Raw genomic sequence first — 224,042 nt, 5'->3', positions numbered from 1 at the left:
CAGCGGCGGGCGGCAGACATATGTCCGTACCCGAGCCTGCGCCGTTTCCGCAGGTGGTGGGCTTGATGCGATGATTTTGCGCCTTGACCCCGGCCTTGCCGCAAGCCCCCCAGTGCGCTATAAATTAGGAGAGGCAAGGAGATATCTCCTTGCTTTTTTCTTTTGCCGCGTGCTGCGACCGACGCCCTCAGGGCTGTCGGGCATGGTTTTCCGGGGCGGGGCTCCGGAGGGAGCCCGGCGACGCGCGTTCTCGATGCCGAGCCGCACTACGCTTGGCTGTTGTCGGGCGTCATCGATGTGCTGCCGGAGCTGGTCGCCGGCTTCCCGGCCGGGGCGATCGTGCCGGCCGGCGTGCAATCGAGGCCAAGTCGGTCACCCACCGGTACGTCCGCGACGAGCCGACGACGAACCTGGATCCCCGCGCTGAGTACCGCGTCTTCCAGCGGCTGCGGAACCTCGCCCGGGACCGGTCGGTGCTGCGGGTGACCGATCGCATCACCAACGCCGCCGTCGCCGACCGCATCGTGGTCCTCGACGAAGGCAGGATCGTCCAGGAAGACACCTACGCGCAGCTCGCCCGATAGCCGGGCGCGTTCGAGCGGTTGCTGTCGTACCAGATCACATCCGAGGCGGACGGCGAGAAGCGCGAGATCCCCGCGTGAGCGGCCCATTCACGCCACCGCCGAGGCGTACCCGGCCCGGCATCCGCACGAACGGGAAACTCGCCGACGGGCCGACGGGCCGACGGGCCGACGGGCCGACGGGCCGACGGGCCGACGGGCCGACGGGCCGACGGGCCGACGGGCCGACGGGCCATGGTGAAACTCCGTCGTGGGCCTTCGCCTTCCATGCCTGCGCGGCCTGGAAGGGCTCCCGCCAGTAAGCCTCTCTTGCGCGTCTCGGACCACGCGTCAACGGCGTGTTGGGGTGCAGTTTCATGCGGCCGGAAGCAGGCGCGCTCTTTCAAGCTTCCGTGCAGAAGGGCCCCGACGTTCATCGGGCCGGTGACGGGGGGATTCCTCTTCCCGAGATAATCACCGGGCGAGCTTTCGATGGGTTCCACCTGGCGACTTCGAATGATTATTCTCCACCCGCACCGGTAGGCGTCCCCCTTTTCGGATTCCCATTCGCATCCGGTAGCGGACCAGAATCGCATCGAGTGGATCCTCTGCGAAAACAGCCCGGCTCTTCCACCAGAGAAAAGAGACGAACCCAGATGATCAACATGACGGTGGCCATGTTCAAGAAGTCCGGTGCACTCGCTGCTGCGACGGGGTTGCTCGCCGTCAGTCTCGCCGGGATGTCGGCCGGTACTGCCGCTGCCGCCTCCTGCAAGACTGCCGCACCCGTCCAGACGACCGGGAACATCCTCAACGACACTGTCGTCCAGGCGAACGGTGCCGTCAGTGCTGTCACTGAAGTCGTCACCTGCTCCGCCGGTACCGCCAACGGGGCGCTCAACGGCCCCGACACGCCCGCCGACAGCTGACCGTGCCGCGCACGCCGCCCGGAGGGAAACGCATGTTCCGCCGCACTCTCGCCTGTCTGGCATCGGTAACCGCCCTTGCCCTCACCGCCGGCGCACCCACGGCCCACGCCGAGACCGTCCGGTACACGGTCACCATCAGGACCGCGGACGTCTACCTGGGTGGGACGGACAGCACCGTCAAGGGGAAGCTGTTCAACAAGCGGAATGGCAAGTGGACCGAATTCGACAACCCCGGGAACGACTTCGAGCGAAACGATACCGGCACCTACACGATCACCCTCCCCAGCACCTTCGGCACACCCACCCACTTCCAGCTGTGGAAGGCAGGAAGCGATGACTGGGCTGTTGCCACGCCCATCATCATCAAGGGTCCGAACGGCTTCAGCAAAGCCGCATACATGGAGGGAAATTACACCTGGTTCACCGGCGAAGACGAGCACAACAGGTGCTCGGTCGACAGTGCGAACCATGTCATGAATTGCAACCACTACTCTCCGGAAATGGAGCTGTTCAACTACCAGTGACCAACTTCTGTCGGGTCCGGCGGGCGACAAGCGTGTCCGAACTGCCGCCCGCCGTGGTCATGGCCGCCGCACCTGTGAGCGTGTCTGAACGATGGCTTCGCGTTTGCCGGCGGGGCGCAGTGCATCCGCTGTGAGGCTCCGTTGAGGCCCCGGTGCCGCAGGGCTCTCCGGTGGCTACACCTTGATTGGTGCGGCCGACCTGGCGGCCCGCTCGATCTTCGCGCGGTAGGCCGCACGGGCTTCCTCGTCTATCTGCTTCTCGTGTTCGGCGCGCAACCCGGTCCGGCCGTCGAGGCCCTCGCGCAGGATGTCGGCGTGCCCGGCATGCCGGATGGATTCGCCGAGGACATGGACCATGATGGCGAACAGGTTCGTGTTGGGTGAAGGCGCCGGCCACCACGGCACGTGGCCGGGGGCGTCGAGGGGAAGTTCGTCGATCGTCGCGTCCGAGTGCTCCCACGTGCGCCGGTAGAACGCGATGATCTGATCGCGGGTCTCGTTCTCGGCCGCCCACTGATCGCTGCCGTCGGAGTCCTGCCACCGGCACAGCGGTTCCGGGGAAGGGCGGTCGAAGACCTCGCCGAAATACCTGGCCTCGACGGTGGCCACGTGTTTGACCAGGCCGAGGAGGTTGGTCCCGGTCGCCGTCAACGGTCGGCGGGCGTCGTATTCGGACAAGCCGTCGAGTTTCCAGAGCAGCGCCGCGCGGTCCCGCCGCAGTCTCCCGTGCAGATGGTCTTTCGCGAATTCATCGATCATGCGGCACGAGCCTGCCATGGGCTGCTCGTGGTCTCAAGATCCCGGGGCGAACAGCGGACGCCGTCGCCGGCCTCTGGCGGCCGCGCTGCCGGATCGTCGAGTGACTCCTTGATCAGGGCGCGGAGCGTCCGACAAGCCCCAACCAGCGGCCTCCGTCCACCAGATGGCCCTCGGCCGCCGAGCCGACCGTTGGTGGCGCCGCGAGTCAGCCGGTCGTGCCTGTGCCCGTGCCCGTGTGCCCGTGCCCTACAGAACGACCGGCAGAGCCTTGAGGCCGCGCATCAGCCGAGTCTGCCGCCATTCCAGATCTTCGCCGGGTACGGCGAGCCGGATCGTGGGAAAGCGGGTCAGGAGCGCGCGCAGTGCGATCTCGCCCTCGGCCCGGGCGAGCGGGGCGCCGATACAGCGGTGGATGCCGTGTCCGAAGGCGAGATGTGACGTGGCTTTCCGGGCGAGGTCGAGCTGATTCGGGTCGGCGAATGTGGTGGGATCCCGGTTGGCTGCTCCTGGTGCGATGAGAACCGGCACCCCGGCAGGGATCCGCGTCCCGCCGATGGTGAGGGCTTCCGTGCTGTAGCGGAACGTAGCGATGCCGACGGGAGAGTCGAAACGGAGCAGCTCATCGAGCGCCCCCTCAAGGAGTTCGGGCTGTTCCCGCAGTTTTGTGAGGGAATCGGGGTGCTGCATCAGCGCGAGGGAGGCGTTGCCGATGAAGTTGGTCGTCGTCTCGTGCCCGGCGACGAGCAGGAGCACCGCGAGGGAAATCACCTCGGCCTCGGTGAGTTGGCCTTCGTCGCAGCGGACAACGAGGTCGTGCAGGAGGCACTCGTCCTCAGTATTCCGCTGCGACGCCACGAGTTCGGCCATGTAGCCGGCCAGGGAGTGGGAAGCCTCGTCGATCCGGCCGGGCTGTCCGGCGGCGAACAGGTCGCTCGACCACCGGGCGACCATGCTCCGGTCGTTCTCAGGCACGCCGAGGAGTTCGCAGATCACCGTGACGGGCAGTGGCACGGCGAGGCTCTCCACCAGGTCGACCTGTCCGCCTGGCTCCCAGGCGGACAGCAGGCCCTCGACCACGCCGGTGATGTAAGGGCGCAGGCGAGCCACGGGCCCTGGGGTGAACGCGGGCCCCACGGCCCTCCGCAGTCGCGTGTGCTGCGGAGGGTCCGTGGCCAGCATGGTCTGCGAGACCGCCGGGTGCAGATTACGACGCGAATCCTGGCCGGCGAAGAAGCGCGTGGTGTCCTTCGACAGCCGAGGATCGGCAAATGCCTCCCGCGCCTCGGCATAGCCGGTGACGACGTAGCTGTAGCGCCCGGAGGAACCAGTCGGGACCTTGTGGACTGGGGAAGCGCTTCGTAGCCATGCGTACGTCGGGTAGGGGTCCTTGTGGAACAGCGGGTCCTGCAGCGGGTTGGTCATGCTTCCAAGGCTGCGGCAGCGACCGGCGGCTCGGCGTCAGCGACGCGCGGGTTCTCGCTGTGCGCGTAAGCAGCGGCGGTTCGCGACCATCGTCCGCCGCGCCACGATGTCCAGGCGGGTAAGCGTGTGTTCTGATCCTTGGTGTGGCCTCGATCCGTCTCTCGCGTCACGAGTTGTGTCGGCGCTGTTGACGCGGCCGAATCGTGTGAGTGGCTCGCGACAGGGCTGTCACAAGGTTCAAGATTGTTTGACCTTGCCCCAAGGAAAGGACAACAGTGTCTCTGTAGATCACCGGAGTGTGCTCGCCGGCCAGGCGGGACGTAGAGGGGGAGTTCGCGTGACCGCGACCTGCGTCATTCTCGATATCGGCGGCGTACTGGAGATCACGCCGGACACGGGGTGGGTGCAACGGTGGGAAGAGCGGCTGGAGCTGCCGCTGGGCAGTGTGCATGAGCGGATGCGCGACGTGTGGCGAGCCGGGAGCGTCGGGAGCATCAGTGAACGAGAGGTTCACGAGCAGGTGGCAGCACGCTTGGGGCTCGACGCGTCCCAGACTGATGCCTTCATGGCTGATCTCTGGGTGGAATACCTGGGGACGCCGAACGAGGAACTCATCGCTTATGTACGAGGGCTGCGAGGAAGCTGCCGGCTGGGCATCCTGAGCAACAGCTTCGTCGGGGCCCGGGAGCGGGAGACTGCGCTGTACCACTTCGACGAACTGGTCGAGCAAATCGTGTACTCGCACGAGATCGGTATCGAGAAGCCGGATCTGCGTGCCTTCGAAGCTGCTTGCACCAGTTTGGAGGTGCGGCCGGAGAGCTGTCTCTTCGTGGATGATGCCGCAGCCAACGTTGAGGCCGCCCAGGCGGCGGGCATGCAGGCGCATCTGTTCGAGGACAACACCGGGGCGATCGCGCGCATCGCAGCTCATCTAAAGGCCGGGCCCTTGACTCCAGCACGCGTCCTGCTCGGATGACACGGGTCTGGCCGGTGGCTCCCGGCCAGACCGAGATGGCCGCCTCTTGAACTATCCGACACTGCACGTTCTTTCCCGTCCCGTGGAGCCGGCTGAAGCCGTCCCCCGGCAAGCGGGTGCTCAGGCGAGGAGTTCGGCGAGTCGGGCCATCTCCGTGGGTGGGTCGATCACCGGTTGGATGAGGAGTTCATCGATGCCCATCTGTTCCAGGGCCGCGATGCGGGTGCGAAGGTCGTCGCGGGTACCGACGAGGGCCAGGCTGTTCATCAGCGCGGGCAGGACCAGGTCCCGGTCCTGCGGTGCGATGCGTCCGAGGTAGTTGGGGTAGAGCTTGGTGTACCGGTCCCGTGCGGTGGCGGTGGTGCCACGCCGGTCGAGGAGTTTTCGCACCGCCTCGCGTTGGTCGGGGCCCAGTTGTCCGGCGAAGGCGGGCTCGTCGGCGGCGAAGTTCAGCAGTGACAGGACGAGGTGGCCTGTCGCGTCCCGGGCCGCGTCGCTGTCGGAGTCCTCGTTGTCGCGCAGCAGGTGGAGCGCGGTGACCACGTAGGAGTGCGCGTGGGAGCCGGGGTCGCGGAGGGTGCCGTCGGCGGCCTGTCGGCGGGCTTCGTGCAGTGCGTGCCAGGCTGTGGGGTCCAGCAGGCCGAAGGAGATGAGGCCGGCGCCGCGGCGGCCGGCGACGGCGGCGGCTTTGGGGCCGAGCGCGCCCACGACGAACTCGATCGGATCGGTGACGTTCACGTGCGCCCCGGTGTGCAGGAACCGGATGTCACGGACCCGGTCACCTTCGCGGTACTCGGTTGGGCGCCCGGCGCATAGTTCCTGCAGTGCCGCGGTGAAGTTCTCCAGCGCGGCCGCCGTGGTCGGCCGCATGCCCAGCGTGCGCCGAGCGGTGTTTCCGGTGCCGACCCCGCAGATGATCCGGCCCGGTGCCAGGGCGTTGAGGCTGGCGAACCCGCTCGCGGCGGCCGGAGCCGAGCGCAGCGCCGGTGAGGTCACGCCGATACCGAGCCGGATGCGACGGGTGGCCTTCGCACACAGGCTCAAGGCAACGAAGGGGTCACCGTGGACCATCGGGGTGTCGTTGACCCAAAAACTGTGCAAACCCAACTCCTCGGCCCGCACGGCGAGATCCTCCACACCGGGGTGCGCGGCGACCACGACACCTGCACGCATCAAATCTCCCAAAGTACGAGGAGCGAATCGAGATTGCTCATGCTGGCAGGTTCGAAGGCCGAAGCCCATCGCCGTGCCGCCATTCGGGTCCAGTTCGGGTCGTCACTTCGGTGACCTTCACCCCTCCTCACGACCGCACAGGAACGAGTCGTCAGGGCCCCCGGAGGCACGGTGCCTGCCCGGTGCCGTGAACCGCCAGGGATCATGAACCCCGGAAGACGCCGGGTCCGCTCAGGGCGGGCCGTGCGCGTAGCAGCGGCTGAACGGGTGGGGCGTGTGCAAGCAGTGATATCCGGCTTCGTGCCGATCTGGGGGGTTACCGCGCTGGGCTGGGCGGCAGGCCGTTTCGGCCTGCTCGGCCGACACGCCCAACCCGTGCTCGCCCGGTTCGCGTTCACCTTCGCCATGCCGGCGCTGCTGTTCCTCACCCTGTCCAAGGCCCCGGTGGCGGAGATCGCCGAGCCGGGCGTGGCGGTGTTCGCGATCAGTCTGCTCCTGGTGTTCGGCGCGGCCCTGCTGCTGTCCCGGTACGTGTTCCGGATGCGGCCAGCCGACCGTGCCGTCAACGCGATGACCGCGTCCTATGTGAACTCGGCCAACCTGGGCATCCCGGTCGCGGTCGGGGTGCTGGGTGACACCACGTTCATCGCCGCGGCCGCGGTGTTCCAGATGCTGTTCGTGACGCCGTTGATCATGGTGCTCATCGATCTGGACGTTCACCAGGGGGTGCGCGGTCAGTGGCGGCGGTTCGCGCGACTGCCACTGCGCAATCCCGTCATCGGCGCGTCGGCGGCGGGGGTCGTGGTCTCCGCCCTCGGCCTGTCGTTGCCCACCGCGATGACCGAGCCGATCCGGATGGTCGGCGGCGCGGGGGTGCCCGCGGCGTTGTTCGCCCTCGGGATGTCCCTGAACACGAGGGTGGTGCCGGACGCCAAGGGGATCGCCGAGCGGCTCGTCCTCGTAGGTCTCAAGACGGCCGCGCAGCCGCTGCTCGCCTACGCGCTCGGGCGCTGGCTGTTCGGCCTGCACGGGCACGCTCTGCTGGCCGTGGTGCTGTGCGCCGGCCTGCCCACCGCCCAGAACGCGTTCCTCTACGCGGCCGAATACCGGCTGCGCACCGATGTGGCGAGGGACGGCGTGGTGTGGTCCACGCTTCTGTCGCTGTGCACCTTGTCGCTGATCACCTGGCTCCTCGCGTGACTGAAGGGGCCGCGGGCCGACGATCGCGTAGCCGTGGACGCGGACGCAAAGCCGGTCGGTTGCCGGCCCCGCTACATCGCCATGGGGCGGCTGTTCAGGCACGGGTGGCGGTGGGACCGCCGCCGGCTCCACCTCGTACGGTCCGAGCAGCCGGCGAGGGGCCGTCCGCCGCCACCCAGCCCTGTTCAACTGCGCGTCCGGTTACCACCGGAACACCTAATCCACCCCGCCCCTGCCGCAAAAGGCACCGCCAGCAGCGACTTCCCCGCCGCGCGGGTACCCCGCGACCCCTGTGGGTCGCGAAGTCGTCGACGACCGGCATCCGTGGCGTGCGTGTGAGACGCGCTGTCGGCACATGGCGCCCGGAGCGGAACGAACCGGCCACCCTCCGTCCGCCACCGTCCTCCCCGTGCACCCGCGCCCTCTCCCGCCGTCCCCCGCGTCGGTTCCGTCGCACGGTCGGGCTCATCTCCGTCCCCCTCACAGCGTCAGACGCAAACCGGAATGCCTTGTACCGGTTGACGGGTGACGCCATGACCGCCGGGGCGATCCCCCGTCACCCCCGCCCGCTCCGTCGACAGCAAGCAATTTCCAGCCACACGCACTTACCTTCTCTTTACGTGCGAGCAGACGCCACTTCGCCTTCATTCGCGCACTCATACGCATGATTGTCAGCTACATACGGCTCATGCATACTGCCAAGGAGGCCCAGACGGACACCAGAAAAGGATCTTGAGCGTGCCATCCCGGCGACTTCCCCTTCTCGCCACCGGTCAGCATTCTCCGTACGCGCCCGACACCTGCAGATTCAAATGCGGAAACGCTTGCGCACACGACGCTCCCAACAGGTCGGCGAATAGCTACTTTGGCGAATTATTACCAACGGTTTTATCTCGCAGAAACGTACTCGGCGCCGGCGTCCTCGCATGGATGCCACTGGCACCGACGCCCGCGGCGGCCGGCGGCCCGCCCGCGCGGGAGGCGGCGGGGCGCGGCTTCGAGCCGGTGCCGCCCGACAGTGGCGACCGGGTCACCGTCCCCGCGGGCTTCACGCACGAGGTGCTGATCGGCTGGGGGGATCCGGTGCTGCCGGGTGCGCCGCCCTTCGACTTCGACCGCCAGAGCGAGGCCGCGCAGGCACGGCAGTTCGGGGTGAACAACGACTACTGCGCCCTCGTCCCGCTGCGCGGGGACGGGCGGTGGCTCCTGGTCAGCAACCACGAGTACGCCACCGAGCCGCTGATGTTCCCCGACTGGGACCCCGCCGCTCCCACCGAGGCCCAGGTGCGTACCGCCTGGGCGGCCTACGGGATGTCGGTCGTGCTGGTGGAGCGCTCCCCCGACGACGGAAGGCTCCTCGCCCGGGTGGACGGGCGGTGGAACCGGCGCATCACCTTGACCACTCCCTTCGAGGTGCGCGGCCCCGCGGCGGGGTCGCCGCTGCTGCGCACGTCCGGCGACCCCGGCGGCACGCGCGTGCTGGGCACCATGGCCAACTGCTCGGGCGGGACGACGCCCTGGGGCACCGTGCTGTCCGGCGAGGAGAACGTGCACATGCCCTTCGCGCACGCCGACCGGGTGACCGATCCGCTGGTCCGCGAGGGGCTCCGGCGGTACGGGTTCCCCGAGGGGCCCTCGCTGCGCCGCTGGGAGAACCACGACGCCCGGTTCGACCTCGGCCAGGAGCCCCACGAGGCGCACCGCTTCGGCTGGATCGTGGAGATCGATCCCCTGGAGCCGGACTCGGTTCCGGTGAAGCACACGGCGCTGGGCCGCTTCAAGCACGAGGGCGCCAACATCTCGGTCGCCCCCGACGGGCGCGTCGTGGCCTACATGGGCGACGACGAACGCTTCGAGTACCTCTACAAGTTCGTCTCGGACGGGCGCGTGCGCGAAGGCCACGACACGGCGGCTCGTGCGCACAACAAGCGGCTGCTGGACTCCGGGACGCTGTATGCCGCGCGGTTCACCGGTGACAGTCCGCCGGAGGAGATCGACGGGTCCGGCCGGCTGCCGGAAGACGGCGCGTTCGACGGGTCCGGCAGTTGGCTCCCGCTCGCGCAGGGCGGCCGCAGCTTCGTGCCCGGCATGAGCGCGGAGGAGGTGTACGTCTTCACCCGGATCGCCGCCGACCGGGCCGGAGCGACCCCCATGGACCGGCCCGAGGACGTCCAGCCGCACCCGGTGACGGGGCGGGTGTACGCCGCCATGACCAACAACGACCACCGGGGGCTGGCCGGCCGGCCGGGGCCCGACGAGGCCAATCCGCGCGTCCGGAACCGGGACGGGCACGTCCTGGAGCTGTGCGAGCGCGGTGCGGACCCGACGGCCGAGCGGTTCGGCTGGCGGCTGCTCCTGGTCTGCGGGGACCCCGCGTCCCCCGGGTCGTACTACGGGGGTTTCGACAAGAGCCGCGTCAGTGCGATCTCGTCCCCCGACAACCTGGCCTTCGACGCACACGGCAACCTGTGGATCGCCACGGACACCGGCGGCCAGGGCGGGCGGAACGACGGCTTGTACATGGTGCCGCTCAGCGGGCCGGAGCGCGGCCGGGTGCGGCGGTTCCTCACCGTGCCCACCGGCGCGGAGTGCTGCGGTCCCGTGATCGGCCCGGACTTCGTGCTCGTCTCGGTGCAGCACCCGGGCGAGCTGCCCGACGCGTCCCCGCAGCGCCCCGCGTCGCACTGGCCGGACGGCGGCGGCGCCCAGCCGCGTGCCGCCGTCATCGCCGTACGCCGCGAGGAGGGTGGGCCGATCCTGTGAATCCGTCGAGAGTCGGCCACCGCCACCGGCGCGGGCATCGTCGGCGGTGGCCCGTACACCGCAGGTCGCGAGGGGAGTGCCCCGCCGCACGGGCGCACGGGGACGCACGTCGCTTTCACGCCAACATCGCAAGAACGGCCGTCAATCGCGATGCGGAAGGTTTTCGCTTTACACTTTCTTGGGGAAGGATGATCTAGCACCGAGCGCTTCACGCCGTGTCCGCCCGTGGGTGGCCCGGGCATTCACGCCCGGGGCCGACGACCCCGGGCCGTCGACGGCACGGACGTCCCGGCGTTTCGGGATTTCGGAATTCCCCGTGCCCATGAGCGGTAATTCTGCGGCACGGAAGCCCTGTTCCTTTCGGGCCTTGTCCAGCCTTCTTCACCACGAATGACATGAATGAGTGGGTGGCAGTGCAGACGTCTGTGAACTTTTCCCCGGCAGCCGATTTCTACGACCAGACTCGCGGAGGTGAGGCGCGCGGCCGCAGGATCGCACCGGCCCTCGCCGAGCGCATCGCGAAGGACGAGCTGATCCTCGACGCGGGCATGGGTACCGGTGTGGTGGCACTGGCGCTCACCGAGACGGGGCATTCCGTGGTGGGCATCGACCTGTCGCACTCGATGCTGACCAAGGCGGTGCACCGCGTCGGGAACGTCGCCGCGGCCGCGTCCCTGACGGACCTGCCGTTCCAGGGCGGGACCTTCTCCCAGGTCTACAGCGTGTGGGTCACCCATGTCGTCGGCGACCTGCGCAAGGGCCTGTCCGAAGTGCACCGCGTGCTGAGGCCCGGCGGACGGTACGTGGTGATCCCCGGGATGATCCTCTTCGACGACCATCCGGTCAGCAGGATCATGGAGAACATCCAGACCCGCACCGCCGAGGCCGACGACCGCGCCGAGCGCATCGTGCCACTGGCCGAGTCGGTGGGCTTCACCGCCGTCGAGGTCGGCGAGCTGGAGGCGGCGGTGCACGAGCACAGCCCCGAGCAGATCGCCTCCGGTCTGGAACAGCGCATGTTCTTCCATCTGTGGGCCGTGGACGACGCGGTCTTCGAGGAGAAAGTGGCGCCCCTCATCGGGGAGTTGCGCGCGCTGCCGGATCCGGACCAGCCGGTCGTACGGCGGACCAGGCGGCAGATCATCGTCCTCGAGAAGCGAGCGTGACCATGGCCGAGGAGCACCGTACCGAGCTGGCCGCCGCGGTCGCGGCCGACCCGCTGATCGCCATGCTCACCGAGCCCGACTCCCCCGCCGTGCCGGCCGTGACGGAGGAGCTGGGCAAGGCGGGCATCCGGGCCGTGGAGATCACCCTCACCTCGCCGGGCGCGCTCGACGCCGTGCGGCGCAGCGTCGCCACCGGCGCCGCCCTGGTGGGGGCCGGGACCGTACGCGACCGGGAGACCGCGCGGCGCGCGGTGGACGCGGGCGCGCACTACCTGCTCACCCCCGGGGTGCTGCCGGACGTGCTGGACGAGGCCGGGAAGCTCGGTGTGCCCGTGGTGTGCGGCGCGTTCACCACCACCGAGGTGATGGAGGCCTGGCGGCTGGGCGCCGCCCTGGTGAAGCTCTTCCCCGCGCGGCTGGGCGGGCCCGCGTATCTGGCGTCGCTGACCATGGCGTTCGGCGACATCCCGATCGTGCCGACCGGTGGCATCACCGCTGACGACCTGCTCGACTACTTCGCGGCGGGCGCCCACGCGGCGGCGCTCGGCCGCCCTCTCGTCGGCGACGCCCTGCACGGTGGCGATCCGGCCGCCGTACGGCACCGGGCCGCCGGCCTCCTCGACCGGGTGCGCGCCGCACAGGGCTGATCCCTGCCGGGCCGGCGGCCCGCTCCCTTCCGCGGCGCCGCCTTCGCGGACCCGTCCGGGCCGTTCACCCCCCACCGTTGTCCCGACGAAAGGAAGACCCTTGGGTCTGCAGCGCTCCTTCGCACTCGACAGCAAGGCCGAGCGGATCGACGCTCTGGCAGCCAAGCGCAAGAACGTGATCGCCTCCGACCAGATGGTCGAGGGCCACTACCCGGTCTTCGCCGACCGGGCCCGCGGTGCCCATTTCTGGGACGTCGACGGCAACAAGTACCTCGACTTCTTCCTCTCCTACGGCACGGTCATCCTCGGCCACGCCGATCCCGACGTGGACGAGGCCGTGATCCGCGAGATCCGGCAGGGCTTCGCCACGGGGCTGATGAAGCCCGTCCAGACCGAACTCGTCGCGGAACTGCTGGAGATCGTGCCGGGCGCCGAGATGGGCATGCTGCTCAAGACCGGCTCCGACGCGACCGCCGCGGCGGTGCGGCTCTCGCGCGCCTTCACCGGGCGCGACCGGGTGGTGCGCTGGGGCTACAACGGCTGGCACGACTGGTGCGCCCAGTGGGAGAACGGCATCCCGGCCGTCAGCCGTGCCTTGGTGGACACCTTCACCTACAACGACCTCGACTCGCTGCGCGCGGTGTTCGAGCGCCACCCCGGCCAGATCGCCTGTCTGGTGATGATGCCGTTCATGGTGGAGCGGCCCGCGCCCGGGTTCCTGGAGGGCGTACGGGAGTTGACCCGGGAGCACGGCACGCTGCTGGTGTTCGACGAGATCCGCTCCGCGTTCCGGCTCGCGCTCGGCGGCGCCCAGGAGTATTACGGGGTCACCGCCGACCTGGTGACGCTCAGCAAGGCGTTCGCCAACGGATATGCGATCTCCGCGCTGACCGGGCGGGCCGATGTGCTGCGCACCCTGGACAAGGTGCACATCTCGTCCACGTACTACGCCAACGCCGATGCCATGGCCGCCGCGCTGGCCACCGTGCGCAAGTTGCGGTCGGGCGACCATCTGAAGCGGATCTGGCAGCTGGGCGAGCGGCTGCAGAACGGGCTCGCCGGGCTCATGGCCGAGTTCGGGGCGCCCATCGAGGTGGTGGGGCACCCGCCGATGCCCTTCCTCGACTTCGGCTTCGGTGACGAGGACCGCGACCAGCGGGCCAAACGGGTCTTCTACACGGCGACGATCGCCGAGGGTGTCTTCCTGCACCCCAACCACCACTGGTTCATCTCGGCGGCCACCACCGACGAGGACATCGACACGGCGGTCCGCGCCGTGCGGAGCGGCCTCGACGCGCTGGCCGCGGACGGGTGGCTCGGTGCGGGGCGGGCAGGGCAGAAGGAGCGCGGGGCGATATGACCGAGTCCGACATACGGCTCCCGCCGCCCGCCGACGGCGGCGCCCCGGGGGCGAACGGCCACGGCTGGGGGATGCTGCGTCCGCGCACCCGTACCGAGGCGCACTGGGCCGAGGAGCAGGAGGTGATCGGCCCCGGGCTGCAAGCGGTGATGCTGCTGTCGCGGCTGTGCGTGGCGGCGGTGGACGGCGCCGAACTCGTCGACGTCGACGGCAACCGCGTCATCGACTTCCAGGGCGCGGGCGGCGTCAACTCCCTCGGCCACGCGGAACCACGCTTCGTGGCGGCCCTCGCCGACGAGCTGACCCGGGCCACGGCGGGCGCCTTCGCCACCCCCGCCCGGCTCGACATGGTGCGGGTGCTGCGCGACTTCCTCCCCGAGGAACTGGACACCATCCAGCTGTACAGCGGGGGCACGGAGGCGGTGGAGGCGGCGCTCCGGCTGGCCAAGTCGGTCACCGGCAAGCACGAGTTCCTCTCCTTCTGGGGCGGATTCCACGGCAAGACCATGGGCAGCCTGGCACTGACCGCCGGTGCCCGCTCGGGCCTGGGGCCGCTGCCGCCCGGCTACTTCTCCGCTCCGTACGCCAACTGCTACCACTGCCCCTTCAAGCTCACCGCGCCCGGCTGCGGCTTCGCGTGCGTCGAGCACGCCCGTGACGTGATCAAGGAGAACTCCACCGGGGCGCTCGCCGCGATCGTCGTCGAGCCGGTGCAGGGCAGATCCGGCAACGTCGTCCCGCCGCCCGGCTATCTGACCGCGCTGGGCGAGGTGGCCCGGGAGTTCGACGCGCTGCTGATCGCCGACGAGATGATGACCGGCTTCGGCCGCACCGGCGCCCCCTTCGCCCACCAGCACGAGGACGTGCGCCCCGATGTGCTGACCGTGGGCAAGGGCATGGGCGGCGGCTATCCGGTCACCGGGGTCGTCGCCGCGGGGCAGACCATGGCCGCGGCGCCCTTCTCCGACCCCAGCGCCAGTTCCTCCAGCTTCGGTGCCTTCCCCATGGCGTGCCGCGCGGTGGCCACCACCACCGGCATCATCGGCGAGGACAAGCTCGTCGAGAACGCGGCCGAACGCGGCCGGGAGATGCTGGACCGGCTCAGTGACCTGGTGGAGCTGGCCCCGCTGGTCGGCGACGTGCGCGGGGCGGGGCTCGCGCTCGGCATCGAGCTGGTGGCGGACAAGGAGAGCCGCAGGCCCGCGCCGAAGAGCGTCGTGCAGCGCGTCTACCTCGAACTGATGGAGGCGGGCGTACTGGTGATGCTCGGCGGCAACACCCTGCGGCTGTACCCGCCGCTGACGATCGGCCGCGAGCAGGCCGACACCGCCGTCGGCATCATCCGCGAGACCCTGATCCGCACCAGGGGTGAGGGATGACCAATCCCTGGCCGCACACGACGGTGCTCGACTCCGCCCGGCTCACCGCGACGGCCCATGAAGCCGCGACGGCAGCCGGGGACGAGTTGCTGCGCCGGCGGGGTGCCCCGCACTCGGTGCGCACCAAGGAGGGCGACGCGCTGGTCAGCGACGCCGACCTGGCAGCGGAGCGCAGCGCGCTGGCCGTGCTGCGCGCCGAGACCCCCGGCTTCGCGGTGGTGTCGGAGGAGACCGGGCAGGACTGGCCCGACGACGGGCGGCCGACCTGGATCGTCGATCCCCTCGACGGCACCACCAACTATCTGCGCGGGCTGCCCGACTACGCGGTCGCGCTGGCCCTCGTCGTGGCGGGCCGCACCGAGCTGTCACTGATCCTGGTGCCCGAGTCCGGCACGGTGTTCCGGGCCGTCGCGGGGGCGGGCGCCTTCCGTGACGAGGTGCCGCTGCGCATCGGGGACCGGCCGCCGGGCCGCCCGCTCACGGGCACCGGCTTCGGCACCGAGGGCGTGGTGCGCGAGCGACAGCGTTCGGTGGCCGACCGGTTGCTGCGCGGGGGCTTCGAGATCCGGGAGCCGGGCAGCGCGTCCACCGGACTGTGCCGGGTCGCGTCGGGCGCGTACGACGGCTATCTGGAGTTCGGCATCGGGGTGTGGGACACCGTGCCCGGTGCGCTGCTGGTCAGCGAGGCGGGCGGCACGGTCACCGGATGGGGCGGCGGGGTCTTCACGCCGCGCCACGGCCACCTGGTCGCCGCGTCGCCCGCCGTCCACCGGGAACTGGTCGAGGCCGGGGGCCCTTGCCCGCCGGCCGCGGAGTCGGGAGGGCCCGCATGAGCGAGACATACGGGGCGCGGGCGGCGATCGGCCGCGAGGAGACGGTCTCCGTGGCCGTCGTCGGGTTCGGCACGGCGGGCGGCGCCCGGCTGAGCGGTTACGCGGCGGTGCCCGGCGTGGAGGTGACGGCGGTCGTCGACCCGTCGCCCGAGCGGCGCGAGCAGGCGGCACGGCTGCTGCCACGGGGACGGGTCTTCGCCTCCTACGAGGAACTGGCCGCGAGCACGGACACCCCCGTGGACGTGGTGGACGTGTGCACACCGCCCGTGCTCCACGATCCCCTGACCAGAGCCGCGCTCGTCGCGGGCCGGCACGTCATCTGCGAGAAGCCGGTGGCGGTGCGCGGCGCGGACGCCCGGGAGCTGATCGCGCTCGCCCGCGAGCGGGGGCGGCTGCTCTTCCCTTCGCACAACTACGGGACGTCGCCCCTGATGCGGACGTTGCGGGAGGCGGTGGACGGTGGCCGCTCCCCGGGGGCGGAGGACGGCGGCGCCGGGGGCGGCGTCGGGCGGCTGGAGTCGGCGACCTTCCGCGTCCTGCGCGACCGGCACGCCCGGGGGGTGCCGGGCTTCGCACCCGACTGGCGCCGCTCGGTCGAGCTGGCGGGCGGCGGCATCCTGCTGGACCACGGCACGCACTGCGTCTACATGGCGCTGCGGCTCTTCGGCCGGGCGCCCGTGAAGCTGTCCTGCACGGTGGAGCGGGCCGGAGGGGATCCGGCCGCGGTGGACGAAGCGGCCCGGCTGCGCCTGGACTTCGGTGACGGGCAGTGCGACATCGAACTGAGCTGGACCAGCGGCGAGCGTTCCAACCACTACGCCGTCTCCGGTTCGGCCGGTGTGCTCAGCATCGACGACGGGGAGGTCACCGGCCGCACGGCCGCGGGCCGTTGGCGGCGCTCCCTGGTCTCGCCGAGCAAGGACCAGACGCATCTGGAGTGGTTCGCGCCGATGTACGAGGACTTCCGGCGGGTGCTGGCCGCTCCCGGGCTGTGGGACGGCCCGGCCCGGGAGATCGAGGACACCGCGCGGATCGTGGAGGCGGCCTACGCGTCGGCGGACGCGGGCGGCCGCACGGTGCCGGTCTGACTTCCTCGCACCCCGGCGGGGCCCCGGCCGGTACGCCGGCCGCGGCCCCGTCGTCGGATCCCCGGTCAGGCCGCCGGGGACCCGCCGATGGCGCGGGCGAGCAGCGGGCCCTCCTCCGTCAGGTTGTCGAAGGTGGTGGAACGTTCGTGGGAGGCGAAGTAGTGGCAGATCACCCGGTCTTCGATGGCGGGCAGCCACTCCAGGCGACCGGACCGGTAGGGCTCGCCCAGATCGCGGGCGCCCCCGTCGCCCAGGCGGCCGCCGAGCAGCGAGTACGACATCTGCGTGACGTAGCGCGGAGCGAAGCTGATCTCCCGGGGCAGTGCCTTCAGGGTGCGTTCCAGGAAGTCCGCGTCGAAGAAGGCGTCCGTGTCGACGGCGGCGAATCCGCAGCACATGTACGGCACGTAGGGAGTGCCGGGCAGGTGGTCCGCTATCCAGTGCACGCCCTGGGGCTCCCAGCCGAACTCCGGCGAGTACAGGAAGGCGGGACGCGTCCCCGGCTCCGCGGCCGCCCATTCGACGAGCGCGTGCGGGCGCGACAGGAACACCACGTCGCTGTCCATGCTGACCACCAGCGGCGCCTCGCTCAGCAGGAAGTAGTCGACGAGCTGGAGGATGCGGACGTTGTTGCGGCGGACGGCGGCGAGCGTGGGGTGGTCCGCGAGCTTCTCGGCCACGCGCCGGTCCGCCTCGGCACGGCCGATGATCCGGACCTCGGGCACCTGGCGGCGCAGCCGGTCGGTGTCGCGGGCGGTGAGCGTGCCGTCGTCGTGCACCACCGGTGTCACCTCGGGCCAGTGGCGGGCCAGCGACTTGGCGGCGAACAGGTAGAGGGGCACGTGGTCGGAGGAGACGAGGCTGTGCACCTCCACTCCGTGCTCCGCGGTGAAGCGGGGGGCCTTCGTGGCCAGCAGCCGACGGGTGAGGGCGAACGCGCCCTGGGCGCCGGCGTCCTGCGTGTTGACGTCCTGGGTGTTCACGTCGTGTGTGTTGGCGTCGTGAGTGCTTCCTGCGGTGCCGGCTCCGGACTGACTCATGCGGGTCTCCTTGACCGAAGGACAAATATGAACGAACACCTCAATTATGATCAATTCCCTTCGCCAGGAGAAGAGTTGGGGTGGCTTTTTCTCACTCCGCACGAGGCGGACGTGGTCCGTGAGGCGACGGCGATGCTTGTCCCCGGCCCCGCCGACGCCCCGGGCGAGACGGCCCCCGGAGCCCGGGAGGCCGATGTCGTGCGGTACGTCGACCGTCTGCTCGGCGCGTTCGCCACGGAACCGCCTTTGATCTACCCGTCGGGGCGGGCCGACGGGTCCTTCCTGCCGCTCTCGCCCGCCCAGGGGGTGGGCTGGCGCCGCCGCGTCGAAAGCCTCCAGCAGACCTACCGGGCAGGCGTCCCGGCCCTCGACCGGCTCGCGGACGGGGACTTCACCGCCGCCCCGCGGGAGGTCCGCCACCGGGCGCTGTGCGACGCCGAGGCCACCGCCTTCCGGGACCTGCTCTTCGACCACACGATCGAGGGGATCTACGGTGACCCGGTCTACCGGGGCCGGCCGACCGCGGTGGGCCGCACGGCCCTGGGGCTCCCCGGCCCCCCGGACGGCGGCCCGCGATCCGTCCGGCCCCCGGACCCCGTCCGGCCGTACGACGGCGAAGGCCCCGATCCGGTCGCCGTACTGGCGCAGCACTTCCTGGAAGCGGCCCGTGCGGTCGCGTCGGGGGGCTTCGGTGGCTGAGCGCGCGGTGGTCGTGGGCAGCGGGCCCGGCGGCTCGGTGGCCGCGATGGTGCTGGCCGAGGCCGGCTGGGACGTCACCGTGCTGGAGCGCGGCCCCAACCACTTCGACGACCTGCGGGACCCGGCGCCGCGCCATGTGTTCTCCACGGACGAGATCAAGGGCCCGGTGCGCGGCTTCGAGTACCCCGATCCGCTGGCCGAGCCCCGGGTGTTCCACGACCGCGGCTTCCCCGGGCCGCCGCACACCGGCTTCGTCAACGCCCTGCCCGCGGCGGTCGGCGGAGGCTCCGTGCACTGGGACGCCAAGACGCCCCGGCTGTGGGACCTGGACTTCTCCAAGCGCACGCTGCTGGGGCCGCTGCCGGACTGCTCCGTCGTGGACTGGCCGTTCGACTACGCCGAACTGGCCCCGTACTACACCGAGACGGAGGCGCTGCTGGGCGTGCAGGGCGACTGGGCCGCGCTGCCCGCCGTGCCGACGCTGCGGCACGCGCCGCGCGACGGGGACTTCCCCATGCCGCCGGGGCCCGACCAGGAGTCGTCGGTGCGGATCGCGCGGGCCGCGCGGGAACTCGGGCTGCGCCCGTACCCGATGCCCATGGCCGCCAACTCCCGCCCCTACGGCTCCCGTCCGGCGTGCACGGACTGCGGGGCGTGCTGCGGCTACGGCTGCCCGAACCAGTCGCGCGGCAGCGCGCTGCCCGCCCTGCGCCGGGCGGTGCTCGCGGGGGCCGAGGTGCTGCCGCTGGCCACGGCCGTCGCGGTCCGGCACGCGGGGCGGCGGGCGAGCGGTGTGGTGTACGCGGACGCCCGCGGGCACCGCGTCGAGCTGCCCGCCGACCGGGTGGTCCTCGCGGGTTCGGCGGTGGAGAGCTGCCGGCTGGCCCTGCTGTCCGGGCTGCCGGACCCCTCGGGCCTGCTGGGGCGCCACCTGATGTTCCACTGGTACTCGGTGGCCTACGGGCTGTTCCTGGGCGAGCGGGTGCGCAGTCCGCGCGGGCGCAACATCACGCACGCCCTGGACGACTTCGCCGACCCCGACCACCCCGGGGCCCGCCGGGCGGCCCGGGAGGCGGGGCTGCAGTATCTGCGCGGCGGCGTGGTGGAGCTGGGCGGCGGGCAGCCGGGGCCCGTGGAGGAGGGCCGGATCTACCGGCGGCTGCTGCCGAAGCTCGCGGGCGTGCCCTACGGCCCGGCCTTCCGGCGGCTGATGCGCGAAAGCCCGCTGCGCGAACGCCTGTTGGGGGTGCAGATGCACGGCGAGGACGTCTCCCAGCGGGACAACCGGATCGATCTGGAGCCCGGCACCCGGGACTGGCTGGGGGTGCCGGTACCCCGGATCACCTGGGCACCGCACCGCCACGAGACCACGGCGCAGCGCTTCTACCTGCCCCGGCTGGCCGCGCTGCTGCGCGCGGCCGGCGCGGACGAGGTGGCGGCGGTTCCGGAGACCCGCTCACGGGCGTTCCCCGCCGAACCGGGCACCGTGCCGGGCAACTTCCACACCCTCGGCGGGATGCGGATGAGCGAGGACCCCGGGGCGGGCGTCACGGACGGGGTGGGCCGGATGCACTCCCTGGACAACGTCTTCGTCGCCGACGGCAGCCTCTTCCCCACCTCGGGGGCGCACAACCCGACCCTGACGATCATGGCCACCGCGCTGCGCAACACCAGGAGGACGACGTGAGCCACGCGACCGACGAGGACAGCCGGCCCTACGCCTTCGACCCCGGCACCGCGCTGGGCTGGCAGAACATCGGCCTGGACGGTCTGGGCTGCTTCCTGCGCTCGGTCGAGGCGGTGCTGCTGCACCAGGGGTACGGCGCGGCCGATGTGGCACGCGGCCTGGCCGGGCCGCTGGATCTGGTGCGGCGCGGCGAGTGGTACGGGCCGATGAGCGAGTTCCCCGCCTGCACCGCCCGTTGGTACCTGGCGGACATCGGCGAAGGCCACTTCCAGTGGCCGCGGGTCGCCGAACTCGTCTCGTCGGGCACTCCCGTGGTGCTGATGCCCGACGGTCACCACTGGCCCGGCGACGACCACGAGGGCAAGGAGCACTACCACCACCACATGGTGCTGGCCCACCGGCTGGACGCCGACGGCCTGCACCTGCTGGACACCGACGCCCCGGCCGAGTCGGGCCATCGCAGGGTCTTGCCGGTCGATGACGGGCTTCGCCGTTCCTGCACCCGCTACGCGGTCCTGGAGCGGATCGACCCGCCGGGCGGCCGGCGCCGCGAGGACGCGGCCACGGCGTTGGTGCGGCCGTCCCTGGTGCCGCTCGCCGAGGACATCGCCGAGCTGCGGGCCTTCCACGGCGAGGTGTGGTCGGGTGCGCGGCTTCCGCTGCTGCTGGCCAAGGGCATGGACGTCTGGGTGCTGGGGGACGTGCAGCCGCAGCTCTTCCTGCTGGGCCACGCCCTGGCCGGGTCGGACGACCCGCGGGTGGCGGAGGTGTCCCGGGCGGCGCTGGCGGCGGCCGCCCGGGCGCAGAAGACCGGCCTGCTGCTGCTCGGGCTGCACCGGTTCCGTTCGGAGGGCGTCTACGCGATGACCCATGAGGAGATCGCCGTGCTGGCGGACGCCTGCGAGGAACTGCTGTCGGCGATGTGCCGGTACGCCGGAGCCGGGCGCCCCCGGGTGACGGGCGACGGCCGGCGGCTCGTGCGGCGGTTGCGCGGCGAGGCCCAGTGGTGCTTCGGAGAGGGCCGGCCACTGCCCGATCTGCTCTTCGGCTGAACCGTCGAGAATACCGTGGAAACCCTGCGGAAAAAGGAGACCCGCAGGGCCGGAAAAGCACGCCGTCATAGCATTTCGCAAAGGTTTGACAAGCATCGGTGATCGACTTAACGTATGCCTGGATTTCATGCGATCCATGCTGCGATCAGAGGAGTCATCATGGCCCTGAACAGCGGAAACAGCAGTGCGTCAGCGGATCGAACCGCCATCTTCGACGAGGTGCGAAAAGTCCTCGTGGAGCAGTGTGAAACACCTGAGGACATCACGTACGACCTCACCGAGAAAGACCCGATGGAACGGCTCGGACTCGATTCCATCACCCTCGCCTATGTGTTTACCCATTTCGAGCAGAAGCACGATCTGATCTTCGAGAACGACGACATCGACCCCTTGCGTTACGAGGCGGTGGGCGAACTCATCGACGTACTCGCCAGCCGTATATCCGAGGCCGCGGCGGGGGCCAGGTGACCCTGCCCCCGGGGACCGGCGCCGACGCGGTGGCCCCCGACGACCGGCTGCTGATGGACACCTTCATGTCCCAGTACCGGCTGCCCGCGGTCGTCGCCGCCGACCGGCTCGGGCTCTTCCCCGCACTGGGCGGAACTCCGGCGAGCGCCGAGGAGCTGGCGCGGGCGCGGGGCCTCGATCCGCACGGCACCGCGGTACTGCTGGAGTTCCTCGCCGCCCTCGGTCATCTCGCGGTGCACGGCGGCCGCTACCACCTCACGCCGTCCGCGCACGCCTTCCTGCTGCCGGGCAGCGCCCGCTACTGGGGGCCGATGCTCGGGCTCGGCTGGGACGAGCGCTGCGCCGCCGTACGGCACCTGGTCACCACGGGTGCCCCGCACGGCTACCGCGGCAAGGGCATCTGGGAGACCCACGAGGAATCCCCCCGCCACGGCGTGCAGTTCGCCCGGGCCATGCACGCCCACTCCGCCGCGCCGGCCGCCGTCCTCGCCGCCCGGCTCGACCTGGCCGGCTGCGCCTCGCTGCTGGAGGTCGCGGGCGGCGTCGGCACCTTCGCCATGGCTCTGGCCCGCCGCAACCCGCAGCTCAAGGCCACCGTCATGGACCTGCCCGTGGTCGAGAGGGAGGCGAAGGCGCTGCTGGAAGAGGCGGACCTCGCCGACCGGGTCGCTCTGCGCACCGGCGACATGTTCACCGACCCCTGGCCGGACGACCAGGACCGGGTGCTGCTCGCGGACGTCCTCAGCGACTGGGACGACGAGCACTGCCGTGCCCTGCTCGAACGCGCCCGCACCAGCCTCGCCGCCGACGGCCTGCTCCTGATCCACCAGGTGCTGCCCGACGACGCGGCCCGCCTCTCCCCCACCGTCACGGGCTACTCGCTGGCCCTCGCGGTGATGACCGGCGGCCGCCTGCGCACCCTGCCCGAACTCACCGCCCTGCTCACGGCGGCGGGTTTCACCGACCGCGCCACCGTCCCCGTCTACGGCCACTACGCCCTGGTCACCGCACGGCCCGCCTGACTCCGCCCGGCGCCGCACGGCACATCACCGCGGCCCCGCACCCGCAGCCCCGCACCCGAACGGGAGAGGACATGGACAGCTCACCCCGCGTCACCGCGATCATCACCAGCCGCGAGCGCTTCTCGTACGCCGAGGAGTCCCTCAAGAGCTTCTACGCCCACACCGAGGTCCCCTGCCGGGTCGTGTACGTCGACGTCAACTCCCCCCACGACCGCTGGGAGCGGCTGCGGCGGCTGAGCGACGTCCACGGCTTCACCGCCGTACGCGTCAACAAGTACGTCTCGCCCAACTGCGCCCGCAACATCGGACTGCGCTACGCCGAGGGCGAGTACGTCGTCTTCCTCGACAACGACGTGGAGTACACCCCCGGCTGGCTGGAGCCGCTGCTCGCCTGTGCCGACGAGGAGAAGGCCGACATGGTCGGCCCGCTCTACCTGCACGGCCCGCTGGAGGAGCAGACCGTCCACATGGCGGGCGGTGACATGGAATTCTCCGGCACCTGGGGCACCCGTGAGTTCACCCAGATCCAGCGCCACTTCATGAAGCCCCTCGCCGAGGTGCCGGCCGAGGAGATGCGCCGCCAGCGGTGCGACATCATCGAGTTCCACTGTGCCCTGGTGCGCCGCTCGGTATTCGACCGCGTCGGGGGCATGGACGAGGGCCTGCTCACCACCCGGGAGCACCTGGACTTCAGCCAGCGCGTGCTGGACGCGGGCGGCACGGTGTGGTTCGAGCCCTCATCGGTCATCACCTACCGGATGCCGCCGCCCTTCGCGCTCACCGACCTGCCGTACTTCATGCTCCGCTGGAGCGACGCCTGGACGGCCGAGACGCTGAAGCACTTCGCCACCAAGTACGGCATCAAACCCGGCTACGTGGAGCGGGTCACCAAGAACCGCAAGGGCCGTCAGTGGCTACTCTTCGAGCAGATCAAGCAGTACCTGCCGGACGCGCTCGGGCCGACCGGCACCAAGGCGGTCAAGCGCGTCTTCCAGAAGGTCGAACCGCTGGGCAACCGCCTGCTGGTGGAGTTCATGGCACTGCGCGAACCCCCGCTGGAGTGGCGGGTCCACCACGGCTCGGACCCGGCCGCCCGGGAACCGGCCGCCACCGCGGGCACCGCTTCGTGACCGCCCGGGCGCCGGCCCCGCCCCGGATCCTCGTCGTCACCGGAATCCCCGGCAGCGGCAAGTCGACGGTGGGGGCCCTGCTGGCGCGCCGCTTCGACCCCGCCGTGCTGATCGAGGGCGACGTACTGCGGCGCATGGTGGTCACCGGCCGCGCCGAGATGACGCCCGACCCCTCACCTCAGGCCCTGCGCCAGTACGGGCTGCGGCTGCGCCACCTGGCGCAGCTCACCCGCTCGTACGCGGCCGAGGGCTTCACCGTGGTCGCCGAGGACAATCTGCTGGGCGAGCACCTGGAACGGTTCGTCGCCCTGCTCGGGGACAGCGGGCCGTGCCATGTCGTCGCGCTCGCCCCGGACGTCGAGGCGGTGCTGAACCGGGACGCTGGCCGTTCCCACCAGGCGTACGACGGGGACGGCTGGGGGGCGCGGGAGCTGGACCGGGTCTTCAGGCGCGACACCGCGCGGCTCGGCCTGTGGCTGGACACCTCGGGCCAGAAGGCCGATGAGACCGTCCAGGAGATCCTGGACCGGCTCGACGAGAGTGCGCTGCCGTGACGGTGACGGGGCCCCGGGGCACGGCGGGCGGGGAGGCGGTCGCCGAGGGGGCGGGGCGCGAAGCGGAGGTGCACCAGGCCCTGGTGACGTCCGCGGCGGCCCGGCACTGCGGCGCCCTGCTGGACTTCGCCGAGCGCGGCCGGGCCGCCCGGCTGCCCGCCCCGGCCGCCGCCCGGTTCACCGTGGCCCGCGGTCTGCTGCGCACGGTGCTGGCGCGGCGGCTGGCGCTGCCTCCCGCGCGGGTACCGCTCGTCGCGCGCTGCCCGGGGTGCGGGGCGGCGGGACACGGGCCGGTGCGGCTCGCCGATGCCGTGGACGGCGCCGCGGAGTGGACGCTCTCCGTCGCCCACTCCGGGATCCTCGTCGCCGTCGCCGTGGGCCACCGGGCCGGGGCGCTCGGTGTCGACGTGGAGACCGCCGAACGGGCCGAGGACATCGAGGCGTTGGCGCCCCGGCTGCTCGGCCCCGGCCACCGCGAGCGGCTCGCCCGGCTGCCCGCCCCGGCCAGACGGGCGGCCCTCCTGCGGATCTGGACGGGCGCGGAGTCGTACGCCAAGGCCACCGGCACCGGCCTCGGCCACGCGCTGGCGCGCGTCCGTACGACGGTCGACGCCGAGGGGCGGGTGAACGTCGCCGCCCCCGAGGAACCGGCGGGCTGGTCGGTACGGGCCGTCCCGGCCCACGCGCCCGGCTACGCGGCGGCCGTCACGACCCGGCACGGCACCGGCGTGCGCACGCACCCGCGCCGCCGTCCGCGCACCGGCCCGCCGGACGGCTGACGACCCCGGCGACGGGCAGCCGGCGGCAAGCGTACGCACAGCACACGATGAGGGAGACGGATGCGGCACACCGACGAGAACCCGATCACTCCGGGCGTCCCGATCACCCCGGGCGTCCCGGCCGGCGGCGCCCCGGCGGCGCCGGACGACGCCCTGGAGTCGCTGGTACGGGCACGGCTCGCCGAGCGGGTCGGCACGGCGCTGTCCGAGAGCATCGGCCGCGACGAGGCGTTTTACGAACTGGGCATCGACTCCCTGGACATCGTGACCGTCCTCGCCGGCCTGGAGCGGGAGTGCGACGTCGAGCGGATCGCCGACGGCGAACTGTGGGACATCGCGGACTCCGTCGGCGCTCTCGTGCGTCATCTGTCCGCGCACGGCAGGCTTCCCGGGGAGGCCCGGTGAGCGGCCGACCCGCCGTCGCCGTGACGGGCCTGGGTGTCCTGTCCCCCGGGGGCGCGGGCGTCGACGCCCTGTGGCGGGCGTGCGAGAGCGGTGCCGTCGGCTTCCGCACCGTCGAGCACTTCGACGTCTCCCGCACCGGCGCGCGCGTCGCCGGGTTCGTCCCCGAGGAGGCGACGGAGCCCGGCGCGCCGCCGCCCGGCGATCCGGCCCGCCTCCCGTACCTGGTGCACCGGGCGACCGGTGAAGCCCTCGCCGACGCCGCGGCACGCACCGGCGGTCCGGGGCGGCGGGTGCGCACCGCGCTGGTGCTGGGCAGCACCGACAGCGGGGGCTGCCCGTCCGCCGCCGCGTGGCGCGCCTGGCGCGACGGGCACGCACCGGACGCGGGCAGCGGATGGGCGCCGTACGCCCCGCCCGGCTGGGAAGGGCCGGTCGTCCAGGTGGGCAACGCCAGCGCCGCGGGGGCCACCGCACTCGGGGTCGGCGCGGACCTGCTGCGCGACGGCGTCGCCGACCGTGTCGTGGTGTGCGGGGTGGACACCGTGACCGAGACGGCGTTCCAGGGGCTGGCGTCGCTGCGCACGCTCAGCCCCGGCGGTTGCCGTCCGTTCACCACCCGCCGCTCCGGCATCCGCATCTCGGAGTGCGCCGCCGCCGTGGTGCTGGAACACGGCGCGGACGCCCCCCTGGCCCGGCTGCGCGGCTGGGGCAGCAGCAACGAGGCCAGCCAGGCGGCCCGCCCCGATTCCGAGGGCGTCGCCAAGGCGGTGCGCCGGGCGCTGGCGGACGCCGGGGCCGAGCCGGCGGAGCTGGACTACGTGAACGCGCACGCCGCCGGTACCCGCCATGGCGACGTGGCCGAACTGCGGGCCCTGGCCGAGGTGGTGGGCGACCACCTGCCCCGTATCCCCGTCGTCAGCAGCAAGGCGGCGCTCGGCCACTGCCAGGGCGCCGCGGGCACCGTGGAGGCGATCGTGACCGTACTGACCCTGATGCGCGGGGAGGTGCTGCCCACGCTCGGTCTCGCCGACCGCGACCCGCGCTGGGACCACCTCAACCTGGGCGACGAACAGCCCGGCCGGCCACCGCGGACGGCGCTGACCATCTCGTGCGGCCTGGGCGGCTCCAACGTGGCGGTGGTGTTCAGCCGTGGCGACTGACACCCCGCGCACGGCCCGGATCACCGCGACGGCCGTCCACCACAGCGAGCACGCGGTGCCCCGCGTCCCACGGGACACCGCGGAACTGCCCCGGATGCCGCTCGCCGTGCGCGACGTACTGGGCCCCGAACTCCTCGCGACCGCCCGCCGGGCCCTGGCCACCGCGGGCATCGGCGCCGACGACGCGCGGACGCTGGGCTGCGTCACCGCGTCGCACCGGGCCACCGCCGCCACCGCCGCGTACATCGCCGAGGTCCTCGACGGTCCCGGCCCCCGCTGGCTGGCGCCCGAGTGCTTCCTGCACTACTCGCCCCACTCGCTCACCGGCCTCCTCTGCATCGAGCTGGGGCTCGACGGGACCGCCGTCACCCTGACGGGACCTTCCGGCGGCGTCGACGCGCTGGGGTACGCCGCCACGATGGTCTCTTCCGGACGGCTGCGCCGGGTCCTGGTGGCCACCGCGCACTGGGCACCGCCCCCGGGGCCCGATTCCACCGGGCCGCTGCCGCTGCGCACCGCCGCCGTGCTCCTCGACGGCGCCGACGGCTGGGGCAGCGTCACCGACTGGCGCCCGGGCGGCACCCACCCCGCCCTGCGCGAGGCGGGGGAGGCACCGCACGCGGAACGCGCCGACACCAGCGAGGCGTTCGCCGCACTGGCCGACTGGCACGCGCGGCGCCCCGCCGACCCCGTCGAACTCCACGGCGGCGGCTCGCGCCTCGTGCTCCGCCCGGGGGGCTCCGCATGAGCGCCACCCTCGCGGACCTGCTCGCGGCCCGCACCGTCACAGCACCGGACCGCGTGGCCCTGGAGGCCCGGGGTGCCACCGTCACCTGGGCCGAGCTGGCCGCCCTGGTCGGCCGCGCCAGGCCCCGGCTGCGCCGTGCCGGGCACGCTCCCGGGGCCCGGGCCGGCATGCTGGCCCGCAACGACCCCGACACGGTCGTCGCCCTGCTGGCCTCGGTCGCCGAGGGCGCGGAAGTCGTGCTGTACGACGAGCGGGCCACCGCCCACGAACGCGAGCAGGTGGCCGCCCTCGCCGGGGTGTCCGGCTGGCACTCCCCTTCGGCCGCCGACCACGCCGCCGGGCCTGGGCCCGCCCCGGGCACCGTGCCCGGGGCGGCCGGGCAGGCGCCGTACCTCGGCCTGGTCACCTCGGGCACCGGCGGGCTGCCCAAGGTGGTGCGCAAGCACTGGGGGGCGACCCTCGCCAACGCGGAACACTTCGCCGCCCTCGCCGGGTACCGCGAGGACGACCGGATCCTGTGCACCACCCCGCTGCACCACGCCTACGCCTTCGGGGTGGCCGTGCTGCCGGCCCTGATCACCGGCGCCACGCTGATGTTCGCGCCGCACCCGGCCGCCCCCGCGACGCTCGCCCGCGCCGTCCGCGACAGCCGCGCCACCGTCGTGCAGAGCGTGCCGTTCCTCTACCGGGCCCTGCTCGACTGCGGCGAGCCACCGGCCTCTTCGGCCCTCCGTGTCTGCGTCAGCGCGGGCGAGCCGCTCTCCGCCGAACTGACCGACGCGTGGGCCGCCGCCGTCGGCGTTCCGCTGCGCGACCAGTACGGTGCCACCGAGTTCGGCCAGATCGGGTACGCCGCGGACACCCCCGGCGGCCCGCTGCGGCTGGTGCCCGGCATCGAGGCCAGGCTGCGCGCCCCCGACGGTTCCTGGGTCACCGCACCGGGCCCCGACACCACCGGGGAGCTGTACCTGCGCCAGCCCGCCGCGGGGCCCGTCGCGTACTGGGGGCTGCCCCACCTCGCCGAGGCCGGTCATGTGGACGGCTGGTTCCGCACCGGGGACACCGGGCGGCTGCCCGCACCCGGCCTGGTCCGCGTCGAAGGGCGCACCACGCGGCGCATCTCGGTGGCCGGGCGCAAGGTCGACCCGGACGAGGTGGAACGGGCGCTGCTGGCCGCGCCCGGGGTCCGCGACTGCCGGGTGGCGGCGCCGCCCGAGGGCGGCGCGGGGCACGGCGACCGCTTCGCGGCCTTCGTGGCCGTCGACCCCGGCGTCACCGAGGCGGCGGTGCGCCGGCACCTGGCGCGCACCCTCTCCTCGTACAAGGTGCCCACCCGGTTCCATCTGCGTGACGCCCTGCCGCGCACCCGCACGGGCAAGGTGCACCTGGCCCGCCTGTGGCAGGAGGCCGCGGCGGCCCCCGGCCAGGAGGAGCAGGAGGAGAACGCATGACGACGACCGTGCACGAGGCCGTCGCGTCCGGCCGGTACGCGCTGCTCTTCCCCGGGGCAGGCGCGCAACTGCCGTCCATGGCACGGCGGTTGTGCCGCTCCTTCGACGCGGCGGTGGACGTGCTGGAGCGGGCCGACAAGGCCACGGGGCTCGGTCTGGCACGGCTGTGCCGGGAAGGCACCCCCGCCGAACTCGCCGCCCCCGAGGTCTCCCATCCGGCGATCGTGGCCACCGGGCTCGCGGCCGCCGCCGCACTGCGCCAGCACCTGGGCCCGGGGTGGGTGCCTCCGGCGCTCGTCGGCGGGCACAGCCTGGGGCACTTCGCCGCGCTCGTCGAGGCGGGGTCCCTGGACTTCGACGACGCGCTGCGCCTGGTCGCCGTGCGTGCCCGGCTGATGGGCGAACAGACCCGGCTGCGGCCCGCCCTGATGGCCTCCGTGGGCGGTGTGCCACCCGAGCGGGTCGTCGACTGGTGCGCCGCCTGTCCACCGGAGCACGGCGTGGCGGTGGCGGCCTGCTTCAACGGCCCGGAGCAGACGGTGGTCTCCGGCGACGCGGCCGCCGTGCGCTGGGTCGGCGCGCGGGCCGAGCGGGAACCGGGTTCCCGGGTAAGGGAGTTGACGGCGGGCGTCGCCTCGCACTCGCCGTTGATGGATCCCGTCCAGCGGGCGCTGCGGCCCCATCTGGCCGCCGTCTCGCCGGCTCCCCCCGCCGTGCCCGTCCTCCTCAACAGCACCGGTCTCGCCACCCGGGACACCGGGGCGCTGCGCACGGATCTGCTGCGGCAGCTCTCCGTGCCGGTGCGGTGGAACGATGCCCTGCGCACGGTCGTCGCCGCGGGCATCACCGTGGTGCTGGACACCGGCCCCGGCCAGGTGCTCGCCCGCGCCGCCGCCCTTCACCCCGAACTCCGACCCGTGGCGCTGAACTTCATGAGCCCGCTGGAGAAGGCGGTGCCGCTGCCGTGACCCCCCGGAACGGGCCCCACAGCCGCTCCGCCCTGGTGTTCGGCGGCAGCCGGGGCATCGGGCTGGCCGCGGCGCACACCCTGGCGGCGCAGGGCCATCGGGTGACCGTGGCCGCCCGGGGCGTGGCCGAGGACGCGCCCGGGCCCGCCGGGTTCCGCGCGGTGCGCTGTGACGTGACCGACGCCTCCCAGGTGGACGCCGCGTTCGCCCGTACCGAGGCCCGGCAGGGGCCCGTGCAGATCGTCGTGGCGAGTGTGGGCGTCCGCCAGGACGGGCTGCTCCAGCGCACGGACGAGGCGTCGTTCCGGCGGGTGGTCGACGCCAATCTCACCGGGACCTGGCGGATCGTGCGCCGCGCCGCGCCGACGATGGCCGAGCACGCCTGGGGGAGGCTGGTCCTCGTCTCCTCCGTCGCCGCGGTGCTCGGCCCGGCGGGGCAGGTCTCCTACGCCGCGGCCAAGGCCGGGCTGAGCGGTCTGGCGCGGAGCGCCGCACGCGAGCTGGGCCCGCACGGCGTGACCTGCAACATCGTCCTGCCCGGCTTCGTCGACACCGCCCTCACCTCGGATGTGGCGCCGCGCCGCAGGGACGCCATCGTGTCCGCCACCCCGCTGGGCCGGGCCGGACGCGCGGAGGAGATCGCCGCCGTGATCGCCTTCCTCGCGTCCGAGGCCGCGAGCTATGTCACCGGCGCCACGGTCCCGGTGGACGGAGGGCTCGCGATGGGCCACTGAACGCCCGCGCCCCCATTCCCTCCTTCCCCTACCTCACCTCCACCCCCACATCCACCGAGCAGCACATGTTCGGGAAGCACATGTCCAGCGACCAGAAATGGGAGACACCATGACCGTCGAAAGCCGCCTGCTGTCCCTCCTCGCCTGCCCCGTCTGTGTCCAGCCGCTCCGGCTCGACGCCGACCAGGCCGGACTGACCTGCCAGGGGTCCGGGTGCGGGCGCCGCTACCGGATCGTCGACGGCATCCCGGTGCTGATCGCCGACGAGGCACTGGCCGCCGATTCCGTGTCCGGCTCACTGGACGCCTGACCCCGCCCGGCGTCGGCGCGGGAGGGACACCCGAGGGAGGGACACCTGGTGGACACCGAGCGAATAGCGCCGCCCCGCGCCGTCGGCGCCCGCCCCCCGCGCGGGCTGCTGACGCTGTGGGGCGTCGAGATGTGGGAGCGGTTCAGCTTCTACGGCATGCGGGCGATCCTCGTGCTCTTCCTCGCCGCCCCGGCCGACGCGGGTGGTCTCGGGCTGGCTCCGCACCTCGCCGCCGCCGTCTTCGGCATGTACGGAGCGCTGGTCAACCTTCTCGCGCTGCCCGGGGGCTGGCTGGCCGACCGGCTCTGGGGGTCCTACCGGGCGGTGGTGTGGGGCGGCGTGGCCATCGCCGCGGGCCACGCGGTTCTCGCGGTGCCCGGTGGCGTCGCCTTCACCTACACCGGGCTGCTGCTGGTCGCCGCGGGCACCGGCCTTCTCAAGCCCGGCATCTCCACCATGGTGGGGCGCCTGTACGACGGCGAGGAGGGCGCCGGCCGGACGGGCGAGGAGGACACGGCGCGACGCGACGCGGGGTTCTCGTTGTTCTACATGGGCATCAGCATCGGTGCCTTCGCCGCCCCGCTGATCACCGGCTATCTCGGCGAACGCGTCGACTGGCACGCCGGGTTCGGCGCGGCGGCGGTCGGCATGCTCATCGGCCTGGTGGTCTGCGTGCGCGGCCGGGGCCGGCTGCCCGGCACGGTCCGCGCACCGGTGGGCACCGCTGCGGTGGCCGGCCCGTGGTGGATGTTCCTGGCTTCGGGCGCCGCCGTGGTGTTCCTGGCCGTGGTGTTCGCGCTCTGCGTGCTGTGGGGGCGGTCCGCCACGGACGCGGTGATCCAGTCGGTGACGCTGCTGACCGTCGCCGTGCCGCTGGTCTACTTCGTGGTGATGTTCCGCGCGACCGGTCTCGACCCGGTGGACCGCAGCAGGCTGGGCGCCTATGTATGGATCTTCCTGGCGGCCTCCGTGTTCTGGATGATCGCCGAGCAGGGCGGCTCGCTGATCAGCCTGTTCGCCCGGGACCATGTGGACCGCGAGTTGTTCGGCTGGGAGTTCCCCACCAGTTGGTTCCAGTCGCTGGGCCCGCTCTACAGCATCGTGCTGGCCACCGTGTTCGCCGCGCTGTGGCTGCGGCTGGGCAGCAGGCAGCCCAGCACGGCGGCGAAGTTCGCGCTCGGCCTGTCCGGGCTCGGGGCGGCGACGCTGATCATGGCCTGTGCGGCTGCCTCGGCCGACGGCGGCCGGGTCACTCCGCTCTGGCTGATCGTGGCGTTCCTCGTGCAGATCATGGCCGAGATGTGTCTGAGCCCCACCGGGTTGAGCGTCACCACCCGGCTCGCCCCCTCCCGGTTCGCCCACCAGATCATGAGTCTGTGGTTCCTGTCGGTCGCGATGGGCAGCGCGCTCAGCGCGCAGGTGGTGCGGCTCACCACCGTCTGGTCCCCGGCGACCTACTTCGCCGTGCTGGCGGCGGTGGCCCTGCTCTGCTCGGCGGGGGTCGCGCTGGGCCGCAAGCGGCTGCGGCGGCTGATGCGCGGCGTGACCTGAACCCGCGACGGCGCGCGAAGGGCCCGCGGCGATCCCGCGGACCCCTTCGCGCGCCCGGCTCACCGCGTCCCGGCCGTCCCCGCCCCCGTCGCCGTCGCCCACGCCTTGTGCAGCGTGGCGTACCGCCCCGGCTGGGCGATCAGTTCCTCGTGGCTGCCCTGCTGGACGACGCGCCCCCGGTCGAAGACCAGCACCCGGTCGGCCGCCTCCGCGGTGGACAGGCGGTGCGCCACCGAGACCGCCGTACGGCCCCGCATGGCGTTCTCCAGGGCCCGCTGGAGGCGTTGCTCGGTGGCCGGGTCGACCGCGGACGTGGCCTCGTCGAGGACCAGGAGATCCGGGTCGGCGAGATAGGCGCGGGCCAGCGCGACGAGCTGCCGCTCCCCCGCCGACAAGGCCTCCCCGCGCCGGCCCACCGGGGTGTCGAGACCGCGCGGCAGCCCCGCGAGCCAGCCGTCGAGCCCCAGCTCGCGCAGGGCGCGCTCCGCGTCGCCCGCTGTCGCGCCCGGCCGGCCGTAGACGATGTTCGCCCCGATCGTGGTGTCGAACAGGAACCCGTCCTGCGGCACCATCACCACCCGCTCGCGCAGCGAGGCGAACGGCACGTCCGTCAGCGGCACCCCGCCCAGGGTCACCCGGCCCGATGTCGGGTCGGCCAGCCGGATGAGCAGCTTCGCGAAGGTCGACTTGCCGGAACCCGTCTCACCGACCACGGCCACCCGGCTGCGCGGTGCGATGTGCACGGACACCTCGTGCAGCACCTGGGGGCCGTCGGGGTACGCGTACCCGACGTCCTCGAACCTGACCTCCACGGGGCCCCGCTCCAGGGCGGTGCCCGAGGGCCCGGGGTCGGCCACGTCGAGCGGTGTGTCCACCACCGCCAGAGCCCGGCGCCAGCCCGCGAGGGCGTTCTGCAACTCGTTCAGCACCTCGGTGCTCATCTGGGCGGGCCCGATGAACAGCGTGACCAGGAACAGGAAGGCCACCAGTTCACCCGCCGTCAACCGGCCGCCCACGCCGAGCAGTACGCCCAGGCTGACCACGCCGCCGATGGCCAGCGCCGCCGCGACCTCGCCGCTGGACAGCGTGACCGCCACCAGCCGCTGCGCCCGGCTCTGCGCACGCCGGTGCTCCTCCACCGCCACGTCGATCCGCCGTCCGATGAGGTCGCCCGCGTCGTAGGCGTGGATGACGGCGGCGCCCACCACGGCCTCGCCGGTGGCCGCGAGCATGTCACCGCCGCGGGTGCGCACCCGCCCGTACGCCCGCGACAGCCGGCGCTGCAGTGCGGGCAGCACCAGCGCCAGCGGGATGAACACCACCCACACCATCAGGGCCAGTTGCCAGGAGTAGGCGAACATCACCAGGCTGCCGACGCCCAGTTGGCAGAGGCTCACCAGGAACATCCCGCCGAACTGGAGGAACGTACTGAACTGGTCCACGTCCGCGGTGACCCGCGCCACCAGGTCGCCACGCCGCTCCGCGCCCAGTGCGGACGCCGACAGGTCGTGCACCCGGCGGAACGCCTTGACGCGCAGCGTCGCGAGCCCCGCCTCCGTGCTCCGGTACAGCCGGTGGTTCATGCGGTACGTGACCCACGCGGTGCCGAGCACCGCAACGGCGCAGACACCGACGGTGCTCAGTACGAAGCCGGTGCGCGGACCCGCTGCGGACGTCAGGCCCTCGTCGAGGGTGAGCTGTACGGCGATGGGCACGACCACCCGTCCGGCGGCGGCGAGCAGGGCCAGCATCGCCACCGCGAGCAGGCCCTCACGCAGCCCCGGCGACACCTCGAAGGCCCGGCGCAAGGTCGCCGTGGCGCTGCGTTGTTCTCCCGCGATGCGGCTGCTCACGCCGTCTTCCCCTCGGTGCGCTCCGTGCCGTGCTGTTGTTCCTCGTGCTCGTAGGCGGTGACCAGCGTGCGGTAGCCCGCGCAGCGGGCGCGCAGTTCGTCGTGCGTGCCGCTGTCCACCACCCGGCCCCGCTCCACGTACACCACATGGTCGGCGAGCGCGATGGTGGCCTGCCGGTAGGCGACCAGGACGAGCGTGGAGGGCGCCCGCGCACCGCGCAGCCCGCCCAGGATTCGGCTCTCCACGTACGGGTCGATGCTGGACGTGGAGTCGTCCAGAACCAGCAGCCGGGGACGCCGCACCAGTGCGCGCGCGAGGGCGATCCGCTGGCGCTGGCCGCCGGAGAGGGTGGCGCCGCGCTCCCCGACCCTGGTGTCCAGGCCGTGGGGCAAACCCCGCACCACGTCGGCCGCCCACACCGCCTCCAGCGCCTCCCAGACCCGCTCGTCGGGCAGGTCGAGGCCGAGCAGGACGTTGCCGCGCACCGTGTCGTCGAAGAGCAGCGTCTCCTGCGGGACGAACGCCACCGCCGACGGCACCTCCCCCGAGCGCATCTCGCGGGCGTCGACCCCGTTCATCAGCACGTCGCCCGCCACCGGGTCGACGAGCCGTACCATCAGCGCCGCCAGGGTGGACTTGCCCGACCCGGTGGGGCCCACGATGGCCACGGTGCGCCCGGGGCCCACGCTGAGCGTCACGTCGTGCAGGACGGTGGCACCGTCGTAGGCGTAGCTGACGCCCCGGGTGTCGAGGCTGATCGGCCCCGCGTCGGAGAGCCGCAGCTCACCGGTGGGCAGATCGCCCTCGGCGTCCAGGACGTGCCGCACCCGGGACCAGCCGACGGTGCTGCGGGGCAGCTCGGCGAGGACCCAGCCGAAAGCCCGTACCGGAAAGGCGATCATGGTGAACAGGTAGGAGACCTGCACCAGTTCGCCGACGGTGACGGCGCCCGCCGAGAGCCGGAGGGTGCCGACCGCGAGCACGGTGAGGATGCCCAGGTTGGGCAGCATGTCGAGCATCGGGTCGAAGCGTCCGCGGGTGCGGCCGACCGCCACGTTGGCATCGCGCAGCCGCTCGGCGGCTTCCGTCATCCGGGCCGTCTCGTGCTCCTCCAGGCCGAGGGTCTTCACGACGAGCGCGCCGTCGAAGCTCTCGTGCGCGATGTCGCTCACTCGGGCGCGCAGGCCCTGCGCGTGGGCCGCGAGAGGGGTGAGCTTGCGCTGGTAGAAGACGTTGAGCAGGCCGATCGAGGGGAAGACCAGCAGGCTCACCCCGGCGATCACCGGGTCGACGGTGAGCATCGACACGATGGCCGCGCCCAGCATGACGACGACCCCGATGGCCGTGGGGAGCGGGACGATGGGCGCCCACGCGGCCTCGACGTCGGCGTTGACGTTGGAGAGCAGCTGGCCCGCCGGGTGGCGCTGGTGCCAGGAGAGCGGCAGTCGCAGATAGCGGTGGGCGACCTTGCGGCGGTACGTCGCCTGGAGGCGGAACTGCATGATGCCCGCCCCGACCCGGCGGCCGATCACTCCGACCACCCGCAGCATCGCCACCCCGAAGATGGCCAGGCCCGCGCCGATCAGCGCGCCCGCGGTGGTCCTGCCCTCGTCGAAGGCGGGCAGCACCACGTTCTCGGTGATGCGGCCGAGCGTCCAGGAGGTGGCGACCGGGGCCACTCCGTACAGACCGCTGGCGAGCAGCGCCGCGCAGAAGATCCAGGGTTCCTCGCGTACGGCGACGGAGAGGACGCCCATGCCACGGCGCAGGGTCGACCGGTCGGTTGCGGACAAGGGGGGTGGTTCCTTTCCTGCGGTGCGTGACGCGCCCGGGCGGTGGGCTCGCGGCGGGAGCGGACGCGGTGGGGGGCGGGACGTCACTGGCGTGCGCCGACGGCGGCGGGCAGGCCGTCCAGGACGGCGAGGTCCTCGGCGTCGAGCCGGACGTCGGCGGCCGCGACGTTGCTCTCCAGGTAGCGGACGTGCTTGGTGCCGGGGATCGGCACGACGTGGCCGCCCTGGGCGAGCACCCAGGCCAGCGCGGTCTGGGCGGGGGTGATGCCGTGGCGCTGTGCGACGGTGCGCACCCCGTCGAGCAGACGCAGGTTGGCCGCGAAGTTCGCTTCCTGGAAACGGGGGTTGACGCGCCGGTAGTCGCCGTCGGGCAGGTCCCGCGCGGAGCCGAACCGGCCTGTGAGGAAGCCTCGTCCGAGCGGGGAGTACGCGATCAGCGTGATGCCCTCGTCGGCGGTGAAGGGCAGCAGTTCCGCCGTGGCGTCACGGGTCCACAGCGACAGCTCCGCCTGGACGGCGGACACCGGGTGGACGTCGCGCGCGGTGCGTATCTGCTCGACGGTCACGTCGGAGAGGCCGAGCATCCTGGCCTTGCCGGCCCGCACCGCCTCGGCCATGGCGCCCCAGGTCTCCTCCAGGGGAACGTCGGGGTCGACCCGGTGCAGCTGGTACAGGTCCACGTGGTCGGTGCGCAGGCGGCGCAGACTGGCGTCGATCGCGGCGCGGATGTGCTCGGGCCTGCCGTCGCGGCGCAGCCGGTTCCCGCCCGCCACGAACCCCGCCTTGGTGGCCAGGAACGCCTTGTCACGGCGGCCGGCGAGCGCGCGGCCCACCAGTTCCTCGTTGGTGTGGGGGCCGTAGACGTCCGCGGTGTCGATCAGGTCGGCGCCGAGGTCGAGGGCGCGGTGCAGCACGGCGACGGAGGCGTCGTCGTCCCTGCCCCCGGGGTCGTAGGCGTACGACATACCCATGCAGCCCAGCCCGACGGCGCCCACCGAAGTGCCGTCCCGGCCGATCCCTAGGGTGCGCAACTCGGTCTCCTCACTCGGTTCCGGATGGTGTGCGGAAGGGTGTTCCGGGTGTGGGTACGGACCGGGCCGGCGGACCGGGGGCTCCGCCCCGTGGCGGCCCTCCGGCCCGGTCGCGGCTCAGGTGACGGCGCCGTCGGTCCAGGCCCGCTTCAGGATCTCGTCGACCGTCTCCTCGACGGTCTGCTCCGACGTGTCCAGCCACAGGCCGATCCGGGGAGTGCTGTCCCTGAGCACCTTGTCCAGGTCCTTGGGCTGCCAGTCGGGCCCGTAACCGGTCTTGGCGCGCTTCTCCTCGCGCCGCGCCACGGCCTCGGGGTCGGGTGCCAGCATGACGACGGCCAGCGGCCGGCTCGTGATCAGCTCGGTGATCTCCGCCAGGTACTCGCCGATCAGGATGTCCTGCACGATGGCGGTGAACCCGGCCTGGGCATAGGCGTCGGCCGACGCTGCCGCCAACCGGTACCGCAGCCGGAGCTGCGCGACGGCCTCCGGCGACGCCTCGGCGGTCATGTGCTCCTGGCCGTTGACGATCATGCGGCGGAAGGTGTCACCCCGCACATGCGCCGAGCGCGGCAGGCGCTCGGCGAGGGCCTGCGCGACGGTGGACTTTCCCGCGGCCGAGATGCCCGAGACGACGATGACCCCGGGGGCCCCGCCGGAGCCGGAGGCAGCGGAAGCGGTGATGTCGGTCATGAAGAGGTGGATCCTTTCTCAACACGGACTTTCTCAACACGGAAACCGGGCACCCGAACGCGGCGCCCGGACGACGTGGGACGCCCTCAGGCGCGTTCGAGGACCAGGAGGTCCATCGAGGCCGGACGTCGTGTGGAAACGCCCCAGGTCCCCGGGCGCGGATCCCGGCGCATGCGCAGACCGTGTCGCGCGGCCACCGACCGGACGTGCTCCAGCCGGTACGCGATGGCGTATGTGGGCTCCGTTTCAGAGTGCACGTAGTAGTCGCCGTGGTCGTGCGTGAAGCTGAAGGCGGTCGCACCGCGTGCGATGTTCGCGGCGACCGTGTCGTCCACCAGGTAGGCGGTGGCGAAGCACTGCCCGCCGGGCCGGAGCACCCGCGCGGACTCCGCGAGGTAGTTCTCCATCTCGGCCGGGCGCAGATGGCTGATCAGCCCGATCAGCGCGGCGATGTCGAAGGCCGCGTCGTCGGCGGGAAACCGGAAGTCGGCCGAGGAGAGCGTGCCCTCCGGGTTGTAGATCTCCTGGCGGATGTCGACGTGCTCGAAGCGGAAGTTGGGGTGGCGGGGAGTGATGGTCCGGCCGCACCAGTCGATCGCGTGCGGCACGATGTCGAAGCCCAGGTACGAGCCCTCGGTGAGCATGTCCGTGAGCGGCACCGCGATCCGCCCCGCCCCGCACCCCGCGTCGAGCACGTCGTGCCCGGGCCCCATGCCCAGCTCGTCCCGCATGTAGGCGGTGATCTCGCGCCCCACCTTGAGGAAGTCCCCGTTGCCGATGAACCTGCGGTAGCGCCGGGGCGGCAGCAGCGGGTGCTCCCGCCCGCGCGCCCGGTCCCACAGGTCCATCACGTGTAATCCGACGTTGTAACCAGAACGGCGTAAGCGCTCCACGCCCCTGACCGAGCGCAGCGACGAGGTGTACTTCGTTGCCCTGAGCGACTTCAACTCCGACTTGCTGCCAGGCAAAGGAGTTGCCCCTTTCCGTGGGTGGGCGCGCGTGGAGTGTTCCCGCGGCCCCGCCTTCGTGATCCGGCGTCCGATCCGGTCGGCGTCTCCGGACCGCCCGGCGCCCCGGCGCGCGCGACCGCGCGCGTCCGCCCTCGGGGCATGCCGCGAGCAGGGAACCGGGACGTGCCGACGGCGGCTCCGGGCTCACTCGTTCAGCATGTCGATCAGTCAAGGAATGGTCAACAGCGTCCGGTCCGGCGGTGTCGTGAAATCGGCCCTGCGCCCGGCTCGTCCCGGCCACGCGGGCACCGGGAACGCGCCCGGCACCCCTGCCCCCGGCGCCCTCGCCGCGCGTCGAGGCCGGCCGGACAACGTCTGCTGGCCGGAGGAGAGTTCAGAAGTATGGCCGATCTGTGCGGGCGTCTCCCGGCGCCGTTGCCTTGTCGAGCGACCCCCCGAGGAGGGCTCCCGGCTTCCGGACCCCGGCCTGACTTCTCCCCCCTGTGGACCACATCCGGGCACCGCCTGTTCAGGCTATTCCGCCGTCCTTGCCGTCAAGGCCGGGAGCGCGGCGGGTAGGAGGGGTGGCAGGGGCGTCCGGGTGCGCTGGGAGGTGTGGGCGATGGTGGCGCGTGAGGCCGAGCGGCGTGTCCTGCTGCCGTTGCTCAAGGCGCGGTGGTCGCGTCGGACCTTCGTGCACTGGCCGTACGAGCCGCGGACCGTTCAGGCCCTGCTGCCCCAGGGGCTGACGGTCGACACCCATGGCGGTTCGGCGTGGGTGAGCCTGACACCGTTCGTCATGGCGGCCGTCCGTCCGGCGTGTGTGCCTCCGACGCCCCGGCGCACCGCGCCCGCGGCGGGCCACCGCTGCCCTTCACCGAGCGCCTGAAGGTCCGCCGCCTCACCGTCGGCATGCACCCCTACGGCGACCTGTTCGAGGTGGCGTGCGACCGGGAAATCCCGCCGGCCGTCTTCACCCTGCCCGAGCTCCAGCACATCCGCCGGATCATCACGGACATCACCGTCTTCCTGAACGACCTGTACTCCGTGGAACGCGTCGACGGCAACGACGACAACGTCCTGCCGGCCTGGGAAGGAGCCCCCGTTATCACGTTCGCGGCCTCGCAATGGGGCTCCCGGCCTCCGCTCCCGGCTCAGGGCAACGGTCCGGGCCCAGCCGACCAGGCGGCAGTGCCACGCGTCCGCCAGGCGAATGAGACCCCGGCGCCCGGTGCCCGCGCGGCCGAAGGCGCAATGGAGGAGCTGTATGCCGAGGCCGGCCACGTCCCCAACTTCTCTCGGGACGTCACGGGACTCGGCCACCACGGGACCGGTGACCTGAAAGCGCGGTCACGCACGATCGCGTCCACGATCTGTTCTGCCTCAGCTGCACCGCAGCTCAGGGCCAGGAGAGTCACGGCGTCATACCGTACGACGAGGTCACTGCCCCGCTCCCCGAAGTCTGCCTTGCTTCTCGCAGTGGCAGTCCGAGAACATGCCCTCCCACGCGTTTTCCCGCTCAGGGTTCACCACTCGCCGCCTGGTCATGCCGTCGTCCATTAACGGTGGGCTGGTGGCCTCATCGCAGTTCGCGGCGGAGTTCCTTGGGGAGGGAGAAGGTGCACCTCTCACCGAGTTCCTCGTGTCCGGCCTGACTGACGCCACTCCGGAGTGCCTGAGCAGGCACTCCTCAGATCACCTGTGGTGCTCGTGGTCCTGGCGGTCCCGGCGGTCCTGGCGCATCCAGCGCCCCCGGCGTTGGCGACGGTAGCGGCGGTCCCAGCGGTCCTGACGATCCCGGTAGTCCCGATACTCCCCGTACTCCGAGTCGTTCCCGCGTCCCCAGCCCCCGGCACCGCCTCGGCCGTAGTGGACGAGGGCGAAGACCAGCAGGGCTTCCGCCACCCACCACAGGGGGTGGAGGAAGCCGAGCCCGAACAGAGCCGCGAGGAGGATGAACAAGAGCACGAACACGGCGGACCTCCCGGGAGCGGAATGGGGCATCGCTGCCAGGGACCGGGGCATCACCCCACAGCGTAGTCCTGCCCAGAGATTGCGTATACCTCAGCGCGACACCGCGTACCGCCGGAGATAAGCGGCTACTTGACGTCTGGTCAGCGACCGCGGCGAGGGCTAGCGTGCGCCATGCCGCCCCAGCCCCCGGCAGCGCCGAACAGCCCTCGCGCGCCCCAGGGAACGCACCGTGCGCATCGCTGCCGGAACCCGCCGCGCCACAAGCGCGGCCGCTCCCGCACCCGCCGCTCGCCACGTGATCCCGGCACAGCCTCGATGGGCTCCACGCGGGCACCGATCCGCTGCCCGTCCCGTCGCACGCATTCGACCCCAGGCGGTACACATGTACGCGCTGATCGTTCCGGCCTCGGCCCCCTTCGTTCTGCTCGCCACCGTCATGGGCCTTGCCTGGTGGGAGGAGCACGTTTTGCCGCCGGCCGAGCCGACCGAAGCTCCCGCCGAGGCTCCGATTACCCCGGAAGTCCCGGCTACGCTAAACCAACCCATCGGCCCCCAAGGGGCGTTGACAAGGGACGTCGCCCGGCGTTGACTGGCAGCACGGCGTAGGGCCATGCCGCTCCGGATCGTTCGGGCGAAGCATTCCACCTTCCCGCTTCGCCCGGACCCCGCGGAAACCAGAAACACTTCCCGCGATCTGGAGGCCCGGCGATGCTCATCTGGATTCTTCTCCTTCTGCTGATCCTGGTGATCTTCGGGTTCGGCTTCACGATGCAGATCCTGTGGTACGTCGCAGCCGTCCTTCTGGTCCTCTGGCTCGTCGGCTTCGTGATGCGCGGGCGCGGCGGCGGCAGGCGCCGGTTCGGCCGCAGTCACGGCTGATCGTCCCGGCGTCAGGCCCCGCCCGCGGGAATGACGGCTTGCACGGCGATCACGCGCGGGAACCCACCCACCGAACGAGCAGAGGACAGCCATGAGCGTGGGACAAACGATCAGGCACAAGACACAGGCTTTCACCGGCCGGATCACGGAGCGCTTCGGCAGGACCACCGGCAACAGGCGGCTGCGGAGACAGGGCAGGACCGACCGGATCTCCGGAGGTTTCAAGCAATCCGGCGACAAGGCCAAGGACGCCTTCAGGCGCTGACCCCGAGCACCCCGGTTGGGTGCCCACGCAGCGTGGGCACCCAACCGGGCGGCCCCAAGAACTCAATGAGCGGGTAAGGCGGTACGGCTCCCTCGAGGAGCAGCCGCTGTCACCCGAGGCTCGCGAGCCCTCCCTGTCTTCAATGGGCCACTGCCGCGGACGCCCGCCGCCGGCCCCTGGCCTTCGCCATCACCCCCGGCCAAGCCGGTGACGCACCCGCGTTCCCCCATCTCATGGCCCGCCTCCGGGTGCCCCGACGCACCGGGCGGCCCAGGACCACATCGGATACGGTCCTCGCGGACAAGCCATACTCCTCCCGCGCGATCCGTTCCCGTCCGCGGCGCCGGGGCATCCGGGCCGTGATTCCACAGCCCGCCGACCAGATCGCCAAGCACAAGAAGCGAGGCCGATCCGGCGGCAGACCACCGGCCTTCGATCACGACACCTACCGCCGACGCAACACGGTCGAACGGTGCATCAACAAGTTCAAGCAGTGGCGCGGCCTGGCCACCCCCTACGACAAGGCCGCCACCGTCTACCTGGCCGCCCTGTACATCGCGAGCATCTTCATCTGGACCGCCACGTGATCCAGATGAAGCGTCCTACCTATCTACAAGGGTAATTGTTTCCCCGACGATCTCATCTGAGATTTGTGCTTCTACGGCGGCGGGCCCGGGGCGCCACGCCAGCGGGAGCACTGACTGATCCCCCATGTTCCCCGTGTCCCACCCCACGTCCTCCGCAGCGAGAACGCGGGCTGTCCAGGCGTGGGGACGGCTGTCACAGAAGAACCTATTGGACTTTGCCAGTCCTCGGAGGTTCACAGTGCCTGGAGCGCCTGGGTAGATTTGCACCTCTTGCTGGCGGAGCTGGACGACGACGACCTGGGTCGACTGGGCCGGGGTGCGGTCGCATGACGCCGTGCCGGATACCTCCGCAAAATCGCCCTTAGGGAATCCTGCGCTCAGGCGGGCGGTGGGGTTGATGGTGACCGTCTCGGCTGCATAGGCGGTGTCGGCCGTGGCCAGCGGGACCATGATGGCTCCGGCCAGGGTCAGCAGGCCCATGGCGGCCCGGGAAATGCGGCGCCGGAAAGCTGCAGCCGGGATGCAGGGCTGGTGCGCTGCGTCATGATGCTGGGAGCGACCGACGGCGGGCATCTGATTGCGCTGCACGAGCCTGCGGGGGGAACGGGTGTGGTTCATGGAGCAGGGACCTCCTCCGTGAGCGGATGCGGTGTACCCACCAGCCCGCACGCCAGTGCCTGCCACGGGCCTTCCGGTGCAGAGGCAGGTGCGTGCGCTTGTGCTTCCGGAACAAGACCCTTACCGCAAGCATGCCGATGCGAGGCCGGGCGAATCCTGTGGTGAGGGGTGTGGCGCGCGAGTGGGTACCTGAACGTCTGCAATATGCTCAAGTAATCCGGCCGTTACGCCGCATCGGCCGCTCGCACATCAGATCAGGCGCGGGCCAGGAGGCTGCGGCCCCTTTCCCGGCTACGGGCGACATTGGCATATTCGGGTGAGCGCGGACGATGGTCGAGTCGACCGCGATGACCCGGTCCAGGCCGTCCTCGGCGTCGGCCCGGCGAGCAGCACGGTGAACACCTGCTCCCACGTGCCGTCGATCGCCCACTTCCCCAGCCGGTGGTGAACGCCTTTCCACGAGCCGAACCGCTCGGGCAGAACCATCCACGGTGTCCCGGTGCGGTACTTGAACGCGACCGCCTCGATCACCTGCAGGTGATCCCGCCACCGCCCGCCCCGCACCGGTGTCCGGTCCGGCAGCAACGGCTCGATCCGCGCCCACCGGGCACCAGTCAACGACACACCCGGCCCAACGATCCGATGATCTGAAAAAACGCCCTGGGTGTGTTGTCCGGACAGGTTGGTGACGCGGCTGGCTGGGGTTTGGCCGCTGATGCCGGTGTGGGATCGGTGGTAGTTGTACCAGTGCAGCCAGTCGGGAAACGCGGCTAGGTGTTCGGGGTCTGATGATCCTGCACCGCGTGTACGGGCCGCAGTGGTCCGGGTCGATCGGCTTCACGCTCAACTCACGCCGTGTTCGTTGACTTCTCCACTCGCACGGCCGAATCGTGGGGGCGGGCCTCGGGGACGGGCGGTGTACGGCTGGGCACGATGGGTATCCGAAGGCCCACTGGATGGACCGGAAGACGGATCGAAGAGGAGAGCGGCGTGCGCCGAGGGCAGCGAGTGCGGGGCTGGTGGGCGCGGACCCGGGCCGGTTACGAGGAGGGCGCGGAGGAAGGCGGCCCCGAGCGGCCGTTGGCGGGGTACGCCGTACTGATGGGCGGTTACACGGCCATGCTGGGTGCCGTGGGCGTGGCGGTGCGGCGGCGCGGTGGGATCGCGGGGCCTCCGGCGGCCCGTGATCTGGCGCTGCTGGCCGTGGCGACGTTCCAGGTGAGCCGGATGCTGTCGAAGGGTGCCGTCATCGCACCGTTGCGGGCTCCGTTCACCACGTACCAGGACGCTGCCGGCCCCGGCGAGGTGACGGAGGCACCCCGGCCCGGTCCGGTGCGTCATGCCGTCGGTGAGCTGGTGACCTGCCCCTTCTGCATGGCGCAGTGGGCGGGCACGGTGGGACTGGCGTCCCTCGCGCTCTTCCCCCGGACCACCCGGTGGGTCACGGCGGGGGTGACGGTGGTCGCGGCCGCCGACGTCCTGCAGCTGGGGTACGCCCGGTTGCAGCAAGCGGCCGAGTGAGCCGGCGCGCTCACCGGCGGGGATACGTGGTTCGCGCCCGTCCGGGAATGCCGTAGTGTTCACCGTACCGACGCGGGGTGGAGCAGCTCGGTAGCTCGCTGGGCTCATAACCCAGAGGTCGCAGGTTCAAATCCTGTCCCCGCTACTCATGGACGAAGGCCCGGCGACTTGCCGGGCCTTCTCCGCGTTCCGGGCCCGGGCCGGATCGCGGCAGACCGCCGTCCGGCTCGCGACTCCGCCGGCGGCTGTCATCCCCCGGCGGACCCCGATGACGACTGTAGTGGCGTTCAGTAGCCGATCGTGAAGCGGCGCTGGACGAAGCGGGGAAGTTCCGCCTCGTCGATCAGGGCGACGGCCGCGTCCTCCGCGGAGATGCGGCTCAATCCGTCGGCGTCCCGGACCAGTTGATCGGTGCCGATCCGGAACCGGGCGGTGCGCTCGCCGGGGGCGATGTCCTCGGCGGGGCTGAAGTAGGTCCAGAGCCGGTTGGACGTGCGCAGGACGTTCAGGCCGTCCCGGGCCCCGCTTGCCGCGGCCGCGTACGCGCGGGGCAGCCCGAGCTGGTCGAGGGTCTCGTGCATCCGGTCCTCATCGTCGGCGAGCACCACTCCGGGCTCGGTCTCCAGACTGCCGGCGCCGCCGATCACGATCAGCCGGGTCCGGGGGTGGCTCTCCAGGGCCTTGAGCAGCGCCCGGGCGGCGGTGGAGTGGACGGTGGGGTCGGCGATGGAGCGCCGGACGGTGTCCGCGAGGTCCTTGGCCGCGTTGCCCGGCTGGAACCCGCTGATCAGCACGTCCAGGCCGGGCAGGATCGCGGCGATGCTCACGGGATCGAGGACGTCCACGTCGGCCCACGTCACGTTCGCACGGGTCTCGACGATGTGCGAGGCGTCGCGGCTGAGCGCCTTGACGTGATGCCCGCGGCCGAGTGCCTCGGTGACGACCCGGCTGCCGATGGTGCCGGTGGCACCGATGACTCCGATGTGCATGGTTCTCCCCAATTTCCGTGTCCGGACGCGTCGACCGCGATCACTCGGCGGGACGCTGTGCAGAAACTATACGCTGTGAAGTTTCTGCACGGCAATCAGATTCCGTGACGCTGTAGAGTGTCCGCATGGCAGGTACCGGGACCGGAGGGCGGCGCGAGCGGCTGCGAGCCGAGACGACAGCCGAGATCAAGAACGTGGCACTGGAGTTGATGGCCTCGGGCGGTCCCGGCGCGATCACGCTGCGCGCCATCGCCCGCGAGATGGGCATGACCGCCAACGCCATCTACGGCTACTTCGCCACCCGCGACGACCTGGTCACCACGCTCATCAACGACGTGTACACCTCACTCGCCGACGCTGTCGCCGACGCTTGGGACACCGCCCCGGCCGACGACCCGGCCGAACGGATCCGGGCATGGGCGCACGCCTTCCGCGGCTGGGCGCTGGCCAACCCCGCGGGTTTCCGTCTCGTCTACGGCGACCCCGTGCCCGGCTACATCGCTCCCGGGGGCGGCGCCGCCCCCGACGCCGCGCAGCGCGTCTGCACCGGCCTGACCGGCCTCGCGGCCGCCGCCTGGCCGCACGCCGCGCACCTCTACGCGGACAGCGACTTCCAATGGTCGGACTTCGACGCCGGCCTCCTCGACAAGGTCCGCCCCGCCTTCCCCGGCCTGCCCCCCGCCGCGGTGGCCCTCGCCCTTCGCTTGTGGGGCCACCTGCACGGCCTGGTGTCCCTGGAGGTCTACGGCCATCTGCACACCCAGACCACGAGCCCGGGCAAGCTCTTCGGCGAGGAACTGACCCATCTCCTGAGGACATTGGGGCTCGCGCCGACGAAGTGACGGCCGGCCCTGCCCGTGACGCTACGAACCTCGACGGCGACGCAGCAACCAGGCGAGAACCACCCCGCACAGGACGTGGCGCTCGATGCGCCGCAGACGCATGGCGGCCCGGTGGTCGGGCAGGGAGAAAGGGCGTGTGCCGGCCACGTGCTGAACCGCCAGTTCGCCACTGGAGAGACCACGGCCGACGGCCCTGGCGTGCGGAAGCGCGGTCTGCAGCCCGGCGAGCAGCTGCAGCACGGAGTATCCCAGTCGCTGGGGTGACATCGCCTGCATCATGTGGTCGGCCAGGATCTGCCGTGTCTGGCTCACCAGGACATCGGTGGGGCTCAGCCAGGGGGCCAGCCGGCGGACGGTGCCCTCCATGTTGGCGAAGGACTTGCTCAGCAGGCCGATCACGGGATTCGTCCCGATGCCGTGCCGGGTGGAGCTGCTCACGAGCGCGGCCAGTTGCGTACCGAAGCACAGTCGCTCCAGCGGGATGGACGCGAGCTTCGGAACCGTGGTGGCCAAGTCCTGCTCGAACCCGCCGAGATCGGCCCAGGCCGTGAGTCTGCCCATCTCCGTCCAGGAACGGGCCACGGCATGAGCGTCATTGTCGGCAAGGGCCAGCAGCGTCATCATCAAGCTGGTACTGAGGTGGCGGTCGAGCCTTCCCGTCATGCCCCAGTCGATGAGAGTCGTCGGACCGCCGGGGCATACGAAGACATTTCCCGGGTGCGGATCGGCGTGGAAGTGATGATCGATGAAGTAGCCGCGGTACATGGCCGTCAGCAGACCGACGCCGATGCGTGTCCGTTCCCCCTCCTCGAAGTCGCGGGGGTCGGCGTCCTGGACACTGGTGCCCGGGGCCCGCTGCTGGATGAGCACCTGGGCGGTTGCGTGCACCACCGTCGGCACGTCGATGCCGGTGACGGGAGCCAAGGTGGCGCGCGCCTCGTCCATGTTCGACGCTTCCAGCGTCAGATCCAGCTCATTGCCCACGGCCTCGAAGATGACCCCGAGCATGGTGGTGAGGTCGACCGTCTCGTTCAGCACGGGGAAGCGCCGGGCCAGCTTTCGCGTCATCAGGCGCAGCAGCCGCATGTCCGAGGCCATTTGGGCCGTGACGCCGGGGCGCTGGATCTTGACCACCACCGCACGGCCGTCTTTCAGGGTGGCCGCGTAGGCCTGGGCCAGCGACGCACAGCCCATGGGGCGCGCGGTGTCGAAGTCCCGGAACCGCTCGCGCCAGCCGGGCCCGAGGCTCGCGTCGAGGACAGGCAGCATACGGGCGAAGGGCCAGGGCGCGGCCCGGTCGTGCAGGCCCTGCAGCTCTTCGGCGATGGCGGGTGAGATCAGGTCCTCGCGGGTGGCGAGCACCTGCCCGACCTTGATGTACAGCGGTCCGAGCCGTTCCAGGGCCTTGCGGACCCGCATGCCACGCTGCCGTTCCCACAGGTCCGCTTCGGCGTCGGCGGGTCTGCGTCGTGCCGCGAGGCGTACCTCCTCGGCCAGCAGATTGCTCCCGACGACGAGCAGCAGTCGGCTGCGCTCAGCGAGCACGGGTTCCTCCGGTGAACGGAAGGCGGGGGTGCGGGAGGTGAGGTGGTGGCCGTGCTGGCCCGGGAGGCGGGATGAGCCGCCGTCGCCCGGCTTTCCGTTCGGTCCCTGGAACCGGGCTCCCCGGAGTCGGGGGCGCCCTGGCCCTTGGCGTTTCTCTCACATGTATGGCCATCTGACCTGGCGGCAAACCTCTTCTTCAACAGGCCCGGAGGCCCGGGGCCGGGCCCCGTGGGGACGACGACACGAACGCCCGTACGGGGCTTCCTTCCTGGGAGGGCCTTGGGGTGTCGTCAGGTCTGAAAACGACAGAAACAGGGCAGGGAAGGGGACGGGCTTCTCGGCGAAAGGCTGCTCGCTTCAGCACCCGCGGCGGTCCCCCGGTGACGTCTCGGCTCAGTGCGCTCGACACCGGTCTTCTCCCCCTCCGGCATCTCGCGCCACCGCCTCGGTTTCACACCGTGGCACCACGCCATCGCCGGCCTGCGCCGCCAGAACGTTCCGCTCCCCACAGGCGTCTCATGGAGAAAGGAAACGCGATGACTTATCGCCGCTTCGACCTGGCTTCCGCGCTGCACGGTGTCGTCAGCGATATGAAAGACATCCTCGACGACGTGATCGATGCCTTCGACCGGGCCCCCTCCGCCGCCGGGGCGGAGAGGGGCCGCCGCGCGCCGCGCAAGGGTCCCACCGGGGCGGGCACGCCCCGCCGTCATACCCGTAGGGGCACGGACGTCACCAGCGACGACGTGGACGAACTGCGCAAGGAACTCCGGCGGCTGCGCCAGAAGGTGAAGACCCTGACGGACCGTGGAACATCCACATCCTGACGAGGAGCCCCCCGGCTTGCGCGCTCCGGCCCCCATCAGTCCCCTTGAGATCACTGCCCCGGGCCCGCGACCGGGGCAGCCGGCGCTCTGAGAAAGCCATGCGGTGCGGCCCCGGCCGGTGGCTGTCGCTACCTGAACAGGCGGTCAGTGCCGGTGGCCATGCGATGGGTGGCGCTGTGGCGGTTCACCCAGTCACGGATGAGGTTGATGGCGTTGGCGCACTGCCAGCCGTTGTCGTACTCGTGCTCGCCGGTGAAGCTGCCGTAGCCCGCGATGATGCCGTCCACTCGCGCGTCGCCCAGCAGCTTGTCGACGTACCACGGATCGTTGTAGGTGGTCGTCCAGGACAGCGTGGCGGCGAGCTGCCCGGCGGCGCGGTCCGCGGCGCCCTTCTTCAGTTCCGCGCACGTGTTGTATCCGGCTTCCGTGCAGTTGCCGAACCCGTTGGGGATGTTGCTGTCGCCGTAGTCCATCACCCGCCGACCGGCCGGGAAGCCGGAACCGGACCGGTTGAAGGCGTCACGGACCCGGTCGCGGGTCCCGGTGGTGGTGATGCCCTCCAGCTTGCCGAGCTTGCCTTCCAGGCTCTTCCAGCCCCTGCCGCCGACGTCGGGGGTGCTGCCGCCGTGGTACTCGTAGAAACCGTAGAGCACCTGGATGCCGGCGGCCGTCAGCCTTTGCGCCTTGTCGCGCAGTCCGGCGACGCTGCACGCCCGGTTCGGTGCTTCTCCGCAGTAGTTGGGGTCCTTGATGTCCAGCCAGACCAGGCTCAGCCGGCGCCCCGCGTTGGCATGGGAGACGATGCGGTCGATCATGCTGTCGAAGCTGGGGCCCCGCCGGTTCTCACCGGCCGAGGAGCAGTCGTGGTAGGCGCGCCATTCGTTGGGGTTGTACCAGGCACAGACGTCGACCTCGATGGCGTTGGCACCGTGGCCGAGCGCGGCGTCCACGCCGTCCAGGGTGTCGACCCGGTGCGCGATGGCGTAGATCGCGTGCCGCTGATCGGCCGCTGCCGCCGGGGTGGCGCCGAGTGCGGCGGCGCCGACGATCCCGCACAGTGCCGCCGCCAGCAGGGCCCGTAAGAACCGCAGGCCGGGGCCGCGCCGAAGGTGAGTGGTCAAGGAAGGTACTCCTTCATGTCGGTGTCCGAGGCGGAGAGCCGATCCCATCAACTCCGCCTTGTGATGCGGCAGATGGATGCTAAACGAACTCCGGTCGGGTGCCGTACGGGTTGAGGCCCGGCCGGAACGGGACGATACGTCTGTCCCCAGGAGTGGGCCGCAGGTACTCAGCGGTAGCCGGTCAGCCCGTCGGCCAGCTCCTCCGCGTCACCGTCGCGCCGCGCGTAGAGGGCCTGCTGCAGGGCGAACGTGCCACGGATCGCGGCGATCCGGCCGGTCACGTCACCTCCCTGGGCCCCGCCGCCGAGGGCGAGGACCCGGCCGAGCAGTTCCTCGCCGTGGCCGGCGCCGATCGCGGCGAGGTCCTCGGCCTGGTCACCGAGGGTGACTTCGTCCCAGTCGACCACTCCGCTGAGCCGTGGCAGCCCGTCGACGGTCTCCCACAGCACGTTCTCCCCGCCGAGGTCGCCGTGTACCACGGCGGAGGTGAGGTGAGGAAGTCCGTCGAGGGCGGCCAGTTCCCGCTCGGCCCGCTCGCGGCCGGCGTCGTTCATGAGCGGGGACAACTCCGTCCGGACGCCGTCGGCGAACTCCCGCCACTCCCCTTCGTGCGCGCGCGGGATCACGGCGGACGCCGAGTCGCCGCCGACCGCGGCCAGCCCCGCCAGCAGCGTGGCGTACTGGGCGGCGACCGCCTCGGCCACCTCGGGGTGCTTGAGGTCCATCTCCTCCAGGGGAGCGCCGGGGATGCGGCTGAGCACGAGGTAGGCCGGGTGGTTCGGGCCCGCGGCGTCTTCCTCCAGCGGCTCCGGGGTGCGGAAGCCGAGGCCGAGACCGGCGAGGGCCCGCAGGCGCTCCGCCCGGCCGGGAAGCCGCTCGGCCGCCGCGTCGGTGCGGGCGAAGCGGACCACGCGCTCCGCGCCGATGACCACCTGGTGGAACTGACCCTGATGAACCATCAGCTGGGTCGGCTCGTCTTCAGGCAATAGCCTGCCCAGCAAGGCGCGGTGCTTCTTGATGATTTCCATGGTGTGTTCCTTTGTCAGCTTCATCAGCGGACGAGGCGACGACGGATCCCGGTGTCGCCCGCGGCAGTGCTCGGCGGGCCGGATTCACGGCGATGCCCGCGTTCCTGCCGTGCCCTGCCCCCCGGGGGGCGCGATCAGGTGCGGTCCTGGAAGGCACGCGACGGGCGCGCCTTCCTCCCCGCCCGCATCCGCAGTTCGTCCAGGAGTCGCACCCCGAGCACCAGCGTCACCGCCATCAGGGCGAGCGCGGCGGCCAGAGCGTTCAGTCCTGGACGACGGAAGCGTGGTCGCGGGCAGGGCATACGGAAACTACCGCTGGTAGGCCCCCAAAGCACCGGCGGAACCGGCACCCCGCACGCGCCACGGCGACCGCCCTCCCCCCAGGGCGGTCGCCGTAGGCGCGCGGTGCGCTGGTGTGACGCGGGGACCTACGCCTGGTGTGACTCCCCGGTCGGGCTGTGTTCCGGGATCAGTGCTTGTCGAACGCCCGGGCGTACACGCTGTGCTTTGGCCCCTTGGTGAAGTGCAGGCGGAGATAGTACGACGTGCCCGGGGCGACCGAGGTGTTCAGGTAGCGCGTCGCCCCGTCCTGGCAGAACTCGGCACCGCTCCGCTTCACGACGTTCTTGTCCCGGGTGCGGACGAGTTCGGCCTGGACCTTGGCACCGTCGTGGCCGTAGCAGCCGAAGTGCGCGCTGAAGCCGGAGCGGTCCGGCACGAAGTCGACCGTCGACCACTTGTTCGCCGGTCCGTGTGAGCCGGAGAAGACCTGGTGCCAGCCGGCGGCCTTCTGCGCGCTCGGCGCGGGAGACGCCTCGGCGGGTGCCAAGCCCGCGAGCGCCACCCCCAGGACGGCCGCGCCTCCGGCGAGTGCGAGCTTCTTGTGCTGATTCATGTGGTCCCTCCCCGTTGGGTTTCCGTACGTGCTGTGCACGGGACAGAAATCTACGAGCGGGAGGCGGGGCGTGGCGTCCGGTGCTGGGTTGAACTCACTCGTCAACCTGCGCGGTAGAACGGACGCGGTGTCCAACCGCGGCCGTAGGCAGTCGGCTGTCCCGGCGGGTTCCGGGCGCGTTCTCGGCGTACGGGGCCGATGATGGGACGCATGGGAAGGTCACGGCACGTACGGGTACGCAGGGTCTACGACCCGGTCGAGGAGGCGGACGGCAGCCGCGTGCTGGTCGACCGGATCTGGCCCCGTGGCCTGCGCAAGGACGCGGCCGCTCTCGACGAGTGGTGCAAGGACGTGGCGCCCTCCACCGACCTGCGGAAGTGGTACGGGCACGATCCCGCCCGGTTCGAGGAGTTCGGCCGCCGCTACCGTCTCGAGTTGCGGGACGAGGCCCGCGCTCAGGCTCTGCGGCACCTGCACGAGACGGCGGAGCGCGGACCCCTCACTCTGCTGACCGCCACCAAAGACTGTGAGATCAGCGCGGCGGCCGTACTGCGGGCGGAACTGACGCGCGCCTGACGTCCGCCCCGATTCCCGGCAGCGGCGCGGTCTCGCAATAGGTCTCCGCACACACTCCCGCGTGCGTACGGACGAAATCGGGACGATGGCGCATATTGTTGGATACCGTGGGACGACATGGTGCGGCACGTTCAGGGGTGGTGTCCGGCACAGGCCGATGGGGGCTCGGCGCTCTGCTCGGTGCGTGCGGCGCGGTGGCCCTGGCGGCCGTACTGCCGCTGACGATGGCTTCGGGCCGGCCGGGCGGCGGAGCCCCGAAGGTGGTCCGCGGCCAGGACGGCGCTTGGCCGGGCTGGGGCTTCACCCACACCCGGTACAGCGCGGACCACGGCACACCGGAGGCCACGGACAGGGCCCGCGCCCTGCTCTCCGCGTGGCCCCTGCCGCAGAACCAGCACATCATGGGCTGGGGTGCGGACAACCCCGAACCGACGCCCGGGGCTTACGACTTCGAGTCCCTCGACGAGCGCGTCGCCCTGATGCGGGCCACCGGCGCCACGCCCGTCCTCACCCTGTGCGGCGCCCCCGACTGGATGAAGGGCGGGCGGAAGGGACGTACCGACTGGTCCCGGCTGGAGGCCGCTCCCGACCGCCGGCACTACCGGGACTTCGCCCGGCTCGCCGGTACGATCGCCCGCCGCTACCCGGACATCCGGCACTTCCTCGTATGGAACGAGCTGAAGGGCTTCTACGACGAGAGCAGGCGCCGGTGGGACTACGAGGGGTACACCGAGCTGTACAACCTCGTCCACGCGGAGCTGAAGAGGCAGAACCCGCACAACCTGGTCGGCGGCCCCTACGTGGTGGCCGACCACGACCCGCCCGCCGAGGACCCGGAAGACCGTTCGCCCGAACTGCGCGGCCCCTGGGGTGAACTCGACCGCCGCTCCGCCGACGTCGTCCGCTATTGGAACGAGCACAAGGCGGGCGCCGACTTCGTCGTCGTCGACGGATCCAGCTACACCCGCGAAGGCCACCGGACGATCCCCGACGAGTTCGCCGCCACCGAGAAGTTCGCCGACGTCACCCGTTGGCTGAGAAACCTCACCGGCCTTCCCGTGTGGTGGGCCGAGTGGTACGTCGAGCCACCCGGCGCGGACGACCGGCCGGGCGGCCGGGGCGGCTGGAGCGAGCGGCACCGCACCGCCGTGCACGCCACCGCGCTGATGCGGCTGGCGGCGAGTGGCGCGGCGGCCGCCTTCTACTGGAACCCACAACGGTCCGGAGAGGACTGCCCGGGCTGTCTGTGGCGGAGCACCGACCTGCCCGACGGAGGCCGAGAGCTGCCCATGGCGCGGCTGCTGAGCCGGTTCGCCCGCGAATTCCCGCCGGGCAGCGCCTTCCGCCCGGTGAACACCATCGCGGGACCGGGCTCCAGGATCCAGGCCCTCGCCGACGACGCGGCCGTACTCGTCGTCAACACCGGGCGCCGGCCGGTCGCGGGCCGGGTGGACGGGCGGGCACTGTTCCTCGGCCCGTACGAGGTGCGCTGGTTGCCGCGCTGAGCCGGCGCTCCGTCTCGGCGCTCCCCCATACGGGCGACAGGGCGGTTGAGTCGCCCGGGCCGGGGCAGGGGTGATACGTCAACGCCGATGAACGGATAAGAGGTACTTCATGCGTCGTCCGGCCGTCATGACCCTCAAAGCCGCCGCAGTGCTCGGCCTGCTCGACGCCCCGGCGGGCAACCGCTGCCGACCGGCCCCCTCACCACCTCCTCGGCGGGAAGGAGACCGGTGCGGCGAGCGGGACGCGCCAGCCGGCAACCGCCGTCGCGACGCCTGAAAACGCGAGCTTCCGCAAGCGTCAGCGGGCGTTCCGCCGACGCTTGGATGCCGCTCGTGATGCTGGACCCCAGGAAGACCCGAGGTCCAGCGGGACGGGTCGGCACCCCGGTCGCGTGATCAGTCGGCGAAGGCTCCGGCGTCGATGGCCTCCGCATTGACGTCACACCAAGCGGTCGACGTCCCGCCCGATCGGACGCGGCTTCCGAGCTTGCCGTACGTGTAGCCGTCGGGCTTGTGGCAAATGACGTAACTGGTGAACGAGCTGCCGTAGCACGTGATCGACGCGCCGTGACGCCCACTGGCACCGCGCTGGTACCGCCACGCGTCGCAGGAGAGATCAGCGGTCGTGCTCGAAGCGGAAGCCGACGCCGCGACGCCGAGCATGCCTCCGCCGACAAGGGCGAAAGCTGTCCCGATCGCCGCGATACGGGAGTGGATCCTCATGTGATCTCCTTTCCCTGACAAGGGTTCGACTGCTCCGGGAGGCGACGCTACTCAGGCACCCCGGAGCCTCGGTAGTGCGCGAGCGGAACTTGGCCGGGATGCGGTCGGGATACTCATTCGGTGCCCCGCAGTTCCATCGTTCGCGGTGTGCCGCGCGTGTTCCGGCACGGCGGTGAAGACACGAAGACACGCGCCGAAAGGGCGGCTACGGCTGGACCGGGGTCGGCCTCTCGGCACGCAGGTCGCTGACGAAGCCGTCCTTGACCACGCGCATCCAGTAGGAGTGCGTGCGGTCCGTGGCGGGGATGTCGGGGTCGCGCTCCAGCTTCCGGTCCATCGAGGTGGCGCCGCCACGCACGTCCCGCTGGAACGTGTACGGGTGCCATATGCCGAGTTCGCTGCTGTAGAAGGGCTTGCGTTCCATCAACATCACCTGGTCCGGGCCGCCCTGCGCGGGCTTCCAGGTGACGCGGACGGTGGCCGCGTCGAGACGGTCGACGGACGTCAGCGCCGGTGCTTTCGGTATCACCGAGGAGGCCGCGGGCTTGATGTCGTCGCTACGGATCGTTCGCGGCACCGACGGGTCGTAGTTCTCCGGATCCTCCAGCTTCCCTGTGACGCGGAGCGCGGTGGGGGCCTGGCGCTGCCCGCCCGCACACGCGTCGACCTGAGTGACCTTCAACCACCCGCCGGAGAACCTCACGAAGTCCTCCTTCTGGATCGGCATCGGCAACGCACGTGCGCTGCCGCCGATTCCGGTCACGGAGTACACGTAGCGGGAGTCGTCGGAACGGACCACCTGGTAGCTGCAACGGTCCACGGCCGCGGCGCGCGCGTCGATCTCCGGCTGTGGCGACGGCGCGCCCGCGGCAGGGTCCGGCGTCGCCGCTGAGGCGGCACCCGCACCCGAGGCCAGGGCCCCGAGACTCAACGCGCACGTGGCGATCGCGGTGGCCAGGCGAGAGGGCATACATCCTCCAGTGACATCCAAGGCCCACGGGGAGCCGGTAAGCAGGTGGCGTGCCGGCCGGCCCGGCCTCGGGTGCGGCCCGGGTACGGGCACTCCCCCGGCGCCGCGGGCAGCCCGGACGCGGGTCGGCCTTGATCGGAATCACCGATCCGGGCTGGACGCTACCGCCGATCGATGTTCAAGAAGAAGTCAAAAACCGGTAAAGCGAAGGTTTTGGCCGGGAGGTCGATGGCAACGGCGTGAAAACCACTCCGCCACGAGGAGCCACGGGCCGGCGACAGGGGCTCGTCCGGGCTCGGGACGCTCGCGCACCCGCCGGGACCTGGTCGGCAGCGCGGTTGGCCGGGCAGGTCGGCTCCGCGAGTCACAGGCGATGATGGTGGCCCGATATGTCGATCACAAGGCCAGGAGCTTCGATGCCACGACGGATTCATCAGCCACGGGAGGACGCGGAGGTCGACTTCGTCCTCAAGATGAGCGCGGGTCCGGTTCTCGCCTACTTCTCCGGAACGTGGCCGAAGGCGATCGAGGCGTGCCGGGCGATGGACCTTGTCGTGGGCGAGATCGCCGAGGAGTACGCGCCCCGCCTGACGGCCGTCAAGATCGACATCACCCGCTGTCCGGAGGCGACCCGGCGGTACGGCATCACCGGGGCTCCGTCCGTCGTCCTGCTCAAAGACGGTGAGGTGGCGGCACGCGGCGAGGGGCAGATGACACACGCCGAGCTGCGGGAACTCCTGATCGCGCACTTCTGACCGGTCGTTCCTGCCTGGCCGGGCCGGCGTCCCGGTATGCCCGCCTCGCAGAGCCGGCGGTCGAGGTGCGCACCGCCGAGGCCGCCTCCCTGACCGCCGCCGAGGCGGCCACCTCCCCCACCGGGGCGACGCAACGACCCGTACACGGCCATGGCTGGTCGGCGCGCGGGATTCGGAGTTCGGCGGGCTCGCGGAGGTCAGTAGTCGAACGGCTCGAAGGTGACGAGGGCGGTGTCCTTGCCTTCGAATCGCACTGTCACGCGTGCTTCGTCGACGTTGGAGTGGGGTGGTTTGTGCACGCCGAGGTGGAGGCCGTCCTTGGTGACCACCACACCGTCGGCTTCCGCCCCGGCTGCCCCGAATCGGTCACCGGGCAAGGACGCGAGCCAGGGCCTGGTGTCGGTGCGAGGCATGCGGAAGGTGCCCGACATGTGGCCGCTGAACATATCGACGCTCTCTACACACTGGTGATCACTGGTGTGCTCGGGGAGTTTCCAGCCGATGTACGCCAGGGCTTTCGTGCAGGAGATGGCGTGCGGCGGCCGCGAGTTCTGGTAAATGTTCCAGCCGACCAGGGCGAGCGGGGTGCCGACGACTGCCGCGAGGGTCACGGCGATCAGGCACTTCACCGTCCGACTCTTGGGAGGTCGGGCAGGAGGGAGTGAGTCGGAGGCCCAGCTCTGCGGGAGGGGAGGGGCCACCTCGTGGGCCGCCGGGCGGCTGGGAACTGCGGGCACGCTCTGCCGTCCTTCCAAGGATCAAGAGAGCAAAGTATGACGTATCGGAAGTTCAACGAGTGACCGCGGGCTCCAGCACCCTCGGCGCGGACCGCGACCCATACGCTCGGCCCCAGCTCACCCCACCCGGGAGGAGCGGGCGGTTTCGCTGGGAGAATCATTGGATGACCAGCAACGAGATACGGTTCGACTGCCGCCCCCGCGATGACAGCGGTGCGCTCGTGATCGTTCCCCGCATCGACGGAACACCACTCACCGAACTGATCGACGGGTTCGAGATCGCGGCCGGGATGCAGCCCGCGGGCGACGCCTACGACGGCCTGATCCCACAGTTCTTCCGGTTCGGCCCGATGCGGGACCACTTCCTCGGGCGGTCCACCGACGCGATGGGGCCGAAGACACCCGTTCTCGGTTGTGAATGCGGCGAATGGGGATGCTGGCCGCTCATGGCCCGCATCACCGCGACAGCCGACCTCGTGACCTGGGACGCCTTCGAGCAGCCGCACCGCCAGACCCGTGACTACGCGGCGTTCGGTCCGTTCCGGTTCGACCGTCACCACTACGATGACGCCTTGCATGCCTTGAGCGATGCGCTCGGCTCCGGCGTCGACGGCACGCACGCGTAAGTGCTGTGGGGCGCGGCCCTGCCGGGCTGGGCTGTGGATGACGATGGCGGGAGCGGCTACTCCAGCAGCCGCTGCCTGACCAGCTCCATCACTTCCGCGCGGCTGCGCTTGCCGTTGTCGGCCGCGTTGAAGTGGTTGCCGATGCGCACCGAGACGGCGAGCAGGCAGCGGACCTCGACCTCGTCCTCGTCGGGGCAGAAGGAAGAGAACAGGGAACGCAGGTAATCCATGCGGCGGTTGTCGACGCGGCGCAGGCGCTCGGCGACAGCCGCGTCCCGGCGGGCCCAGTCGCGGATCGCGATATCGGCGGTGGTGCCCCGCACCGGCCCGTCGGTGGCGGCGGCGACGATGGCGAACAGCCGCTCCAGTCTGGTCCTGGCGTCTCCTCCACCGCTTTCGACCTGCTCGATCACGCCTTCGGCGACCTCGTACTCCCACGTGTCGAGCATTTCGGTGAGCAGCGCGCCACGGTTGCGGAAGTACCCGTAGAAGCCGCCCTTGCTGACGCCGAGCGCCTGCGCCAATGCCTCGATCCGGACGGCTTCGGGGCCGCCCGCGACCAGTGCTCGCAAGCCTTCTTCGATCCACTTGCCGCGTGGTGTGCGGGTCGCGCCCATGGTGTGTGGCTCCTCACGTTCCCACCGAGTATACGGGGGCGTATAGAGGGGTCTACGGTCGATCTATACGCCACCGTATAGACAGGGGTCTGCTCATGCGACTTCCCCGGACCGCCCACACCGACCGCCCCTGGCGGATCCACGAAATCGCCGACGGCTTCACGGTCGAGGACGTTTGGGCACTGCCCACCCCCGGCGGACCAGACGACCTTGTGTGGCTGGTGCGCCAGTTCGCCGAAGGGATGAAGAACGGGGTGGCGGGAGAAGGCCCCGTCGGCCGCGCGCTCTTCGCGATCCGCTGGAAGCTCGGAGCACTGCTCGGCTGGGACGAGCCCAGTGGCGGTGTCGGCGCCCGGCTGCCTTCCCTGCGCGACCGGTTGCCGGCGGACCTTCGCGAGGGGCCCCAGGGGCCCGACCTCGGCTCGTCGGCGTTCATCTCCCTCTACCAGAGGGACGACGAGTGGGCCGCCGAGATGGGCAACAAGACCGTGCACGCGGTGATGCACATCGGCTGGGTCCCCGACGGGTCCGGCGGCTACCGCGGTCAGATGGCCGTGCTGGTGAAGCCGAACGGACTGTTCGGCACCCTGTACATGGCCGCCATCAAGCCCTTCCGGTACCTCGGCGTGTACCCGGCGCTGATCCGCTCCATCGGCCGCCAGTGGCAGGCGAACGCCGCCGGACGAAGCGCGCGCTGACCGGGCCCGGAAGCCGGCCCTGAGCACGGCCCAAGGCCCTTCCTGATGGCCGGAGCGGCCGTGCTCACCGGTTCGTGCGACGTAGTGTTGGGCACGGGCAGCGCGGGCAGGGCAACAGGGCGAGGGGATGGCGTTGATCGTCTGGGTGAACGGTGCGTTCGGCAGTGGGAAGAGCACGCTGGTGGACGAATTGTCTGCACGCTGGCCCGAGGCGCTGGTGTACGACCCGGAGATGGTCGGCTTTGTGTTGCGGAAGATCGTGGAGGTGCCGACCGGCGACTTCCAGGATCTTCGGTTGTGGCGACGGCAGGTTGCCGACTTGGCGGTGGGGCTGGTCGAGGAGTACCGCCGGCCGGTGCTGGTTCCGATGACCTTGGTCAATCCGGGCTACATCGGTGAGGTCTTCGGCGTGTTGAAGGACGCGGACATCGACGTGCACCACTTCTTCCTCAAGGTCTCCAGGAAGGTTTTGGAGAAGCGGATCGACGGACGGACCTTCTTCCCCGAAGACCCCGAGCGGGAGGAACGGGTGCGGCGCTGGGGCAAGAGCCGGATCGAAACGTGCATGGCCGCGGCGGACGGCATGCCCGGCGGCACGGTGTTCCGCGACGGCGAGTTGGCTCCTCAGGAATTGGCCGCGCAGGTGCTGGACCGGCTCCGAGTCGGCGCGACACCCGATGAGTGATCGCGCCTTCCCGAAGTTGCCTGTCGAGTGGCGGTCGGTGGTCGCCCCCCTGGAGCCGGAAGGGCTACGTGGCTGCCCAGCCGCCCAGCTTGTTCGCACCGGCCGCCGCGGCCTCCGCTTCCCGCAGGGCCTGCGGGGAACCCAGGATGCCGTGCGGCAGGTAGTCGGAGCGGACGTTGAGTTCCCACCCGTGTACTTGGACCGCGAGGGCCGCCAGGGCCAGGATGCCGAGCGGCAACAGAGTCCTGAGGGCGGGGTCGGGGCCCAGGCTCTCCCGGTGTTCGGTGAGCCGGGCGACGAGGGCCTGCTCGAAGGCGTGCTGGTCGTCGTCGAGGAGTACGCGCAGCAGGCGGTGGTCCGGTGTCAAGGGGCCGGCGGCGTCCAGCTGGCGGGCCGCTTCGGCGCGCTCGTCGGTGGTGGGCCGGCGAAGGGGCACGGTGGGCCAGTTCCGAGGCAGGTGTCCGCTGGCCTGGGTGAGGTAGCCGGACAGCGCGCCCATCGCGGCGAGGTCGGCCGGATCCGATACCGAGGTCAGCTCCGAGTACGGGATTCCGTCGCGGATCGCTGGAGCGTAGTCCTCGCGCAGGAGAAGCCCGGTCACCCGCTGCCATTCCCATACCAGGCCGCTGACCAGGCATATCGCGAAGGTTTCCCACCAGGTGCGGGCTGTGGGGGCCTGCTCGACGACATCGTCGCCGAAGGTGATGTCCTCGGTACTGAGCTTCTCGTCGATGAGCGGGAGGCGGATCTCCTGGTCGCCGTCGGGGAAGCAACCGACGCTCAATATCCCCAGGGAGCACTCCGCCGCGGTCAGCAACGCCGTGCGTGACGGCTCACCGAGCGCGGGGTCCGTGACGGCGTGGGCGGCGACGTGGTCGAGGAGTTCGTCGCGCATGGCCTGGAGGCCGTTCAGGGACATGTGGTCGTAGCGGAGCCCGTGATAGCGGTAGAACGTCCGCCGGTGGATGTCCTCCAACGCTTGGGCGATCTGCTGCTCGTCGACCGTATGACCCGTCACTTCGTGCACGGCTGCTGTCCTTCCTTGACCTTTCGACAGTCAGCCGATGATGTCAGCCGCCACTGACAACGCCGCCGCGCGCTGCCGGAAGAGGATGCGGGCGGCGTGGAGTCAGATCGGCAGCCCGAGCAGCCCCCAACCCCGGGGGTGGGCTTCCGTGACGACCTCGGCTCCGTGGAGCAGCTTGGTGAATTCCTCGAACCGTCGGGCTCACCAAGCGCGCCGTCCGGCCGACCCGCCGATGTCGGGGGGCATACACACAGCGCCCCGGTGGACAACCGACGGCAACCGGTAGTGCGGGATCCGGCTGCCGCAGGCAGCAGGGTGTGACGCGCGTCGCAAGACACCCATGTCACAAAGCGCCGACCCAACCCGTCATAGGTGTGTAACCGCTGGACATCGGCAATGGAGCGCATCGTGGAAGCACGCCTGAACCCCTTCACCAACCCGGTCCTGGGCAAGGTCTTCAAGCACATCATCGCCGCGGGCAAGGTGCTGGAGGACTCGACCTTGCCGGCCTCGACGCAGGAGCTGGTGAAGCTCCGCGCCAGCCAGATCAATGGCTGCGGCTTCTGCACGGACATGCATTTCAAGGACGCGGTGCACGCCGGAGAGTCCGCCGAGCGTCTCAACCTGGTCGCGGCGTGGCGGGAGGCCACGGTGTTCACCGACGCCGAGCGCGCGGCGCTGGAACTGACGGAGGAGGCCACGCGCATCGCCGACGCGGCCGGCGGTGTGCCGGACGCGGTGTGGGCGAACGCCGCCCAGTACTACGACGAGGACCAGCTCGGTGCCCTGGTGGGTGTCATCACCGTCATCAATGCCTTCAACCGCGGGAACGTCATGCTGCAGATGCCCGCCGGCGACTACCAGCCCGGCCAGTTCGGATAAGCGGCTGCGCTGTCCGATCTGACCGGTTCTGCCCCCGGCCGATGTCTCCACCGGTGTGCGCGATCGCGCCCGTCGGCCCGCGACGACGGCCGGGGCATGCCTCGTCGATAGGGACGGTGCCGGGTTCAGCTGGATCCGTCCCCGGTCCACGGACGGAGCTTCTCCGGGTTGCGGACCGCCCAGATGCGAGTGATGCGGCCGTCGGCGAGGCTGAACGCCGCCACGGTCACGGTGACACCGGCGTGCTGGGCGACGAGGCCGGGCCGGCCGTTGACCGACCGTTCCAGGAGCGTCAGCCCGGGCGTCTTGCCGGCCATGTTGATCAGGAACCGGGCGACGCGCTCGCCGCCCTCGACGGGACGGAGGGCGGCACCGGCCAGACCACCCCCGTCGGCGATCATCGCGGCGTCGGGGTCGAGAAGGCCGACGAGGGCCTCGATGTCCTTGGCCTGCCATGCCTCCTTGAAATGCCGCACCAGATCGGCCTGCCCGGCCGTCGTGACCGCCGGAGGCCGCTCGGCGCGCATACGTCGACGGGCCGAGGACGCCAGCTGCCGACAGGCCGCGGGCGTCCGGCCGACGATCGCCGCGACCTCGGCGAAGGGGTACCGGAAGACGTCGTGCAGGATGAACGCCACGCGTTCGGCCGGTGTCATCGACTCCAGTACGACGAGGAAGGCCATGTTCACCGACTCGTCCAGGGTGACCTGGTCGGCGGGGTCGTCCCTGCCACCACCCGCCCGCCCGCTGAACCACTCCGTGCGGTCGGGCAGCGGCTCGGGGATCCATGCGCCGACGTAGCGCTCCCGGCGGACCCGCGCCGAGTGGAGCACGTCCAGGCAGATGCGGCCGGCCACCGTCGTCAGCCAGGCACCGGGCGACTCGATGGTCTCCTGCCGTCGCCGCGACATCGCGTACCACCGGGCGTAGGTCTCCTGCACGGCGTCCTCGGCCTCGGACAGCGAACCGAGCAGCCGGTAGGCGAGGTTGATCAGTCGGCGCCGCTCGCCGACGACCGCGCTCTGGCCCGATTCGGACCCGTCTTGCCCTGCCTCGGACCGGGTGCTCATGACTGCGACCGCTCCCTGCTTCTTCTCGTCCGCTCCCGACATGTCGGCCGAGCGCCGCACCGGAGGACGGTGAGGCCGGTGCTTCGCCTCACATTCCGCGGGCCCGCGTCGTCGGACTACCGAGACCCTACCGATCCACCGTCGTGAGGCAACCGTGAGGCAGAAGAGGAGACCGTGATGGCCACACAGACGACAGCGGTACGAAGCAAGCTCACGTTGATCCAAATCGCGGTAGCGCTCCAGACCTTGACCCTCTTCTTCCAGGCGGTCAGCGCCGGGGTGCTGCTGTCCTCGTCCCACGGCGCGCTGCCGCACGACGTCGGAGCACGCGTGATGTACGGTGCGTCGATGCTGTACGTGCTCGCCGCGGTCCTGGCGTGGCGGCCGGGCGGCGGTTCGCCCCGCCCCGTGCTGTACGCGTCCGGCTTCCTCGTACTCGCTTCGGTGCAGGTGGTGCTGGGCATCGCGCACATGCCGTCGCTCCATGTCCCGCTGGGTGTCCTGATGTTCGGCCTGAGTGTGCTGGTGCTGTACCGGGTGCTGTCCACCCGCTTCCCCAGGCGCTCCGGCGCCCGATCCGACTGCTCGTGCCGCGCTGCTCGTGCCGCGGAGAGCACGCCGTCCGGCAAAGCGGTCAGGGGACGGTGAGGACGGCGACCGCGTTCGGCCCGTCCCGGCCCCTGTCGTCACCGCCCGGCCGGCCGTGAGACGCACCGGCCGCCATCTCGGAGTAGCCAGCGGTGGGCGGTCGGCCCCAGAATCGTAGGGCCAGCAAGGCTCCACGACGTCCCGAGGCGTGATGCCATGCCCTCTCGCCCGCATTCCGGCCACCGCCCCGTCGGGGCACCGCGGTTGCTCCTCAATGCCCAGCCCTTCGGCTTCGGGCCGGCGGCCGCCATATCGATTCTTTCCGCGGAACTCGCACCCGTCTGCGAAGGGCTCGCCTACCTCGGGAGCGGGCACACCCTGGATCTCCAGACGGAACCACCGTACGACGCCGTCCACGACACCACCGGACTGTCACGGGACGAACTGTGCGCCCTGTTACGGAAGATGGCGCCCGCGTACGACGTGTTCGTCACGGCCATGGATTTCGACATGGCCCGGCTGGCCCGTCGCGCCGGATTCGACGTGGCCGTCTACGACGCGCTCGCCTGGTACTGGCCCACCGTGCCCGAAGTGGTGCGCGAGGCCGCGCTGTATCTCGCCCAGGACTTCTTCGGGGTCCGCGAACGCGTCACCGCCGACCCGGTGTTACGCGCACACACCGTGATCGTTCCCCCTGCCATCGCCCGGGGGCACACCTGGCGGCCCGGCCGGCACGTCCTGGTCAACCTGGGCGGACTGCACAACCCGCACTGGCGGCCGGACGACGCCGTCGCCTACGCACGGCTCATGCTCGACACCGTCCGCGCGGGGCTGCCCGCCGGCCGGCCGCTCGTCGTGGCGACCAGCCGGAGCATCGTCACCGCGCTCGACGAGCCGGGGGTCGGAACCTATGACCACGCCACCATGCTCCGCCTCATGAGCACCGCCGCCTACGCCTGTATGACCCCGGGCCTCGGCAACATCTACGACGCCGCGGGGACCGGCGTACCCACCCTGTGGCTGCCGGCCGCCAACGACAGCCAAGCCGAGCAGGCCCGGCTGCTCGCCCGGCACGGCTACTGCGACGCGCGCCTGGACTGGGCGGACATCGGCCGGCCGGTCGAATACCGCGCTCCCACACCCGTGGTCTCACGGGCGATCAGCCGCGTCGTACGGGAGGTGTCGGACGACCGGCGGGGGCGGGCCCGGCTGGCGGACCGGCTGGCGCGGCTGTCCGCCGGACTCGGTGACACGGCGGGCAGGGCCCGGGCACTGGCGGACCGCTTCGGCCGGGGCGGCATGCGGGAGGCCGCCGCCGCCCTCGTGCGGTGGTGCGCGGCGGGTCGCTGACGGCGCACGAGGCCGAGGCCATGGCCCGGCGGCCCGGCCCCCGCTGGGGGGACCAGGCCGCCGGGGAGGTTGGATCAGGCCGAGCGGCGTCGCCGGCGCAGATGGAGGATCCCCGCGCCCGATGCCGCCAACACGGCCGCGCCGGAGGCGGCGGGGAGCCACGGGCCGGACGCGCCGGAAGGGGCGGTGGTGGAGGGCTGGTCCTCGGCGAGCGCGTAACCGCCGGCGAGCCCCTTGCGGTCGTAGGACGAGCCGGGCAGCTTGTCGCCGTAGCGCTTGGCGACCAGTCGCTGGTACGCGGCGAGGGTGATACGCGGCTTGCCCTGGAGAGCCACCCGGGCCTCCTTGTTGAGCGGCTCGACGGAGCCGTCGGCGGCCAGCCGGTACCAGCCGTGGATCTGCGGCTCCATGAAGGTGCGCGCCCGGTCCGTGCCGCGTTCGGCGGCACTGATGTCCGCCTCGCCGTCGCGGATGCCGGCCAGTTGCCAGTCCTGGGCCCCCTTGCCCGGATCCCCCGGCTTGCCCGGCTTCGCCGGTGCGAGCAGGACGGCGGCCTGGCGGCCGTTGGAGGCCGAGACGCGGGAGGCGAGGTAGGACAGGCGCAGGGCCGCCTTTGTCGTGGGCTTGGCCGTGCCGGCGACGAACTCGGGCGCCAGTTCGTAGAGCGGGACGGGCTTCTTGAGGTCGAAGCCGGGTGCGGCGGGTGGCTTCGCGAGTCCGCGCGGGGCGCCGGCCGTGCCGCCGTCCGCGCCGGAGGGCGACGTCCGCTGCTCGGCGGCCGTCAGGAAGCGGGAGACGGTGTCGTGTACCCGGCCCGAGTCCAGCACCCGCTGGGCGCCGGCGTAGTCGGTCGCGGCGGGGGCGCCGGGCCCGTCGGCGGCCTGCGCGGGAACGATTCCACAGAGAGTGGCGACGGCTGCGGCGGCGAGCAGGGTGGTGGTGCGTCTGTGCGTACGGTGCATGGTGGGTCTCTCCTCTAGCCGTGGATGCCGATGCGCGTGTGGGTCCACCGGAAGGAGTTGTTTCCGGCGTAGGTGGAGTAGTTCCACCAGGTGTACGTCTGCGTGCTGGGCCAGGGATCGCCGACCGCGACCATGTTGCTGGTGCTGTCGTAGCCGTAGATGACGTTCATGTGGCCGCCGCCCGAGGTCCAGCCGATGCGGACGGCGAACGGGCGTCCGGCCGCGACCTCGGTCTGGGTCTCGCCGAAGGAGGCGTTGCGGTACAGGTCGGTGCCGCTGTTGTGGAAGCCCATGTTGCGCAGGCCGTTGGCCATGTCGCCCAGAGTGGCGGGCCGGTTGTTGCAGTCCAGTTGGCTGTTGCCCTGGGCGGCCAGGCGGCAGAAGTCGTACTGGTCGTAGTTGGTGTAGCCCCAGTAGTTGGCGATGGTCAGCCCGGAGGCGTCCCAGCACCACTGGTCGCGGACCTGCTTCTGCATGCCGATGTTCAAGAGCTTCTGCCCGGCGGGCAGGCCGGAGCCGCAGACCGGAAGCCCGCCGGTGTCCTCCCGGATGAAGGCGTCGGCGAGGTAGAAGGTGCCGGACCGGATCCAGCGGGAGTTGTTCTCGACGACGTCACCGGTGGTGCGGCAGGACATCGAGATGCGGTCGCCGACCCGTGAGGTGCCGGTGATGGAGGCGGACAGCGACGGCGCGGACCGCTGGTTGACGGTGCTGAAGTTGCCCTGTCCGCCGGTGACGGTTCCGGTGACGGCCGCTTGCGCCTCGGGGGCGACGCCCAGCAGGAGTCCGCCGGTCAGGACGGCGGCCATCGTGGAGAGGAGGGTTTTGCCGCGGCCCGGTATCCGGGCATGCCTGCGCAGTCTTCGCATGGGGGGTTCCTTTGTCGGTCGGATGGGGTGGGATGCCGGCCGGGGTGGGGTGGGGGTGCCGGCCGGGTGCCGTCAGGCGTTCCGGCGGGAGCGACGGCGTCGCAGCCGGAACGTGACGGCCGCCGCTCCGGCGGCGAGGGCCAGTCCGGTGGCGCCGGTGGCCACCAGGCCTGTCGTCGGCCCGTCGTCGGACGCGGCCGCCGTGGCGGCCGATGGCCCGGCGGAGGACGCCCGCGACGGGGCGGGCGGCCCGGCCGGTGCGCCGGTGGGGCCGGCCGGGGGTGCTGCCGCGCTCACCTCGGCGGGTGCTGTGGTGCGGCCGAGGGCGGGGAAGGCGGTCTGTGCCGTGATGGTCCAGTGGCCGGCGGGCAGAGCCTCGGCGGTGGTGAAGGTACCCGGTTCGCCGGGTACCGGTACGAACCGCCAGGGTCCGAGCGTGGTGCCGTCGGCCGAGGTCGCGGTGAGGGTGCCGGCGACCTTCTCCCGCACGGGGTGGCCGTCGTCCTCCCAGGTCGCCTTGGTGGTGGGGTGGCCGGCGGACACGCCGGTGACGGTCAGCCGGATGGTGTCGCCGTGGGCGTGTGCCGACGCGGCGGACCCCAGGACCAGCAGGGCCGTGAGGGTCGCGGCCGCTGCCGTGAAGCGGCGATCGGGCATGAAGGGGTGGCTCCGGTGTGAGAGTGGGACGGTGGCGGGGGCCCGCACGAGCCCCCGCCGCCGGGGGGTGGTTCAGGCGGACTTGCGCAGGGTCCACGCCTGGAAGCCCGTGCTGTCCGGCTTCTGGAGTTCGAGCAGCCAGGCCCCGTAGTACGGCCGTTTGCCGACACCCAGCACCAGGGAACCGTCGCGGGGCGCGAGCCGCAGTCCGTCGCCCGAGGTGGTCAGTTTCCACTGCTGGGCCGCGCTGTCGGAGCAGGTCCGCTGGGTGACCCATTGGCCGGGGTTCGCGTCCCCGCCCAGTTGCAGGCACTTGCCGGACGCGGCCGAACGCAGTCGCGTTCCACCGCCGGTGCGGTCGAGGTACCACTGCTGCGGTGTGAAGCCGTTGGGCTGGGAGGCGACCAGGACGGTGCCGTCCGCGGTCTTGCCGCCCCAGATCTCGGCCGCCAGTCCGGTGTGCCCGTTGGTCAGGGTGTACCGCGTGCCGGGCTCGGTGGTGGTGCTGCCGACGGGCGGGGTGTGGAACGACACCGTGCGGCCGGGCCTGGTGTCGTGTCCGGCCCGGTCGCGGACCGCGACGGCGACGGTGTAGTCGGTGCCGGGCCGCAGGTGGGTGATCCGCGCCGAGTTGGGCTGCACCCACGCCAGGTGTTCGCCGTTCAGCAGCAGCTGGTACCAGGCGGCGGAGGGGGCAGCAGGCCAGCTGACCGCGGCCGAGTCGGAGGTGAGCTGCCCGACGACCGGGACGAGTCCCGTGGACGGTCCGGTGCTGGTGGTCGGGCGGGGCGTCGGCGAGGGGCTCGGATCGGGGTCCGGGCGGGTGCCGTCGCCGGTCATCAGGAACTGGTTGTTCGCGACGTTCCAGTGGGTCGCCAGGTAGCTGCCCGGCTGCGGACTGGTGTGGTAGTAGTCGTCGTGCCGGCAGTCCAGGCGCTCGTCGTGGCCTCGCTCGGGGCAGACGTCCCGCATGGTGGGGTAGTACGGGGTGTCCGAGTAGCACATGACGTCCCACTCGTCGGTGCAGTGCGCGCCACGGCTGGTGTTGGGGGCGCTGTTGTTCACCGCTCCGAGGTTGTGCCCGAGTTCGTGCGCGGCGGTCGAACCGCCCCAGCATCCGGCGTCGGTCCGGCCGTAGGAGGGACCGAAGTTGCTGAGGTTGGCGGCACCGGGGCGCTCGTCGCCGCTGAAGGTACCGATGCCGCAGTACACCTTGGCGTCCGCGAAAATCATGTACTTGCGGTCGCGCCGGTCGAAGCCCTTCGCCGCGAGAGCGGAGTTCATCGCGCTGAACTCGGCCAGTGCCGGGGCGGGTACCTCGACGTTGAGCACGGACGGGGTGCAGTCCGCGCCGGTCACGTACCGGATGTGCCGTACGCCGCCGGTCTCCTGCGCGCTGGCGAAATAGATGGTGTCGGCGTCGGCGGCCCACTTGCGGAAGGAGGCCAGGTACGCGCCGTAGCGGTCGTCGCCGGGGCCGTGGACGTACACGACCTGCACACGGTTTCCGGTGCTGCCGTCGCCGTCGCACCGCACCGCCTGTCCGGCCGGCGCCGGCTTCGCGCTCGCGGTGCTCCGCGTGGGGGCGGCGGGAGGCTTCCGGGCCGCGGCGGTGCCGGCCGTGCGGGCGTCGAGGGAGGCGGTGGTACCGGCGGACGGCTGTTCCCGGGACGCCTCGCCGGTGTCGGGGCGGTCCGGTGTTCCGGCGGTGACCTGGGACTTCGCGGCGGGCGGCGTGTCCTTGGTGATGTCCACGCCCTTGGGCGGCTTGTCGGGGCCGTGCGTGCAACGGCCGTCGGCGGTCCGCAGCACACCGGCACAGCGGTCGCCCTTGGGCGCGGGACGCAGGCCCTCGTAGACGAGGCCGCGCGTGCGGTCGTCGTCGGGTATTCGGGTCACCGGTTCCGGTGTCCGGTCGTGCGCGGGGGCCGGAGCCGGTCCGTCCGCCATGGGCCGGGCGTCGGCGACCGGCGAGCGGGTCGGCTCGTCGTCGAAAACGCCACCGAGCGCCGCCGTGCCGGTGAGTGCGCCGGCGGTGACGGCGACCGCGGCGATGAGCATGCCGCGTTTTCGTCGTCGCTGCACCTGTCTTCTGCGACCGGGCATCGCCACACCTCATTTCTGTGGGGGAGTTGTGGGTGGCCGGAAGTGTGCCAGAGCGAACAGGGCGTCAGGCAGGGTGGTTTAGCGAGGAGAAATCTTGTGCATGATTCAAGAAAGGGAACGGATAACTCCCCGCCCGTTCAAATCCCTTTGATCTTGAGGGAGTTACCTGCGCCCCCCGTAAAGGTCCATTCCAATGAGGCGCGTTTCCAAGGGCGTTGCTTGGCAAGATCTTTACTTTGGAACGCGCAGTTCCGTTTGTGTGCAATTGCGCAGCGTGGCGGGGCTCTCACCCTTGATCACTTCGGCGGGGAATACTCCTCGGTAACTTCAAGGGCGGCTTATGAAGCGCAATTGAGCCCGACTCCGGGCAATTCCGGCCGCGGGCTACCGGGACGGGCGGACCGCTTCCCTCAGTGCCTCGACGATCAGCCGGGTGTCCTTTTCGGTCGTGCGCCAGTTGCTGAAGGCGGCTCGTAGCGCGGGCACGCCGGCGTAGACGGTGGGTGTCAGGAAGACCTCGCCGGCCAGCGCGTCGGCGAGCGCGGAGAGGCGTTCGGGGGTGGGGTCCTCGGTCAGGGTGAAGCAGACGACGTTCAGCCGGACCGGTGCGAGGAGCCGGAGCCCGTCCATGGCTTCGACGGCTTGTCCCACGGCGTGGGCGCATGCCACGCAGCGCTCCACGATCTCGCGGTGTCCCGCACGCCCGTAGGCGCGCAGGGTGAACCAGGCCGCGAGGGCGCGCAGCCGGCGGGAGTTCTCCGGGGTGAGATGGACGAAGTCGGGGGTGTCGCCCAGGGGGCCGAGGTAGGCGGCCGCGTTCTGGAAGACACGGACCTGCAGGTCCGGGCGGCGGGTGAACTGCACCGCGCTGTCGTACGGCACGTTCAGCCACTTGTGCAGGTCCACACAGACCGAGTCGGCCAGGTCCAGGCCGTCGACCAGGTGCGCGTGGGCCGGGGACAGCCCGGCGAAGGCACCGAACGCGGCATCCACGTGCAGCCAGAAGTCATGGCGTTCGCGCAGGGCCGCGATGGCCCGCAGATCGTCGAAGTCGACGGTGTTCACCGTGCCCGCGTTGGCCACGACGACGCAGGGGCCGTCCGCCTCTAGCAGGGCGTGTTCCAGGGCCACCGGGTCGATCGCCTCGCGGCCGGGGAGGGTGGGAACCGTGCGCAGGGCGGCCCGCCCCAGACCGAGGATCGCAAGGCCCTTGGCCACGCTCGAGTGCGGGCTGCCCGACAGCACGCGCACCGCCCCCAGGGCGCCCACCCCGTCCTCGGCGGGTGAGACGCCGAGCCGCTCACCGAGCCATTCCCGGGCGATGGCCAGACCGACGGTGTTGGACATGGTGGCACCGCTGACGAACGCTCCCCAGTGGTCGCCGGAGAGCCCGAAGAGGTCACGCAGCCAGCCGGTCGTCTCGCGTTCGAGGTGCTGGCCCGCGGCGTCCAGCGACGACGCGGGGTTCTGGTCCACGGCCGCCGTCAGCCAGTCCCCGGCGAGGGCCGCGGGGGTCGCGCCACCGGTGACGAAGCCGAGGTAGCGAGGTCCGGCGGAGGCCGACAGCGCCCCCTCCCAGCGCTGGGTGAACTCCCGTAGCGTCCATCGCAGTCCGGCGCCGTGCTCGGGCAGCCGCTCGATGTGCGGCAGGCGTGTCGGCGGGGGAACGACGGGGGCGTCGTCCAGGCCGTCGAGGAACGCCGTGGCGTGGCGTTGGGTGACCTCCATCAGTTCCGGTAGCTGGGCGAGGTCCGCCGCGAGTCGAGGGTGCACTGCTGGCTCCGTTCTTCGGTTCGCCGCGACGCTAACCCCGAGGGGGCCGTGGCGGCCTGGTCCAGTTGGGGGAAACTGGACCGGTGCGAGTGAGTGAGGATCAGCTGCTGCGGGCGGTGGGCGAGTGGCGCAGGCCCGGCATGACGCTGGCCGGGGCGTTGGCCGGGGCCGTGCGGGAAGCGGTGCTCGACGGCAGGCTGCGGACCGGCAGCGGGCTGCCCGCCGAGCGCCGGCTGGCCGCCGCCCTCGGTGTCAGCCGCGGCACGGTGACCGCGGCTCTGGCCGGGCTGCGCGAGGAGGGATGGGTGTGTACCCGCCACGGCGGCGCGAGCACCGTGCGGTTGCCGGCGCGGGTGGCCGAGCGGATCGCTCCCGTCTCCGCTTCGGGGGACACCCCCTCCATCGACCTGCGCCGGGCCGTACCCGCCGCACCGCGGCCGGCCTATCTGGCGGCCACGGAACGGGCCTTGGCCCGGATGCCCGCGCTGCTGGCCCAGGACGGGGAACCGGGGGCGGGGCTGCCGGAACTCCGTGCCCTGGTGGCCGAGCGGTACACCCGTGAGGGGCTGCCCACCCGGCCCGAGCAGATTCTCGTCACCTCCGGGACCCGGGCCGCGCTCGCCCTGCTGTGCGCACGGCTGCGGCCACGGGTCGCCGCCGTCGAGACCCCCACGTTCTTCGACGCGCTCCACGTGCTGCGCGGCGCCGGGGCACGGCTGGCCGGCTGCCGGGTCACCACGGAGGGCTGGGATGTGGACCAGCTCGGCGATGCCCTGCGGGCGGCGCGTGGCGGGCTCGCCTATCTGGTGCCCGACTTCCAGAATCCGACGGGCGCCCTCATGACCACGCGGGCCCGGCGGGTGGTCGCCGAGCTGGCGGCCCGGCACGAGGTCCTTGTCGTCGTCGACGAGACCATGCGGGATCTGGACCTGCGCGACACCCCGGCGCCCGAGCCGAGGATCCGGCGCGCGGTCCTGATCGGCTCGGCAGCCAAGTCCGTGTGGGGCGGTCTGCGCGTCGGCTGGATCCGCGGCCCCGCGCGGCTCGTCGGCGAACTGGGCGGCGATCCGCTGTGTGGCCCGCTGTCCGCGGCACCGATGCAGCAGTTGATCGCCGCCGAACTGCTCGGCGACCCGGATCCGGTGCTGCGGCGGCGGGCGGAACTGCGGCGGCAGCGGGATCATCTGGGCCGGCTGCTCGCCGGGGACGACCGGTGGCACTTCTCGCTCCCGCCCGGTGGACTGTCCCTGTGGCTGCGGCTGACGGACGCCCGGTCCGACACGGTCGTCGAACGGGCCCGCGCGCACCGGCTCGACCTCTCCCCCGGCCCGCGCTTCGCGGCCGACGCGACGCTCACCCACCACCTCCGGGTGCCGTTCACCCCACCGGTTCCGGTACTCGACCACATCGCGGCGGTACTGGACGAGGTCTGCCGCGACTGAGCGCGCGCTCGGCCGGGGGCCGGGCGGATCACGCGGGGTCGGCTCAACCTGGCCTGTACATGCCCCGGTACCGGTGGTGGTATGGACCGCGGAACGAGTCCGCGCCGAACAGTGGAGGTCTCCATGTTCAGACCGGTGTTGATCGGCGGTGCGGCCGCGGTGCTCGTGGCCGCCTCGGCCATCCCGTCCACGGCCGCGGACACGGGTGTCCCGCCGGACAGGGTCGTGATCGATGTGCTGGCGGTCAACGGTTCCGGCTGCCCCGCCGGGACCGCCGCCGTGGCGGTCGCGCCGGACAACACGGCCTTCACCGTGACGTACAGCGACTATCTCGCCCAGGTGGGCGTCGGTGCCAAACCGACCGACTTCCGCAAGAACTGCCAGCTCGGCCTGAACGTCCGCGTTCCGCAGGGCTACACGTACGCGATCGCCAAGGCCGACTACCGCGGCTTCGCGTACCTGCAGAACGGGGCCACGGGCATGGAGAGGGCCAGTTACTACTTCCAGGGCATGTCGCACACGACGTCGGTGAGCCATCGCTTCACCGGCCCGGTCAGCGACAACTGGCAGACGTCCGACGTGACGGGCGTCGAGTCCCTCGTCTTCGCGCCGTGCGGCACCCAGCGGATCCTCAACGTCAACACCGAGCTGCGGGTGGGTGCCGGCACCTCGGACCCGGCGACGACCACCAGCTTCATGGCGATGGACTCCACCGACGGCAGCTTCAACACCCTCTACCACTTCGCCTGGAAGGAATGCCCCTGACCGGGCCGGACGGCCGGACCGGGGGAGGTCCGCGGGCACGTCACGGGCGTCCGAAACGGACGGGCGCCAGGGCCGTTGGAGGGGGATCTGCATGTTCAGAGCGGTGTTGACGGGCGGCGCGGCCCTGGTGCTGCTCGCCGCCCCGGTGGCGCCGAGGGCGGCCGCCGCGGACGGGGTGCCCCCGCCGGACAAGGTCGTGATCGACGTGGTGTCCGTCAACGGGTCCGGATGCCCCGCCGGGACGGCGAACGTGACGGTCTCGCCGGACAACACGGCCTTCACCGTTTCCTACAGCCACTACATCGCCCAGGTGGGCGTCGGTTCCAAGCCGACCGACGCCCGCAAGAACTGCCAGCTCGGCCTGAACGTCCATGTACCGCAGGGCTTCACCTACGCGGTCGCCAGGGCCGACTACCGCGGTTTCGCGCGTCTGGAGAAGGGGGCCAAAGGGCTGCAACGCGCCAATTACTACTTCCAGGGCATGTCGCAGACAGCCTTCATGAACCACCACTTCACCGGCCCGGTCAACGACGACTGGCAGACGTCCGACACCACCGACATCGACGCCGTGGTCTACGCGCCGTGCGGGGCCATCCGGTACTTCAACATCAACACCGAGCTGCGGGTGGACGCGGGCACCTCGGATCCGGCCAGGACGACCAGCTTCATGGCGATGGACTCCACGGACGGCAGCTTCAACACCCTCTACCACTTCGCCTGGAAGACCTGTCCCGTGCCGTGAGCCCGCAACCGCCACCACGTGCCGCCGGGCCGCCCGTCTCGGGGAAGGACGGACGGCCGGCCCGGGGGGTGCGTCAACTCGCCGGGGTGGTGACCTTCTTGCCCTGGTCGTCGACGGCGAACCACAGTCCCTGCTTGCCCTGGCCCGTGGTGTCACCGGCCTTCTTGTCCCCGGTGAACCAGTAGACGGGCCAGCAGTCGACCGCCAGCTGCTTGGTGCCGTCGGGCCGTGTGACGGTGGTGATCAGCTTCTCCGGTACACCGCGGACCGCGCTCTTCTCGACGGGCGCGGCGGGCTTCCAGGTGTCCAGGCACGTGTCGTTGCAGGCGAACTTCATGGGCCAGGCGCTGTCCTTGTTGAAGCGGTAGAGGGTGCGGCCCTGGCCGTCGACGAGGATCTTGCCGAGTTTCGGGTCCTCGTTGACCGAGACGCCCTCGCCGGCCGGTTTCTCCTCGTCGGGCTGCTTCTGCTTGTCCCCCTCCTTTCCCGCCTCCCCGCCGTCCGCCGCGCCCGCCTTCTTGCCGTTCGGGGCGAACGCGCTCCAGGTGCCGCCGACGCCCTGTCCCTTGGTGTCACCGGGCGCGGCGTCCTTGGCGTAGCGGTAGACGGGCCAGCCCGCGAGGGTGAGCTGCATGGTGCCGTCGGCGCGCTTGACCTCGCCCAGCTCGGCGTCGAGCCCGGTGCCGACGTTCGCGTCGTCCGCGGGTACCGGCGGCCACGCCGTGGCGCAGTCACCGTCGCAGCGGGAAGCCGGCGGCTTGGCGGTGTCCTTGTCGAAGCGGTAGAGCGTCAGGCCCTTGCCGTCCGCGACGACGGGCCCGATGCCCGGCGCCTGCCGGACGGAGAGCTGTTTGGCCGGGGCGTTCTTGTCCGCCGCGGCGGACCCGGCGGCGCCCCCGGAACCGTAGCCGCCCGAGCCCGATGCGTACCCGTCACCGATCTTCGAGCTGCTGCCGGCGGGGGCCTTGCCGTAGTCGTCCTTGGCGGACGACTCACCGCCGCCGCATGCCGCCGTCAGCATCATGACCGTGATCGCCGCCCCGGCGAGGGAGGCGTGCCGCAGCTTGTTCATGAACTGTCCTTTGCTCGTGGCCCGGCGGTGGTCCGCCGTTGCCGTGGGGGTACGGGCCCGGCCCGCCGGGTGCTCAGCGGGGCCGGGAATTTGTCACGTGGGGACAGAAACTTCCCCTGCGGGAACCGGTCGCGGCGGCCGCTCAGCCGGCGGCCTCGACGCGCAGTGCGAGGGCGGGGCAGCGCCGCACCGCCCGGAGCGCCCGTTGCCGCATCCGCGCGGGGACGGGGATGACGGCCCGCTCCGGGTAGCCGTCCGGTCCCAGCCGCAGCAGCCCCGGCAGGAGGTCCGCGCAGAGGCCGTGCCCCCTGCAGAGCGTCCAGTCCACCAGCAGTTGCTCGGCGGGTGCCGGTGTCGTGCCGTCGAGGCGGGCCGCCGGCGAGGTGGCTCGTTTCCGTTCCTCGGCGGGCAGCGGCAGCACGCCCAGGGTCGGGCGACCGCACCCGTGTCCCAGCGCGTGGGCGGCGAATTCCTCCGCGAAGACGGTGAGCGCGGAGGAGACGAAACGGGTGGAGCCGTCGGGGTGGCCGCACGCGCCGCGCCGCTCCACGGCGGCCATCCGGGTGCGTACGGCGTCGAGCGCGCGCTGTCCGCCGCCGGCCGCCGCGTCGGCGAGCGCGTCGGCGAGCGCCGGCAGGCCCAGGGCACAGGGGCCGCACTGGCCCGCCGACTGCTCCGCCAGCCATCCGGCCACCCGTACCGCCTCGCCGACCGGGCAGGTGATCTCGGGCAGCGGCAGCAGGGCACCGGCCCCGAGGACGCCGTCGACCGCGGCGAGGGAGTCGCGGGAGACGGTGGCGGCACGCGCCGCGTGGGGCGGCAGCCAGCCGCCGTGATAGCCGCCGACCAGTACGCCCTGGCCGGGTGCGGTGCCGCACAGCTCCAGGACGTAGGGGATGGGCAGCCCGGTCGGGGTCTCCACCACATGGGTTCCGGCGACGGTCAGCATGACGGTGCCGGGCTCGGTCGGCAGGCCGACCGCGCCGTACCCCACGGCTCCCAGCCGTGCGGCGACGGCCAGTTGGGCGAAGGTCTCGGTGTTGGAGAGCAGGGTGGGGACCCCGCCCAGGCCGCTCTCGCTGGTCCGGACCCGCCGGCCGGACGGCAGCGCGGGGCCGCCGTCGATGCCGCGGACGAGCGCGGAACTCTCGCCGGTGACGAAGCGTTCGGGCAGCCGCGTCACCCCGATCCCCGGTTCGCCGGATCCGCGCTCGGCGATCGCCCGGCGCACCGATTCCTCCACGTCCGGGCGGGTGACGCCGATGGCGATCTCGTGCGCGCCCAGCGCCTTGGCCGCCAGCACGGCTCCGTCGAGGACCAGGTGCGGGGCGAACAGCAGTTGGGCGGTGTCCTTCAGGCAGCCCGGCTCGCCCTCGCTGCCGTTGACGACCACGGCGGCGGCGGAGCCGGTCCGGCGCAGGGACGCGGCGACGGCCCGTAGTTTGCGGGCGAACAGGAACCCGGCGCCGCCGCGGCCGCGCAGCCCGATGTCGTCCGCGAGCGCCGTCAGCTCCTCCAGGTTCAGCCGCGGCGCGGGTCCGTGCACGGCCGAGTGCGCCGCATGATCCATCCACGCGTTCTCGTCGAGCCCGGCCAGCAGCCGGGGCGGCCCGACGGTGGCCAGTGACGGCACGGTCCCGGTCACGGCCGGCCCCCCGGCGCCGGGCGCGGCCGGGACCGCACGCGCAGGGTCAGGGCCAGGGCGACGCCGGTCAGGCACAGGGCGTACGCCGCCGTCACCCAGCCGGCCGCGGGCCGGCCGGCGTGCAGTCCGTGCACCAGGGCCGCACCCCACGCGGGGTAGGCCGCCATGTGCAGAGACCGCCACAGGCGGGACCGGCCGACGCCGGTGAAGGCACTGCGCGCGGCACCGGTGACCGCCACCGCGACGAAGAGATATCCGGCCAGTGTGCCCAGTCCGATGAGCCCGGGTTGGGTGTTGTCGGTGAAAGGAACAGTCACGGCTGTCGGACTGGTACGGTCCTCGGCAACCTTCACCCAGATGTGCAGGGCGAGAAAACCGAGCCCGGCCACGGCCAGTCCGCGGTGCACGCCCTGGGCGAGGAGTCGGTGGGCCGAGCCCAGCAGCCGTCGGTCGGTTGCGGCCAGCCCCCACAGCACGGTGGAGGTGAGCGAGACGAGCGCGAGTACTCCCGCGCCGAAGTCGAGGAACTCCTGTGTCCGTTCGGCCACGCCGGCCTGGACGGCGACGGCGAGCAGCAGCAGGATCGCCGCGGGCAGGGCGGGCCGCGCGGACGGGCGGGTCTGCGGCCGGGCCCGCGGCCGGGGGCGGGGCCGGACGGCCCGTCGGCGGGTTCCGTTGCGGGACCGGCCACGGGGCCGTGGGCGGGGCAGGAGTGTTTGCGTTCGCGACATATGCATCTGGGTCTCCCACAGGCGGTCTGGGGTGGTCCACACGACTGCCCGTGTTCCTGAGAAATCCGGAAATCCCTCGCATCGGCGTAATTCGCCGGCCAGGCGATCGTCGAATTCACGTGGTGTGACCGTCCGGGCACTCATGGTCCGGCGGTGGAATGTGCAGAAGCATCGTCCAACTTCGCAGGATCTTCATAAGGTTTATCGCGCTGTGACAAATTCACGCGCGGCTGCCCCCACGGCGGCGATCGGCTGTTGATGATGCCCACTCAGGCGAGAGGCCACCGGCGTCATTCCCGGCCCTCCCGCCCGGTACGGAAGTCCGGAGGTAGACGATGTGCGACATTCTGAACCGCATCTGGTCGCGGCCGCGCGGTGAGTGGACTCGGGTCCTGAGAAAGGAACTTCCCGCAGTCGCCGCGCAACTGGCCGAAGAACTGCAGCGCAGTACGCCCGCGTTCTCGGCGGTATCACAGCGCATCGGCAGGGAAGCGACTCAGGAAGCGGTGGAGAAGGCACTGTTGCTGACTTTGGGACTGCGGCCCTCCGCGGGGCAGGAGCGCATACCCACACCGCGGCGAAAACCGGGACAGGTCGTCACCCCCATGCCCGGCACCCGGGCCCGGCAGGCCTTGTTCACCGCGCTCGCCGACGACCGGCACATCCCCCACGACGTGCTGACCGAGCTGGCCGGCCAGGCGGGCTGGCCGCTCCCCCGCCGGGTGCGCGCCATCGTGCTCGCCGGCCCGCACGACGCGCACTCCATGGCCCCCCTTCTGGTGCCGCAGCCTGCGCCCCAGCTGACCCCGCAACTGGCGGCGGCCCTCGGCCAGGGGCTGCCCGGCACCGTCGAGGCCGATCTGTGCCTGCTGGTCCCCGACCCGGGGCCGCGGGCGCGCCCGGCACTGGAGTCGGCGCTGGGCGGCCGGGTGGCGGCGGTCGGCCACTCGGTCCCGGTCGTGGACGCCGCCTCCTCCTTGCGCTGGGCCCGGCGGCTGCTGGCCCTGGCGGCGGCGGTGGGCGGCCCGGCCGAACGCGTCACGTTCGTCGACGACCATCTCTCCGAGCTGCTCATGCTCCAGGACGAGTCGCTGGCCCGGGCCCTGTCGGCGCGATGGCTGCGCCCGCTGGAGGACCTGACCCCGCGGCAGAGCGAGCGGCTGGAGGTGACCTTGCTGGCGTGGCTCGAGAGCGGTGGCGCGCCGGAGGCGGCCCGGACGCTCAAGGTGCATCCGCAGACGGTGCGCTACCGCTTGCGGCAGATCGAGAAGCTCTTCGGGCCGGCGATGCGCGAGCCGCGCACCCGCTTCGAACTGGAGCTGGCGCTGCGCAGCCGGCGGCTGATGGCCCAGGCCCGGCAGTTGCGGTCGCGGGCGCACGGCCCGGTGCGGGCCCTGGGGGCGGCCGTGCAGCCGCTCAGCCCGGCCGGCCGGGCCCGGGTCAACGGTCTGTGAGGAGGAGCGCGGCGCGGCGGCCCCGAACTCGGCAGTTCGGGGCCGCCGCCTTCCCGGCGCCCGGTGGATGGTGGGGGGAGCACCCGGCGCCGGGGGTCTCGCGGGGCGGGACGGGGGAGCCGTCAGCAGGTGCGCCCGCCGTTGATGCATGCCGTCGCCCTCGCCATCAGGGCGTCCGGCATGACGTTGATGAAGTCGCCGTGGTCCGTGACCGGCTTGTGCAGTTGCTCGGGAAAGCTGTCGACGGCGAAGGGGACGCCCGCCGGTACGTCATAGGTGATGCGCTGCACCAGTTGCGGGATGGCCTTGAAACCGCGGGGGCAGGAGCCGTCGGCGCGGGCGAAGGCGACATGGGTGCGGTGATTGGCGCTGTCGGTGTTACGCCCGTCCCAGCAGTTCTGGAAGGCGAAGGTACGGACCACCTGCGCACCCTGCGGGCAGATCGGGTATTTGTCCTTCAGCTGCCGGTTCTCGAATCCCGCACAGCTCCATGAGGCGTTGGCGTTCGCCACACCGTTGGTGAGCGCTTTGGCGTCGCCGGTGATGACGCGAAGGAATCGGGGCATCGCGGTCACTTTCGTCACCGGGCTGCCCCGGAACTGCACTGTCACGGACGCGGGGCGCAGCACGGTTCCCATGTTCCCGTCGTGGCCGCCGCCCGGGGCATTGACGTCGGGTGCCGCTTTTCCGTCCAGTACCCGCAGCACGGGCCAGTAGTGGCTGGACTTGTCCCCGTTGGTGCAGGTCGTGCCGGCGGCCGCGAGGCTGTTGTCGGTGGAGAAGGCGTCGGTGGATTTATTGCCCACATAGTCGTGCATATGGTGGGCGCCGTTGCGCACCCCGGGGGTGACGATCACGTTGTCGGGATTGAAGTGACCATTTTCGTTGCGACCGCACACGGATGCGAAGGTGCCCGTCGAGCCGCCGCGGCGGGCGGTGGGCGTACCGGGTGCGGGGGGTGCGGTCCTGATGTCGGCGAAGTCGGCGCGGGAGGGGCCGCCGGGTTTGCCTTGTTCGCCGAGCCGGGAGCCGAGGGGGCGGGAGGAGTCGTCGGCCGCGGTGGTACTGATCTGCCGGGTCCGGCAGCCGCTCAGTGCGGTCAGGTCCTCGGGGGCGGGCACGGCGTCGCCGTCGGCCGCCTTGATGGAGGCGGTGATGCGTCCGATGGTCGTGTCGCGCTGTCGTTTCAGCTCCCCCAGCACGGTGTCCGGGGTGCTTCCCTTGGCCATCATCCGTTCGTAGGCGCTCGCCACTTGGGCGTCGAGCTGGGAGAGGCCCCGGGAGACCTCGGTCCGCGCGGGTGCGGGGACCTCGCGCAGCCGTTCGCCGACGTCGGGGCAGGAGACGGTGGTCGCCGCACCGTCGGCGGAGCCCGCCGCCGCGCCGTGCGGGGCGTGGCCGGTGTCCTGTCCGGCGGCGTCGTGGGTGCCGCCGGCGGAGGCGTTGGCCGCGATGATCGCCGTTCCGCCGCCGCCCAGCAGCAGCGCCGCGGCCGCGACCACCGCCCGGGTCCGCAATTGCGAGCGTTTATGGGCCTGTCGCATCATGTGTGGTCACTTCTTTTCGTTGTCGCTCGGGTGGGGGAAGTCGACGAGTTCCGTGTTCTCGAGGACGGTGATGTGATCGAGGACGACGGTGTTGGCGCGGGTGGCCAGCTCCCGCACCGTCGTGTTGGCGGTGCGGTCGCGTACGAGCGCCACCAGCCCGAAGACCTTGCCGTGAGCGGTACGCACGAGGTTGGCGAAGAGCCGGTCGAACGTGGCGCCCCGGGCGCCTTGCAACTGGTCGAGCCAGCCCTGCTGTTCGGCGGTGGGCCGGGCCGGCATGGTGACGTCGAGGGCCTGGCCCGCTTCGAGGGACAGCCGGTCCAGCTCGGTGTGGCCGTCGACGAGATGGCTGCCGGCCATCTTCACCGTCTCCTTCGTGCCGCGCTCCAGGGCGAGTCTCCCCGCGGGTTTCTCCCACAGCCCGGCGAGCCGTACCCGGCGGACGAAGTCCCGGTCCATCGGTGTCAGCGGACCGGACCGGGTTTCCATGACGCCCGCGCCGTCGTCGGTCCAGGCGGTGGGTGCGCCCGCCGCCGCCGGCTTCGCACCGCCGAAGAGGTACACGGGGATCAGCAGCGCCAGGAGCGTCGCGGCCAGTGAGCCGACGACGAGCCCGGTCCCGAGGGTCCGCCGGGAGACGGGCGGCAGGGAGCGCGCGGAGCGCAGGGAACGTACGGATCGCATGACACCTTCCTCGAATTCTTCGGGCGCCCGTGGCGGCCGCCCTCCCGGCCGGCGGCCGCCCCTGCCGGGGGCCGCCCTGCCGGAATGCCCACGGACGCTAACCGCCCAGGACATCGGGCGGCCGAGGATTCGCGGCCTCTGACAAAGGCGGCCTCTCCCCCGGCGGACGCTGCTACCGTGCGGCTGCTCGGTAGCGGCCGACGGCCACCTGTGGCGAGGTGACGTGCCCCTGCCCGCCGCTCGGGATGCCGCCCACTGGCGGGCGTGGGTCAATGGAGGCAGCAGGCTGCGCGCACGGGCGGGACATCCGGCCCGCGCGGGCCACCGGCGGGGCGGCGACGTGCCAGCGGGCGCCGCGGCGGCGAGGAGGCTCTCGGCATGACGACCACGAAGAGACTGCTCAGAACCCTGCCCGCGGAGTACCGGGACCGGCTGATGGAACTCGCCCGGGAAGTTTCCTTCCCCGAGGACGCCCGGATCTTCGAGGAACACGGCACGGCGGACCGTTTCTGGGTCATCCGCTCCGGGGCGGTCACCTTGGACCTGCGGCTGCCCGGGCAGCGGGTGGTCACCGTGGAGACGCTCGGCACGGGGGATCTGCTCGGCTGGTCCTGGCTGTTCCCGCCGTACGAGTGGGGGTTCGGTGCCGAGGCGCTCAGCCCGGTGCGCGCCTACGAGTTCGACGGCACCGAGGCGCGGACCCTGTGCGAGCAGAACCCCGCGCTCGGTTTCGCCGTCATGCGGGCGGTGGCCGAGGTGCTCGGACACCGGCTGCACACGGCGCGCAGCCGGCTGCTGGACCTCTATGTCCCGCACACCGCCGACCCGTTGTGACCGCGCCCATAAATGCCACGAGCGTTAAATACAGCAGGCACACTTATCGGACCGCTTCTTCTTCAGCCGCTTGATATCCGTCTCCCGGGCCCCACGAGGGGGCGTGGAACGGGGAATCGGGGAGCCCGCGTGCCGACGGGCTGCGCCGCGTGCTTCCGATACCCCTGGTGGGCATCCGGCCCGGACCCTCGCACTCGACTTGGATGGAAGGGCCAACGGTGTGCCGAGTGAATACGAGGTTGGAGACACCATGGACCCTCGCTCCCGAACACTGAATCCCAGGCGCACACGGAATACGCCGAGCCATGAGAAGGCCACGACGGTGCCGGTCGGGCGGGCGCCGGGCGCCTGGCCGGTGCTCGGCCACGCCGTGCCGTTGCTGCGCCGCCCGCTGGAGTTCGTCACGTCGCTGGCGCGGCACGGGGACGTGGTGCGGCTCCAGCTCGGGGCGTTGCCGTTCTACGCGCTCACGCACCCGGAATTGGTGCGGCACGTACTCGTCGACGGGGCCCGCGATTTCACTCGCGGCCGTCTCTTCGAGAAGGCGTCGCTCTTTCTCGGGGAGGGCCTGGCGGCGTCGTCCGGCAAGGTTCATCAGCGGGCCCGGCGTGCCGTCCAACCGGCTTTTCATCATCAGCGCCTCCCCGATTACACCGACCTCATGCTGCGGGCCGCCGAGAGCGTCGTGGCACGCTGGCGGCCGGGCCAGGTCGTCGCCGTGGACCGGGCGATGAACGATCTCTCGCTGGGCGTGCTCGCCCACACCCTGCTCCCCAGCGGTCTGGACCCGCACGCCAGCGAGGAGTTCCACCGGGCGCTGCCCGTGCTGACGCGCGGCATGATGGTGCGCATCCTGCTGCCCGAGTGGTGGGCGCGCGTGCCGCTCGCCGCGAACCGTCGGTTCGAGGCGGCCCGTCACAGCATGGACGCGGTCATCGGGCAGGCGATCGCGGCGCACCGCCGCTGCGGGCGGGACCGCGGGGACATGCTGTCCCTCCTGCTGACGCAACGCGACGCGGACGGGCGCGGTCTGACCGACCAGCAGGTCCACGACCATGTGACCAGTCTGGCCGTCGCCGGGGTGGAGACCAGCGCGGCGACGCTCTCCTGGTTCTTCCACGAACTCGGCCGTCACCGCGAGATCGAGGAGCGCGTGCACGCCGAGGTCGACACGGTGCTCGGTGGCCGGCCGCCGCGCTTCGAGGACCTTCCGGCTCTCGCGTTCACCGGCCGGGTCGTCATGGAAACGCTGCGCCGGTATCCGCCGTGGATGATCACGCGCCGTGCGACGGCCCCCACCCGGCTCGGGTCCGTGACGGTCCCCGGCGGGGCCGAGGTCCTCTACAGTCCGTACGCGCTGCACCACGACCCGCGCTGGTTCCGTGATCCGCAGCGGTTCGATCCCGACCGGTGGCTGCCGGAGCGGGCGCGCGAACTGCCGAAGGGAGCGTTCATCCCCTTCGGCAGTGGCGGGTACAAGTGCGTCGGGGACACCTTCGCGCTGGCCGAGATGGCGGTGGTGGCGGCGACCGTCTGCGGCCGCTGGCGGCTGCGCCCGGTGCCCGGCCGGCCCATCCGCCGGGTGGCCAGGGGGAACATCCACCCCGACCGCCTGCCGATGGTGGCCGAGGCCCGGTGAGGGCCGGCCGGGCGGCTCGCGCACCGGCCCAACCGTTCGTTACAGCTCGTTACAGCGCCCCGATCGTTCCGCACGCCGGCCGGATCGTTCGGCGCGGATGACGCGGCGCCCTGCCGCGGGTGGCCGGCCCGTCGCTCAGCGGGCCGAGTCCACCAGGACCGCGAGCCCGGCCACCAGTCCGGCGTAGGCGACCACCAGCACGAGGCCGCAGAGCAGCAGCAGCCAGCCGGTGACGATGCCGAACAGTGCCGCGCCCCGGTCCCGGCCGCCCAGCCGCTTGCCGCGCCTGCGGCCGAGGTGACCGGCCGGGATGGCGACGAGGGCACACAGGAACAGGCAAAAGGTGTACCAGCCGCCCCACATCAGCCAGAACATCGGCGTCGCCACGATGCCCACGATCAGGGACGCGCCCAAGAGGGCCGCCCAGACACTGACTTGGGCGGGCCCGTTACGGCCCTCGGCCGCCGTATCCGCCGCCTGTCGCGTACCGCCGCTCACGATGCCTCTCCCCGCTGGTGTGAAGGCACCACTCTACGGTGTCTTCACACCAGCGAGGCGAATGTGTCGACTCTTGAGGTCCTGACCGGATTTCGACGTTTCAGGCCATGAAACCCAGGCGCGGCCCCACCCGGCCTGGAACCTTCGAAGGTGAGGAGATAAGATCACTTTAGTTGCCCCGGGCTACCAAAGTCGTCGGGATCCAGGCCGGCCACGGGCCGCGGCCGGCCGACGCGGCTCCCGCCGCGTGCCCCGGGCACCGGCACCATGAATCAGGAACCCAGGGAATCCAGGAACCGCGCATGCCCCTCAACGCGAACGACTTCCGCACCTACGTCGAGCACGCCCTCGACGTCCTCGCGGCCACACCCGACCGGCACGTCCTGATCCACCGGGAGCGACGCGTCACCGGCCGCGAGTTCCACGACCTCGTCCACCGCATGGCACGCGCGCTGCACACCCAGGGAGTGCGCCACGGCCGGACCGTCACCCTGTTAAGCGGGAACCTCCCCGAGACAATCGCCGTGCGCTACGCCGCCAATCTGCTCGGCTGCCGGGTCAACCACCTCTACGGCAAGCTCGCCGCCGATGTACAGGCCACCATCGTCCGCGACGTCGAGACCCACGCCCTGATCGTCGATCCCCGGTACGCGGAACGCGCCCGAGAGGTGACCGGTCAGGCCCCCGTGCGGAGCGTGCTCACGCTCGGCCCAGCCGACCTGGGCACGGACCTGCTGGAACTCGCCGCCGGGGAGTCCGCCGAACCCCTCCCCAGCCCCGCCCGGCCGCAGGACACCTGCACCATCCGGCACACGGGCGGCACCACCGGCCACCCCAAGGCCATCTGCACCTCCTTCGAACAGGTGCGGTGGCTCCACGACGTGATACCCGAAGACGCCATGACCCGGGCGGGGCGGCCGATCCGGCAGCTGGTGTGCACCACCCTCGCCCACGCCGCCGGCATGATGGCCGATCACACCCTGCGCACCGGCGGGACCGTGGTGCTGATGGAGGACTTCGAACCGGCGGCCGTGCTCGCGGCGATCGAGCGGGAACGCATCACCCATCTGTTCCTGCTGCCGCCCCTGCTGTACCAGCTGATGGACCACCCGGACGCCGCCCGCACCGACACCTCCAGCCTGCGCCGCGTCTCGTACGGCGGCTGCCCGTCCTCGCCGACCCGCATCGCCGAGGCGGTACGGCGCTTCGGTCCCGTGTTCACCCAGTTCTACGGGCAGAACGAGGCCGGCGGGATCAGCGTCCTCACCGAGGAGGACCACGACCCGGAGCACCCCGAGCGCCTGTGGTCCGTCGGGAAGACGCTGGAGGGCGTCGAGGTGGCCATCCGTGACGCGTCCGGCCGCGACCTTCCCCCCGGTGAACACGGCGAGATCTGCGTGCGCTCGGCCGGCATCATGCAGGGGTACTGGAAGCAGCCCGAGCTGACCGCCGAGGTACTGCGGGACGGCTGGCTGCACACCGGCGACATCGGACACCTCGACGACGAGGGCTATCTGACCATCGTCGACCGGCTCAAGGACATGATCGTGGTCGTCGGCGGCCATGTGTACACCACGGAACTCGAGGACCTGCTGAACTCCCACCCCCAGGTCCTGCAGAGTGCCGTCTTCGGCGTCCCCGACGCCAACCGCATGGAGCGGGTCCACGCCGTCGTCGTGCCCGCGCCCGGCGGCGGGGTCGACGAGCGGAGCCTGTGCGAGCTGGTGCGCACCGAACGGGGCACGATGTACGAACCGGCGCGCATCGAGTTCGTCGACACGCTGCCGCTGACCGACGCCGGAAAGCCGGACAAGAAGCTGCTGCGCCGCATGGTGGAGCAGTCGGCGGCGGCGGTCTGACCCACCGCCCCCGGCCCGCCCGCGTCCGCACCGAGGTGTGCGGCCGCGGGCGGTGGTCCGGGCGGCACCACCCGGACACCCCGCTCCACCTATGCCGATTGAATTTGCCAAAACCACCGCGCGCGGTTCCGTTTTCGATTACCTTCCGTCGCAGCCGACATGCCGTTGGTAGCTGTTGTCCGAGTCTGACGAGTCGCGGCGGTGCGCTGTCGCGGCGCGGCTGGAGAGGTCTGTGTGTCCGGTATCGACGCGTGCTTATCCGAGGCCTTGGCGATCCCCGGAGTCCGGGGAGCGAGCCTGGTGGACTGGACGACCGGACTCGCCCTGGGAGCGGTGGGCGAGGGCCCCAACCACGACCATGAGGCGGCGGCGGCCGAGGCCGCCGAACTGGCCCGGCTCACCTTCGAGAGCAGCGCGTTCACCCAGGCCGACCCGACGGAACGGGCAGAACGGGCCGAACCGGCGGGAGGGGCCGACGAGGCGGACGGGCCCGTCGAGGATCTCATCGTCACCGCGCGCGGCGGCTACCACCTGATCCGTTTCGTGGAGACCGCCTTCGACAGCAGCGTCTTCCTCTACCTCTGGCTCGACCGCGCCGAGGCCAACCTGGCGGTCGCCCGTTTCCGGCTGAGGGACCTGACCGCCGGGCTGGTGCTGTCGTGACCGGGAGCGCCGCGGAAGCCGCGGACACACCCCGGATACGGCCGGCCGACGATGACGGCCCGCTGGCCCGGCTGGCCTGCGAAGGCGCCACCGGTGCGCTGCACGGGCCGGTGGGGGCGCTGTATCTCTGCGACGGCGCGGTGGTGCACGCGGAGAGCCCGGTCGCGCCGGACGTGGGATGGCGGCTGACCGCCCGGGGGCGGCTGTCGCCGGAGACCTGGGAAGAGGCCGTGGCCCAAGGCGGCCCGGGCTACCGGGCGGGTGACTTCCTCGTCGAACGCGGCCGGTTGAGCCAGGGCGAGCTGGAACTGTGCCACTTGAGCGCGCTGTTCGACGCCGCCTACTTCGTGCTGTACCCCCTGGGGGACGGTCAGCGCCCGCCCGAGCGGTTCCTGCGTGAAGCCCGGCACTGGCTCGGCCCGGTGCGGCCGGTGCCGGTGCCCGTCCTCCAGCGGGAGGTGCTCAGACGCCGCCTCCTCCTGGAACAGGCATGGCCGGGGGCGGCGGTGGACTCGGCGCCCGTCGTGCCCGTACCGGACGCCGACCGGTGCCGCGGGCGCGGTACGCGGGCGGTGTGCGGCCGACGGGCGGTACTGCGCGCGGCCGACGGGGTGCGCACCCCCGTCCAGATCGCCCGGGCGCTCGGGCGCCCGGCCTTCGCCACCCTCCTGGACGTCCGGCGGCTGACGGCGCTGGGGCTGGTCCGGCCGCCCGCCTCCGGGGAGCCGATGACCGGCCGGCCGTCGCCCAAGACTCCGGGCGCCCCGGAGACCTCCCTGCTCCTCAGGATCCGTGACGCCTTGGAGGCCCTGTGACCCTTCCGTCCCCCCGTCGGGATGCCCCGATCCCATGATGAGACGCGCCTTGAGACAACTGGCAGTGAGGAGACAGTCGATGACGTCCCTACCCGAGGTGCTCACCGAGCTCCAGGCGTTACGGGTCCGCGTACCCCATTTGACCGGGGCGCTGGTGGCGAGCACCGACGGGCTGGTGATCGCGCATCTCGTCACCGGCATGGAGCCCGACGGGGTGGCGGCGCTGACCGCGGCGGCCCTGGGGGTGGGCGCGCGGCTGACGGACGCCGTGGGCCACGGTGGGTTCCGCGAACTGCTGGTGCGCGGCGACCACGGTTATGTGGCGACGTACGCGGCCGGTTCGTCCTGCGTCCTGACGCTGCTGGCGGCGGCCGACGCCAATGTGGGGCGGCTGAACCTGGAGGCCCGCAGGTCCGGCACGCGCATAGCGGAGCTGGTCGACGGCGCGCTGGAGCGCCGACGCCAGATGTGACCACAGCGCTTCTTTTCCACTTCCCGTCGCCCCGGCGGACGGCCGTGGGCACCGGGTGGCCCTTGATGACAACCAATGACGAAGGCGGGATTCTCATGGCGAACACCGAAGCGGCTCTGAAGGACGCGATGACGTCGATCGAGGGCGCCCTCGGCGTCGCTCTGGTCGACTACGGCAGCGGCATGGCACTCGGCACTCTCGGCGGGTCGCAGGCGCTGGACCTGAACGTCGCGGCCGCGGCCAACACCGATGTGGTGCGGGCCAAGCTGCGGGCCATGGAGATGCTCAACATCCAGGACAGCATCGAGGACATCCTGATCACCCTCGGCTCGCAGTACCACCTGATCCGGCTGCTGACCAGCCGCGGCGGCAGCGGTCTCTTCCTCTATCTGGTGCTCGACGGCAAGCGGGCCAACCTGGCGATGGCGCGGCACCAGCTGCGGCGGATAGAGGCGGAGCTGGAGGTCTGACCTCATCCGGTCGCGCCCCGCGCCGGCCCGGGCCGCGGGGCCCGTGGCGGGCGCCCGCGCGGCCGGGTTCGCCGCACCACCCGGGGCCGCCGTCGTGGCGGCGCGCACCCGGGGGAAGACGAAACGGTGACAGCCGGCGCGTCGCGTCGGCACCGGTGGCGAGCGGGGCGTCGGCCGATTGCCGACCGCCCTCGCCACCGTCTCGCCACCATCGATGTTCAGCCACCCCATGCGCGACGGATCAGCGTCGCATCCCGGGACGAACCGCTCTCGACGGACGATGGCGTCGATGCCGTCCGTCCGCCCGGTTCCTGGGCGCCGCGGGGGATACCGCATGGAGGATTACGTGTGGATTCCGTGCTCGAAAGGGCCGCCGGAGGCGGTCGCAATGCCGCTTGGGGGCTCTGAGTGACATCCCCGCGGTGGCCCGCCGGGGTGGCTTCGATGAGCACGGGAACAGACCCGAGAGCGGGGCGCGTAACGCGGATCTCGGCAGCTGCGGGCGAATGGCGGCCGCCCTCTGCTTCCCGTTCCGATCGGTCGACGAGTGAATTGTACCCTCCCTGATTGGGCCTCACATAGGGTGAGGCGCCCAGGTCAGCGCCGCTCTCATGGCACGGACCCGCAGATCGATCATGCACGAGGGATGCGATCATTTCTTCCCCGAGATTTTCGGTGGAAAAACTGTCCCATGAAATCGCCTTCCCCTGGCGGTGCCGCTCGTGATATTAGGGATTCGCACGTGGACAAGGAAGCACTGCAGAAGCTGCTCCGTGCTCGCCGGGCTCTCATAGCCCCGGAAGAGCACGGCCTCGCCCGCCCGGCCCGGCAAGGGCGAAGGGCTCCGGGACTGGCGCAGTCACAGATCGACCAGCTGCTGCACCGCGCTCCTGGGACCTTCAACCGGCTCGAGACCGGAAATCACCCCAACCCGCCCGAGGATCTCCTGCGGGACGTGGCCCGGCTGCTCGCGTTCAACGAGCACGAGTGGACGCTGCTGTGGCTCTACACCGTGCGACGCGACCCGCCCTACCCGCTGCATCCCCGGTCCGGTACCGAGGTGCCCGGGGCGTGGCAGGAGGTCGTCGACAGCATGTCCCACATGGCGTACCTCAACGACCAGTCCTGGAACGTGCTCGCCTTCAATGAGGCGTTCGCCGCCATGTTTCCCAGCGGGGAGGTGCCGGCGAACACCATGCGGTGGATGACGCTCGCGCCCGAGGCCCGCGACGTGCTCACCGGGTGGACCGAGTACTGGCTGCCGTTCGTCCTCCCCCAGATGCGGGCGGCCGTGGCCGCACTGCCCCACGACGAAACGCTCACCGCGCTGGAAGCGGATATCCTCGCCGACCCGGTGGTCGGCCCGCTCTATGAGGCCGGCGGGGGTGCGTACATCCACCCCGACGGTGACGAGCGGCCCCTGAACCACGCCCGGATGGGTCCGGGCTGGGTGTCGCTGTGCACGGCCGAGCCCCTCGCCTCACCCCGCGCCCGTCTCATGGTCCTCGTCTTCCACAGCGGGGAGCAGCGACCTCGTCAGCCCATGCTGCACGCCCGTTGACACTCCTTATCCGCAGATCACACCGCATGGCACCCGTAGGCGAATTTGCGACACCTTTACACATAGGTTTGAGCCAAGCCGCGCCCGCCTACCTCGTGGAGCCCTCGTGTCGTCCTACGTCTCGAAGCCTTCGATAGCCCTGCCCGACCATGTCGTCACCACCGATGACATCTGCGCCGACATCACGGAACACCACGGCAGCCACGCACGGCTGGGCTCCATTCTGCGGGTCGTCCGGGCCACCGGGGTGCGCACCCGGCGCTTCACCCGGCCGCTGAGTTCCCCCACCGTCGCGGGCGAGGCCACGATCGGGGAGCGCAACACGGTGGCCTTCGAGGACTGCGCCCGCCTCGCCGAGGAGGCGGCCCGCGCGGCCCTGGCCACCGCGGGGCTGACACCGGCCGACATCGACTGCGTGGTCACCAGTCACACCACGTCGTGGGCCGTGCCCGGCCTCGACGTCCATCTGACCCGCGAGCTGGGACTGCGCCCCGACGTCCGCCGGATCCCGATGGCCACCCTCGGCTGTGTCGGCGGTGCGCAGGCCCTCGTCCGCGCGGCCCGCGAGGTCCGGGCCGAGCCCGGCAGCCGCGTTCTCGTCGTCGCCGCCGAGGCCATCAGCACGATCTACCACCACAGTGACACCAAGCTGGAAAGCATGATTTACAAGGCGCTGTTCGGGGACGGCGCGGGTGCCTGTGTCGTCACCGACACCCCCCTGGGCCCGGGGCTGCGCGTCGACGAGACCTGGGAGTACCTGCTGCCCGACAGCGGTGACCGCTACTGGGGCCGGCTCGACGAAGCCGGGCTGCACTTCGACTCCACGCGCAAGGCCGCGACCGCCGCCGGTGATGTCATGCCCGCCCTTCGCGACTGGCTGCGCTCCGGAGCCGGGAGCACGGCGCCGGGCCCCTCGCGCTGGGCCGCCGTCCACCCCGGGGGGCCCCGCATCCTGGACGACGTGGCCGAGGGGCTCGGCCTTGAGCCCAAGGTGCTCCGGCACGCGTGGAGCAGCCTGGAGGAGAACGGCAACCTGGGCGGTGTCGCGGTCCTCGACGTCCTCGCCCGCACCCACGAGGACCCGCCCGGGGACGGCGAGGAGGGGCTGTTGCTCGCCTTCGGGCCCGGCTTCGCCGCCGCGTCCTGCCGCGGCGTCTGGCGTTCCTGAGCACCACACGGGCCGGGGCCGCGAACGCCCGGAGCGGGTAGGCGCGTTCGAGCCGAATCCCCCTCCCCCGCGGCAACCCCCCTCACGGCCGGAAACAATCAGGCAGACTGCTCGGGCACCACACCGACACCCACCGTGAGAATGAGGGACGCTGTGGACGGAATACGAAGAATCAGCAGGAGGAAGCTGTTACGGACGGGCCTGGGGGCGGGAAGCGCGGCTCTCGCGGCGAACCTCCTGCCCGTTCTCCCCGGCCCGCTGGAACACCCCGCCGGGGCCGCCGTACCGGCCCCGGCGGTCCCGGCGGTCCCGGCGGGGGGCGGCTTCCCCGACTGGAGCCGGTTCGCCCGGGTGGCCGACGCCACGTTCGACGAGGACGCCGATCCCACCCGCGACATGAAGCCGGTGATCAGCGCCCTCAAGGCGCAGAACGTCAGCGTGATCGAGCTCGACACCATTTTGTCGCACTGGCTGACCGACGCCGAGTTCACCCAACACCTGAAGAAGATCAAGGAGTTCGTCGGGCTCGCGCACGGCATGGGGCTCCGGGTGGTCATGTACTACCCCTCGCTCGAAGTCATCAGCCTCGGCGGGGAGAAGGGGCGGTCGTTCTACAAGAACGGCGACGGGAAGTCCTGGGTGCAGCGCTCGCTCGACGGCAAGCCCAATGTCTTCTACGGCAGCGTGGTGGTGTGGGTCGACCCCGGTGACGAGAGCTGCTGGGTGAGCCCGAACTCCCCCTGGCGCGAGTTCTACCTCGGCCGCGTCAAGGCACTCGCCGGAACGGGGCTGGACGGCATCTGGCCCGATGTGCCGATCTACTTCGACGGGGTGCTCAGCTGGTGTGACGCCTCCTCCTGGGCGGCGGCCGCGTTCAAGGCGGACACCGGGCTGCGGCTGCCGGCCAAGGCGGACTTCGCCGACCCCGTCTTCCGCCGGTACGTGGAGTGGCGGCACCGCGATCTGCTCCAGTGGCAGTTGGACATCGCCGCCGCGGGCCGGTCGGCCAACCCGGACCTGGTCACCTTCCACGAGACAGTGAGCATGGACTACCAGTACGCCACCTCCATCGGGCTCGACGGGGCGTATCTGCGTCAGGCGGAGGGGGTCAGCCAGGTCTGGGAGGTGGACATCCTCGCCCTGTACGACGGGATGCGGCACGCCACCGCGACGGACTGGACCTGTCTGATCTCGATGTACAAATACGCGCGGGCGGCCAGCGGGACCAAGCCCGCCTGGGCGTTCTCCTACGGCTGGAAGGCCGACGACGCGTCGCTGGTGATGGCCGAACTGCTGGCCGCGGGCTGCAATCCGTACGAGATCAAGAGCCCGTTCAAGAGCGACAGCACCGATCTCGCGATGCGCACGCGGATGTACGCGTTCGTCGCGGCCCATCAGGAGCGGCTGTACGGCTCCACCTCCGCCGCCACGGTCGGTGTCTACCACTCGTCGTCCTCCCGTGACTTCGTCAGCCCCTCACCGGGCACCGGCATGTTCGCCAACGCCAAGGCGCCCGCGGGGGTCAAGGACTGGTGGAGCGGCGGCAGCCTCGAGGAGAGCTGCGTCGAGCAGCAGTGGCTCGGCGAGTTCCGCGGCACGGTGAAGTCGCTCGTCTACGCGCACATCCCGTTCGACATCGTGACCAGCCCGGGGCTCACCTCCGCCGATCTGGCCCGCTACCGGGTGCTGATGCTGCCGAACCTCCAAGCCGTGTCGGACGCCGAGGCGGGCGTGCTGCGGGACTTCGTGTCGGGCGGCGGCACCCTGGTGATCACCGGTCCGGCGCCCACCGCGCTCGACCAGGTGGGTACGGCCAGGAGCGAGTACGCCCTCGCCGACGTGCTCGGCTTCCGCAAGGGTGACCCCCTGCCGGCGAGCGGGGAGAACCGGTTCGGGGCGGGCACCTGCCGGTACTTCAAGAGCCTGCTCGGCCGCGCGTACCTCGCCACCACCGACCAGGCGAGCGCCGACACCCTGCTCGGGCCGGTCCGTGCGGCCGCCCCGGCCGCCGTGACGCTGGCGGGCGACCGCCGTATCCATCTCGAAGCCGGCCGGCTCGGTGACGACATCATCGTGCAGCTGGTGAACTTCACCCAGTTCGGCGACGTCCCCGCCGCCTTCCGGACCACGCCGGCCACGTGCTCGGTCTCCATCGCCGTCCCCGAGGGCCGGCGCGTGGTGGCCGCGACGGTCAGCTCACCGGACGGCCCCTCCCCCGCGCCTCAACCGGTCACCTGGCGGATGTCCGGTGCGACGACCGCCACCATCGACCTGACGGTCATTCAATACTGCCTGTTGGCCGTCACTTTGGGCTGATCTCTCACCCCTCGGGGGCGCGGATCCGCCACAGCGTCGTCGGGCGCTCCTCGTCCCCCGGGTGTGACTCGAAGGCGATCCACCGGCCGTCCGGTGACCAGCTGGGGGCGCCGTCATACGTACGCCCGCTCCGGGTGACCCGGAGCGGGCGTCCTCCGTCGGCGCCTACGACGAAGATCTGCGGCAGGTCCAGGCCGCCCGCGGTGGAGGAGAAGACGATCCGCCGGCCGTCGGGCGACCAGCTGGCGTCCGTGTGCTCCCCGGCCCCGAGGGCGAGTTTACGCAGGCCACCGCCGTCTGCGCCCATGACGTACAGCGCCCATTCGTCGTCGTTCCGACCGCGCCGCTGGAAGACGAGCCGGTCGCCTCGCGGCGACCAGTTGGGCTGCCGGTTGTCGGTCCCGGTGGCGGGCCCGTCCAGGAGCCGGACCGATCCGCCGCCGTCCCTCCTGACCTTCCACAGGGAGCCGAGTTCGTCGCGGGCGGGCCGGTCCGCGCGTCCGTCCTCGTTCTCCCGCTGGACGCTCTCCTGGAAGACGATCCAGTCACCACGGGGGGAGAAGCTGGGTTCCAGATAGCCGGAGTCACCGTCGTGCTCGGTCACCCGCGCGGGCCGCCCGCCCGGACGCAGCACCCACACCTCGTCCTGGCCCGAACGGTCGGAGGCGAAGGCGACCCCGGCCCGCGGGTGCCAGCTCGCACCGGTCGGGTTGACCGCGGCACGGTCGGCGTCGTCCAAGAGCGTGGCGGGCTCCCGTCGTTGCCGTCCGCCGAGGGGAAGGACCCGCAGGGCCGCGGGGCCCTCGTTGTAACCGTCGTGGAAGACGGTAAACAGCACGGATCCCCCGTCCGGGGAGAACGCGGGATTCTGCGCACTGGCCCGCCCGCTCCCCCGGTACAGCCGTTCGGCACCGTCGCCACGGCTCACCCGCCCGGTCGGTCCCCCGGAAGGCCGCGGGTCGGGCGGCTCCGACGGCGAACCGCAGGCGGTCGAAACGGCGAGGCACACCAACGCGATGACGCACAGACGACGACGCACCGCACCGACCCTAGTGGAGACGCCGCTCGCCTGAACAGCGTTTACCCCCAGGGAAGTGCCGCCGCACAAAGCGGTCACACCGTCGGGCGCTACGCCGATGCCGTCGATACGTCCGAGGTCGACTCCGGTCCGAGCGCGGCGAATCCGGCGAGCAAGGCGTCCAGGGCGAACCGGAAACGCTCAGCGTCGTCCACGCCCTCACCGGACCGGGCCGCCGCGCAGATCAGCGGGAACTCCTCGGGGTCCAGCCGGGCGAGGTCCCGCGCCGAGCCGGGGCCGGCGGCCTCGTCGACCTGGCGCATGGCGACCTCGGCGGCGGCGTGGCCGATGACGAAGACCGACAGGGAGTTGACGGCGTCCAGTGCCCGCCCGAGCGGGAAGCCGGCGGCGCGCAGCGCACCCAGGGCCCGTTCCACCGCGTGCAGGCTTCCGGGGGTCACCGCCGGTCGAGTGGCCATCAGCGGCAGCACACCGGGGTGGCGCAGCAGCGCCGCCCGCAACGATACGGCGTACGCGCGCAGCGCGTCCCGCCACGGGCCGTCGCCCTCGGCCCAGGGCAGTGCGCCCGTGAACACACGCTCCACGAGTCCGTCCAGCAGGGCTTGTTTGTTGGGGACGTAGTGGTACAGCGTCATCGCCTCGACGCCGAGTTCGGTGCCGAGCCCGCGCATGGTCAGCGCGCCCAGGCCGCGCCGGTCCACCAGCTCCAGTGCGGCGTCGAGCACCGCACCCCTCGACAGCCCCGCCCGCTCACCCCTGGCCCGTTTGCGTGCCACGTCCGCCCGTCCCCACTTGACATTCTTACAAGGTAAGTCCACTGTACCGAATCAATCGCTCTTACTGCGTAAGAATGACTTCCGGACGAAGGGATCGGCACGCACCATGGACACCTTGTCGCTCACGGCCAACAAACGGGTCGTGAAAGCCTTCTTGGCCGCACTCAACGACCGACGGCCGGACGACCTGCCCAGATACATGGCTCTGGACGTGGTCGACCACAACAAGATCATCCATGGTGAGCCCGACGAGCCCGGAGCGGCGTTCGACGGGTTCCGGCAGCAGCTCGACGCGTTCGGCTCCCTGGAGACGGTGGCCGAGGAGCTGATCGCCGAGGGCGATCGCGTCGTCGCGAGGCTCACGGTGCGCGGCGTTCACACCGGAGTCCACCCCCGGATGCCGGAACCGACCCGGCGTGCCTTCGAGGTCGAGCAGATCTGGGTCTTCACCCTGGGACACGGGAAGATCACCGAGGTCAGGGCGGTGAGCGATCGGCTCGGGATGTTCCTGCAACTGGGCTGGGCCTGGCCGGACGGCCGGTGATCCCGGCCCCGGCCCCGGCCCTCACACGAAGTTGACTCCCGCTCGGGTCAGCAGTGGGTCGTCCACCATCTGCCACAGCGGGACGGCGTAGTTGCCGATGCCGTAGCGGCCGCCGTAGTGGAGGCCGAGGACGCGGTGGTCGGTGAGGTCGAAGACCGGGGAGCCGCTGTTGCCGCCGAGGGTGGAGCAGTCGTGCTTCACGGTGAACTCCGCGGGGAGGATCTCCGTCGTGGTGCCCGGCTGGAGGCGTTTGACGTTGTAGACGTCCATGAAGATCCTGCGCATCGACTCCGGTTCGTTGCGGCGGCCGTCCCACGCCGGGTAGCCGATCACGTAGACCGGGCGGCCGGCGACGTCGGGCGGCGCGTCCGCCGCCACCGCCAGGGGGGCCGGCGGGCTCTGGCCGCCGGAGGCCGGGGCGATGCGCAGGAGCGCCATGTCGACGTCCTGGTGGATGCCCAGCACCTCCGTGACGGCGAAGGTGAACGCGTCGCTTTCCGTCGACGGGGTGCCGAGTTCCTCGGCGACGTCGACACGGGCGCCCATGCCGTGCTGGAAGGTCCAGCCCGTGCCGTCGGTGCGGGAGAACTCCATGGCGACATGGCGGTTCGTCATCACGACGTCGGGGCTGACGAGGAAGGCCGTGCCCAGCCAGTCCAGGCTGGTGTGTCCGGTGACCTCCACCCGGCCGACCCGGGCGATGGAGTCGCGGATGGCGGCCCGCTGGCCGTCGAGTACCGCCCAGTCGCCCTGCTGGGAGGCGAAGTCCTGGTGCTGGATCAGGATGGCGGGCCTGCCCTCCAGGAGGACGATGGCCTCCATCCCGAAGGATTCGTCGTCGCTGATCTCGTCCGGGCGGCCGGCGGCGAGCTTCTCCAGCCCGTTTGCGCCCGCGCCGAGGACCCGGTCCCGTTCTGACTGGGCGAACCGGCCGATCTGCCCGGCCGGGACCGCACCGGGGGGAAGTTCCTCGGTGGATTCGGGGCGTTCGGCCTCCAGATGCGCGCGGACGCGGTCGGCGACTTCCCTCAGGTCCCCGAAGACCTGCTCGGTACCGGTCGCCACCGGTGATGTCGGTCGCATGTCACACCTCCTGCGGCGCGATGGCCCGTGCCGCCTCCGACTGTGCCGCTTCGATCTCCGCGTGGACCTCCGCGTAGTGCTCCCCGATGTGGCGCATGATGACGCTCATCTGGGTGCCGACGTTGACGAAGGCCGTGCTCTTGCCCTGGAAGTTCACCTCCTCCACCCGCCGGGTCCCCCGGTGGAGGGCGACGACCTGCCAGTCGTCGGTGAAGACGGGCGATCCGGAGGAGCCGCCGCGGGTGTCGGTGAAGTACCGCACGTCCTGCTCGTCCGCTTCGTAGACGAGGTTGTTGCGCAGGGCGACGCGTTTGGGCAGGCCGCCGGGGTGCTGGATGATGTTGACCGCCACGTACTCGCCCTTGGCCACCGTCAGCGGCCGCGCGGACACCCGCAGCACGGGCCGGGACGGCTCGGCGGTGAGCCGCAGGATGGCGTAGTCGAGTTCCTCGTCCCAGGCGACGAGGTCACTGGCGGTGGCTTCGTCGGTCTCCACCTCGGCCGCGTCGTAGTCGAAGCGGCACCGCGAGTTGCGCACCTGGAGCAGCAGGTCCGTGGGGTCGGCCAGCGCGCGCTGGGCGCCGGTGCCGGACCGCGCGTTCACCACGTGGTGGTTGGTGACGAGCAGGTTCGGGGCGATGAGCCAGCCCGTCCCCGAGTGGGGGAAGCCGTTGGGCTGGAGCGGCGCGCCCCCCTGGTACGGGGGGACCTTGACGCGGGCGACCGCCCCTCCCGCCGCGTTGCCGTCGCGGAGGAACTCGTACGGCACGGTGTCGTCCCGGTGGATGATCTCTTCCTTGGTCTCGCCGGTGGGCCGTGCGGCGCTGACGTCCGGCTCACCGGACGCGGTGCGGGCCACGTCGTCCAGGGCACGTTGGATGACGGCGAGCGGACCGGCCTCGGCGGTCTGGGCGACGGCGTTGCGCAGCCAGGTCTCCAGGGGGACGGATCCGTCGATCAGCCGCTCCACGCGGTTCATCTGGCTGAGGTCGGAGTGCAGTTGCCGGCCGGGGGCCGCGATGAGCGGGAGGGTGCCGCGGTACTTGTTCATGATGCCGTCGAAGAGCAGCTCCCGGACGGTGGGGTCGGCGAGTCCCGCCTCCATCGCCGCGTCGCGCAGCCGGATGACTTCGTCGGAGGTGAGGTAGGCGGTCATGGCCCATCAGGCCGCTGGGGGCCGTTCCCTTCCGCCGGGGTGCCCGGCCGGGTCATGAGTGCGCTGGTCGCGGGGGCCCGGTCCGAGGGGCCCGCCGTGCCCCTGCGCATGGCGGCGGCCACTCCGGCGAGGAGTTCGCCGCTGTCGTCGCGCAGGACCAGCAGCCGTCGGGCGAGGTCGTTCAGGGTGCCGCGGTCGCGGACCTCGCGCAGGATGCCGGTGACGCCGGCGTGCTCGCTCCGCGGCCGGGGGGTGCCGACGGCGGTGTGGAGGATCTTCATCAGGGCTCCGCGCAGCTCGGGCTGCCGGGTCACGGCACGGTTGATCGCCGCTCCGAGGACGTCGAGCACACCGTCGTCGTTGCGGGGCAGCCCGACGACCTCCAGGGCGTGGTCGAGGGCGCGCGGGTCCTGTGCGCAGACCTCCGCCGCGACGGCCCGGACCAGCACGGGCTGGCCCATCAGCGTCGCGTCGGGCAGCTGCCGCAGACGCCGGGCGAGCTGGTTGTCGACCTCGGGGTCCACGGGCGTGCCGGTGGTGAGCCGGGCCCGGGCCAGCAAGGCGCCCATCGCTTCGAGGTCCTGCCCCAGTCCGGCGGCGACACCTTCCGCGACCTGGAGTTCGCGGTCGGCGCTCTCCAGGTCACCGTCCTCCTCGGCGAGACGGGCGGAGAGCAGCAGCAGTTCGAGCCGCTGCTCGGCGCAGCCGGCGTCCTCCGCCCGGTCGATCGCCTCCGACGCCTCCCGCCGTGCCTCCTCCCCCCGCCCGGTCCGGCTCAGGGTTTCGAGGAGCAGCGGGTGCAGGGGGCTGCAGGGCGTCCAGGGCCGGCGTTCGGCGAGCCGGGCGGTGGCCGCCTCGGTGTAGCCCTGGGCGAGGAGGTCCTCCACCTCGCGGGCGGCGATCCGTTCCCAGTCCTCCTGGTCGGCGTCGGCCATGACGCGGTCGGGGGTGTCCCCGCCGAGATGCGCGGCGAGGAAGCCTGCGGCTCGCGGGGTCATGTCCTGCTGGGCCCCGGACAGCAGCCGCTCGACGCCGGGCAGCCAGCGCTCCTCCACCGAGCGGGGGTTCTCGTTCAGTCGCAGCCGGTGGTAGATCTCCTCGGCGCGGGCCTCCACCCCGTCCCGGGCCGCGTAGTAGTCGACCGCCCGGCGCTCGACGGTGCGCGTCAGGGCCGTCCGGTCGTTGCCCACCAGCCGCAGCATGATGGCGCGGACGTCGGCGCGGTGGCGCACGGCGTCGGGTCCGGCCGGCTCCACCAGATCGAGCCGGGAGAGTTCCTCGAAGAGCCGGCGTGCCTCGCGTACGGTGTCGATCCGCAGTCCGCAGGGCTCCGCGAGCACGTCCTTGATGATGTCGGGGGTGATGACGCGGAGCACCAGGCCCGGGTGGGCGAGCCGGCGGACCCGTTCGTCCGCGATGTGGTTGAGGATGCGGTCGTAGAGGATGCCCTGGACGAGCATCTGGTCGACCTTGCGGTAGAAGTAGCGGCGCCGTGCGGGCAGGCTGCTGATCAGCTCGCCCATGGGGGCGCTCTCGTTGCCGGCCAGGACGGCCGCCCTGGCCGCGAGTTTCAGGCTGAGGGGGTGGCCGCCGACCCGGTCGGCGAGGGCCCGTGCCACGTCCCGGTCCTCGACGCCGCTGGCGACCAGGAGGGCGACGGCCGCCTCGGGGTCGAGGTCGACGAGTTCGAGGGTGCGGGGGGTGACCGCCCGGGCGGGGTGGGCGACGGGCGCCCGGCCGGAGACGATGACCCGCAGCCGGGGGTAGGCGTTCTGGAGGGCGACGAACAGGGCCCAGATCCGGCCCATCACCGGCGAGCCGCGGTACTGGGCCTCTTCGAACGAGTCGAGGGCGATGAGCAGCGGCGGGCCCGTCCGGCCGGGCGGGGTCGCCATCGCCTGGAGCAGGTTGTCGGCGAGCCGTCGGATGAGGTCGGTCTCGTCGGAGGTGGCCAGTGTCTGGAATTCCCGTGAGGCTCTGCGCCCCAGGGTCGGCCGGGTGGTGGAGAGCCGGTTCAGCTCGGCCGTCCATTCCTTTTCCTCCCGTTGGGTGGCGGCCCTGCGCTGGCACTCGTCCGCCAGCTCGTCCATGCGCGGGCGGCAGGAGGGGTACTGGACGCCGAGCTGCCGGGCGAGTTCGGCGATCAGGGTGACCGGCTCGTGGACCGAGAGGGTGGGCCGCTCGAAGTCGACGTACCCGAAGGGAATGTCCCGGCCGGGGTCGTGGAGGGTGTCGAGGATGAACTTGGCGAGCAGGGTGCTCTTGCCGATGCCACCGGGTCCGTGGACCACCAGCGGTGGTTCCCGGTCGCGCCCGGTGGGGGCCGTGATACCCCGGCCCGCCCGCTTGAGCTGGGCGCGGGTGGTTTCGGTGGGCACGCCGACGTAGGCCCGCAGTGCGTCCAGTTCGCGGGTGCGCCCCTGGAACGTGTCCTGGACCAGGCGTTCGAGTGGCTGGAGGATCCTGGCGCGCTCCAGCGCGTGCTGCACCTGCGCGACGTCGGGCAGGCCCGTGGTTCCGGGGATCTCCGACAGCCACAGGACGGCCTGGAGGGTGTCGGCCAGTTCGCGGGCGTGCTGTTCCTCCAGGGGCGGTGGCGCGCCGGAGAGGTAGGCGAGGGCGGTGCGTTCGGGGCCGGGACCCTCGGGGCACTGGCCGAGGTTGCGTTCCAGGGCGAGCCGGGCGGCGTCGGGGCCGGCCAGGCCGCGCAGCGCGGTGCGCCGCACCTCCGGTTTGAGGATCCAGCGGGTTCTGTCCTTCATGCCCAGCGCCGTGCAGTCGTCGACCAGTTCCAAGGTGGCTCCGCCGGTGCTCTGCTCCTCGTCCGGCCGTCTGAGCCGGGTGGGGTCGAACTGGGTGAGCAGGCAGGCGGCTTCCCGGTAGGCCCGTCGCGCGTCCGGGACCTCGCGCGGGCGCGTCCGTGTGGCGTGCAGCTCCTGCCGCAGCCGGGCGGCGAACACCTCGCGGGTCCTAGAGTGACTGGTAGACACGGATGGCCTCCTCCGTCGCCGTGCAGACCTTCCGCATGTAGCCCTCGCCGTCGGAGGCTTCCGCTTCCGCCGCGCGCAGCACCTCCTGGACGGCCACGTCCACGAGTTCGCCGATGTCGGGGTCCTCGGCCGGCCCGCCCTCGGGGCGGGAGGGCGGGAAGTCGTGGAAGTACTGGTCGAAGAAGGTGCGCAGATCGGCGGCCTCCACGGTGCGTGCCGTGTCCCGGCAGAGGTTTCCGCGCAGCTCGTACGGCAGTTGGCGCATCGCGGGCCCGTAGCCCAGGAGCACCATCCGGGGGGAGTCGTCCCCGCTCACGGCGGCGTGTTCGTAGATGGCCAGGGCGAGTTGTCCGATGCAGTCCCAGACATCGGAGTTCGGATCGAGTTCATCGCATTCGTCCAGGACCAGCCAGAAGTTGTCATCGGCGGCGGTCGCCCGGCTGACCACCCAGTGCGCGGCGTCGTCGATCGAGGGGAGGAGGTCGTTGAGTTCCGTCGGGTTCAGGGGGGTGATCCCCGCGCGGGGGTCCGCGACGAACTCGGCGAGGCGGCGGATCACCTTGTCCGCGGTGGCGATGCGCGAGAGCGTGACCCGCGCGGGCCGGAAGCCGCAGTGCTGGCCGACGTGGCGGATGAGGTTGTAGGTGTACGAACGGCCGCTGCCCTGCTCGCCGTCGACGAGCAGGACGCGCTTCTCGGGGTCCTCGACGAAGGCGCGCAGTGTCTCGCGCAGCCGCTGGCGGTCGATGAACGCCTCGGTCCCGTTCTTCAGCACACAGGTGCGGAAGTAGTCCTGGGAGGCGTGCGCGCGGGCGTCCTCGCGCAGCCGGTCCCGCAGCTCGGCCGCCTTGACGGCCTCCGGCAGGACGGCCAGCCGGTCGAGGCCCGCCACCACGTCGAGCAGGCGCACCTGCCGCTCGATGTCCTTGCGCGACGCCGCCACGAGGTTCCGCGCGTTCTCCCCGCTGACCGGTGTCAGCCGTAGCGCGCCCACGAACTCCGGGGGAAAGCCGTATACGGCGAGTTGGGCGTAGGGGTCGGGTGTGTCGAGAAGGTACTCCCGCACCCACGTCGTGACGAGGTCCCATTCCGTTTCGGCCAGCGGCATGCCGCACCTACCCTCCCGCGGAGGACTCGAAGAGCCGGCGGACCGGTTCCCGGACGGCGGGCGCGCCCAGGTACGGGGCGATGCCGTGGTGGTTGGCGCTGTCGTTGGTCACCAGCAGATCCGTGACCCGCTCCGACGGCGCGTACTCCGGCGCGAGGGTGTGGTCGAGTGCCACCACATCCCGCAGGTCGGAGGCGTTGCGCCAGGCCACCACGCCCACCGGGACCGCCGGGGGCCGGGCCAGCCGGTCACGCACCTCGGTGATCGCCAGCGGGGATCCGACGGTGACGAAGAGATCGACGTCCGTCTTCTCCTCGGTGAGCACCTCGTAGGCGACGATGGTGCCGAGGCTGTGGCCGACCACCACCAGGGGTGCGCCGTCCAGCCCGTCCAGCGCGTCCTTGACGACGTCGCGGATCGCCTGTCCCGCCTCGCTGAAGAAATAGGCGTGGACGTCCTTGAAGGTGTGCTTGACGAGCAGCCGGAACACCGGGTCGCGGACGACGCGCGGCAGCGGCAGCGCTTCGAGGGGGACGTCGGCACCGGTCTCCGCTCCGGTGCCGTCGGCCGTGTCCTCGGCGAGGGTGTCCGCGAAGTACGTCATGCCGCGCAGCCATCCGTCGAGTGCCCCGTCGCCCGTCGCGCCGGGGCCCGGCAGTCCCTCCGGCTCGGGGCCCGCCTCGGCCCGGGCCTGGGCGCGCACCTTCGCCACGAATTCCTCGGTGGGGTCGACGAGTGCGGTGACGGGCGTCTCCAGTGCCCCGTCCGGCGCCCCGTCCAGGGGGTCGGGCTGAAAATCGGGCAAGGGCGCGTCGTACCGGAGCGAGGCCCAGTACGCCATGCGGGAGGCGTCGGCCATGTCCTCGCCGAAAAGCGCCCTGTCCCATTGGGACTTGAGCAGTTCCGGGCGGACCTTGTTTCCGTTGCCGTGGACGTAGACGATCCTGGGTCGCATCACGCCTCCCGCGCCACATCGCACGTTTTCCCGTCACTCTCAGTATCGGCCCGCCCGGAAACGACCGCCAATCCGCGCCGCTCCCGCCGACGCGGCTACTCCCTGGTAGGAGGCCTAGCATGGGAGATATCAGCCGGGAGGCGATCCCCCATGACATTCGTACAGATAGTCGACTGCAAGACCCGCAGATATGACGACATGAACCGGCTCATGGACAACTGGCTGGAGGCGACCCAGGGAAAGCGCACGGCCACCCACTCCGTCGTCGGCCGGGACCGATCCGACGGTGACCACTATGTGGAAATCATAGAGTTCCCGTCCTATGAGCAGGCGATGGAGAACTCGAAACTGCCGGAGACCAATCGCATCTTCGAAGAGATGGCGGCGCTCTGCGAGGGAATGCCGACGTTCACCGATCTCGACGTGGTGCGCGACGAACAGCTCAACAAGGCGGCGGCCCGCCGTTTCTACGAGGAGATAGCCGTCGGCGGCGACCTCGATCTCGTCGACGAACTGTTCACCGACGACTACCGCGACCACGACATCTCCAAGGAGGAGGACACCACCGTCGGATCCGAGGTCATCAAGGCGGACGTGGCCGGCTGGCGCAAGGCGTTCGACTTCACCTTCACGATCGACAGCCAGGTGGCCGAAGGCGATCAGGTCGTCACCCGCTGGACGTGGCGCGGCACGCACAGGGACGCCTTCATGGGCATCCCGGCCACGGGCCGGACGGTGGACATGACCGGAGTCACGATCTTCGTCTTCCGTCACGGCAGGATCCGGGAAGGCTGGTGGACCTACGATCTGCTGCGCGTGATGCGCCAGGTCGGCGCGGTCCCGGCGTAACCGGCCCCGCCGGGGCGCGTCGGCGATTCAGAGCGCCGCGCGGACCGGCAGGGTGCGTGGGCCGCGGACCAGCAGTCCGGGGCGGTAGTCGAGGGCCGCCGGATCAGCGGCGAGGGACAGCTCGGGCAGCCCCGCGAAGAGCAGCGGCAGGGCGATGGCCGCTTCCAGGCGGGCCAGCCGCGATCCGAGGCAGAAGTGCGGGCCGTGCCCGAAGGCCACGTGGGCCGCGGCCCGGCCGGTGTCGGCGAGATAGCGGCCCGGCCGGAACGCGTCCGGCGCGGGGAAGTACTCCGGGTCGCGGTTGGCCGCGGCGAGGACGACGAGAACGGACGCGCCGGCCGGTATGACCGCCGCCCCGCCGAGGTCCACCCGTTCCGTCGTCCGCCGCCATGTCGTCCCTTCCAGGGGGCTCGCGTGCCGCAGGGCCTCCTCGGTCACGGCGGCCCAGCGGGCGGGCCCCGCCTGTCGCGCGGCGGCCAGTTCCCGGGGGTGCGTGAGCAGCAGCAGGGACGCGGAGGCGAGCAGATTCATGGTCGTCTCGTAGCCGGCGAACAGCAGCAGGAAGGCCATGGCCAGCAGCTCGCCGTCGTCGAGCCCGCCCTCTCCCGCGTCGCGGACCAAGGTGCTGAAGAGATCGTCGCCGGGGGTACGCCGCTTCCGCGCGATCAGCTCGGTGAAGTAGGCGTGCAGACTCGTCCACGCCTCGTCGACGGCGCCGGGTGCGAGCGCGTCGGCGGGCGATCCGACCCGGTACGTCCACGTCCGCAGGTCCGCGCGATCGGCCTCCGGCACCCCCAGCACTTCCCCGATCACCAGCACCGGCAGCGGGAAGGCGAAGGCGTCCACCAGGTCGACGCTCCCCTCGCGGGCGAGCCGCCCGGCGGTCTCGTCCACCAGGTCCGCGGTCAGCCGCTCGATGCGCGGCCGGAGCGCGTCGACCCGCCGCGGGGTGAAGGCCGCGGTGCTCAGCCGGCGCAGCCGGGTGTGATCGGGGGCGTCGGTGTTGAGCATGTGCCGGGCGAGGCAGCCGCGGGCGCGCTGCGCCGGGGAGTCGGGCTTGGGGCGGCCCGCGCCGCGCGGGGGGACGTTGGAGAAGCGCGGATCGGCGAGCACCTCGCGGGCCTGCCGGTAGCCGGTGACCAGCCAGGCGTGACTGCCGTTGGCCAGCGCCACCCGCGCCGCCGGGCCCTCCTCGCGCAGCCGCGCGTAGTAGGGGTAGGGGTCGCGTGCGAAGGCGGGATCCGCGGGGTTCAGGGCGTCGGGCACCCGCTCATCCTCACGCATCCCCGCCGCCCGGCCGAGGGCGGCCCCGGCCAGCAGCCCGGCACCCGGTCTGTACGGTTCCCACAAAGCGGCGCGACGGGACCGGCCGGATGTATACGCCGGTTTTCGGCGGTCCGGCGCCCGTGCCGGGGCGGCTGAATTCCCTTTGCCGCCCGAACGGCTTGTATTGACTTCCGTAGTGCCTTATGGAATTGATGGCACATTCGTCTGCGGACTCCCGCGCACCGCACTGCCGCGTAATCCCAACCCCTCGGCTTCCCTCTGCTTCCCTCTCCTTCCCGCAGCCCACGGCGCCCGGCAGGTCCCGCGCGCCGGAGCACGGCCCACGCCTACCCCCTGGGAGCGCCATGTCCAGAGTGCTTGTCACGTGCAGCGCGATAGCGGCGTTATGCACCCCGGCGTTGTCCACGCCGGCTTCGGCCGCCGGTTTCCCCGCGCCGCCCGACAAGATGGTGATCGAGATCGCCACCGTCAACGGCTCGGGCTGCCCGGCGGGTACCGCCGCGGTGGCCGTCTCACCCGACAACACCGCGTTCACCGTGACGTACAGCCAGTATCTCGCCCAGGTCGGCGTCGGGGCCAAGCCGACCGACTTCCGCAAGAACTGCCAGCTGAATCTGATCGTGCACGTTCCGCAGGGCTTCACCTACGCGATCGCCCAAGCCGATTACCGGGGCTTCGGGCATCTCGAGGAGGGTGCGACCGGCCTGCAGAAGGCTTCGTACTACTTCCAGGGGCAGTCCCAGACCACGGTCAACACTCACCCCCACAAGGGCCCCTTCCACGACGACTGGCAGGCCACCGACATCACGGACCTCGCCGCCCAGGTGTGGGCGCCGTGCGGGGAGCGCCGCAACTTCAACATCAACACCGAGCTGACCGTTTCCGCGGGCACCTCGGATCCGAAGAAGACCACGAGTTTCCTCGCGATGGATTCGACGGACGGTGCCATCAACACCGTCTACCGGCTCTCCTGGAAGGAGTGCCCCAGGAAGTAGGCGACGTGCGCCCGCCGCGGGAGCCCGCGGCGGGCGCACGTTCCCCTGCGCGTGGGTCTCGTGGGTCAGTCGACCCGCACTTCTTCCAGGCCCAGGTACATCACGCGCGGCTGGGCGGGGTTGAAGGCGATGGCGGAGATGCCGTCGTAGGTGTTGTGGGTCTTGGTGACCTTGCCCGTGGCGGCGTCGAGCCGGAAGAGGTCGGTGCCGTAGCCCTGGAAGTAGCTGCCGTACTCGAAGTAGAGCACGTCGGGGTCCACCGGGCTGGGGGCCAGCAGGGTGCCGTTGGTCAGCTTGGTGTCGGCCGAGTCGTCGACCACCTTGGTGAAGGTGCGGCCGCCGTCGGAGGAGCGGTAGAGGTGGCGGCCCCCGGCCGGCGTGCTCGGGGTGGCCTGGGCGAGGTCGAGTCCCAGGGCGTAGACCACCGAGGAGGAGGCGGGTGAGATGACGGCGTTGAAGAGGTTCGCGGATCCGCCCGGGCCGCTCAGGCCGGTCGACGCGGTCCAGGTGGCGCCGCCGTCGGTGGTCACCGCGCCGCCGCGCACCGTGCCGCCCGCGACGGCGTGGTCGAGGTCGGCGGGGTCGAAGGCGACGGTGTAGACCCCGGTCCCGGCCTCGAAGGCGGGGGTGCCGACGCGCCGCCAGCTCGCACCGGCGTCCGTCGAGTCGTACAGCACCCCGTCTCCACCGGCCAGACGCAGGTGGCCGGGGCGGGACCGGTCGGTGCCCAGGCCCATGATGGCGGTGGTCGGCGAGGTGAGCGGGGTGACCTTCTTGCCGTCCACCCGGGCGAGGTAGCCGCCGTTCAGCTCCCAGGCGAAGGCACGGCCGCCGGGGGCCGCGGTCAGATGGGTGAGGCCGGCGTCGAGGTCCGTGATCCGGGTCCAGGTGCAGCCCGCGTCGGTGGAGCGCTGGAGTTCGCTGTTGTGGGTGGCGAGCAGCGTGTTGGGGGTGTCCAGGGCGACCAGGCCGAAGGTGTAGCTGGTCGGCTTGAGGGGGACGGCGGTCGGCGTCAGCCGCGCACCCTCGTCCCGGGTGAAGGTGACGGCTCCGTCCCCGGTGACACGGGCGCAGGACGGGGCCGCCCAGACGGCGGAACCCGCCGCGAGGGCGGTGGTCGGCTGGGCAAGGGCGAAGACAGCGGCGGCCGTGGTGACGGCCGCACTGATCCGCTTCATGTTCTCTCCCTTGTGGGGTACAGGCATGGCGGTGCCGGCGCGGAAGGCGTTCGGTGATCATTTTCTAGTCGCCCCGGCCCGTGCGGCATAACGCTGCCGCCCGCCAATCTCGCTGTCTCGAAAGGCGCTTGACGTGTGTTCCGCGCCAATCGGACCACCGGTAACGCAGCGGAGTGAGCCGCTCCACGGTTTTCGCCGGCTGATCGGGGCCGTGGTCGTGGGAAGCGGCGGGGGAACGACGGGCCCGCGGAACGGGCGCCTCAGTCCTGGGCGCGCTGGGTGACGGGGGCGTCGGTGCGGTCGCCGAGGAACTCGTACCAGCGGCGCCGCAGACACACATAGCGGGTGTCGGCCTCGACCAGGTGGAGGAACGACGTCACCGCCTCCGTCAGCCGCTCCTGGAGTCCGGTGTCGGCCAGGTCGCCGTCATCGGTGAAGCCCTCGTGGGCCCGGGCGAGGCTGAACATGTCCGGGTACACGCGGGTGCCGAGGTGTTCGAGCGGGATCCGCAGCGCCCACAGTCCGCGGTTGCCGCCCACCAGGGACGGGGACGCGGAGACCAGCAGGGCGTGCTTGTCCTTGAACGGCTGCGGCCGGACCCGGGAGACCCAGTCGACGGCGTTCTTCAGGCCGCCGGGCAGCGAGGCGTTGTACTCCGGGGAGGCGATCACGAAGGCGTCGCACGCGGCCAACCGGTCGCGCAGCGCGAGGGTGCCCGCGGGGAGCCCCTCGGAGGCCTCGTCGTCGGCGTCGTAGACCGGCATGGGGAACTCCCCCAGCCGGGCGAGTTCGACGGCGGCACCCGTCTCCCCGACCAGCCGGGTGACGAGCGCGGCCAGGCGGGTGTTGAGCGAGTCCGCCCGCAGCGAGGCACTGAGCACCAGGACGCGCGTCGGGGCGGGTACGGCATCGTCGGTCATGGCCCGGGCCTTCCTCGTGACGGCCCCGCCGGTGGACGGGGCCGCGGCCGTCCCGTCGATCGTAGGCGAGCCGACGCCACGGCGCAGGGCGGTCGCACGCCGTACCGCCGGCATCACGTCCCGGCCGGCGGTGCGGCCGATGCCGGCAGGGGTGCCGTTCCGGCTCGCGCGCGGCGGCAGACCCGCTGGTCAGGAAGGTTTGACGCTCTCTTAAGCTGAGGGCATGCACCGGGGATTTTCCACACTCGACACCGCAGCCGGCTATCTGACCGTCGGCCTCGCGCTCCTGACCATAAGTTTCGTTCTGCCCTCCGGGTTCCTTCAGGGTGTGGCCTGTGGTGCGGGCATCGTGACCGCTCTGGTCGCGGCAACACGCATGGGCCGAGGCTCGGAGCAGCGCCGCCGGTGAAGCGGGGAAGCCGTACCCGTTCGACGTAGTGCACGGTCCGCCCGTTCGACGAGGCGACGGGCACCGGTCCGCGGGCATCGGTGCGCAGCTTCGCCACGGATGTCCGGCGTATGGCGTCTTTGTGTCAATCACCCCTCACCCCCTCCCCTGACCTGCACGAACTCGTTACGGTCCCTTTCAGCCCCGATCGTTGTCCCTCGCGATCACCGCATCAGGGCGGCCACCACCCAAGGGCCGCCCCTGCCCGGAAGGACCTCCGTGCGCGTACACCCCCGTCGTCGGGCGATGGCGGCCGTCATCGCCACCGCCCTCGCCACCCCCGTCCTGCTCGCGGCGGCCCCCGCCGGCGCGACACCCACGCCCGCGGACCGGCAGCACAGACAGGCGGAACAGCTCGCCAGAAAACTCGTCAAGGCGTCCTCGGGCAGGAGCGCCTACCGGCATCTCGAGAAGCTGCAGGAGATAGCCGACGACAACGACGGCAACCGGGCCGCCGGCACCGCCGGACACGAGGCGTCCTCCGCCTATGTGTACAAGCTGCTGAAGAAGGCCGGATACCGGGTCTCCTACCAGGACTTCGACATCTGGGAGGCCAAGACGCACACCGAGAAGCTGTCCGTCGTCTCCCCCGATCCGCGCACGCTGAACGTCGCGGCGTTCACGTTCACGCCCTCCACGCCGAAGGAAGGCCTGCGGGCCCCCATCGCCGCGGCCCGCGTGGACGCCACCCCGGGATGCGAGGCGGACGACTACGCGTCGCAGACGTTCACCGGGAAGATCGCCCTGGTCAAGCGCGGCACCTGCACCTTCGTGGAGAAGCAGCGGGCCGCCGCCGCGGCCGGCGCGATCGGCATCGTCGTCTACAACCACAGCGGTACCACCCCCGTCAAGGGTGGCTTCGGCAAGCCGTCCGAGGGCCTGATCCCGAGCGCCGGCATCACCCTGGCCGACGGCGAGGCGCTGGCCGCCGCGGCCGCCAAGGGCGAGGTCACCCTCTCGCTGACGCTCGATCAGGAACACATCAAGAAGAAGACCCGCAATGTCATCGCCGAGACCAGGGGCGGCGACGCCGACCACGTCGTCGCGCTCGGCAGCCACCTCGACTCGGTGCCCGAGGGGCCGGGCATCAACGACAACGGCTCCGGCTCCGCCGGTCTGCTGGAGGTCGCGCTGAAGCTCGCCGACCAGATCCGCTCCTCGGGCAAGCAGCCCACCAACAAGCTGCGGTTCGCCTGGTGGTCGGCCGAGGAAGGCGGGCTGCTGGGCTCCGACCACTACGTCGCCCAGCTCGACGAGAAGCAGCGCAAGCGCATAGCCCTTTACCTCAACTTCGACATGATCGCCTCGCCGAACGCGGCTCAGTTCGTCTACGACGGTGACGACTCCGACCACACGGGGTCGGGCCCCGGCCCCAAGGGCTCCGCGCAGATCGAGCGGCTGATCAACGGCTTCCTCGACCGCCGGGGCACGGCGCATGAGGGCACCGACTTCACCGGCCGCTCGGACTACGGCCCCTTCATCGCGGCCGGCATCCCGGCCGGCGGCACCTTCACCGGCGCCGAGGGCGTCAAGACCGAGGCGCAGGCCGCGAAGTACGGCGGCAAGGCCGGTGCCGCGTACGACCCGAACTACCACCAGGCCGGTGACACCCTGGAGAACGTGGACCTGAAGTTCTTCGACCGCAACATCGACGTCATCGCGCACGCGGTCGGCATCTACGCCCACGACCTCAGCTCGCTGGACGAGGCCGCGGGCGAGTAGGCCCCCCGGCGCCCGGGTGGCGCCGCCCCCACCGCCCCGCGCCACCGGGCCCCGACGCCCGGTGGCGCGGGGCCCTGGGTGTTCTACTGGAAGACATGCGACTTCTCGACGCGTACGACAGGGCGATGGGGGAATTCGACCGCCGGGTGCACGAGGTGGACCACGGCGGATGGACGGCGGCCACGCCGTGCACCGAGTGGTCGGTGCGGGACCTGGTCAACCATCTGACCGCCGAACACCTCTGGGCGCCGTGGCTGCTGCGCGGCGCCACCCTGGCCGAGGTCGGCGACCGCTTCGACGGCGACGTGCTCGGGGACCACCCCCGGCGCGCCTGGGAGCGGGCCGCGGCGGCGTCACGCGAGGCCTTCCACACGCCCGGGGCGCTGGACGGCGAGGTGCACACCAGCGCCGGGCCCGGCGCCGCGAGCGACTACGCGTGGCAGATGGTCGGCGACCTCACGGTGCACGCCTGGGACCTGGCGCGCGGCACCGGCGGCGACGACCGGCTCGACGAGGAACTCGTCCGGGCCGTGTACGCGACGGTGGAGCCCCAGGCGGAGAGCTGGCAGGGGGCGGGCATCTTCGCCCCGCCCGTCGCGGTGCCGGCAAACTCCCCCGTCCAGGACCGCCTGATCGCCCTCCTGGGCCGGCGGCCATGACGCCGGGCGCGGCCGCCCAACGGTCCGGCGGCCGGCCCGCGCCCGTCCACGGCACCGGTCAGATCGGGTCGTCCTTCGCCATCCGCCGGACGCCCGGCAGATGGTCGTCCAGCTCGCCGGGCTCGAACCGGCACATGCCCACGACATGCCAGAACTCGCCCGCTATGTCGCCGTCGTACTTGTAACCGCCCGGGGGCGTCAGCGCCGCCCAGCCGCCCGGCACGCCGATCAGCGTGGCGCGCGGTGCCGGTTCGCCCTCGGCGGGCACGCTCCACAGCCGTACGGTGCCGTCCTCGCCGCCACTGGCCAGCAATGCGCCGTCGGGGCTGAAGGCGACGGCGAGGACGCGGCCCGTGTGCCCGGTCAGCTGCCCGCTCTCGCGGCCGTCGAGGGGGTTCCACAGCCGTACGACCCGGTCGTCCCCGGCCGTGGCCAGCAGCGGGCGGCTCGGGTGGGCGGCGGCGGTCCACAACCGGCCCGAGTGACCGGCCAGCCGGTGCCGGGCCCTGCCGTCCCGCCAGACGATGGCCTGCCCGTCCCACGAGGCACTGGCCAGCCAGTCCTCGCCGGGCCCGAAGACCACCGCGTACACCCGGTCGGTATGGCCGTCGAGTTCGGCGGTCAGACGGTGCTCCGCGAGGTCCCACAGCCGGACGGACCGGTCGTCGCAGCCGGTGGCCAGCAGGGTGCCGTCCGCCCGGAAGGCGATCGAGCGGACCCGCCCCCGGTGCTGGGCGAACGTCGCCACGTGGGCGCCCGTGCTGCGGTACCACAGCCGCACGGTGTCGTCGTCGTTGGCGGTGGCGAGTATCTCGCCGTCGGCGCTGAAGGCCTCCGCCCACACATGGTCGGTCTCCGCGTCGATCTCGCGTTGGTACTCCCCCGTGAGGGTGTTCCACAGGTAGACGTCACCGTCGCTGCTCGACGTCGCCAGGACGGGCCCCGCCGGGTTGAACACCGCCGAGACCAGCCGGTCGTTGTGGCCGGCCAGTTCGCGCGTCCGCCGGCCGGTCGCGGGGTCCCAGAGCCGGACCAGGCCGTCGTTGCCGCACGCGGCCAGGTGGGTGCCGTCGGCGCTGAACGCCAGACCGGTGACCTTGCGCCCGTGGCCGCGCAGGATCCGCCGGCCCTGGCCGGTCGAGGTGTCCCACAGCCGCACCACGCCGTCGTTGCCGACGGTCACCAGCAGCGGGCCGGACTCCTGGGCGCCGGTACCGTCACCGGGGCGGAACCGGCAGGCCCAGACGGACCCCTGGTGGTCGGGGGGCCGTTGCCGCAGCGGGGCGGCCGACCAGCCCTCGGGCCGCTGGGCGACCCGCCACAGACGGACCGCGCCGTCGCTCCCGCCGGCCGCCAGCACCGTGCCCTCGGGGTCGAACACCACTTGGTACACGGCCCCGGCGACCTCCAGGGGGTCCCCGACGGGGGTGCCGGCCACCGGGTCCCACAGCCGCACCCGGCCGTCGGTGTCGCCACTGGCCAGCAGCCGGCCGCACCGGTGGAAGTCCAGGGTGTAGACGCGGCCCGTGTGGCCCGTCAGTTCGTGGCGCAGCCGCAGGTCCGCCACGTCCCAGACGCGCACCGTGCCGTGGTCGTCGTCGCCCATGTCGCCGGTGGCCACCAGCGTGCCGTCGGGGCTGAACCGCGCGCGGTAGGCGGCCCCGCGGTGGCCTTCGAGTTCGCCGAGGAGACGGCCGGAGGGGACGTCCCACAACCGGACGGACGCGGCGGCGTCGCCGGTGACCAGGAGGCCGCCGTCCGGGCTGAACACCGCGGTGTAGACGGGGGCCCGGTGGCCGGGCAGCCGGTGGGTCACCGTCCCGTCGGCGGTGTCCCAGAGAGTGACGGTGCCCTCGGCGTCACCGGTGGCGAGGCGGTCGCCGGAGGCGTCGAGGGAGACCGGCCACACCCCGTCGGGGTGCACGCGCAGCAGGTGGCGGCAGGTACCGGCGATGGGGTCCCACAGCCGCACGACGCCGTCCGCGCCGCCGGTGGCGAGCACCCGGCCGCGGAACTTCACGGCGTAGACCCGGCCCAGGTGTCCCTGCAGGGTGCGCAGGGCGGTTCCGGTGGCGGCGTCACACACCAGCACGCCGCCGTCCTCGCTGCCGAGGGCGAGGAGTTCGCCGCCGGGGCTGTAGGAGACGGGTTCGGGCAGCCGGCTGGTGCGCATGTCGAAGCCGTACGGGACGCCGACCGCGGCGGGCCGGAACCCGGTGCCGGCGGACAGGCCGGGCACGATGGCGGCCATGCTCAGCTCCCCGGTGGCCGCGGCGCCGGGATCGGTCACGGCGTTGATCAGGGCCGCCTGGTGCCAGCGGCTGCCGTCGAGCCGGGCACCGCGCAGATCGGTGCCGATCAGCCGGGCGCCGCGCACGTCGGCGCCGCGCAGGTCCGCGCCGGCGAGATGGGCGTCGTCGAGCCGGGCACCGGTGAGGCGGGTGCCGCGCAGGACGGCCCCGGACAGGTCGGCCCCGACGAGGCTGGCGTCGGTGAGGTCGGCGCGGGTGAGGTCGACGCCGGAGAAGTCGCGGTAGGAGAGGTCCTCGCCGGCGAGGAGGGCGCCGCGCAGATCGGTGTGCGCGGGCACCCGGAGTCTGCTGAGGATCTTCACGGCGTTGGCCCGGGCGGTCTCGTCGTCCTCGCAGGCGCGGTCGGCCTCCGGCGCGGTGCCGTCGGCCAGGGCCCGTTCCGCCCATTGCTGGCACGCCCGGTGGTCGGCGAGGTCGCAGAGGAACTCGACCGCCAGCTGGCTCAGCGGGCGGCGGGCGAGCAGCCCGACCTCGCTCCGGTCGCCGTGGCCGAGCCGGGTGGCGGCCTCCCGGGCGACCAGCCACTCGACGACGGAGCCGTGGATGAACTGGAACAGGCCCTCGTCGGTGCGTACCAGGAGGCTGCCGGAGCCGACGGCGTGCGCGGCCTGGCCGACGGACAGTCTGCTGTCGGCCAGGCCGCTCAGCACCTCCGCCACGTCGGTCAGCTCGTCCAGGCGCAGGGCGCCCTCGCCGCTCTCCCACAGGCGCAGGGCGAGGGTCGTCACCGCCCGCCAGAGCTGTCGCAGGGTGAGCCCGGGGTGGCTGCCGGCGCTTCCCTGGCCGCGCCGTTCCTCGAAGCGGAGCCAGGAGGTGAAGACCTCTTCGTAGAGCCCGGCGGGGCTGAGGGCGCGGCCCGCGCCCGCGACCGCGCGCAGCCGTTCGTGGTCGAGGTCGGCGACGAAGCTGAGCAGGCGGGGGTTGCGGCAGAGGGCGAACAGGTCGGGGATGCCTTCGAGCAGCCGGACCCGGCGGTCGGCGGCGTGTTCGTCGCCGTAGCGGTTGACGAGGTAGGTGCGGATCTGGCGCGGGGAGAACTCCTGCAGGGCGAGGACGCGGCGCTGCGGGAGCAGCCCGACGCGCTCGCCGAGCGCGGTGAGCACCTGGGCCTGGGACCTGAAGTGCTGGGTGCGGCTGCTGACCACGATCTTGGCGTTGTCCACCGCGGCGTCGAGCAGTACTTGGAGGTGGTCGGCGGCTCGGTCGTAGCTGACCTGGTTGACCAACTCGTCGAAGCCGTCGAAGAGCAGGACGATGCGGCCCTGCCGGAGCATGTAGCGGAAGGCGCGCAGGTCGATGGTGTCGACGCCGTGGCTCGCCAGGTGGGCGGCGACGAGCCCGTCGAGGGTGTGGGCCTTGTCGAGGGCGCTCAGCTGGATCAGCAGGGGGATCAGATGGGGCAGTTCCTCGGGGAGGCGGCGGGCGAGTTCGCGCAGTCCGAAGGTCTTGCCGTGCCCGAAGTCGCCGAGGAGGAGGACGAAGCGGCCGTGGTCGGCTTCGAGCAGCCGCAGGAGGTCTTCCACGAGGCCGTCGCGCTCCGCGCCGCCGAGGCGTTCGATCTCGCGGTAGCGCTGGGGGAGGTACAGGCTCGGCTGGTACTGGAGGTCGGTGCTCAGCCGCTCGGTCTGGGCGGCCACGTAGCCGCGCAGGTCGAGCAGTCCCTGGAACTCGGTGAAGCTGCGGACGAGGACGCCCCGGCGGCGGGCGCGCTCGCGCAGTTCGCGCGGGGGCGGCGGGCCGTCGTGGACGAGTTCGGCGTCGGGTTCGGTGTCGGAGGCGTAGATGTGGTCGATGAAGCGGTCGACGTCCTCCTCCCGGGGGGTGCCGACGCAGACGGCCACGCGCTGCTGGCGGACGAAGCCGGATTCGGTCCAGGTGGCGAGCAGGCCCGGCACGTCGCCGGGCAGGCGGCGCAGTTGGACGCCTTCGTGCCGGATGCGGCAGACGTCCTTGACGCGGGCGATGAGGGCGTCGAGCGGGCCCTCGACGGTCCGGGCCTCCGGTCCGGCGGGGGCGGGCCGGGTGCCGTCCTCGGCGGCCGGTGCGCCGGGGGCGGTCCCGGCGGTCGCGGGGGCTTCGGTGCCGGGGGCGGCCGGCGGCTGCGGCGGTCCGAAGGCCCGCCGGGCGCCGCGCCACTGTGCGGCGTAGTGCCAGGGCTCCCGCCCGGGGCGCTCCGGCCAGCGGGTCAGGCCGTCGCGGGTGACGCGGAGCAGTTGGTGCCGGGCGGGGGCGGCGGCGCCGAGGACGGGCAGTTCGCCGGCGGCGAGGGGCAGTGCGGCGGCGGTGGGCGTGGCGTCGGCGGCCCGTGGGTCGCCGGCCGGGCCGTGCAGCAGCAGATGCAGCCGGGGGCCGGTGAGGCGGGCGAGTACGTCGCTGTCGCGCAGGGGCGCGGTGCCGGAGCGGCGGGCGCCCCCGCCGGGGCCGCCGTCGTAGCCCCGGCGGGGGGTGGGTCCGCTGTCGCGGGGCCGGTCTGGGGCGGCCCCGTCGAGCGGCCGCAGGGCGCCCGGCGGGTGGCGCAGGGCGCCGAGGCGCAGCCAGCCCTCCTGTTCGTAGGGGCGCAGGGCCTGGGCGAACCAGGCGGCCTGTTCCGGGCCGAGCCGGCCGTACTGGTCCTCGGGGCGGTGGCTGTAGGCCATCGAGGAGTTGATCCCGGCGACGACGGTGCGCAGGGCGGGGACGGGGAACAGCGTCCAGGGCTGGTCGCTGTCGAAGACGGCGTCGAGGCCCTGGTAGAGCTCCTGGAACAGCCGGGCGTAGTGGCGCCACTTGGGCCAGTAGGGCGGGCGGGGCTGCATCTCGTCGGCTTCGCAGGTGCTGAAGTAGGCGCGGCAGGCGGCCTGGCTGACGTCCTGTCCGCCGGGGACGACCGCGAGCCGGTCGGCCGCGAGGCCGAGCCGGGAGCGCAGCCCCGTCAGGAAGGTCAGCGCCTGGTCGCATTCGCGCGGGCTGCCGGAGGCGGTGAGGTCGCCGGTGACGACGAGGAGGTCGGGCGCGGGGGCACCGGCGTCGGTGAGTTCGACGAGGTCGCCCCAGACGGCGGCCTGCAGATCGGCGGGGTCCGCGCCGCGGCCGAAGCCGGGGCCGGCCAGGTGGAGCACGGAGACGGCTTCCCTGGCGTGGTTCTCCTCGGCGGCCTGCGGGTAGCCGGGCGCCGTCGCGGGGCGGCGCCGGCCCGCCCAGCCGGGGCTGCCGAGCTGCCGGTCGGACAGCGGCCGGGGGACGCTCGCGATGGCGCCGGGGGCGGGGGCCGCGCCCGGCCCGCCGGGGAAGCCGGGGTGCTCGGCGGGCCGGGCCCGCCCGTCCAGCGCCTGGCCGACGCGGGTGAGCAGCAGATCGCGCGCGGCGCCGGTGTCGTGGACGGCGACCAGGTCGACGTAGGTGATCGTGGCGAGCAGGCCCTCGACGGGGATGTCCTCGACGCGGACGGTGATCAGCCGGCGCTCCGGGGCGTCGGGGTCGGCGCGCAGCGCGGCCTGCCACTCCATCCGGCCGTAGCGGGAGCGCTCGTAGTTGCGGGAGAGGACGGCGATGACGGCGACGGACTCGCTGACGCCGCGGTCCATGAAATCGACGAAGTTGGTTCCGGGCACGAAGTCCCAGGCCTGGATGACGGTGCGGTACCCGGCTTCCTCCAGGGTCCACGCTATCCAGGCCGCCCAGCGCTCGTCGGCCGGGGAGTAGCTGATGAAGAAGTCCAACGGCCGCTGCTGTCCCGCGAGTTCCTGGCGTAGGACCATGGACCCCATCTTATGCGCCGGGTCACTCGCGGTCACCGCCTTCGCGCGAAGTGTGTGCGATGCTCTTGTCCGTGCGCGCCATACATCGTCTGCACGCCTTGGACTGGCTGGCCGGCGGGCTGCTGGCCTGCGGTCTCCTCTGCCTTGCCACCGGGCTGCTGCCGGCCGGGCCGGCCGGGGACGCGATGGTCCGCATCGCCCCGCTGCTGGCCTTCCTGGGCACGGTCATCGTGCTGGCCGAACTCACGAGCCGGGCCCAGGTGTTCGACGTCGTGGCGTCGGCGGTGGCGCGGGCGGGGCGCGGGAGCTACCCGGTGCTGTTCGTCCTGTGCGTGGTGTTCGCCTCGGTCACCACGATCACCCTCAATCTGGACACGACGGCGGTGCTCCTGACGCCGGTCATGCTGGCGCTGGCCTCGCGGGTGGGGATCGCGGCCGTGCCGCTGGCGATGACCACGGTGTGGCTGGCCAATACGGCCAGTCTGCTGCTGCCGGTGTCGAATCTGACGAACCTCCTGGCCGCCGACCGGGTGGCGCTGTCGCCGGCGGGCCTGGCCGCGCGGATGTGGGCGCCCCAACTGGTCTCGATCGTGGTGACGATGGGGTGCCTGTGGCTGTTCTTCTGGCGGCGCGGCCGGCGCGGCTCGGCCGGCTATGTGCCGCCGGCGGCGCACCGTCCCGCCGACCGGGTGCTCTTCCGGGTCTGCGGGCTGGCCTGCGCGGGGTTCCTGCTGGCCATTCTGCTCGCCGACATCCCGCTGTGGATGGCGTCGGCGGCGGCGGCCCTGGTCGCGGCCGCGGCCTTCGCCGTGCGGCAGCGGTCGGCGCTGCGGCCGTCCCTGGTCCCGTGGCGTCTGCTGGTCCTGGTGCCCGGGCTGTTCCTGGTGGTGGAGACGGTCAACGTCAACGGGCTGCACGACGCGCTGTCGGCGGCGGTGGGGACGGACGGCGGGCTGCTGGGCATGTTCCGGGCGGGGGCGGTCGGCGGTGGGATGTCCAATGTGCTCAACAATCTGCCGGTGTACCTGGCCGCGGAGTCGGCGGTCCCGGTGGGCAACCACGATCAGCTGCTGGCCCTGCTCATCGGCACCAATGTGGGCCCGGTGGTGACCCCTTGGGCCTCATTGGCCACCTTGCTGTGGTTCGAGCGCTGTCATGCCCAGGGGGTCCGGGTCTCGCTGAAGGTGTTCCTGGGCACCGGCGCGGTACTGGCGACGGCCGGTGTCCTGGCGTCCGTGGCGGCCCTCGCGGTGACGCGGTGAACCCGGGCGCGCCCGGTGCGCCGCTCAGCGCGCGCCGTCGGTCACGCTCCGCCCGACCAGGTCCAGCAGGTGGGGGAGGTCCCCGGGGCGGGCCGCGACGAAGCTGCGGTCGGTGTCCGGGCCCGTGACACCGGGGTGGAAGGGCCTTCCGTCCAGGGTGCGGATCTCCAGCCCCGCCTCGGCGGCCAGCAGCGCGCCGGCGGGCAGGTCGATGGCCTCCGCGCGGTAGCCGACGAACCCGTCGATGTCACCGCGGGCGAGCATGGACCAGGTCAGCAGCGGCGCCCAGAGCTGGAGCAACCGCCGGGAGCGGGCCTCCAGTACCTCCTTGAGACCGTGCGCGGCCCGGTCGTCGCGCGCCACGCCGTGGCCCTGGGTCCAGGCGAGCAACGGCCCGGCGGGTGAGGGCGGCCGGGCGGGGCAGCGCAGTCGCCCGTGCGGCCCGTAGGCGCCGCGGCCGGCCGCGGCGGTCCAGGTCCGGTCGGTGACCGGATCGTGCACGACGCCGACCGCGGGCACGTCGTCGACGCACAGGGCGATGCCGACGACGTAGGCGGGCAGTCCGATGACGACGTTGTTGCTGCCGTCGAGCGGGTCCACCAGCCACGTGCGGCGCGGGGGCCCGCCGGTGGCGTCGCCCTCCAGCGTGCCCGCCTCCTCGGCGAGGATCCGGTCGTGCGGGAAAGCGTCCCGGATCCGCCCGACGACCAGGCGCTCGGCCATCAGGTCGAGTTCGGTGACCACGTCACCGTGATCACCCTTGGCGCGGACGCCGTAGTCGTCCTGGAAGCGCGAGCGCAGCAGCGCGCCCGCTTCCCGGGCGGCGGCGACGGCCAGTCGCCGCTCGGCCGTGAAGTGCCCCGCGAACTCCCCGTCGGGGGCGCCGGGGTCGGGTGCCGCGGTCCGGCCGCGCGTGCTATCGGGGGTGAGGGGAGTGAGGCGCATCGATCCTCCTGAGGACGGTGCGGGCTGTCCGGGCCGTCTGGGCGGCGTCGCATGTCTGTCGTACCACCCGGTGACCGCGGCCATGCACCGGCCCGAGGGAGAGGTCGAAGCGCCCGGGGCGCGCACGGCCGAGCAGCAGGGTGGCGGCGAAGCCGCCACGCGGTACGACGGACGTGTGGAACTCCCCCGCCGCGAGGGTGTAGATCTCACCTCCCGTCACGGTCTGCTCGGGGCCCGGTTCGCAGCTCACCAGGCGTGAAGTCGGCCGGATGTCGTCCACCCCGGCGGGGTCGCTGCGCACCTCGAAGACCCGGTGGGTGGGTACGTCCGGGTGTTCGCGCACCCGGACCCGCAGATTGCCCACGCTCCCGTACAGCACACAGCTGGTCAGCTCCCAGCTGTGCGAGTGGACGGGCGAGGTGGTCGGTGCCGCCTGCGCGGCGCCGGGCAGGCCGGTGCCGAAGACGTGCAGGCAGACACCGCGGTCGCCGTCGCGCTCCACGGGCAGGCAGAGGAAGCCGAGCGGGTGGCGGACGGCGCGCAGCTCCCGCCGCCCGGAGGCGATCTCGTCGAGGGCCGAGGCGGCCGCGTCGAACAGGCCCGCCACCGCCTCGTCGCGGTCCACGGACCGCTCGAAAAGCCGGTAGTCCACGGGTTTGCGCACTCGAAGCTCACCTCCGGTACGGATTCTCCGGGTGCAGCGCCTTGTCGATGATGTCGCTGACGTCCCGGTCGGTGAACGCGGCGGGGAGGGGCAGTCCGAGCCCCTCGAAGAGCCGGTACACCTCGTCGACCGTCGGCTCCTCGCCGAGGGGCTCGGTGCGGACCAGGTCGAGGGTGACCGCCTGCTCCCGGCTCTGGTGGAGTTCGGTGACGTAGTAGTCGTAGAGCGGCCGGTTCCGCTCGACCAGAAGATTGACCCGGCGCGGGTCGTCCTGGGTGATGATCAGGCAGGACGAGGACAGGTCGAAGCGCAGGGTGGGCACGACGGAGGACAGGTGGACACCGATCTCCAGGGTGTCCAGCCGCTGCCGGTACCAGCACGCGGCGAGCACCGTGGCGAAGGATTCCTTGCGGGTCCGGTCGGCGCTCCAGGCGTCGGGCGGTACGACGTCCAGCTGGTGCGCGAAGGTCTGCCGGAAGCGGGCGTAGGCCGCGCACGCCTGGTCGTCGGCGGGGTTGACGATGTCGATCTTCACGGCCAGGGAGCGGCGCTGGCGCTGCGCCTCTTGGACACAGACCGGCAGGGTCACGGCGCGCAGATATGTCCCGGTGCCGCCCTTGAAGATCCAGTGGTCGGTGTTCTGCCGCGCCTGCTCCAGGGCCCGTTCGAGCTCGGCGCCGGACAACGACCGCACCATGGTGAGGTCTTCGAGGGCGTGCCGGGTGCCGGTGGTCGCCTCGCGGATGTCCGCGATGCGCCGGCGCCGCTCGGTCAGCGTCCCGAAGACGAGCGCGGCCAGGACCAACAGGGTCGCGCCGGAGGTGACGTTGGCGTCGACGTTCTGGTCGAAGATGTCCAGCAGGCCGATGATGAGGGCGGCGCCGGTGGCGACGACGCCGTCGATGTTCTTGATGGTCCAGGAGACGGCCTTTTCGACCCGGCCCCCCGGATCCGTGGTTGTGCGCGCCACTGTTCCACCCTCTCCCCCGGATACCGGTCATGGTAGGAGGGGACGGAGCCCGGCGACCAGGTTTCCGCTTCGCGCGGGTGCGATCCGGGCCATCGCCGCGCGGCTCGGCCCGGATCGCGGCGAGGGCGGTTCACCGGGCGGCCGGCAGCAGTTCCCCGGTGGGGCCGGTGGCGGTGACGTGCCCGGCCTCCAGGAGGTGGACGGTGTCGGTGTGGGCGGCGACGAGGTGGAGTTCGTGGCTGACGAGGACCAGCGTCAGCCCGTGTCCGGTTTTGAGCCGGGTGAGCAGTTCCATGACGGCGGTGGCGGTGTCCGGGTCGAGGGCGGAGGTGACCTCGTCGCACAGCAGGACGTCGGGTCCGGGGGCCAGGGCGCGGGCGATGGAGGCGCGTTGGCGCTGGCCGCCGGAGAGTTCGTGGGGGTAGCGCCCGGCGAAGTCGGCGGGCAGGCCGACGTCGTGGAGGAGCCGGGTGACGCGGTGGGCGATGTCCGGCTTGGGGGTGGTGCGGTGGAGGCGGAGCGGCCGGGCGAGGGTGGCTCCTATGGTGCGGGTGGGGTTGAGGGCGCCGAGCGGGTTCTGCGGGACCAGTTGGATGCGGCGTTGTGCTTCGCGGTCGCGGGCGCGTGCGGTGGCCGGCAGCGGCCGCCCGTCGAGGGTGAGGGTTCCGGCGGCCGGGCGGCGCAGTCCGGCCAGTACGCGCAGCAGGGTGGTCTTGCCGGAGCCGGAGGGGCCGACGACGGCGGCGGCGGTGCCGGGTGCCGCCGCGAAGTCGACTCCGGCCAGGGCGCGGTGGATCCGGCCGCCCTGGGCGAAGTCCACCTCGACCCCGTGGGCGGCCAGGCCGGACCCCGGCGTGGCGGGGCCGGGGCGCTCCGCCCGGGGCCGCGGAGGGCCTGTCAGGCGGATCTTCGCGGGCTCCCGGCGTCCGGCACGCCCGTCCGCGGCGTTGTCCCGGTCACCGGAGTGCGCCTGGTACAGGGGCGGCGCTGCGCTGTGCGATCGCACGCACCCGGCGCCGCCGGCCGATCCACGGCGGTTCGCCGGAGGGACCTTGGGCGCGGGAACCGCCGACGGTGCCGCCGGGGCGCGGGGCGTACCGAGGGCGATCACGTCGTCGGCGCAGCGCTCGACGAGTTCGGGGTCGTGGCAGGCGAGGACGACGGCGAGGTTCCGGGTGGTGGCGAGGCGGCGCAGCAGGCCGGCGATCTCGTCGCGGAGGGCGGTGTCGAGGCCCGCGGTGGGTTCGTCGAGGAGGAGGACCTCGGGTGCGCGGGCGAGGGCCCGGGCGAGGGCGACCCGGCGCTGCTGGCCGCCGGAGAGGGCCACCGGGCGGCGGTCGGGCAGCCCGGTGGTGGTGGGCAGGCGGCACTCGGCCAGCAGGTCCAGGACGGCGCGGGGGGAGGGGTCGACGGCGGTCTCGGCCACGAGCCGCCGCACGCGCATCCGGGGGTCGAGGGCGGAGCCGGGGTCCTGGCCGACGTAGGCCACCCGGTGGCGGCGCAGCCGGCGCAACCGGTCGGCGGGGAGGGCGAGGACGTCGTGGCCGAGCACCTCGACCGTGCCGGACTCGACCCGGGCGCCGGCGGGGAGGTCGCCGATGAGGGCGCGCAGCAGGGTGGTCTTGCCCGAACCGGAGGGGCCGGTCAGGGCGCTCACGCGGCCGCGGCGTGCGGTGAGGGTGGTGCGCGCGAGCAGCCGGGGGCCGTCGGGCAGATGGACGGCGAGGTCGGTGACCCGTATCGCGGGCGGGTGGTCGGTCATGGCCGGGCGGGGCTCCTCCGCGGTGCGGGGCTGGGTATGTGGCTGGGCTGGGGTGGGTGGAGGGTCGGCCGGGGTCATCGGGCGGCGGCCGCCGTGTGCCGTCGCGCGGTGGGCGCGAGGGCGTCGGCGGCCAGGTTGACGCTGACGGCCAGCAGAGCGATGGCGGCGCCGGGCGCGAGGACGACCCAGGGGTTGAGCAGGGCGCCGGGAGCGTTCTCACGGATCATCAGGGCCCAGTCGGCTTCCGGTGGGCGCGGGCCCAGTTGAAGGAAGCCGGCCATGGCGATGACGTAGACGGCGGCCACGAAGCGCAGCCCGAACAGGGCCAGGACGGTGGCCCGCAGGTTGGGCAGGATCTCCCGTAGGGCGAGGTACCACAGCCGTTCCCCGCTCGCGGTGGCCGCCTCGACGAACCCGCCGGCGGCGACGGGTGCGGCGGCACCGGCGACGACGCGTACCGCGTAGGGGACACCGAGGGCGACGGCGGCGACGATCACGGCGAGGCGGCCGCCGCCGGGCCAGGCCGCCGCGAGCAGCATCAGGCCCAGGACGGGGGGCAGCAGGATGGCGAGGTCGGCGCCGCGTTCGAGGAGCCTGCCGAGGGTGGGCCGCAGGACGGCGAAGCAGCCCAGCACGGTGGCGGCGCCGGTGACGAGGAGGGCCACGACCAGTGCGCCGGCGATGAGTTCGCTGCCGCCGTGCAGCATCCGGCTCAGCACGTCGCGGCCCAGTTGGTCGCCGCCGAGGGCCGCCGGGCCGCCGGGGGCGGCGTAGGGGGCGGTGACGGGGCGGTCGAGGGGGTGCGGGGCGAGCAGGGGGCCGGCGAGGGCGAGCAGGGTCAGCAGGAGGCCGGGAGCCACCCGCATCAGGACCCGGCCCCGGGCGCGGCGGGGCCGGGGCGGGGCGGGGGCGTCGGCGCTCATGGGCGGGCTCCCAGGGTGCGGGCGCGGACGAGGTCCGCGCCGAGCAGGACGAGGCTGATGACGGCTCCGGTACAGGCCACGACCCCGGCGATGACGGGGGTGTCGCGGTCGGTGACGGAACCGGCCAGGACGGTGCCGAGCCCGGGGTAGTTGAAGAGGGTCTCCACCACGACCGCGCCGCCCAGCAGCAGGCCGGCGGAGGTGGCGGCGCCGGCGGCGATGGCGGGCCAGGCGCCGGGCAGGGCGTGGCGGAGCAGCACGCGGCGGGGCGTCAGCCCGTCGAGGTGGGCGGCGATCACATGCGGGGCCGTGGCCTGGTCGGCCAGGGCGCCGCGGACGATCCGGGCGTTCCACCCGGTCTGCGGGACGGCGAGCGCCAGGACGGGCATGATCAGCATGGTCCAGGAGGCGGGTGTGCCGTCCGCGGTGGTCATGGTGGCGGCGGGCAGCCAGCCGGTCCACAGCGACAGGGGCAGCAACAGCCCCACGGCGACGACGAATTCGGGCAGGGCCAGGGTGACGGTCGAGGTGAGGCCGATGACGCGGTCGGCCGGCCCGCCGGGGCGGACGGCCGCCCAGCAGCCCAGGGCGAGGGCCGAGACGAGGGTGAGGGCGAAGGCGGCCCCGCCCAGCAGGAGCGTGTTGGGCAGGGGGGCGGACAGCAGGCCGGTGACGCTCTCCCCGCGTGCGGAGGTGCCCAGATCGCCGGTGGGCAGCGCCGTCATCCAGTCGGCGAACCGCTCCCACAACGGCCGGTCCAGGCCGAGCAGATGTCGGCGGGCCGCGGTGTCCGCCGCGCTCTCGCCGCGTTCGGCCGCGGCGGACGCCGCGTCACCGGGGAGCAGTTCGACGGTGGCGAACACGACGGCGAGCAGGACGCACAGCAGGGCGGCGCGCTTGGCGAGCAGGACACCGGCCCGGGCGGCCGCCGCCGCGGCCCGGCGCGGTGCCGGGGCCGCCGCCTGATGGGGGGCGGCCCCGGGCCGTGCCGTCGGCGTCCGGCTCAACGCGACAGCCAGACGTTCTCGAGCTGGACGCGTCCGTAGCCGGGCAGCCTGGGCAGATCGCGCACCTTGGGGGCGGCCAGGTCGATGCCGTCGGCCATGCCCCACAGCAGATAGCCGGACTTCTCGTGCTCGATCAGCTGGAGTTCGCGCAGGGACGCGGCACGGGCCTTTTTGTCGGCGGTGCCGATGACCTTGCGGTAGGTGTCGTCGAACCGCTTCTCCGACCAGCCGGCTTCGTTCTGCCCGGCGCCGGTCGCCATGGTCTTCGAGGCGAAGAACACCACGGAGTCGTTGGTTCCCCAGTAGTTGGTGTAGAAGTCGCCCTTGAGCCAGGTCTTCTCGTAGAAGGCACCGGACTCCTGCTTGACGACCTTGACCTTGATGCCGGCCTCGCGGGCCTGGGTGGCGAAGAGGGTCGCGGATTCGGCGAGCCCGGCGATGTCCTCGGTGGTGACGAGTTCGTAGGTCCTGGAGAAGTCGAAGCCGGCTTCTTCCAGGAGCTTCCTGGCCTTGTCGAGGTCGCGCCGGCGCTGGGGGATGTCGTGGGCGTAGGCCGGGTCGCCGGTGCCGAGGATGTCGTTGGCCACGGTGCCGTAGCCGGAGAGGACCTGCTTGACCATGGCCTCCCGGTCGACGACGAGCTTCATGGCCTCCCGGACCCTGGGGTCGGCGAAGGGGCCTTCGGAGGTCCGCATGACGATCGGCATCGCCATGTCGTTGGGGCGGCGGGTGATCTTGACGTCCTTGCGCGAGGCGGCGGTGCGGGCCGCGACGGCGCCGACGTTGGAGGCCACGTCGATCTGACCGCCCAGCAGTGCGTTGGCCATGGCCTGGGGGCTTTCGAACATGGTCACCTCGATGGCGTCGAGGTGGACCGGTCCGCCGTGCCACTTGTCGTTGCGCAGCAGACGGGCGTTGCCGCCGCGGAACCAGTCGAGCCTGAAGGGGCCGGTGCCCGGGGCCTTGGCGATCTCCTTGTCGGGGGTGTCCTTCTTCAGGACGAACGTCGACAGGCGGGTCAGCAGGGGCAGATCGGCGTTGGCGTCGTCGGAGACGAGGACGACGGTGTCCTTGCCGTCGGCGGTGATGTTCTCCGCCTTGATGCCCGGCAGCCGGCCCGCGCCCGCGGGGGTGTTGCGGAGTCTGCGCAGCGACCACACCACGTCGTCGGCGGTGACGGGCGAGCCGTCGTGGAAGGTGGCGCCCTTGGCGATGGTGAAGCGCCAGGTCTTGAGGTCCTCGGAGGACTTCCAGCCGGAGGCGAGGCGGCCGACGGTGTTGTCCTTGAGGCCCGGTGCGGTGAGGGTGTCGTAGACCAGGGCGATGATCAGGTAGTCGCTCTCGTTGCCCTGGACTCCGTGCGGGTCACGGGTGGTGGCGGAGGCGCGGCCGAGCGCGCCTATGCGGAGCGTGCCGCCCTTTCGGGGTATGCCACCGGCGGAGTCCGCCGATGCCGCGTCCGTGCCGTTCTCGCCGCCCCCGCAGGCGGCGAGCAGCGCGGCCGCGCCCACGCCCCCGCCGGCCCACAGCGCCTGGCGCCTTGTCCAATTCACGTGGTCCTCGTTCCGCCGCAGTTGGTCCTACTTAGGTTTGGCTACCCTAAAGACGAGCCTGATCGCAACTGTGCGTGAGCATTGAATCGAAAGACGAATCCCCCTCAACCTCCGCTTCACGCCCATGAGTTGCAAAAAATCGGACGAAGTGGACTACCGTTCGGTAAGGTTTGCCTAACCTAATTTCGATGGTAGCTTCCTCGGCAACCGCTGACGCGACCACCGCGTTTCCGCCATATGCCGCACCCCCTTCCAGGTCGTCGAGCGCGCTCCGCCCTGCCCCACGGCGTTTCCCGCGCCCTGTCCGGAAGCGGGCCCCCGCCCCACCTCACGAAACGGATGAATGCGCCATGAGCACGGGAGCCGCACCCGTCCGCCTGCTCGACTCCGCCTCGGCAGACGGACTCCACCGGGCCGCCGCCGCGATCCTCACCGAATTCGGCACCTCCGCCGCCTCCCCCGAACTCCTCGCCCGCGTCGCCGAATCGGCCGCGGAGCTGAGCGAGCCGGTCCGGCACCATCTGCGGCCCGTGGACACCGACGACGGGCTGTTCGTCCTGCGCGGCCTGACCGTCGACGACACCGGCATCGGCCCCACACCCGCCGGGTGGGCCGCCGCCGGGGACGCCGGCGCCGTCCACGACATCGTGATGCTGCTGCTCGCCACGGTCATGGGCGACCCCATCGCCTGGCGGGGGCAGCAGGACGGCCGGTTCGTCCACAACATCGTTCCCGCGCCCGGCCACGAGCGGGAGCAGACCGGGGCCAGCAGCGACGTCCTGCTCAGCCCGCACACCGAGGACGCCTTCCACCCCGGTCGCGCCCATCTGCTGATGCTCGGCTGTCTGCGCAACCACGACCACATCGCCACCACCGCCGCGAGCATCCGCAAGGTACGGCTGGACGACGCCGACCTCGACACGCTCACCCGCCCCGTTCTGCCGATCCTCCCGGACGACGCCTACACCGAGGCGCGCGGCTTCGAGGGGCTCCCGCCGGACGTCCCCACGCTTTGGCGGTCCCCGAGCGGCCTCACCCTGCGCTTCGACCCCGCCTATACCCCGCTGGAGCGGGCCGCCCCCGAATACCGGGCGGCCTACCGACGTCTGGAGGCCGAACTCGCCCGGGTCTCCGTCGCGGTGAGCCTCGCCCCCGGCGAGGTGCTCGTCGTCGACAACGACCTCGTCGTGCACGGCCGGGTTCCCTTCCGGGCCCGCTACGACGGCACCGACCGCTGGCTCAAGCGCGCTTCGGTGCGGGTTCCCGGCCGGGCCACCCGTCCCCCGGCCGAGGCCACCGAGCACGGCTACGGCCAGGCCGCCGCCCTGGCCCGCGCCGCCTGACCCGCCTTCGGCGACGACCACCAGACGAGGAGCGAGACATGACCGCCACCCCCGCCACCACCGGCGAGCCCCGGATATCCGACGCCGCCGGCACACCCGCCGACGACACGACCCTGCGCCTGCTGTCCACCAGCGACCTCGCGGGCATCGACATCTCCCTCACCGACGTCGTCGCCACGGTGGAAGGCGCCTACCGCACCCTGGCCGCCGGGCACTCGGACAACCCGCGCAAGCTCACCGTCAAGCCCGCCGACGGCCACTCCGTCTCCTACGCGATGCTCGGGCGCGACGGTTCCCGCGACGTCGTCGCCGTCAAGACCTCGTACAAGCACGGCCTGCACCAGGGGCGCGCGGAGCAGCACTACTACACCTCCCTCACCCTCTACGACGACACCACCGGTCTGCCCGTGGCGATGATGGACTGCGGCCGCGTCGGCTCCCTGCGCACCCCGGCCGTCTCCGCGCTGCTGGCCCGCGAGTGCGCCGCCCCCGGCGCGCGCGGCGCGCTGGTGATCGGCACCGGCACCCAGGGGCGGCTGGCCCTGCCGTTCCTGCTCACCACGCTGCCGGAGCTGGACCGGCTGATGCTCTTCGGCACCCACCCCGAGGGAATCGAGGCGGTCCGCGCGCAGTTGCGCGCCCACTTCCCCGACCGGGACGTCGAGGTCGTCACCGACGCACGGGCCGCCGCAGCGGACGCCGACGTCATCGTGGCCACGGCGGGAGCCCACACCCCCGCGGCGATCGAGGCCGACGACCTGAAGCCCGGGGCGCTGTCGATCCTCGTCGGCCACGGCCTGGCCCCCTCCACACTGCTCCGCGCCGACCGCGTCGTGGCCACCAGCGAGGCGCAAATGCGGGTGACGGGCACCGACATGGCGGACCCGGACGGCGACTTCCCCGCCGTGGACACCGAGTTCCCCCCGGTCCTCGCGGGCACCGCGGCCGGCCGCGCCACACCGGAGCAGCGGATCTTCGCCTACAACAGCGGCCTGGTCGTCACCGACATCGCCCTCGGCCACCGCTTCGCGCAGCTCGCCATCGAACGGGGCCTGGGAACACGGGTGCCGCTGTGGCGCTGACCGGCATACCCGTGCCCCCCGTGGCCCCTTCTCCCGTCCCACCGGCCCCGCCCGCACGGCTTCCCGTGCCCACGCTGCCCGCGCACCCCGATCTCCAGACGGACGCGGTCCTCGACAGCGGCCTTCTCCACGAGCTGGCCCACGCCTTCGGCGGGCCCTTCCACTTCCTGCTCCCGCAGCGCTTCGACGCCAACCTCACCGCGTTCCGGGCGGTACTGGACGACGCGGGGGTGGACGGGCGCGTGTACTACGCGAAGAAGGCCAACAAGGCCGCCGCGTGGATCGAACGCTGCGCGGCCACCGGCACCGGGGTGGACGTCGCGAGCCCCGGCGAACTCCGCGAGGCCCTCGGTCACGGGGTGCGCGGCGACAGTGTCGTGGTGACGGGCCCGGCCAAGAACGAGGAACTGCTGCGTATCGCCGTCCTCCAGGGAGCCCTGATCGCCGTCGACTCCCTCGACGAACTGGACCGGCTCATCGCGCTGGCACGCACCGGCCCGTCCCGCCCCGCCCGGCTGCTGTTGCGCCGGCTCCCCCCGGCACAGCCGCACAGCCGCTTCGGCCTGGACGAGGCCGAGCTGGCCCGGGCGCTGGAGCGATGTGTCCAGGCGGGTGACGCCGTTCGGATGGAGGGGTTCAGCTTCCATCTGTCCGGCTACGCCACCCAGCCACGCGCCGATCTCGCCGGGCAGCTCGTCGACCTCTGTCTCCAGGCCCGCGTGCGGGGGCTGCAGGCCGACCGGATCAGCATCGGCGGCGGATTCGCCGTCGACTACGCGGCGGCCGACGACTGGCACGCCTTCCTGGCGGCGCAGCGGCCCGAGCACTACCACGCCCGCAAGGCCTTCTCGGCCCCCGACTTCTACCCGTACCACTCGCCGGTCGCCGGGGCGGACGCCCTGCGGGCCGTCCTGGCCGCCGTCCCCGAGGGCGGCCGGGACACGCTGGCCGGCCGGCTCCGCGCGAGCGGCACGGTCCTGCTGCTGGAGCCCGGCCGGGCCCTGCTGGACCGGGCCGGTGCCTCCGTCTTCCGCGTCCAGGGGGTCAAGGACCGCGACGGGTACCGGATCCTCATCGTCGACGGGACGAGCCTCAGCCTGTCCGAGCAGTGGTTCAACAGCGAGTACCTCCCGGACCCGGTGCTGGTGACTCCGGACGGGCGGGCCCTGCCGGACCCGGCCGGCACGGCCTTCCCCGCGTCGGTGGGGGGCGCGAGCTGTCTGGAGTCCGACCTGCTGACCTGGCGGAAAATTCCCTTCCCCACCCGCCCCTCGGTGGGTGACCTGCTGGTCTACCGCAACACCGCCGGATACCAGATGGACTCCAACGAGTCGCCGTTCCACGATCTGCCGCTGCCGCCCAAGGTCGTCCTCGACGACACCGGTGGACGGCCCCGCTGGCGCCTGGACCGCCGCCCCGCCTGCTGACACTCTCTCCCCGCCCCGCCTGCCACAGGAGTTCCCCCATGAACGAGGCACTGGCGCGCCCCGCCGTGGTCTCCCGCATCTCCGACCTCATCGGATACACCCCGCTGTTCGAGCTGTGCCGGACCGAGAACGGCAGCCGGCTGCTCCTCAAACTGGAGATGTACAACCCGACCGGCACCGCCAAGATCCGGATGGCCCGGCAGATGGTGCTCGACGCCGAGGCCCGCGGCGCACTGCGCCCCGGCGGCCGCGTCATCGAATCCACCTCCGGCAACACCGGCCTGGGACTCGCCGTGATCGCCGCCGAGCGCGGCTACACCTTCACCGCCGTCGTCGACCGCCACGCCTGCGTGGACAAGCTGCGCGGGATGAGGGCTCTGGGCACCGAACTCGTCTACGTGGCCGACGACGGCACCGGGGAACTCGCCACCGCCGCCCGGGAGGAACTCGCGGCGGACATGGCCCGGGGCCGGGACAACACCGTCTTCACCGAACAACACAACAACCCCAGCAATGGTGCCGGTTACTTCCCCGTGGCCCATGAGCTCCACCAGGCCCTCGACGGCCGGATCGACGTCCTCATCGGCGCGGTCGGCACCGGCGGCGCCCTGTGCGGCACCGCCCGGGAGCTGCGCACGCTCCTCCCCGGTGTGCGCACGGTCGGTGTGGAGCCCAAGGGGTCCATCGCCTTCGGCGGCCCCGCCCACGACTACTACCAGTCGGGAACCGGCACCCCCGAAGGCGCCGAGATCGGCGCACTGGTCGACTTCGACCTGATCGACGAGGGCGTGAAGGTCGGTGACGTCGAGGCGTTCGCCACCGCCCGCGCCGTGGCCCGTACCGGCCTGCTCATCGGCGGCTCCGCGGGCGGTGTGGTGTACGAGGCGCTGAGCCGCCTGCCGTCGCTGCCGCCGGGCGGCACCATGGTCGCTCTGGTCAACGACGGCGGCGAGAAGTACTTGGACACCGTCTTCGACGACGACTGGATGAACGCCCGGAATCTGATCGACCTCGCGGTGGAGCGCGAGATCGACGAGACGCTGACCAAACTCCGCGGGAACTGATGCCATCCATGCAGCCGCTCACCCTCCTGCGCGACAGCCGCGCGCTGGCCGCCCTCGCCGTCCCCCTCGTCCTCACCCAGCTCGCCCAAGTGGCGCTGACCACCACCGACACGGTGCTGATGGGGGTCCTCGGCACCCAGGCCCTGGCGGCCGGCGGCCTGGCCCTCGTCCTCTTCAACCAGCTCCGCACCATGGGCGTGGGGCTCGTCACCTCGGTGGGCAACCGGATCGCGGCCGCCGCGGCCCGCGCCGAACGGACCGGCGGCACCGGTGCCGACCCGGCGGCGGGGGGCGACGAGGTCGTCGGGATCGTCCGCGCGAGCATGGCGGTGGCCACGCTCGCCGGGGTCGCCGGGGCCGTCCTGATGGTCCTCGTCGGGCAGGGCCTCACCTGGCTCGGCCAGGACGCCACGGTCGCCGGCCGCGCGCGGACGATGCTGCTGGCGCTGGCCCCGGGGCTGCTGCCGTGTCTGTGGTTCCAGGCGATCCGGCAGTTCACCGTCGGCATGCGCCGCCCGCAGGCACTGCTGCGGATCACCCTCGCCTCGGTCGCCGTCAACGCGGGCCTCGACTGGCTGCTGATCCACGGCACCTGGGGGCTGCCCGAGCTGGGCCTGCCGGGCATCGGCGTGGCCACCTCGACCGTCTATCTCCTGTCCTTCCTCGCCCTGTACCGCTCGGCGAAGCGGGACACCGTCCTCGCCCCGCTGCTCGGCCTGAACGTCCTGAAGGCCGACCGCGCGACCGTGCGCGAACTCGTCCGGCTGGGCGTCCCCATCGCCGCGACCTACGGTTCGGAGGCCGGCTTCTTCTCGGTCACCGCGCTGATGGCCGGTTCCTTCGGGAGCGCCGCCCTCGCCGCCCACACCGCCGTGAACCAGCTCGTCTACATCGTCTTCCAGGTCGCCGTGGGGCTCTCCCACGCCGCGTCCATCAACGTCAGCCGCGAGCTGGCCCTCGGCCGCCCCGACGCCGCCCGGCGCATCAAGAACACCGCCCTCACCTGTGCCGCCGCCGTCATGACCGTCGTCGCCGTCGGCTACGCCACGCTGCCCGGGCTGGTGCTGCGCCCGTTCCTCGACACCGGCGCCACGGGCGACGACGAGGCCGTCACGATCGCCACCCGGCTGCTCTTCGTCATCGCCTTCCTCCAGTTCTTCGACTGCGCCCAGAACATCGGCGTCGGTCTGCTGCGGGGTCTCGACGACACCAAGAGCGGCTTCCGCATCACCCTCGTCGGCTATTGGCTCGTCGGTCTGCCCGCCGCCTGGCTGCTGGGCTACCCGGCGGGACTCGACACCCTCGGTATCTGGCTCGGTCTGCTCCTCGGCCTCGCCACCACGGCGGTCCTGCTGCTGCGCCGCTACGGCAGCGGTCTGCGCGCCCACGGCCTCGCCCGGGAGCCCGTCACCGCAGGTTAGGAGGGTCCGGCACCGGCCCCGGTCCCGGCGCGGCCCCGGCCGCCCGGATCGGGGCTTTGCCCCTTTGGCACCGGTTCCCGCCACGCCCCGACCGGATCCGACCCGTATTGACGGCTTGCGCGGCGCCCATCACCATGGGTTTCCCCCCTGGCGCCGAGGAAGTGCCGCTGACGGTCGGCGGGCCCGACTCCTCGCCCACAGGGGCGAACAGATCGATGATTCCGTTCCTCCGCCGGCCGAGGGCGACGCGCGCGGACCGCCGCCGGGAAGCCGAGGGAACGGCACGGCGCCCGCGGGGAAAAGCGACACGGTCCGGCCCTGGACAGCCCGTCATCACACCTACCAGCAAGAGGAGTTGGCGCGATGGGCGATGGGACGATACGGCACATCGGCTCTTCGAGTGATCCGCCGCTCGGGACGTCCGACGACATACCCACCCTGGGCGTCGAGGAGGAGTTCGTCCTCGTCGACAGCCATTCGCGGGCCGCGGTCGGCTGCGCGCCGGTGGTCATCAAGGGCGCCCAGGGCGTCCTCGGCGACCAGGTCGGCGCGGAGATCTTCCCGACCATGGTCGAGACCCGCACGCACCCCGTCACCACGCTCGACGATCTGTACAAGGAGTTGTCCCGGCTGCGCGCGGGCGTCGCGGCGGCCGCCGCCGAATACGGCTGCCGGGCGGTGGCGTCCGGCACCGTGATCATTCCCTCCCGGGGCCCGCTGGAGGTCACCGATCAGATCCGCTATCTGCGCATGGCCTCGGAGTTCGGCCCGCTGGTCACCGGGGACCAGGGCACCGGCGTCTGCGGCTGCCACATCCATGTGGGGGTCGCCGCCCGGGAGCAGGCCGTCCAGCTCGCCAACCATCTCCGGCCCTGGCTGCCCGCGCTCCAGGCCCTCGCCGCCAACTCGCCGTTCCACGCGGGCCGGGACAGCGGATACGCCAGTTGGCGGACGATGCGCTGGGCCCAGTGGCCGGGCGCCGGTCCCGCACCCCTGCTCCCCGACGCGACGGCGTACGACACGCTCGTGGACACCCTCGTCACCTCCGGCATGCTGGTGGACCGCAGGATGGTCTATTGGTACGCCCGCCCCTCCGAGCACTGCCCCACCGTGGAGATCCGGGTGGCCGACGTCAACGCGGACGTGGACACCGTGATCCTCCTGGCCGGTCTGACGCGCGCGCTCGCGGCGGTACTGCTGGCCGACGTCCGGCGCGGCGTCCCGGCGCCCGGCGTCCTCGACCCGCTGCTGCGCGCGGCGCACTGGCGGGCCGCCCGGGACGGCCTGACCGGGCGCGGCGTCGACCCGGCGACGGGGGGCCACCACCCGGCCGTCGAACGCGTCGACCGGCTGCTGCGCCGCGCGGCACCCGCCTTGGAGGCGGCGGGCGATCTGTCCCTCGTCCGGGATCTGTGGCGGCGCCGGCGCCTGACCGGCGGTGGCGCCGACCGGCAGCGGGAGGCTTTCCGCCGGCGCGGCGACCTGTGCGACGTCGTGGACCTGCTCACCGTGGGCACCGACCAGGGCTGACGGCCGGACGACGGCCCGCCGGTGGGCGGCGCCCGGCGGACACGCCCTAGGCGTTCAGCGGCCCAGCAGAGCGCCGGTGACGCCGGCGACGCCACCGAGCAGCCCGTCGACCACGCCGCTCGGCGGCGCCTGCCGCTGGGCGGACGGGCCGCCCGCCGGCCGCGCCGTCGGCGCGGTGGGCGCACCGGGCGCGGGCGCCGGGGGCGGGGGCGGGGACGACAGCGGGGGTGTCACGGCCCGCCCGGGTGCCGGGGACGTCCCGGAGGCGGCCTCGGCGACGGTCCGGGCGGCGCCGTCGGCGGCGACGGCGGGAAGGGCGGCGAGGGCGGACACATCGGGCACCCAACCGGCCGCCGGTGCCCCGGCCGCCCGCCCCGGCTCCCGGGGCCCGTCCCCGGCGCGCGGTGGCGGTGTCACGGTCCCGGCCGGGCGCCCCACCGTGTGCCGGACCTTCGGGCGCGCGGAGAAGTCGACGTCGGACGGCCCGGTGGATGCCGTCCCGGCCGGCTTGCCGCCCTTGTCCCGGCGGGTGGCGGCGGTGGGCTCGGCCGGGTCGTCGACGGGGTCGGGCACCGGCTCGAAGCGGGGTTCGGAACGCGCTTCGGCGGCGGTGTTCCCGCCCGTCGTCTGGAAGGTCAAGGCCAGTGCCCCCGCCACACCCATCATGGTGGCCGCTTTGATCGCCGTGGCATGGGCGCGCATCACACGGTTGGGCTGACTGTGCCTACCCATAGGGCTTCCTCCGGGTCGTACCGCTCACTGTGAGGCACCAGTCATACTGTGGTGCGGGGCGCGCTCGATGGCTTATACGGACTTGTTACACGGCGGCATACAGACCTGGTACACAGGGCGACTTGGTACGGACGAAGGGCTACAGCCTCTCCGGGCAGGCCGCCGCCCTGCTCCAACCGGACACCTGAGCCCCGGGATTCACCCACGGATCGCCGCAATCCGCCGTGGAGGACAGCGGGTTCCCGGTGCGCGGGATCGCTTTCGGGCCAGTCCCCCCGCTCGACGGCACGGCCCTCTCCGCCTTCGGCCGCCCTCCGTTTCGGCCGGGTGGCCGACGCGGGGGCGGCGGGCCGCGCGGGGCCGTCACCGGCTACGTACGAGTGAACATGCCCCGGTCGGCAGGCCGGACCCGGCCGGTACGGGTAGGCCTGGAGGAACAAGAGGTGAACAAGAGCCGGCGGGGACAGGGAAAGGCATGGGACATGGCGGATGAGGACCTGGGAAGTCTGCTGGACGGCCTGCTCGGCGGCGGCCGGAGCGGGACGGGCCAACTGCTGGCAGCCCTCCTGGGCACGCTCGGCGACAGCGGACAGGGCGGGGGGAACCCGCTCGCCGCGCTGCTGAGCGAACTCCGGGACGGCGGGCTGGAGGGCAAGGCCCGCTCCTGGGTGGGCCGGGGTGCGAACGAACCGGTCACCGGGGCGGAGGTCGCCCAGGCCCTGCCGTACCAGACGCTGGACCGGGTCGCACAGCAGGCGGGCATCACCCCGGAGGACGCCGCCGACCAGCTCGCCGCGGCCCTGCCGGAAGCGGTCGACAAGCTCACTCCCGACGGCGAGGTGCCGCAGGGCGCACTGGAGGACGTGATCAAGGCGCGGCTCTGAGGGCCCCGGTCGGCTTGACCCGGCCGGGGCCGGCGCGCCGGTCGTGACGGCGCGTTCGCCCCGGTCATCGGTGCCGCCGCCACGGAACCCGTGCTTCCGGCATGAGTGGGTCGGCTGTTTAGCATGGGGCCCATGAGCACTCGCGTCGTTCGTTTCCCCGAGCAGGGTCTGCCGGGCACCGTCGTCTATTACAACGATCCCTCCACAGCCGAAGCCGACGGTCAGGGCGGCCCGGTCGAGGTCACGCCCCGCGGCGCGGTCGAGGTCCCGGCCGAGGCCCAGCTCGTCTACGCGGCCGAGGCCGACGGACACAGCCTGGCCGGCCTGGCGGAGCTGCCGCCCGACACCTTCGTCGTGGTGGACCTGGGCGACGCGACGGACGAGGCGCTCCGGGCGGTTGGAAGGCTCCGCGGCCTGCGGACCCTCATCCTGACCGGCGACTTCACCGACGAGGGGGTGCGCGCCCTCGGCGGCCTGTCCGAGCTGGGCGACCTCGTCCTGGACTCCCCCCGGTTCACCGGCGCGGGCCTGGCCGCGCTGGCCGGATCCGAGGCCCTCGCCTCCCTGGACTCCCTGGTGCTGTGCGGCGGCGGCGCCTTCGAGCCCGCTTCGCTCCGGCAACTGGCGGGCCGGCACCAACTCGGCACCCTCACCATCGAGAACACGCCGGTCGACGACGCGCTGGCCGACGCCGTGCTCACCCTCGCTCCCCCGCTGACCGACCTGTCCGTGGCCGAACGCCCCGGCCACGAGCTGGACCTCGCGGTGCTGGAGCGTCTGCTGTCCACGGGGCTGGCGGTCAACGGCATCTCCGCTCCCCCGGAGAACGCCGCCGTCTTCGCCCGCGCCGCCGCGGACGCCGCGGCCCTCGACGAGGACACGGACGAGGAACTGGAGGCCGTCGCCGAGGAGCGCGGCGGGGTGCTCCGCGACATCGTCCGGGAAGCGGACCTGGACGCGCTGCTGGCGGGCCCCGTGCCGGTGCTCGTCGATCTGACCGCGCCGTGGTGCGGCCCGTGCGGGCTGCTCACGCCCGTGCTCGAGGACATCGTCGAGGCGTGCGGGGACACCCTGGTCGGTGTGAAGATCGATGTCGACGAGGCGGAGTGGGCGCAGGAACGGTTCGACGCCCTGAGCGTCCCCACCGTCGTCCTGATGCGCGACGGCTCCGAGGTCTTCCGCTTCAGCGGCGCGTGGCCGCCCCGGCGGATCACCGAATGGCTGACGGCGGCGGGGATCCACGGCTTGGGTTAGCCCGTACGTCTCGCCTGGTCGGCGGTTTTTCGACTACGAGCCGGTGGTGCCGCTTGCGGCGACGAGGCGCCTTTTGCCTGGCCGGCGGCTTTTCGGCTACGGGCTGGATGCGGCTGAGGCCAGCCGAATCCAGCCCGTCCGGCGATTGAGGACAACCGCCGCGCAGCGGTGGTGCCGACGGACTCCGGCGGTTTTTCGGCTACCAGCCCGTCTTGCCGCCTACGGCGGCGAGGCGCCCTGCGGGCGTGTCCTCAAGCGCCGGACGGGCTGGATTGGGCTGAGGCCAGCCACATCAAGCCCGTCCGGCGATTGAGGACAGACATAGCCAGACGCCCGGCCACCCGTTCGGTACCTCACACGAGGTACGTTCCCGGCACTTCGGAGTGTCCGGCCGTCAATGCGCGGACGATGTTCACTGACCGGTTCCCGCCCCGCGGCCTATCGGCTCGGGCCCCGGATCCGTTAGGCACGCGTAGGGCAGCTGTCCCCCGTCCATACCCCGGAGGTACGCGCATGGCCGAAAGCCGGAGCAGCGGCACGACGGGCAAGGCCTGGTTCCACGACATCTACGACGAGCCCGATCCCCGGGCCTACTTCCGGCGGCTCGGGCCGTTGGAGTACGAGATCCCGCACCACGCCCAGGACGTCTTCCGCCGTACCCGTGCCGAGCGCGCCGCGGCCGGCACGGAGGGGGCCGGGGTGCCGGTTACCGTGCTCGACGTGTGCTGCTCCTACGGCATCAACGCCGCCCTCCTCAACCACGACGTGTCCCTCGCCGAGCTGTACCACCACTACACCGGCCCCGAAGCGGACGCGCTCACCACCACCGAACTGATCGAGCGGGACAAGCGGTTCTACGCCTCCCGGCGCCGCGCGGACGCCTCGCCCGCCATCGGTCTCGACGCCGCGGGCAACGCCCTCCGCTACGCCCTGGCCGTGGGTCTGCTCGACGAGGCGTACGCGGAGAACCTGGAGAGCGCCTCTCCCAGCGTCCCGTTGCGCAGGGCCCTCGGGCGCATCGGGCTGATCACGGTCACCGGTGGCGTCGGGTATGTGACCCACCGGACGTTCGGGGCCCTGCTGGAGTGGACGCGGTGTCCGGTGTGGGTGAGCGCGTTCGTCCTGCGTACCTTTCCCTACGACCAGGTCGCCGCCCGGCTGGGGGCCCACGGTCTGACGACGCGTACGGACCCCGCGCGGACGTATCCGCAGCGGTTGTTCACCACCCCGGCGGAGCAGCGTGCCGCCGTCGAGCGGGTCCTGCTCGCCGGTGACGATCCCGCCGGGCTGGAGGCCGAGGGCCGCTACTACACCCGGCTGTACGAGTCCCGGCCCTGCCCGGTGTGACGGGCGGGGTCCGTCTCACGGGCCGACCGTGGTGTCCGGGGCGCTCGCCCGGGTGATGGCGGTTTCCACGGCGGCGACGCGGTCGGCGAGCAGGCCGAGTGCCGCGACGGCGCGGACGAGAGGGTCGTCGTCGGGCCCGCCGAGGGCCTGGGTGCGGACATAGGCCGTGGTGATCGCGGTGCGGCGGGCGGTCTGCGCGGGGGTGAGCGTGCCGCGCAGTTCGGCGAGTTTGAGGAGGTTCGCCTCGGCGCCGGTGGTCAGGGTCTGGGCCTCGGCGGTGTAGTGGTCGTCGATGACGGCGGCGAGTTCGGCGTCGTTCATGACGGGCACCACGCGTTCGGCGATCTTGTTCATGTTCCGGTAGGAGCCCTGGAGCAGGAAGGGTGGTTCGGTGCGGGTGGCGTCGGTGCGGGCGGCCGAGGCGATGTAGGCGGCGTTGACGGCCAGGACGGTGCCTCGCGCGGTGAGCAGATGGCGCAGGACGGCGAGCACCTGGTCCAGTTCGGCGGGGGCGTACGGGTGGACGAGACGGTCCGCCCGTGCGGCCGGGTCGCCTTCGGCGAGCCGGATCAGCGTGTCCAGGTCCGCCCGGTCCCGTCCGGCGAGCGGGGCGAGGACCGGGTGGGAGGTGAGGGCGTTCTCGATGAAGCTGAGCGCGAAGACGTCCTCCTTGCCGGACAGGACGTCGCCGAGGTTCCACACGTCGGCGCGGTTGGCGAGCATGTCGGGGATGCGGAAGCGCCCGCCGGACTCGGTGTAGGGGTTGCCGGTCATGCATACGGCGAAGCGCTTGCCCCGCAGGTCGTAGGTGCGCGCCCGGCCGTTGTGGACGCCTTCGATACGGCGTTGGGCGTCGCACAGGGAGATGAACTTCTGGAGCAGTTCGGGCGAGGTGTGCTGGATGTCGTCGAGGTGGAGCAGGGTGTTGCTGCCCGCCTCCAGGGCGAAGTTGATCTTCTCGACCTCGCTGCGGGCGGTGGCGTCGGGTGCCTCGGCCGGGTCGAGTGAGGTGACCGCGTGGCCCAGGGCGGGCCCGCTGACCTTGACGAAGAGGAGCCCGAGCCGGTCGGCGACGTATTCCATGAGGGTCGTCTTGCCGTAGCCCGGTGGTGAGAGCAGCAGGAGCAGACCGTTGTTGTCGGTGCGTTTGGCGTCCCCCGCGGCGCCCAGTTGCTTGGCGAGGTTGTCGCCGATCAGCGGGAGGTAGACCTCGTCGAGGAGGCGGTTGCGGACGAAGGCGCTCATCACCTGGGGCGTGCATTCCTCGATGCGCAGCCGGGCGCGCTCGGCGGCGACGAGTTCGTCGCGCCGACGGCGGTAGGAGCGGAAGCCCGGGACCCGCTCGTCGCGGAAGCGGCGGGTGCGGGCGAGGAGTTCGTCGAGGCGCACGGTCAGGCGCCGGTCGGTGATGCGGGGGTGGGTGCCGAGCAGGCCGTCGACGGGTGCGGTGAGGGGGGCGGTCACGGTGTAGCGGGGGGTGCCGGGGCAGAGTTCGACGGCGACGGCTTCGGCGAGGTCGCCCGGGTCGGTGTCCTCGCCGCGGGCTGCCGCGTAGGAGCCGAGCCAGGCCCGGACGATTTGGCGGCGGGCGGCCAGGCTCTCGTGGACGGTGGCGTGGTCGTCCCGTCCGGCGACCGGTGTGCCGAGTGCTTCGAGTTCCTCGTCGTAGGCGGAGCCGCCGGTGGCGCGGCGGAAGTCGTCGATGAGGGTGCGGGCCCCGGCGCCGGTGGCGAAGCCCTCGGGCGCGCAGACCAGTTCCTCGAAGAGGTACTCGGCGGCGAGGGCGCTCCCGGTGCCCGGGCCCGGTGCGGGTGCCTCGAACGAGGTGAGGGCCGCGGCCAGTTCGGCGGTCAGATCGGCGATGGCGGGGGCGGTCTTGAAGGTCTCGCGGGCCCGGGCCAGTGACCGGGCGCGCAGGGTCCAGGCCGCGCGTCGCGCGGGGTCGGCACCGTACGTCCAGAACAGCTGGGCGGCCGCGCGTACGGCCGGCGGGTAGCGCAGGAGACCGGCACCGGCGCGCAGCCGCAGCAGTACGGCGAGGATCGCGGCGGCGTCGTGGTCGTGCACGCCGCGCTCGTAACCCTCGTCGTACGCGGCGTCGGCGGCGGCCCGGACGAGGTCCGACAGGGCCGCCGGGTCGCCCTCAAGCAGGGTGCCCGGGGTGCTCTCGGCGAGGATCCGCGCGGCGAGGTGTTCCGCGCGGTACACCTCCGGGGTCTCGGAGGGCAGCAGTTGGTCCCAGTAGGGGCGGGTGTCCGCGAAGCCGGGGTCGGTGACCGGCGAACGGTAGTCGGTGCCGGTCAGCGCGAAGGCGAGGCCGTCACCGTGCGGGACGAGCGTGACGTCGGTGCTCTGGGTGTTGACGGTGAACCGGTGGCGGCCCAGGCGTATGGTCCCGCCGCCGTCGGCGTAGAGGTCGGCGCGGTCGCGCAGGGCACGGCCGGCTTCCTGACGGAGCGCCTTGAGGCGGCCGTCGAGTTCGTCGGCCCGTACCGGCTCGCCCAGTTCCCGCAGTTCGTCGGCGGTGCGGCGGACCTTGCCGACCATGGGGTCGGAGGCGAAATAGGTGTGGACGGCGTCGAGGTCGGCGAGGGTGAGGGCCCGGCGGTGGACGGTGGCGAGGATCCGGGTCGCGGAGCCGGCGAGGCGTTCGGCGTGCCGGGCGCGGGCGTCCCGGAGGGTCTGCTGACGGGCGGAGAAGGCCTCGTACACGTCGGTGCGCTTGGTGGCCAGTTCGGTGAGGAAGTCGTCATGTTCGGCGAAGCGCGCTTCGAGGTTCTCCAGCCGGAGCAGCAGCCGGGAGAGCTGCTCCTCGCAGGCCTCGGGGGTGCCGGCGGCGGCGAGGCCCGCGGTGACGGCCTGGGAGAGCAGCGCGCGTTCGGCGGCGAGCGCGGCACGGCCCTCGTGGCCGAGGAGTTCACGGCGGCGGGCGGCGAGCGTGGCGCGGGCCCGGTTGATACCGCCGAGCACCCCGGCGACCCGTTCCAGGATCGCGGTGCGCACGGTCGCGTCACCGATCTCCAGGCCCGCGACGACCTCCGTGAGGACCTCCAGACCGGAGGTCCGTTCGTCGAGGCTCTCGGTGACGGGGGCGGCCGCGGCGACCGTCTCGATGGCCTCGGCCTCGGCGGTCAGCAGGGCGACGTCGGCCTCGTATCCGGCGAAGGCGTCGTCCCGGCGCAGGAAGTCCACCGCGCGCCGGGCGGTGGCGGCGATGTCGTCCTCGACCTCGGCGGTGAGGGCGTCGATGCGCCCGGTGTCGGTGTAGCGGGTGTCGCGCAGGGTCGTGAGGCGGCCCTGCGCCCGCCGGAGTTCGCCGAGGTGTCCCACCCACGCGTCGGCGGTGCGGGGGCTCTCGCCGCGGACGCGCCGGACGAGGGAGGCGGTGTGCGCGGCGGCCTCCTCGAGCGCGTCGGCGGCCCGGCGGGTGAGGGTCCGGACGGTCTCGAACTCGGCGAGGACCTGCTCGGCGGTGGACCGCACCTGCGTCAGGGGCTCGCGCAGGGAGCCCAGTTCGGGGTCGGCGAGCCAGTGAAACCGGTCGGCGACGCGGGTGCAGGCGCCGGCGATCGCCTCGAAGACGGCGCTCGTGGGGGTGGTCTCGGAGACCATGCGGGCGACGGTCAGGCACTCGGAGATGCCGCGCACCAGGTCGGGGTTGCCGACGCGCTCCAGGGGGCCGGTGCCCGCGGTCGCCTGGAGCGCCTCGGCGGCGTGGCGGTCGGACACGTACGGGCTCTGCCAGGTCTGTACGGCGTGGACGCGGGCCGCTTCGTCGGAGTCGGCGCGCAGGGTGACCAGGGTGCCGTCGTCGAAGAGCGCGTAGCCGTGGCAGGCCAGGGGGGTGGCGACCTCTTTGCGGATGACGTTGTAGGAGAGCAGCAGGGCGCGGCCCTCGCCGGGGGCGTGGAAGACGTAGAGGACGTCCTCGCCGTTGGGCGACCGGACGGACCGTTCGAAGACGAGCGCCTCGTCCGTGGTGGCGGCGTCGGTGTCGAAGGTCTTGGCGGTGCCGGTGGCGAGGTGGTAGCCGCCGGGGAAGATGATGCCCTGGTCGTCGGGGAGCCGCAGACAGGCCTGGCCGATGCCGTCGAGGCGGGTCACGGTGGCCGTGGTGGTGTTGAAGACGAGGTGGCGCCAGGCGGTCTCGTTGTAGGGGCGGACGCGCAGCAGGACGAGCGGGCCGGTGCGGGCGTGCTCGATGTCGGCGTCGGCGAGGGACTGCAGCGGGTCGTCGACGGGTTCGCTGTGGATGCCGTCGGCGGACTCGGTGGTGTTCTCGGTCTTGACGGTGAGGGTCCCGCCGACGGTCGACACGTAGAGGCCGGTGCCGATGGCGACGTGCGGGTGGCGGCCCAGGACGTGGTCGTCGCGGGTGGCGGGGATCCATTCGACGTCGTGGGAGGGCGGCAGGACGTGGTCGCGCTCGCCGCGCGCGTCGAGGTAGTGCGGCATTCCGTCCGCGTCCAGCCGCCAGCGCAGGACCCGCAGGTCGCCGGGGTGCGGTCCGGTGCGGAAGACGGCCAGCAGCTTGCCGTCGACGTGCCGCAGCCGCAGGAGCGTCGCCGCGCGGTAGTAGCGGTACAGCTCGCCGAACTCGCGGACGAAGGCGGGGTCGTCCAGCAGTCCGGGGAGTGGCCGGTCGTCGGTGTCGCCGAAGGTGATGTGTTCGCCGTCGCGCCGGAAGGCGCGCAGCGTGAAGACGTCGTCGGGGGTGTTTTCGGCGGTGTCGCGGCGCTGTCCGGGCGGGGTGTCGTACCCGAGGAGCAGATGGCCGCCGACGGCGACGAGGTCGCGGGGCACACAGGAGTGCCCGGTGTGCAGCCGCTCGGTGCCGAGCAGTCGCAGGCCGGTGGAGCCGAAGGCGGCCACGCGCCGGGCGTTGAGCGCCTCGGCCCCCCGGGCGAGGTCACCGGCCAGCGCGGCCAGCCGGTCGCGCAGCACCTCGTAGGTACCGGCGTCCGGCCGGGGGCCTGTGGATTGCGTGGACATGCAAGCTCCCTGTGCGTTGTCTTAAGGCGTCTCGCCTGGCCGGCGGTCTCTTCGACTGCGGGCCGGCCCGTGCCGCCTGCGGCGGCATAGCGCCTCTCGCCTGGCCGGCGGATCCCCGGCTTCGGGTCTGTTGTGCCGCCTGCGGCGGCGGGCGCCCTGCGGGCGCGTCCTCAAGCGCCGGACGGGCTGAAAATGAGCCCGTCCGGCGATTGAGGACACCGCCGCGCAGCGGAGGTGCGGGTGTCACGGGCGCCACCGCGCAGGGGCACCGCTACGGCGCGACGCCGTTGAGCGGGGCCGGAACCGGGAGGTCCGTCAGTTTCAGGTCGCCCAGGCCACCCGCGGTCACGGAGGCCAGCAGGCCTTCCAGGACGCCGGTCTGCGGGCCGCCGCCCGCGATGAGCCGGGTCAGGGCCCCGGCGAGGGTCAGGTCGCGCAGGCCCCCGGCGCCCAGGCCCGCCGTCATCGTCCGCAGGTCCCGGGTGAAGGAGGAGTCGTCCTTGTCCAGCCACGGGCCGGCCACGGTCCGTACGGTCTCGGAACGGTCGACGAGGGCGTCGATGCCCTTGCCCAGGGCGATGGAGTTCACGAGCCGGTCGAAGAAGACGCTCTCCCCGCCCACGATGTCTATCTTCGCGTTCTCCAGTCCCTTGGCGAGGACGCTCGCCTGTGCCTCGGCGACCTGGCGGTGCACGTCGATGCCGGCCAGCCGGACGTCCTTCTCGGCCTCCAGCCGGAGCCGGAACTCCTCGTGGTCGCGGCTGGCCGCGTCGAGCGCGGCCATCGCCGCGGCCTTGTCGGTGAGCCCCTCGGCCTCGCACTTGAGCTTCTGCTTGAGACCCTCCGCGCCGGCCAGCGCCTTCGCCCGGGTCACCTCGGCCTCCGCGTGACCGACCTTGGCGATGGCCTCGGCCGTGCGCTCTCGGACCTCCGCCTCCGCGAGCCCGACGGCGGCCGCGTCCGCGCGCTTGCCCTCGGCCAGCCGGACGGCGGCCTCCGCGTCCAGCTCGGCGGCCTTGCGCCGCGCCTCGGCGGCCGTCAGCGTCTCCGCGGCCCGGTGCGACGCGGACTGCTCGGCCGCCTCCGCCGCCTTGATGTCCTTGACCAACTGCTGCTGGGCCTCGGCCTCGGCCCGGATGATCAGTGCCTGCCGGTCGCGCTCGGCCTCTTCCACGACCCGCAGCTTCTTGATCTCCTCCTCCTGCGCGGCGACGGTCTTCTCGACCGCGATCCGCTCCCGCACGACGTCGGCGATCTCGCGCTTCTCCGCCTCGACCTCCTTGTCGGCGGCGATGCGCCGCAGCTGGGTCTCCCGCTCGCGGGCGATGACCTCCAGCAGGCGGTCCTTCTCGATGCGCTCGTTCTCGATGGCGATGACCCGCTCGCGGTTCTTCTGCGCCACGGCGACCTCACGCTCGCGGTTCTCGTTCTGGATGCCGAGCTGCTCCTCGGTACGGATCCGGGCGGTGTCGGCGCGCAGCCGCTCCTCGGCCTGCACCCGGGCCGTCTCGGCCTCCTCCCGGGCCCGTACGGTCTCGATCTCCCGCTGCTGCTTGATCTCGGCGTCGGTCTGCCGCCGCTCCAGCTCCAGGACCGCCTCGCGGGCCTCGACGTTCTGCCGGGTGATCTCCTTCTCCTCGGTGCGCTGGAACTCGTTGGTGCGTACGTGCTCGATCGCCGTCAGCTCGGTGATCTTCCGGATGCCCTGCGCGTCGAGGATGTTGGCGGCGTCCAGTTGGGTCATCGGGGTCTGCTCGAGGAAGTCGATGGCCGCGTCGTCGAGGTGGAAGCCGTTGAGGTCGGTGCCGATGACGGAGATGATCCGGTCCCGGAACTCCTCGCGCTTGGTGTAGAGGTCGACGAAGTCCAGCTGCTTGCCGACCGTCTTGAGCGCCTCGGAGAACTTCGCCGCGAAGAACTCCTGCAGGGTGCGCGGGTCGCTGGCCCGCTGGGTGCCGATGGCCTGGGCCACTTTGATGACGTCCTCGACGGTCTTGTTGACCCGCACGAAGAAGTTGATGTGGATGTCGGCACGGATGTTGTCCTGGCAGATCAGGCCCTCGCGGCCGGTGCGCCGGATCTCGATGGTCTTCACCGAGATGTCCATGTACTCGGCCTTGTGCAGCACCGGCAGCACGACGGACCCGGTGAAGGTGACGTCGACGCGCTTGGTCTTGGAGATGATCAGCGCCTTGCCCTGTTCGACCTTGCGGAACAGCCGGCTGACGGTGAACAGCACGCCGAGGGCGATGAGCAGCACGACGGCGAAGAGCACGCCGATTCCGATGGCGGTGGCATCCATGGTGGAACCTCTGTCGGTCGGTTGATGAGGGAAGTGTGGGTACCGCCGGCCCGTCAGCGGGCGGGCGGGCCGGGGTCGAGCGCCGCGTCGAAGGGCGCGACCCGGAAGAACTCGCCGTCGGTGTCGTAGTCGAAGATCAGGGCGGTGGAGCCGGCGGTGAGCCCGCTCTCGTCGGTGCGCACCTGGAGGATCGCGGTCGAGCCGTCGTCGGAGACGACTTCGGCCTGCCCGAAGTCGGCCCCGACGCGTCCGGTGCGGATCACACAGACGCGGCCGATGAAGTCCATGCGTGAGGGTGGGCGTTCGTCGCGGAAGAAGCGGCGCAGCGGCCGTACCAGCAGCCAGGTGCAGGCCCAGGAGCCCACCAGCGCCCCGGCGAGGATGCCGCCGGCGAGCAGGGCCCGGGGCAGTCCGAGGACCTCGGCGCGGCGGAGCGCGACGGTGCCGGCCAGGGACAGGAACCAGGCGAGGGCGATCAGCAGGGAGAGGACGGCGGCGACCGGGACCCTGCCGAGTCCGGCGCCGGCCGTCAGCCCCGACAGCCCGCCGTGTTCGGTACCGCCGTGGGCGTCCGGGGCATGGCCGTCGACGTCGACGGCGCCGAACAGCGCCAGCAGCCAGTACCCGATGACGACGAGAAGCGCGAAACCGAAGAGCGCGGCCGGGAACGCGAGCGCCGCGGCGAGGAATTCCCGCATCGGCCCGCCCCCTTGTGTCCGTCTTCGTGGTGACTGTCTTCGTGATGACTGTGTGTGATGTCTGTGTGTGATGACTGTGTGCGCGCCGCGTCCGTGTCACGTCCGTGCCGTGCGAGGGGTGAGCGCACGCCGGTGTGCGAAGGCCGGGAAGCCAGGCGGTCGGCCCGTCGGTGCCGGGCGTTCCGTTTCCCGGATCCGGCATCGAGGCGCCGCCGTGGTCCCCCACGTCTCCCCCGAGCACATGCTGACACCTGGGAACAGGAGTGCGCATTGCCGTACTCCGGCAATCTTTACGCGATCCTGATGCAGGATGCTGTCACCCGGGGCACCGGCCGCCCGCCGGCCGGGCGGCGCCCCGGCGGCCCGTCGGGGAATCCGGCGGGCGCCCCGTAGAGGACCGGAGACAACGCATGACACACCCGGAGATATCCGAGGGCTATCTGAGCGGCTACGCCGAACTCATCACCGCGGTCTCGGCCACCGGGCGCAGGCTCAGCCGCGACGAGTTGGAGTCGCGCCGCGCGCTGGGCGAGCGGGCGGCGGAGGACGGGCACGGGCTGCGCCGTCTGGTCATCGGTCATCTGTCCGCCACGCGTGCCCTCTGGGCCGCGCTGCCGGCCGCCACCGGCCCGCTCGGGGCGGGCGGTCCCCGCGCCACCGTCGACAGTGTCCTTGCCGCGACCGAGCAAGCCGTCGACGCCTTCGCCGAGGGCTACGAGCGGGCTCGGCACCTGGCCGTGCGCCAGGAGGAGGCCGCGCACCGCGAGTTCATCGACGATCTGCTGCACGGGCGCAGCGACCCGGGCCGGCTCTCGGAACGCGCCGAGCGCTTCGGCCTGCGGCTCGCCCACGCGCACGCGGTGGCCGTCGCCGCGGGCCCGGAGCCCTACGACGACGCCCACCCGGTGACGCGACGGCTGGCGGCCGCGTTCCAGGGCCGCTTCGGCGAGCGTCACACCCTGCTGACCACGAAGGACGGAAGGCTGATCTGCGTCGCGCCGGGCGACCAGGACGACGTGCTGCGTTACTTCACCCAGCGGGCCCACCACGTCACCGGCGGCGGGCAGGTGGCGGTCGGGCGCCCGCACCCGGGCCCGGGGGGCGTCGTGCACTCCTACGAGGAAGCCCTCAGCGCCCTCGACCTGGCCGGCAAGATGGGGCTCGACGCCCCCGTACTGCGCGCCGCCGATCTGCTGGTCTTCCCCGTCCTGACCCGCGACCGGCAGGCCATGGCGGACCTGGTGCGCTCCACTCTGGGCCCGCTGCGGCGGGCGCGCGGCGGCGCCGAACCGCTGCTGGCGACGCTCGACGCCTTCTTCGACTCCGGCTGCGTGGCCGCCGAGGCGGCCCGCAGACTGTCCTTGAGCGTCCGGGCGTTCACCTATCGTCTGGCGCGCATCCACGACCTGACCGGCGCGGACCCGGCGGACCCGATGCACCGCTACACCTTGCAGACCGCCGTCATCGGCGCCCGGCTCCTGGACTGGCCGGCCAAGGAGCTGTAGCCGGGCGGCGTCCGCCGCCAGTGCTCCGCCCCCTGCCCGTCAGCGCTCGGGGACGTGCTCCCGCCGGTGGTAGCGGCGGCGTTCGAGGAAGATCTCGGTGAAGACCGAGACCTTGGCCCGCAGCGCCCAGGGGTCGAAAGGCTTGGTGATGTAGTCCACGGCCCCGGCGGCGTAGCCGCGTGAGGAGTGTTCGGCGTCCATGCCCATGGCGGTGACGAAGATGATGGGGATATCCCTGTTGCGGGCACGGCGTTTGATCTGTGCGGCCGTCTCGTAGCCGTCCATCTCCGGCATCTGCACGTCCAGCAGGATGACGGCGAAGTCGTCGTGGTCGAGCAGGGCCTTGAGCGCCTCCTGTCCGCACGACGCGGCCACCAGTTCCTGGTCGAGCGTGGACAGCGCGGCCGTCATGGCGAGCAGGTTGTTGTGCTGGTCGTCGACGATGAGGATCTTCGGGCGGGGCCCGGGGTAGACCCCCGAGGGGGCGGCCTCGGCGTGCGGCGGGTGGCGGTCCTCGCGTACCGGGGGCGGCTGCTGGGCCTCGACCATGGCCAACTGCCGCTCCAGCAGCAGGCAGCGCTCCTCCGCGAGCAGTCCGCGCCGGCGGACGTCCTCCAGCTCCTCGGTGAGCCTCCGCACTTCCTGGCGGAGCAGGTCGCGCTCCTGGACCAGTTCCGCGCGGTCCGGGACGTTCCGCTCCAGCGTGTCCGCGCGGGTGCGCTCGGCCGCCCACGCCGCTTCCAGCTGGCTCAGCCGCACCTCCAGGTCCGCGATGCGGTGCTGGCGGTCGAGCAGCGCGTCGCCCAGTACGTCTTCCTGCACGGTGGACCGCCTCGACTCCCGGTCGGCGTCGGCCAGCTGGTGTTCCAGCAGTTCCATGGCGTGCGCGGGGGAACCGCCGGTGCGGACGGCCGCCCGGTGCAGCTCGCGGACCCGCTCGATGGCGGCCGGGGTGACCGCGGTGCCGCGCGATTCCGCGAGATCGGCGAAGAGGTCGAGGACGAATTCCCAGGGCGGGACGCGCGTGCCGCTCAAGTAGCGGGAGACGGTGCCCGCGTCGCGGAACCGGCGGGCGGCGTACCGGCGGACCGAGACCCCGAGCCCGGCGAACAGTTCGCGCAGCGTCTGGGCGAAGGTCCGGCACTCCTCGGTCAGCCCGTCGGCCAGGGGCCGCAGTTCACCCATGGCGCGCTCCCTCCCCGCGCCACGCGGCCCCGCCGGGACGGCCCCGTGTCCGTTCGGGCGTCGAACCCTTCACCGCGGACCTCCTGTCACCCGGCCGGGCACCCGCCCGGCTCGTCCCGGGCACGACGACCGGCCGGGACGAACACAGCGTCGGGCACGGGGCCGGTGTTGCGCACGGCAACACCGGGAGCGGCAACGGAAAGGGCTTCGGAGCCACTAGCCGTGTCCGGCAGACCTCGGCTGCGGGCCGTCTTGGCCGCCTGCGGCGGCGAGCGCCTCTCGCCTGGCCGGCGGATCTTCGCCTCCGGGCCGGTTGTGCCGCCTGCGGCGGCGAGCGCCCTGCGGGCGTGTCCTCAATCGCCGGACGGGCTCCAATTGAGCCCGTCCGGCGGTTGAGGACACCGCCGCGCAGCGGTGGTGCACACGCCGCGGGCCGCGGCGCCCGCCCACATGATCCGCCGGACACGGCCTACGGCGCTGCCGCGCCGAACTCGCGGACCGCGCCCTCGACGATCGCCTCGAGCCGCTCGTGGTGCGCGCCGCGCCAGTACACGCGGTCGCAGGCGGCGCACTGCGCGAAGACGTCGTACGTGCGTTGCGTGCCGTGCTCCAGCAGTTCGCTGACCGCTTCCTTGTCGGCGTCCCGCAACGTGCCGTTGCACGCGGTGCACCGGGTCCAGGGGGCCAGGCGCGGCGCGAAGCGGCCGAGTACGTCCCGGAGCTGCTCCTCGGGGCGGTCGCTGTAGACGTACGCCCCCGCCCAGATCTCCCGGCGCCGCAGCAGGCCCCGGTCCCGGGAGAGCAGCACCCTTCGTTCGGCGGCGGACAGCGCGGCCAGCGCCGGATCGCCGATGTCCGTCGCCTCGTAGGCCGCGTCGACGCCCAGCAGCCGCAGCCGCCGGGCCAGGGTTCCCAGGTGCACGTCGAGCAGGAACCGCAGTGGTGCTCCGGGCACGGGCTGAGGGCGCGGGGCGGGGCGCACCTCGACAGACTCGCCCGCGGCCGGCACGTGCGACACCGGCACCTCGCGGCCGTCGACGAGCAGCCGGCCGGCCTCGGTGAGCGGGATGCCGAGCGATTCGACGACGTGCCCGAGAGTCGATACCCCGTCGGTGACGACCGCCGCCCGTTCGCCGCGCCGCCCGGCGGCGACGAAGAGCCTCAGTTCGGGGGCGACGCTGATGTGGATCTCGGGTCCGTTCACCTCTTCAGCATGCCATTCGCGCGAGGCGCGCCGGTGGCCGGGCACCACCACCACCGGGCTCAGCACACCCGGCCCGTGAGGTCCGTGCCGAGCAGGGCCTCGATCTCGGCCACCGTGCCGGCGGGCTCGGTGGCGCGGACGACGGCCATCCCGAGGTCCCGGGCGGGGACGAGGTTGCGAGCGGAGTCGTCGACGAACACACAGGACTCGGCGGGGAGTTCCATCAGGCCGAGCATGATGGTGTAGAGCCCGGGGTCGGGCTTGCGCATCCGGTAGCGGCCGGAGAGCAGCACCGCGTCGTAGGACGTGTCGAGCGCGTACCCGGCGTACGGGTCGTACGGCTCACAGCCGAGGCTGTTGGAGAGGACGCCGACCCGTACCCCGGCCCGCCGGGCGGCCTGGGCGGCGGCGGTCAGCGTCGGCTCGGGGCGGAGGTCCGCGAGGGCCCGGCCGAGCAGATCGACCGGATCGACGCCGAGGAGGGCCGCGGTGTGTTCGTTCCACTCCCGCTGGCTGATCGCCCCGCGTTCCAGGTCCGCGAAGAGTTCGCGCCCCACCGGGTCCACCGAGACGGCGTTGAGGAAGGCGTCGGGGGCCAGCCCCTCGCGCAGGCAGAAGGCGCGGGCGCGGTCGGCGACGGACGTGGTCAGCACCCCGCCGAAGTCGAGGATCAGGCCCTTGGCCCGGCGACCGGACTGCGGAGTGGACATGTGCGGCTCCTCACGCTGCGGCACCCCTTGTGCACGCTGTGTGCCCGATCGTGGGGGGCCGTCGCCACCGGCGTCAATGACGCGTGGGAGCGGCGTTGCCCCGGCGCTGTGCGGTGACGAACGGTGACGCGCGTGGCGTGAATACGGGACGGAAGTCGCGTGTCCGGCCCGGTCGGTACGGATAGAGATGGAGGCGACATCAGCGGATACGGGAGGGGGACGTCCGCGTCATGGCCTGGGTCAAGACCGCCACGATCCTGAACGACGCCCACGAGACGCGCCGGGAGATCCTCGACACGCTCGGCACCAGGTTCACCGAAGTGAGCGACACCCTCGCCACGCTGCGAGAGCTGCTGGAGGCCGTCACCGCCGACGGGAACCGGCTGCGCGAGGACCACGGGCTGCTGCACGAGAAGCTCGACCGGGCCCTCGGGGAGATCGAGGCGCTCCGCTCCGACGGCAGGGCCCTGCGCCACCTCGTCGACGCCCGCACCACCCCGACCGTCGCACCGGTCGAGCCGGCCCGCCCCCTGGCCCGCCCCCTCCCCCGCCCCGCGGGCCCCGGCGACGAGGAGGCCGGCACCGAGGCCCCGGACCCCGTGCGGCTGAGGACGCTGCTCCGCCGCGCCGCCGGCATCTCCTCCGCCGGGCTCGTCTGCCACCGTGACACCTGGGCCTTTCTGCTCGAACAGACCGCGCGTGACCCGCACTTCCGCGCACCCGGCCCGGTCGACGACGAACAGCAGGGGCGGGTGGAGGTCACCCTGTCGGGCCGGAGCCTCATCGCCGTGCTCCTCTCGCTCTTCCGTACCTCCCGGGAGGAGGACACCGAGCGGCTCGGCGATCTGGCCTTGGCCGCCGAGCTGTACGAGCGCATCGCCGACGCGCTGCGGAACACCGATTCGGCCGACCGCTACGGCCCCCAGGTGGTCATCGTCCTCGACGACCGGGCGGGCCCCGCCCCGGACGGGGAGGAGGAGGGCCGCACCACCTGAACCCCGTCGCGTCGCACTGGCGTTCCCGACCCGTCGGGCGCCGCGCACAATGGCCCCATGCCCTACGACGAGAAGAACCCGCTGCGCCGGCTCTCGCTCGACACATTGCGCCAGCGGACGAGCGCCAAATGGCGTACGTACCCGCCGGACGTGCTGCCGCTGTGGGTGGCGGAGATGGACGTGCCGGTCGCCGAGCCCGTGGTGCGGGCGCTGACGGACGCGGTCGCGCTGGGCGACACGGGGTATCCGCTGGGTGCGGGGTACGCGCAGGCACTGGACGCGTTCGCGCGCGAGCGGTGGGACTGGGACGGGGTGGTGGCGGAGCGGACGGCGATCGTGGCCGACGTGATGCTGGGCGTGGTCGAGATGCTGCGGCTGGTGACCGGGCCCGGGGACGCGGTGGTGGTGAATCCGCCGGTCTATCCGCCGTTCTTCGCGTTCGTGGAGCACACGGACCGGCGGGTGGTCGAGGCACCGCTGGGCGAGGGGCACCGGATCGATCCCGTCGCCCTTGAAGCGGCGTTCCGGGAGGCGGTGGCGGGTGGGCGGCGCGCGGCGTATTTGCTGTGCAGCCCGCACAACCCGACCGGCACGGTACACACCGTCCAGGAGCTGACGGTGGTCGCGGAGCTGGCGAACCGGTACGGCGTGCGGGTCGTCGTCGACGAGATCCACGCGCCGCTCGTGCTGCCGGGTGCCCGGTTCGCGCCGTATCTGTCGGTGCCCGGCGCCGAGGGGGCGTTCTCCTTGATGTCGGCGTCGAAGGCGTGGCATCTGGCGGGGCTCAAGGCGGCGCTGGCCGTGGCGGGCCCCGCCGCCGCCGAGGAGCTGGCCCGGCTGCCCTACGTGGTGGGCCACGGCCCCGGCCACCTCGGTGTCATCGCCCACACCGCGGCGCTCCGGCAGGGCGGTGAGTGGCTCGACGCCGTGCTGAGCGGCCTGGACGAGAACCGGCACCTGCTCGCCGAGCTGCTGGCGCGGCAGCTGCCGGACGTGCGGTACGCGCCTCCGGAGGGGACGTATCTGGCGTGGCTGGACTGCCGGGCGCTCGGCCTGGGCGACGACCCGGCCGCCGTCTTCCTGGAACGGGGGCGGGTCGCGCTGACCAGCGGCGTCGGCTTCGGCACGGGAGGGGCCGGGCACGTGCGGCTGAACCTCGCCACGTCACCGGAGGTGATCACGGAGGCCGTGCGGCGGATGGCGGCCGCGCTCTGATACGGCCGCGGTGCGTCAGCCGTCGATCGCGGCGGCCACGACGGGCCACAGAGGCGCGAACTCCGGTGGGAGCGTGCCGAGCAGCCAGCGTTCGACGGTTCGTCCGGGATCGGCCAGTGTCGTGTCGCCGACGGTGATCCGGCCGTGGAACACCCACCGGACCGCTTCGGCGTCCGTGACCGTGAACCCCCGGTACCCCAGGCCCGGGGGCGGGTCCGCGCCCGCGTCCGCCGGGGCGAGTCCGGAGAGGAGCGCCCGGAATCCGGCCGCCGCGGCGGGGGCCAGCGGCCAGCGCGGGTCGGGACGGCCGCTGAAAACCTTCAGCTCCACGATCACCACAGGGCTCCCCGCCGCACTGTCCTTCCAGCCGCCGGCTCAGTCGATGACCACCGACTTGCCCGCGTAGAAGTACCCGCAGAAGTCGGTGTAGCCGCCTCGGTCGCAGGTCTCGGGGTCGGTGATGAGAGCGCCCCTGTTGTCGTAGTTCCGCGCGGCCGTCGAGCCGGGTTTGTGCCCCCAGAAGTCGCCGCGCTGCTCGCGGTACCAGTGGTAGTCCACGCCCGGCCAGACGACGAGGGCCATGAGACGGCGCGGGTACTCGCTGTCGGGCAGACAGTCGAAGCGGCGGAGCAGACCGTCGGCCAGCGCGGCCCGGGTGACGTCCGGGCAGGCCATGACGTCGGTCTGGGCGCCATGGGCGCGGCCGGGCTGGGCGAAGGTGTCCGTGCGGTAATTGCGCGCGTAGTTTTAGCAGTTGTTGTAGGGCTGCACTTCCGGGTGGTTCCAGAAGTCGGGGTTGAACTCGCTCACCTCGTAGAAGCAGCCGGCGTCGATCGGCTCGTCCTCCCGGATGGTGGTGCGCAGCGAGTGCGACGGGAAGAGGGGCGGGCGGAACCACTCCGGCGGGTCCTGGAAGAACCGGTCCATCCGCTCCAGGACGAGGTCGCGCATCGCTTCGTCGAGGGGCGTCGCGGCATGCCCGGGCAGGAGGGATTCGCGGTAGCGGGGCATGTCCGCGACGATCCGCCGGGCCAGCTCGGCCGAGCGCCCAGGGTCGGGGGCGCCGATGGTTCCGAGGGTGAAGGTGCGGGGCAGGGCCGTGGGCCAGGATTCGTCGTCGCTCGTCGAGGAGATGACCACTTCGCGGTAGCCGAGACCGCCGTAGCCCGCCCCGGTCAGGCCGACCGCCTCCTCGGCGACGGCCGCGATCTCTTCCAGCAGCGCTCCGGCCACCTCTTCGTCGGAGACGACCCACGCGGGGTTGGGGCGGCCGGAGAAGATGTCGACGTCCACCCGCAGCATCATCCGTCTCCTTCGCCTCGGCGCCCCGCTCCGCCTCGACGCTACGGCGGCGTGGCGGCCACGGCCTGTGCGCGGGGGCCGAATGGGCTACGGCTGTTTCTTGTGCCTTTCGCCTGGCCGGCGGGTCTTCGGCTGACGGCCGGTGGTGCCGCCTGCGGCGGCTTAGCGCCCTGCGGGCGCGTCCTCAATCGCCGGACGGGCTTGATTTGGCTGGGCTTGGCTGCCAAGCCCAGCCCGTCCGGCGATTGAGGACATCCGCCGTGCAGCGAAGGCGCCCACGCCAAGGATTAGGCGCGCGGGGTGAGTTCCGCCATCGGGCCCCAGCCGGTGCCCGGGACCTCGACGTTGATGATGTCCGGCGTCTTGGCGATCACGTCGGGCATCCATGCCATGGCCGTCTTGAAGTGCTCGGACTCCACATGCTCCGCACCGGCCTGAGCGTCCTTGAACGCCTCGACCAGGACGAACTGGTGGGGGTCGTCCACGCTCCTGGACCACTCGTAGAAGACGTTGCCCGGCTCCCGCCGGGTGGCCTGCGTGAAGTCGTCGACGAGCGTCAGCCACTCGTCGCTGCGCTCGGGGCGGACGGTGAATTTGACGACGATGAAGATCATGGGGTGCTCCCGTTTCTTCCGGACGGTGGGCCGGCCCGCCGGGAAGGCGTCCCCGGCGCGGCCTCCATCATCGTGCCGGGCGCGGCACCGGTCCGCGCGGCCGGGACGCGGCGATTCCGGCCCTGCCGGAAAATCCGGCCCCGGGCGGTGCTCACGCGGGGACGGGCTGCGGTGCCCCGGGGGTGGTCGTGGTCATCGTCCAGGCGCTGATGTGCCGGTGGTCGTCGTGGCGTTCCTGCCGGTAGCGGCCCGCGGAGATTCCGTAGGCCCGCTTGAACGCCGTGGCGAAGGCGAACTGCGAGGTGTAGCCGACCCGTTGGGCCACCGCCGCCAGGGGCGCGTCACTCTCGCGCAGGATGCTCGCCGCGAGCGTCAGCCGCCACCAGGTGAGGTAGGTCAGCGGCGGCCGGCCCACCAAGGTGGTGAACCGGCGGGCGAACGCCGCCCGGGACAGGCCCGCCCGGATGGCGAGGTCCGCCACGGTCCACGGCTTCGCCGGGTCGTCGTGGACCGTGCGCAGCGCGGCGCCGATGGCCGGGTCGGCCAGGGCGCGGCACCAGCCGGTGCCCGGCCGGGCGGACCGTTCGTCGAACCAGGCGCGCATGAGGTAGATGAGCAGCAGGTCCAGCAGCGCGGGCAGGGTGGCGTCCGTGCCCTGCCCCGGCGAGCGGAGTTCGTCGCCGAGCAGGGTGACGGTCGCGCGCAGCGCCGGGTGCCGTCCGTCGCGCGCGGGCAGGTGGATGACTTCGGGGAAGTCCGCGAGCAGCGGATGCGCCCGGCCCTGGTCGAGCCGGTAGGCGCCGCAGAGCAGGACGAGGGGGGCGTGGGAGGGATCGGTCGGCGGGCCGCCGCAGGGCACGTTCACCGCGCCGGCCGGCGCGGCGTCCGTGCCCTGCGGCGGCCCGCGGTCGATCAGGGCGTGGGGTGTGCCGTGCGGCAGGAACACCACGTCGCCCTCGGCGAGGGGCAGCGGCTCACCGCCGTCGTGGGGCAGCAGCAGACAGCTTCCCCGCAACACCACGTGGAACCCGGCGCCCGCGAAGGGCTCGATGTCCGTCCGCCACCGTCCGTGCCGGCCGGACAGCGCCGAATAGGGCCGTCCGGTGCGCAGGGCGGCGACGGCGTCGCTGAGTACGTCCATGAGGCGAGTATGCGCACCAGCACGTCGCGTCCGGCTCTCGGCCCCCGCCGAGACGATGACGTATAGATCGAGCACGATCACTTATTGGCCGTCTCGTCCGCGCTCTCTACCGTCGAGGGCATGCAGACAATCACTTTGGGCGGGGTGGACATCACCCGCGTCGTCGAATGGCACGCCCCGGTCGCCCCCGTCCCCGCCATCTTTCCCGGCAGCACCCCGCGGATGTGGCGGGAGAACGAGTCGCTGCTGACTCCGGACTTCTGGAACCCCGAGACCGACGACCTCATCGCGAACGTACAGTCGTGGGTGCTGCGCAGTGAGGGCCGCACGATCCTCGTCGACACCGGTATCGGCAACGACAAGCCCCGGCCGCACATGCCCGCCTGGTCGCATCTGCGGACCGACTTCCTGGGGCAGTTGGCCGCCGTCGGGGTCCGGCCCGAGGACGTGGACCTCGTCGTGAACACGCATGTGCACTCGGACCACGTGGGCTGGAACACCCGGCTGGTGGACGGCGAGTGGGTGCCCACCTTCCCGAACGCCACCTATCTGATCGCCAAGGCCGACTTCGACTACTGGAATCCCCTCAACAACCACCCCAAGCGGGGTTCTCTCGGCGGGGTCGGCGTGGCGATGGCCGGCGGTGACATGTTCGAGGACAGTGTCGCGCCGGTGCACCGGGCGGGTCAGACGCTGTTGTGGGAGGACGAGCATCAGATCGACGCCCAGCTGAGCCTGCGCCTCGCCCCGGGACACACCCCGGGTTCGTCGGTGCTGCGGCTGGAGTCGGGCACCGAGCGCGCCCTGTTCATCGGTGACCTCGTGCACAGCCCGCTGCAGTTCGTCGAGCCCGACTGTGACACCTGCCTGAGCGAGGACCAGGAGGAGGCCACCCGTTCACGCCGCCGGATCCTGGAAGAGGCGGCCGACACCCGTTCCCTGGTGTTCCCGGCCCACCTTCCGGGCCACGGCGCGGCCGAGGTCCGGCGGGAGGGGAGCACGTTCGCGCTGGAGCGCTGGGCGGCGTTCGACCGGACCCTCTGACGGGGACGGGCGCCGCGGTGACGCCGCCGTGACGGGCGGGTGACGAGGCCCTGATTAATCTCGGCCGCGCCCAGTGGCCGAGCAACAGGCACGGGACCAGGGGCGGACGGAGGGGTGCCCATGGCCGGGACGGAGATCGTCGTCCAGCTTCGCCGGCGGTCGCCCGCCGAGTGCGAGGGGGCCGCCGGGGCCGCGCGGCCGGCGGATCTGCGTGACTGGCTGGCGCGGCGGTTCGGCGTCACCGCCGAACCACTGCACCCGGGCGGCGACCCGGGCTCGGCCCGCTGGCTCACGGTCGGCGGTCTGGCCGGTGCGGACGCCGAGGCCGTCGCGGCGGCCCTGCGCGCCCGCCCGGATGTCGAGGCCGCCTATGTGAAACCACCGGCAGACCTTCCGTAACGGGTGAAGGAGAGGGCTGTGGCACAACGAACAGGTGCGGGAAACGGCGGGGGCGGCACGGCTCCTCCCCCATCGCCCTCCGGGCGGGCCGAGCTGGTGTGCGTGACACGCGCCGACGCGGGGGTACGGATCACCCCGACCGGCGCGAGCGCCGAGTCGGATGTCTCGGTGAGCGCTCTGCACGCCGTGGCCGCCGAGGCGGACGTCGTCATCAGTCCGCTGTTCGGCGCGGACCGGGACAGGCTGCTCGCCCGGGCGGAGCGGGCCCCGGGCGCGCCGCCCCTCGACGACGACGCCCGCGAGATCATCGACAGGATGGCGCGTTTCTACCAGGTGAACGCCCCGGCGGACCGGCTGGAGGAACTGGCGGAGCGACTGCGCTCCTCGGACGCCGTCGAGGCCGCCTACGTCAAACCCGGCGCGCGGCTCGCGATCCGGGAGGGCGCGGCCGGGACAGCGAAGGGGCCGGGCGCCGCCGCCCAGGCGGGGCCGCCCCTCAACGACATGGTGCCCGCCGCGGCGGACGCCCCGCCCGTCACCCCGGACTTCACCGCCCGCCAGGGCTATCTCGACGCCGCGCCGGGCGGCATCGACGCCCGTTACGCCTGGACCCGGCCGGGCGGCCGGGGCGCGGGCGTCCGGGTGATCGACTGCGAGTGGGGGTGGCGCTTCACCCATGAGGACCTGGTGAACAACCAGGGCGGCATCGTCTCCGGCACCGGCAGTACCGACACCGCGTTCGTCAACCACGGCACGGCGGTCCTCGGCGAGATCGGCGGGGACGTCAATACCCTCGGCATCACGGGCATCTCGCCCGACGCGGTGACCAGCGCTTCCGCGTTCTCCATCGCGACGGCCACCGCGATCCGCAACGCGGCCGACCGGCTCGGACCGGGCGACATCATCCTGCTGGAGATCCACCGGCCCGGTCCCAACGCGACCGGCTCCGGCCAGCAGGGCTTCATCGCCGTCGAGTGGTGGCCGGACGACTTCCTCGCCATCCGCTACGCCGTCAACAAGGGCGTCGTCGTGGTCGAGGCCGCGGGCAACGGCGCGGAGAACCTGGACGCCGCCGTCTACGACACCCCGCAGACCGGCTTCCCCGCCTGGTGGCGCAACCCCTTCCGGCGTACCGCGCTGGACGCCGGTGCCGTGATCGTCGGCGCCGGGGCACCGCCCCCGGGCACCCACGGCGCCGATCACGGACCCGACCGGTCACGGCTGGACTTCTCCAATCACGGTGCCTGTGTGGACGCCCAGGGCTGGGGGCGGGAGGTGACCAGCACGGGGTACGGCGATCTGCAGGGCGGCACCAACGAGGACCTCTGGTACACCGACCACTTCAGCGGCACCTCCAGTGCGTCACCGATCGTCGTCGGCGCACTGGCCTGCACCCAGGGGGCCCTGCGGGCCCAGGGCCGGATCCCGCTGTCACCGGCCCGGGCCCGGGAGCTGTTGCGCACCACCGGCTCGCCGCAGCAGGACGCGCCCGGCCGTCCGGCCACCCAGCGCATCGGCAACCGTCCCGACCTGCGGCAGCTGATCCCGGCCGCGTCGCAGACCGCCACCTGGGTGGGCGTCCAGTTCCGGGGCACCCTGGCGGCCAACGCGACCGGCCGCTGGTTCACCTACAACTGGCCCGCCCACTGGCACGTGGTGTGGACCGTCCAGCCCACCAGCGTCCGCCCCGGCGCCCCGCAGGTCCGCTGGCGGGTCCGGGTCGAGCGGGCGAGCGACGCGTACGCGACGTACTGGATCGAGGTCACCAACCTCGTGGCCGTCCCCGTCGACTTCGAGGCCCGGTTCGCGGTCCTCGGATGGTGACGGTCCCACGGCGGGAGCCGTAACGGCCCTACGGGGAACGCGAGTTCGCGACGCGAGAGTCCGGCGGGAGAGCCGGACCGGGAGAGGGAGCAACGATGCGAGTAGGAACGCAGTTCACCGGCACGCTGGGTCCCGGGCAGACCGGACGCTGGTTCACCCACAGCTGGCCCCAGGAGTGGCATGTCGTCTGGTACTTCATGCCGACGTCGCCCCAGGCCGGGGCCCCGCAGATCGAGTGGGAGACCGCGGTCGAGCGGGCGTCCGCCACGGCGGTGACCTACTGGCTGACGGTGAAGAACATCAGCGGCGCGCAGATCAACTTCGAAGGGCGCTACGCGGTCCTCAACTAGGCCGCCGGCCGCCCGGTCCCCCAGTCCTCAGCACTGTCTCATTCAAGGGAGCCGTCCATGGAGCTGCACATCACGGTCGCGGACGACGGCGGGCCCCCGGGCACCGCGACGGCCACCGCCACCGACGCGGGGGCCGCCCCGGGCGCGACGGCCGGTGCGCCGGCCGCCGGCGCCGCGGGCCGGGGCACCGACGGCGGCGCGGCCCCCGACTGGCTGATCGATCTCGTCCGGCTCGCCGACGCCGGCCGGGTGCCCCGGCCGGACACACCCCCGGCACCCGGCCAGGACGCGGGCGCCGCGCCCGCCCCCGGCTGACCCGAGGCGGGGCAGGAGAAGCGGGACGTGCGGGGTGGTGGCGGAACAGCCGGCCGCCCCGCACCTCTCGCGGTGGGGACGGGGGCGGGGGGCGCCGGCCCCCGGTGCCCGGTACCGCCCCGGGCACGGACCCCGTCCGCCGGCTCACCGTCGCCCGTCGGCCCACCAGCCGTAAGCCGTATGTCCCCCGGCCTCTCGCATCCCCGCCTATCCCTTGGCATGTGCGGCCAAACTCGGGCATCCTCGTCGTGGGGACCGGGCCCGACGGGCAGAGACCGGCTTCGGCACGCCGACCGCCCCCCAGTCAGGCAGCGCCAGAACGCGGCCGCCGTGCGGCACGTGCCGCGGGGCGCCCGGTGGGGGGAGCCATGGCCGATACCCGGGGAGATCCCGACGTCCCACACCAGCTGACCGCCACCGCGCGGCCCGCGCCCGCGCACCGGCCGGCGCGGCGGGCGCCGGGCCGGGTCACGGTCGCCCTGCTCGGCGGGTTCCGGCTCGGTCTCGACGGCCGCGACGTGGAACTTTCCGGCGGTGCGCAGCGGTTGGTCGCGGCCCTCGCGCTGAGCGGCCGGACCAGTCGCAGCCGGCTGGCCGGGACGCTCTGGCCGGAGACCGAGGAACACCGCGCCCTGGCCCGGTTGCGGACCGGCATCTGGCGGGTCAACCAGGCGGCCCCGGAGCTGGTGGTCACCGCCGGCGGCGAGGTCGTGCTGCACGCGCGCACCGAGGTCGACGTCCAGGACGTGGTCGACCGTTCGCTGCGCGTGCTGCACGGCGGTGAGGTGGACCCGACGGCGTGGTCCTCGGGCGAGAACGCCGGGGATCTGCTGCCGGACTGGGAGGACGAATGGCTCGCCGACGCCCGCGAGCGGCTGCGGCAGATGCGTCTGCACGTCATGGAGACCGTGGCCGAGCGGCTGTGCGAGACCGGCTGTTACGGCCTCGCCATCGAGGTCGCGCTGACCGTCCTGCGCGCCGACATGCTGCGGGAGAGCGCGCACCGGGTGCTGGTGCGCGTCCACCTCGCCGAGGGCAACCTCGGTGAGGCCTGGCGGGCGTACGAGACGTGCGTGCGGGTCCTCGACCGCGAGTTGGGCATATCCCCCACCCGGGCCACCCGCGATCTGCTCGCGGGCCGCCCGCCGGGGGTACGGCGGCGGGGGCGGGGCCACCCGCACTGAGCGGCCCCGCCGCGCGGCGGATCAGGCGCGGGTGAGGGCGGCGGCCCCGAAGGAGACATCGAAGCGGTCGCACCAGATGCTCACGCTGGTGTACCGGTCGAGGTCGAGCCCGGCGGGCAGGACGTAGTTCTGGTCGCCCTTGTTGCCCTTGAGCTTGCCGAGGCTGACGTGCGCCCCGTCGTCGAAGACCCGCCACCCGGCCGTGCCCCGCTTCACGGGCGCGTCCGACACCAGGACCCGCAGGTCGGGCCCGTTGCTGGTGTCGAGGTTCTCCAGCCGCAGCACGCGGCTCCCGTCGGCCAGGCGCAGGATCCGTACCGAGCCGCTGGTCTCGTGCTCATGGCTGATCAACTCACCGGAGGCGAGGGTCCGCGCGGCCGCCCCGGCGGCCGATGATTCCGTGACGGCGGGCACCGCCTCCCGCACGGTCTCGTCGACCCACAGCTTCCACGGCTGGAACCAGTAGATCCCGGCCCCGACCGCCACCAGCCCGGCGATCAGCACCCCGATCACGACCCGCTTGCTCAAGACCCGCCGTATGCGTCCCATGCCCGTCTCCTCACCCGCTGTGCCGTCACCGCTTCAACGACCGACGGGCGCGGGGAACTCCTGGACGCGCATGACGAAAGTCTCACGGCGGCATCGCGGGGCGGCGGACCTCGGACGGGCGCCGGCACAGACCGGTGCCGTGCGCCCGGCGCGGGCGGGACCTCAAGCCTTCGTCCAGCAAGGCGTGCGGGGTCTGGCTGCGCTCACGCGGCAGGCGTGCGCCCTGAACCGCCACACGAGCGCCCACACCCACCCGGAGACAGGCCCGGTCCTCGCCCGATCTTTCGAACCGGGCGAGGACCGGGCGAGGACTGGGCCTGATGCCACGCGGACCAGTCGCTGTTGCCGGCGGGACGGGGAGCCGAGCGGGCCGTCAGGCCCGGCGACTGTCAGGCGTGGCGGAGACCGCTTCGAAGTTGCACGAGTCGCTGATCGTGGTGGAGCTGCGGGCGCCCAGGGGCTCCCACGGTGTGTAGTGCCGGACGACATTGCCGAGGACCCGGCAGTTGAAGATCATGCGGACCTGGCTGGCGGATCCCTGGCCCTTGCAGGTGACCCATACCGCGGTGTTCGCCCAGTGCCCCTGGCAGCTCGGGGGCTTCCACGCCTCCGTACCGGCCTGAGCGGCGGGGGCGAGGACGATTCCGGCTCCGGCGAGGGAGAGAGCGGCGATGCCGGTGGCTATGCGTGTGAACACGACGACTCCTTGGGTCGCAAGTGGAAGGAGGGCGATCCCCGCTGACCCCCGGGGGTGGCCCGGGACCACCTTGCGAGGGCCAGAGAAAGCGGGTCAACGCCGTGGCACGTCCCGGACATGAGAAACCGTGTCCGGCCTGGTGCCCGGCCTTGTCCGGGCCTTGTCCGGGCAGGTTGGCCGGTTCGCGGGTTGTGACCCCGCGCCGACGCGGAGAACCTTCCGGCATGTGGGGGACGGGCATACAGCTGCGAAGCGCACGCGGCGCGGACGAGTTCACCGATCTCATGCGCCGGATCAAGGACCGTTCGGAGCTGACCTACCGGGAGTTGGAACAGCGGGCTCAGGACCGGGGCGAGTTGCTCGCCCGCAGCACCCTCTCGGACGTACTCCGGCACCAGTCCCTGCCACGGCCGGAACTGCTCGTCGCGTTCCTCCACGCCTGTGGGGTGGAGGACGAACGCGAGATCGCGGCATGGCTGAAGACCCGGAGCCGCATCGAGGACGGGTCGGGCAGACTATGGCGCCTGCGTCCCAGGCTCCCCGTCGGCCGGGCGCCGGTGGCCGCCGCCGTGGTCGTGACCGCCGTCCTCCTGCTGGTGGCGGGGGTGTGGACGCTGCTGGGGTCCAATGACGAGAACGGCACACGTGCGCCGGCGGCCACGGCGATACGGGGCTGGGTGGAGATCCGCCCGGCCCGCACCCCGCACCTCTGCCTGACGGAAGGCCGCGACCGCAGTGGCGCGTACCCGAGCGCGATCGCCGCGCAGCGTCCCTGCGGGGAGGCGAGACCGCCGCACACATACCTCAAGCGAGTCCACGACGGCGCCGACGCCCCGTACTACATCGAATGGCACCACCCCCAACACGGAAAGGGCTGTCTCACCATCCGCCGGAGCGCCCCGGCGAAGGGCATGCTCGAACCCTGGGACACGTGCAGCCGTTCCAACAAGGACCAGCACTTCCGCCTGGAGCCTGCGGGCGCCACGAGGCGTTACCGCCTGCACGCAGAGGGCACGGACCGGTGCGTGGGCATCGCCGCCGAGGACACCGCCCCGGAGGCGGAGGCCATCGAAAAGCGGTGCACCGGTGGCCCGGACCAGCAATTCCTGATCGAGAACGTGGCTTGACGAGGTGTGTTCGGCGCCCGGCCCGCGCCCGCTGACCGCATACGAGGCCGCCTGGTCCGGGGCCGATCAGCACGGCGTCGCCGGCGAGTGGGCCACAGCCCGGGCCCGATGGCACCGGGCGCGCGCTGTCGCGGGATGCCCGTGGGGTCAGGCGCAGACCCCGGCCCTCGTCACTGGCCCACCCTTCCGTCGATGCGCTCGCGCAGCAGGTCGGCGTGCCCGCAATGACGGGCGTACTCGTCGATCCTGTGCACCATCAGCTCCCGAATGGCGATCCCGCCCTTCCCCACACGCTCGCCCAGGTCCGGGTGTTCGGCCAACGCGGCATCGGTCGCGGCCTGCTCGCGCTCCAGATCGGTGTACGCGGCGTCGACCGTGGCCTGCGCGGCGACGGCTCCGTCGAAGTCCGCGTCACGCTCGCCGTACAGCTTCGGCAGCGGGTCACCGTCACTGATCCAGTCGCGCCAGTCCCGTTCCACCGCGGCGAGGTGCCGGACCAGGCCGAGCAGCGACATCGTCGACGGCGGAACCGACCGCCGTGCCAATTGCTCCGCGTCCAGGCCCTCGCAGTTCATCCGCAGGGTCATGCGGTAGTTCGTCAGGAAGTCCTGCAGTGTCGCAAGCTCACCGTCCGGACTGGGACCTTCGCTGTTGCGGGGGTCGTCGTTGGGGTCGGCCCACATGTCGGGGTAGACGGTTGCCTGGCTCCATCGCCTGGGTTGGTCAGTCATGCGTTCCATGGTCGTCCGTGACGACCCCGGCTCGCTACTGAGTTACCGGGGCGAGGTGACATGGCGTCAAGGGGCGTGCGGCTGAGCAGATGACCACGCTCGTAGCCGAGCCGATGAAGGCACCGGCGGGAGCGCGGAACGAGCACGCACTGACTGAAGCCCTCGGGCTGATCGCCGTCACAGCAGCCGCCTGCCGCCGGCGGTGGTGGGCTGCCCGCGACCGCCTCGAACGTGAAGAGCTGCGTTCCGGGGAGCCGGAGCGGGCGGCACGCTGAGCACCCACTCCGTGACTGCGGGCGCACCCCGGAATGTCCGACATGCACGCTTCGTACGTGCGTGCGAGCCTGGTAGCAGCTCATCATCCGAGATCCGTTGCAGGAGGCACGATCGTGGGCAAGAAGCAGACGCGTCAGAACCGCGGCGCCCGCACGGGCGGGCACGACTACGGCACCAGCACGGACACCGGCAAGCAGGAGAAGGCGTCGGCGGCGGCACGGGAGACCGGGCGTCCGGCGCCGGACCAGGCCGCCCACAAGCAGCCGCGGAAGTTCGGCCACAACTGATCCCACACGACCGGGCGCAGCAGCCGGGCACAGACGGGCGACCGGCCGGGTGCCGGCGTCGGTCGTCAGCCCGCGCCGTCGGCGTCCTTGGAGAGGGGGACCTGTCCGGTGTTGTCGACGTGCCGGGCCGCGACCCAGGCGGCCTGGTCCCGCAGCAGGTACCAAATGCTGTTGCCGTCGATGTCCTGAGCGTGGACCTTGCTCCTCAGACCGATCTGCGCGTCCTTGTTGAGGGTGCCCAGGACGGCGGAATCGGTGCTGGGGTACCGGCGCAGATTGACGCCGATCTGGCTGACGACGGTGCCGAAGGGTTGCTGGGGCGTCATTTCTTTCCTCCAGGGGAGAGCCGCGACTGCCGCGCCCGGCGCGGACGCGGACGCGGACGGGGTGATCGCAGACTAAACGGCTCGGCCGCGGAAGAGCCGGAGGCTGGCGGCACCGGCCCGGACGGCTGGGCCGTTGGCGGGACCGTGCCGCGCGGCCCGCCCCGGGAGAAGCCCAGAAGCCCCGCCCCACGGCCTCGCCGGCGGCGTCACGGCAGGGTGAGGATCCGGGGCCCGGCCTCGGTGATCGCGACCGTGTGCTCGATGTGCGCGGCCCGTGTGCCGTCGGTCGAGCGGAGCGTCCAGCCGTCCGGGGCCGTGCGGTAGTCGTCGCGGCCTCCGGCCATGAGCATCGGTTCGATGGCCACGACGAGGCCGTGCCGGAGGGAGTAGCCGCGGCGCGGGCGGCCCCGGTTGGGGATGTGGGGGTCCTCGTGCATCCGGCGTCCGATGCCGTGGCCGCCGAAGTCGGACGGCATGCCGCAGCGGGCCCGGCGGGCGACGGTGCCGATGGCGTGGGAGATGTCACCGACGCGGTTGCCGACGACGGCCGCGGCGATGCCGGCGTCGAGGGCGCGCCGCGTGGCGTCGATCAGGGCCAGGTCGGCGGGGTCGGGGGTGCCGACGGTGAAACTGACGGCCGCGTCGCCGGTCCAGCCGTCGAGTTCCGCGCCGCAGTCGATGCTCACCAGGTCGCCGTCGCACAGCCGGTAGTCGTCGGGTATGCCGTGGGCGACGGCATCGTTGACGGAGGCGCAGATCACCCCCGGGAACGGGGTGGGGGCGAAGGACGGGCGGTAGCCGAGGAACGGGGAGCGCGCACCGGCCTTGTCGAGAACGGCACGGGCGGCCTCGTCCAGCTCCCTCAGGCTCACGCCCACGGCCGCCGCGTCCTGGACCGCGGCGAGCGCGTGGGCCACGACGCGCCCCGCCTCGCGCATGGCCTCCAGTGCCGCGTCCGTCTTGATCTCCACCATGCTCCGGCTCCCCGCCTCGCACGGCGGCGCCGGGCATGCCCGGCGCCGCCGTCAACCAATTCTTATACCGGTATTAGTATCACGGTCATGGTGAGAACCCCTCTGACACCCCAGGAACGACAGCGCGGCGAGATGCTGGGCGCGCTGCTGCGCCAGGCCCGTGGCGAGCGCAGCATGGTCGCGGTGGCGGCGGCCGCCGGGCTGTCCGCCGAGACCTTGCGCAAGATCGAGACCGGCCGGGCGCCGACCCCCGCCTTCTTCACGGTGGCCGCCCTGGCCGGCGCCCTGGGCCTGTCCCTGGACCAACTGGCCGTCGTCTGCGGGGAGGTCACGGGCGCGGAGGCCGAACCGATGTCCGCCTGACGGCCCCGCCCCGGCCTCCGCGGCCGGAAGGCGCCGGCGGCCGGAAGGCGGCGCAACCGAAAGGCGTCAGCGGCCGGGCCCCTCCGCCGGCCCTCCGTCCGCCACATCGCCCTCGAAGCCGTCCTCCGCGTCGTCGTCGCGGTCCGGGAGCGGTGGCAGCCGCAGATCACCGGGCACCGGTCCGTCGTCCCACGAACGCGCGAAGCGATGGCCGCGGACGTTCAGATGCAGCCGCCGCGCCTGTTTGCCCAGCCGCCGCCGCTCGCGCCGGGCCTCCTCGCCCTCCGCCTCGCCGTCCTCGTCGTCGAGGTCCTCGGAGCGCCGGCGCGCCTCCCAGAAGGCACGCTCCTGCGCGGCCATCTGCTCCCCGGGGGATCCGGCGGTCTCCGGTCCCCACGGCTGGATCGTTTCGTCGTCGTCCCGCTCTTCCGCCATGCCGTCCATCATGGGCCAAATCCCTCTTTGTGTACGTGTATTGACCAGATTTCAGGTACAGACCTAGGGTGCTCTGTGATAGGGGGTCCATGACGTCGCCTATATCGCGCTTGTCGCGCTTGTCGGCTTGCCGTCCGCATCGTCACCCGGCGTCATCGCCCCGCCCCGCTCTCCCCCACGTCGCGCCGCCCGCGGTCACCGCGGCGGCGGCCTCGAAGCCCGGACCGGTACTGCGGCCCCACGGGGCCGGTCGGTCCGTTGTTGTCCGACACGTCGAGCGCTGGAGGTAGGAACCATGAACGAATCACTCAACTCCCCCGAGAAGAACGTAGACGACGGCATCGGCCAGGAAGAGCTGCTCGGCTTCGAGGAGATCGAGAACCCCGAGGCCGACGTGGTCAGCATGGGCGACGCCAGCTACACCAAGATGCTCGGCCGGATCTGGTCCTGATCACTCGGGGCACGGCGCGGCGGTGTGCTCCGCGCGCCGCCGCGCCCGTATGAGAAGGGGCGCGATGATACTGCGCAGCGAACTTCCCGTGCTCGACGAATGCGGACATGTGTACGTCGCCGGGGGCGGCCCGGCGGGCGAGTGCCTCAGGCTGAACCCCTCGGCCTCGCGGCTGTGGCGGGGCGCGGTCGGCTCCCTGGACGAGACCGCGGTGGCCGCGCTGCCCGGGCCTTCCCGGCGATTTTTGGAGAACCTGCTGGCCCGGGGCGTGCTCGGCTGGCGGGAACGATGACGGCGGCCGGTCGGTGCCCGTCGTCCATCGCCCTGGTCAACCCCTCCGTGGGGTATTCGGACCGCCGGAAGTCCAAGCCGATCGGCCTGGCCTACATCGGCGCCTATCTCCGGCACAACGGCTTCGAGGCGTCCGGGTTCGATTTCGGGGACAGCCCCGAGGCGCCCGGTGACCTCTCCGCCCGCCACGGCCTCGACCGGTTCGCCGTGGTCGGGTTCTCCGTCTACAACGAGTCGCTGGACGCCACGCTGGAGCACGCCGCGTGGATCAAGCGGCGCAACCCCGCGGCGCGCGTCGTGCTCGGCGGACCGCACGCGACGGCCGTGCACACCGAGATCATGCGCCACTGCCCGGACGTCGACGTCGTGGTCCGCCGCGAGGGCGAGAAGCCCATGCTTGAGCTGGCCCGCCGCGCGGGCGACTCCTGGCTGGACATCCCCGGCACCACCGTGCGCCTGCCGTCCGGGGAGATCCGCGCCAACATCGACTCCCCCTTCCTCGACGACCTGGACGCACTGCCCTTCCCCGACTTCCCGTTCGTCTCCGACTCCGGTTACCCGCCGCTGACCTACTTCGACTCCGCGCGCGGGACGCTGCTGCCCGCCCTCGCGGTCAATTCCAGCCGAAGCTGCCCGTACAACTGCTCCTTCTGCGGGGTGCTGACCATCGGGCGCAAGTACCGGATGCGATCGGGCGAGTCGGTGGTCGCGGAGATGGCCCACTTCCGGGCCGCCGACGGGCTGGACTACAAACACGTCTACTTCAGCGACGCCAACTTCTACGTCTATCCCAAGCGGGCCCTGCTGATCGTGCAGGCCCTGCACGCCTACGACCCGGAGATCACCTTCAGTTTCGGCACCCGCGTCAATCAGCTGATCAAGCACCGGAGCTTCCTTACGGACCTCAAGGAATGCGGGCTGCGCTTCGTCGAGCTGGGGATCGAGAGCGCCTCGCCCCAGGTGCTCAAACGGCTCGCCAAGGGCGTGGAGCCTGCGGACAACCTGGGCGCGGTCAAGCTGCTGGAGCGGCACGGGCTGGGGGTGTCCCTGGACTTCATCATGATCGACCCGGAGACCACGATCGGCGACCTGCGCGCCAACCAGGCGTTCCTGCGCGCGGGTGGCTTCTACGACTACGTCCCGCACGAGCATCTGTACACCCATCTCGTGCTGTACGCGGGCACCCCCATCCGCGACTACTACCAGGAGCGCCGGGGCACCACGTTCGGGATGTCCGAGCTGCCACCGATCGACACGCTGATCGAGGACCCGGCGACGGCCCGGGCGCACGCGGCCCTCGTCTGGTTCCGCGCCGCCTACCAGCCCGCCGTCGATCTCGTGCTCGCCGAGGCCGAGGCACTCCTGCAGTCGCGGGCGCGGCATCGCGAGCGGAATCCGGTGACGCCGGACGAACTCGCCCTGCAACTGGACGTCGTGGCCGCCCGGCACGCCCCCAATCTCTTCTTCGACAACGTCCTCGACGACTGCGAACGCCCGGGCGCCGGCCGGGCGCCCGACGCACCGGGCGGCCCCGAGGAGTTCGCCGCGCTGCTGCCCCGCCCGGGCACCGGTGCACCCGGTCTGGCCGAGCTGCTGCTGCGCGCGGCGGCCCGTATCGACGCCCTCGCCCCGGACCCGTCGGGCGGGCCCGGGGTCACGCACCGCACCCGGGCGTCGCTGCGCACCGCACCCCGTATCGCCACCGTGAATGGAGTAGCCGCCGATGGCTCCTGAAACCCTTGTCGCCGGTGCGACCCCGCCCCTGCCCGCCCGCATCGGCCGGCCGGTGCTGGGGCTGAGTACGGACTCCATGACCGAACGGGACCTCGCCGCGGAGGCGGTGCGCCGGGCCCGGCCGCCGGTGACCGCCTTCAGCGCCGCGGCCCTGTGCGGCCAGGACGACCTGGTCGACGAACTGGGGGCGTTCGCCAAGGCCAACGGTCTGTCGATCTATCTGCACGCCCTGGACCTCGACCTGGCGGGCATCGACCCGGTGGACCCCGGCATGGTCCGTCAGATCGCCGACTACGCGCGGGCACTGGGCTCGCCGTGGATCACCACCGACTTCGCGATGTGGGTGCTGCGCGGGGAGAAGCTGATCGAGAACATGCTCCCGGTGCCGCTCACCTGGGAGGCCGTCGACTGGGTGGCCGACCGGACCAAGCGGATCCAGGACATCGCCCAACTGCCCATCGTCGGTGAGAACCCGCCCTACCCGGTGCTGGCCGGGGACCTGGACATCCTCACCCTGATGGCCGGCATCGCCGAACGGGCCGACTGCGGACTGTGCATGGACATCGGGCACCTCTACATCCTGCGCCGGCAGCGGGGGGAGCCGATCGAGCGCCCCGGGGACGCCGACTTCCCCTGGGAGCGGGTGGTGGAGGCGCACATCTCCGGCATCACCTGCCGGGACTTCCACGCCTACCAGCTCGTACAGGACCAGCACCGCTGGCCCGTCGACGACCCGGTGTGGCATACCACGGAGCTGCTCATGCCGAAGATGACGCGGCTCCAGGCCCTGATCGGTGAGTCGGAGGGCATGCTCGCCGACGACCTGGTCGCCAAGCTGGAGCGGATGGACGACTGTCTGGAGGCGGTGGCGTGGTGACGACCGGGACCACGGGCCGCGCGCCGGCCCCCGCCCCCCATCCGTACGTGACGCAGGTGACCGAGCTGTGGCGCGGCTTCTACGGCCCCCCGCCCGTGGACGGGCCGCCCGACCCCGGCATGGCCGTGGACCGCTCCACCCGCAAGGCCATGGTGCTCGAACGGTGCACGGGCGCCCTGCCGGCCACCACCCGCGTCTACTGCGGTCTGGTCCCGGACGCCATGGACGCCTATCTCGGCAGCGAGCACTGGCACGGGCGGCGGGCGCGGGCGGGCTCTCTCTTCCCCGAGGCCGCCTCCACGGTCAGCACGTTCGCGGCCTTCCTGGAGGAGGCGTGGCTGCCGACGGCCGACCCGTGGGCCCGGCAGATCGCGCGCTACGAATGCGACGTGCTGTGGGGGGCGGCGGCCGAGCCCACCCCGGCGGCCCTGCGGGCGGGGGTCCGGCTGCCGGAGGGCGCGTGGGTGGCCGCTTGCGTCTTCGACGTGCCCGAGTACGCGGTCCGGCTGCGCGCGGCCTGTGCCTCCTATCCGTGGCCGGACGCGGTACGCCACACCCGCCCCCGGGCCCGCCCGTTCGCGACCCTCACCCTGCGCACGCCCGCCGGGCTACGCCGCACCCACCTGCGGGACGCCGCCTGTGAGGCGCTGCGCCCGCTGTGGGACACCGAGGCGGGGCCGCTCGACACGGCCGGTGCGGGCGGCCCGGCCGTCACGGCCGCCCTGGGACGGGGACTGGTGGTGCCATGCGTACGGTGAGCGAGGCCGCCCCGTCCGGGGCACGGCCCCTGGTGGGCTTCAGCTGGGACATGACGTCCGAGCACGAGCGGCTGGCACCGTTCGCCGAGCGGCTGGCGGGCGAGGACCGGGCGTTCATGGTGGGGCCCTACGCACGGGACGCCGCCACGGTCGACGAGGCCGTGCGTTTTTGCGAACGGCACGACCTCGTACCGCTGTTGCACACCCTCGATCTCGATCTGTGCGGCCTCGACCCCGTCGACGAGCGGCTGGTGAAGCAGCTCGGGGACGCGGTGCGCAGGCTGGGCGTCTCCTGGGTCACCACCGATCTGGCCATGTGGACCAAGGACGGGGAGTCCCTGGTCGAGGCGCTGGTCCCGATGCCGTGGATCGAGGACTGCGTCGACTACGTGGTCCCCCGCGTCGAGCGGATGCAGGAACTGCTGGGCGTGCGGGTCGCGGTCGAGAACTCCTCCTACGCCTATGTGGTGGGGGACGCCAATCCGTTCGCCCTCCAGTCGGAGATCGCCCGGCGGGCCGACGCGTTCATGGTCTACGACGTCGGCCACCATCTGATCGCCTCCGAGGTCGCGGGAATCGCCACCGACGCGCTGATGCCGGACGACTTCGCGTGGGACCGGGTCGTCGAAGGGCATCTGTCGGGGGTGACGGTGCTGGCCGCCGACGACGGGGTCACCGCCGACGACCAGCACGCCGCACCGATCCGTGAGGAACTGTGGCAGCTGGCGCGGCGTCATCTGCCGGCCGCGACGGCGCTGCGCGCCATGGTGGCCGAGTCGGAGGGCATCCGCGGGGAGGACCTGGTGGCCAAGGTCGGCCGGATGGCCGCCGAGGTGCGGATCTGGCGCGGGGAGGACCGATGACGGCGGCCGTTCCCCCGCGCGCCGGGGGCGAGAGCGCGTACGAGCGGGCCGTGCGGGGGGTGTGGGCGGCCCTGTACGACACCGAGGACACCACCGCCGTGCCTCCCGGGGTGCGCAACCCGGCGGGCTTCCGGCTGGAGCGGGCCCGGCGGCTGGCGGCCGTGGCCACGGCGGTGACCGCCCGGCTGCCCACCGCCGGCTTTCTCTATCTCGCCGGGGAGGGCACGCCCGGCATCGGGCGGTTCCTGGCCAGTGCCGCCTGGCGGGAGCGCGAGCGGGAGCCGGGCGCGGACTTCCCGCCGGGGCCGAGCACGGCCCGCGCGTTCGCGGCGTATCTGGAGAAGGGGTGGCCCGAGGGCCGCCCCGGCTGGCAGTGGGAGCTGGCGTCGGCCGACACCGACCTGGCCTACCGGCCACCGGTGCCCTCGGCCGTGGCCCGCCGGGCCGGGCTGTCCCCCGCCCCCGCCACCCGGTTGCGGATCAGCCCGTACGACACCGCCGACTACGCCCGCCGGACGGCCGTGAAGAAGCGGCGGATGCCGTGGGAACTGGTCCTGGACACGGTGCGCCCGGTGGAGCGCCGCACCGCGATCCTGGTGCCGGGCACCGGCCCCGGCGCGGGGCGCCCGCTGGTCCTGCACGACGAGGAGGCGGCGGCGCTCGCCTGGCTCACCGAGGCCCCGCGCGCGCACGCGCGGGTGCCGGCTCGTGAACCGGACGAGGCGTTGCTGCGCCGGCTGGTCGAGGTGGGCGCGCTGGTGCGGGACGGGAGCACCGGGTGACGCAGGCCCCGGCACGGGTGGACGACGAGGCGGTGGTGGAGCGGGCGATCGAGCTGCTGCGCGCCGCCGACCTCGGCCTGCCCGGCCTGGACGAGAACGGCGGACGGCTCGCGGCGCTGCTGCGGTCCGTCGCGGGCGGCCCGGCCCCCGCCCCGCCCCCGGGGCCCTTGTGCGACCCGGAGCCCACGGACGAACTCCCCGCCGTCGTGCGGGAGTGGGCGCGGGCCATGGGCGTCACGGAGGCGGCCTTCCGGGCGGACCGCAGGGCTTTTCTCCGTGGCGACCCGGCCGGTGTCACGCTGTGCCCCCGCGCGCTGGTGCGGGCCGCGGTGCCCCGGCTGCGGGCCCTGGCGGCCCTGCCCGCGGGGCACCGGCTGTCGCTGGTGTGGACGCGGGACCGGCCCTCGGTCACCTTCCCCGTCCGCATCCCCGACCGGTCGGCGGTGGCGCTGCCCGACCGCCCGGCTCCCCTGTGCGCCCAGTACGTCCATCACGAGCTGGGGCACGTCGTGGAACTGGCTTGTCGGCCCCCCGGTCTGCCGCTGGCCGAGCGCTGGCACCGCCCGCCGGTGGTCGCCGAGTGGGGCGCCCTCGTCGTGGAGACCCTCGGGCTGTCGGCCGCCTGGCTGGTCTCGCTCGGCATCCCGGCGGACACCGCGGAGCGGGTGGCGGCCCACTGCCGTCACGAGGACCGCTACACCCGGGCACTGGCCCGGCTGATCCTGCGCTGCGCCGCCCGGCCGGAGCGGCTGGCGGAGGAAGTGGCCGCGGCCTCGGACGGCCTGGTCGACCCACGGCACGTGCGGGAGGAGACGGCGCGCGCCGGGTACTGGAGCGCGGTCTTCCAAGGGCACGCCCTCGCCGACCGGACGGTGGCCGCCTTCACCGAGCGGTGGGGCGAACGCTGGTGGGACGAGCCGGGCAGCTGGCGGGAGTTGCGCGGGCGGCTCGCGGCCGGGCAGCCGGCGAACGGCGCTCTGTCATGAGCGGGCCCGCCGGGCCGTCCCGGTTCCAGCCGGTCATCGACCGCACCCACTGCCCGTACGCCCGCGCCTCCACCTGGCGTCTCTCCGCGCCCGCCCGTGACGAACTGCCCGTGGAGGAGCACCTCGAACGGGCCCTGCCGCGTTTCCGGCGGGCCTTGCGGCAGGTGACCGCGGGCGAGGCCGACGGGTTCGTACTGGACCTCCCGGCCCGGCTCGGGGCGGACGTGGCGACGCTGCGGGCGTCGTCGCTGACGGTACTGACGTGGTTCGCCGGCCGTTCGACGAGCCCGTCCCACGTCACCATGGCCGAACTGGAGGACCCCGCCTGGTGGTTCCCCTTCGACGGCCACCGGCTGTTCACCGTGGCCTTCGGCCCCTGTTTCGGGCCGGACCACACTCGTTACACGTTCGGGGCGGAGGGGTTTTTCCTGTTGTTCCAACACGAGTCGGCGTTCTCCCGCAGACACCCAGGGGGCATTCCCATGCAGGTACGGGACCGGATCCGGCACGCCTTCGAGGAGGCGGGCCGGCCGTACCGCTATGACATGGGCGTCGTCCCCGTGCCGCACGGGGGCGACGAGCGGTGATGGGCGGCCCCATGACACCGGGCGGTGCGGCGCGCCGCGCCACGGTGCGGCTGTATCTGCTGCTGACCGGTCTCGATTTCTTCGGCGACATGTGTCTGACGGTCACGTCGGTGCTGCTGCTCGGCGAGCGTGGTCTGGGCAGCGGCACCATCATCTGGCTCATCGCCTCGGTATGGCTGCTGGAGGCCCTGCTGGAGGTGCCGACGGGGGTCTTCGCGGACGCCATCGGGCGCCGGGCCGCCGTCGTGGTGGGCTTCGCCGTGCGCGCGGCCGGCTACGGCATGCTGTTCTTCTCCGCCGATCCCACGGTGGCGGTGGCCGGAACGCTGATCGCGGCCGTGGGCGCGCCGTTCGCCTCGGGCAGCCTGGACGCCTGGGCCGTGGACCGGCTGCGGCAGGAGGATCCCGCGGCGAGCCTCGACGCGCTCTTCGCCCGGGGCCGGATGGCCGAGAACGCCGGCATCGTGACCGGCACCGTCGCCGGGGCGGCGGCCGGGCAGTTCCTGGGGCTGGCCGTGCCGCAACTGCTGGCCGGGGCCGCCTGTCTGGCCGGGGCGGTGTGCACGACGGTGCTGCTGCACGGCCGGTCACCGGGGGCGGCGGGGGCCGGCCCCGGGGTGGACCGGGCGGGGGTGCGCCGGGAGCTGACCGCCGCGTCGCTGGAGGCTCTGCGGGGCTGCCGCCGGGCGCTGGGCACCGACCGCCTGCTGACCGGCCTGTTGCTGTGCGCCGCCGCGCTGTGCCTCTTCCGGGGGCTGCCGGGCGTGCAGTGGACCGTGCACTTCGACGTTCTCACCGGCGGCTCCCTGATCGCCCTGGCCGCGGCCCGGTGCACCGGTGACCTGTTGCAGATCCCGCTCCTGGAGGTCGTCGCCCGGAAGGTCCGGCACGACCCGGGGGCGCGGGCCCGCGTCATCGTGCTGGCCGCCGTGGCCGCTGGGCTGTTCCTCGGCGGCTCCGCCCTCACGTCCTCCGGCTGGGTCGGCGTCCCGCTGTACATCGGCTTCGTGATGGCGGCCGGGCTGTGCATGCCCGGCCTCAAGGCCGCGCTCAACGAGCAGGTGCCCGCCGGGTCGCGGGCCACCATGCTGTCGGCGGGCGGGCTGTTCAACTCCCTCGCCACCGGTCTCGGGCTGTATGTGATGGGCGGGCTGGGCATCGGTCTCGCGGACGTCCGGGGAGTGTGGACCATCGCGGCGGCCGGTACGGCACTGTTCGGTGCGCTGGCCGCCTGGTTCTGTGTCCGGTCCCTGCGGACGCCGCCGGTGGGCGTGGCGGCCGAGCCGCGGGGGGTGGGCGAAGCCGCCGAGGAGGATGGTGCCCGTGTGCCCTGATCCGGACCCCGGGCCACCGGCCGAGGCGCGGCGCGGCGAGCTGCTCCGGCCCGCTCCCGTCGTCTTCGGTGACACCGACGACGAGGGCGACGGGGGGACCGAGCTGGGGGCCGTCTTCCGGCCCTATCTGCGCGACTACATCGGTGACTCCATCGGACGCCCGGGCCCGTCGAGCGCCATCTGCCCGTTCGTCCGGGGGGCGTTGCGGGAGGGTGTCATGCACTACGCGGAGCTGCGCGTGGCCGGGCACACGGCGCCGCGCGCGGTGGCCCGGGCGCTCGTGGGTTATCTGGCGTGGTTCGACCGGGCCTCGCAGCGGGTGTCGGCCGAGCACCCGGGGCTGGTGGTGGCCTTTCCCGGTCCGCCCGCCGCGCTGCTGCCCGTGGTGGCCGCCGCGCACCGCGCGGTGCTGCCCGCGGTGTACGCCCGGGGGTGCACCGCGGCGCTCTTCCACGAGGATCCCGCCGAGCCCGACGACCCCCGGCACCCCGAGCCGCCGTATTTCACCGCGCCCGCCCCCTTCTACGTGCTGCGCAGGATCATCCCCGCCGATCTGCAACTGTCCTTGCGGGTACGGCAGATGTTCCCGGCGTATCACCGGCTGCACGCGGCGGAGGCACGCCGTACGCGACTGCGGACGAAGGAAGCCGCCGAGCGCTGGAACCAGGCGTGCCGCGAGCACGGTCTGACGCCCTGAGCGGGCGGGGCGGGCCGTCGTGGACTTGGGCCTCGGCCGCGGGCGGTCATGCCGGCTCGCGGGGTGATGAAGGCCCCGGCACAAGAGCGTCCCCCTTTCCGGACCCCGCGTGCCCGGAAAGGGGGATGACGTCAAAGGCTCCCGGCCGTCAGTGGCCGCCGTTCGCGGAACCGTTGCCCGACAGAATCGGGATCTCGTCGAGGATGTGCGAGAGCTGGTCGTCGCCGTCGCTGATCGTCGAGTTGTCGGTGCACTGCTGCTGCTGCTGCGAAGTGAGGATCGGGATGTCCTGGATGCCGATGTTGATCAGCGCGACAACCGACTGGATGCCGAGCTTGCCGATGGCCAGGCACGGCTTGTTCAGCGTGCCCTGGATCAGGCTCATCTGCGGGCTTTCCTTGCCCCCGGTGACCGTGTTGCCGTAACCGGTCTTGGCGGCGTTGCCGTTGGCGACGTCATTGTTGTCGTTGTCGACCGCCATCGCCGGGGCGGTGATGGCGCCGACCGCGGAAACCGTCATCGCAGTCGTGGCGAGTACCTTCTTGAGCACGTCCATGCCTTTCGATCGTTTAGCGCCCCTCACAAGGAAGCGACCTGAGTAACTCCGGCCGATTTAAGAAGTTCCGGACATTCACTCATTTGAGCCAGCCGGATCCTGGGGGCGCCATCGAAAGACAAGCGGCAAGCCGCCGGGTGTTTTCGCATTGTGCTGATAACGCGGCGCGCGCGGCGGCGCTTCGGTAGCCGTCGGCCCGCCCGGACAGTCCCCTCACAGGAGCGTCCGGGCGGGCTTCGAACAGCCTCAAGGGCTACTTGACGCGTCCGTACCAGACACTGTTCGTCCAGATCTTCTCCAGCCGCACGGACTTACCCGGCTTCGGAGAGTGCCAGATCTGATTCTTCCCGGCGTAGATCCCCACGTGGTAGACGTTGCTGCCCGAGTGGAAGAACACCAGGTCGCCGGGCTGACGTGAGCCGGACGAAAGATGCCTGGTCTTGTTGTACTGCGAAGCCGCGGTACGCGGCAGAGCCTTACCCGCCTTCTTGAAGGCGTACAGCGTCAGGCCCGAGCAGTCGAAACGGTTCGGACCGGTGGCGCCGTACTGATACGGCGACCCCTTCTTGGAGGCCGCGATCTGCAGCGCCTTCGTTCCCGGAGTCGCCGCCTGTGCGTCGGTTGCCAGAGTCGGGATCAGCATCGACGCGGTGACGGTGGCCGCGGTCAGAACGGAAGCCGTTCCGGCCCGGGAAAGAAGTGCGGGTATGCCAGGAAACGCAGACATGCCAAAGCCCTTCGTCATCCGCCTACGAAAGGTGACCTGTCGGGTTCGGGCTGACAAAGTTGCCCGGTCACCGAAGTGACTTCACCCCAAGAACCACCGCCATCGTGGTTCGTCGTGCTTGGGTCTCCCGCTCCTGCCGATCCTTGATCTGTATCTGCACCCGGTCGGCGGCAGGACTCGGCGTCCGCCCGGGTCGCCCGCCTCTGTGACGGGTTCTTGTGTGTTCGATCAGAGATCCTGCATCATCGGCCGCCCGAAAACAGAGCCCGGACCCCCTTCTGTGAACTTGTTCACTTCACGTCACACCGGGGAACCGGGGTCCGTTTCCGCCCCGCCCGAACCCCTGTCAACACCGCGCTCCGCATGCGAATCGGCTTCGGCCCGCGCGGGAAAGCCGCTGAATAGCAGGGGAGTTACCGGTGGTCGCGAGCGGAACCCACCGGGGGTCACAAGCACGGTCCACGGTATGCGCCCGTCGCTTCCGGATGCGTTCTCGCCGACTGACCGAATAACAGCTTCCGCATTGTGTACGACCGGGGCGGACTGACGGGTGATGAGCGTTCGCGGCCCTTCCCGTTCGACTTCGGGGCGAGCGATCCCTCTCGACGGAACCCTAAGCGTGGACACCTCCCCACTTGATGTTAGGGTCGGGTCCGGCAAGTGGGGGCCAATCCCCACTTGATCTCCGGTCATGGTCCGGAGCGACGAAGGGAAACGCCTGTGTCCACGCCGTCCCTCGAAGACCTCACGCCCGCCGGCACGGACTTCGCCCAGGACCCGTATCCGCTCTACGCGAGCCTGCGGGAGCGGGGCCCCGTCCACCGGGTGCGGACCCCCGACGGACGCGAGTCGTGGCTGGTCGTCGGCAACGACGAGGCCCGGGCCGCCCTGACGGACCCCCGGCTGCGCAACGACATCCGCCACTCGCCGGACTGGGAGGACGACGGCGGATACGCGATCGGTCTGAACATGCTCCAGGTCGACCCGCCGCACCACACGCGCCTGCGCGCTTTCGTCGCCAAGGAGTTCACCCCGCGCCGCATCGAGGAGCTGCGCCCCCGCATCGAGCGCCGGGCCGGTGAACTCCTCGACGCGATGCTGCCGCTCGGCCGCGCCGACCTCGTGGAGTCCTTCGCGCTGCCCCTGCCGCTGACGGTCATCTGCGAACTGCTCGGGGTGCCCGTCGCGGACCGTGCCGCGTTCCGCGAGTGGTCCAACGAGATCGTCCTGCCCAGCGGCCCGGAGGCCGCCGGCGCCGCCGCCCGGGCGATGACCGGGTACTTCGTCTCGCTCATCGAGGCCAAGCGGCAGGCGCCCGGCGACGATCTGCTCAGCGCCCTGACCACCGCCACGGACGACGACGGCGACCGGCTCTCACCCGACGAACTGCTGGGCATGGCCTTCGTCCTGCTCGTCGCGGGCCACGAGACGACCGTCAACCTCATCTCCAGCGGCGTCCACGAACTGCTGCGCCATCCCGGGCAACTGGCGGAGCTGCGCGCCGACTGGTCCCTGCTCGACGGTGCGATCGAGGAGATGCTCCGCTACGGCTGCCCGGTCGAGCGGTGCGCCTTCCGTTACACCGCCGAGCCGGTGGAGATCGGCGGCACCACCGTCCCCGCCCGGGAACCGGTGATCATCGTGCTCGCCGCGGCGGCCCGCGACCCCCGGCACTTCCCCGACCCCGACCGCTTCGACATCCACCGCGAGCCCCGGGGGCACCTCGCCTTCGGCCACGGCGTCCACCACTGCCTCGGCGCCCCGCTCGCCCGGATGGAGGCGGCCATCGCCCTCAGGGCCCTGCTGGAGCGCTGCCCGGACCTGGCCTTCGACGTCGACCCCGCCGAGCTGACCTGGCGGCCGAGCATGGCGCTGCGCGGACTGCTCAGCCTGCCGGTGCGCTTCACGCCGGAGCGGTAGCGGGCGGGCGACGGTGCCCCGGACCCGCGTGCCGGCCCGGGCCACCGTGCCGGCGGGTGGGTTTCAGCCGCCCGCGCCGGCGGGCGGGCGGTTGTCGGGCACCTCACGGCCGGGCAGCATGTCGCCCCGCTCGTCCGGCCGGACGCCGCCCCGCTCGCGCAGCGGCGGGAGCACCGCGTCCAGTTCCTGGTCGTTCGCCGGGTGGGCGGCCTCGGCGGCGCCGCGCAGGACGTCCCGGCTCACCTCGCCGCGGGACGCGCTGAGCCGGACCACGTAACCGTCCTTGGCCACGGCGTACTCATGCGAGCCCGCCGTGGAGCGGTACCACAGGGCACCCTCCCGCTCACAGCTCGTCAGGCCGCTGCCCTCACCGTAGACGGGGACGTCGGCGCAGTTCGCCTCGGTCAGCGTGCCGTGGTCGACGGTCAGCCACAGCACCGCGCCGCCCTTGACGTAGGCACCGGAGAAGCCGTCGTCGTTGATGACGCCGACGGACTGCTCGGCGAGCGTGAATCCCGGGACGGTGGTGACGTGGATCAGCTCGATGGCGGTCCCGATGGCGCGGGCCCGTGCCTCGAGTTCCGCCCGGTCGACGAGGGCGGCGGCCTGGGCGGCCGCGGAGGTCACGGGACGCTCGGTCCGGTCCACGGTCTGGGCCGAAGCACCGGCGGTGAGGGCGAGCGGCAGCAGCAGGGCCGCGGAGACCACCGGAATACGTAAGGAACGAATCATGCGAACATAATTCCGTAATGCGGACCCGCATCCGCGGCAAGCCGGGCGCGCATGACGCGAATTGACCGAACTATTGCTCGATCGCGTAGCTCGGGTGGGTACCGGGACGGGAAGCGGTGGGCGGCGGCGGGCTCCAGTGGTCGCCGGTGCCCAGCGCGCGGTGGACGGAGACCTCGCCGCCGAGTGGCGCGCAGCCGGCGCGGATGTGGTCGGCCTTGCCGGCCAGGTCCGCGTCGGCGGCGTCGAGGAGGACGCCGAGCATCGTGCCGCTGTGCGCGAGGACCAGGCCGAGGCCGTCCACCTCGTGGCACAGGCGGCGCAGGTCCGCGAAACCGCCGCGCACCCGGCGCCGGGCGTTCATCTCGGCGCTGCGGGTGGCGACGGCGCCGACGGCGGGCAGGTCGCCGGTGGCGACCGCGTCGGTCAGCAGACCCAGGAGGGCGGCGTACTCGCGGCGTTCCCCGGCGTCGAAGACCCGGGGCCGGCGGTTGTGGGTGACGGTGTCGACCCGTCCGCCCTCGTCATGGGCGACGACGGTGAGCGGGGGCAGCACGCCCAGCCGGTGGCCGAGCCGTACGTCCCGGTGGTGGAAGGCGACGATCTCGTCGTACATGACGCCGTCGGTGGGTTCGACACCCCGCAGGAACGCTTCGGTCCGGGCGGGGGTGAACGTCACGTCCCACGCCGCGCCGACCGCCCGTACCGTGGCCACCAGGTCGGCGGACGAGCTGGCCAGGCCCTTGCCCTCGGGCAGTTCGCCGCCGATGTCCAGCAGCCCGCCGCCGCCCGCCCCGAGGGAGGCGAGGACCCGGGCGGCGACCCGGCGGGACTTGTCCTTGTGGGCGGGGCGGACCACGATCGCGCCGGCGCCGGGGTCGTGGTGGAAGACGGCAGTGGACCAGCGGGCGATCGGGAAGGTGACGAGGAACTCGCCGCGCGGTGCGGGCAGGGCCCCTTGCAGCAGCTCCCCGAACGTACCGAAGGCCCGGCCGACGCCGGTCCGGGTGCCGCTCGCGCTCTCCTGGCCGGCGCGTCGCACGCTCGTCACCACCGGTACCGGCAAGGCTCTCCCCCGTTCCGTCTCCCGCCCCCCGGTGACCGGTCCGGGACGTCCGGCGGAGCGGGCACAATTATCGGGTGTCCCGAAACAGCGCACGCCGGCAGCCGGCGATCACCGATTCCTCCCCCTGCCCCTGCGGGCGCGCGGCGGCCTACCGCGACTGCTGCGGCGCCTTCCACCGCGGGGAGACATCGGCTCCCACTCCCGAGCGCCTCATGCGCTCCCGCTACAGCGCCTTCGCCGTCCGGGACGCCGCCTACCTGCTGCGCACCTGGCATCCCACGACCCGGCCGGACGGTCTCGATCTCGACCCGGACCAGCGGTGGACGGGGCTCGAGATCCTCGGCACGACGGGAGGCAGCGCCTTCCACACCGAGGGGACGGTCGAATTCGTCGCGCATTACAGCGAGCGGGGACACGCGGACAGTCAGCACGAGAACAGCCGCTTCGTCCGCGACGACGGACAGTGGGTCTACGTGAGCCCGGTCCCCTCGAAGGCGGACACTCCCTGAGGGGAGGGTGAGGGGGGTCAGAAGCCGACCGGGCAGACGTTCAGCCCGGCCGCACGGGATTTGGTGAAGGACGTCAGCCCCAGCTTGTTGGCGTCTTCGAGGTAGCCGTTCGCCCTGGCGAAGTCGCCGCGCCGCGCCACCGCGACCGACGTTTCGTACATGCGTATCGCCGTGTCGGTGGAGGCGTAGGCGTCGCGCACGGAGCTCGCGATCCCCGGCGGCATTTTGATCTTCCCCCAGTCGCGGTGGGCCGCCCGCATGACGGCGACCACCCCGCCCATGCGGTCGTAGAACACGGCCGGTCCCGCGTTCCGCGGTTCCGGGCCGAGCGCGGCCAGGGCCGGCTGATGCCGGGCACACGCGGCATCGGCCCGCTCGATGTACCCCGTTTTCCCGAACGGGGCGATGATTCCGCTGGCGTACAGCAGCCCGATCACCGCGAGCAGCACTCCGGTGACGGGGACTCCGACTTTGAGCCAGCGTTTGTCGTCACCCATCGCGGCCCCCGTCCCTCCGATGCAGGAGTCAACGAAGGTACTGCTGTACGAGCGCCCCCTCTACGGCGCACAGGCGCATCGCGGAGCGCGCCCCCGGAGAGCGGGACCGGACCGGGCGGCCGGAGGCGGACCGGCGGCCGGGCCCCGGCCGCCCGGCCTCGCGGGGGCCGGACCGGGCCGGGCACGCCTCACCCTCGGGGTCACTCGCCCCGCGACGCGTTCTTCTCCTTGATGCGCACCGCTTCCTTGCGGACCTCGGCCTGGGTGGCGCGCTCCCGCAGCAGCCACTCGGGCTGGTCCTGCTTCAACGCCTCGATCTGCTCCGTGGTGAGGGCGTCCGTGACGCCGCCCCGCGCGAGGCCCGCGATGGAGACGCCCAGCTTGGCCGCGACCACCGGACGGGGGTGCGGGCCGTTGCGTCGCAGCTCCTGCAGCCACTCGGGCGGGTCGGCCTGCAGGGCGTTCAGCTCGGTGCGCGAGACGACACCCTCCTGGAACTCGGCGGGGGTGGCCTCGAGGTACACACCCAGCTTCTTCGCCGCGGTCGCGGGCTTCATGGTCTGGGTGGTCTTGTGCGACGTCATGCTGTCAAGAGTATCGAGCGTGTGCGCTACCTCTGACCACGACCGGTAACCTGGCGGAGTGACAGGCTCGGATGTTTCCCCTTCGTTCCGGCTCGCGTATGTCCCGGGAGTGACGCCCACGAAATGGGTGCGGATCTGGAACGAGCGGTTGCCCGACGTCCCGCTGACCCTCGTCGCGGTGTCCCCCGCCGAGGCGTTCGACGTGCTGCGGGCCGGTGGCGCCGACGCGGGTTTCGTACGGCTGCCGGTCGACCGGACGGATCTCAGCGCGATCCCCCTCTACACCGAGACGACGGTGGTGGTGGTCCCGAAGGATCACATCGTCGCGGCGGTCGAGGAGGTGTCCCCCGAGGACCTGGCCGACGAGATCCTGCTGCACCCCCTCGACGACACCCTCGACTGGGAGCGCCCGCCCGGGCGGCCCGCGATCGAGCGCCCCGCCACGACGGCCGACGCCGTCGAGCTGGTGGCGGCGGGGGTGGGTCTGCTCGTCGTCCCGCAGTCCCTCGCCCGTCTGCACCACCGCAAGGACCTCACGTACCGGCCCCTCTCGGACGTCCCCGAGTCGCGCGTCGCGCTGTCGTGGCCCGAGGACAGGACCACCGATCTGGTGGAGGACTTCATCGGGATCGTCCGGGGGCGGACCGTCAACAGTTCACGCGGCCGCACCCAGGCCAAGGCCCAGCCGCAGGCGCAGCCGAAGCGCAAGCGCCCCGACGCCGGTGGCGGGCAGCGCAAGCCCGCGGCCCGCAAGCCGGCCGGCAAGAATCCGCGCGGTGGTTCCGGCGGCCCCAAGGGGGCCAAGCGCGGCAAGCCTCGCGGCCGGGGGTAGTCCTCGGCGGTGCTCCGCTGCCGGACGCCGCGCTCAGAACCCGTCGCACGTGGCGGTGGCCGCCGCCCCGGAGGCGGTGGCGGTGATCGGTTCGCCGTCGTCGACCGTGACGCGGCACGTCGCGGAGCCGCCTCGCGGGCCGATGGTGACGGCGAGCAGGCCGCCCTTGACGAAGCCCTTGGTGCCGAAACGTTTCCGCCACGGCAGGGACGACACCTTCTCCAGGCTCTCGGAGCGGTTCCCGCTGTTCCACGTGGTGTGGACGATCGTCACGTCCTTGGCGTCGCCGGTCACCTCGTAGCTCACCTCGACGGTCTTGTCGGACTCGTCCGAGACGACGGCGAACAGGGCCGCGCATCCGCCGACGACCAACAGCAGCAGGACCAGCAGGACCCACGGCCACTTCCGGCGGCGGTGCGCGGGCGGCGCGTGGTGCGGATGCCCCGCCGACGGCCCGCCCCGGCCGAAGGCGCCGTGCGGCCCTGACGCGGATGTGTCCGGCATGAGTGCGCGCCCTTCCTACGATCGGCACCGACCCTGGCCGACGTATCGGATGAATTCCACGCGAGCGGGGCATTCATGCTAGGCCGTAGGACTCACCGGCCTCCCGGCACTCGATTCTGTACCTACCAGTATGTACATTGATCTTGTGAGCACCTCGGAACGTCTGATCGAAAGCACCCGTGAACTCCTGTGGGAACGCGGCTACGTCGGCACCAGCCCCAAGGCCATCCAGCAGCACGCGGGGGCCGGTCAGGGCAGCATGTACCACCACTTCAGCGGCAAGCCCGATCTCGCGCTCGCCGCGATCCGCCGCACCGCGGCGGAACTGCGGGAGCGGGCGGAGCGGCAGTTCAGCGCTCCGGGCACGGCCGTCGAGCGGATCTCGGCCTATCTGCTGCGCGAGCGGGACGTCCTGCGGGGCTGCCCGATCGGACGCCTCACCCAGGACCCCGAGGTCCTCGCCGACCCGGCGCTGCGCGCACCCGTCGAGGAGACCTTCGACTGGCTGCGCGGCCGCCTCACCGAGGTGCTGGCCGAGGGCCGCGAGCGCGGCGAGCCGACCGCCGGCCTCGACCCGGCCGACACGGCCTCGGCCGTCATGGCGGTGCTCCAGGGCGGTTACGTGCTCGCCCGCGCGGCCGGGTCCACGGAGCCGTACGACCGGGCCGTCAGGGGTGCGCTCGGCCTGCTGGGCGCGCACACGGCCGACGGTCATGGACGAGAGACGAACTGAGGAACACCCGTGTACGCGATGCAGTACGAGATCACCCTGCCCGCCGACTACGACATGCGGATCATCCGCGAGCGGGTGGCGACCCGCGGCCACGCCCTCGACGACCGGCCCGGTCTCGGGCTCAAGGCCTACCTCATCCGCGAGCGGGGGGTGAACGGTTCGCCCGTCCACCAGTACGCCCCCTTCTACCTGTGGGACGACATCGGCGCGATGAGTCACTTCCTCGTCGGCCGCGGGGGCTTCCAGGGCATCATCGCCGACTTCGGGCGCCCCGCCGTCCGCCAGTGGGCGGGCATCGCCCAGGAGGCGGGCCCCGCCCGCGCGCGCACGCCCCGGGCCGCGTCCCGCAGTGTCACACCGCTGCCCGCCGGGGCCGACCCGGCCGACGTGGTCGGCGACGCCCTCGAAGAACTGCGCGCCCTGGCCGGGCACGCGGAGGTGCACACCACGGCGCTGGCCTTCGACCCCCACCACTGGGAACTGATGCGTTTCACCCTCTGGGCCGATGCCGTCCCTCAGGCACCCGGAACCCGCACCGCCGACACCGAGCGCTACGAGGTGCTGCACCTGTCGGCGCCGCACCTGTCGGCGATCCCGGCGGGTCGGCACTGGTAGCGCCCGACCGCACATAAGGGGGCATATTGCGCTTTTCGCCTCCCGCTTTTCCGGCGGAGAGAGGCGATCCGGCGGCAAACCACAAGATCGCTCCCCCCTTCCTTTCCTTTCGCCACCCGGGATATCCCTGAAAGCGGGCGGCCGGTTCCCCGGCCGCCCGCACCGCCCGGAACCCTGGAAAGGAACCCCACCATGAGTGACGCACCGTCGGGGACCCCCGCGCACGAAGCCGGCTGGTACGTGGACGACCGCTGTACGAACTGCGACGTCGCCCGGCAGCTCGCCCCCTCGCTGATCGGCGAGATCGACGGCCGCTCGGAGATCCTCCGCCAGCCGCGCGACACCGAGGAGGAGGCCCTGTTGCACGCCGCCGCGTACGCCTGCCCCACCCGGTCGATCCGGCACACCGCCCGCGGGCTCGATCCGGCGCTGGACCCGTTCCCGCTGGCCCTCGACGAGGGGGTGCTGCTGTGCGGGCACAACTCCAATCACACGGCGGGAGCCAACGCCTATCTCCTGCGCCGCCCGTCGGGAACCGTGATGATGGTCGACACGCCCCGCTGGAGCGAGCCGCTGGCCGCGCGGTACGAGGCGCTCGGTCCGGTCACCGACATCCTGCTCACCCACCGCGACCACAGCGCGCACGGGCGCCGCTACGCCGACCGCTTAGGGGCCCGGCTGTGGATCCACGAAGGCGACCTCGACGCCGCGCCGGACGCGGACCGGGTGCTGCGCGGCACCGGCCCGGTCACGATCGCCGAGGGGGTCGTCGCGCATCCGCTGCCCGGGCACACCGAGGGCAGCGTGGTCTATGTCGCGGACGAGCGGTACTGCTTCAGTGGCGACAGCTTCTACTGGTCCCGGACGACGGCGGACATCGAGGTGGCGGAGAGCGTCACCTGGTACTCCATCGAGGAGCTGGCCGCCTCGCTGTCGCGCACCGCCGCCCGGCTGCGCTTCGAGTGGCTGCTGCCCGGCCACGGGGACCGCAAGCACCTCCCGGCCGCGGAGATGTCCCGGCGGCTCGAAGGGCTGACGCTCCGCACCGGGGCGCTGCGGCCCCGGCCCGTCGACTTCACCGCCGTCCGGTGGTGAACGGCCGGACCCGGCCCGGTGCGCCGGGCCGGGTCCGGCACGCGCCGCACTCCCTCGCGTGCGGCGGCCCGCCGGCCGTGTGGCGGCCGGAAACGGGACGGCGGCGGCCCGTTCGGGCCGCCGCTGTCATTTGCCTCCGCTCGCGGTCGTCTTCGCCGCCTGATGGCCCGGGGGCGCGGGCTCGCCCTCCCGGCGGCGGGCCAGCAGTTTGGGGCCGGCCAGCACCACGGCGTTGCCGAGCAGCACCAGGAGAACGCCGAGCACGTCCCGCGCCGACCAGCTGAAGTCCTCGAAGACGGTGGACAGCAGCAGCGAGACGATCGGGAAGAGCACCGTCGCGTACGCGGCGCGCTCGCCGCCGATGCGGCCGAGCAGCGTCAGATAGGTGCCGAAGCCGATCACCGATCCGAACAGCGCCAGGTAGAGCAGGGAGCCGGTGTACTTCCACGTCGGCTCGTAGAGCGTGCCGTGGCCGAGGACGGCGGCGAACGGGGCGATGAGCAGCGCACCGTAGGCCATCGACCAACCGGTGCTCTGCACCACCGGCACCCCTTCGGCCTGCACCTTGCCGGAGACCACGTTGCCGAGACAGAACACCAGGGTTCCGGCGATGGACAGCACCGTGCCCAGCCCGTTGCCGGAGTCCGGGTCGAAGTCCGCGAGCGCCGGCCAGAAGACCGTGCCGATGCCCAGCAGACCGATGCCGCCGCCGATCAGCACGACCGGGGACACCCTGCGGTGGAAGAACAGCCGCGCGAAGACGATGTTCACCAGCAGGGACATGGCGAAGAGGATGGAGACCAGCCCCGTCGCGAGATGCTGCTCCGCGAAGTAGAAGCACACGAAGTTGCCCGAGAACATCAGGCCGCCCATGAGCGCGAACCGGGCGTGCATCCGCGCGGGGTACTTCAGCGGCAGCCCCCGCGCGCGGGCGTAGGCCAGCATGAGGACGGCGGCGAGCGCGAAGCGGTAGAAGATGGACAGGGTGGGATGGACCTCGCCGAGCTGGCCCTTGATGGCCAGCCAGGTCGAGCCCCAGATCACCACGGTCACCGCGTAGAGCACGGCGTTCATCGCGCCAGGCCCTTCTCCACGAGCACGGCGAGCCGCGAGACGCCCTCGCGGATCTGCTCCGGGGAGAGGTAACTGCACGACAGGCGCAGCCGGTTGTCGCCCGAGCCGTCGGTGTGGAAGTAGCGCATCGGGGCCCAGAGCACCCCGTGCTCGCGGGCGGAGAGCTCCAGCAGGGCGTCGTCGGCGGGGAACGGCAGGGTGAGGGTCAGGAAGAAACCCCCCTCGGGGGCGTTCCAGTGGATGCCGGTGCGCTCGCGCGTCGCGGCGGGGAAGTGCTCCTCCAGCGACTCCAGCAGCACGTCCAGGTTGTCGCGGTAGAACGCGATGGCCGGTGCGTTGGCCTCGCGCAGACGACAGCCGTGGACGACGAGCATGCCGCCGATGAGTGCCTGGCTGAGGGTGGGGGTGTTGACCGTGACCATGCTCTTGATCTTGGACAGTTCGTCCGCGAGGAGCGTGCGCCGGCCGTCGGGCGCGAGGACCGTCTGGTCGGCGACCACATAGCCGACGCGGGCGCCGGGGAAGCAGGTCTTGGCGAACGAGCCGAGGTGGACGACCCGCCTGCGGGTGTCCAGTGCCTTCAGGGTGGGCCGGACGGTGTCGGTGCGGGTGAAGAAGCCGTACGGGTTGTCCTCCAGGATCAGCAGGTCTTCCGCGTCCGCGAGGGCGAGCAGCTCGTGGCGGCGCTCCACCGGCATGCAGGTGCCGGAGGGGTTGGAGAAGTCCGGCACGGTGTACAGGGCCCGGGGGCGCTTTCCCGCCGCCCGTAGCGTGTGGATCGCGCGGCGCAGCGCGTCGAGGTCGACGCCGCCCTCGTCCTCGGTGACGGGTGCCGTCTCGACGCCGAGCAGCCGCGCGGCGCCCATGATGCCCACGTAGTTGGGGTCGGTGACGAGCAGGACGTCGTCGGACCCGGCGAACAGGGCGCGCAACGTGATGAGCATGCCCTCCTGGCAGCCCACGGTGACGACGATGCCCGCCGGATCGGCGTCGATGCCCTCGTCGTTGTGGAGCGTCCGCGCGATCAGCTCGTGGATCTGGCCGTTGGTGCGTCCGTACTGGAAGAGGGTGGTGCGCACCTGGTCGGGGCTCTGGCCGAGGTCCTCGGTGAGGTACCGGGTCCAGGCCTGGAGGTACTCGGTGATCCGGTCGACCTCGAAGAGGCCCTCGTAGGGGCGGCCCGGGCCGAAGGAGATGGCGTCCGGGTAGCGGAGGGTGATCTCGTTGAGGAAGTTCATCACCTCCATGAGCGGGTCGGCCAGCGAGCCGTGCAGTTCGCCGAGCGGCAGGACGGCTCCGGTGACGCTCTCGTCGGTGGTCTCGGCAGCCGTCACCGCTTGTCCTCCCACAGCACCGGGCAGAACTCGGGGTCGGTGTAGTCGGGGTTGCCGTCGGCGTCCCGGCGCACCAGTACGTCGTTGTTGTAGACCACGTTACCGCCGGTGGACAGCGGGTAGGGGCGCCACTGGTTCGCGGCGTCCTGCAGGTGCAGGCTGATGGCGCGGCGGGGCCGGTCGCTGGTGTTGAGTCCGCTGCCGTGGTACGTGCGGCAGTGGTGGAAGCTCATGTGCCCCTTGGGGATGATCATGGGGATCTTGCGGATCTCGACGCCGTTGAAGTCGGCGTTCTCCTTGAGCATGTCCTCCAGTTCGGAGCGGTCCCGCTCGGCGAAGTGGCGGGTCACGGAGTCGCCGGCGGGGATCTCGCGCCAGGTGTGGCTGCCGTCCACCATGGTGATGGTGCCCAGTTCCTCGTCGCAGTCGTGGAACGGGATGAAGGCGGTCAGCATCTCGTCCGAGGAGCAGGTCTGCCAGTAGTGGCGGTCGAAGTGCCACGGGACGATGTTGCGGGCGTCCTCGGGACGCGGGGGCTTGTAGATGAGGGTGCTGTTCCACAGCCGGATCTGCTCGGTGCGGGCGATGAGCGCGGCGGTGGCGGCGATGACCGGCTTCGACAGGATCCGCCGGATCGTGTCGTCCTCGTAGAAGATGTAGTCGTTGTGCCGGTGCACGTCCCCCTGCTCCGGCTCCCAGTACGCCAGGCGCGGCGGCCGGACGGGCAGGATGCGGTCGCGGTGCCCGGCGTAGAACCGCTCGCTGGCTTCGAGGAGTTCGTCGACCTCGGCGTCGGTGAGCAGCTGCTTCGTCAGGAACCAGCCGTGCTCCTGGTAGAACTCCACGTCCTGGGCGGTGGGCAGGAGTTCGCGGTCGGCCGGGCCGAGGTCGAAGGCAGCGGCGGCGGCCGAGGTCAGCTCTTCGGCGGTGCTCATCGGTGGGTGCTCTCCTTGCTGGGGGTGTGGTGGGGCGCTGCGGAACGGGGGGCGGGGCCGGCCGGAGGGGTGTCGCGGAGCCGGAGCATCCCGGCGTCGACGGACGCGAGATCGGGGCGGCCGGTCAGCGCCATGGCGTCCTCGAGTTCGGCGCGCAGGATCGACAGCACGTCCCGGGCGCCGGCGGAGCCCGAGACGGCCAGGCCCCACAGCACGGGGCGGCCGACCAGCACGGCGCGGGCGCCGAGGGCGAGGGCGGTGAGGACGTCCGTGCCGCGGCGGATGCCGCCGTCGACGTAGACCTCACAGCGGCCGGCGGCCGCGGCGACGACCTCGGGCAGGGCCTCCAGGGCCGGGACGGCGCCGTCGAGCTGACGGCCGCCGTGGTTGGACACCACGATGCCTTCGACGCCCAGTTCGGCGGCGCGGGCCGCGTCCTCGCCGCTCAGCACGCCCTTGAGGACGAGCGGCAGGGAGGTGAGCGAGCGCAGCCAGGCCAGGTCGTCCCAGCCGAACGCCGCGTCGTGGTGCCGGGCGGCGTGTGCGCCGATCACGGAGGCCCCGCTCGTGGCCTGCTGGAGTCCGCTCGCGTGGCGGTCGTCGAAGTTCGCCGGGACCATGCCGGACGGCAGGCTGAAGGCGTTGCGCAGGTCCCGGGCGCGGCGCGGGACGCGTGGGGTGTCCACGGTGACGACCAGCGCGCGGTAGCCGGCCGCCTCGGCCCGCCGTACGAGTGCCTCCGTCGTGGGGCGGTCGCGGAAGACGTAGAGCTGCATCCACAGGGGGGCGCCCGCGGCGGCTTCCGCGATCTCCTCCAGCGGGGTGCCGGAGAACGTGCTGACGACCGTCAGGGCCCCCGCCCCGGCCGCCGCGCGGACGGTGCCGGGCTCGGCCTCGGGGCTGACGAGCCCGTGGTAGGCCATGGGGGCGATGGCGACGGGGAGTTCCACGGGGCTGCCGAGCAGGGTGGTGCTCAGGTCGCAGTGGGAGACGTCGACGAGGACCCGGGTGCGCAGCCGGTAGCGGCGGTAGGCGTCCTCGCACTCGCGCAGGGTCCGCTCGTCGCCGCTGCCCCCCTCGATGTAGTCCCAGGCCGCGGGATCGACGAGGGCGCGGGCGGCGGTGCGGTAGTCGTCCAGGGTGACCGGTGCCGACCGGCCGGGCGCGGTCGCGCTCCCCGGGGGCGACAAGGGCTCGGTGGGCATGCTCACCGGGCCGTGGTCATGGCCGGGGCCGGGCTCTCGGCGTCCTCGGCGTCCGCCGTGCGGGTGCGCTCGCGCTCCACGGCCTCGTAGAGGGCCTTGATGTTGCCGCTGCCGAACGTGCGGGCCTCGACGCGCTGGATGAGTTCGAAGAAGACGGTGCGCCGGGGGTAGGGGGACCGGGTGAATATCTGGATGAGGTGCCCCCATTCGTCCTGGTCCACCAGCAGGCTCAGTTCGCGGAGCACCTCGGTGTCCACCCCGACGTCGATGCCCCGGCCGGCCAGGCCGTTGTAGTACTCGGCGGGGGTGGAGAGGAACTCCACGCCGCGCTCGGCGAGGCCGCGCACGGCGTCGGTGATGGCGTCGGTGCCGAACGCGATGTGCTGGACGCCCGGGCCGCCGAAGTTGTCGAGGAAGTCGTGGAGCTGGCCGCGCTTTCCCTCCGCCCGGGGCTCGACCATGGTGAACGTGATGCCACGGGTCTCGTCCTGGACCACCTTGGAGTCCATGACCTGACCGCCGACCTTGATCGACTCGTCGTAGGTGTGGCGCAGCCCCAGGGCCCGCTCGTAGAAGGAGACCCAGGTGTCGAGCGATCCGGGCGTCAGGCACAGGGCGAGGTGGTCGACGCTGCGCAGCAGCGGGGCGGCCGGTTCGCCGGACGGCTCCACGGGCAGCGGGCGGTAGCGGCCGGGCAGGAAGGCGCCGCCCGGGGTGTCGCGCTGGACGAGGGAGTGGTGCAGGCCCTCGTGCGTCCCGATGACGGCGACGACGACCCGGCCGGCCCCGTCCTCCTCGAAGACCCGCGGCTCCTGGACGGCCTCGGCTCCGGCGGCGACCGCGCGGGCGAAGTCGGCGGCGACGTCGGTGGAGGAGAAGGCGACGTCGCGCACGCCGTCGCCGTGCCGGGCGACGAACTCGGCGCCGGGCTGTCCCGCGTGCCCGGCGGACGTCACGACGAGGCGGACGCCGCCGTGCGCGAGGACGAGGGAGTGCCCGTCGGTGAACCCGGTCCCGGGCCCCGCCTCGGCCTCGATGTGGAATCCATAGGCCTCGCAGAAGTAGCGGGCCGCCTCGGCGGCGTCGGCTACCTGCAGGCCGACGTGGTCGACAGCGTGCACGGTCATGACTTTCACCTCTGTCGTGCGATGGGGGGTTGGGCACGGCGCCGCACGGGTACGGGACGCGGCGTTGCGCCCCGCACGGCCTGTCGCCGACGCGGACCGCCGGCCGAAGCGCCTCGACGTGAACACGGCCCGATAACGCGAACGGCATTACGGGATGGGGGTCGCCAATGCCGAACAAAGATCATCCTTGTCATTGCCCCGACAACGAAGCAAGGGTGATTTCCGGCCACCTCCGCTCGGGTGTGCCGCCGGGGAAGGCCGCAGGGGGACCTCCTCCGCGGCTCGTGCACCGCCCCTTTCGCATCTGTCCCCCATACGTGAACATGGCTGTGATCGTGGGACTTTGCAGCTGACGGTGGCACGGGACCCGGGAGGCCGGTCGATGGGCGCGGAGCGACGGACGGACGACAGTGTGTGCATCGGGGCGGTCGTCCCGCGCTCGGGACGGCTGGCTCGTCTAGGGGATCCCCTCGACTTCGCCCTGGGCCGCCTGGCGCCCCGGTTGCCGTCGGTCAAGGGCGCCACCCGGCGGTATCCGCTCCGCCTCGCGGCCCGTGACAGCCGGTCGCACGCCGAGGGCGCGCGGCAGGCGGTCGCGGAGCTGGTGCGCGACGAGGGGGCCCGGGTGGTGATCACCATGGCGGGCACCCGGGTGCTGCCCGCCGTGGCCGACGCCTGCGCGGAGCTGGGGGTGCCGTGCGTGTCCACCACGTTCCCCTGGCAGGCCTATGTGTTCGGCAGGGGCGGCGACACGGACCGCCCCTTCCCGTGGACGTACCACTTCGCGTGGGGGCTGGACGACATCGCCACGGTCTTCGCGGAGATGTGGGAGCGCGTCGGCGCCCGGCGGACGGTGGGCTGTCTGTGGAACGACGACGCGCAGGGCGAGTTCCTGCGGCACCCCGTGCACGGCTTCGTCCCGGTGGCGGCCGCCCGCGGCCACCGGCTGGTCGACCCGGGCGGCTACCGGGAGCCGGCCACCACGTTCGCCGGCCACATCCGGCACTTCGCCGACGCCGGGGTGGAGATCGTCACCAGCGCGGCCACCGTCGAGGACCTGACGCTCTTCCACCGGCAGGCCGGGGAGGCCGGGCTGCGGCCGCGTCTGATCACCTGTTCGCGCTGGCTCGCCTACCCCCGCGACCGGGCCCAGGTGGACGCCCTGGCGGGCACCGACATCGCCACCCTGGTCTACTGGACACCGCGCCACCCGTTCTCCTCCTCGCTCGACGGCACCGGCGCCGCGGAGCTGGCGGACGCCTACCAGCGCGCGACGGGCAAGCCGTGGCTGCAACCCCTCGGGCTCGCCCACGCCTTGGTGGAGATCGCCGTGCACGCCCTGGCCACCGCCGACGACCCCACCGACCGGCACGCCGTCGCCGCGGCCGTCGGCCGCACCCGGCTGTCGACCGTCGCCGGCCTGATCGACTTCACCGCCGGGCCCACCCCGAACATCGCGCTGCTGCCGCTGATCGGCGGGCAGTGGCAGCCCGGCCGCGACCACCCGCACGAACTGGCGCTGGTCACCAATACCCGTTTCCCCGCGCTGCCCGTGGACGCGGACCTCACGTTGGCGCCGTGACGGCTGCGCCTGAGCTTGACCCTGCCGCTGCGCGGCGGTGTCCTCAATCGCCGGACGGGCTCAATCCGAGCCCGTCCGGCGATTGAGGACGCGCCCGCAGGGCGCCCGCCGCCGCAGGCGGCAAAGACGGCCCGCAGGCCGAAGAACCCGGCGCGGCCCCGGCGGTACGGCACGGCACACGGCGGGTAGGCCGTGGGCCATGCGGATACCTAGACCCTCCGGGGCACCCGGTGCCCCTCCCCCGCCTCTTCCGGCCGACGGGGACGGCCCACCGCTCAAGCGGGTCATCGGCCCGAAGCTCCTGCTCCTCTTCGTCGTCGGCGACATCCTCGGCACGGGGATCTACGCGACCACCGGCAAGGTGGCGGGGAAGATCGGCGGGGCGCTGTGGCTGCCGTTCGTCATCGGCTTCCTCGTGGCGATCCTGAGCGCCGCGTCGTATGCCGAACTCGTCGGCAAGTACCCCAGGGCCGCCGGAGCGGCCCTCTACATGCACAAGGCGTTCAAGGTCCCCTTCCTGACGTTCATCGTCGCCTTCATGGTGATGTGCTCGGGCCTGGCGTCGGCGAGCGCCGCGGCCCGCGCGTTCGGCGGTGACTACATGGCGGAGTTCGTGGACCTGCCGCCGACCCTGGTCGCGGTCCTCTTCGTGCTGGCGCTGGCGGTGCTCAATCTGCGCGGCGTCTCGGAATCGGTGCGGACCAACGTCGTGCTGACCCTCGTCGAACTGTCCGGACTGCTGCTCGTCATCGGCGTCGGGGTGTCCGCCGTGCTCGCGGGCGACGGACAGCCGGCGCGCCTCGCCGAGTTCGACACCGGCGGCTTCGGGTACACCGCGCTCACCGGTGTGCTCGGGGCGACGGCGCTCGGGTTCTTCGCCTTCCTCGGCTTCGAGGACTCCGTCAACATGGCGGAGGAGACCCGGGATCCGGCCCGCACCTTCCCCCGTGCGATCTTCCTGGGGGTGGCGGTCACCGGCACGGTGTACATCCTGGTCGCGCTCGTGTCCTCGCTGCTCGTCGACCACCGCACGCTCCAGGGGTCCTCCGGGCCGCTCCTGGAGGTCGTACGGGTGGGCTGGGCCGGTTTCCCGCCGCGGCTGTTCGCGCTGATCGCGCTCTTCGCCGTCACCAACTCCGCCCTGATCAATCTGATGATGGCGTCCCGGCTCTGTTACGGGATGGCGAACGAGCGCATCCTGCCGCGTGTCATGGCCCGGGTACTGCCGCGCCGCCGCACACCGGTCGTCGGCATCGTCTTCACGACCGTGCTCACCGTGGCGCTGGCGTCGACGGGCGAGATCGCCGGGCTCGGTGACACGGCGGCGTTTCTGCTGCTGTGCGTTTTCGCGCTGGTCAACGTGGCGGTGCTGGTGCTGCGCAAGGACCGGGTGCCCCACCGTCATTTCCGCGCCCCCACCGTGCTGCCGGTGCTGGGCGCGGTCACCGCCCTGACCCTGGCGAGCCCGCTGGCCGACCGCCCGGCGGATGTCTATGTGCGGGCGGGGGTGCTGCTCGTGATCGGTGTCGCGCTGTGGGCGGTCAACAGGATCGCGCTCGGCGGCGGCACGCAAGGGGCGGGCCGGACTTGAGGACACCTGCCGCCCGAGGGCGCCCGGCCCCCGGAGGGGAGTTTCGGCTTGTCGTGAAATGGGGAGGCGCGCACCGCCGTTCGGGGTGACACTGGGTCCGTGCTGATCATGGACGCCGTCCTGGAGACCTACGCCTCCGCCGACTTCACCCTGTGGCCCGTGGCCGGTGAGGCGGCCGGTGAGGCGCTCCCGCTCTCCGGGCGGCTGTCACCGCCGGAGGTCGGGACCGCGATCGCGGTGTGGACCGGATACAACGGCGCGGTCCTCGCGGACGAGGCCGCTTACGTGCCCGACGGACCCGAGCTGATCCGCCGGACGATCGCGGTCGACCGCACCCTCTGGCCGGGCGGCCTGCGGGTGCGGGACACCGCCGGCGGGGTGTCGGTCTCCTCCGGTTGCTGTTGCGGCCTGGAGGACTGGCGCGAGTGGCTGGGGCTGCTGGGGGGTGAGGAACTGTGGCTGGGGCACGACCCGTCGCCGCGGGTGGAGCACGCGGGTCCGGTCGTCCGGTTGTGGCCCGACGACCGGGACGTGCCGGCCCCGCCCGCCGGGCGGCCCGTGGAGGTACCCAAGGATGAACTGCCCGCGCTGCTGCGGTCCGTCCAGGACGATCTGACGGGCTTCCTGACCGTCGTGGAGCGGTGGGGCGAGCGGTACGCCCCGTCTCTCGGCACCGAATTGGCCGCCAAGATCGACGAAGACCTGTCCGTCAGCGCGCCCTTGCGCCCGCCTCCCGGCGCCGCCGCGCCGGGCTGAGCGGGCTGAGCGGGCGGAGCGGGGCGGGGCGGGGCGGGCAGACACGACCCAGCGCCGCCCCCTTCCTTCAGGTCAGAACGGCAGCGAGAGGCCGCACTCGGGCGTGCCCTTGTCGTTCGGGTCCAGGGCCGAGAGGACCAGCTGCGCGGCGGCGGGATGGAGGGTCATCCCCGCGTGACCGACCCAGCTGCCCGGGCAGTGTTCCTGGACCGTGTGGTTGGTGACCCTCGCGCCCGCACCGGCGGTGAGGTACTGGTTGGTGTACGGGGTGACCACCCGGTCGTTGGTCGTGACGATCGTCGTGTAGGTGGTGCCGGGCACGGTGTCACCGCCCTCGTCCAGCTTGCGCGTGACCTCCGAGCCACGGGTCTGGTCGACGGCGGCCTGGCCCGCGAACCTGCCGACGATCCCCATGAGCCTCAGCGACTCACCGAGGTTGAGGAGGCTGCTCAGATCGGTGCCGTGGTTGCTCGGTGCGACACCGACGAGGTGGTCGACCTTCCCGGCACCGCCCTCGAACTTCAGGTACCAGCGCGGCAGCAGGCCGCCGCCCTGCGAATGGCCGACCATGTCCACCTTGTCGGCGCCCGTCCGCGCGAGCACCCGGTCGACGAAGGCGGCCACCTCCTTGGCCGACTGCGGCACCGGCCCGCTCGCCTTGATCACGGACCCGGCCGGTGCGCCGTAGTTGACGGTGTAGACGCAGTAACCGGCCTGCTTGAGCCGGGGCGACAGCGTCGCCCAGGTGTTGAGCGCGTTCGCCCAGGTGCCGTGGACCAGGACGACGGGACGGGGGTGCTCGGCCGAGGGGACGCAGTCCCAGTCGTTGGCTCCCTCCGGGGCGGCGTCCGGGGTGAGCACGGATCTGGCCACGGCGGCGAGGGTCCGGGGGTCGAGGCCGCTCAGGCCCGTAGGCCGGGGCGCTGCCGCGGCGGCGGGGGCCGGGGCGGCGGTCAGCCCGGCCATGAAGCAGGCCGCCGTGGCGGCGAGGAGGAACGAACGCAAAGGACGTGGCAAGGACATGGGAACCCCGTTGACTTCATCAAGCGCGATGATCTTCACCGCCCAAGACCGCGGTGCGCACACCGGGGTTGCCCGGCCGTCATGTCCGCTTAAATCGGAATACATCATTCCGACCGGCGACCACCTCGAGCGCGCCGTCGAGGGTGCATCGGTGGGTCGACATGGAGGTTATAGCCCGCCTTTTCGGCCGCCCTCGATCCCCGGCGATTGACTCAAGAGTGACGTTTATCCCACCCGTTGACCGGCCGAGGAGTGGAGGGGCGATCAACGGGCACCGGGCATAAAGCCGTAAATCCGCTTAGGCTAGCCTTACCTTATGACTCTGTCGCACGTGGGCCCCCCGACCTCGGGCCCCCCGGAGGCCCCCGCGGACCCGCGGTCCGCAGACACGCCGGGCACGCCGGCCACCTCGGGTACCCCTGGCATCCCTGGCGCCGGGGAGAAAGACCTCCCCGCCGGCCGCGAGGGGCTGCCCGGGCGTCCGCGCGGACGGCGGACCCTCCTGCTCGTGTCCGCCGCGCTCGCCCTGGCCGTCCTCGTGGTCGCCGCCCTCTCGCTGTCCATCGGCGCCGGCGAGGTCGGTCCCGGCGACGTACTGGACTACCTCCTGGGGCGCGACGGCGCGCGCGACAGTTCCCGGCTCTCCCTCGTCGTGGGGGATCTGCGCATCCCCCGCACCCTCACCGCCCTGCTCGTCGGCGCGGCGCTCGGCACCGCCGGGTGCCTGCTGCAGGCCGTCACCCGCAACCCGCTCGCCGAGACGGGGCTGCTCGGCGTGAACGCGGGGGCCTCGCTCGGCGTCGTCTTCGGCATCACCTTCCTGGGCGCGCAGAGCAGCTACGACTATCTGCTGTGGGCCTTCGGCGGTGCCGTCCTCGCCAGCGCGCTCGTCCTGCTCATCGCCGGCAGCCGGGGCGGCGGGTCACCGATGCGGCTGGTCCTCGCCGGCTCCGCCCTGGGCGCCACGTTCGGCGGCGTCACCAGTGTGCTGATCGTCAACTCCGCCGAGACCTACGACCGTTTCCGCTTCTGGGTGCTGGGCTCGCTCGCCGGTGTCGAGGGCTTCGGTGAACTCGGCCGGCTCGTGCCGGTGCTCGCCGTCGGCTTCGTCGTGGCCCTGCTCGTCGCCCGCCCGCTGTCCGCCCTGGCGCTCGGCGACGATCTCGCCCGGGGTCTCGGCCACCGTCCCTCCGTCATCCGTGTCGTCGTCGCCCTGGCGGTCACCCTCCTCACCGCCTCGTCGGTGGCGCTCGTGGGCCCCGTCTCCTTCCTGGGGCTGCTCGCCGGGTTCCTCGCCCGGGCCGTCACCGGACCCCGGCTCACGGCGCAGATCCTGCTCGCCGGGCTCATCGGCGCCGGCGTGCTGACCGGCGCCGACGTGCTGGCCCGGGTCGTCTCCCGGCCCTTCGAGGCACCGGTCGCCGTGATCATCGCCCTGTTCGGCGCCCCCGTCCTCATCGCCATCGTCCGCTCCAAGCGGCTGGGCGCGATGGGCATGACGGACCCGGCCACCACCGAGGGCGGGCAGCGTGCCGGACGCGCCTCCGTCGTACGGCGGCTGATCGGGCGGCTGCCGCGGCGGCACCGCGCGGAGACCCTGGTCCTGCGCCGCGGGTCCCTGTCGCTGCTGGTGCCGCGCCGGGCGACGCTCGCCTCGCTGTTCCTGGCGGCCCTGCTGGTGGCGGCCGTGGTGCTCTCCGCGTACGCGGGGCAGAGCGAGATGGGCATCGGCCGCACCTTCAACGCGGTCTTCGGCTCGGGCGACCGCTTCGATGTGCTGCTGGTACAGAAGTTCCGACTCGGCCGGATCATCGCCGGGCTCGCCGCGGGGGCCGCCCTCGGCCTCGCCGGCCTGCTGACCCAGACCCTCGCCCGCAACCGGCTCGCCACCCCCGAGCTGCTCGGTGTCAACGACGGCGCCACCGCGGCCGTGCTGCTGTCCGTGACCCTCAGCGCCACCGGTACGTTCGGCGCCTGGTGGGCGGGGCCGCTCGGCGCGCTCGCGGCGGTGCTCGTCGTCACCACCGTCTCCGGCGGTCTCGGCCAGCGCGGCTACCGCGTCCTCGTCGTGGGCCTGGCCATGTCGGCACTCGCCTCGGCCGTCACCCAGGTCGTCCTCTCCCGCCGCTCGCTGAACTCGGCCAGCTCGCTGTACGTCTGGACCTCCGGCAGTCTCAACGGCCGCGGCTACTCCGTCGCCGTCCCCGTGCTCATCGGCCTGGCCGTGCTGGTACCGCTGGCCCTCGTCGTCGCCCGTCAGCTGAACGTGCTGCGCTTCGACGACTCCACCGCCTCCTCCCTCGGCGCGAACCCCGCCCGGGTGCGGCTGATCTGCCTGCTGCTGGCGGTGGGCCTGGCCGGTCTGGCCGTCGGTATCTGCGGGCCGGTCGGCTTCGTCGCCCTCGCCTCGCCGGTCATCGCCGGACGGCTCGCCGGCCCGCTGCGGGTGCCGGTGCTGGGGTCGATGCTGACGGGTGCCGTACTGATCGTCCTGGCCGACACCGTCGGCCGGATCCTCTTCGACGGCACGGAGGTGCCGGTCGGCATCGTGACGACCGTGCTCGGCGGACCGTTCCTGCTGTGGGTGCTGCTGGGGCGCTCGGCGGCCGCGCGGGTGTAGCACCGCCGCCCCTTCCCGAACCGGCGGAAACCCAGCCCGGCCGGCGTTTGAGGCCACCGCGCGCAGCGCGGTCCGGGGCGCAGCCCCACCTGCCATCGCAAAAGGAAGCCCATGGAAATGAAGAGTCCGGTACTTCGTGAACTGGCCGCGGCCGTCCAGGCCGGCAAGCCCGACGCCATCGAGGCCTTCTGGCAGTACGCGGCGGCCACCGGCACACCGCTCGTCGAGGCCGACGCCACCGACCCCGCGTACCGGCTCGTCACGTTCGTCTGGCGGGACGACCCGCGGGAACCGGCCTCCGACGTCCTGGCGCTGCTGCACACCGTCACGGACAAGGACCGGCACGCGCACGACCTGACGCCGCATCTGATGGAGAAGGTGCCCGGCACGGACGTGTGGGCGATCAGCCACCGGCTGCGCGCCGACCACCGGGCGTCGTACCAGTTCTCCGTGGCGCGTGGCCCCCGCGAGGAGGCCCTGCGTACGGACCGCCGGTCGTGGCTGCGGGTCCTGGACACGGCCGTGCCCGACCCGCTCGCCGCGGGCCCCGCTCTCCCGGCCCGGGACGGCCGCAACCCGTCCTCCGTGATGGAGCTTCCCGACGCGCCCGCCCAGCGGTGGGTCCGCCGCCGGGAGTCCGTGCCGCGCGGGGAGTGGTTCGACTGTGTGGTCGACCGCCGGGCCGTGGGCGTCCATCTGCCCGCCGGGCACACCGCCGACGGCGGCCCGTACGCCGTCGCCGTCCTGCTGGACGGCGAGATGTGGGGCCCCGTGCTGGACTTCGGCGCGACCCTGGACAATCTGCGCGCCGACGGCCGCATGCCGCCGACCGTGACCCTGTTCGTCGAGACCATGGGCCGCGACCGGCGCGTGGCCGACCTCAGCTGCAGCGAGGAGTTCGTCGACTGGCTGGCGGACGTGCTGCTGCCGTGGGCCGCGCGCGCGTACGGGGCGACGGACGACCCGGCGCGCACCGTCGTGGCCGGACAGAGCGCGGGGGGCCTGACGGCGGCCTTCGCCGCCTTCCGCAGGCCGGAGCGGTTCGGCAACGCCCTGTCCCAGTCGGGTTCCTTCTGGTGGCCGGACGGGACCGAGTTCGACGGCGGCAGCGAGTGGCTGACCCGGCAGTTCGCGACGTGCGAGAAGCTGCCGGTCCGCTTCCACGTGGAGGTGGGACTGCAGGAGTGGATGCTGCTCCCGCAGAACCGGCATCTGCGCAACGTGCTGGAGGCCCGCGGCTATGACGTGACGTACCGGGAGTTCAACGGCGGCCACGACTACGCCTGCTGGCGCGGGGGGCTCGCCGACGGACTCGTCGGGCTGCTGGCCGACGGGGGCTGAATCGCCGCTGCGCGGCGGTGTCCTCAATCGCCGGACGGGCTCGAATTGAGCCCGTCCGGCGATTGAGGACGCGCCCGCAGGGCGCTCGCCGCCGCAGGCGGCAACGACGGCCCGCAGCCGAAGATCCGCCACAGGCCGGGCCTGTCCGGCCCGTCACGCCACGGCTTCCGCGCCTTCCGACGGCCGCGCCGGCGGCTCGTCGTCGAAGGGCGGCGGCGCGGGGGCGTCCTTGGGCAGGCGCAGCGCGAACAGCGTGCCGAGGGCGATGAGCGCGGCGGTGGTGAGGATCGCCGCCCGGTAGGGCCCCGGGGCGGCGTCGTGTGTGCCCGAGCCGCCGGCCGCCCCGATCACCGCGGCGGTGGCGGCGATGCCCAGCGCCCCGCCGAGGGTGCGCACGATGGTGAACAGCCCCATCGCCTGGCCCATGGCCGGGGGCGCGATGTCCGCGAACCCGGCGATCTGGACGGTGAGTACGGCCGTGCCCAGCACCAGGCCGACGCAGAACATCAATGCCCGCACCGCCCAGGCGTTCTCCGCCACGCCCGGCACCGCCAGCGCCGCGAAGACCGCCGTGGCGAGGACCAGCGCGGGTGCGGCGAGCAGCCGGGGGCCGAGCCTGGGCAGCAGTCGGTCGACGGCCTGGGAGGCCAGCATCAGGCCGAGTGCCTCGGGGAAGACGCTCAGGCCCGCGTCCAGGGCGGAGGCCCCGAGGGCCGCCTGGTAGAGCAGCGGGAAGGCGAACAGGACGCCCATCAGACCCGCCGAGGTGACCAGGGCCAGCACGGTGGCGGACCCGAAGACCTTGTCGCCGAGGAGCCCGACGTCCAGCAGCGGCGCCGCGGCCCCCCGCAGGTGGGCGCACGCCGCGACGAGGAGGGCCAGGCCGAGCAGCGCGCTGACCGCGATGGCCGGTGAGGTCCAGCCGTGCGAGGGGCCGAAGCCCAGCGCGTAGGTGAGCAGCCCGAGTGCGGGGGTGGCCAGCAGGAAGCCCCGGCGGTCGAAGCCGCCCCCGGTGCCCTCCACGTGCTCGCGCACGCCGAGGACGCCGAGCAGCACGGCGGCCGCGCCGATGGGCACGTTCACGAAGAACAGCCAGTGCCAGGAAAGGTGTTCGGTGAGGAAGCCGCCGAGCGGGGGGCCGAGCGCGGGCATCAGGGCCGTCGGCACGATCAGTACCTTCGACAGCTTCGTCCGCTCGTGCGGCGGGAAGGCGCGGAAGAGCAGCGTCATGCCGACCGGGGTGAGCAGTCCGCCCGCCAGTCCCTGGACGACGCGGGCGAGGACCAGCGTCGGGAGGTCCTGGGCCAGTCCGCAGGCCGCGGAGGCCGCGGTGAAGACGGCGAGCGCGCCGAGGAACACCCGCTTGGTGCCGTGGCGGTCGCCGAGCCAGCCCGCGACGGGCAGGGCCACGGCGAGGGCCACCAGGAAGGCGATCTCGACGGTGTTGGCCGCCGACACGGGCTCGCCGAAGTCCCGGGCGATGGTCAGCAGCGCCGGGTTGACGATGGTGGAGTCGAGACCGTTCATGCACATCGCCGCCGTGTAGACGATCACGACGGCGACGCGCGGGGAGAGCCGGCTCACCGGGCCGCCGGGGCCAGGTCGGTCCAGTGCGCGGATATCCAGTCGAGGGCGTCCTGCCGGGCGCACGGTCCGTGGACGGTGGTCCAGCCCTCCGGCACGGCGGCGAAGCCCGGCCAGAGGCTGTGCTGTCCCTCGTCGTTGACGAGGACGAGGAAGTCTCCGTCGCCGTCGAAGGGGTTGGCGGGTGCGTCGCTCATGGGGTCAGTTCTCCAGGTTCTGCAGTCGGCCGGCGATGACGCTCGCGATGTGCGCGATCGGTTCGGGCAGGGTCATGTCCTTGTGCGAGCAGGCGACGTCGGTGTTGTCGATGCGCCCGGTCACGTAGGGGGTCCAGGTGTCGGGGGTCAGCTCGTCGTCGATGGTGTCGACGGTGGCGCGGAAGAAGAGCACGTCGCCGTGGAAGACCCGGTGGTCGAAGCCGCGGACCAGGTGGTTGGTGTTGAGGTAGGTGGTGTTGAGGGCCTCGATGGTGCTGTCGTCGAGGCTGGCCAGCGGAGAGCCCTCGCGGCGCAGCACCTCGGTGACGTGGGCGAGTTCGAAGGGCTTGCCCGCCAGGCTGTCGGGTCCGTAGCCGCCCATGGCGAGCAGGGCTTCGAGGGCTTCGGCCTGGTCGGGTACGGGCAGCGTGCGGAATCCCTCGGCCGGGTAGGCGTCGAGGATCGCGAGCAGTTCGACCTCGTGGCCGAGGTCCTGGAGCCGGGTGGCCATGCCCTGGGCGATGATGCCGCCGGTGGACCAGCCCATGAGCCGGTACGGCCCGTGCGGCTGGACCTCGCGGAGCCGGTCGACGTAGTGGGCGGTCAGCTCCTCCATCGTCGCCGGGAGCGGGTCGGCGGCAGTGGCCGGGCCGACGCCCTGGGCCTGGAGGCCGTAGATCGGGACGTCGGCGGGGAGGTGGCGGATCAGACCGGCGTAGCACCAGCTGAGGCCGCCGGCCGGGTGCACGCAGTACAGCGGCGCCCGGTCCCCGTCCTTGGCCGGGCGCAGCGGCAGCAGCACGTCGAGGGCGTCGGTGCCTGCCGCGGCGTCCAGTGCGGTGTCGAGGGCGGCGACGGTGGGGGCCTGGAAGATCGTGCCGATGCCGACCTCCGCGCCGAGCGCGTCCTTGATCCGGCCGGCGAGGCGCACGGCGAGGAGGGAGTGGCCGCCGAGGTCGAAGAAGTTGTCGTCCACGCCGACCCGGGGCAGGCCCAGGACGTCGGCGAAGATCGCGCAGAGCTGCTCCTCGCGGGGCCCGCGCGGGGCGCGGCCCTCGGTGACGGCGGCGGTGAGGTCGGGGACGGGCAGGGCCTTGCGGTCGAGTTTGCCGTTGGCGGTCAGCGGCAGCCGGTCCAGGAGGACGACGGCCGAGGGCACCATGTGGGCGGGCAGTCCGGCCGCGGTGTGCTCGCGCAGCAGGGCCGGGGTGGTCTCGCGGGCGGGCACGGCGTAGCCGACGAGGCGCTTGTCGCCGGGGGTGTCCTCGCGGACGACCACGGCGGCGTCGGCGACGTCGGGGTGGTCGGCGAGGACCGCCTCGATCTCGCCGAGTTCGATGCGGAAGCCGCGGATCTTCACCTGGTGGTCGGCGCGGCCGACGTACTCCAGGGTGCCGTCGGGGCGGCGGCGGGCGAGGTCGCCGGAGCGGTACATCCGGCTGCCGCGCTCGCCGAAGAGGCGGGCGAAGGGGTCGGCGACGAACCGTTCGGCGGTCAGGGCGGGCCGGCCGAGGTAGCCGCGGGCCAGGCCCTCGCCGGCGACGTACATCTCGCCGGTGACGCCGGGCGGCACGGGCTGGAGGTACGCGTCGAGGACGTAGACGCGCAGGTCGGGGATGTTGACGCCGATGGTGCTGGAGGAACCGGCGGCGGCGCTCTCCCGGTCGAGGGCGATGTAGGAGACGTGGACCGTGGTCTCGGTGATGCCGTACATGTTGACCAGCGTGGGCGCGTCGTCGGCGTGGCGCTCGTACCAGTCGGCGAGGCGGCCCGGTTCGAGGGCCTCGCCGCCGAAGACGACGTAGCGCAGGGCCAGTTCCCGGCCGGGGTTCGCGCTGTTGTCCCGCTGGGCGTCCGCGGCGCTGAGCTGGTAGAAGGCGGACGGCGTCTGGTTCAGGACGGTCACGCCCTCGTCGGCGAGCAGCTCCAGGAAGGCCGCCGGGTCGCGGCTGACGAGGTGCGGCACGACCACGAGCCGGCCGCCGTGCAGCAGCGCGCCCCACAGCTCCCAGACGGAGAAGTCGAAGGCGTAGGAGTGGAAGAGGGTCCACACGTCGCTCTCGTCGAAGCCGAACCAGTGGTCGGTGGCGGAGAAGAGGCGGGCCACGTTGTGGTGGGTGACGGGGACGCCCTTGGGGCGGCCGGTGGAGCCGGAGGTGTAGATGACGTAGGCGACGTCGCCGGGGTGCTGGGCCCGGGTGCGGTCGTCGTCGGTCAGGTCCGTGGGCGGGTACGCGTCGGCTTCGGTGCCGTCGACGAGGACGACCGGTAGGTCGTGCGCCGGGACGCGTGCGGCCGTCGCGGTGTCGGTGACGACGGCGGCGGGGGCGGCGTCCTGGAGCATGTACGCGAGGCGGTCGGCCGGGTAGTCGGGGTCCATCGGCAGATACGCCGCTCCCGCCTTCGCCACCGCCAGCAGGCCCACGACCAGCTCCGGCGAGCGGGGCAGCGCCAGCGCCACGATCGAGCCCGGTCCGATGCCGCGCGCGGCCAGCAGCCGGGCCAGGCGGTTGGCGCGGGTGGACAGCTGTGCGTAGGTGAGGGAGGTGCCCCCGCAGGTGACGGCCGTGCGGCCGGGGTGCCGGCGGGCGGCGTCCTCGTACAGCTCGACGAGGGTCTGCTTGGCGGGGGCGGGCGTGGTGGGGCCGGTGTTCCACCCGACCACGGAGCGGTGCAGTTCTTCGGCGTCGAGCAGGGGCAGCCGGCCGATGGGGGTGTCCGGGTCGGCGACGGCCGCGGTGAGCAGGCCGGCGAGGTGGGTGGAGAGACGTTTCGCCGTGCCGGCGTCGAAGAGGTCGGTGCGGTATTCCAGGAAGCCGGATATGCCGCCGCCGGGTCGCTCCCCCGCGTTCAGGGTGAGGTCGAACTTGGCGGTGCCGGTGGGGACGGCATCCATGCGGGCGCTCAGGCCCGGGCCCATGGCGAACTCGGCGTCGGGCAGCGACTGCCAGGCCAGCATCACCTGGAAGAGCGGGTGCCGGGCCAGTGAGCGGGGCGGGTTCAGCTCTTCGACGAGCCGGTCGAAGGGCACGTCGGCGTTTTCGTACGCCGCGATCGTCGTGGCGCGGACGCGGCCGAGGAGGGTGCGGAAGGTGGGGGCCTCCCCGGTGGAGCCGGGGGACGTGTCGGTGCGCAGGACCAGGGTGTTGACGAAGAAGCCGACGAGGTCGGCGGTCGTGTCGTCGTCGCGGCCGGCGACGGGGGTGCCGAGCGGGATGTCGGTGCCGCAGCCGTAGCGGGTGAGGAGGGTGGCGAGGGCGGCCTGGACGGCCATGAAGACGCTGGTGCCGGTGGTGCGGGCGAGCTGTTCCAGGGCGGCGTGTGTGCGCGCGTCGAGGTGGAAGGGGACGGTGGCGCCCGCGGTGGACGCGACGGCGGGGCGCGGCCGGTCGGTGGGCAGTTCGAGCTGGTCGGGCAGGCCGGCGAGGGCCTGCTTCCAGTGGCCGAGCTGGCGGGCGGCGAGCGCGGTCGGCTCCTCCGCGGTGCCCAGGAGGCGCTGCTGCCAGGCGGTGTGGTCGGCGTACTGCACGGGGCGGTGCGGCAGTTCGGGGGTGCGGCCGGCGGCGCGGGCGGTGTAGGCGGTGGCGAGGTCGCGGGCCAGCGGGGTGGTGGAGGCGCCGTCGCCGGCGATGTGGTGCAGGAGGAGGAGCAGGGTGTGGCGGTCGCCGCCGTCGCCGAACAGCGTCGCCTTGAGCGGCGGTTCGGTGGCCAGGTCGAAGCAGTGGCGGACGGCCTCGGTCAGGCCGGCCCCGGCCGGTGCGGTGTGCAGGCGCGGGACGGCCTCGTCGGCGGTGAGGATCCGCTGGTGGGGCTCGTTGTCCGTGGCCGGGTACACCGTTCTGAGGGTCTCGTGGGCGTGCGTCAGATCGCTCAGGGCGCGCTGCAGCGCGTCGTGGTCGAGCGGTCCGGTCAGGGTCAGCACGAGGGGGATGTTGTAGGTGGGGCTGGGTCCTTCGAGGCGGTACATGAACCACAGCCGCTTCTGCGCCGGGGAGAGCGGCATGCGGTCCGTGCGGGGTACGGGCGTGAGCGCGGGGCGCTCCGCGCCCTCGGCCGCGGGGGCTTCGCGCAGGAGGGCGGCGAGCGCGGCCGGGGTGGGGTTGCGGAAGACGTCGGCGAGGCCGATGGCCGTGCCGAAGCTCTCGCGGATGCGGGCGGCGATGCGGCCGGCGGTGAGCGAGTGGCCGCCGAGGTCGAAGAGGCTGGCCTGCGGGGCGGGGGTGGCGTCCAGGCCGAGGGTGGTGGCGAAGAGGCCGCACAGGATCTCTTCGTGGGCGGTGCGGGGGCCGCTGTGGCCGGTGGTACCGCTCACGGCGGCCGGGTCGGGGTCGGGCAGGGCCCGGACGTCGAGCTTGTCGTTGGCGGTGCGGGGCAGGGCTTCCAGGGCGAGGATCGCGCCGGGCACCATGTGCTCGGGCAGCCGCTCGGCGAGGTGGGCGCGCAGCGCCTCGGGGTCGGCGACGGCGCCTTCGGCGGGGACGACGTAGCCGAGGAGCCGCTTGCCGGTGGCGGTGTCACGGGCGATCACGGCGGCCTGGGCGACCTGGGGGTGTGCGGCCAGCGCGGCCTGGATCTCGCCGAGTTCGATACGGAAGCCGCGGATCTTCACCTGGTCGTCGGCGCGGCCGAGGAATTCCAGGGTGCCGTCCGGGCGGCGGCGGACCAGGTCACCGGTGCGGTACATCCGTGCCCCGGGCTCGCCGTGCAGGGCGCCGAAGGGGTCGGCGGTGAAGCGCTCGGCGGTCAGGTCGGGGCGGCCGAGGTAGCCGCGGGCCAGGCAGGCGCCGGCGAGGTACAGCTCTCCGGTGACGCCGGGGGCGGTGGGCCGCAGGGAGGTGTCGAGGACGTAGGCACGGGAGGCGCGCACGGGTCTGCCCTGGGCGGAGCCGTTTACGCCCGGCACCCAGGAGTAGGCGTCGACGGTGGTCTCGGTGGGCCCGTAGAGGTTGAGGGGGGTGAGGCCCTCGGTGGTGGCCAGGCGGTGCCAGAGGGGTTCGGGCACGGTCTCGCCGCCGACGACGATCAGGGCCGGGTGGTGCCGTCCCTCCCCCAGCAGGCCTTCCGCGAGGAGCACTTCGGCGTAGGAGGGGGTGACGTCGAGGTAGTCGAGCCGGTGCTCGGCGACGTACGCGGTGAGCGCCGCGGGGTCGCGGTAGGCGACGTCGTCCAGGAGGTGCAGCTCGTGGCCGTGGACCATCCAGATGACGGGGTCCCAGGAGGCGTCGAAGGCGAACGACGCGCTGTGTCCGATCCGCAGCCGGTCACGGCCCGTGCGCCGCACGGCGGGGGCGATGTGGTCGGTGCCGTGCCCGGCGTGCAGATTGGCGAGGGAGGCGTGGGTGACGACGACGCCCTTGGGGCGGCCGGTGGAGCCGGAGGTGTGGATGATGTACGCGTCCTGGCCCAGGGCCGGAGCGGCGGGGGCGGTGTCCGGCCGCGCGTCGATCCGGGCCCGCGTCGCCGGGTCGTCGAGGAGCAGGACGGGCACGTCGTGCGGGGGGAGGCCGGCCACGGCGTCGGTGGTGCCGATGACGCGGCGGGGGCGGGTGTCCGCGAGGACCGCGGTCATGCGCTGCTCGGGGTGGCCGAGGTCGAGGGGCTGGCAGACGCCGCCGGCCTTGAGCACGGCGAACATCGCGACGAGGGTGTCGGCGCTTCTGGGCAGGGCGAGTGCGACGGGGTCCCCGGCCGTCACGCCCGCGTCGGCCAGTTCGTGGGCGAGCCGGTTGGCGGCGGAGTCCAGTGCGGCGAAGGTGAGGGCGGCACCGCCGCTGCGGACGGCGACGGCGTCGGGGGTGCGGGCGGCCTGCTCGGCGAAGAGTTCGGGCAGGGTCCGCCGGACGCGCTCCTCGGTGCGGCCCGCCGTGGCACGGCGGATCTCCGCCTCGTCCAGGAGGTCGATGCCTCCGATGGGGCGCTGCGGGTCGTCGAGGAGCAGCGCGGTCAGCGCGTCGAGGTAGCGGCGCAGACCGCGCTCGTGTCCGGCGAGCGACGGGCCGTCGTAGCGCGCGGCGTTGCCGTCGAGGCCGAAGCCCACGGATCCGTCCGGGGCGGGCGTGACGGCGAGGGCCAGGTCGTCGACGGGGCCGGCCGCGAGGTTGCGCACCTTGCCGGGCAGCGGACCGAACTCCAGGTCGCCCTCGAAGGCCTTGATGTTGACCATCGGTCCGAACAGGGTCCGCTCGGCGCCGCTCAGTCCGAGGTCGCGGCGCAGGTCCTCCTGCCGGTAGCGCTGGTGGCGGCGGACGGCACGCACTTCGAGGACGACGCGGCGCAGCAGTTCGGCGCCGGTGTCGTACGGGCTGACGGCGATGCGCAGCGGCATGACGTTGACGGTCATGGCGGGGGTGCGCAGGGCGGCGGGGCCGCGGCGGTTCATCAGTGGCAGGCCGAGCACGACGTCCTGGGTGCCGGTCGTCCGGTGCAGGTATCCGGCGGTGGCGGCGATGACGAGTTCGGCCCAGGTGGCCTTGACCGCGCCGGCGGCCTCCTCCAGACGGGCCATGGTGCCGGCCGGGAGCGCGGCGGCGTGCCGCAGCACGGTGCCGGCCGGGGCGGAGGAAGGGGAAGCGGAGGAAGGGGCGGTGTCGGCGGGGGCTGCCGGGGTGCCGGCGAGGGAGACGGGTTCGGGCCGGTCGGCGAACCGCGTGCGCCAGAAGTCCCGGTCGGCGGTGTGGCGTTCGCTCGCCAGGTACGCGGCCTCGTCGTCGACGAGTTCCCGGAGGGTGCCGAAGGGGTTCTCGGTGGGTTCCTCGCCCGCGGCGAGGGCGGTGTACAGCTCGGCGACGCGGCGGCCGATGAGCGTGAGGGCGTAGGCGTCGACGGCGAAGTGGTGGACGCGCTGGTACCAGTGGTAGCGGTCGTCGGCGACGCGGATGAGGGCCTGGGTGACCAGCGGCCCCTCGGTCAGGTCGACGGGGCGGGCGAGGTCCGCGCGCATCCAGGCGTCCGCCGCCTGGATCGGGTCGTCGGCCGTGCGCAGGTCGAGCCGGTGCAGGGGCCAGGGGCGGCCGGTCTCGACGCGTTGGGTGGGCACGGTGTCGCCGGCCGCGTCTTCGGCGTCGCTCTCCGGGGTCACGATCAGGGACAGCGTCTGCGCCTCGGCGACCGTCCGCCGCAGGGCGCGCTCGAACAGCTCCTCGTCCAGGGGCCCGTCGATCTCCACGCGGTCACCCGTGTTGTAGACCGGGTTGCCGGGGTCGAGCGCCTGGGCGTACAGAATCCCGGACTGCGCGGCGAGCAGCGGAAGTTCGGCAGGAGCGGTCTCGACCTGAGGGTGACGCATGGCGTGGGGACTCCCGATATCTGGCTTCGTTCCGGGCACGCCGTGTATACCCCGGCGTGTCAGCTTAGGTAAGCCTAAGCTATTTTTTGATCCCTGGTGAGAGTGACCCCCCGCTCACCGGGAGGGGACGAGGAGCCGGCCCGACGGCCGGACGGACAGGAGCTGGACATGACCGCGGCCGAAGGCCTCAAGAACGCCATACAGGAGCGTGTCCTCGCGCACCGCGAGAGCCTGTTGGCGCTCAGCCGCCGCATTCACGCGCACCCCGAGACGGCGTTCTCCGAGCACCGCGCCGCGGCCTGGTGCGCCGAACTCCTGCGCGAGCACGGCTTCGCCGTCACCGCTCCGGCGTACGGCCTCGACACGGCCTTCTCCGCGACCTTCGGCTCCGGCCCGGTCACGGTGGCCATCGCCTGCGAATACGACGCCCTGCCCGGCCTCGGGCACGCCTGCGGCCACAATCTGATCGCCGCGGCGGGGCTCGGCGCGGCCCTCGGCCTCGCCCCCTTCGCCGCCGAACTCGGACTGACCGTACGGGTGCTGGGCACCCCCGCCGAGGAGCGCGGGGCGGGCAAGGCGCTGTTGCTGGAGGCGGGCGCGTTCGAGGGGGTGGACGCCGCGATGATGGTGCACCCCTGCCCGTTCGACGTGGCCGAGTTCCGCTCGTTCGCGCTCGGCACCCTCTCCGTCGCGTACACGGGGAAGGCCGCGCATCCCAGCCTCAATCCGCACGAGGGCCGTAACGCCGCCGACGCCCTGACCGTCGCCCAGGTCGCCCTCGGGCTGCTGCGCCAGCAACTGCCGCCGCACTGGAAGGTGCACGGGGTGACGACGGCCGCGGGCACCGCGCCGAACGCGATCCCGGACCGGGCGACCGCCGAGTACGAGATCCGCGCCTCGGCGGCGGAGGATCTGCGGGAGCTGCGCGAGCGGGTCGAGGCGTGCTTCCGGGCCGGCGCGCTCGCCACCGGGTGCGAGGTGGAGCTGACCCGCCCCGAGCCCGATTACCTGGACTTCCGCACCGACGCGGAGCTGATCGCCCTGTGGCGGGTCAACGCCCGGGCGCTCGGCCGCCCCGAGCCGCAGCGGCGCGAGGCGTTCGCCTGCACGGACATGGGCAACGTCTCGCACGCCGTCCCCTCGATCCACCCCGTGCTCGACATCACCGGCGGCGCCTGCGGGCCGCACGAGGCGGAGTTCGCGGCGGCGGCGGTGTCACCGATGGGCGAGCGGGCACTGCTCGACGGGGCCATCGGCATGGCGTGGACGGCCGCGGACTTCGCGACGGTCCGCCGTGCCCGGCGGGCCGGGTAGCGGTGTCCTCGATCGCCGGACGGGCTTGAGAACACAGCCCGTCCGGCGATCGAGGACCGGGGCCCGGGGCGGAGCCCCGGTTACTTCTTCAGTGCCTTGACGATGTCGTCGATGACGACCTGGCTGGCCAGCGGGCCACCACGGGTGGACCAGACCGAGCCGTTCACCGTCACCGCGTGGTCCTTCTTCACCGCGTTGAGGTCCTTGTACGCCGGCTTGCTCTGCACGTCCTTCAGCGCCTTCTCACCGTCGGAGGTGAGGGTGGACAGGAAGAGCCAGTCGCCGTCGATCTCGTTGATCTTCTCCAGGCTCAGCGCCGGGGTGTGGGCGTTGCCGTCCTTGTCCTGGGTCTTGGGGCGCTTGAGCCCCATGTCCAGGGCGACCCCGCTCGCGAACTGCTTCTTCTCCATCCAGCTCGGGCCGTCCGGGTTCCAGCGGACGATGCTGACCTCGGCGCCCTTGTTCTCGCCCAGTTCGCCCCCGGCCTTCTTGGCCTTGGCCTCGTAGTCGGCGATGACCTTGTTGGCCTTGTCCATGCTGTTGAGCGCGTTGCCGATGCCCCGGAAGGACAGCTTCCAGTCGTCGCTGGGGGCCATGGTGACCAGCGTGGCCGGGGTGATCTCGCGGAGCTGCTTGAGGACCTGCTCGTCCTGCATGTCACCGGCCAGGATGAGGTCGGGCTTGGCCGCGATGACCTTGTCCATCACCGGCTGCAGCAGATTGCCGACGACCTTGATGTCCTTGACCTTGTCCTCGAGGTAGGCCGGCGGCTTGCTCAGGCCCTGCCCGTTGGTGATGCCGACCGGCTTGAGGCCGAGCGCGAGCACCGCGTCCAGGTCCTCCTGCGTGAGCGTCACGATCCGCTTGGGCTGGGCCGGGACCTTGACGAGCTTGCCGGTCGCGTCCTTGATCTCACGTGTCTGGCCGCCCCCGGCGCCCTGCGAGGCCGACTCCGAGCCCTTGTCGTCGGAACCCTTGTCGGAACCGCAGCCGGTCACCAGCAACGCGGCCGCCCCCACGGCGGCGAGAACCTGAGCCGCGCGGCGCGAGGCGGGCAGAAGAGGGCGGTGGGTCGAGGTCATCGAGAGCTCCGGGCGTCGAAGAGGGGAAGGAACAAGGCGGAAAAACAGAAAGGGGACGGCTTTCGGCGTGGGAAATCACCCCCACATGGGACCCCTGGGTCATTAGGTTAGCCTTACCTTAAGGCCCTTCCGCCGGGAGGGTCCACCTTGCGGCGAACGTCTTGGAAAGGCCTGCCACCTGTGGAGCTCCGCGTCGAACAGCTCACCGCCGGCTACCCCGGCCACCGCGCCGTGGCGGGCGTCGACCTGACCATCCCCTCGGGCCGGGTCGCCGCGATCGTCGGCCCCAACGGCTGCGGCAAGTCGACCCTGCTGCGCTGCGTCGCCCGGCTGCACCAGCCCGAGTCGGGCCGCGTCCACGCGGGCGACGCCGACATCTGGAAGCTGAAGCAGCGCCAGGCGGCCCACCGCATCGCCCTGCTCCCCCAGTCCCCGCTGGCCCCCGAGGCGGTGACGGTGGCCGGGCTCGTGCGCTACGGGCGCCACCCGCACCAGGGGCTCTTCCGCCAGTGGTCGCGCGATGACGAGCGGGCCGTGGGCGAGGCCCTGCTCGCCACCGGGGTCTCCGCCCTCGCGGACCGCCGGCTCGACCAGCTCTCCGGCGGCCAGCGCCAGCGCTGCTGGCTGGCGATGGTCCTCGCGCAGGAGACCCCCATCGTGCTCCTGGACGAGCCGACCAGCGCGCTCGACATCGGCCACGCGGTGGAGGTGCTCGACCTCGTCAAGCAGGTGGCCACCGCGGGCCGGACCGTCGTCATGGTGCTGCACGACCTGGCGAGCGCCGCGCGTTACGCGGACACCGTCATCGCCATGAAGGACGGCGCCGTCATCGCGCAGGGCCCGCCCCGGGACGTCGTGGACGCGGCTCTGGTGCGCGAGTTGTACGGCATCGAGGCCGACATCCTGCGGGCTCCGGGCGACGGCTCCCCCGTGGTCGTGCCCGCCACTCGCACACCGGCCGGGGCCGGTGTGCGAGGGCCCGCCACGGCCTGACCCGCCGGGACCCGCCCGGCGACCCGGCTCAGGACGACGACTCGGGCCTGCCGTGGTCGCCCACCGGGCGCGGCCCCTGACGCAGGGACAGCAGCCGGGCGAGCACGCCCGGTCGCCGCCGAGTGGCGGGCGGAGCGTTCGGCGCCGGCCCGGACCGGCCGCCCGCCGTCGCGGCCGGCCGGTCCGGTTCTCCGTCGGCACGGCGGCCCGCGCCGGTCCCGTGGTCGTCCTTGTCGGTGTCCTGGATGTCCCGCGCGTCCTGGGCGTCGCGGTACTCCTCGACGACGATGGGCGCGGGCTCGGGTTCGGGGTGGTGAGTGCGGTAGGCCTGGGCGCGCAGATACGCGTCCAGGGCGCGCGCGGGGTCGAGGGGCATGACGTCTCTCCTGCTGTCGCACCTACGAGTGAGCTGACGCGTGCGCGCGCGGCGCGGCGACCCCGGGCCGAGGGCGACGGGGGCGGCGGCGGGCGCGGTTTCGCTCAGCAGCGCAGGACGGTGTGACGCGCGCGGGCGGCGGTGACCTCGACGGCGCCGGAGCGGAGCACGGGCCGCTCGTCCGGCGCCGGGCCGGTGCCCGCCACCGCGGTGACGGCGGGCGGCAACGCGTCGCCCACCCTTCCGGGCGGACGGCCCGAGCGCCGCCCGGAGCGCGAGCCGCGCTGCTCCGAGGCGCAGGCGGCGTACTCCTCGGAGGCGCCCTCCGACTGGGATCCGGAGGTCTCCTCCCGGCCGACGCCGGACGCGAGACCTTCCGCGGCCGATCCGGAGAGCGCCAGGAGCACGGAGAGCAGCGCGACGACCAGGGCCCGCGACGCGGACCTCAGGACAGCACTCCTCCACACACCCATGACACCAAGAGTAGTTGTCCGATTACGGTGGGTGCACTCAGTCGAACGGGTGAAGGTTGCGGCTCCCGACGGTCCCTGACGTTCCGTGACGCGCCCCGGGGGCGGGAATCAATCGCTGGAGCTGCTCCCGCAACTGCTCCCGCAGCTGCTGCCACAACTGCTCGAACCGCTGTCGCCACCGCTGCCACTGTCACCACCGCTCCCGCTGTCGCCGCCGGAGCCCGAGTCCGAGCCGCCGGAGAAGAAGTCGCTCCACGACGCGTCGCCGTCGGATCCGGAACCGCACTCCGTGAGCAGCTCCCGCAGCGGGGCGTCCGGCAGGCACTCCGCACCGTCCAGCGCCACCCCCAGCATCCACGCCGTCGAGGAGGAGTTCGTGTGACCGCCCCCGGCCCCACCGCCGCGGACTCCCCGGGCGAGATCGGCGCCCGCCCGCGCCCGGCCCCCGGTGCCGGGCAGCACCTCCCGGCGCACCAGCCCGCACAGCAGCGCGGCCACCGCCGCCAGCACGTCACAGAGCAGGATGTGCGGTCCCCAGGCCGGTTCGCGGAGGAAACGCACGAACCCCACCACCGTCACGACCGCCATGAAGGCGAAGCAGAGATAGGTGAGCACCCTCAGCACGCGGTCACCGAGGCGGAACAGCCGTCGCCACCCGAGGCCGTGGTCGAGCCCGCGCCTTTGCAGGGAACGCCCGATGTCGAGGACCTCGGGGGTGTGCCCGCACAGGCGGCGCAGCGGCCGCACCTCGGGGGAGCGGGTCCCGCGCCCCTTCGCTTCCCGGTGCGTGCGCACGATGGCTTCCTCGACGGCCGTGCGCGGGCCGCGTCCCCAGGTCAGAAGGACCCGGCCGCCGGGAACGACTTGGGTGGATATCCGGAGCAGCCCGTCGCGTTCCATGGCGGCCAGAGCGGTGTCCACGACCCGCAACGGGCCGCCGCTCAGCCACGCCACCTCCAGGACCTCCCGGGAGGCACCTCCCCCGCCGCCGTCCGCGCCGTCCGAGCCGCCCGGCGCGGGACCGGCCGGGGCCGGGCTCTCCCGGCGCCGGCGGGCGGCCGACAGGCGGGCCGCCCCGCCGAGGGCCGCGCACAGCGCGATGACGAGGTAGGCGTACAGCAGGAGAAACAGCGGTACATCCATGTCCGACCAACCCCCCGAACAAACACAAGGTCAACTATTGGGGACACGCTAACCGGTGGGCCGCGCCGGGCCGCCACCCCACCGGCCCACGGGCGTCGCGATGGTGGGGTTCCGGAACAACTCCCCCGCGTCGTCCGCCCGGTGGTGTGTAATACCGCCATGGAGAGGCCGGATCGGGAGCGGGCGGAGTCGGCGGCGCGGCAGGAAGCGGCGCGGCTCACGGCATTGGACATCCACGGCGTCGCCCTCTCCTGGGTGGACGTCGCGGGCCTGGCCCGGGTCAAGGCCGTTCCCACCGCCCGGCTCCCGCACGCCGCGCGGCGCGGCGTGGGCATGGGCCCCTCCTTCGACGTCTATCTCACGGACGACTCCAGCGTCACCAGCCCCCACATCGGCGGACCGGACGGCGATCTGCGGCTCTTCCCCGATCTGGACCGGCTGACCGTGCTGGCCGCGCAGCCCGGCTGGGCCTGGGCACCCGTCGACCGCTACGAACAGAGCGGCGAGCCGTACGGCGCGTGCCAGCGGCAGTTCGCCCGGCGGATGACCGAGCGCGCCGCGGCGCGCGGCCTGCGGCTGCGGATGGCCTTCGAGTCCGAATGGATCGTCACCCGGGGCGATGCCACCGAGACGGGGATCCGCTATCCGTGCGCGGGCCCGGCCTACGGGATGACGCGGCTCATCGAAATGTCGGACTATCTGTGCGATGTCCTCGAAGCGCTCGCCGCCCAGGACGTCGAGGTCCAGCAGATCCACCCGGAGTACGCGCCCGGGCAGTTCGAGGTCTCGGTGGCCCCGGCGGACCCGGTGGGCGCCGCCGATCTCGCCGTGCTGGTCCGCCAGACGATCCACGCGGTGTCCGGGCGGCACGGGCTGACCTCCTCGTTCGCACCGGTCGTGGAGGCGGGACGCGTCGGGAACGGCGCGCATCTGCATCTCAGCCTCTGGGGCGACGACGGGATCGACGAGGGGAACCTGTGCCGGGGCGGCGACGGCCCGTACGGCATGACGGAGGTCTGCGAGGCCTTCCTCGCCGGGGTGCTGCGGGAGCTGCCCGCCCTGCTCGCCCTGGGTGCCCCCACCCCGGCCGGTTATCTGCGGCTCGCCCCCTCGCTGTGGGCCGGGGCCTTCCAGTGCTGGGGGCTGGAGAACCGGGAGGCGGCGCTGCGTTTCATCACCGGGGCGCCCGACGACACCGGGGGCGCCAACGCGGAGGTCAAGTGCTTCGACGCGGCGGCCAACCCGTATCTGGTGGTCGGTGCGGTCATCGCCGCCGGGCTCGCCGGGATCGAGGCCGGGCTGACGCTGCCGCCGCCGGTCGCGGGCGACCCCGTCGCCACCGGCCGGGAGAGGCGGCTGCCGGCCTCGCTGCCGGAGGCGCTGGAGCACTTCACCCGCTCGGCGCCGCTGCGCACCGCGCTCGGCGACCCGCTGTTCGAGGCCGTGATCGCGGTCCGCCGCGGGGAGGCGGCGCGGTTCGACGGTGCGTCGCCACAGGACATCGCGGACGCCGTCCGCGGGCGGTTCTGAATGTCTCCCGCGGTGGTGACTTCCCCGGTGGTGTCACCCCTGGTGGACCACCACTGCCACGGTGTGGCCCGTGCCGACCTCGGCCCGGAGGACTTCGCGTCCTTCCTCACCGAGTCCGACGCGCCCGCGGCGCCCGGCACCACCTTCTTCGACACCCAGCCGGGCTTCGCGGTGCGCCGGTGGTGCCCACCGCTCCTGGATCTCCCGGCACACTGCCCGCCGGCCCGCTACCTCGCCCGCCGGCGTGAACTGGGCGCGCGCGAGGTCAACAGCCGTCTGCTGCGCGCCGCCGGGATCACCGACTACCTGGTGGACACCGGGCTCCCCGGCGACCTGACGAGCCCTCGCGAGCTGGCGGCCGCCGGTGCCGCGACCGCCCATGAGATCGTGCGCCTGGAGACCCTCGCCGAGCGCGTCGCCGACGGCGTCGGCTCCCCCGGTGCCGCCGACGGTTTCCTCCACGGCCTCGCCACCGCCGTGCACGACGCCGCCCGGACCGCCGTGGGCTTCAAATCGGTGATCGCCTACCGGTACGGGCTGGACTTCGACCCCGCCCCGCCGGAGGCGGCCGAGGTCCGGGCGGCGGCCGCCCGCTGGCTCGCCGGGCGGGCACCGGGCGGGCGGCTGACCGACCCCGTGCTGCTGCGCCATCTGCTGTGGTCCGCCGCCCACACCGCCCTGCCGCTCCAGCTGCACACCGGTTTCGGCGACCCGGACCTGCGCCTGGACCGCTGTGACCCGCTGCTGCTCACCGACTTCGTCCGGGCCGTGCGCCCCACGGGCTGTTCCCTGGTCCTGCTGCACGGCTATCCCTACCACCGGGGCGCCGGGTATCTCGCCCACGCCTTCCCGCACGTCTACACCGACGTCGGCCTGTCCCTGACCCACACCGGGGCGCGGGCCGAGGCCGTCCTCGGGGAGATGCTGGAGCTGGCCCCGTTCGGCAAGGTCATGTTCTCCACCGACGCCTACGGGCTGCCGGAGCTGTACGTCGTGGGCGCCCGGCTCTTCCGCCGGGCCCTGACCCGGCTGCTGACCGGCTGGGTGGACGAGGGCGCCTGGTCCCCCGACGACGCGCGGCGGATCGCCGGACTGATCGGCGCGGGCAACGCGCGGCGCCTCTACCGGCTCGGGGAGAGCGGCTCACCCACCTAGGGTGCGGCCGGCGGATCATGGGGGCGGACCACACCGCTGCGCGGCGGTGTCCTCAATCTCCCCCAGCTACCGCTGGGAGGTGCCCCCAGCGGGCTGGTTCTGCCGGGCTCAGCCGATAGCAGCCCGTCCGGCGTTTGAGGACACAGCACAGCAGCCCGTCCGGCGTTTAAGGACGCGCCCGCAGGCCCTCGCCGCCGCGGGCGGACCGGTGCGACCCCGCTCTCCCGGACACCGCCGTATCCGGGCCGGTTCCTCCTCGTTGGGCCGGTGAGGAAGTTCGTCGGACGCCGGCCGGGTCCCGGCGGGCGGGAGGGCCGGGTCATGCGCATCCAAATCATCACGGCGGGCACCATGGGTTCGGTGGCGCCGTACACCGGTCTCGGCCACCGTCTCGTGGCCGAGGGGCACGACGTGGAGATCGTCACCCACGCGAAGTTCGAGGAGCTGGTGACGTGTTGCGGGCTGCGCATGCGGCCGCTGCCCTCCGACCCGTTCGAGGAGCTGATCGGCGCGCACACCCGCTTCCGGCACGGGGGCCGTTCGCTGCGGGCGGTCCAGCGGCTCGCGCACGCCACCGAGCGGGCGGCGACGGGGCTCGTGGACGGGATCATCACGGCGGTGGACCCCTCGGCGGACCTGGTCCTGCTGTCGACGATCGCCGCGCCGGTGGGCAGGGTCGTCGCCCGCTACCACGACATCCCGAGCATGGGGGTCTTCCTCCAGCCCGACGCCCCCACGGCGGCGTTCTCGCCGTGCGCGCTTCCGTGGCGGGAGCCGGGGTACGCCAACCGGCTCCGGGGCCGGGCGGTGAACCTCGCGATGGACACGCTGCACGCCGCGGCCTACCGGCGGCTGCACGCCCGGCTGGGGCTGCCCTACCGCAGCGGTCACCGGCTGCGCAGGACGCGGGAGGCGAGCCGCTGGCCGATCTGGCACGGGTACAGCCCCTCGGTCGTCCCGCGCCCCTCGGACTGGCGGCCCGAGCTGCGCGTCGCCGGGTACTGGTGGCCGCACGAGTGCCCGCTGTGGACACCGCCGTCGCTGGTCACGGACTTCCTGGCCGCCGGTCCGCCGCCGGTGCTCGTCGACTTCGGCAGCATGATGCCCGACGCCCCCGAGCGGCTGAGCGCCATCACCGCCCGGGCGCTGCGGCAGGCGGGGGTGCGGGGCATCGTCCAGTCCGGGTGGGCGGGGCTGTCCGTGGTGAACGACGACGTCATCACGGTGGGCGTGGTGCCGCACGGCTGGCTGCTGCCGCGCATGGCCGCCGTCGTGCACCACGCCGGCGCGGGCACCACGGGAGCGGGTCTGCGCGCGGGGGTGCCCGCCGTGCCGGTGCCGGTGCTGACCGACCAGCCCTGGTGGGCCGCCAGGCTGGTGCAACTGGGCGTGAGTCCCCGGGTGTTGCCGCACCGGGAGCTGACCGCGAGCCGGCTGGCGGACGCCGTGCGACGGGCGACCGGGGAGCCGTGCTTCGCCGAGCGGGCCACCGCGTTCGCCAAGCGGCTGGCGCGGGAGGACGGCGCGGGGGCCGTCGCCCGGGCGGCCGCCGCACTCGCCTCCTGACCACGCCCCGCCCCCCGACGCCCAGTCAGAACCAGGACCTCCCGTGACGGACCGCACCCAGGACACTTCCCCGGACGCCTTCACCGACCACACCGCCGACCACCCCGCCGGTCAGGCCCCGGGGCTTCCCCGGCCACGCCGCGCGGGGGACAGCCCGCCCTCCGCGCCGTACGCGGCGGGCGTCTCCATGCCGCCCTTGGACGCCTGGCTGTACGGGCAGCAGAGCGGCGGGCACCTGTGCATGACCGCCGGGCTGCTCGCCTGGTTCGAAGGCCCCCCGCCGACCGTGCCGGAGCTGCGGCAGCGGGTCCGGCGGTGCTGGGGGGCGCTCCCCCGGCTGCGGCTCATGCCGCCCGTGGCGCCCTCCGCCACCGCTTGGCCCCGGTGGGCGGCCGGCCCGGAGTTCGACCCGGCGGCGCACGTCACCGCCGGGCCGGGCGGCGGGCACGCCGCTCTGGAGGCGGACACGGCGTTGCTGCTGGCCCGGCCGCTCGCCCCCGGGCGGCCGCCGTGGCAGCTGCATCTGCTGCCCTCGCCCGGCGGCTTCGCGCTCCTGATCCGCGCCCATCACGCCTTGCTCGACGGGAAGTCGCTGGTGACGCTGTTGCGGGCCCTGCTCGACACGGAGCCGCCACCGGGGGCCGGGGCGCCGCGGCCGTACGCGGCGGCGGGGGCGCCGTCGCGCCGCGCGCTGGCCCGGGCGCTCGCCGATGTGCTGCCCAAGGCCCGTCCGCTGCCGTTCCACGGCCCTGTGGACGCCCGGCGGGTGGTGTCCTTCGAGCGGGTGGCGAAGACGGCCCTGAGCGCCGCCCGCGACACCCTGCCGTCGGGGCGGGCCTCCACCAACGCCGTCTTCCTCGCCGCGACCGCCGCCGCCCTGCGGACCGCCGGTCTGGCCGGGCGCTGGCCGGGGCTCCCGGGGATCTGCGCGATGGTGCCCGTGGACGTGCGCGCCGCCGAGGACGCCGAGGTGCTCGGCAACCACTACGCCACGATCAGGGTCCCTCTTCCCACCCACCGGCGTCCCGCGCGGCGGCTCGCGGCCGTGGACGGCTTCACCCGGCGTGCCGCGTTGCAGGGCCGGGCGCGGGCGCAGGCCCTGTTGGTGGCCCGGACCCGGCGCCGTAACGGCCGGCTGACCGACGCCCTCGGCCGTTATGTGGCCTCCCCCGTCTATTCCTCCCTGCTGTGCAGCAGCCTGGCGACCTATGCCGGTCCGCTCGCCCTGGGCGCCGCGCCGCTGGTGGCGGTGTCGGGCCTGCCGCCGCTGAGCACCGGTCACCCCGTGGCGGTGACCATGTCCTCGCACGGCGCGCACGCGGTGGTGGCGGTGGTGACCGATCACCGGCACCGGAAGCTGGCCACACGGCTGTCCGGCCTCATCCACGACGAGATCCACACGTTGCGGCTGTGAGGCGTCGGGCTCCCGGGACGTACGGGACGACGTTGGGTGACCGCTCGCGCCTGTCGGGCGGGCGGCCAGTAACGCACGGGCATGACCCGTCGTTGCCCCTGATGAACTGCCCACGAGATTCCCGGTCGCACGCATTGCCACGAGCTGCCCCGCGCAGCCGTCCGGACGCGACGTCCGACCGTGAAACGGAGACCGCCGTGACGATGCACACCGCCTTCCGCGAAGAGGTCATTCCACTCAGCTGCGACGGCTACGCGTACAGCGGGCGCATCGTGCACCGGCCGAACGCGCGGATGGCGCCCGTCGTCCTCGTCGGCGGGGCGTTCCAGCACCAGAACGCCTGGGGGCGGGTGGAGCAGTCCTTCCTGGAGGCGGCCAGTGTGATCACGGTGGACCTCCCGGGCTGGGGGGCCGCCGACCCGCTGCCCGCCCGCTACGGCTTCGACTTCCTCACCCGCGCCCTCGACCGCTTCCTGTCCGAGGTGGCCCCGGGTCCGGTCAACATCCTGGGGACCTCGTACGGGAGCGCCATCGCCCACCAGTGGGTGCAGCGTCACCCCGAGCGGGTCGAGCGGCTGGCTCTGGTCGGCACCATGGCGCATCTGACCGACCACGTCCGGGCGCGGGTGGAGCGTCTGCTGCGGCTGGGGGAACAGGGCCGTCGCGCGGAGTTGGAGAGGGGGGTCCTCGACACCATGGTGTGTGGGTCGCCGCTCGTCACCATCACGCGCCGGCCCGCCGTCATCAGATGTCTCTCCCGTGCGCTGGCCGAGATGTCCGGGCAGGACATCGCCAAGTTCCTCGACAACACCCGGCGGCTGCTCGACCACCCGGACACCCCCGGCGGTCCGACGGTCCGGGTGCCGGTTCTGGTCACGACCGGTGAGCACGATCCGCTGACCACCCCGGCCCTGAGCCGGGAGGCCGCGTACCGGTGCGCCGACGCGCGCTTCACGACGCTCAGGGACGCGGACCACCTGGTGCATCTGGAGCGGCCGCGGGAGATCGTGGACCTGCTGACCCGGTTCTTCGCCGGCGAGTCCCTCGGCGGCCTGGACTACTGCCGTCCGGTGGAGTACATCGGGCGCCGCGGTCCGGCCGTCACGGCGTCCGTGAGTCCGTTCCCGGCGCCCCGGTCGGGCGGTGGGTGTCAGTCCTCGTGTGCCCCCGAGGGCAGCTGACGCAGCCTCATCGGGGTGTGCGTGTGGTACGCGTAGTCCAGCATCTTCCAGGCGTCCGGGTAGCGGTTGGGGTCGTTGAGCAGGACCCCCACCACCGTCCGCTTGCCGCGCTTGGCGGCGAAGACCAGGCACGGTCCGGCCGCGCTGCCGGTGCCGGTCTTGATGCCGATCACGCCGGGGTACGCGCCGAGCAGTTGATTGGTGTTGTACCAGGTGTAGGTCCGGTTGACGTTGGTCGCCTTCTGCCGGGTGCTGGTCGACCGGGTGACCGCGTCGAAGGTGGCGTTGCGCAGGGCGTGCCGGGCGAGCTTCGCCAGGTCGCGCGGGGTGGTGTGGTTGCGGCCGTGGGCGGAGATGCCGTCGAAGGAGTCGTAGTGGGTACCGCGCAGTCTGAGCCGGGCGGCCTTGGTGTTCATCTTCTCGATGAACGACGTGGTGCGTGCCTTCTCGCTGCCGCCGCTGCCGACCGTGTCCGCGAGCGCGTACGCGGCGTCGCACCCGGAGGGCAGCATCAGTGCGTACAGCAGCTGGCGTACGGTCAGCTTGTCGCCGACGCGGAGGTCCGCGGTGCTGGCGCCCTGGCGTGCGACGTAGTCGCGGTACGACTGTTTGATGGTGACGGGCTTGTTCAGGTTGACGCCCGGTGTCTCCAGGACGACGACCGCGGTCATGACCTTGGTCGTGCTGGCCATCTGCCGTTGGACGTCCGCGGCCTTGCCCTCCCAGAGCCCCGCCCCGCTGCCGTCGAGCAGATAGGCGCCCTTCGCACCGATTCCCTTCGGGCCGCCCGTCGCCTGGGCGGTGGCCGTCGGGAGGGCGACGGCGAAGGCCGCCGTCGTCGCGGTCAGCGCCACGGTCCACCGACGGACCGGGCTTCTCCCACCTCGCTGCATTGACGCTCCCATTCCTCGCGGCTCGAGCCGTGTCCGGCTTAACGGGTCCGCATGCTCGCACCCGGCCGCGGGCGCGGTGAAATCGAAGATCACTAATGGGTGACCGTGCCGGAACGGCGCCGGGCGGCGCCCGTGGGCGTGCCATGCTGCTGACGCGCATGGCCGGACGGCGCCCGGAAAACGCCTCGGGGGCGTTCCAAGCCCGAAAAGGGGGGGGGAGCCCCCAAAGGGGGGAAAGGGGGGGGGGTGGGGGTTGGGGGGAGGGTCGTTTTTTTTTCCACCCACGCCCAACAAATGACTGGTGTTCTCAGCTCTTAAAGGGTCGAAAACCCCCCCTATCCCCCCCACCTCAAGCAATGGGCACAAGA

Annotated in this window: 206 protein-coding genes, 1 tRNA gene, 4 pseudogenes and 1 riboswitch; of the genes and pseudogenes, 118 read left to right on the top strand and 93 right to left on the bottom strand. The window is 72.5% G+C overall.

Features of this window, described 5'->3' with window-relative positions:
* Positions 1–386: 386 nt before the first annotated feature.
* The 3 genes and pseudogenes from ACZ6MA_RS25375 to ACZ6MA_RS25365 form a co-directional block, all read left to right on the top strand.
* A pseudogene (locus ACZ6MA_RS25375) lies at positions 387–662 on the top strand (ABC transporter ATP-binding protein); the annotation flags it as partial.
* 554 nt (positions 663–1,216) lie between these two features.
* Positions 1,217–1,489, top strand: a complete 273-nt coding sequence (locus tag ACZ6MA_RS25370; RefSeq protein WP_469436239.1) for a hypothetical protein — start codon at positions 1,217–1,219, stop codon at positions 1,487–1,489.
* Between the two features lie 32 nt (positions 1,490–1,521).
* A complete protein-coding gene (locus ACZ6MA_RS25365; protein ID WP_469436238.1) occupies positions 1,522–2,013 on the top strand; it encodes a PLAT/LH2 domain-containing protein in 492 nt (163 codons plus the stop codon).
* A gap of 174 nt (positions 2,014–2,187) precedes the next feature.
* On the opposite strand, the gene ACZ6MA_RS25360 is transcribed toward ACZ6MA_RS25365, so the two are convergent.
* On the bottom strand, positions 2,188–2,772 hold the full coding sequence (locus tag ACZ6MA_RS25360; protein ID WP_469436237.1) for a DinB family protein: 585 nt from the start codon (positions 2,770–2,772) through the stop codon (positions 2,188–2,190).
* Positions 2,773–3,018: 246 nt separating this feature from the next.
* Entirely contained in the window at positions 3,019–4,194 is a 1,176-nt protein-coding gene (locus ACZ6MA_RS25355) for a cytochrome P450 family protein (RefSeq protein ID WP_469436236.1), read from the bottom strand.
* Positions 4,195–4,531: 337 nt separating this feature from the next.
* On the opposite strand from ACZ6MA_RS25355, the gene ACZ6MA_RS25350 reads away from it, so the two are divergent.
* Complete coding sequence (locus tag ACZ6MA_RS25350) at positions 4,532–5,170, top strand: HAD-IA family hydrolase (RefSeq protein WP_469436235.1); 639 nt, start codon at positions 4,532–4,534, stop codon at positions 5,168–5,170.
* Between the two features lie 120 nt (positions 5,171–5,290).
* On the opposite strand, the gene ACZ6MA_RS25345 is transcribed toward ACZ6MA_RS25350, so the two are convergent.
* The gene (locus tag ACZ6MA_RS25345) at positions 5,291–6,343 is read right to left on the bottom strand and encodes an LLM class flavin-dependent oxidoreductase (RefSeq protein WP_469436234.1); all 1,053 of its coding nucleotides are present in this window, start codon (positions 6,341–6,343) and stop codon (positions 5,291–5,293) included.
* Between the two features lie 276 nt (positions 6,344–6,619).
* Here ACZ6MA_RS25345 and ACZ6MA_RS25340 point away from each other — a divergent pair, with 276 nt between their 5' ends.
* The 8 genes from ACZ6MA_RS25340 to ACZ6MA_RS25305 all read left to right on the top strand — a co-directional run bounded on the left by ACZ6MA_RS25340 (position 6,620) and on the right by ACZ6MA_RS25305 (position 16,779).
* Positions 6,620–7,543 (top strand): AEC family transporter, encoded by a 924-nt coding sequence (locus tag ACZ6MA_RS25340; RefSeq protein WP_469436233.1) that lies wholly within the window; start codon positions 6,620–6,622, stop codon positions 7,541–7,543.
* A 930-nt stretch (positions 7,544–8,473) separates the two neighbouring features.
* The gene (locus ACZ6MA_RS25335) at positions 8,474–10,306 is read left to right on the top strand and encodes a PhoX family protein (RefSeq protein WP_469436232.1); all 1,833 of its coding nucleotides are present in this window, start codon (positions 8,474–8,476) and stop codon (positions 10,304–10,306) included.
* Positions 10,307–10,719: 413 nt separating this feature from the next.
* The gene (locus ACZ6MA_RS25330) at positions 10,720–11,472 is read left to right on the top strand and encodes a class I SAM-dependent methyltransferase (protein WP_469436231.1); all 753 of its coding nucleotides are present in this window, start codon (positions 10,720–10,722) and stop codon (positions 11,470–11,472) included.
* Between the two features lie 2 nt (positions 11,473–11,474).
* Positions 11,475–12,119: a bifunctional 4-hydroxy-2-oxoglutarate aldolase/2-dehydro-3-deoxy-phosphogluconate aldolase gene (locus tag ACZ6MA_RS25325; RefSeq protein WP_469436335.1), complete on the top strand. Its 645-nt coding sequence runs from the start codon at positions 11,475–11,477 to the stop codon at positions 12,117–12,119.
* A gap of 100 nt (positions 12,120–12,219) precedes the next feature.
* Complete coding sequence (locus ACZ6MA_RS25320) at positions 12,220–13,479, top strand: aspartate aminotransferase family protein (protein WP_469436230.1); 1,260 nt, start codon at positions 12,220–12,222, stop codon at positions 13,477–13,479.
* Entirely contained in the window at positions 13,476–14,858 is a 1,383-nt protein-coding gene (locus ACZ6MA_RS25315) for an aspartate aminotransferase family protein (protein WP_469436229.1), read from the top strand. Before ACZ6MA_RS25320 ends, ACZ6MA_RS25315 begins: the two co-directional genes overlap by 4 nt.
* Positions 14,855–15,691: an inositol monophosphatase family protein gene (locus tag ACZ6MA_RS25310; protein ID WP_469436228.1), complete on the top strand. Its 837-nt coding sequence runs from the start codon at positions 14,855–14,857 to the stop codon at positions 15,689–15,691. The genes ACZ6MA_RS25315 and ACZ6MA_RS25310 overlap by 4 nt, the downstream gene beginning before the upstream one ends.
* The gene (locus ACZ6MA_RS25305) at positions 15,688–16,779 is read left to right on the top strand and encodes a Gfo/Idh/MocA family protein (RefSeq protein WP_469436227.1); all 1,092 of its coding nucleotides are present in this window, start codon (positions 15,688–15,690) and stop codon (positions 16,777–16,779) included. The genes ACZ6MA_RS25310 and ACZ6MA_RS25305 overlap by 4 nt, the downstream gene beginning before the upstream one ends.
* Positions 16,780–16,844: 65 nt before the next feature.
* On the opposite strand, the gene ACZ6MA_RS25300 is transcribed toward ACZ6MA_RS25305, so the two are convergent.
* Positions 16,845–17,819 (bottom strand): hypothetical protein, encoded by a 975-nt coding sequence (locus ACZ6MA_RS25300; protein ID WP_469436226.1) that lies wholly within the window; start codon positions 17,817–17,819, stop codon positions 16,845–16,847.
* A gap of 75 nt (positions 17,820–17,894) precedes the next feature.
* On the opposite strand from ACZ6MA_RS25300, the gene ACZ6MA_RS25295 reads away from it, so the two are divergent.
* From ACZ6MA_RS25295 to ACZ6MA_RS25220, 16 genes are all read left to right on the top strand, one after another.
* The gene (locus ACZ6MA_RS25295) at positions 17,895–18,518 is read left to right on the top strand and encodes a gluconate 2-dehydrogenase subunit 3 family protein (protein ID WP_469436225.1); all 624 of its coding nucleotides are present in this window, start codon (positions 17,895–17,897) and stop codon (positions 18,516–18,518) included.
* Positions 18,511–20,205: a GMC oxidoreductase gene (locus ACZ6MA_RS25290; protein WP_469436224.1), complete on the top strand. Its 1,695-nt coding sequence runs from the start codon at positions 18,511–18,513 to the stop codon at positions 20,203–20,205. The genes ACZ6MA_RS25295 and ACZ6MA_RS25290 overlap by 8 nt, the downstream gene beginning before the upstream one ends.
* The gene (locus ACZ6MA_RS25285; protein WP_469436223.1) at positions 20,202–21,257 is read left to right on the top strand and encodes a hypothetical protein; all 1,056 of its coding nucleotides are present in this window, start codon (positions 20,202–20,204) and stop codon (positions 21,255–21,257) included. The genes ACZ6MA_RS25290 and ACZ6MA_RS25285 overlap by 4 nt, the downstream gene beginning before the upstream one ends.
* 159 nt (positions 21,258–21,416) lie before the next feature.
* On the top strand, positions 21,417–21,725 hold the full coding sequence (locus ACZ6MA_RS25280) for an acyl carrier protein (protein ID WP_469436222.1): 309 nt from the start codon (positions 21,417–21,419) through the stop codon (positions 21,723–21,725).
* On the top strand, positions 21,722–22,747 hold the full coding sequence (locus ACZ6MA_RS25275) for a methyltransferase (protein WP_469436221.1): 1,026 nt from the start codon (positions 21,722–21,724) through the stop codon (positions 22,745–22,747). The genes ACZ6MA_RS25280 and ACZ6MA_RS25275 overlap by 4 nt, the downstream gene beginning before the upstream one ends.
* A gap of 71 nt (positions 22,748–22,818) precedes the next feature.
* A complete protein-coding gene (locus tag ACZ6MA_RS25270; protein ID WP_469436220.1) occupies positions 22,819–23,877 on the top strand; it encodes a glycosyltransferase family 2 protein in 1,059 nt (352 codons plus the stop codon).
* Positions 23,874–24,431: an AAA family ATPase gene (locus tag ACZ6MA_RS25265; RefSeq protein ID WP_469436219.1), complete on the top strand. Its 558-nt coding sequence runs from the start codon at positions 23,874–23,876 to the stop codon at positions 24,429–24,431. Before ACZ6MA_RS25270 ends, ACZ6MA_RS25265 begins: the two co-directional genes overlap by 4 nt.
* Positions 24,428–25,210: a 4'-phosphopantetheinyl transferase family protein gene (locus ACZ6MA_RS25260; protein WP_469436218.1), complete on the top strand. Its 783-nt coding sequence runs from the start codon at positions 24,428–24,430 to the stop codon at positions 25,208–25,210. Before ACZ6MA_RS25265 ends, ACZ6MA_RS25260 begins: the two co-directional genes overlap by 4 nt.
* A gap of 60 nt (positions 25,211–25,270) precedes the next feature.
* Positions 25,271–25,615: an acyl carrier protein gene (locus ACZ6MA_RS25255; protein WP_469436217.1), complete on the top strand. Its 345-nt coding sequence runs from the start codon at positions 25,271–25,273 to the stop codon at positions 25,613–25,615.
* A complete protein-coding gene (locus tag ACZ6MA_RS25250; RefSeq protein WP_469436216.1) occupies positions 25,612–26,775 on the top strand; it encodes a beta-ketoacyl synthase N-terminal-like domain-containing protein in 1,164 nt (387 codons plus the stop codon). The genes ACZ6MA_RS25255 and ACZ6MA_RS25250 overlap by 4 nt, the downstream gene beginning before the upstream one ends.
* Complete coding sequence (locus ACZ6MA_RS25245; protein ID WP_469436215.1) at positions 26,765–27,523, top strand: hypothetical protein; 759 nt, start codon at positions 26,765–26,767, stop codon at positions 27,521–27,523. Before ACZ6MA_RS25250 ends, ACZ6MA_RS25245 begins: the two co-directional genes overlap by 11 nt.
* The gene (locus ACZ6MA_RS25240; RefSeq protein ID WP_469436214.1) at positions 27,520–28,974 is read left to right on the top strand and encodes a class I adenylate-forming enzyme family protein; all 1,455 of its coding nucleotides are present in this window, start codon (positions 27,520–27,522) and stop codon (positions 28,972–28,974) included. The genes ACZ6MA_RS25245 and ACZ6MA_RS25240 overlap by 4 nt, the downstream gene beginning before the upstream one ends.
* Complete coding sequence (locus tag ACZ6MA_RS25235) at positions 28,971–29,942, top strand: ACP S-malonyltransferase (protein ID WP_469436213.1); 972 nt, start codon at positions 28,971–28,973, stop codon at positions 29,940–29,942. Before ACZ6MA_RS25240 ends, ACZ6MA_RS25235 begins: the two co-directional genes overlap by 4 nt.
* A complete protein-coding gene (locus ACZ6MA_RS25230) occupies positions 29,939–30,676 on the top strand; it encodes an SDR family oxidoreductase (protein WP_469436212.1) in 738 nt (245 codons plus the stop codon). Before ACZ6MA_RS25235 ends, ACZ6MA_RS25230 begins: the two co-directional genes overlap by 4 nt.
* A gap of 109 nt (positions 30,677–30,785) precedes the next feature.
* Positions 30,786–30,986 carry a Trm112 family protein gene (locus ACZ6MA_RS25225; protein ID WP_466790920.1) on the top strand — a complete coding sequence of 67 codons (201 nt, stop codon included), beginning with the start codon at positions 30,786–30,788 and terminating at the stop codon, positions 30,984–30,986.
* Positions 30,987–31,034: 48 nt separating this feature from the next.
* A complete protein-coding gene (locus ACZ6MA_RS25220; RefSeq protein WP_469436211.1) occupies positions 31,035–32,537 on the top strand; it encodes a peptide MFS transporter in 1,503 nt (500 codons plus the stop codon).
* Between the two features lie 59 nt (positions 32,538–32,596).
* On the opposite strand, the gene ACZ6MA_RS25215 is transcribed toward ACZ6MA_RS25220, so the two are convergent.
* From ACZ6MA_RS25215 to ACZ6MA_RS25195, 5 genes are all read right to left on the bottom strand, one after another.
* Positions 32,597–34,390, bottom strand: a complete 1,794-nt coding sequence (locus tag ACZ6MA_RS25215) for an ABC transporter ATP-binding protein (RefSeq protein WP_469436210.1) — start codon at positions 34,388–34,390, stop codon at positions 32,597–32,599.
* Positions 34,387–36,183 (bottom strand): ABC transporter ATP-binding protein, encoded by a 1,797-nt coding sequence (locus tag ACZ6MA_RS25210; RefSeq protein WP_469436209.1) that lies wholly within the window; start codon positions 36,181–36,183, stop codon positions 34,387–34,389. Before ACZ6MA_RS25210 ends, ACZ6MA_RS25215 begins: the two co-directional genes overlap by 4 nt.
* A gap of 83 nt (positions 36,184–36,266) precedes the next feature.
* Positions 36,267–37,214, bottom strand: a complete 948-nt coding sequence (locus tag ACZ6MA_RS25205; protein WP_469436208.1) for an aldo/keto reductase — start codon at positions 37,212–37,214, stop codon at positions 36,267–36,269.
* A gap of 117 nt (positions 37,215–37,331) precedes the next feature.
* Entirely contained in the window at positions 37,332–37,907 is a 576-nt protein-coding gene (locus tag ACZ6MA_RS25200; RefSeq protein ID WP_469436207.1) for an AAA family ATPase, read from the bottom strand.
* An 86-nt stretch (positions 37,908–37,993) separates the two neighbouring features.
* Entirely contained in the window at positions 37,994–38,875 is an 882-nt protein-coding gene (locus ACZ6MA_RS25195) for a class I SAM-dependent methyltransferase (RefSeq protein ID WP_469436206.1), read from the bottom strand.
* 604 nt (positions 38,876–39,479) lie between these two features.
* Between ACZ6MA_RS25195 and ACZ6MA_RS25190 the strand changes: the two genes are divergently transcribed.
* Together ACZ6MA_RS25190 and ACZ6MA_RS25185 are read left to right on the top strand one after the other, a co-directional pair.
* Positions 39,480–39,746, top strand: coding sequence for a DUF2071 domain-containing protein (locus tag ACZ6MA_RS25190; protein ID WP_469436205.1), 267 nt, complete (start codon positions 39,480–39,482; stop codon positions 39,744–39,746).
* 23 nt (positions 39,747–39,769) lie between these two features.
* A complete protein-coding gene (locus tag ACZ6MA_RS25185; RefSeq protein WP_469436204.1) occupies positions 39,770–40,420 on the top strand; it encodes a terpene synthase family protein in 651 nt (216 codons plus the stop codon).
* A 132-nt stretch (positions 40,421–40,552) separates the two neighbouring features.
* On the opposite strand, the gene ACZ6MA_RS25180 is transcribed toward ACZ6MA_RS25185, so the two are convergent.
* Positions 40,553–40,831 carry a hypothetical protein gene (locus ACZ6MA_RS25180; protein WP_469436203.1) on the bottom strand — a complete coding sequence of 93 codons (279 nt, stop codon included), beginning with the start codon at positions 40,829–40,831 and terminating at the stop codon, positions 40,553–40,555.
* A 708-nt stretch (positions 40,832–41,539) separates the two neighbouring features.
* On the opposite strand from ACZ6MA_RS25180, the gene ACZ6MA_RS25175 reads away from it, so the two are divergent.
* Both ACZ6MA_RS25175 and ACZ6MA_RS25170 read left to right on the top strand, forming a co-directional pair.
* Entirely contained in the window at positions 41,540–41,710 is a 171-nt protein-coding gene (locus tag ACZ6MA_RS25175) for a hydrophobic protein (RefSeq protein WP_469436202.1), read from the top strand.
* Between the two features lie 417 nt (positions 41,711–42,127).
* Positions 42,128–42,562 (top strand): annotated as a pseudogene (locus ACZ6MA_RS25170) (transposase); the annotation flags it as partial.
* A 15-nt stretch (positions 42,563–42,577) separates the two neighbouring features.
* On the opposite strand, the gene ACZ6MA_RS25165 reads toward ACZ6MA_RS25170, so the two are convergent.
* Positions 42,578–43,180, bottom strand: a complete 603-nt coding sequence (locus tag ACZ6MA_RS25165; protein ID WP_469436201.1) for a hypothetical protein — start codon at positions 43,178–43,180, stop codon at positions 42,578–42,580.
* 316 nt (positions 43,181–43,496) lie between these two features.
* On the opposite strand from ACZ6MA_RS25165, the gene ACZ6MA_RS25160 reads away from it, so the two are divergent.
* A complete protein-coding gene (locus ACZ6MA_RS25160) occupies positions 43,497–43,628 on the top strand; it encodes a hypothetical protein (RefSeq protein ID WP_469436341.1) in 132 nt (43 codons plus the stop codon).
* An 8-nt stretch (positions 43,629–43,636) separates the two neighbouring features.
* On the opposite strand, the pseudogene ACZ6MA_RS25155 reads toward ACZ6MA_RS25160, so the two are convergent.
* Positions 43,637–43,744 (bottom strand): annotated as a pseudogene (locus ACZ6MA_RS25155) (transposase); the annotation flags it as partial.
* Between the two features lie 99 nt (positions 43,745–43,843).
* Positions 43,844–43,969 (bottom strand): annotated as a pseudogene (locus ACZ6MA_RS25150) (IS481 family transposase); the annotation flags it as partial.
* 201 nt (positions 43,970–44,170) lie between these two features.
* Here ACZ6MA_RS25150 and ACZ6MA_RS25145 point away from each other — a divergent pair.
* Positions 44,171–44,701 (top strand): DUF1360 domain-containing protein, encoded by a 531-nt coding sequence (locus tag ACZ6MA_RS25145; RefSeq protein WP_469436200.1) that lies wholly within the window; start codon positions 44,171–44,173, stop codon positions 44,699–44,701.
* A gap of 71 nt (positions 44,702–44,772) precedes the next feature.
* Positions 44,773–44,846, top strand: a tRNA-Met gene (locus tag ACZ6MA_RS25140).
* A gap of 142 nt (positions 44,847–44,988) precedes the next feature.
* On the opposite strand, the gene ACZ6MA_RS25135 is transcribed toward ACZ6MA_RS25140, so the two are convergent.
* The gene (locus ACZ6MA_RS25135) at positions 44,989–45,690 is read right to left on the bottom strand and encodes an NAD(P)-dependent oxidoreductase (protein ID WP_469436199.1); all 702 of its coding nucleotides are present in this window, start codon (positions 45,688–45,690) and stop codon (positions 44,989–44,991) included.
* A gap of 125 nt (positions 45,691–45,815) precedes the next feature.
* Between ACZ6MA_RS25135 and ACZ6MA_RS25130 the strand changes: the two genes are divergently transcribed.
* On the top strand, positions 45,816–46,532 hold the full coding sequence (locus tag ACZ6MA_RS25130; protein ID WP_469436198.1) for a TetR/AcrR family transcriptional regulator: 717 nt from the start codon (positions 45,816–45,818) through the stop codon (positions 46,530–46,532).
* Between the two features lie 21 nt (positions 46,533–46,553).
* Here the strand turns inward: ACZ6MA_RS25130 and ACZ6MA_RS25125 are convergent, their stop codons facing one another.
* Positions 46,554–48,077 carry an ABC1 kinase family protein gene (locus ACZ6MA_RS25125; RefSeq protein WP_469436197.1) on the bottom strand — a complete coding sequence of 508 codons (1,524 nt, stop codon included), beginning with the start codon at positions 48,075–48,077 and terminating at the stop codon, positions 46,554–46,556.
* A 536-nt stretch (positions 48,078–48,613) separates the two neighbouring features.
* Between ACZ6MA_RS25125 and ACZ6MA_RS25120 the strand changes: the two genes are divergently transcribed.
* Positions 48,614–48,904: a coiled-coil domain-containing protein gene (locus ACZ6MA_RS25120; RefSeq protein ID WP_469436196.1), complete on the top strand. Its 291-nt coding sequence runs from the start codon at positions 48,614–48,616 to the stop codon at positions 48,902–48,904.
* A gap of 128 nt (positions 48,905–49,032) precedes the next feature.
* On the opposite strand, the gene ACZ6MA_RS25115 is transcribed toward ACZ6MA_RS25120, so the two are convergent.
* From ACZ6MA_RS25115 to ACZ6MA_RS25100, 4 genes are all read right to left on the bottom strand, one after another.
* Positions 49,033–50,025 carry a PI-PLC domain-containing protein gene (locus ACZ6MA_RS25115; RefSeq protein ID WP_469436195.1) on the bottom strand — a complete coding sequence of 331 codons (993 nt, stop codon included), beginning with the start codon at positions 50,023–50,025 and terminating at the stop codon, positions 49,033–49,035.
* 167 nt (positions 50,026–50,192) lie between these two features.
* Positions 50,193–51,053 carry a viomycin phosphotransferase gene (gene vph / locus ACZ6MA_RS25110; RefSeq protein ID WP_469436194.1) on the bottom strand — a complete coding sequence of 287 codons (861 nt, stop codon included), beginning with the start codon at positions 51,051–51,053 and terminating at the stop codon, positions 50,193–50,195.
* Positions 51,054–51,187: 134 nt separating this feature from the next.
* Positions 51,188–51,355, bottom strand: coding sequence for a hypothetical protein (locus ACZ6MA_RS25105; RefSeq protein ID WP_469436193.1), 168 nt, complete (start codon positions 51,353–51,355; stop codon positions 51,188–51,190).
* 167 nt (positions 51,356–51,522) lie between these two features.
* The gene (locus tag ACZ6MA_RS25100; protein WP_469436192.1) at positions 51,523–51,948 is read right to left on the bottom strand and encodes a hypothetical protein; all 426 of its coding nucleotides are present in this window, start codon (positions 51,946–51,948) and stop codon (positions 51,523–51,525) included.
* 210 nt (positions 51,949–52,158) lie between these two features.
* On the opposite strand from ACZ6MA_RS25100, the gene ACZ6MA_RS25095 reads away from it, so the two are divergent.
* Together ACZ6MA_RS25095 and ACZ6MA_RS25090 are read left to right on the top strand one after the other, a co-directional pair.
* A complete protein-coding gene (locus tag ACZ6MA_RS25095) occupies positions 52,159–52,524 on the top strand; it encodes a DUF488 domain-containing protein (RefSeq protein WP_469436191.1) in 366 nt (121 codons plus the stop codon).
* 224 nt (positions 52,525–52,748) lie between these two features.
* On the top strand, positions 52,749–54,029 hold the full coding sequence (locus ACZ6MA_RS25090) for a xylan 1,4-beta-xylosidase (protein WP_469436334.1): 1,281 nt from the start codon (positions 52,749–52,751) through the stop codon (positions 54,027–54,029).
* A 396-nt stretch (positions 54,030–54,425) separates the two neighbouring features.
* Here the strand turns inward: ACZ6MA_RS25090 and ACZ6MA_RS25085 are convergent, their stop codons facing one another.
* A complete protein-coding gene (locus ACZ6MA_RS25085; RefSeq protein WP_469436190.1) occupies positions 54,426–54,752 on the bottom strand; it encodes a hypothetical protein in 327 nt (108 codons plus the stop codon).
* Between the two features lie 205 nt (positions 54,753–54,957).
* The gene (locus ACZ6MA_RS25080) at positions 54,958–55,722 is read right to left on the bottom strand and encodes a hypothetical protein (protein WP_469436189.1); all 765 of its coding nucleotides are present in this window, start codon (positions 55,720–55,722) and stop codon (positions 54,958–54,960) included.
* A 416-nt stretch (positions 55,723–56,138) separates the two neighbouring features.
* On the opposite strand from ACZ6MA_RS25080, the gene ACZ6MA_RS25075 reads away from it, so the two are divergent.
* A complete protein-coding gene (locus tag ACZ6MA_RS25075) occupies positions 56,139–56,477 on the top strand; it encodes a thioredoxin family protein (protein ID WP_469436188.1) in 339 nt (112 codons plus the stop codon).
* Positions 56,478–56,674: 197 nt separating this feature from the next.
* On the opposite strand, the gene ACZ6MA_RS25070 is transcribed toward ACZ6MA_RS25075, so the two are convergent.
* Entirely contained in the window at positions 56,675–57,106 is a 432-nt protein-coding gene (locus ACZ6MA_RS25070) for a hypothetical protein (protein ID WP_469436187.1), read from the bottom strand.
* Positions 57,107–57,378: 272 nt separating this feature from the next.
* On the opposite strand from ACZ6MA_RS25070, the gene ACZ6MA_RS25065 reads away from it, so the two are divergent.
* Positions 57,379–57,840: a hypothetical protein gene (locus tag ACZ6MA_RS25065; protein ID WP_469436186.1), complete on the top strand. Its 462-nt coding sequence runs from the start codon at positions 57,379–57,381 to the stop codon at positions 57,838–57,840.
* Positions 57,841–57,896: 56 nt separating this feature from the next.
* Here the strand turns inward: ACZ6MA_RS25065 and ACZ6MA_RS25060 are convergent, their stop codons facing one another.
* Positions 57,897–58,457 (bottom strand): TetR/AcrR family transcriptional regulator, encoded by a 561-nt coding sequence (locus ACZ6MA_RS25060; protein ID WP_469436185.1) that lies wholly within the window; start codon positions 58,455–58,457, stop codon positions 57,897–57,899.
* A 95-nt stretch (positions 58,458–58,552) separates the two neighbouring features.
* Between ACZ6MA_RS25060 and ACZ6MA_RS25055 the strand changes: the two genes are divergently transcribed.
* Together ACZ6MA_RS25055 and ACZ6MA_RS25050 are read left to right on the top strand one after the other, a co-directional pair.
* Positions 58,553–59,155, top strand: a complete 603-nt coding sequence (locus tag ACZ6MA_RS25055) for a DUF2867 domain-containing protein (protein ID WP_469436184.1) — start codon at positions 58,553–58,555, stop codon at positions 59,153–59,155.
* A 133-nt stretch (positions 59,156–59,288) separates the two neighbouring features.
* Positions 59,289–59,840 carry an AAA family ATPase gene (locus tag ACZ6MA_RS25050; protein ID WP_469436333.1) on the top strand — a complete coding sequence of 184 codons (552 nt, stop codon included), beginning with the start codon at positions 59,289–59,291 and terminating at the stop codon, positions 59,838–59,840.
* 64 nt (positions 59,841–59,904) lie between these two features.
* On the opposite strand, the gene ACZ6MA_RS25045 is transcribed toward ACZ6MA_RS25050, so the two are convergent.
* Positions 59,905–60,867, bottom strand: coding sequence for an immunity 49 family protein (locus ACZ6MA_RS25045; RefSeq protein ID WP_469436183.1), 963 nt, complete (start codon positions 60,865–60,867; stop codon positions 59,905–59,907).
* A 408-nt stretch (positions 60,868–61,275) separates the two neighbouring features.
* On the opposite strand from ACZ6MA_RS25045, the gene ACZ6MA_RS25040 reads away from it, so the two are divergent.
* Positions 61,276–61,749, top strand: a complete 474-nt coding sequence (locus tag ACZ6MA_RS25040; RefSeq protein ID WP_469436182.1) for a carboxymuconolactone decarboxylase family protein — start codon at positions 61,276–61,278, stop codon at positions 61,747–61,749.
* 125 nt (positions 61,750–61,874) lie between these two features.
* Here the strand turns inward: ACZ6MA_RS25040 and sigJ are convergent, their stop codons facing one another.
* A complete protein-coding gene (sigJ, locus tag ACZ6MA_RS25035; protein ID WP_469436181.1) occupies positions 61,875–62,819 on the bottom strand; it encodes an RNA polymerase sigma factor SigJ in 945 nt (314 codons plus the stop codon).
* A 177-nt stretch (positions 62,820–62,996) separates the two neighbouring features.
* Here sigJ and ACZ6MA_RS25030 point away from each other — a divergent pair, with 177 nt between their 5' ends.
* Together ACZ6MA_RS25030 and ACZ6MA_RS25025 are read left to right on the top strand one after the other, a co-directional pair.
* Positions 62,997–63,467 (top strand): hypothetical protein, encoded by a 471-nt coding sequence (locus ACZ6MA_RS25030; protein ID WP_469436180.1) that lies wholly within the window; start codon positions 62,997–62,999, stop codon positions 63,465–63,467.
* A gap of 156 nt (positions 63,468–63,623) precedes the next feature.
* Positions 63,624–64,757, top strand: coding sequence for a hypothetical protein (locus ACZ6MA_RS25025; protein WP_469436179.1), 1,134 nt, complete (start codon positions 63,624–63,626; stop codon positions 64,755–64,757).
* Between the two features lie 74 nt (positions 64,758–64,831).
* On the opposite strand, the gene ACZ6MA_RS25020 is transcribed toward ACZ6MA_RS25025, so the two are convergent.
* The 5 genes from ACZ6MA_RS25020 to ACZ6MA_RS25000 all read right to left on the bottom strand — a co-directional run bounded on the left by ACZ6MA_RS25020 (position 64,832) and on the right by ACZ6MA_RS25000 (position 71,124).
* On the bottom strand, positions 64,832–65,719 hold the full coding sequence (locus ACZ6MA_RS25020; protein WP_469436178.1) for a hypothetical protein: 888 nt from the start codon (positions 65,717–65,719) through the stop codon (positions 64,832–64,834).
* 14 nt (positions 65,720–65,733) lie between these two features.
* Positions 65,734–66,588 carry a papain-like cysteine protease family protein gene (locus ACZ6MA_RS25015; RefSeq protein WP_469436177.1) on the bottom strand — a complete coding sequence of 285 codons (855 nt, stop codon included), beginning with the start codon at positions 66,586–66,588 and terminating at the stop codon, positions 65,734–65,736.
* A 72-nt stretch (positions 66,589–66,660) separates the two neighbouring features.
* On the bottom strand, positions 66,661–67,245 hold the full coding sequence (locus tag ACZ6MA_RS25010) for a hypothetical protein (RefSeq protein ID WP_469436176.1): 585 nt from the start codon (positions 67,243–67,245) through the stop codon (positions 66,661–66,663).
* A gap of 72 nt (positions 67,246–67,317) precedes the next feature.
* Positions 67,318–69,306: an RICIN domain-containing protein gene (locus tag ACZ6MA_RS25005; RefSeq protein WP_469436175.1), complete on the bottom strand. Its 1,989-nt coding sequence runs from the start codon at positions 69,304–69,306 to the stop codon at positions 67,318–67,320.
* A 429-nt stretch (positions 69,307–69,735) separates the two neighbouring features.
* Positions 69,736–71,124 carry a pyridoxal phosphate-dependent decarboxylase family protein gene (locus ACZ6MA_RS25000; RefSeq protein ID WP_469436174.1) on the bottom strand — a complete coding sequence of 463 codons (1,389 nt, stop codon included), beginning with the start codon at positions 71,122–71,124 and terminating at the stop codon, positions 69,736–69,738.
* 89 nt (positions 71,125–71,213) lie between these two features.
* Between ACZ6MA_RS25000 and ACZ6MA_RS24995 the strand changes: the two genes are divergently transcribed.
* From ACZ6MA_RS24995 to ACZ6MA_RS24985, 3 genes are all read left to right on the top strand, one after another.
* Positions 71,214–72,566: an aminotransferase-like domain-containing protein gene (locus ACZ6MA_RS24995; RefSeq protein WP_469436173.1), complete on the top strand. Its 1,353-nt coding sequence runs from the start codon at positions 71,214–71,216 to the stop codon at positions 72,564–72,566.
* A gap of 123 nt (positions 72,567–72,689) precedes the next feature.
* Positions 72,690–73,331 (top strand): DUF4360 domain-containing protein, encoded by a 642-nt coding sequence (locus ACZ6MA_RS24990; RefSeq protein WP_469436172.1) that lies wholly within the window; start codon positions 72,690–72,692, stop codon positions 73,329–73,331.
* Positions 73,332–73,422: 91 nt separating this feature from the next.
* Complete coding sequence (locus ACZ6MA_RS24985; protein ID WP_469436171.1) at positions 73,423–74,073, top strand: DUF4360 domain-containing protein; 651 nt, start codon at positions 73,423–73,425, stop codon at positions 74,071–74,073.
* Between the two features lie 73 nt (positions 74,074–74,146).
* On the opposite strand, the gene ACZ6MA_RS24980 is transcribed toward ACZ6MA_RS24985, so the two are convergent.
* From ACZ6MA_RS24980 to ACZ6MA_RS24970, 3 genes are all read right to left on the bottom strand, one after another.
* The gene (locus ACZ6MA_RS24980) at positions 74,147–75,145 is read right to left on the bottom strand and encodes an SCO0930 family lipoprotein (RefSeq protein WP_469436170.1); all 999 of its coding nucleotides are present in this window, start codon (positions 75,143–75,145) and stop codon (positions 74,147–74,149) included.
* Between the two features lie 142 nt (positions 75,146–75,287).
* Entirely contained in the window at positions 75,288–76,790 is a 1,503-nt protein-coding gene (locus ACZ6MA_RS24975) for an NADH-ubiquinone oxidoreductase-F iron-sulfur binding region domain-containing protein (RefSeq protein WP_469436169.1), read from the bottom strand.
* Positions 76,787–77,521, bottom strand: a complete 735-nt coding sequence (locus ACZ6MA_RS24970) for a hypothetical protein (RefSeq protein ID WP_469436168.1) — start codon at positions 77,519–77,521, stop codon at positions 76,787–76,789. Before ACZ6MA_RS24970 ends, ACZ6MA_RS24975 begins: the two co-directional genes overlap by 4 nt.
* Positions 77,522–77,856: 335 nt before the next feature.
* On the opposite strand from ACZ6MA_RS24970, the gene ACZ6MA_RS24965 reads away from it, so the two are divergent.
* Positions 77,857–78,975 carry a PucR family transcriptional regulator gene (locus ACZ6MA_RS24965; protein WP_469436167.1) on the top strand — a complete coding sequence of 373 codons (1,119 nt, stop codon included), beginning with the start codon at positions 77,857–77,859 and terminating at the stop codon, positions 78,973–78,975.
* A gap of 122 nt (positions 78,976–79,097) precedes the next feature.
* Here the strand turns inward: ACZ6MA_RS24965 and ACZ6MA_RS24960 are convergent, their stop codons facing one another.
* Entirely contained in the window at positions 79,098–80,522 is a 1,425-nt protein-coding gene (locus ACZ6MA_RS24960) for a DUF1996 domain-containing protein (RefSeq protein ID WP_469436166.1), read from the bottom strand.
* A 6-nt stretch (positions 80,523–80,528) separates the two neighbouring features.
* Positions 80,529–81,206 (bottom strand): DUF4142 domain-containing protein, encoded by a 678-nt coding sequence (locus tag ACZ6MA_RS24955; RefSeq protein ID WP_469436165.1) that lies wholly within the window; start codon positions 81,204–81,206, stop codon positions 80,529–80,531.
* Between the two features lie 378 nt (positions 81,207–81,584).
* On the opposite strand from ACZ6MA_RS24955, the gene ACZ6MA_RS24950 reads away from it, so the two are divergent.
* A complete protein-coding gene (locus tag ACZ6MA_RS24950; protein ID WP_469436164.1) occupies positions 81,585–82,040 on the top strand; it encodes a Crp/Fnr family transcriptional regulator in 456 nt (151 codons plus the stop codon).
* 322 nt (positions 82,041–82,362) lie between these two features.
* The gene (locus ACZ6MA_RS24945; protein WP_469436163.1) at positions 82,363–83,679 is read left to right on the top strand and encodes a cytochrome P450; all 1,317 of its coding nucleotides are present in this window, start codon (positions 82,363–82,365) and stop codon (positions 83,677–83,679) included.
* A 135-nt stretch (positions 83,680–83,814) separates the two neighbouring features.
* Here ACZ6MA_RS24945 and ACZ6MA_RS24940 read toward each other — a convergent pair whose 3' ends face one another.
* Complete coding sequence (locus ACZ6MA_RS24940; protein ID WP_469436162.1) at positions 83,815–84,177, bottom strand: DUF4190 domain-containing protein; 363 nt, start codon at positions 84,175–84,177, stop codon at positions 83,815–83,817.
* Positions 84,178–84,479: 302 nt separating this feature from the next.
* Between ACZ6MA_RS24940 and ACZ6MA_RS24935 the strand changes: the two genes are divergently transcribed.
* The 8 genes from ACZ6MA_RS24935 (at position 84,480) to ACZ6MA_RS24900 (ending at position 93,501) form a co-directional block, all read left to right on the top strand.
* Complete coding sequence (locus tag ACZ6MA_RS24935; protein WP_469436161.1) at positions 84,480–86,036, top strand: AMP-binding protein; 1,557 nt, start codon at positions 84,480–84,482, stop codon at positions 86,034–86,036.
* Between the two features lie 234 nt (positions 86,037–86,270).
* Positions 86,271–86,699: a hypothetical protein gene (locus ACZ6MA_RS24930; protein WP_469436160.1), complete on the top strand. Its 429-nt coding sequence runs from the start codon at positions 86,271–86,273 to the stop codon at positions 86,697–86,699.
* On the top strand, positions 86,696–87,514 hold the full coding sequence (locus tag ACZ6MA_RS24925) for a transcriptional regulator (RefSeq protein ID WP_469436159.1): 819 nt from the start codon (positions 86,696–86,698) through the stop codon (positions 87,512–87,514). Before ACZ6MA_RS24930 ends, ACZ6MA_RS24925 begins: the two co-directional genes overlap by 4 nt.
* Positions 87,515–87,551: 37 nt before the next feature.
* Entirely contained in the window at positions 87,552–87,986 is a 435-nt protein-coding gene (locus ACZ6MA_RS24920) for a roadblock/LC7 domain-containing protein (protein WP_469436158.1), read from the top strand.
* Between the two features lie 95 nt (positions 87,987–88,081).
* Positions 88,082–88,456, top strand: coding sequence for a hypothetical protein (locus ACZ6MA_RS24915; RefSeq protein WP_469436157.1), 375 nt, complete (start codon positions 88,082–88,084; stop codon positions 88,454–88,456).
* A 742-nt stretch (positions 88,457–89,198) separates the two neighbouring features.
* On the top strand, positions 89,199–90,017 hold the full coding sequence (locus ACZ6MA_RS24910) for an MmyB family transcriptional regulator (protein ID WP_469436156.1): 819 nt from the start codon (positions 89,199–89,201) through the stop codon (positions 90,015–90,017).
* Between the two features lie 106 nt (positions 90,018–90,123).
* Positions 90,124–91,185 carry a type III polyketide synthase gene (locus ACZ6MA_RS24905; protein WP_469436155.1) on the top strand — a complete coding sequence of 354 codons (1,062 nt, stop codon included), beginning with the start codon at positions 90,124–90,126 and terminating at the stop codon, positions 91,183–91,185.
* Positions 91,186–91,338: 153 nt separating this feature from the next.
* The gene (locus ACZ6MA_RS24900; RefSeq protein WP_469436154.1) at positions 91,339–93,501 is read left to right on the top strand and encodes a beta-galactosidase trimerization domain-containing protein; all 2,163 of its coding nucleotides are present in this window, start codon (positions 91,339–91,341) and stop codon (positions 93,499–93,501) included.
* A 4-nt stretch (positions 93,502–93,505) separates the two neighbouring features.
* Here ACZ6MA_RS24900 and ACZ6MA_RS24895 read toward each other — a convergent pair whose 3' ends face one another.
* Together ACZ6MA_RS24895 and ACZ6MA_RS24890 are read right to left on the bottom strand one after the other, a co-directional pair.
* Complete coding sequence (locus ACZ6MA_RS24895) at positions 93,506–94,429, bottom strand: TolB family protein (protein ID WP_469436153.1); 924 nt, start codon at positions 94,427–94,429, stop codon at positions 93,506–93,508.
* A 200-nt stretch (positions 94,430–94,629) separates the two neighbouring features.
* Complete coding sequence (locus tag ACZ6MA_RS24890) at positions 94,630–95,316, bottom strand: TetR/AcrR family transcriptional regulator C-terminal domain-containing protein (RefSeq protein WP_469436152.1); 687 nt, start codon at positions 95,314–95,316, stop codon at positions 94,630–94,632.
* A 106-nt stretch (positions 95,317–95,422) separates the two neighbouring features.
* On the opposite strand from ACZ6MA_RS24890, the gene ACZ6MA_RS24885 reads away from it, so the two are divergent.
* Positions 95,423–95,860: an ester cyclase gene (locus ACZ6MA_RS24885; RefSeq protein ID WP_469436151.1), complete on the top strand. Its 438-nt coding sequence runs from the start codon at positions 95,423–95,425 to the stop codon at positions 95,858–95,860.
* Positions 95,861–95,881: 21 nt separating this feature from the next.
* Here the strand turns inward: ACZ6MA_RS24885 and ACZ6MA_RS24880 are convergent, their stop codons facing one another.
* From ACZ6MA_RS24880 to ACZ6MA_RS24860, 5 genes are read right to left on the bottom strand one after another with little or no spacing between them, the layout of a single operon-like run.
* Positions 95,882–96,943 (bottom strand): trypsin-like serine peptidase, encoded by a 1,062-nt coding sequence (locus ACZ6MA_RS24880; RefSeq protein WP_469436150.1) that lies wholly within the window; start codon positions 96,941–96,943, stop codon positions 95,882–95,884.
* A gap of 1 nt (position 96,944) precedes the next feature.
* Positions 96,945–98,099, bottom strand: coding sequence for a trypsin-like peptidase domain-containing protein (locus tag ACZ6MA_RS24875; RefSeq protein WP_469436149.1), 1,155 nt, complete (start codon positions 98,097–98,099; stop codon positions 96,945–96,947).
* Positions 98,096–101,059, bottom strand: coding sequence for a P-loop domain-containing protein (locus ACZ6MA_RS24870; protein WP_469436148.1), 2,964 nt, complete (start codon positions 101,057–101,059; stop codon positions 98,096–98,098). Before ACZ6MA_RS24870 ends, ACZ6MA_RS24875 begins: the two co-directional genes overlap by 4 nt.
* A gap of 10 nt (positions 101,060–101,069) precedes the next feature.
* Positions 101,070–102,197: a hypothetical protein gene (locus ACZ6MA_RS24865; protein ID WP_469436147.1), complete on the bottom strand. Its 1,128-nt coding sequence runs from the start codon at positions 102,195–102,197 to the stop codon at positions 101,070–101,072.
* 7 nt (positions 102,198–102,204) lie between these two features.
* A complete protein-coding gene (locus ACZ6MA_RS24860; RefSeq protein ID WP_469436146.1) occupies positions 102,205–103,152 on the bottom strand; it encodes a hypothetical protein in 948 nt (315 codons plus the stop codon).
* A 150-nt stretch (positions 103,153–103,302) separates the two neighbouring features.
* On the opposite strand from ACZ6MA_RS24860, the gene ACZ6MA_RS24855 reads away from it, so the two are divergent.
* Positions 103,303–104,001 carry an ester cyclase gene (locus ACZ6MA_RS24855; protein WP_469436145.1) on the top strand — a complete coding sequence of 233 codons (699 nt, stop codon included), beginning with the start codon at positions 103,303–103,305 and terminating at the stop codon, positions 103,999–104,001.
* Between the two features lie 27 nt (positions 104,002–104,028).
* On the opposite strand, the gene ACZ6MA_RS24850 is transcribed toward ACZ6MA_RS24855, so the two are convergent.
* A complete protein-coding gene (locus ACZ6MA_RS24850) occupies positions 104,029–105,267 on the bottom strand; it encodes a cytochrome P450 family protein (RefSeq protein ID WP_469436144.1) in 1,239 nt (412 codons plus the stop codon).
* Between the two features lie 365 nt (positions 105,268–105,632).
* On the opposite strand from ACZ6MA_RS24850, the gene ACZ6MA_RS24845 reads away from it, so the two are divergent.
* Complete coding sequence (locus tag ACZ6MA_RS24845) at positions 105,633–106,283, top strand: DUF4360 domain-containing protein (RefSeq protein ID WP_469436143.1); 651 nt, start codon at positions 105,633–105,635, stop codon at positions 106,281–106,283.
* A gap of 65 nt (positions 106,284–106,348) precedes the next feature.
* On the opposite strand, the gene ACZ6MA_RS24840 is transcribed toward ACZ6MA_RS24845, so the two are convergent.
* Positions 106,349–107,461, bottom strand: coding sequence for a WD40/YVTN/BNR-like repeat-containing protein (locus ACZ6MA_RS24840; protein ID WP_469436142.1), 1,113 nt, complete (start codon positions 107,459–107,461; stop codon positions 106,349–106,351).
* Positions 107,462–107,721: 260 nt separating this feature from the next.
* Complete coding sequence (locus ACZ6MA_RS24835; protein ID WP_469436141.1) at positions 107,722–108,381, bottom strand: NADPH-dependent FMN reductase; 660 nt, start codon at positions 108,379–108,381, stop codon at positions 107,722–107,724.
* Between the two features lie 223 nt (positions 108,382–108,604).
* Between ACZ6MA_RS24835 and ACZ6MA_RS24830 the strand changes: the two genes are divergently transcribed.
* From ACZ6MA_RS24830 to ACZ6MA_RS24820, 3 genes are all read left to right on the top strand, one after another.
* Positions 108,605–108,790: a hypothetical protein gene (locus ACZ6MA_RS24830; protein ID WP_469436140.1), complete on the top strand. Its 186-nt coding sequence runs from the start codon at positions 108,605–108,607 to the stop codon at positions 108,788–108,790.
* 285 nt (positions 108,791–109,075) lie between these two features.
* Complete coding sequence (locus ACZ6MA_RS24825) at positions 109,076–110,551, top strand: M28 family metallopeptidase (protein ID WP_469436332.1); 1,476 nt, start codon at positions 109,076–109,078, stop codon at positions 110,549–110,551.
* Positions 110,552–110,646: 95 nt separating this feature from the next.
* Complete coding sequence (locus ACZ6MA_RS24820) at positions 110,647–111,210, top strand: TIGR03086 family metal-binding protein (protein ID WP_469436139.1); 564 nt, start codon at positions 110,647–110,649, stop codon at positions 111,208–111,210.
* 58 nt (positions 111,211–111,268) lie between these two features.
* Here the strand turns inward: ACZ6MA_RS24820 and ACZ6MA_RS24815 are convergent, their stop codons facing one another.
* Complete coding sequence (locus ACZ6MA_RS24815; RefSeq protein WP_469436138.1) at positions 111,269–117,259, bottom strand: WD40 domain-containing protein; 5,991 nt, start codon at positions 117,257–117,259, stop codon at positions 111,269–111,271.
* Between the two features lie 59 nt (positions 117,260–117,318).
* Between ACZ6MA_RS24815 and ACZ6MA_RS24810 the strand changes: the two genes are divergently transcribed.
* The gene (locus ACZ6MA_RS24810; protein ID WP_469436137.1) at positions 117,319–118,521 is read left to right on the top strand and encodes an ArsB/NhaD family transporter; all 1,203 of its coding nucleotides are present in this window, start codon (positions 117,319–117,321) and stop codon (positions 118,519–118,521) included.
* A gap of 24 nt (positions 118,522–118,545) precedes the next feature.
* Here the strand turns inward: ACZ6MA_RS24810 and ACZ6MA_RS24805 are convergent, their stop codons facing one another.
* The 7 genes from ACZ6MA_RS24805 to ACZ6MA_RS24775 form a co-directional block, all read right to left on the bottom strand.
* Positions 118,546–119,466, bottom strand: a complete 921-nt coding sequence (locus ACZ6MA_RS24805; protein ID WP_469436136.1) for an inositol monophosphatase family protein — start codon at positions 119,464–119,466, stop codon at positions 118,546–118,548.
* The gene (locus ACZ6MA_RS24800) at positions 119,438–120,130 is read right to left on the bottom strand and encodes a hypothetical protein (protein ID WP_469436135.1); all 693 of its coding nucleotides are present in this window, start codon (positions 120,128–120,130) and stop codon (positions 119,438–119,440) included. The genes ACZ6MA_RS24805 and ACZ6MA_RS24800 overlap by 29 nt, the downstream gene beginning before the upstream one ends.
* Before the next feature lie 7 nt (positions 120,131–120,137).
* A complete protein-coding gene (locus tag ACZ6MA_RS24795) occupies positions 120,138–121,100 on the bottom strand; it encodes a hypothetical protein (RefSeq protein WP_469436134.1) in 963 nt (320 codons plus the stop codon).
* Between the two features lie 130 nt (positions 121,101–121,230).
* Positions 121,231–122,862: an ABC transporter ATP-binding protein gene (locus ACZ6MA_RS24790; protein ID WP_469436133.1), complete on the bottom strand. Its 1,632-nt coding sequence runs from the start codon at positions 122,860–122,862 to the stop codon at positions 121,231–121,233.
* 74 nt (positions 122,863–122,936) lie between these two features.
* Entirely contained in the window at positions 122,937–123,785 is an 849-nt protein-coding gene (locus ACZ6MA_RS24785) for an ABC transporter permease (protein ID WP_469436132.1), read from the bottom strand.
* Positions 123,782–124,792, bottom strand: a complete 1,011-nt coding sequence (locus ACZ6MA_RS24780; protein ID WP_469436131.1) for an ABC transporter permease — start codon at positions 124,790–124,792, stop codon at positions 123,782–123,784. Before ACZ6MA_RS24780 ends, ACZ6MA_RS24785 begins: the two co-directional genes overlap by 4 nt.
* Positions 124,789–126,345, bottom strand: coding sequence for an ABC transporter substrate-binding protein (locus tag ACZ6MA_RS24775; RefSeq protein WP_469436130.1), 1,557 nt, complete (start codon positions 126,343–126,345; stop codon positions 124,789–124,791). The genes ACZ6MA_RS24780 and ACZ6MA_RS24775 overlap by 4 nt, the downstream gene beginning before the upstream one ends.
* Before the next feature lie 350 nt (positions 126,346–126,695).
* Between ACZ6MA_RS24775 and ACZ6MA_RS24770 the strand changes: the two genes are divergently transcribed.
* The 6 genes from ACZ6MA_RS24770 (at position 126,696) to ACZ6MA_RS24745 (ending at position 134,212) form a co-directional block, all read left to right on the top strand.
* Positions 126,696–127,688, top strand: a complete 993-nt coding sequence (locus ACZ6MA_RS24770) for a TauD/TfdA family dioxygenase (protein WP_469436129.1) — start codon at positions 126,696–126,698, stop codon at positions 127,686–127,688.
* A gap of 38 nt (positions 127,689–127,726) precedes the next feature.
* A complete protein-coding gene (locus ACZ6MA_RS24765; RefSeq protein WP_469436128.1) occupies positions 127,727–128,770 on the top strand; it encodes an ornithine cyclodeaminase family protein in 1,044 nt (347 codons plus the stop codon).
* 65 nt (positions 128,771–128,835) lie between these two features.
* Positions 128,836–130,197: a type III PLP-dependent enzyme domain-containing protein gene (locus ACZ6MA_RS24760; protein ID WP_469436127.1), complete on the top strand. Its 1,362-nt coding sequence runs from the start codon at positions 128,836–128,838 to the stop codon at positions 130,195–130,197.
* A 38-nt stretch (positions 130,198–130,235) separates the two neighbouring features.
* Positions 130,236–131,261 carry a cysteine synthase family protein gene (locus ACZ6MA_RS24755; RefSeq protein WP_469436126.1) on the top strand — a complete coding sequence of 342 codons (1,026 nt, stop codon included), beginning with the start codon at positions 130,236–130,238 and terminating at the stop codon, positions 131,259–131,261.
* Entirely contained in the window at positions 131,261–132,682 is a 1,422-nt protein-coding gene (locus ACZ6MA_RS24750) for an MATE family efflux transporter (RefSeq protein ID WP_469436125.1), read from the top strand. Before ACZ6MA_RS24755 ends, ACZ6MA_RS24750 begins: the two co-directional genes overlap by 1 nt.
* A gap of 363 nt (positions 132,683–133,045) precedes the next feature.
* A complete protein-coding gene (locus ACZ6MA_RS24745; protein ID WP_469436124.1) occupies positions 133,046–134,212 on the top strand; it encodes a carboxylate-amine ligase in 1,167 nt (388 codons plus the stop codon).
* 54 nt (positions 134,213–134,266) lie between these two features.
* Here ACZ6MA_RS24745 and ACZ6MA_RS24740 read toward each other — a convergent pair whose 3' ends face one another.
* Entirely contained in the window at positions 134,267–134,944 is a 678-nt protein-coding gene (locus tag ACZ6MA_RS24740) for a hypothetical protein (protein WP_469436123.1), read from the bottom strand.
* Between the two features lie 482 nt (positions 134,945–135,426).
* Here ACZ6MA_RS24740 and ACZ6MA_RS24735 point away from each other — a divergent pair, with 482 nt between their 5' ends.
* From ACZ6MA_RS24735 to ACZ6MA_RS24725, 3 genes are all read left to right on the top strand, one after another.
* Positions 135,427–135,828, top strand: coding sequence for a YidB family protein (locus ACZ6MA_RS24735; protein WP_469436122.1), 402 nt, complete (start codon positions 135,427–135,429; stop codon positions 135,826–135,828).
* 132 nt (positions 135,829–135,960) lie between these two features.
* Positions 135,961–137,082, top strand: a complete 1,122-nt coding sequence (locus ACZ6MA_RS24730) for a thioredoxin family protein (RefSeq protein ID WP_469436121.1) — start codon at positions 135,961–135,963, stop codon at positions 137,080–137,082.
* A gap of 513 nt (positions 137,083–137,595) precedes the next feature.
* Positions 137,596–138,429, top strand: a complete 834-nt coding sequence (locus ACZ6MA_RS24725) for a hypothetical protein (RefSeq protein ID WP_469436120.1) — start codon at positions 137,596–137,598, stop codon at positions 138,427–138,429.
* 15 nt (positions 138,430–138,444) lie between these two features.
* Here the strand turns inward: ACZ6MA_RS24725 and ACZ6MA_RS24720 are convergent, their stop codons facing one another.
* The 3 genes from ACZ6MA_RS24720 to ACZ6MA_RS24710 form a co-directional block, all read right to left on the bottom strand.
* A complete protein-coding gene (locus ACZ6MA_RS24720) occupies positions 138,445–143,421 on the bottom strand; it encodes a DNA repair ATPase (RefSeq protein ID WP_469436119.1) in 4,977 nt (1,658 codons plus the stop codon).
* 271 nt (positions 143,422–143,692) lie between these two features.
* The gene (locus ACZ6MA_RS24715) at positions 143,693–145,723 is read right to left on the bottom strand and encodes a flotillin family protein (protein WP_469436118.1); all 2,031 of its coding nucleotides are present in this window, start codon (positions 145,721–145,723) and stop codon (positions 143,693–143,695) included.
* A gap of 53 nt (positions 145,724–145,776) precedes the next feature.
* The gene (locus tag ACZ6MA_RS24710) at positions 145,777–146,421 is read right to left on the bottom strand and encodes a hypothetical protein (protein WP_469436117.1); all 645 of its coding nucleotides are present in this window, start codon (positions 146,419–146,421) and stop codon (positions 145,777–145,779) included.
* Positions 146,422–146,831: 410 nt separating this feature from the next.
* On the opposite strand from ACZ6MA_RS24710, the gene ACZ6MA_RS24705 reads away from it, so the two are divergent.
* Entirely contained in the window at positions 146,832–147,926 is a 1,095-nt protein-coding gene (locus ACZ6MA_RS24705) for a PucR family transcriptional regulator (RefSeq protein ID WP_469436116.1), read from the top strand.
* 39 nt (positions 147,927–147,965) lie between these two features.
* Here ACZ6MA_RS24705 and ACZ6MA_RS24700 read toward each other — a convergent pair whose 3' ends face one another.
* The 3 genes from ACZ6MA_RS24700 to ACZ6MA_RS24690 all read right to left on the bottom strand — a co-directional run bounded on the left by ACZ6MA_RS24700 (position 147,966) and on the right by ACZ6MA_RS24690 (position 151,025).
* Entirely contained in the window at positions 147,966–149,111 is a 1,146-nt protein-coding gene (locus ACZ6MA_RS24700; RefSeq protein WP_469436115.1) for a response regulator, read from the bottom strand.
* A gap of 469 nt (positions 149,112–149,580) precedes the next feature.
* Positions 149,581–150,315, bottom strand: coding sequence for a Mut7-C RNAse domain-containing protein (locus ACZ6MA_RS24695; protein ID WP_469436114.1), 735 nt, complete (start codon positions 150,313–150,315; stop codon positions 149,581–149,583).
* 59 nt (positions 150,316–150,374) lie between these two features.
* Positions 150,375–151,025, bottom strand: coding sequence for an HAD-IA family hydrolase (locus ACZ6MA_RS24690; RefSeq protein ID WP_469436113.1), 651 nt, complete (start codon positions 151,023–151,025; stop codon positions 150,375–150,377).
* Between the two features lie 230 nt (positions 151,026–151,255).
* Between ACZ6MA_RS24690 and ACZ6MA_RS24685 the strand changes: the two genes are divergently transcribed.
* Together ACZ6MA_RS24685 and ACZ6MA_RS24680 are read left to right on the top strand one after the other, a co-directional pair.
* A complete protein-coding gene (locus ACZ6MA_RS24685) occupies positions 151,256–152,020 on the top strand; it encodes a hypothetical protein (RefSeq protein WP_469436112.1) in 765 nt (254 codons plus the stop codon).
* A 57-nt stretch (positions 152,021–152,077) separates the two neighbouring features.
* Positions 152,078–153,235, top strand: coding sequence for a MalY/PatB family protein (locus ACZ6MA_RS24680; protein WP_469436111.1), 1,158 nt, complete (start codon positions 152,078–152,080; stop codon positions 153,233–153,235).
* Positions 153,236–153,250: 15 nt separating this feature from the next.
* Here ACZ6MA_RS24680 and ACZ6MA_RS24675 read toward each other — a convergent pair whose 3' ends face one another.
* The 5 genes from ACZ6MA_RS24675 to ACZ6MA_RS24655 form a co-directional block, all read right to left on the bottom strand.
* The gene (locus ACZ6MA_RS24675) at positions 153,251–153,571 is read right to left on the bottom strand and encodes a hypothetical protein (protein WP_469436110.1); all 321 of its coding nucleotides are present in this window, start codon (positions 153,569–153,571) and stop codon (positions 153,251–153,253) included.
* A 39-nt stretch (positions 153,572–153,610) separates the two neighbouring features.
* Positions 153,611–153,910 (bottom strand): hypothetical protein, encoded by a 300-nt coding sequence (locus ACZ6MA_RS24670; protein ID WP_469436109.1) that lies wholly within the window; start codon positions 153,908–153,910, stop codon positions 153,611–153,613.
* 72 nt (positions 153,911–153,982) lie between these two features.
* On the bottom strand, positions 153,983–154,540 hold the full coding sequence (locus ACZ6MA_RS24665; RefSeq protein ID WP_469436108.1) for a hypothetical protein: 558 nt from the start codon (positions 154,538–154,540) through the stop codon (positions 153,983–153,985).
* 284 nt (positions 154,541–154,824) lie between these two features.
* A complete protein-coding gene (locus ACZ6MA_RS24660) occupies positions 154,825–155,151 on the bottom strand; it encodes a putative quinol monooxygenase (protein ID WP_469436107.1) in 327 nt (108 codons plus the stop codon).
* A gap of 151 nt (positions 155,152–155,302) precedes the next feature.
* Complete coding sequence (locus tag ACZ6MA_RS24655; protein WP_469436106.1) at positions 155,303–156,292, bottom strand: AraC family transcriptional regulator; 990 nt, start codon at positions 156,290–156,292, stop codon at positions 155,303–155,305.
* Positions 156,293–156,412: 120 nt separating this feature from the next.
* On the opposite strand from ACZ6MA_RS24655, the gene ACZ6MA_RS24650 reads away from it, so the two are divergent.
* The 6 genes from ACZ6MA_RS24650 (at position 156,413) to ACZ6MA_RS24625 (ending at position 161,408) form a co-directional block, all read left to right on the top strand.
* The gene (locus ACZ6MA_RS24650; protein ID WP_469436105.1) at positions 156,413–157,336 is read left to right on the top strand and encodes an MBL fold metallo-hydrolase; all 924 of its coding nucleotides are present in this window, start codon (positions 156,413–156,415) and stop codon (positions 157,334–157,336) included.
* 120 nt (positions 157,337–157,456) lie between these two features.
* The gene (locus ACZ6MA_RS24645; protein WP_469436104.1) at positions 157,457–157,735 is read left to right on the top strand and encodes a hypothetical protein; all 279 of its coding nucleotides are present in this window, start codon (positions 157,457–157,459) and stop codon (positions 157,733–157,735) included.
* An 18-nt stretch (positions 157,736–157,753) separates the two neighbouring features.
* The gene (locus ACZ6MA_RS24640; RefSeq protein WP_469436103.1) at positions 157,754–159,559 is read left to right on the top strand and encodes a S8 family peptidase; all 1,806 of its coding nucleotides are present in this window, start codon (positions 157,754–157,756) and stop codon (positions 159,557–159,559) included.
* A 95-nt stretch (positions 159,560–159,654) separates the two neighbouring features.
* Positions 159,655–159,909 (top strand): hypothetical protein, encoded by a 255-nt coding sequence (locus ACZ6MA_RS24635; protein ID WP_466895275.1) that lies wholly within the window; start codon positions 159,655–159,657, stop codon positions 159,907–159,909.
* Between the two features lie 57 nt (positions 159,910–159,966).
* On the top strand, positions 159,967–160,224 hold the full coding sequence (locus ACZ6MA_RS24630) for a hypothetical protein (protein ID WP_469436102.1): 258 nt from the start codon (positions 159,967–159,969) through the stop codon (positions 160,222–160,224).
* A 368-nt stretch (positions 160,225–160,592) separates the two neighbouring features.
* The gene (locus tag ACZ6MA_RS24625) at positions 160,593–161,408 is read left to right on the top strand and encodes an AfsR/SARP family transcriptional regulator (protein WP_469436101.1); all 816 of its coding nucleotides are present in this window, start codon (positions 160,593–160,595) and stop codon (positions 161,406–161,408) included.
* A 21-nt stretch (positions 161,409–161,429) separates the two neighbouring features.
* Here the strand turns inward: ACZ6MA_RS24625 and ACZ6MA_RS24620 are convergent, their stop codons facing one another.
* Both ACZ6MA_RS24620 and ACZ6MA_RS24615 read right to left on the bottom strand, forming a co-directional pair.
* On the bottom strand, positions 161,430–161,957 hold the full coding sequence (locus tag ACZ6MA_RS24620) for a DM13 domain-containing protein (RefSeq protein WP_469436100.1): 528 nt from the start codon (positions 161,955–161,957) through the stop codon (positions 161,430–161,432).
* 373 nt (positions 161,958–162,330) lie between these two features.
* Positions 162,331–162,654 (bottom strand): hypothetical protein, encoded by a 324-nt coding sequence (locus tag ACZ6MA_RS24615; RefSeq protein WP_469436099.1) that lies wholly within the window; start codon positions 162,652–162,654, stop codon positions 162,331–162,333.
* Between the two features lie 224 nt (positions 162,655–162,878).
* Between ACZ6MA_RS24615 and ACZ6MA_RS24610 the strand changes: the two genes are divergently transcribed.
* Complete coding sequence (locus tag ACZ6MA_RS24610) at positions 162,879–163,781, top strand: RICIN domain-containing protein (protein ID WP_469436098.1); 903 nt, start codon at positions 162,879–162,881, stop codon at positions 163,779–163,781.
* A gap of 170 nt (positions 163,782–163,951) precedes the next feature.
* On the opposite strand, the gene ACZ6MA_RS24605 is transcribed toward ACZ6MA_RS24610, so the two are convergent.
* Entirely contained in the window at positions 163,952–164,521 is a 570-nt protein-coding gene (locus tag ACZ6MA_RS24605; protein WP_469436097.1) for a DinB family protein, read from the bottom strand.
* A gap of 80 nt (positions 164,522–164,601) precedes the next feature.
* On the opposite strand from ACZ6MA_RS24605, the gene ACZ6MA_RS24600 reads away from it, so the two are divergent.
* Both ACZ6MA_RS24600 and ACZ6MA_RS24595 read left to right on the top strand, forming a co-directional pair.
* Entirely contained in the window at positions 164,602–164,787 is a 186-nt protein-coding gene (locus ACZ6MA_RS24600; protein WP_469436096.1) for a hypothetical protein, read from the top strand.
* A 114-nt stretch (positions 164,788–164,901) separates the two neighbouring features.
* Entirely contained in the window at positions 164,902–165,075 is a 174-nt protein-coding gene (locus tag ACZ6MA_RS24595; protein WP_469436095.1) for a hypothetical protein, read from the top strand.
* Between the two features lie 65 nt (positions 165,076–165,140).
* Here ACZ6MA_RS24595 and ACZ6MA_RS24590 read toward each other — a convergent pair whose 3' ends face one another.
* Positions 165,141–165,401 (bottom strand): SH3 domain-containing protein, encoded by a 261-nt coding sequence (locus tag ACZ6MA_RS24590; RefSeq protein ID WP_469436094.1) that lies wholly within the window; start codon positions 165,399–165,401, stop codon positions 165,141–165,143.
* 206 nt (positions 165,402–165,607) lie between these two features.
* Positions 165,608–166,375: a type I methionyl aminopeptidase gene (gene map, locus ACZ6MA_RS24585; RefSeq protein ID WP_469436093.1), complete on the bottom strand. Its 768-nt coding sequence runs from the start codon at positions 166,373–166,375 to the stop codon at positions 165,608–165,610.
* Between the two features lie 87 nt (positions 166,376–166,462).
* Here map and ACZ6MA_RS24580 point away from each other — a divergent pair, with 87 nt between their 5' ends.
* Entirely contained in the window at positions 166,463–166,738 is a 276-nt protein-coding gene (locus ACZ6MA_RS24580) for a helix-turn-helix domain-containing protein (protein WP_469436092.1), read from the top strand.
* A gap of 66 nt (positions 166,739–166,804) precedes the next feature.
* Here the strand turns inward: ACZ6MA_RS24580 and ACZ6MA_RS24575 are convergent, their stop codons facing one another.
* A complete protein-coding gene (locus ACZ6MA_RS24575; RefSeq protein WP_469436091.1) occupies positions 166,805–167,185 on the bottom strand; it encodes a hypothetical protein in 381 nt (126 codons plus the stop codon).
* Positions 167,186–167,468: 283 nt separating this feature from the next.
* Here ACZ6MA_RS24575 and ACZ6MA_RS24570 point away from each other — a divergent pair, with 283 nt between their 5' ends.
* The 11 genes from ACZ6MA_RS24570 (at position 167,469) to ACZ6MA_RS24520 (ending at position 176,533) form a co-directional block, all read left to right on the top strand.
* Positions 167,469–167,624 carry a hypothetical protein gene (locus ACZ6MA_RS24570; RefSeq protein WP_469436090.1) on the top strand — a complete coding sequence of 52 codons (156 nt, stop codon included), beginning with the start codon at positions 167,469–167,471 and terminating at the stop codon, positions 167,622–167,624.
* Between the two features lie 64 nt (positions 167,625–167,688).
* A complete protein-coding gene (locus ACZ6MA_RS24565; RefSeq protein WP_469436089.1) occupies positions 167,689–167,916 on the top strand; it encodes a hypothetical protein in 228 nt (75 codons plus the stop codon).
* On the top strand, positions 167,913–169,649 hold the full coding sequence (locus ACZ6MA_RS24560) for a B12-binding domain-containing radical SAM protein (protein WP_469436088.1): 1,737 nt from the start codon (positions 167,913–167,915) through the stop codon (positions 169,647–169,649). The genes ACZ6MA_RS24565 and ACZ6MA_RS24560 overlap by 4 nt, the downstream gene beginning before the upstream one ends.
* On the top strand, positions 169,639–170,526 hold the full coding sequence (locus ACZ6MA_RS24555) for a multinuclear nonheme iron-dependent oxidase (RefSeq protein WP_469436087.1): 888 nt from the start codon (positions 169,639–169,641) through the stop codon (positions 170,524–170,526). The genes ACZ6MA_RS24560 and ACZ6MA_RS24555 overlap by 11 nt, the downstream gene beginning before the upstream one ends.
* 47 nt (positions 170,527–170,573) lie before the next feature.
* Entirely contained in the window at positions 170,574–171,284 is a 711-nt protein-coding gene (locus tag ACZ6MA_RS24550; RefSeq protein ID WP_469436086.1) for a hypothetical protein, read from the top strand.
* Positions 171,281–172,147: a multinuclear nonheme iron-dependent oxidase gene (locus tag ACZ6MA_RS24545; RefSeq protein WP_469436085.1), complete on the top strand. Its 867-nt coding sequence runs from the start codon at positions 171,281–171,283 to the stop codon at positions 172,145–172,147. The genes ACZ6MA_RS24550 and ACZ6MA_RS24545 overlap by 4 nt, the downstream gene beginning before the upstream one ends.
* A complete protein-coding gene (locus ACZ6MA_RS24540) occupies positions 172,144–172,929 on the top strand; it encodes a hypothetical protein (protein ID WP_469436084.1) in 786 nt (261 codons plus the stop codon). The genes ACZ6MA_RS24545 and ACZ6MA_RS24540 overlap by 4 nt, the downstream gene beginning before the upstream one ends.
* Positions 172,926–173,915 (top strand): hypothetical protein, encoded by a 990-nt coding sequence (locus ACZ6MA_RS24535; RefSeq protein WP_469436083.1) that lies wholly within the window; start codon positions 172,926–172,928, stop codon positions 173,913–173,915. The genes ACZ6MA_RS24540 and ACZ6MA_RS24535 overlap by 4 nt, the downstream gene beginning before the upstream one ends.
* Positions 173,912–174,502: a hypothetical protein gene (locus tag ACZ6MA_RS24530; RefSeq protein ID WP_469436082.1), complete on the top strand. Its 591-nt coding sequence runs from the start codon at positions 173,912–173,914 to the stop codon at positions 174,500–174,502. Before ACZ6MA_RS24535 ends, ACZ6MA_RS24530 begins: the two co-directional genes overlap by 4 nt.
* The gene (locus ACZ6MA_RS24525) at positions 174,502–175,836 is read left to right on the top strand and encodes an MFS transporter (RefSeq protein ID WP_469436081.1); all 1,335 of its coding nucleotides are present in this window, start codon (positions 174,502–174,504) and stop codon (positions 175,834–175,836) included. The genes ACZ6MA_RS24530 and ACZ6MA_RS24525 overlap by 1 nt, the downstream gene beginning before the upstream one ends.
* On the top strand, positions 175,826–176,533 hold the full coding sequence (locus ACZ6MA_RS24520) for a DUF6875 domain-containing protein (RefSeq protein WP_469436080.1): 708 nt from the start codon (positions 175,826–175,828) through the stop codon (positions 176,531–176,533). The genes ACZ6MA_RS24525 and ACZ6MA_RS24520 overlap by 11 nt, the downstream gene beginning before the upstream one ends.
* Before the next feature lie 148 nt (positions 176,534–176,681).
* Here ACZ6MA_RS24520 and ACZ6MA_RS24515 read toward each other — a convergent pair whose 3' ends face one another.
* A complete protein-coding gene (locus tag ACZ6MA_RS24515) occupies positions 176,682–177,083 on the bottom strand; it encodes a rodlin (RefSeq protein ID WP_469436331.1) in 402 nt (133 codons plus the stop codon).
* A gap of 259 nt (positions 177,084–177,342) precedes the next feature.
* On the bottom strand, positions 177,343–177,816 hold the full coding sequence (locus ACZ6MA_RS24510) for a C40 family peptidase (protein ID WP_184734272.1): 474 nt from the start codon (positions 177,814–177,816) through the stop codon (positions 177,343–177,345).
* Between the two features lie 4 nt (positions 177,817–177,820).
* Positions 177,821–177,985, bottom strand: a riboswitch (cyclic di-AMP (ydaO/yuaA leader).
* 551 nt (positions 177,986–178,536) lie between these two features.
* On the opposite strand from ACZ6MA_RS24510, the gene ACZ6MA_RS24505 reads away from it, so the two are divergent.
* Entirely contained in the window at positions 178,537–179,736 is a 1,200-nt protein-coding gene (locus ACZ6MA_RS24505) for a cytochrome P450 family protein (RefSeq protein WP_469436079.1), read from the top strand.
* Positions 179,737–179,799: 63 nt separating this feature from the next.
* On the opposite strand, the gene ACZ6MA_RS24500 is transcribed toward ACZ6MA_RS24505, so the two are convergent.
* Entirely contained in the window at positions 179,800–180,468 is a 669-nt protein-coding gene (locus ACZ6MA_RS24500; protein ID WP_469436078.1) for a hypothetical protein, read from the bottom strand.
* A 70-nt stretch (positions 180,469–180,538) separates the two neighbouring features.
* Positions 180,539–181,507, bottom strand: a complete 969-nt coding sequence (locus tag ACZ6MA_RS24495) for a GHMP family kinase ATP-binding protein (protein WP_469436077.1) — start codon at positions 181,505–181,507, stop codon at positions 180,539–180,541.
* A gap of 98 nt (positions 181,508–181,605) precedes the next feature.
* Here ACZ6MA_RS24495 and ACZ6MA_RS24490 point away from each other — a divergent pair, with 98 nt between their 5' ends.
* Positions 181,606–182,040: a YchJ family protein gene (locus tag ACZ6MA_RS24490; protein ID WP_469436076.1), complete on the top strand. Its 435-nt coding sequence runs from the start codon at positions 181,606–181,608 to the stop codon at positions 182,038–182,040.
* A gap of 17 nt (positions 182,041–182,057) precedes the next feature.
* Here ACZ6MA_RS24490 and ACZ6MA_RS24485 read toward each other — a convergent pair whose 3' ends face one another.
* Entirely contained in the window at positions 182,058–182,537 is a 480-nt protein-coding gene (locus ACZ6MA_RS24485; RefSeq protein WP_469436075.1) for a hypothetical protein, read from the bottom strand.
* Positions 182,538–182,737: 200 nt separating this feature from the next.
* On the bottom strand, positions 182,738–183,121 hold the full coding sequence (locus ACZ6MA_RS24480) for a DUF5997 family protein (RefSeq protein ID WP_469436074.1): 384 nt from the start codon (positions 183,119–183,121) through the stop codon (positions 182,738–182,740).
* A 58-nt stretch (positions 183,122–183,179) separates the two neighbouring features.
* On the opposite strand from ACZ6MA_RS24480, the gene ACZ6MA_RS24475 reads away from it, so the two are divergent.
* The gene (locus ACZ6MA_RS24475) at positions 183,180–183,953 is read left to right on the top strand and encodes a LysR family substrate-binding domain-containing protein (RefSeq protein ID WP_469436073.1); all 774 of its coding nucleotides are present in this window, start codon (positions 183,180–183,182) and stop codon (positions 183,951–183,953) included.
* Positions 183,954–183,986: 33 nt separating this feature from the next.
* Here the strand turns inward: ACZ6MA_RS24475 and ACZ6MA_RS24470 are convergent, their stop codons facing one another.
* Positions 183,987–184,457 (bottom strand): hypothetical protein, encoded by a 471-nt coding sequence (locus ACZ6MA_RS24470; protein WP_469436072.1) that lies wholly within the window; start codon positions 184,455–184,457, stop codon positions 183,987–183,989.
* Between the two features lie 130 nt (positions 184,458–184,587).
* Between ACZ6MA_RS24470 and ACZ6MA_RS24465 the strand changes: the two genes are divergently transcribed.
* The 3 genes from ACZ6MA_RS24465 (at position 184,588) to ACZ6MA_RS24455 (ending at position 186,900) form a co-directional block, all read left to right on the top strand.
* Entirely contained in the window at positions 184,588–185,190 is a 603-nt protein-coding gene (locus ACZ6MA_RS24465; RefSeq protein WP_469436071.1) for a TetR/AcrR family transcriptional regulator, read from the top strand.
* 9 nt (positions 185,191–185,199) lie between these two features.
* A complete protein-coding gene (locus ACZ6MA_RS24460) occupies positions 185,200–185,805 on the top strand; it encodes a DUF4865 family protein (protein WP_469436070.1) in 606 nt (201 codons plus the stop codon).
* Positions 185,806–185,997: 192 nt separating this feature from the next.
* Positions 185,998–186,900, top strand: coding sequence for an MBL fold metallo-hydrolase (locus ACZ6MA_RS24455; protein ID WP_469436069.1), 903 nt, complete (start codon positions 185,998–186,000; stop codon positions 186,898–186,900).
* A gap of 126 nt (positions 186,901–187,026) precedes the next feature.
* Here the strand turns inward: ACZ6MA_RS24455 and ACZ6MA_RS24450 are convergent, their stop codons facing one another.
* The 5 genes from ACZ6MA_RS24450 to hppD all read right to left on the bottom strand — a co-directional run bounded on the left by ACZ6MA_RS24450 (position 187,027) and on the right by hppD (position 192,575).
* Complete coding sequence (locus ACZ6MA_RS24450) at positions 187,027–187,974, bottom strand: DMT family transporter (RefSeq protein ID WP_469436068.1); 948 nt, start codon at positions 187,972–187,974, stop codon at positions 187,027–187,029.
* Positions 187,971–189,221, bottom strand: coding sequence for an aminotransferase-like domain-containing protein (locus ACZ6MA_RS24445; RefSeq protein WP_469436330.1), 1,251 nt, complete (start codon positions 189,219–189,221; stop codon positions 187,971–187,973). Before ACZ6MA_RS24445 ends, ACZ6MA_RS24450 begins: the two co-directional genes overlap by 4 nt.
* Before the next feature lie 83 nt (positions 189,222–189,304).
* The gene (locus tag ACZ6MA_RS24440; RefSeq protein ID WP_469436067.1) at positions 189,305–190,243 is read right to left on the bottom strand and encodes a phytanoyl-CoA dioxygenase family protein; all 939 of its coding nucleotides are present in this window, start codon (positions 190,241–190,243) and stop codon (positions 189,305–189,307) included.
* Positions 190,240–191,448, bottom strand: coding sequence for an alpha-hydroxy acid oxidase (locus ACZ6MA_RS24435; protein ID WP_469436329.1), 1,209 nt, complete (start codon positions 191,446–191,448; stop codon positions 190,240–190,242). The genes ACZ6MA_RS24440 and ACZ6MA_RS24435 overlap by 4 nt, the downstream gene beginning before the upstream one ends.
* Positions 191,449–191,450: 2 nt before the next feature.
* Positions 191,451–192,575 carry a 4-hydroxyphenylpyruvate dioxygenase gene (hppD, locus tag ACZ6MA_RS24430; RefSeq protein ID WP_469436066.1) on the bottom strand — a complete coding sequence of 375 codons (1,125 nt, stop codon included), beginning with the start codon at positions 192,573–192,575 and terminating at the stop codon, positions 191,451–191,453.
* Between the two features lie 382 nt (positions 192,576–192,957).
* Between hppD and ACZ6MA_RS24425 the strand changes: the two genes are divergently transcribed.
* From ACZ6MA_RS24425 to ACZ6MA_RS24415, 3 genes are all read left to right on the top strand, one after another.
* On the top strand, positions 192,958–194,157 hold the full coding sequence (locus ACZ6MA_RS24425) for an ABC transporter substrate-binding protein (protein ID WP_469436065.1): 1,200 nt from the start codon (positions 192,958–192,960) through the stop codon (positions 194,155–194,157).
* A 199-nt stretch (positions 194,158–194,356) separates the two neighbouring features.
* Positions 194,357–195,748, top strand: a complete 1,392-nt coding sequence (locus ACZ6MA_RS24420) for an APC family permease (protein ID WP_469436064.1) — start codon at positions 194,357–194,359, stop codon at positions 195,746–195,748.
* Between the two features lie 108 nt (positions 195,749–195,856).
* Positions 195,857–196,504: a hypothetical protein gene (locus ACZ6MA_RS24415; RefSeq protein WP_469436328.1), complete on the top strand. Its 648-nt coding sequence runs from the start codon at positions 195,857–195,859 to the stop codon at positions 196,502–196,504.
* Between the two features lie 72 nt (positions 196,505–196,576).
* Here the strand turns inward: ACZ6MA_RS24415 and ACZ6MA_RS24410 are convergent, their stop codons facing one another.
* The gene (locus ACZ6MA_RS24410) at positions 196,577–197,527 is read right to left on the bottom strand and encodes an esterase/lipase family protein (RefSeq protein ID WP_469436063.1); all 951 of its coding nucleotides are present in this window, start codon (positions 197,525–197,527) and stop codon (positions 196,577–196,579) included.
* Between the two features lie 316 nt (positions 197,528–197,843).
* Between ACZ6MA_RS24410 and fhuB the strand changes: the two genes are divergently transcribed.
* Both fhuB and fes read left to right on the top strand, forming a co-directional pair.
* Positions 197,844–200,147: a Fe(3+)-hydroxamate ABC transporter permease FhuB gene (fhuB, locus tag ACZ6MA_RS24405; RefSeq protein ID WP_469436062.1), complete on the top strand. Its 2,304-nt coding sequence runs from the start codon at positions 197,844–197,846 to the stop codon at positions 200,145–200,147.
* A gap of 117 nt (positions 200,148–200,264) precedes the next feature.
* Positions 200,265–201,488: an enterochelin esterase gene (gene fes, locus ACZ6MA_RS24400; protein WP_469436327.1), complete on the top strand. Its 1,224-nt coding sequence runs from the start codon at positions 200,265–200,267 to the stop codon at positions 201,486–201,488.
* Between the two features lie 153 nt (positions 201,489–201,641).
* On the opposite strand, the gene ACZ6MA_RS24395 is transcribed toward fes, so the two are convergent.
* From ACZ6MA_RS24395 to ACZ6MA_RS24385, 3 genes are read right to left on the bottom strand one after another with little or no spacing between them, the layout of a single operon-like run.
* On the bottom strand, positions 201,642–203,072 hold the full coding sequence (locus ACZ6MA_RS24395; protein WP_469436061.1) for a DHA2 family efflux MFS transporter permease subunit: 1,431 nt from the start codon (positions 203,070–203,072) through the stop codon (positions 201,642–201,644).
* Positions 203,069–203,269 (bottom strand): MbtH family protein, encoded by a 201-nt coding sequence (locus tag ACZ6MA_RS24390; RefSeq protein WP_469436060.1) that lies wholly within the window; start codon positions 203,267–203,269, stop codon positions 203,069–203,071. The genes ACZ6MA_RS24395 and ACZ6MA_RS24390 overlap by 4 nt, the downstream gene beginning before the upstream one ends.
* Positions 203,270–203,273: 4 nt before the next feature.
* Positions 203,274–210,554, bottom strand: a complete 7,281-nt coding sequence (locus ACZ6MA_RS24385) for an amino acid adenylation domain-containing protein (RefSeq protein WP_469436059.1) — start codon at positions 210,552–210,554, stop codon at positions 203,274–203,276.
* Positions 210,555–210,722: 168 nt separating this feature from the next.
* Here ACZ6MA_RS24385 and ACZ6MA_RS24380 point away from each other — a divergent pair, with 168 nt between their 5' ends.
* The gene (locus ACZ6MA_RS24380; RefSeq protein WP_469436058.1) at positions 210,723–211,868 is read left to right on the top strand and encodes a M20 family metallopeptidase; all 1,146 of its coding nucleotides are present in this window, start codon (positions 210,723–210,725) and stop codon (positions 211,866–211,868) included.
* Between the two features lie 80 nt (positions 211,869–211,948).
* On the opposite strand, the gene ACZ6MA_RS24375 is transcribed toward ACZ6MA_RS24380, so the two are convergent.
* On the bottom strand, positions 211,949–212,950 hold the full coding sequence (locus tag ACZ6MA_RS24375; RefSeq protein WP_469436057.1) for an ABC transporter substrate-binding protein: 1,002 nt from the start codon (positions 212,948–212,950) through the stop codon (positions 211,949–211,951).
* 180 nt (positions 212,951–213,130) lie between these two features.
* Here ACZ6MA_RS24375 and ACZ6MA_RS24370 point away from each other — a divergent pair, with 180 nt between their 5' ends.
* Positions 213,131–213,943, top strand: a complete 813-nt coding sequence (locus ACZ6MA_RS24370; RefSeq protein WP_469436056.1) for an ABC transporter ATP-binding protein — start codon at positions 213,131–213,133, stop codon at positions 213,941–213,943.
* 28 nt (positions 213,944–213,971) lie between these two features.
* Here the strand turns inward: ACZ6MA_RS24370 and ACZ6MA_RS24365 are convergent, their stop codons facing one another.
* The 3 genes from ACZ6MA_RS24365 to ACZ6MA_RS24355 form a co-directional block, all read right to left on the bottom strand.
* Positions 213,972–214,319 carry a hypothetical protein gene (locus ACZ6MA_RS24365; protein ID WP_469436055.1) on the bottom strand — a complete coding sequence of 116 codons (348 nt, stop codon included), beginning with the start codon at positions 214,317–214,319 and terminating at the stop codon, positions 213,972–213,974.
* Between the two features lie 104 nt (positions 214,320–214,423).
* Positions 214,424–214,792 carry a hypothetical protein gene (locus ACZ6MA_RS24360; protein WP_469436054.1) on the bottom strand — a complete coding sequence of 123 codons (369 nt, stop codon included), beginning with the start codon at positions 214,790–214,792 and terminating at the stop codon, positions 214,424–214,426.
* Positions 214,793–214,900: 108 nt separating this feature from the next.
* Entirely contained in the window at positions 214,901–215,935 is a 1,035-nt protein-coding gene (locus tag ACZ6MA_RS24355) for a TIGR04222 domain-containing membrane protein (protein WP_469436053.1), read from the bottom strand.
* 159 nt (positions 215,936–216,094) lie between these two features.
* On the opposite strand from ACZ6MA_RS24355, the gene ACZ6MA_RS24350 reads away from it, so the two are divergent.
* The 5 genes from ACZ6MA_RS24350 (at position 216,095) to ACZ6MA_RS24330 (ending at position 222,781) form a co-directional block, all read left to right on the top strand.
* Entirely contained in the window at positions 216,095–217,465 is a 1,371-nt protein-coding gene (locus ACZ6MA_RS24350) for a glutamine synthetase family protein (RefSeq protein ID WP_469436052.1), read from the top strand.
* Complete coding sequence (locus ACZ6MA_RS24345) at positions 217,466–218,620, top strand: amidohydrolase family protein (protein WP_469436051.1); 1,155 nt, start codon at positions 217,466–217,468, stop codon at positions 218,618–218,620.
* Positions 218,621–218,941: 321 nt separating this feature from the next.
* On the top strand, positions 218,942–220,186 hold the full coding sequence (locus ACZ6MA_RS24340) for a glycosyltransferase (RefSeq protein ID WP_469436050.1): 1,245 nt from the start codon (positions 218,942–218,944) through the stop codon (positions 220,184–220,186).
* Between the two features lie 43 nt (positions 220,187–220,229).
* Positions 220,230–221,600, top strand: a complete 1,371-nt coding sequence (locus ACZ6MA_RS24335) for a wax ester/triacylglycerol synthase domain-containing protein (protein ID WP_469436049.1) — start codon at positions 220,230–220,232, stop codon at positions 221,598–221,600.
* A 203-nt stretch (positions 221,601–221,803) separates the two neighbouring features.
* Positions 221,804–222,781: an alpha/beta fold hydrolase gene (locus ACZ6MA_RS24330; protein ID WP_469436326.1), complete on the top strand. Its 978-nt coding sequence runs from the start codon at positions 221,804–221,806 to the stop codon at positions 222,779–222,781.
* Here ACZ6MA_RS24330 and ACZ6MA_RS24325 read toward each other — a convergent pair.
* Entirely contained in the window at positions 222,751–223,674 is a 924-nt protein-coding gene (locus ACZ6MA_RS24325; protein WP_469436048.1) for a D-alanyl-D-alanine carboxypeptidase family protein, read from the bottom strand. The two genes, ACZ6MA_RS24330 and ACZ6MA_RS24325, sit on opposite strands and share 31 nt — an antisense overlap.
* Positions 223,675–224,042: the final 368 nt, after the last annotated feature.

It is taken from the genome of Streptomyces sp. NPDC042259, from assembly GCF_055582085.1.
Note: the sequence above shows the minus strand (reverse complement) of the source record. Positions and strands in the feature narration are given on the sequence as shown.

Bases quoted from the DNA above. Each gene is read 5' to 3' on its own strand.
- ACZ6MA_RS25370 (WP_469436239.1), top strand. From the start codon at position 1,217: ATGATCAACATGACGGTGGCCATGTTCAAGAAGTCCGGTGCACTCGCT.
- ACZ6MA_RS25365 (WP_469436238.1), top strand. From the start codon at position 1,522: ATGTTCCGCCGCACTCTCGCCTGTCTGGCATCGGTAACCGCCCTTGCC.
- ACZ6MA_RS25360 (WP_469436237.1), bottom strand. From the start codon at position 2,772: ATGATCGATGAATTCGCGAAAGACCATCTGCACGGGAGACTGCGGCGG.
- ACZ6MA_RS25355 (WP_469436236.1), bottom strand. From the start codon at position 4,194: ATGACCAACCCGCTGCAGGACCCGCTGTTCCACAAGGACCCCTACCCG.
- ACZ6MA_RS25345 (WP_469436234.1), bottom strand. From the start codon at position 6,343: ATGCGTGCAGGTGTCGTGGTCGCCGCGCACCCCGGTGTGGAGGATCTC.
- ACZ6MA_RS25335 (WP_469436232.1), top strand. From the start codon at position 8,474: ATGCCACTGGCACCGACGCCCGCGGCGGCCGGCGGCCCGCCCGCGCGG.
- ACZ6MA_RS25325 (WP_469436335.1), top strand. From the start codon at position 11,475: ATGGCCGAGGAGCACCGTACCGAGCTGGCCGCCGCGGTCGCGGCCGAC.
- ACZ6MA_RS25315 (WP_469436229.1), top strand. From the start codon at position 13,476: ATGACCGAGTCCGACATACGGCTCCCGCCGCCCGCCGACGGCGGCGCC.
- ACZ6MA_RS25310 (WP_469436228.1), top strand. From the start codon at position 14,855: ATGACCAATCCCTGGCCGCACACGACGGTGCTCGACTCCGCCCGGCTC.
- ACZ6MA_RS25305 (WP_469436227.1), top strand. From the start codon at position 15,688: ATGAGCGAGACATACGGGGCGCGGGCGGCGATCGGCCGCGAGGAGACG.
- ACZ6MA_RS25300 (WP_469436226.1), bottom strand. From the start codon at position 17,819: ATGAGTCAGTCCGGAGCCGGCACCGCAGGAAGCACTCACGACGCCAAC.
- ACZ6MA_RS25280 (WP_469436222.1), top strand. From the start codon at position 21,417: ATGGCCCTGAACAGCGGAAACAGCAGTGCGTCAGCGGATCGAACCGCC.
- ACZ6MA_RS25270 (WP_469436220.1), top strand. From the start codon at position 22,819: ATGGACAGCTCACCCCGCGTCACCGCGATCATCACCAGCCGCGAGCGC.
- ACZ6MA_RS25255 (WP_469436217.1), top strand. From the start codon at position 25,271: ATGCGGCACACCGACGAGAACCCGATCACTCCGGGCGTCCCGATCACC.
- ACZ6MA_RS25240 (WP_469436214.1), top strand. From the start codon at position 27,520: ATGAGCGCCACCCTCGCGGACCTGCTCGCGGCCCGCACCGTCACAGCA.
- ACZ6MA_RS25235 (WP_469436213.1), top strand. From the start codon at position 28,971: ATGACGACGACCGTGCACGAGGCCGTCGCGTCCGGCCGGTACGCGCTG.
- ACZ6MA_RS25225 (WP_466790920.1), top strand. From the start codon at position 30,786: ATGACCGTCGAAAGCCGCCTGCTGTCCCTCCTCGCCTGCCCCGTCTGT.
- ACZ6MA_RS25200 (WP_469436207.1), bottom strand. From the start codon at position 37,907: ATGACCGACATCACCGCTTCCGCTGCCTCCGGCTCCGGCGGGGCCCCC.
- ACZ6MA_RS25190 (WP_469436205.1), top strand. From the start codon at position 39,480: ATGGTGGCGCGTGAGGCCGAGCGGCGTGTCCTGCTGCCGTTGCTCAAG.
- ACZ6MA_RS25185 (WP_469436204.1), top strand. From the start codon at position 39,770: ATGCACCCCTACGGCGACCTGTTCGAGGTGGCGTGCGACCGGGAAATC.
- ACZ6MA_RS25175 (WP_469436202.1), top strand. From the start codon at position 41,540: ATGCTCATCTGGATTCTTCTCCTTCTGCTGATCCTGGTGATCTTCGGG.
- ACZ6MA_RS25165 (WP_469436201.1), bottom strand. From the start codon at position 43,180: ATGAACCACACCCGTTCCCCCCGCAGGCTCGTGCAGCGCAATCAGATG.
- ACZ6MA_RS25135 (WP_469436199.1), bottom strand. From the start codon at position 45,690: ATGCACATCGGAGTCATCGGTGCCACCGGCACCATCGGCAGCCGGGTC.
- ACZ6MA_RS25130 (WP_469436198.1), top strand. From the start codon at position 45,816: ATGGCAGGTACCGGGACCGGAGGGCGGCGCGAGCGGCTGCGAGCCGAG.
- ACZ6MA_RS25120 (WP_469436196.1), top strand. From the start codon at position 48,614: ATGACTTATCGCCGCTTCGACCTGGCTTCCGCGCTGCACGGTGTCGTC.
- vph (WP_469436194.1), bottom strand. From the start codon at position 51,053: ATGGAAATCATCAAGAAGCACCGCGCCTTGCTGGGCAGGCTATTGCCT.
- ACZ6MA_RS25105 (WP_469436193.1), bottom strand. From the start codon at position 51,355: ATGCCCTGCCCGCGACCACGCTTCCGTCGTCCAGGACTGAACGCTCTG.
- ACZ6MA_RS25100 (WP_469436192.1), bottom strand. From the start codon at position 51,948: ATGAATCAGCACAAGAAGCTCGCACTCGCCGGAGGCGCGGCCGTCCTG.
- ACZ6MA_RS25095 (WP_469436191.1), top strand. From the start codon at position 52,159: ATGGGAAGGTCACGGCACGTACGGGTACGCAGGGTCTACGACCCGGTC.
- ACZ6MA_RS25090 (WP_469436334.1), top strand. From the start codon at position 52,749: ATGGCTTCGGGCCGGCCGGGCGGCGGAGCCCCGAAGGTGGTCCGCGGC.
- ACZ6MA_RS25085 (WP_469436190.1), bottom strand. From the start codon at position 54,752: ATGAGGATCCACTCCCGTATCGCGGCGATCGGGACAGCTTTCGCCCTT.
- ACZ6MA_RS25080 (WP_469436189.1), bottom strand. From the start codon at position 55,722: ATGCCCTCTCGCCTGGCCACCGCGATCGCCACGTGCGCGTTGAGTCTC.
- ACZ6MA_RS25075 (WP_469436188.1), top strand. From the start codon at position 56,139: ATGCCACGACGGATTCATCAGCCACGGGAGGACGCGGAGGTCGACTTC.
- ACZ6MA_RS25065 (WP_469436186.1), top strand. From the start codon at position 57,379: ATGACCAGCAACGAGATACGGTTCGACTGCCGCCCCCGCGATGACAGC.
- ACZ6MA_RS25060 (WP_469436185.1), bottom strand. From the start codon at position 58,457: ATGGGCGCGACCCGCACACCACGCGGCAAGTGGATCGAAGAAGGCTTG.
- ACZ6MA_RS25055 (WP_469436184.1), top strand. From the start codon at position 58,553: ATGCGACTTCCCCGGACCGCCCACACCGACCGCCCCTGGCGGATCCAC.
- sigJ (WP_469436181.1), bottom strand. From the start codon at position 62,819: ATGAGCACCCGGTCCGAGGCAGGGCAAGACGGGTCCGAATCGGGCCAG.
- ACZ6MA_RS25030 (WP_469436180.1), top strand. From the start codon at position 62,997: ATGGCCACACAGACGACAGCGGTACGAAGCAAGCTCACGTTGATCCAA.
- ACZ6MA_RS25025 (WP_469436179.1), top strand. From the start codon at position 63,624: ATGCCCTCTCGCCCGCATTCCGGCCACCGCCCCGTCGGGGCACCGCGG.
- ACZ6MA_RS25020 (WP_469436178.1), bottom strand. From the start codon at position 65,719: ATGCACCGTACGCACAGACGCACCACCACCCTGCTCGCCGCCGCAGCC.
- ACZ6MA_RS25015 (WP_469436177.1), bottom strand. From the start codon at position 66,588: ATGCGAAGACTGCGCAGGCATGCCCGGATACCGGGCCGCGGCAAAACC.
- ACZ6MA_RS25010 (WP_469436176.1), bottom strand. From the start codon at position 67,245: ATGCCCGATCGCCGCTTCACGGCAGCGGCCGCGACCCTCACGGCCCTG.
- ACZ6MA_RS25005 (WP_469436175.1), bottom strand. From the start codon at position 69,306: ATGCTCATCGCCGCGGTCGCCGTCACCGCCGGCGCACTCACCGGCACG.
- ACZ6MA_RS24990 (WP_469436172.1), top strand. From the start codon at position 72,690: ATGTTCAGACCGGTGTTGATCGGCGGTGCGGCCGCGGTGCTCGTGGCC.
- ACZ6MA_RS24985 (WP_469436171.1), top strand. From the start codon at position 73,423: ATGTTCAGAGCGGTGTTGACGGGCGGCGCGGCCCTGGTGCTGCTCGCC.
- ACZ6MA_RS24980 (WP_469436170.1), bottom strand. From the start codon at position 75,145: ATGAACAAGCTGCGGCACGCCTCCCTCGCCGGGGCGGCGATCACGGTC.
- ACZ6MA_RS24970 (WP_469436168.1), bottom strand. From the start codon at position 77,521: ATGTCGCGAACGCAAACACTCCTGCCCCGCCCACGGCCCCGTGGCCGG.
- ACZ6MA_RS24965 (WP_469436167.1), top strand. From the start codon at position 77,857: ATGTGCGACATTCTGAACCGCATCTGGTCGCGGCCGCGCGGTGAGTGG.
- ACZ6MA_RS24960 (WP_469436166.1), bottom strand. From the start codon at position 80,522: ATGATGCGACAGGCCCATAAACGCTCGCAATTGCGGACCCGGGCGGTG.
- ACZ6MA_RS24955 (WP_469436165.1), bottom strand. From the start codon at position 81,206: ATGCGATCCGTACGTTCCCTGCGCTCCGCGCGCTCCCTGCCGCCCGTC.
- ACZ6MA_RS24950 (WP_469436164.1), top strand. From the start codon at position 81,585: ATGACGACCACGAAGAGACTGCTCAGAACCCTGCCCGCGGAGTACCGG.
- ACZ6MA_RS24935 (WP_469436161.1), top strand. From the start codon at position 84,480: ATGCCCCTCAACGCGAACGACTTCCGCACCTACGTCGAGCACGCCCTC.
- ACZ6MA_RS24920 (WP_469436158.1), top strand. From the start codon at position 87,552: ATGAGACGCGCCTTGAGACAACTGGCAGTGAGGAGACAGTCGATGACG.
- ACZ6MA_RS24915 (WP_469436157.1), top strand. From the start codon at position 88,082: ATGGCGAACACCGAAGCGGCTCTGAAGGACGCGATGACGTCGATCGAG.
- ACZ6MA_RS24885 (WP_469436151.1), top strand. From the start codon at position 95,423: ATGGACACCTTGTCGCTCACGGCCAACAAACGGGTCGTGAAAGCCTTC.
- ACZ6MA_RS24880 (WP_469436150.1), bottom strand. From the start codon at position 96,943: ATGCGACCGACATCACCGGTGGCGACCGGTACCGAGCAGGTCTTCGGG.
- ACZ6MA_RS24875 (WP_469436149.1), bottom strand. From the start codon at position 98,099: ATGACCGCCTACCTCACCTCCGACGAAGTCATCCGGCTGCGCGACGCG.
- ACZ6MA_RS24865 (WP_469436147.1), bottom strand. From the start codon at position 102,197: ATGCCGCTGGCCGAAACGGAATGGGACCTCGTCACGACGTGGGTGCGG.
- ACZ6MA_RS24860 (WP_469436146.1), bottom strand. From the start codon at position 103,152: ATGCGACCCAGGATCGTCTACGTCCACGGCAACGGAAACAAGGTCCGC.
- ACZ6MA_RS24855 (WP_469436145.1), top strand. From the start codon at position 103,303: ATGACATTCGTACAGATAGTCGACTGCAAGACCCGCAGATATGACGAC.
- ACZ6MA_RS24845 (WP_469436143.1), top strand. From the start codon at position 105,633: ATGTCCAGAGTGCTTGTCACGTGCAGCGCGATAGCGGCGTTATGCACC.
- ACZ6MA_RS24840 (WP_469436142.1), bottom strand. From the start codon at position 107,461: ATGAAGCGGATCAGTGCGGCCGTCACCACGGCCGCCGCTGTCTTCGCC.
- ACZ6MA_RS24835 (WP_469436141.1), bottom strand. From the start codon at position 108,381: ATGACCGACGATGCCGTACCCGCCCCGACGCGCGTCCTGGTGCTCAGT.
- ACZ6MA_RS24830 (WP_469436140.1), top strand. From the start codon at position 108,605: ATGCACCGGGGATTTTCCACACTCGACACCGCAGCCGGCTATCTGACC.
- ACZ6MA_RS24825 (WP_469436332.1), top strand. From the start codon at position 109,076: ATGGCGGCCGTCATCGCCACCGCCCTCGCCACCCCCGTCCTGCTCGCG.
- ACZ6MA_RS24820 (WP_469436139.1), top strand. From the start codon at position 110,647: ATGCGACTTCTCGACGCGTACGACAGGGCGATGGGGGAATTCGACCGC.
- ACZ6MA_RS24815 (WP_469436138.1), bottom strand. From the start codon at position 117,259: ATGGTCCTACGCCAGGAACTCGCGGGACAGCAGCGGCCGTTGGACTTC.
- ACZ6MA_RS24810 (WP_469436137.1), top strand. From the start codon at position 117,319: ATGCTCTTGTCCGTGCGCGCCATACATCGTCTGCACGCCTTGGACTGG.
- ACZ6MA_RS24805 (WP_469436136.1), bottom strand. From the start codon at position 119,466: ATGCGCCTCACTCCCCTCACCCCCGATAGCACGCGCGGCCGGACCGCG.
- ACZ6MA_RS24790 (WP_469436133.1), bottom strand. From the start codon at position 122,862: ATGACCGACCACCCGCCCGCGATACGGGTCACCGACCTCGCCGTCCAT.
- ACZ6MA_RS24785 (WP_469436132.1), bottom strand. From the start codon at position 123,785: ATGAGCGCCGACGCCCCCGCCCCGCCCCGGCCCCGCCGCGCCCGGGGC.
- ACZ6MA_RS24770 (WP_469436129.1), top strand. From the start codon at position 126,696: ATGAGCACGGGAGCCGCACCCGTCCGCCTGCTCGACTCCGCCTCGGCA.
- ACZ6MA_RS24765 (WP_469436128.1), top strand. From the start codon at position 127,727: ATGACCGCCACCCCCGCCACCACCGGCGAGCCCCGGATATCCGACGCC.
- ACZ6MA_RS24755 (WP_469436126.1), top strand. From the start codon at position 130,236: ATGAACGAGGCACTGGCGCGCCCCGCCGTGGTCTCCCGCATCTCCGAC.
- ACZ6MA_RS24750 (WP_469436125.1), top strand. From the start codon at position 131,261: ATGCCATCCATGCAGCCGCTCACCCTCCTGCGCGACAGCCGCGCGCTG.
- ACZ6MA_RS24745 (WP_469436124.1), top strand. From the start codon at position 133,046: ATGGGCGATGGGACGATACGGCACATCGGCTCTTCGAGTGATCCGCCG.
- ACZ6MA_RS24740 (WP_469436123.1), bottom strand. From the start codon at position 134,944: ATGGGTAGGCACAGTCAGCCCAACCGTGTGATGCGCGCCCATGCCACG.
- ACZ6MA_RS24735 (WP_469436122.1), top strand. From the start codon at position 135,427: ATGGCGGATGAGGACCTGGGAAGTCTGCTGGACGGCCTGCTCGGCGGC.
- ACZ6MA_RS24730 (WP_469436121.1), top strand. From the start codon at position 135,961: ATGAGCACTCGCGTCGTTCGTTTCCCCGAGCAGGGTCTGCCGGGCACC.
- ACZ6MA_RS24725 (WP_469436120.1), top strand. From the start codon at position 137,596: ATGGCCGAAAGCCGGAGCAGCGGCACGACGGGCAAGGCCTGGTTCCAC.
- ACZ6MA_RS24720 (WP_469436119.1), bottom strand. From the start codon at position 143,421: ATGTCCACGCAATCCACAGGCCCCCGGCCGGACGCCGGTACCTACGAG.
- ACZ6MA_RS24715 (WP_469436118.1), bottom strand. From the start codon at position 145,723: ATGGATGCCACCGCCATCGGAATCGGCGTGCTCTTCGCCGTCGTGCTG.
- ACZ6MA_RS24710 (WP_469436117.1), bottom strand. From the start codon at position 146,421: ATGCGGGAATTCCTCGCCGCGGCGCTCGCGTTCCCGGCCGCGCTCTTC.
- ACZ6MA_RS24705 (WP_469436116.1), top strand. From the start codon at position 146,832: ATGACACACCCGGAGATATCCGAGGGCTATCTGAGCGGCTACGCCGAA.
- ACZ6MA_RS24700 (WP_469436115.1), bottom strand. From the start codon at position 149,111: ATGGGTGAACTGCGGCCCCTGGCCGACGGGCTGACCGAGGAGTGCCGG.
- ACZ6MA_RS24690 (WP_469436113.1), bottom strand. From the start codon at position 151,025: ATGTCCACTCCGCAGTCCGGTCGCCGGGCCAAGGGCCTGATCCTCGAC.
- ACZ6MA_RS24685 (WP_469436112.1), top strand. From the start codon at position 151,256: ATGGCCTGGGTCAAGACCGCCACGATCCTGAACGACGCCCACGAGACG.
- ACZ6MA_RS24680 (WP_469436111.1), top strand. From the start codon at position 152,078: ATGCCCTACGACGAGAAGAACCCGCTGCGCCGGCTCTCGCTCGACACA.
- ACZ6MA_RS24670 (WP_469436109.1), bottom strand. From the start codon at position 153,910: ATGGCCTGCCCGGACGTCACCCGGGCCGCGCTGGCCGACGGTCTGCTC.
- ACZ6MA_RS24665 (WP_469436108.1), bottom strand. From the start codon at position 154,540: ATGATGCTGCGGGTGGACGTCGACATCTTCTCCGGCCGCCCCAACCCC.
- ACZ6MA_RS24660 (WP_469436107.1), bottom strand. From the start codon at position 155,151: ATGATCTTCATCGTCGTCAAATTCACCGTCCGCCCCGAGCGCAGCGAC.
- ACZ6MA_RS24655 (WP_469436106.1), bottom strand. From the start codon at position 156,292: ATGGACGTACTCAGCGACGCCGTCGCCGCCCTGCGCACCGGACGGCCC.
- ACZ6MA_RS24650 (WP_469436105.1), top strand. From the start codon at position 156,413: ATGCAGACAATCACTTTGGGCGGGGTGGACATCACCCGCGTCGTCGAA.
- ACZ6MA_RS24645 (WP_469436104.1), top strand. From the start codon at position 157,457: ATGGCCGGGACGGAGATCGTCGTCCAGCTTCGCCGGCGGTCGCCCGCC.
- ACZ6MA_RS24635 (WP_466895275.1), top strand. From the start codon at position 159,655: ATGCGAGTAGGAACGCAGTTCACCGGCACGCTGGGTCCCGGGCAGACC.
- ACZ6MA_RS24630 (WP_469436102.1), top strand. From the start codon at position 159,967: ATGGAGCTGCACATCACGGTCGCGGACGACGGCGGGCCCCCGGGCACC.
- ACZ6MA_RS24625 (WP_469436101.1), top strand. From the start codon at position 160,593: ATGGCCGATACCCGGGGAGATCCCGACGTCCCACACCAGCTGACCGCC.
- ACZ6MA_RS24620 (WP_469436100.1), bottom strand. From the start codon at position 161,957: ATGGGACGCATACGGCGGGTCTTGAGCAAGCGGGTCGTGATCGGGGTG.
- ACZ6MA_RS24610 (WP_469436098.1), top strand. From the start codon at position 162,879: ATGTGGGGGACGGGCATACAGCTGCGAAGCGCACGCGGCGCGGACGAG.
- ACZ6MA_RS24605 (WP_469436097.1), bottom strand. From the start codon at position 164,521: ATGGAACGCATGACTGACCAACCCAGGCGATGGAGCCAGGCAACCGTC.
- ACZ6MA_RS24600 (WP_469436096.1), top strand. From the start codon at position 164,602: ATGACCACGCTCGTAGCCGAGCCGATGAAGGCACCGGCGGGAGCGCGG.
- ACZ6MA_RS24590 (WP_469436094.1), bottom strand. From the start codon at position 165,401: ATGACGCCCCAGCAACCCTTCGGCACCGTCGTCAGCCAGATCGGCGTC.
- map (WP_469436093.1), bottom strand. From the start codon at position 166,375: ATGGTGGAGATCAAGACGGACGCGGCACTGGAGGCCATGCGCGAGGCG.
- ACZ6MA_RS24580 (WP_469436092.1), top strand. From the start codon at position 166,463: ATGGTGAGAACCCCTCTGACACCCCAGGAACGACAGCGCGGCGAGATG.
- ACZ6MA_RS24575 (WP_469436091.1), bottom strand. From the start codon at position 167,185: ATGATGGACGGCATGGCGGAAGAGCGGGACGACGACGAAACGATCCAG.
- ACZ6MA_RS24570 (WP_469436090.1), top strand. From the start codon at position 167,469: ATGAACGAATCACTCAACTCCCCCGAGAAGAACGTAGACGACGGCATC.
- ACZ6MA_RS24565 (WP_469436089.1), top strand. From the start codon at position 167,689: ATGATACTGCGCAGCGAACTTCCCGTGCTCGACGAATGCGGACATGTG.
- ACZ6MA_RS24560 (WP_469436088.1), top strand. From the start codon at position 167,913: ATGACGGCGGCCGGTCGGTGCCCGTCGTCCATCGCCCTGGTCAACCCC.
- ACZ6MA_RS24555 (WP_469436087.1), top strand. From the start codon at position 169,639: ATGGCTCCTGAAACCCTTGTCGCCGGTGCGACCCCGCCCCTGCCCGCC.
- ACZ6MA_RS24540 (WP_469436084.1), top strand. From the start codon at position 172,144: ATGACGGCGGCCGTTCCCCCGCGCGCCGGGGGCGAGAGCGCGTACGAG.
- ACZ6MA_RS24530 (WP_469436082.1), top strand. From the start codon at position 173,912: ATGAGCGGGCCCGCCGGGCCGTCCCGGTTCCAGCCGGTCATCGACCGC.
- ACZ6MA_RS24525 (WP_469436081.1), top strand. From the start codon at position 174,502: ATGGGCGGCCCCATGACACCGGGCGGTGCGGCGCGCCGCGCCACGGTG.
- ACZ6MA_RS24510 (WP_184734272.1), bottom strand. From the start codon at position 177,816: ATGTCTGCGTTTCCTGGCATACCCGCACTTCTTTCCCGGGCCGGAACG.
- ACZ6MA_RS24500 (WP_469436078.1), bottom strand. From the start codon at position 180,468: ATGATTCGTTCCTTACGTATTCCGGTGGTCTCCGCGGCCCTGCTGCTG.
- ACZ6MA_RS24485 (WP_469436075.1), bottom strand. From the start codon at position 182,537: ATGGGTGACGACAAACGCTGGCTCAAAGTCGGAGTCCCCGTCACCGGA.
- ACZ6MA_RS24480 (WP_469436074.1), bottom strand. From the start codon at position 183,121: ATGACGTCGCACAAGACCACCCAGACCATGAAGCCCGCGACCGCGGCG.
- ACZ6MA_RS24470 (WP_469436072.1), bottom strand. From the start codon at position 184,457: ATGCCGGACACATCCGCGTCAGGGCCGCACGGCGCCTTCGGCCGGGGC.
- ACZ6MA_RS24465 (WP_469436071.1), top strand. From the start codon at position 184,588: ATGTACATTGATCTTGTGAGCACCTCGGAACGTCTGATCGAAAGCACC.
- ACZ6MA_RS24455 (WP_469436069.1), top strand. From the start codon at position 185,998: ATGAGTGACGCACCGTCGGGGACCCCCGCGCACGAAGCCGGCTGGTAC.
- ACZ6MA_RS24450 (WP_469436068.1), bottom strand. From the start codon at position 187,974: ATGAACGCCGTGCTCTACGCGGTGACCGTGGTGATCTGGGGCTCGACC.
- ACZ6MA_RS24445 (WP_469436330.1), bottom strand. From the start codon at position 189,221: ATGGAGGTGATGAACTTCCTCAACGAGATCACCCTCCGCTACCCGGAC.
- ACZ6MA_RS24440 (WP_469436067.1), bottom strand. From the start codon at position 190,243: ATGAGCACCGCCGAAGAGCTGACCTCGGCCGCCGCCGCTGCCTTCGAC.
- ACZ6MA_RS24435 (WP_469436329.1), bottom strand. From the start codon at position 191,448: ATGCCCACCGAGCCCTTGTCGCCCCCGGGGAGCGCGACCGCGCCCGGC.
- hppD (WP_469436066.1), bottom strand. From the start codon at position 192,575: ATGACCGTGCACGCTGTCGACCACGTCGGCCTGCAGGTAGCCGACGCC.
- ACZ6MA_RS24425 (WP_469436065.1), top strand. From the start codon at position 192,958: ATGGGCGCGGAGCGACGGACGGACGACAGTGTGTGCATCGGGGCGGTC.
- ACZ6MA_RS24420 (WP_469436064.1), top strand. From the start codon at position 194,357: ATGCGGATACCTAGACCCTCCGGGGCACCCGGTGCCCCTCCCCCGCCT.
- ACZ6MA_RS24415 (WP_469436328.1), top strand. From the start codon at position 195,857: ATGGACGCCGTCCTGGAGACCTACGCCTCCGCCGACTTCACCCTGTGG.
- ACZ6MA_RS24410 (WP_469436063.1), bottom strand. From the start codon at position 197,527: ATGTCCTTGCCACGTCCTTTGCGTTCGTTCCTCCTCGCCGCCACGGCG.
- fhuB (WP_469436062.1), top strand. From the start codon at position 197,844: ATGACTCTGTCGCACGTGGGCCCCCCGACCTCGGGCCCCCCGGAGGCC.
- fes (WP_469436327.1), top strand. From the start codon at position 200,265: ATGAAGAGTCCGGTACTTCGTGAACTGGCCGCGGCCGTCCAGGCCGGC.
- ACZ6MA_RS24390 (WP_469436060.1), bottom strand. From the start codon at position 203,269: ATGAGCGACGCACCCGCCAACCCCTTCGACGGCGACGGAGACTTCCTC.
- ACZ6MA_RS24385 (WP_469436059.1), bottom strand. From the start codon at position 210,554: ATGCGTCACCCTCAGGTCGAGACCGCTCCTGCCGAACTTCCGCTGCTC.
- ACZ6MA_RS24380 (WP_469436058.1), top strand. From the start codon at position 210,723: ATGACCGCGGCCGAAGGCCTCAAGAACGCCATACAGGAGCGTGTCCTC.
- ACZ6MA_RS24375 (WP_469436057.1), bottom strand. From the start codon at position 212,950: ATGACCTCGACCCACCGCCCTCTTCTGCCCGCCTCGCGCCGCGCGGCT.
- ACZ6MA_RS24365 (WP_469436055.1), bottom strand. From the start codon at position 214,319: ATGCCCCTCGACCCCGCGCGCGCCCTGGACGCGTATCTGCGCGCCCAG.
- ACZ6MA_RS24360 (WP_469436054.1), bottom strand. From the start codon at position 214,792: ATGGGTGTGTGGAGGAGTGCTGTCCTGAGGTCCGCGTCGCGGGCCCTG.
- ACZ6MA_RS24355 (WP_469436053.1), bottom strand. From the start codon at position 215,935: ATGGATGTACCGCTGTTTCTCCTGCTGTACGCCTACCTCGTCATCGCG.
- ACZ6MA_RS24350 (WP_469436052.1), top strand. From the start codon at position 216,095: ATGGAGAGGCCGGATCGGGAGCGGGCGGAGTCGGCGGCGCGGCAGGAA.
- ACZ6MA_RS24345 (WP_469436051.1), top strand. From the start codon at position 217,466: ATGTCTCCCGCGGTGGTGACTTCCCCGGTGGTGTCACCCCTGGTGGAC.
- ACZ6MA_RS24340 (WP_469436050.1), top strand. From the start codon at position 218,942: ATGCGCATCCAAATCATCACGGCGGGCACCATGGGTTCGGTGGCGCCG.
- ACZ6MA_RS24330 (WP_469436326.1), top strand. From the start codon at position 221,804: ATGCACACCGCCTTCCGCGAAGAGGTCATTCCACTCAGCTGCGACGGC.
- ACZ6MA_RS24325 (WP_469436048.1), bottom strand. From the start codon at position 223,674: ATGCAGCGAGGTGGGAGAAGCCCGGTCCGTCGGTGGACCGTGGCGCTG.